The organism is bacterium (assembly GCA_035419245.1).
Taxonomy (GTDB): domain Bacteria; phylum Zhuqueibacterota; class Zhuqueibacteria; order Residuimicrobiales; family Residuimicrobiaceae; genus JAKPUX01.
Window position 1 is genome coordinate 1 of record DAOLSP010000002.1, and the last position, 230,686, is coordinate 230,686.

At 59.0% G+C, this 230,686-nt stretch carries 153 protein-coding genes and 1 tRNA gene (1 of these 154 cut by a window edge); 85 read left to right on the top strand and 69 right to left on the bottom strand.

The annotated features are described in order from the left end of the window. Together PLH32_04030 and PLH32_04035 are read left to right on the top strand one after the other, a co-directional pair. A partial coding sequence (locus PLH32_04030; GenBank protein HQJ63760.1) for a PKD domain-containing protein occupies positions 1-2,006 on the top strand: 2,006 nt, incomplete at its 5' end. 282 nt (positions 2,007-2,288) lie between these two features. Next, entirely contained in the window at positions 2,289-4,070 is a 1,782-nt protein-coding gene (locus tag PLH32_04035) for a FlgD immunoglobulin-like domain containing protein (protein ID HQJ63761.1), read from the top strand. 112 nt (positions 4,071-4,182) lie between these two features. Here PLH32_04035 and PLH32_04040 read toward each other — a convergent pair whose 3' ends face one another. Continuing rightward, positions 4,183-4,371, bottom strand: coding sequence for a hypothetical protein (locus PLH32_04040; protein HQJ63762.1), 189 nt, complete (start codon positions 4,369-4,371; stop codon positions 4,183-4,185). Positions 4,372-4,916: 545 nt separating this feature from the next. Here PLH32_04040 and PLH32_04045 point away from each other — a divergent pair. Next, a complete protein-coding gene (locus tag PLH32_04045; GenBank protein HQJ63763.1) occupies positions 4,917-5,318 on the top strand; it encodes a hypothetical protein in 402 nt (133 codons plus the stop codon). Between the two features lie 67 nt (positions 5,319-5,385). Here the strand turns inward: PLH32_04045 and PLH32_04050 are convergent, their stop codons facing one another. From PLH32_04050 to PLH32_04060, 3 genes are read right to left on the bottom strand one after another with little or no spacing between them, the layout of a single operon-like run. Beyond that, positions 5,386-6,147, bottom strand: a complete 762-nt coding sequence (locus PLH32_04050) for a sugar isomerase domain-containing protein (GenBank protein ID HQJ63764.1) — start codon at positions 6,145-6,147, stop codon at positions 5,386-5,388. Positions 6,148-6,150: 3 nt separating this feature from the next. Then, complete coding sequence (locus PLH32_04055; protein HQJ63765.1) at positions 6,151-7,314, bottom strand: MFS transporter; 1,164 nt, start codon at positions 7,312-7,314, stop codon at positions 6,151-6,153. A 27-nt stretch (positions 7,315-7,341) separates the two neighbouring features. Continuing rightward, positions 7,342-8,283, bottom strand: coding sequence for an ROK family protein (locus tag PLH32_04060; protein ID HQJ63766.1), 942 nt, complete (start codon positions 8,281-8,283; stop codon positions 7,342-7,344). 232 nt (positions 8,284-8,515) lie between these two features. Here PLH32_04060 and PLH32_04065 point away from each other — a divergent pair, with 232 nt between their 5' ends. The 7 genes from PLH32_04065 to PLH32_04095 all read left to right on the top strand — a co-directional run bounded on the left by PLH32_04065 (position 8,516) and on the right by PLH32_04095 (position 34,876). Continuing rightward, the gene (locus PLH32_04065) at positions 8,516-14,539 is read left to right on the top strand and encodes an Ig-like domain-containing protein (GenBank protein HQJ63767.1); all 6,024 of its coding nucleotides are present in this window, start codon (positions 8,516-8,518) and stop codon (positions 14,537-14,539) included. Between the two features lie 29 nt (positions 14,540-14,568). Then, complete coding sequence (locus tag PLH32_04070; protein HQJ63768.1) at positions 14,569-21,348, top strand: Ig-like domain-containing protein; 6,780 nt, start codon at positions 14,569-14,571, stop codon at positions 21,346-21,348. A 199-nt stretch (positions 21,349-21,547) separates the two neighbouring features. Next, positions 21,548-24,511 carry an FG-GAP-like repeat-containing protein gene (locus PLH32_04075; protein HQJ63769.1) on the top strand — a complete coding sequence of 988 codons (2,964 nt, stop codon included), beginning with the start codon at positions 21,548-21,550 and terminating at the stop codon, positions 24,509-24,511. Between the two features lie 34 nt (positions 24,512-24,545). Continuing rightward, positions 24,546-29,549 carry an Ig-like domain-containing protein gene (locus tag PLH32_04080; protein ID HQJ63770.1) on the top strand — a complete coding sequence of 1,668 codons (5,004 nt, stop codon included), beginning with the start codon at positions 24,546-24,548 and terminating at the stop codon, positions 29,547-29,549. 111 nt (positions 29,550-29,660) lie between these two features. Then, positions 29,661-30,530, top strand: a complete 870-nt coding sequence (locus PLH32_04085) for a decaprenyl-phosphate phosphoribosyltransferase (GenBank protein ID HQJ63771.1) — start codon at positions 29,661-29,663, stop codon at positions 30,528-30,530. Positions 30,531-30,592: 62 nt separating this feature from the next. Further along, complete coding sequence (locus PLH32_04090; protein HQJ63772.1) at positions 30,593-32,836, top strand: tetratricopeptide repeat protein; 2,244 nt, start codon at positions 30,593-30,595, stop codon at positions 32,834-32,836. A gap of 21 nt (positions 32,837-32,857) precedes the next feature. Further along, positions 32,858-34,876: a hypothetical protein gene (locus PLH32_04095; protein ID HQJ63773.1), complete on the top strand. Its 2,019-nt coding sequence runs from the start codon at positions 32,858-32,860 to the stop codon at positions 34,874-34,876. 3 nt (positions 34,877-34,879) lie between these two features. Here PLH32_04095 and tal read toward each other — a convergent pair whose 3' ends face one another. Continuing rightward, complete coding sequence (gene tal / locus PLH32_04100) at positions 34,880-35,968, bottom strand: transaldolase (protein HQJ63774.1); 1,089 nt, start codon at positions 35,966-35,968, stop codon at positions 34,880-34,882. Positions 35,969-36,009: 41 nt separating this feature from the next. Continuing rightward, the gene (gene fni, locus PLH32_04105) at positions 36,010-37,044 is read right to left on the bottom strand and encodes a type 2 isopentenyl-diphosphate Delta-isomerase (protein ID HQJ63775.1); all 1,035 of its coding nucleotides are present in this window, start codon (positions 37,042-37,044) and stop codon (positions 36,010-36,012) included. 209 nt (positions 37,045-37,253) lie between these two features. Here fni and PLH32_04110 point away from each other — a divergent pair, with 209 nt between their 5' ends. Next, a complete protein-coding gene (locus PLH32_04110; protein HQJ63776.1) occupies positions 37,254-37,868 on the top strand; it encodes a hypothetical protein in 615 nt (204 codons plus the stop codon). A gap of 15 nt (positions 37,869-37,883) precedes the next feature. Here PLH32_04110 and PLH32_04115 read toward each other — a convergent pair whose 3' ends face one another. Genes PLH32_04115 through PLH32_04125 form a run of 3 tightly spaced genes read right to left on the bottom strand, consistent with a single transcriptional unit; the run spans position 37,884 to position 43,154 of the window. Beyond that, positions 37,884-39,059 (bottom strand): PQQ-binding-like beta-propeller repeat protein, encoded by a 1,176-nt coding sequence (locus PLH32_04115; protein HQJ63777.1) that lies wholly within the window; start codon positions 39,057-39,059, stop codon positions 37,884-37,886. Then, entirely contained in the window at positions 39,059-41,983 is a 2,925-nt protein-coding gene (locus PLH32_04120) for a BamA/TamA family outer membrane protein (protein ID HQJ63778.1), read from the bottom strand. Before PLH32_04120 ends, PLH32_04115 begins: the two co-directional genes overlap by 1 nt. Before the next feature lie 49 nt (positions 41,984-42,032). Next, positions 42,033-43,154, bottom strand: coding sequence for an N-acetyltransferase (locus tag PLH32_04125; protein ID HQJ63779.1), 1,122 nt, complete (start codon positions 43,152-43,154; stop codon positions 42,033-42,035). A gap of 110 nt (positions 43,155-43,264) precedes the next feature. On the opposite strand from PLH32_04125, the gene rpsT reads away from it, so the two are divergent. Beyond that, entirely contained in the window at positions 43,265-43,519 is a 255-nt protein-coding gene (rpsT, locus tag PLH32_04130) for a 30S ribosomal protein S20 (GenBank protein HQJ63780.1), read from the top strand. 109 nt (positions 43,520-43,628) lie between these two features. Here rpsT and guaB read toward each other — a convergent pair whose 3' ends face one another. From guaB to PLH32_04165, 7 genes are all read right to left on the bottom strand, one after another. Further along, complete coding sequence (guaB, locus tag PLH32_04135; GenBank protein ID HQJ63781.1) at positions 43,629-45,098, bottom strand: IMP dehydrogenase; 1,470 nt, start codon at positions 45,096-45,098, stop codon at positions 43,629-43,631. 82 nt (positions 45,099-45,180) lie between these two features. Continuing rightward, positions 45,181-46,704: a histidine ammonia-lyase gene (gene hutH / locus PLH32_04140; GenBank protein ID HQJ63782.1), complete on the bottom strand. Its 1,524-nt coding sequence runs from the start codon at positions 46,702-46,704 to the stop codon at positions 45,181-45,183. A 178-nt stretch (positions 46,705-46,882) separates the two neighbouring features. Beyond that, entirely contained in the window at positions 46,883-49,027 is a 2,145-nt protein-coding gene (locus PLH32_04145; GenBank protein ID HQJ63783.1) for a FlgD immunoglobulin-like domain containing protein, read from the bottom strand. A gap of 13 nt (positions 49,028-49,040) precedes the next feature. Next, positions 49,041-50,225: a T9SS type A sorting domain-containing protein gene (locus tag PLH32_04150; GenBank protein ID HQJ63784.1), complete on the bottom strand. Its 1,185-nt coding sequence runs from the start codon at positions 50,223-50,225 to the stop codon at positions 49,041-49,043. 241 nt (positions 50,226-50,466) lie between these two features. Next, positions 50,467-50,748, bottom strand: coding sequence for a hypothetical protein (locus PLH32_04155; protein ID HQJ63785.1), 282 nt, complete (start codon positions 50,746-50,748; stop codon positions 50,467-50,469). Continuing rightward, positions 50,748-51,182: a hypothetical protein gene (locus PLH32_04160; protein HQJ63786.1), complete on the bottom strand. Its 435-nt coding sequence runs from the start codon at positions 51,180-51,182 to the stop codon at positions 50,748-50,750. Before PLH32_04160 ends, PLH32_04155 begins: the two co-directional genes overlap by 1 nt. 199 nt (positions 51,183-51,381) lie before the next feature. Continuing rightward, entirely contained in the window at positions 51,382-52,203 is an 822-nt protein-coding gene (locus tag PLH32_04165) for a transglycosylase SLT domain-containing protein (GenBank protein HQJ63787.1), read from the bottom strand. Positions 52,204-52,826: 623 nt separating this feature from the next. Between PLH32_04165 and PLH32_04170 the strand changes: the two genes are divergently transcribed. The 5 genes from PLH32_04170 to PLH32_04190 all read left to right on the top strand — a co-directional run bounded on the left by PLH32_04170 (position 52,827) and on the right by PLH32_04190 (position 58,350). Beyond that, on the top strand, positions 52,827-54,641 hold the full coding sequence (locus PLH32_04170; protein ID HQJ63788.1) for a phosphoenolpyruvate carboxykinase (GTP): 1,815 nt from the start codon (positions 52,827-52,829) through the stop codon (positions 54,639-54,641). A gap of 163 nt (positions 54,642-54,804) precedes the next feature. Continuing rightward, on the top strand, positions 54,805-55,647 hold the full coding sequence (locus PLH32_04175) for a fumarate hydratase (protein HQJ63789.1): 843 nt from the start codon (positions 54,805-54,807) through the stop codon (positions 55,645-55,647). 21 nt (positions 55,648-55,668) lie between these two features. After that, the gene (locus PLH32_04180) at positions 55,669-56,226 is read left to right on the top strand and encodes a Fe-S-containing hydro-lyase (protein ID HQJ63790.1); all 558 of its coding nucleotides are present in this window, start codon (positions 55,669-55,671) and stop codon (positions 56,224-56,226) included. A 19-nt stretch (positions 56,227-56,245) separates the two neighbouring features. Next, positions 56,246-56,938, top strand: coding sequence for an ABC transporter ATP-binding protein (locus PLH32_04185; GenBank protein ID HQJ63791.1), 693 nt, complete (start codon positions 56,246-56,248; stop codon positions 56,936-56,938). After that, on the top strand, positions 56,935-58,350 hold the full coding sequence (locus PLH32_04190) for an ABC transporter permease (GenBank protein ID HQJ63792.1): 1,416 nt from the start codon (positions 56,935-56,937) through the stop codon (positions 58,348-58,350). Before PLH32_04185 ends, PLH32_04190 begins: the two co-directional genes overlap by 4 nt. 56 nt (positions 58,351-58,406) lie before the next feature. On the opposite strand, the gene dapF is transcribed toward PLH32_04190, so the two are convergent. From dapF to PLH32_04245, 11 genes are all read right to left on the bottom strand, one after another. Next, on the bottom strand, positions 58,407-59,258 hold the full coding sequence (gene dapF / locus PLH32_04195; protein HQJ63793.1) for a diaminopimelate epimerase: 852 nt from the start codon (positions 59,256-59,258) through the stop codon (positions 58,407-58,409). Then, on the bottom strand, positions 59,255-59,974 hold the full coding sequence (locus tag PLH32_04200; protein ID HQJ63794.1) for a DUF4412 domain-containing protein: 720 nt from the start codon (positions 59,972-59,974) through the stop codon (positions 59,255-59,257). Before PLH32_04200 ends, dapF begins: the two co-directional genes overlap by 4 nt. Before the next feature lie 58 nt (positions 59,975-60,032). Continuing rightward, positions 60,033-60,830, bottom strand: a complete 798-nt coding sequence (locus tag PLH32_04205; GenBank protein HQJ63795.1) for a hypothetical protein — start codon at positions 60,828-60,830, stop codon at positions 60,033-60,035. A gap of 82 nt (positions 60,831-60,912) precedes the next feature. Further along, positions 60,913-61,533 (bottom strand): hypothetical protein, encoded by a 621-nt coding sequence (locus PLH32_04210; protein ID HQJ63796.1) that lies wholly within the window; start codon positions 61,531-61,533, stop codon positions 60,913-60,915. An 86-nt stretch (positions 61,534-61,619) separates the two neighbouring features. After that, positions 61,620-62,879 carry a GWxTD domain-containing protein gene (locus PLH32_04215; GenBank protein HQJ63797.1) on the bottom strand — a complete coding sequence of 420 codons (1,260 nt, stop codon included), beginning with the start codon at positions 62,877-62,879 and terminating at the stop codon, positions 61,620-61,622. 12 nt (positions 62,880-62,891) lie between these two features. Further along, entirely contained in the window at positions 62,892-64,733 is a 1,842-nt protein-coding gene (locus PLH32_04220; protein HQJ63798.1) for a bifunctional homocysteine S-methyltransferase/methylenetetrahydrofolate reductase, read from the bottom strand. Between the two features lie 13 nt (positions 64,734-64,746). Beyond that, positions 64,747-67,869: a BamA/TamA family outer membrane protein gene (locus PLH32_04225; protein ID HQJ63799.1), complete on the bottom strand. Its 3,123-nt coding sequence runs from the start codon at positions 67,867-67,869 to the stop codon at positions 64,747-64,749. A gap of 168 nt (positions 67,870-68,037) precedes the next feature. Then, the gene (locus PLH32_04230) at positions 68,038-69,129 is read right to left on the bottom strand and encodes an aldose 1-epimerase family protein (GenBank protein HQJ63800.1); all 1,092 of its coding nucleotides are present in this window, start codon (positions 69,127-69,129) and stop codon (positions 68,038-68,040) included. 173 nt (positions 69,130-69,302) lie between these two features. Continuing rightward, positions 69,303-69,794 (bottom strand): GNAT family N-acetyltransferase, encoded by a 492-nt coding sequence (locus PLH32_04235; protein HQJ63801.1) that lies wholly within the window; start codon positions 69,792-69,794, stop codon positions 69,303-69,305. A gap of 284 nt (positions 69,795-70,078) precedes the next feature. Continuing rightward, the gene (locus tag PLH32_04240; protein HQJ63802.1) at positions 70,079-71,437 is read right to left on the bottom strand and encodes a sigma-54 dependent transcriptional regulator; all 1,359 of its coding nucleotides are present in this window, start codon (positions 71,435-71,437) and stop codon (positions 70,079-70,081) included. Continuing rightward, a complete protein-coding gene (locus tag PLH32_04245; GenBank protein ID HQJ63803.1) occupies positions 71,434-72,993 on the bottom strand; it encodes an ATP-binding protein in 1,560 nt (519 codons plus the stop codon). The genes PLH32_04240 and PLH32_04245 overlap by 4 nt, the downstream gene beginning before the upstream one ends. A gap of 425 nt (positions 72,994-73,418) precedes the next feature. On the opposite strand from PLH32_04245, the gene PLH32_04250 reads away from it, so the two are divergent. The 4 genes from PLH32_04250 (at position 73,419) to PLH32_04265 (ending at position 77,086) form a co-directional block, all read left to right on the top strand. Continuing rightward, positions 73,419-74,015, top strand: coding sequence for a DUF4398 domain-containing protein (locus tag PLH32_04250; protein ID HQJ63804.1), 597 nt, complete (start codon positions 73,419-73,421; stop codon positions 74,013-74,015). A 158-nt stretch (positions 74,016-74,173) separates the two neighbouring features. Further along, positions 74,174-75,370, top strand: a complete 1,197-nt coding sequence (locus PLH32_04255; protein HQJ63805.1) for a L,D-transpeptidase family protein — start codon at positions 74,174-74,176, stop codon at positions 75,368-75,370. A 68-nt stretch (positions 75,371-75,438) separates the two neighbouring features. Next, positions 75,439-76,209: a L,D-transpeptidase gene (locus PLH32_04260; protein ID HQJ63806.1), complete on the top strand. Its 771-nt coding sequence runs from the start codon at positions 75,439-75,441 to the stop codon at positions 76,207-76,209. Between the two features lie 49 nt (positions 76,210-76,258). Continuing rightward, positions 76,259-77,086, top strand: coding sequence for a hypothetical protein (locus PLH32_04265; GenBank protein ID HQJ63807.1), 828 nt, complete (start codon positions 76,259-76,261; stop codon positions 77,084-77,086). A 57-nt stretch (positions 77,087-77,143) separates the two neighbouring features. Here PLH32_04265 and PLH32_04270 read toward each other — a convergent pair whose 3' ends face one another. From PLH32_04270 to PLH32_04320, 11 genes are all read right to left on the bottom strand, one after another. After that, positions 77,144-80,932, bottom strand: a complete 3,789-nt coding sequence (locus PLH32_04270) for a translocation/assembly module TamB domain-containing protein (protein ID HQJ63808.1) — start codon at positions 80,930-80,932, stop codon at positions 77,144-77,146. A gap of 9 nt (positions 80,933-80,941) precedes the next feature. Next, complete coding sequence (locus PLH32_04275; protein ID HQJ63809.1) at positions 80,942-82,798, bottom strand: BamA/TamA family outer membrane protein; 1,857 nt, start codon at positions 82,796-82,798, stop codon at positions 80,942-80,944. A gap of 26 nt (positions 82,799-82,824) precedes the next feature. Further along, positions 82,825-84,147: a Coenzyme F420 hydrogenase/dehydrogenase, beta subunit C-terminal domain gene (locus PLH32_04280; GenBank protein HQJ63810.1), complete on the bottom strand. Its 1,323-nt coding sequence runs from the start codon at positions 84,145-84,147 to the stop codon at positions 82,825-82,827. Then, positions 84,144-85,379 carry a dipeptidase gene (locus tag PLH32_04285; protein HQJ63811.1) on the bottom strand — a complete coding sequence of 412 codons (1,236 nt, stop codon included), beginning with the start codon at positions 85,377-85,379 and terminating at the stop codon, positions 84,144-84,146. The genes PLH32_04280 and PLH32_04285 overlap by 4 nt, the downstream gene beginning before the upstream one ends. A gap of 83 nt (positions 85,380-85,462) precedes the next feature. Further along, entirely contained in the window at positions 85,463-86,764 is a 1,302-nt protein-coding gene (miaB, locus tag PLH32_04290; GenBank protein HQJ63812.1) for a tRNA (N6-isopentenyl adenosine(37)-C2)-methylthiotransferase MiaB, read from the bottom strand. Positions 86,765-86,796: 32 nt separating this feature from the next. Then, positions 86,797-88,086, bottom strand: coding sequence for a tRNA (N(6)-L-threonylcarbamoyladenosine(37)-C(2))-methylthiotransferase MtaB (gene mtaB, locus PLH32_04295; GenBank protein ID HQJ63813.1), 1,290 nt, complete (start codon positions 88,084-88,086; stop codon positions 86,797-86,799). A gap of 12 nt (positions 88,087-88,098) precedes the next feature. Next, on the bottom strand, positions 88,099-88,584 hold the full coding sequence (locus PLH32_04300; protein HQJ63814.1) for a peptidylprolyl isomerase: 486 nt from the start codon (positions 88,582-88,584) through the stop codon (positions 88,099-88,101). Between the two features lie 109 nt (positions 88,585-88,693). After that, on the bottom strand, positions 88,694-89,500 hold the full coding sequence (locus tag PLH32_04305; protein ID HQJ63815.1) for an RNA methyltransferase: 807 nt from the start codon (positions 89,498-89,500) through the stop codon (positions 88,694-88,696). Between the two features lie 31 nt (positions 89,501-89,531). Further along, positions 89,532-90,299 carry a hypothetical protein gene (locus PLH32_04310; GenBank protein ID HQJ63816.1) on the bottom strand — a complete coding sequence of 256 codons (768 nt, stop codon included), beginning with the start codon at positions 90,297-90,299 and terminating at the stop codon, positions 89,532-89,534. 13 nt (positions 90,300-90,312) lie between these two features. After that, positions 90,313-91,890 (bottom strand): FGGY family carbohydrate kinase, encoded by a 1,578-nt coding sequence (locus tag PLH32_04315; protein ID HQJ63817.1) that lies wholly within the window; start codon positions 91,888-91,890, stop codon positions 90,313-90,315. 14 nt (positions 91,891-91,904) lie between these two features. Then, complete coding sequence (locus PLH32_04320) at positions 91,905-92,075, bottom strand: HTH domain-containing protein (GenBank protein HQJ63818.1); 171 nt, start codon at positions 92,073-92,075, stop codon at positions 91,905-91,907. Between the two features lie 266 nt (positions 92,076-92,341). On the opposite strand from PLH32_04320, the gene PLH32_04325 reads away from it, so the two are divergent. Further along, positions 92,342-92,413, top strand: a tRNA-Gly gene (locus PLH32_04325). Between the two features lie 58 nt (positions 92,414-92,471). Here the strand turns inward: PLH32_04325 and PLH32_04330 are convergent. Then, complete coding sequence (locus PLH32_04330) at positions 92,472-93,656, bottom strand: acetate kinase (protein HQJ63819.1); 1,185 nt, start codon at positions 93,654-93,656, stop codon at positions 92,472-92,474. Positions 93,657-93,901: 245 nt separating this feature from the next. Here PLH32_04330 and PLH32_04335 point away from each other — a divergent pair, with 245 nt between their 5' ends. Then, complete coding sequence (locus PLH32_04335) at positions 93,902-95,929, top strand: amino acid permease (protein HQJ63820.1); 2,028 nt, start codon at positions 93,902-93,904, stop codon at positions 95,927-95,929. A gap of 11 nt (positions 95,930-95,940) precedes the next feature. Here PLH32_04335 and PLH32_04340 read toward each other — a convergent pair whose 3' ends face one another. Then, positions 95,941-97,800: a U32 family peptidase gene (locus PLH32_04340; protein HQJ63821.1), complete on the bottom strand. Its 1,860-nt coding sequence runs from the start codon at positions 97,798-97,800 to the stop codon at positions 95,941-95,943. Positions 97,801-97,910: 110 nt separating this feature from the next. Continuing rightward, positions 97,911-98,492 carry a DUF937 domain-containing protein gene (locus tag PLH32_04345; protein HQJ63822.1) on the bottom strand — a complete coding sequence of 194 codons (582 nt, stop codon included), beginning with the start codon at positions 98,490-98,492 and terminating at the stop codon, positions 97,911-97,913. A 1,103-nt stretch (positions 98,493-99,595) separates the two neighbouring features. On the opposite strand from PLH32_04345, the gene PLH32_04350 reads away from it, so the two are divergent. From PLH32_04350 to PLH32_04470, 25 genes are all read left to right on the top strand, one after another. Next, on the top strand, positions 99,596-100,237 hold the full coding sequence (locus PLH32_04350) for a PEGA domain-containing protein (protein HQJ63823.1): 642 nt from the start codon (positions 99,596-99,598) through the stop codon (positions 100,235-100,237). 11 nt (positions 100,238-100,248) lie between these two features. Beyond that, positions 100,249-102,090, top strand: a complete 1,842-nt coding sequence (locus tag PLH32_04355) for a fibronectin type III domain-containing protein (protein ID HQJ63824.1) — start codon at positions 100,249-100,251, stop codon at positions 102,088-102,090. 25 nt (positions 102,091-102,115) lie between these two features. Next, a complete protein-coding gene (locus PLH32_04360) occupies positions 102,116-103,075 on the top strand; it encodes a polysaccharide biosynthesis/export family protein (protein ID HQJ63825.1) in 960 nt (319 codons plus the stop codon). Between the two features lie 23 nt (positions 103,076-103,098). Beyond that, positions 103,099-104,667 carry a GNVR domain-containing protein gene (locus PLH32_04365; protein HQJ63826.1) on the top strand — a complete coding sequence of 523 codons (1,569 nt, stop codon included), beginning with the start codon at positions 103,099-103,101 and terminating at the stop codon, positions 104,665-104,667. 9 nt (positions 104,668-104,676) lie between these two features. Beyond that, positions 104,677-105,405, top strand: coding sequence for a CpsD/CapB family tyrosine-protein kinase (locus tag PLH32_04370; protein HQJ63827.1), 729 nt, complete (start codon positions 104,677-104,679; stop codon positions 105,403-105,405). A gap of 99 nt (positions 105,406-105,504) precedes the next feature. Next, a complete protein-coding gene (locus PLH32_04375) occupies positions 105,505-107,970 on the top strand; it encodes an SDR family NAD(P)-dependent oxidoreductase (protein ID HQJ63828.1) in 2,466 nt (821 codons plus the stop codon). A 7-nt stretch (positions 107,971-107,977) separates the two neighbouring features. Beyond that, positions 107,978-109,996 carry an asparagine synthase (glutamine-hydrolyzing) gene (gene asnB / locus PLH32_04380; protein ID HQJ63829.1) on the top strand — a complete coding sequence of 673 codons (2,019 nt, stop codon included), beginning with the start codon at positions 107,978-107,980 and terminating at the stop codon, positions 109,994-109,996. Continuing rightward, on the top strand, positions 109,983-111,563 hold the full coding sequence (locus tag PLH32_04385) for an AMP-binding protein (GenBank protein ID HQJ63830.1): 1,581 nt from the start codon (positions 109,983-109,985) through the stop codon (positions 111,561-111,563). The genes asnB and PLH32_04385 overlap by 14 nt, the downstream gene beginning before the upstream one ends. Before the next feature lie 64 nt (positions 111,564-111,627). After that, on the top strand, positions 111,628-112,593 hold the full coding sequence (gene nadE, locus PLH32_04390) for an NAD(+) synthase (GenBank protein ID HQJ63831.1): 966 nt from the start codon (positions 111,628-111,630) through the stop codon (positions 112,591-112,593). Between the two features lie 83 nt (positions 112,594-112,676). Further along, complete coding sequence (locus PLH32_04395) at positions 112,677-112,958, top strand: acyl carrier protein (protein ID HQJ63832.1); 282 nt, start codon at positions 112,677-112,679, stop codon at positions 112,956-112,958. 50 nt (positions 112,959-113,008) lie between these two features. After that, positions 113,009-114,190 carry a GNAT family N-acetyltransferase gene (locus PLH32_04400; protein HQJ63833.1) on the top strand — a complete coding sequence of 394 codons (1,182 nt, stop codon included), beginning with the start codon at positions 113,009-113,011 and terminating at the stop codon, positions 114,188-114,190. Beyond that, entirely contained in the window at positions 114,181-115,269 is a 1,089-nt protein-coding gene (locus PLH32_04405) for a polysaccharide deacetylase family protein (GenBank protein ID HQJ63834.1), read from the top strand. Before PLH32_04400 ends, PLH32_04405 begins: the two co-directional genes overlap by 10 nt. Next, the gene (locus PLH32_04410; protein ID HQJ63835.1) at positions 115,270-116,436 is read left to right on the top strand and encodes a glycosyltransferase; all 1,167 of its coding nucleotides are present in this window, start codon (positions 115,270-115,272) and stop codon (positions 116,434-116,436) included. It begins immediately after the preceding gene. A 90-nt stretch (positions 116,437-116,526) separates the two neighbouring features. Then, a complete protein-coding gene (locus tag PLH32_04415; GenBank protein ID HQJ63836.1) occupies positions 116,527-117,243 on the top strand; it encodes a GDSL-type esterase/lipase family protein in 717 nt (238 codons plus the stop codon). Continuing rightward, positions 117,244-117,921: an acyltransferase gene (locus PLH32_04420; GenBank protein HQJ63837.1), complete on the top strand. Its 678-nt coding sequence runs from the start codon at positions 117,244-117,246 to the stop codon at positions 117,919-117,921. Positions 117,922-117,960: 39 nt separating this feature from the next. Continuing rightward, the gene (locus PLH32_04425) at positions 117,961-119,466 is read left to right on the top strand and encodes an oligosaccharide flippase family protein (protein HQJ63838.1); all 1,506 of its coding nucleotides are present in this window, start codon (positions 117,961-117,963) and stop codon (positions 119,464-119,466) included. A gap of 37 nt (positions 119,467-119,503) precedes the next feature. Beyond that, positions 119,504-120,898 (top strand): O-antigen ligase family protein, encoded by a 1,395-nt coding sequence (locus PLH32_04430; GenBank protein ID HQJ63839.1) that lies wholly within the window; start codon positions 119,504-119,506, stop codon positions 120,896-120,898. Between the two features lie 15 nt (positions 120,899-120,913). Beyond that, on the top strand, positions 120,914-121,948 hold the full coding sequence (locus PLH32_04435) for a glycosyltransferase family 2 protein (GenBank protein ID HQJ63840.1): 1,035 nt from the start codon (positions 120,914-120,916) through the stop codon (positions 121,946-121,948). 55 nt (positions 121,949-122,003) lie between these two features. After that, positions 122,004-123,140, top strand: a complete 1,137-nt coding sequence (locus tag PLH32_04440; protein HQJ63841.1) for a glycosyltransferase family 4 protein — start codon at positions 122,004-122,006, stop codon at positions 123,138-123,140. Continuing rightward, positions 123,140-123,964, top strand: coding sequence for a polysaccharide deacetylase family protein (locus PLH32_04445; GenBank protein ID HQJ63842.1), 825 nt, complete (start codon positions 123,140-123,142; stop codon positions 123,962-123,964). Before PLH32_04440 ends, PLH32_04445 begins: the two co-directional genes overlap by 1 nt. 243 nt (positions 123,965-124,207) lie before the next feature. Further along, on the top strand, positions 124,208-126,574 hold the full coding sequence (locus PLH32_04450) for a hypothetical protein (protein HQJ63843.1): 2,367 nt from the start codon (positions 124,208-124,210) through the stop codon (positions 126,572-126,574). A gap of 37 nt (positions 126,575-126,611) precedes the next feature. After that, positions 126,612-128,138 carry a right-handed parallel beta-helix repeat-containing protein gene (locus PLH32_04455; GenBank protein HQJ63844.1) on the top strand — a complete coding sequence of 509 codons (1,527 nt, stop codon included), beginning with the start codon at positions 126,612-126,614 and terminating at the stop codon, positions 128,136-128,138. Between the two features lie 77 nt (positions 128,139-128,215). Next, a complete protein-coding gene (locus tag PLH32_04460) occupies positions 128,216-129,613 on the top strand; it encodes a FlgD immunoglobulin-like domain containing protein (protein HQJ63845.1) in 1,398 nt (465 codons plus the stop codon). A 36-nt stretch (positions 129,614-129,649) separates the two neighbouring features. Beyond that, a complete protein-coding gene (locus PLH32_04465; GenBank protein ID HQJ63846.1) occupies positions 129,650-130,864 on the top strand; it encodes a glycosyltransferase family 4 protein in 1,215 nt (404 codons plus the stop codon). A 36-nt stretch (positions 130,865-130,900) separates the two neighbouring features. Beyond that, positions 130,901-133,036 (top strand): aminotransferase class I/II-fold pyridoxal phosphate-dependent enzyme, encoded by a 2,136-nt coding sequence (locus PLH32_04470; protein HQJ63847.1) that lies wholly within the window; start codon positions 130,901-130,903, stop codon positions 133,034-133,036. A gap of 103 nt (positions 133,037-133,139) precedes the next feature. Here the strand turns inward: PLH32_04470 and PLH32_04475 are convergent, their stop codons facing one another. Beyond that, positions 133,140-134,894: an N-acetylmuramoyl-L-alanine amidase gene (locus PLH32_04475; protein HQJ63848.1), complete on the bottom strand. Its 1,755-nt coding sequence runs from the start codon at positions 134,892-134,894 to the stop codon at positions 133,140-133,142. Between the two features lie 156 nt (positions 134,895-135,050). On the opposite strand from PLH32_04475, the gene PLH32_04480 reads away from it, so the two are divergent. From PLH32_04480 to PLH32_04525, 10 genes are all read left to right on the top strand, one after another. Further along, positions 135,051-135,887, top strand: coding sequence for an AMP nucleosidase (locus tag PLH32_04480; protein ID HQJ63849.1), 837 nt, complete (start codon positions 135,051-135,053; stop codon positions 135,885-135,887). Positions 135,888-136,085: 198 nt separating this feature from the next. Beyond that, positions 136,086-136,868, top strand: a complete 783-nt coding sequence (locus PLH32_04485) for a hypothetical protein (GenBank protein HQJ63850.1) — start codon at positions 136,086-136,088, stop codon at positions 136,866-136,868. A gap of 128 nt (positions 136,869-136,996) precedes the next feature. Next, positions 136,997-138,502 (top strand): amino acid permease, encoded by a 1,506-nt coding sequence (locus tag PLH32_04490; protein HQJ63851.1) that lies wholly within the window; start codon positions 136,997-136,999, stop codon positions 138,500-138,502. Between the two features lie 327 nt (positions 138,503-138,829). Beyond that, entirely contained in the window at positions 138,830-139,408 is a 579-nt protein-coding gene (locus PLH32_04495) for a 4Fe-4S dicluster domain-containing protein (protein HQJ63852.1), read from the top strand. Continuing rightward, a complete protein-coding gene (locus tag PLH32_04500) occupies positions 139,405-140,301 on the top strand; it encodes a CoB--CoM heterodisulfide reductase iron-sulfur subunit B family protein (GenBank protein HQJ63853.1) in 897 nt (298 codons plus the stop codon). Before PLH32_04495 ends, PLH32_04500 begins: the two co-directional genes overlap by 4 nt. 2 nt (positions 140,302-140,303) lie before the next feature. Next, the gene (locus PLH32_04505) at positions 140,304-142,301 is read left to right on the top strand and encodes a CoB--CoM heterodisulfide reductase iron-sulfur subunit A family protein (GenBank protein ID HQJ63854.1); all 1,998 of its coding nucleotides are present in this window, start codon (positions 140,304-140,306) and stop codon (positions 142,299-142,301) included. A gap of 75 nt (positions 142,302-142,376) precedes the next feature. Beyond that, complete coding sequence (locus PLH32_04510; GenBank protein HQJ63855.1) at positions 142,377-142,820, top strand: hydrogenase iron-sulfur subunit; 444 nt, start codon at positions 142,377-142,379, stop codon at positions 142,818-142,820. Positions 142,821-142,837: 17 nt separating this feature from the next. Next, positions 142,838-143,638 carry a 4Fe-4S dicluster domain-containing protein gene (locus PLH32_04515; protein HQJ63856.1) on the top strand — a complete coding sequence of 267 codons (801 nt, stop codon included), beginning with the start codon at positions 142,838-142,840 and terminating at the stop codon, positions 143,636-143,638. 9 nt (positions 143,639-143,647) lie between these two features. Continuing rightward, entirely contained in the window at positions 143,648-144,661 is a 1,014-nt protein-coding gene (locus PLH32_04520; protein ID HQJ63857.1) for a 4Fe-4S dicluster domain-containing protein, read from the top strand. A 27-nt stretch (positions 144,662-144,688) separates the two neighbouring features. Continuing rightward, the gene (locus PLH32_04525) at positions 144,689-145,528 is read left to right on the top strand and encodes an FAD/NAD(P)-binding protein (GenBank protein HQJ63858.1); all 840 of its coding nucleotides are present in this window, start codon (positions 144,689-144,691) and stop codon (positions 145,526-145,528) included. A 62-nt stretch (positions 145,529-145,590) separates the two neighbouring features. Here the strand turns inward: PLH32_04525 and PLH32_04530 are convergent, their stop codons facing one another. Further along, entirely contained in the window at positions 145,591-147,414 is a 1,824-nt protein-coding gene (locus PLH32_04530; protein HQJ63859.1) for a Na+:solute symporter, read from the bottom strand. Between the two features lie 376 nt (positions 147,415-147,790). Here PLH32_04530 and PLH32_04535 point away from each other — a divergent pair, with 376 nt between their 5' ends. Both PLH32_04535 and PLH32_04540 read left to right on the top strand, forming a co-directional pair. Beyond that, a complete protein-coding gene (locus tag PLH32_04535; GenBank protein HQJ63860.1) occupies positions 147,791-148,135 on the top strand; it encodes an STAS domain-containing protein in 345 nt (114 codons plus the stop codon). A 27-nt stretch (positions 148,136-148,162) separates the two neighbouring features. Further along, a complete protein-coding gene (locus tag PLH32_04540; GenBank protein ID HQJ63861.1) occupies positions 148,163-149,680 on the top strand; it encodes a SpoIIE family protein phosphatase in 1,518 nt (505 codons plus the stop codon). Here PLH32_04540 and PLH32_04545 read toward each other — a convergent pair. After that, on the bottom strand, positions 149,677-150,564 hold the full coding sequence (locus PLH32_04545; protein HQJ63862.1) for a DMT family transporter: 888 nt from the start codon (positions 150,562-150,564) through the stop codon (positions 149,677-149,679). The two genes, PLH32_04540 and PLH32_04545, sit on opposite strands and share 4 nt — an antisense overlap. Positions 150,565-150,783: 219 nt before the next feature. Here PLH32_04545 and PLH32_04550 point away from each other — a divergent pair, with 219 nt between their 5' ends. Beyond that, a complete protein-coding gene (locus PLH32_04550) occupies positions 150,784-151,254 on the top strand; it encodes an NYN domain-containing protein (protein HQJ63863.1) in 471 nt (156 codons plus the stop codon). A 40-nt stretch (positions 151,255-151,294) separates the two neighbouring features. Here PLH32_04550 and PLH32_04555 read toward each other — a convergent pair whose 3' ends face one another. Then, on the bottom strand, positions 151,295-153,577 hold the full coding sequence (locus tag PLH32_04555; GenBank protein HQJ63864.1) for a beta-galactosidase: 2,283 nt from the start codon (positions 153,575-153,577) through the stop codon (positions 151,295-151,297). A 254-nt stretch (positions 153,578-153,831) separates the two neighbouring features. On the opposite strand from PLH32_04555, the gene PLH32_04560 reads away from it, so the two are divergent. After that, a complete protein-coding gene (locus PLH32_04560; GenBank protein ID HQJ63865.1) occupies positions 153,832-154,371 on the top strand; it encodes a lipocalin family protein in 540 nt (179 codons plus the stop codon). Positions 154,372-154,390: 19 nt separating this feature from the next. Here the strand turns inward: PLH32_04560 and PLH32_04565 are convergent, their stop codons facing one another. The 4 genes from PLH32_04565 to PLH32_04580 all read right to left on the bottom strand — a co-directional run bounded on the left by PLH32_04565 (position 154,391) and on the right by PLH32_04580 (position 166,077). After that, entirely contained in the window at positions 154,391-156,370 is a 1,980-nt protein-coding gene (locus PLH32_04565; GenBank protein ID HQJ63866.1) for a sodium:solute symporter, read from the bottom strand. 330 nt (positions 156,371-156,700) lie between these two features. Next, the gene (locus tag PLH32_04570) at positions 156,701-164,800 is read right to left on the bottom strand and encodes an Ig-like domain-containing protein (GenBank protein ID HQJ63867.1); all 8,100 of its coding nucleotides are present in this window, start codon (positions 164,798-164,800) and stop codon (positions 156,701-156,703) included. Between the two features lie 342 nt (positions 164,801-165,142). Beyond that, positions 165,143-165,736, bottom strand: coding sequence for a hypothetical protein (locus PLH32_04575; GenBank protein ID HQJ63868.1), 594 nt, complete (start codon positions 165,734-165,736; stop codon positions 165,143-165,145). Then, entirely contained in the window at positions 165,736-166,077 is a 342-nt protein-coding gene (locus PLH32_04580) for a DUF3467 domain-containing protein (protein HQJ63869.1), read from the bottom strand. Before PLH32_04580 ends, PLH32_04575 begins: the two co-directional genes overlap by 1 nt. Positions 166,078-166,452: 375 nt before the next feature. Between PLH32_04580 and polA the strand changes: the two genes are divergently transcribed. The 4 genes from polA to PLH32_04600 all read left to right on the top strand — a co-directional run bounded on the left by polA (position 166,453) and on the right by PLH32_04600 (position 170,889). Next, the gene (gene polA, locus PLH32_04585; GenBank protein HQJ63870.1) at positions 166,453-169,158 is read left to right on the top strand and encodes a DNA polymerase I; all 2,706 of its coding nucleotides are present in this window, start codon (positions 166,453-166,455) and stop codon (positions 169,156-169,158) included. 110 nt (positions 169,159-169,268) lie between these two features. Next, positions 169,269-169,760, top strand: a complete 492-nt coding sequence (locus tag PLH32_04590) for an ATP-binding protein (protein ID HQJ63871.1) — start codon at positions 169,269-169,271, stop codon at positions 169,758-169,760. After that, positions 169,757-170,101 carry an STAS domain-containing protein gene (locus tag PLH32_04595; protein HQJ63872.1) on the top strand — a complete coding sequence of 115 codons (345 nt, stop codon included), beginning with the start codon at positions 169,757-169,759 and terminating at the stop codon, positions 170,099-170,101. The genes PLH32_04590 and PLH32_04595 overlap by 4 nt, the downstream gene beginning before the upstream one ends. Then, positions 170,098-170,889, top strand: a complete 792-nt coding sequence (locus tag PLH32_04600; GenBank protein HQJ63873.1) for an ABC transporter permease — start codon at positions 170,098-170,100, stop codon at positions 170,887-170,889. Before PLH32_04595 ends, PLH32_04600 begins: the two co-directional genes overlap by 4 nt. On the opposite strand, the gene PLH32_04605 is transcribed toward PLH32_04600, so the two are convergent. Then, positions 170,874-175,052, bottom strand: coding sequence for a glucoamylase family protein (locus PLH32_04605; protein HQJ63874.1), 4,179 nt, complete (start codon positions 175,050-175,052; stop codon positions 170,874-170,876). The two genes, PLH32_04600 and PLH32_04605, sit on opposite strands and share 16 nt — an antisense overlap. Before the next feature lie 211 nt (positions 175,053-175,263). Here PLH32_04605 and PLH32_04610 point away from each other — a divergent pair, with 211 nt between their 5' ends. Next, entirely contained in the window at positions 175,264-177,348 is a 2,085-nt protein-coding gene (locus tag PLH32_04610; protein HQJ63875.1) for an oligopeptide transporter, OPT family, read from the top strand. Between the two features lie 117 nt (positions 177,349-177,465). On the opposite strand, the gene PLH32_04615 is transcribed toward PLH32_04610, so the two are convergent. The 6 genes from PLH32_04615 to PLH32_04640 all read right to left on the bottom strand — a co-directional run bounded on the left by PLH32_04615 (position 177,466) and on the right by PLH32_04640 (position 193,519). Continuing rightward, on the bottom strand, positions 177,466-179,073 hold the full coding sequence (locus PLH32_04615; GenBank protein HQJ63876.1) for a glucoamylase family protein: 1,608 nt from the start codon (positions 179,071-179,073) through the stop codon (positions 177,466-177,468). A gap of 10 nt (positions 179,074-179,083) precedes the next feature. Continuing rightward, the gene (locus tag PLH32_04620; protein HQJ63877.1) at positions 179,084-181,477 is read right to left on the bottom strand and encodes a glycosyl transferase family 36; all 2,394 of its coding nucleotides are present in this window, start codon (positions 181,475-181,477) and stop codon (positions 179,084-179,086) included. A 25-nt stretch (positions 181,478-181,502) separates the two neighbouring features. Next, on the bottom strand, positions 181,503-182,543 hold the full coding sequence (locus PLH32_04625; GenBank protein ID HQJ63878.1) for a PorV/PorQ family protein: 1,041 nt from the start codon (positions 182,541-182,543) through the stop codon (positions 181,503-181,505). Between the two features lie 20 nt (positions 182,544-182,563). Then, positions 182,564-185,854 (bottom strand): hypothetical protein, encoded by a 3,291-nt coding sequence (locus PLH32_04630; protein HQJ63879.1) that lies wholly within the window; start codon positions 185,852-185,854, stop codon positions 182,564-182,566. A 17-nt stretch (positions 185,855-185,871) separates the two neighbouring features. Continuing rightward, positions 185,872-188,541, bottom strand: coding sequence for a TonB-dependent receptor (locus tag PLH32_04635; protein ID HQJ63880.1), 2,670 nt, complete (start codon positions 188,539-188,541; stop codon positions 185,872-185,874). A gap of 109 nt (positions 188,542-188,650) precedes the next feature. After that, positions 188,651-193,519 carry a T9SS type A sorting domain-containing protein gene (locus PLH32_04640; GenBank protein HQJ63881.1) on the bottom strand — a complete coding sequence of 1,623 codons (4,869 nt, stop codon included), beginning with the start codon at positions 193,517-193,519 and terminating at the stop codon, positions 188,651-188,653. 174 nt (positions 193,520-193,693) lie between these two features. Between PLH32_04640 and PLH32_04645 the strand changes: the two genes are divergently transcribed. The 4 genes from PLH32_04645 (at position 193,694) to PLH32_04660 (ending at position 196,404) form a co-directional block, all read left to right on the top strand. Further along, positions 193,694-193,912, top strand: a complete 219-nt coding sequence (locus tag PLH32_04645; GenBank protein HQJ63882.1) for a hypothetical protein — start codon at positions 193,694-193,696, stop codon at positions 193,910-193,912. A gap of 209 nt (positions 193,913-194,121) precedes the next feature. Continuing rightward, positions 194,122-194,916, top strand: a complete 795-nt coding sequence (locus tag PLH32_04650) for an ABC transporter ATP-binding protein (GenBank protein HQJ63883.1) — start codon at positions 194,122-194,124, stop codon at positions 194,914-194,916. Positions 194,917-194,937: 21 nt separating this feature from the next. Next, positions 194,938-195,840: an MlaD family protein gene (locus PLH32_04655; GenBank protein ID HQJ63884.1), complete on the top strand. Its 903-nt coding sequence runs from the start codon at positions 194,938-194,940 to the stop codon at positions 195,838-195,840. A gap of 3 nt (positions 195,841-195,843) precedes the next feature. Then, positions 195,844-196,404 carry an ABC-type transport auxiliary lipoprotein family protein gene (locus tag PLH32_04660; GenBank protein ID HQJ63885.1) on the top strand — a complete coding sequence of 187 codons (561 nt, stop codon included), beginning with the start codon at positions 195,844-195,846 and terminating at the stop codon, positions 196,402-196,404. 103 nt (positions 196,405-196,507) lie between these two features. Here the strand turns inward: PLH32_04660 and PLH32_04665 are convergent, their stop codons facing one another. From PLH32_04665 to PLH32_04715, 11 genes are all read right to left on the bottom strand, one after another. Next, a complete protein-coding gene (locus PLH32_04665; GenBank protein ID HQJ63886.1) occupies positions 196,508-197,509 on the bottom strand; it encodes a hypothetical protein in 1,002 nt (333 codons plus the stop codon). Positions 197,510-197,556: 47 nt separating this feature from the next. After that, positions 197,557-199,215: a tetratricopeptide repeat protein gene (locus PLH32_04670; protein HQJ63887.1), complete on the bottom strand. Its 1,659-nt coding sequence runs from the start codon at positions 199,213-199,215 to the stop codon at positions 197,557-197,559. A gap of 13 nt (positions 199,216-199,228) precedes the next feature. Further along, positions 199,229-200,167 carry a substrate-binding domain-containing protein gene (locus PLH32_04675; protein HQJ63888.1) on the bottom strand — a complete coding sequence of 313 codons (939 nt, stop codon included), beginning with the start codon at positions 200,165-200,167 and terminating at the stop codon, positions 199,229-199,231. Further along, positions 200,151-200,375 (bottom strand): hypothetical protein, encoded by a 225-nt coding sequence (locus PLH32_04680; protein ID HQJ63889.1) that lies wholly within the window; start codon positions 200,373-200,375, stop codon positions 200,151-200,153. The genes PLH32_04675 and PLH32_04680 overlap by 17 nt, the downstream gene beginning before the upstream one ends. A gap of 13 nt (positions 200,376-200,388) precedes the next feature. After that, complete coding sequence (locus PLH32_04685; GenBank protein ID HQJ63890.1) at positions 200,389-201,132, bottom strand: energy transducer TonB; 744 nt, start codon at positions 201,130-201,132, stop codon at positions 200,389-200,391. A 23-nt stretch (positions 201,133-201,155) separates the two neighbouring features. Continuing rightward, positions 201,156-201,650 carry a biopolymer transporter ExbD gene (locus PLH32_04690; GenBank protein ID HQJ63891.1) on the bottom strand — a complete coding sequence of 165 codons (495 nt, stop codon included), beginning with the start codon at positions 201,648-201,650 and terminating at the stop codon, positions 201,156-201,158. Between the two features lie 12 nt (positions 201,651-201,662). Next, positions 201,663-202,127, bottom strand: a complete 465-nt coding sequence (locus PLH32_04695; GenBank protein HQJ63892.1) for a biopolymer transporter ExbD — start codon at positions 202,125-202,127, stop codon at positions 201,663-201,665. A gap of 18 nt (positions 202,128-202,145) precedes the next feature. Further along, positions 202,146-202,874, bottom strand: coding sequence for a MotA/TolQ/ExbB proton channel family protein (locus PLH32_04700; GenBank protein HQJ63893.1), 729 nt, complete (start codon positions 202,872-202,874; stop codon positions 202,146-202,148). A 35-nt stretch (positions 202,875-202,909) separates the two neighbouring features. Then, positions 202,910-203,275 (bottom strand): STAS domain-containing protein, encoded by a 366-nt coding sequence (locus PLH32_04705; GenBank protein ID HQJ63894.1) that lies wholly within the window; start codon positions 203,273-203,275, stop codon positions 202,910-202,912. A gap of 246 nt (positions 203,276-203,521) precedes the next feature. Next, a complete protein-coding gene (locus PLH32_04710; GenBank protein ID HQJ63895.1) occupies positions 203,522-204,853 on the bottom strand; it encodes a sigma-54 dependent transcriptional regulator in 1,332 nt (443 codons plus the stop codon). Continuing rightward, on the bottom strand, positions 204,850-206,688 hold the full coding sequence (locus tag PLH32_04715; GenBank protein HQJ63896.1) for an ATP-binding protein: 1,839 nt from the start codon (positions 206,686-206,688) through the stop codon (positions 204,850-204,852). Before PLH32_04715 ends, PLH32_04710 begins: the two co-directional genes overlap by 4 nt. Positions 206,689-206,876: 188 nt before the next feature. Between PLH32_04715 and PLH32_04720 the strand changes: the two genes are divergently transcribed. From PLH32_04720 to PLH32_04765, 10 genes are all read left to right on the top strand, one after another. Further along, on the top strand, positions 206,877-207,938 hold the full coding sequence (locus PLH32_04720; GenBank protein ID HQJ63897.1) for a LacI family DNA-binding transcriptional regulator: 1,062 nt from the start codon (positions 206,877-206,879) through the stop codon (positions 207,936-207,938). A 35-nt stretch (positions 207,939-207,973) separates the two neighbouring features. Next, positions 207,974-210,886, top strand: a complete 2,913-nt coding sequence (locus tag PLH32_04725) for a TonB-dependent receptor (GenBank protein HQJ63898.1) — start codon at positions 207,974-207,976, stop codon at positions 210,884-210,886. 57 nt (positions 210,887-210,943) lie between these two features. Next, positions 210,944-214,591, top strand: a complete 3,648-nt coding sequence (locus PLH32_04730; GenBank protein ID HQJ63899.1) for a hypothetical protein — start codon at positions 210,944-210,946, stop codon at positions 214,589-214,591. A 48-nt stretch (positions 214,592-214,639) separates the two neighbouring features. After that, positions 214,640-215,659, top strand: coding sequence for a PorV/PorQ family protein (locus PLH32_04735; protein HQJ63900.1), 1,020 nt, complete (start codon positions 214,640-214,642; stop codon positions 215,657-215,659). Positions 215,660-215,801: 142 nt separating this feature from the next. Then, on the top strand, positions 215,802-217,298 hold the full coding sequence (locus PLH32_04740) for a peptidylprolyl isomerase (GenBank protein HQJ63901.1): 1,497 nt from the start codon (positions 215,802-215,804) through the stop codon (positions 217,296-217,298). Between the two features lie 153 nt (positions 217,299-217,451). Then, complete coding sequence (locus PLH32_04745; GenBank protein ID HQJ63902.1) at positions 217,452-217,610, top strand: DUF5989 family protein; 159 nt, start codon at positions 217,452-217,454, stop codon at positions 217,608-217,610. An 11-nt stretch (positions 217,611-217,621) separates the two neighbouring features. Then, positions 217,622-219,646 carry a GDSL-type esterase/lipase family protein gene (locus tag PLH32_04750; GenBank protein HQJ63903.1) on the top strand — a complete coding sequence of 675 codons (2,025 nt, stop codon included), beginning with the start codon at positions 217,622-217,624 and terminating at the stop codon, positions 219,644-219,646. A 61-nt stretch (positions 219,647-219,707) separates the two neighbouring features. After that, positions 219,708-220,970: an extracellular solute-binding protein gene (locus tag PLH32_04755; GenBank protein ID HQJ63904.1), complete on the top strand. Its 1,263-nt coding sequence runs from the start codon at positions 219,708-219,710 to the stop codon at positions 220,968-220,970. Between the two features lies 1 nt (position 220,971). Beyond that, entirely contained in the window at positions 220,972-221,865 is an 894-nt protein-coding gene (locus PLH32_04760; GenBank protein HQJ63905.1) for a sugar ABC transporter permease, read from the top strand. Positions 221,866-221,877: 12 nt separating this feature from the next. After that, on the top strand, positions 221,878-222,720 hold the full coding sequence (locus PLH32_04765; protein HQJ63906.1) for an ABC transporter permease subunit: 843 nt from the start codon (positions 221,878-221,880) through the stop codon (positions 222,718-222,720). 213 nt (positions 222,721-222,933) lie between these two features. Here the strand turns inward: PLH32_04765 and PLH32_04770 are convergent, their stop codons facing one another. Beyond that, a complete protein-coding gene (locus PLH32_04770) occupies positions 222,934-224,076 on the bottom strand; it encodes an integrase (protein HQJ63907.1) in 1,143 nt (380 codons plus the stop codon). A 180-nt stretch (positions 224,077-224,256) separates the two neighbouring features. Here PLH32_04770 and PLH32_04775 point away from each other — a divergent pair, with 180 nt between their 5' ends. From PLH32_04775 to PLH32_04790, 4 genes are all read left to right on the top strand, one after another. Next, entirely contained in the window at positions 224,257-224,730 is a 474-nt protein-coding gene (locus tag PLH32_04775) for a hypothetical protein (protein ID HQJ63908.1), read from the top strand. Between the two features lie 275 nt (positions 224,731-225,005). Then, positions 225,006-226,874: a LysM peptidoglycan-binding domain-containing protein gene (locus PLH32_04780; protein ID HQJ63909.1), complete on the top strand. Its 1,869-nt coding sequence runs from the start codon at positions 225,006-225,008 to the stop codon at positions 226,872-226,874. 127 nt (positions 226,875-227,001) lie between these two features. Continuing rightward, a complete protein-coding gene (locus tag PLH32_04785; GenBank protein HQJ63910.1) occupies positions 227,002-228,843 on the top strand; it encodes a TonB-dependent receptor in 1,842 nt (613 codons plus the stop codon). Positions 228,844-228,903: 60 nt separating this feature from the next. After that, positions 228,904-229,512, top strand: coding sequence for a class I SAM-dependent methyltransferase (locus PLH32_04790; protein HQJ63911.1), 609 nt, complete (start codon positions 228,904-228,906; stop codon positions 229,510-229,512). Between the two features lie 87 nt (positions 229,513-229,599). On the opposite strand, the gene PLH32_04795 is transcribed toward PLH32_04790, so the two are convergent. Next, a protein-coding gene (locus PLH32_04795) for an SdrD B-like domain-containing protein (GenBank protein HQJ63912.1) crosses the window boundary here: on the bottom strand, positions 229,600-230,686 show its 3' portion. The gene runs 1,079 nt beyond the window's last position; 1,087 of the gene's 2,166 nt are visible here — the last part of the coding sequence; the start codon falls outside the window, past its right edge; its stop codon occupies positions 229,600-229,602.

Below are 230,686 nucleotides of genomic sequence, written 5' to 3' on the forward strand. Positions count from 1 at the left end.
ACGGCAACAAGGTGGTGCAGGCCAATTTCAGCCAGATCACGTATACCTTGACGGCCGGCAATGACGGTCACGGGACGGTGACGCTGAATCCTGCGGGCGGGACCTATGCCTCGGGGACGACGGTGACTTTGACGCCCAACCCCAATACGGGCTACCAGTTCAGCTCGTGGTCCGGGGCGAATGCTGCAGACATTACCTATAGCAGCGGCGTATATCGAATTGTAATGAACGGCAACAAGGTGGTGCAGGCCAATTTTACGGTTTCTGCATTCATTCCCACTGTTGAATTCTGGGCGACTCCTACACGAGGGAACCCAGCACTGGCTGTCAAGTTCATGGATGCTTCAAATGGCACCCCGACTGGATGGCTCTGGGATTTTGGCGATGGTCAGACCTCGACGGAGCAGAATCCGACCCATGTCTATTGGATGCCAGGTAAATACTCGGTGACCTTGACAATCACTACTCAGTATGGGCCTTTCTCGCTGGAGAAAGAGGAATTCATCTACGTCAATGGCTTTGAATTCTGTGCTTGTGCCATGCTGGATCTGATCGATAACAGTACCAGTTTCGCGAGCGAAAACTGGAACAACGCCATCGATCATGATATAAGCGGCCCCGATGGCACAGTAACTGCTGGCGGCAGCATTCCTTACGCCATCTTCAAATTCCATGACAACAAGACCAAAATGGTCAACAAGATCAGACTCATGACGAATACTAATGTCGGTTTGCAGGATCGTTGGATGGTCAGCTTTGATGTCTATACGTCAACCACCGGCCTGGCTGATGCGGACTTTGCACTTCTCATGCGAAATACCAAGAAGGGGGGTGGCTGGGAGGAATTTTCTTGCACACCCAAAGCGGCTAAGTATGTCAAGCTGGTGATCACCGGTCCGAATTCCGGCTGGCGCCAACTGGGTGAATTTGAGGTCTGTGTTGTCAAAGAGTATCCGGAAATCTCCAAATCCACCGTCAAGGCAACCTCTCCGCACATTGCCAATGGGGTCGATGCCTCCAAATTTACCATCACTCTGAAAAAATATGATGGCTCCGCCTTGACCGGCCTGTCCGATGAGGATTTCTATCTTTACAGCTATTCGGGTAGAATCACCCACTCTGTCGTCAAAGAAAGCACTCCGGGCGTTTACACCGCTTCTCTCTCAACCATTGAAGCTGGTATGAAAGAGGTGAAGGTTCTCGTCCACTGCAATCTGGTTGGCAGCGCGACGATCAATTTTTCTGCTCCGGTTATGAAAGAGTCTCCCTTGGTTTTTGTGGAGGGCTCTACAGCTTTCAGAAATGAGGGATGGGACAATCTCATCGACGGCGATGAAGAAGGATGGGATGGCACCGCAACCGTGGGTGGGACTGAGCCTTATGCGATCTTTGGTTTTGCTGATGGCGGCATCAAAGCTATTCAACAGATCGCCCTGCTGATGGACACGGGGGTCGGTTTTGATAACCGCTGGGTTGAACGCTTCCGCCTCCAGGCTTCCACTTCTGGCAAGGCCAGCGCCGACTTTGTCACGGTCTATGATGGTATCGCCTCGGGAGGCGATTGGCAGACTTTTATCTTCCCAGCCTTCAGCGCCAAATACCTCAAGCTGATCATCGACTTTCCAACGACGCAGTGGCGACAGTTGGGTGAGATGCGGGTTTACACGACAGCATTGTCGGTCATGAGCCAGCAAGCTAATGAACTCACCCAGCTCACCGATGTCCCTCAGGAATGGTCGGTTAGCAAAAACTATCCCAACCCCTTTAATCCGGACACGCATCTTCAGTTCAGCGTTCCCCAGGCTGGGCATGTAACCGCAGTTGTTTACAACATGCTCGGGCAGAAGGTGCGCACCCTGCTCGATAACGAGGTGTCGGCCGGCACGCACCAGATAGTCTGGGACAGCCGCTCTGATTCGGGTGAGTCCATGCCGTCGGGTGTTTATTACATGCGTTTTGATTTTGGCGGACGGTTCCAAACGCAGAAAGTCGTCCTCACCAAATAGCTGGCGCACAGAGTTGCAGCGACGATGGCGGCGTGATACTGCATCACGCCGCCATCGTCATAGTGGAGGCAGCGTTGTATGAAGCACCAGGTCACCTTATTCGTTATGGTCATCAGCCTTTTGCTGGCAAGCAACCGGGCCGTACCGGGGGCTGGTTCAAGGCCGGCTGATATAACAGCCGAGCTATTGGGCCGAGCACCTTGGCTGGCATATCGGCTGGATCTTCTCCACCACCGGTTGAATCTTGAAAATCCACCCGAGACCATCCGAAGGGATCTTTATATGGCCTGCATCGGATTGCGTACGGGTTTGCAGGGAGAATCGGCTGCAAGCCTCTCCTTTGCCCCTCAAATCCGGTTCGACCATTCCCAAAGCGGAGAGTATGATCCTTTTACCAAGGTTCAGACAAGCGACTCTCTTGGCAGTACGGTGCGGATTGCAATCAACAAAGTGAGTAAACGTATTCTGCTGGTTTGGCAGGAGGGCTTTGAGGATCCGGATATCTATGCACAACTCTATGATCTGACTTTTTCGGCGATTGGCCCCAATATTAAAGTCAATCCTGCCGGAAATCGAGCGGCGCAGATCGCTCCTGATGTTTGCGCGCTTGCCGACGGGAATTTTCTGGTCTGTTGGGAGGACTATACCAGTACCACCCCCAATATAATGGCACAAGGGGTCAACCAGAACGGCAGCTTGCACGGATCAAGTGTCAAGGTTTCACCCATGGCCACGACAGCGCAGTTTTTCCCCAAAGTGGAATCGAATGGTGACAGTACTCATGTGATTTGGCTGCAGAAGGATGGTCAGGATTATAATGTCTATATCCGCACCTTGAGCCTGCAGGTAGTGCCCAGGGCGCCCGCGGTACGGGTCAACGACGATGACAACGGTCTACAATGGGCTCCGGAGATTGCCAGTTTTGGCTATGGCCAGACCGTGGTGGTGTGGGAGGATAAACGCGATGGCCACTCCGAGATCTATGCCCAAATCTACAAGGCGGACGGCGTCAAACGAGGGGATAATTTTGTTGTCAACTCGGACGCCATGAACAGTCTGCAATGGCGACCCGCGGTTGCTGGCAATGAATCGATGGCGCAGGTTGTCTGGGAAGATTACCAGAACCGAGCGGCGGCGATTTATGCACAGCAGCTGGATTCATACGGCCTTCTCAGTGGCGAGAATCAGCGTCTCGACCAGTCGGCCCTTCTAGCCGCCAAAGAAAAACCGGCGCTTTGCGTCGAAGAACAAGGCCAGAGAGTCTTCGCCTGGCAGGAAAAGAGCGAGGTAGCCTGGCGGTTGAAATTTGCTGTATTTCCGGTAGCCTCGGATGTGCCCACCTATTACATGCTCGGGGAGAACGATACCGCGCATGAATTCACCAATATCCAGTTAGGCCAGATAAAAAACGCCATTTACTTTGCTTTCTTAGGAGAGCCGATCGGCGGTAAAAGTACGGTACTGGCGCACAAGGTGACCTTGATGTCGGTGCCGGTGGAATTGATGCACTTCCAGGCGGCCGCCATCGCTTCGGGTGTCCATTTAACCTGGCAAACGGCGAGTGAAACCAGCAATTTGGGATTCGCCGTCGAAAGAATGCGGGAAACTGGGGATTACGCGCAAGCGGCTTTCATTCAAGGGATGGGGACAACCAGTTCCCAGCATTACTATGAGTATGTAGATGACGGACTGAGGCCTGGGAAGTACCGGTATCGCCTCCGGCAAATTGATCTGGATGGGACGAGCACCGTGTCCGATGAAATAGAAATCACCGTCAGCGGCCCGGAACACTTTGAACTGCTTGAGGCCTATCCTAATCCCTTTGAGACCAGAACCCACCTTCTGCTCCGTTTGCCCGTGGCCAGTGAGGTGGAGGCCTGGGTTTACAATCTTCTCGGGCAGAGGGTGTGCCGCCTCGTTGCAGGCAGCCTGCCTTCCGGGCAAAATGAACTGGACTGGGATGGCCGCGATGAGCGCGGCTTACCCGTGCCGGCAGGGGTTTATCTCCTCCAGGCTCGGATAAACGGAAAGATGCAGATCCGCAGCGTAGCGCTCGTCCGGTGAATGGCTATCACACCAAGGTAATAAAAAGGCCCTCCTAGAGGGCTTTTTTGTTTCCGAAGAATCGGGGCGGCTATGGCCAGCGGGTTTCAGGAGGACTGCCGTGTCGATCCCATCAGCAGCGACAAATCATCGTCTCGGCATTTGGATCGGCCACCCTATAGCAGGAGTCAAAGGCATAAACGGTCAGCCACATGATCAGCGCTGCTACCTCCTCGACATTTTCCAGGGGGACACGGTAGGCGATATGAACCAGGGAACCAATGACCGCCCGCTTGTCAGTAGACGGAGGCAGGGGCGGCACCCTCCGCTCTGCTGTGGCGGGCCTGAAAGCCGCGGCGGTCTGCCCAGGAGGAGTGCCGTAGGGAAACAGATGAGGTGGTCTCCCAAACCAGGAAGGATATCGATCACGATGCCGAGGGCTCTCTTGTATAGGCTCCCCCCTCGCAGACCAGCAAGTGGTGGTACCCGCCAGACATCCTAGACGCGGAAGTCCATGGCTTCCGGGGTGGCACGCTGCTGTAAGGAGACAAAAAAAGGGCGGGAGAGCCCGCCCTTAAGACTTACTTGGTCGCTTTTTTGGCTTTCTTTTCGGCCCGTTTTTCCTTCAGACTCTTTCCCGCCTTCTTCTTGGTCTCTTTGGGCTTGACATCCTGATTTTTAGCCATGGTTTTCTCCTTTTTTTCGTTCATTCACCAGGGTCTAAATGTAAAACCAACGAACGGACGCTTTTATTCACGCCTCCAGGGGCCGAATCGCTGGTACCGCCGCAGCGATTTTGCTTGTTTTTCCCCGGATAAATACCTAATTTTAATAGCCAGTCCATCCATTACCTTGCAGGAGAAAGCAATGAAATCCACAAAGCTGATTGGCTGCGGAACCCTGATTCTGGTGGCAGCCCTGGTGGTATTTTTCTGGTGGCGTTACCTTTTTGTTTTTGGCGAAGGGGTCAAGGCTGGTGACCTGAATTATATCGTGAAAAAGGGTTATTTATTCAAAACCTGGGAAGGCCGCCTCATCCAGACCGGCTTTAGAACCCCGGTTCCTGGCGGGATGCAGAGCAATGAATTTGAATTCAGTGTCGTCTCGGACAGCCTCGCCAAGCGCCTCGAGGGCTCCAGCGGCAAGTTTGTAGAGTTGCGCTACAAAGAATATTTACATCCCCTCCCCTGGCGAGGCATGAGCCGATATGTGGTGATTGGTATCATCCGGATCGAAGCCAAAACGGGCGGTGATGCCTTGCCCTTCTGATCCACCTCACCCGGATCGGTCCCGTCAGGCGGGATGGCTCTCCATCCCGCCCTCCTCAATTTCCCTCCTACACCCCGGCAATCCGCATCTTATATTCTGCGAGGGCCTCATCGAGGCGTTGTCGCGCTGTGGTATCTCCTGGCACATTATGCGATGGGTGGATATAGAGCTTGACCCCACGGTCGGCGAGGATCTCGGCCACCGTACAGATGGTCATCCAGACGGCCGTAACAAAAGCCATGGTGGAGACCGGCCCGATTTTGTCAACATGGTTCTTCAGCGGTACCGAGGCATCCTGGGCGGGCACGCAGGTATCGACCACTACATCAGCCAATTCAAAGATCTGTTTGCCTGAGGAATGCCGGGTCTTGACATTCGAAAATTCACCGGCCGAGCCGAAGACCACAATTTTCATCCCTATCCGCCTGGCCTCGAGGGCGATATCGATGTTGACATTGTTGATGCCCGAGTGCGAAAAGAGCCACATCACATCGCGCGGATCAAACTTGTAGGATTTCATGATCTGCTGTCCATAACCCTCCACCCGTTCGAGGAAGACGAACTGGTGCACCCCCATCTCGCCGACGATGTGGGTGAAAAAAGAGAGGGGGATCTCGATCATGGGATGAAATCCGACAAAGCCGCCGATGCGCGGGTACATCTCCTCAATCGGCAGGGTTGCATGACCGCAGCCAAAGGTGTGCACCCAGCGGCCCGCCGCGATGGTCTCGGCCATCAGTGCCGCCGCTTTTTTGATCGCATCGAGCTGTGTCGCTTCAATCTTGTCCATTACCCCCCGGGCATTATCCAGCCATTGTTTAGCCAGCATGGTTTACTCCTTTACAGGTTCAATGAGTCTCTTGCGTACGATCAGGTAGACGAGGGTCATCAGGAGCAGCCCGGCCGGCACGATCGTCAGGGCGATGCGCAGACCATACGCCTTGCCGAGCAATCCCGAGATCCAGGGCATCAGGCTGCCGCCGGTCAGGGCCATGACGAAGACCATGCTGAAGGCTGTCCCGCTCAGTTGCGGATAGCGGTCACCGACGAAGCCGAGGACGATGGGGTAGACAGCTGCGAAGCCAAAGCCCACCATCATCAGACCGGGCAGGGCCTCGGCCGGTCGGTTGGCTGAGAGCAGCAGCAAGGTGCCTAAAAAGGCGATCACGATGAAGCTCATCAGAAGACGGCCGGCCTCACGGTTATTCAGCAACCGCGGCAGCAGCAACCGCGCCGCCATCAGCGCCAGCCAGAAAAAGGAGAGATAGAGGACCGCCCGCGAACTTTCGACCGAGAGGGCCTCGTTGAAAAAAGTCGCGGACCAGCCACCCATGGTCATTTCCATCCCGCTTTCAAAAAAGAGCATCAGGCCGAGGAGAAGAAGGGGCACTTCTGTGATAAGGCGGGCTCCTTCCTTAAGTGGAAAGCCTTGTTTTTGCTTTGGTTCCGGGAAGCGGATGAGGAGGAAAAAGAGGATCGGAATGGCCACGGCGGCGCCGACCAGGGTGGCTAAGCGGGCGTAGCCGAGGCTTTTCATGAGCAGTCCGAGGATGAAGGGGATGCCGAAGGCGCTGACGCCGAAAAAGACCCCCAGTAGGCTCAGCCTGGCGCCGCGCTCCTCCTCGTAGATGTCCGCCACCAGGGCGTTGGATGCCCCGTTGATGACGCCGCCCCCCAGGCCGATGAGCGCCATGGCGATGCGCAGGATCCCGAGCTTGCCGGCCACGCCGATCATCTCCAGGCCAAGGAGGACCAACCCGGAACATACGATAAGCAAGCCCTTGTAGCCATAGCGGTCCACAATGGGCCCAAAGAGCAGGGAACCCACCAGCATGCCGATGGTCATCAGGGGAAAGAGGGATCCTGCCACCGCCTTGTCGAGGCCAAAGTCGGCAATGACCGAGGGCAGCAGGGCGCCGAGTATAGACATTACGATGCCGAAAATGAACATCGCGACACAAGCGGCGGTGAACACCATTCTACGATTATAAGCCATGGATTAACCTCAAGGTTAGAAAACCATTCAGCGCTCCTTTGCGGCCTGAAACGCCAGGCTGCCGGCGCCGATCAGTCCGGCATCGCCGCCGAGAGTCGAAAGCTCCAGCGCAACCTGGTGGAAGGCGATCGGTTGGGCCCACTTTTTCGCCTCGGCGCGGATGCGCTCGAGGAGTTCGCCCGCCGGTCCAAAGACGCCGCCGCCGAGGATGATCTTTTCTGGATTGAAGGTACTGATCAAATTGGCCACGGCCATACCCCAGAAGACCACGGCCTCATCGAGGACGCGCTGCGCCAGGAGATCACCTTGGGCCTGGGCGGCGAAGATTTCCGTCCCCTTCATGCTGGCGGCGTCGGTGTGGCGCAGCGGCCCCTGCCAAACGGGCTCGGCGGCGAGATAGTCGCGCGCAACCCGGGCGAGGCCGTCGCCGGAAGCGTGGTATTCAAAGCAGCCGCAGGGGGCGTACTTGTCTGCATAGGGCTGTACGAGCCCCATCCAGCCTACGGCTCCGGCGATGTCACCCTGCCCGCGCAGCACCCGGTCCTCGATGAGGATCCCGGCGCCGATGCCGGTGCCAACCGCCAGAAAGATGGCATTCCGGCAGCCGTGTGCAGCGCCTTGCCAGCGTTCTCCGAGGATATAGCAGGCCCGGTCGCTGTCGATGGCGACCGGGAGCGAAGGGAAGGCCTGAGAGAGTTCTTCCAGGAGGGGGTATTCGCTCCAGCCCGGGATGTTGGGCGCCCATACTCTCCCCGATTGCGCATAATAGATCCCCGGGATCGAGACGCCGATGGCCGCAATCGGCTCACGCGCGACGAAGGAACGTGCGGTTTCGATGATCAACGCACCCACATCGGAGCCTTCCCGGCCGCCGAGAAGGGCGTTCTCCCGCTGGAGGATGCGTCCCTCCGTTGAAAAGCGGGCGGCGGCGAGTTTGGTGCCGCCCAGATCGAGTCCTAACACCTGCATTTTCAACCCTCCTGGCTGACGGGCCCCCTCCAGCTTGTCCGGCTTAAAATGCCAAAATAGCATGCCAAATGCAAGCAAAAAAAGCGCGAGGTGGAGCTGCGCCGCCGTGGCGGAATTGGGCCTGATTGTTGCTAAAGCATAGGGCGATGCGGGGGCCAATTTCAGCGCAGCTTTGGTGGGGCACATCTATGTCCATACTTTATAGATAATTGCATGTTCTGGAGCCATGGTCATGCGTATCCAGTCTATACGAAAAACTGACTCACTCTATCACACCTGTCTAAAAGAGAGACTCCTGGCCCTGTTGGTCCTGATGCTGCCCGCATTGACCACTGGCCAAGTTATCAAGTTCACTGATGTCACGGCTGTGATGAAGGTTCCCGGCTGGGTGACGAACGGTTTCAGTACCTACGGCCATGGCGCCATCTGGACCGATATTTCCGGAGATTCGCTCCCCGATCTCTATATTGCGAATGCGATGCGGCAAGCCAACTCCAAGCTTCCGGAAACCCTCTACATCAGCCATGCCGGCGCCCCCTATACTGAGGAAGACGGTTCGCGCGGGGTGTCGGACAGCTATGGCAGCACCGGCAGTCATGGAGTCATTTTAGCTGACTATGACAATGACGGCGACCTGGATCTTTTCAACGCCACTACGGATGATCGGATTCGCCTCTATCGCAACAAGGGCAACGGATTCTTTGAGAATTTTACGAGCGGCGCCACCCTGGCCTCAACGCGGGTAACCTACGAAGGCTACGGCACGATTGGTTATGGCACCCGCGGCCTGGTCGTTTTCGATGCCGATAATGACGGTGACATGGATCTCTACGGGACCAATTGGGGGCCGGTCGAAGATATCCACGAGGTTCCCTGGATCACGCCGGCGCAGCCCAATGAGTTCTTCATCAACAACGGCAACGGCACATTTTCGAACGTGACCGACCGCGGTTGCACACCGGTCAATCCAAGCAATGAAGGGACCCAGGGCGTGACTGCGATCGATATCGATGAAGACGGCGATATGGACATCTTTGTCTGCCACCGCAACTATGCCTTTCTAGGGTATAACTCCGATGGCACGGCCAATTTTGGACGCGGGGCGACACCGGCCCCCAACGATCTTTTTATCAACGATGGCAAGGGTAATTTTACCGAAGCGGACGTGCGCGCACGGGGACTCTGGTCTGAAGCCAATGACTGCAACGCCACAACGTTCGCCGATTACGACAATGACGGCGATCTCGATGCTTTTGTAGTTTACGCCAACGACAGTCGTCCTGTTGTACGCGTCCTGAAGAATGACGGCAAGGGCTATTTTACCAATGTGAGCGCATCGCTGAATATCGAGCAATGGGGATTTACACCCTTTCTGTTCGATATGGACAATGACGGGGATCTTGACCTTTATTCGCCTCGCACCCGAGAACGGGGGCGCATCTATCGCAACAATGGCGACGGGACGTTCACCCTGCAGAGCGGGACGGGTGTCGAAATCAGCATGTATGATCCGCGCGGGGGGAGCATCGCCGATCTGGACGGCGACGGTGATCTGGATATTTACATTACGGATGCCAACAAGGATGCCGGCCCTTATTTCAACCGCATGTTCCGCAATGATACACCCAGCAATAACCGCTGGCTCAAGGTTTGGGGCAGCGGCCCCAAGGGTGATCTGGGGGCCTTTGGCACCAAGATCTGGCTCTTCGAGAAGGGGTACATGGATGATATGACCAGGCTGGTCGGCTACAAGCAGATCATCAACGCCTATGGCTATCTCTCCCAGGATGATATTGTCCAGCATTTCGGTGTGGCCCAGCGGGACTCGGTTGATATTAGAATCAAAATGCTCGACGGGACGATCCTCAAGACGCGACTCAAGACCAACACGCGGTTCTATTTTTCCAAACCCGCTTCCATCGCGGTCAACGGCGGCGACAACCAGAGTGCAAGCAGCGGCGGTATGGTTGCTCAGCCGCTGAGCGTTGTCGTGAAAGATGCCAAGGGCAAGGCGGTGGCCGGCGCTGTTGTGACCTTTTCAGCGGATTCCGGCGACGGGGTTTTCACTCCGGCTCCGCTGGTTTACACGGACCTGAGCGGCATGGCCAGTGTCTACTACACGGCGGGCGCCCAGACGGGGGCGTGCAAGATCACGGCAAAGACCGCGTCGGTATCGGTACCGTTCACGCTCACTGTGACCAACAGCGGCCCCGCGATTCTGAGCCTGGTGTCCGGCGGCGGCCAGTCCGCATATACCGGCCAGGTCCTGGCCGATTCGATCCGGGTCAAGGTGAACAACAGCTCCGGCTTGGGTCAGAGCGGCCACCCGGTCCAGTTTACCCTGACTGCCGGTAATGGCCGGCTCAAACCGGGTGATGTCACCTCCCTGCAGCGGACCACTAACAGCAGCGGCATCGCCGCGGTGGCGTGGCAGCTCGGCATGGTGGCCAACTCGACGCAGACCCTGCAAGTCATCTCTTCCTATAACAGCCAGCCTCTTACCGGATCCCCCCTTGAAATCCAGGCTACGGCGCTGCAGCGCATCATTTCCACCGGCAAGCCCAAGAATCTCCTTTATGTCAGCGGTGACGGCCAGACCGGCGTCGCCGGCGATACCCTCGCTTCCGCTCTGGTGGTCCAGCTGGTCGACAGTGTGGGCGTAGGCTGTCCCGATTACGACATCCTTTTCCAGGTCACCTCGGGAGACGGCACCCTTCGGGGGGCGGCGCAGCAGATTGTCCGCACCGACAGCGAGGGCAAGGCAGCGGTCTCGCTGCGGCTCGGCCCGCTTGCCGGCATCTCAAACCACCATGTGAGCGTGCGTTATAATGGCCTCGCGAAGGTGCTCTATTTTACCGCTTCCGCCAGAGCGGCCGCCGCGGCCACACTCATGAAGGTGGACGGTGATCAGCAGATGGGCGCGCCGGGGTATACCCTGCCGCATTACCTCCAGGTCAAGGTCACTGATGAGTTCGGCAATCGGGTGTCAGGCCACCCTGTCACCTTCACCATAGCCAGCCTCGACGGCTATGTCAACGATCAGAAAAGCGTCACCGCCGCGACCGACAGCGCCGGCGTTGCCGGAGTGCTTTTCAAACTCGGCGCCACCCCGGGGGCCTACATCGTCTCGGTTTCTTCCAAGCTGAACGGGCTTCCGCTTTTGGGCTCGCCACAGCTTTTCTCCGCAATTGCTGTTTCGGATCCCGCCGCTTTGCAGCGGATCACTCCGGACAGCACCTCCGGACTGGCGGGGCAGCTTCTCGGGATGCCACTCCAGGTGCGGGTGACCGATCAAAGCGGCTATCCGGTGCCCAATCATCCCGTCACCTTTTGGGTGCGGCGCGGGGGCGGCAGCCTCGAAGGCCAATCGCAGCTTACACGGATCAGTGATGCCAATGGCGTGGCAGCGGTCACACCGACTCTCGGCAGCGCGCTGGGTCTTGCCAACAACGTCATTGAAGCCCAGTCCTTTTTCGGAAGCGGATCGCATCTCTCCGGTTCGCCGGTGCGATTTTATATCAGCGCCAAAAAGAGCATGGCCTGGCAGATCATAATGGCCAGCGGCAGCGGTTTGAGTGCTCAGGCGGGACAGGTGCTGACGCAGCCGCTGGCGGTTCGGGTGGTGGACCAGGCGCAGCAGCCGGTCGCTGGCCAGGAGGTGCTCTTCCAGGTCATCCAGGGATCGGGCGTGCTGGGCGCCGGACAAGCGCGCAGCGCAACCGTCCAGAGCAACAGCAGCGGCCTCGCCCAGATCAGCTTCCGGCTTGGGAGTGAGCTGGGCGATCAGGCGCACCTGGTACGTGCCAGCGCGAATGACGGAGTGGCGGTGTTGCGCAACTCGCCTCTGACCTTTGCGATCAGTGCACCCTATGGGCAGCCGGATACCTCCGCCTCGACGGTGATCCTCAATTCGCCGGTTGCCGCGGACGGTGTTGCCGAGTGCATTGTGCGCATCCACCTGGTCGATGCCCAGGGCCATGCGGTCCCCGGTGAGCGGTTGACCCTACTGGTCAGTGGCGATGGTAACCGGATCACCCAGCCGGAGGCGGTGACCGATGCGGCCGGTGATGCGGCAGGCGTCGTCAGTTCGACAATCGCGGGCCGCAAGACCATCCGCGTCTATCTTGCCAGCAAATCCCGCTACCTTGCGGCTGCGCCGGTGGTGGTTTTCACCGCGGGTATGCCGCAGCGCATTGCTGTGATCAGCGGGGATTACCAGACCGGCATCATTCAGTCGGCGCTGGAACAGCCTCTGGTTATTCAGGCGGAGGACTTTAATGGCAATCCCGTCCCGGCCACCCCGCTCGAGTTCATCCCTGCAACGGGCAGCGGCGAGATCTCTCCTGGTGGCACCATCGTCACCGACGCTTCAGGCCGGGCGCAGGTCACCTGGATACTCGGCCCGAGTGTGGGGCCACAGCAGTTGAGTGTGCGCGCGGCGGGCACGCCCATTACGCGCACCCTCACCGCTACAGCTGTTCTGCCGCAGCAGATCACCCTTGAAAAGGCCGGCGGTGACGGCCAGTTTGCGTCGCCCGGCACGCTCTTTCCGGATTCCCTCACCGTGCGCGTTGTGGATGACCATGGCTCGCCGATCTATGGGGTGGCCATTCTCTTTGCTGTGCTGCAGGGGGATGCGGTGCTCAGCACGGGAAGTGCGGTGATCAGCGACCGTTACGGGCTGGCCCGGGTGCGGCTGGCTGCCGGGACGATGAATGGAGCCGTTCGGATTCAGGCTTTGGCCCCAACGGGCGAGCCGGTCGAATTCACCGGCTCGGTGTCCTTATCGGTTCCCGCCCGGATCACCCCGGTCTATGGTGACAGTTTGCGGGGCGAAGCCGGTACTGTGGTCTATCCCTTGATGGTGCTGATCACCGACCAGGCCGGCAATCCGGTCGCGAACGTTCCGGTTCATTTTGAGTCCCGCACCGAGGGCGCAGCCGTCCTGGATGCCATGCCCCTTTATACCGGCAATGACGGTCAGGTTGCGGCCAAGGTCCGGCTTGCCACTACGGCAGGGCCCTGTCTTTTCCAGGCCAGCAGCAGCCATGTCGCTGGTTCACCGCTTCTTTTCACTCTATACGCCGATGCCAGCGTGGCATCTGATCTGGTGATCGCCGCGGGCAATCAGCAAACGGCACGTGCCCTCAGGCCCCTGGCGAGTCCGGTCAAGGTGCGCGTCCTGGACCGTTATGGCAACGGCGTCGCCGGCGCGACCGTCCAGTTTACACCGCTCTCCGGCAACGGGACGGTCACTCCCGCCACCCTGCTGACCGACACCGGCGGATGGGCTGCGGCGCAGTGGACCCTTGGCGCTGCGGGTACCCAGAGTCTCCAGGCCAAATGCCCGGCCCTTCCCGGCAAGCAGTTGATCTTCTCTGCGTTGCTACAGGAAAACCTCGGCCCTATCCTTTACGCCGTCGACGATACCACCATCCACGAGAATGATACTCTGATCCTTGAAGTTGCCGCGGTCGATCCCGACGGCGGCTCGACGACCCTTGCAGCACAAAACCTGCCGGCGGGAGCGAGCTTTGACGCCGTCAATACCGGCCTTCTCATCTGGCGCCCCGACTATCGCCAGCAGGGCATCTATACCATCGAATTCATCGCGACCGATGAGAATGGCGGGACGGCAACCAAACAGACGATTGTGCGTGTGCAAAACCGCAACCGCCCCCCGGCCATCTACGCCTTCCAGCCGGAGTCCTTTTATTACCAGGCGCCGGCGTTCAAGCCGGTGAGCTTTTCGGTACAGGCCGGCGATCTCGATGGCGATCCCCTGACCTATACCTGGCGACTCAACGGCCGGTTAGCCGGCACGGGCAATACCTTGACGATCCTGACCGGAACCACCCTCCCGGCACAGTTCATCCTCGCCGTCACGGTCCGGGACCAGAGCGATTCGGTCGCTCACGCCTGGTCGGTGCAGCAGGCCACCGGAGTAGCCAATGCGGAAAGTGCAGACCGGCTGCCGGAAAGCAACCGGCTGGTGCAAAACTATCCCAATCCCTTTAATCCCGAGACCACCATCGCCTACGAATTGGCGGCGCCGCAGCGTATCGAGATCGGGATCTACAACATGTCCGGCCAGCGCATCCGGACGCTGTTATCCGGCCGGGTACCGGCGGGCTGCCATTCCATCCGCTGGAACGGCCGCACGGAGAGCGATGAACTCGTTGCCTCCGGCATTTATTACTGTATCCTGCGCGGCGAGAACTTTCGCCAGATGATCAAGCTCGTCCTTTTAAAGTAGCAGCAATCACATTATCAATGGGTGAGGTTATGTTGAAGCAAAAAGCAGCTTTTGTCTTTGCCGTGATGGCGGGGTTGTGGAGTTGGGCCTTCGGCCAACCATCCCATACCCGGGAGCTCTTCCGCTACGATCTGACGGCCGCACCAGCCGGAGGCACGCAGTCATGGAATTCCTCGGGCACCTTCACATCCGGCGGCTGGAAGCCGAATAGTACCACAGGCCAACTCAAGCTCTGGCTGGGAGATTACATGCCCTTCGAAGGCAGCCTCGAGGTGCAAGTCAAAGGCTTGTCGGCAGCGACGGTGACCAAAGATTGGATCCCCTTCTCGGTCTGGTCGCGTGGCCGCGGCAAATTTTATCAGACCGACGGTACCAGCTATCCCTCCGAAGGCTCCTATCTTTTTCTCAAAACCGATGCCTCCAAGGTTTCCGGCTCCAGCCTGGCTTTCAAGCTCTTCGCCAAATCGCAGTATGATCCGACCCAGGCGAACCACATGACCGCCGATGTGCCCGGCTATGCCTTCAACGCGTCAACAACCTATACCCTGAAATTCATCTGGAAACCCGGGACCGCCTGGTTCCAGATCTGGGCGGGTGGCAGCAAGGTTACCGAGGCTTCGACCAGCTGGATTATGCAGGGGGAAGCCTTCCTCTTCGTTTTTCTGGGGCGAAGCAACGAGTATTCCTCGATGACGGGGGTCACCTACAGCAATCTGGTCCTCAAAGTGCCCGAGAAGAGCATCGCCTTTAACGACGTAAGCCGGTCGGCCGCTGCGGTGGCCGACTCCACCCTCAATGCCCAGAGTATGACCTGGGCCGATCTTAATATGGATGGCAAAGAAGATATTTATGTCAATTATTACAATCTGGCCAACCGCTATTACGCCGCGGTGGCTGACAGTGCCAAGTTCATGGAATCAGCCTCGGCCTACAGCCTGAGCGACAACGGCCCCTCCTTCTCCACAGTCACAGCTGATTTTAATGGGGATGGCAAGCTGGACGCCTTCGTCACCAACTATGGCGGCAGCAGCCGGCTGCTGCTCAATCAGGGCAGTACCTTCAGCGACCAGTCAGCCGCATGGAATATCGGCAGCGGTACCGGATCGGTCAATGCATTGGCTTTTGACCTGGAGAATGATGGGGACGTTGATCTCTTTGTAGTCAACAGCGGTACCGCCAGCGAGCTCTATATCAATCAGAACAACACCGGATTCACCCGGACTGAGCTGAGCAGCCTGCCGTTCGGAAGCGGCGCACGCGCCGTCGCCGGGGATGTGAACAAGGACGGCTTTGTCGATGTCTTTTATCCACGCCGAAATGCCAGTGCGGTCCTGCTCATCAACAACAAGGCCGGAGGCTTTACCGATCAGGCGAGCAGCTACAGTCTGGCTATACTCACCGATCCCAACGCCCCGACCTTGGCCGATCTGGACAACGATGGCTATCTCGATCTGGTGCTCTCCGTTGCCAGCAACCAGGGGGACGGTAAACCGCAGGTCCTGTACTATCGCAATACCGGCGGTAGCTCCTTCACCAAGTCGGGGACGATTTATATCGACTGCTACGGCGCCATTGTCGGCGACGTCGACAACGACGGCTTGCAGGATTTGTATCTCATCAAGCGCAACAAGTACAGCTCGGAGATAGCCGATTACGGCTCCCGCCTCTACCGCAACACTTCGAACCCAGGCAGCCTGAGCTTCACCGAATACACCGGATCCGGCCTCGAAGCGATTTTCCAGGACGGCCGCGGCGGGGCGATGGCGGATTACAACAGCGACGGCTTGCTGGATCTGTACGGGGTTGCCAAGGGCACGACCGGTTCCAACAGCCGCCCCTACGGCCGCAACTTTCTCTTCAAGAATGTCTCGACCTCGGGCAACAACTGGCTCCTCGTCCGCGTTCTGGACAAGAAAAAGGTTCCCGGCTATCTCGGCGCCCAGGTGGATCTTTTCGATCAGAATGGCACCAGCGGCACTCGCATCGGTTACCGCGAAATCAGTTCCATCCAGGGTTATCAGAGCCAGCCCAGCCGTATCCTCCACTTCGGTATGGGCAGCAATAGCGGCGGCGTGTTGCGCGTCACCCTTCCGGGCGGTCAGGTCTATACCCGCACAGTCACCGCCAATTCGATCGTCGAGATTGATCCCACCAGCGGGGACGCTCAGTCCTTCATCCTGGTCAAGGGCAACAACCAGACCGGCGTGGTCGGAACCCAGCTGAATGATTCGCTCACGGTGCGTGTTTACGCCGTGGGAGATACCCCTGCCCGTCCTCTAGCGGGCCAGACCGTCACCTTCAGCGTCACCGAGGGCGGCGGCACGGTCAACGGCAGCAGTACCGTTGCCGTCACCACCGACCTGAACGGGCTGGCGCGCGTGGCGTTCAAGCTGGGCCAGACCGCCGGCAGCAGCAACAACAAGGTGCGGATCACCTCGCTCAACAAGGCCGGCGTCCAGATCGTCAATCTTTCGGCCCCGGGTACGCCAGCGGCCCCGATCGAGATCGTCGCTTCCGCCAATGCCGGCGCAGCGGCCAGAATGGACAAGATCGCCGGGGGGGACGGCCAGACCGGTTATATGGGGGAGGTGCTGACTAGCCCGGTGGCCGTCAAGGTGATGGATGCTTTCGGCAATATCATCAGTGGCTATACGGTGACCTTCAATGTGGCCACGGGCGGTGGTGGATTCGGCGCCACCGGGAGTTCCCCCGCGACGGCGGTGACCGGGCCGGATGGGACCGCCCAGATGAACTGGCGGCTGGGAGCGACGCTTGGCGTCCAGACCCTGCAGGTCTATGGGGCGTTCAATGCTGCAAACCCTGCCCTTTTCTCGGCTACCGCAGCCGAGCCCCTGCGCCGCCTCACCTATGATTCCGGCGATCGGCAGAGCGCCCGTGTCGGCGCAACTCCGGACAACGCGTTGACGGTCCGCCTGCACGACTATCAGGGCAACGCCATCTCGGGTGCGACCGTCCGCTTTGCGGTGGTCGAGGGCGGTGGTAAAATTAGCGGCGGTACGGCCCTGGATGTTTTGACTTCGCCCGACGGCCTCGCCTCCATCAAGCCGACTCTCGGCACGGTGGCGGGGGATACCAACAATGTTTTCAGGGCGACCGCGACCGGCGCTGCGGGCAGCATTACGTTCAAGCTTTCCGCGGTTGCAGGCCCCGCCGCCCGGCTGCTCGAAACCTCGGGCAACAACAAGACGGGCAAGGCCGGCCGCCTGCTCAGCAGCCCCTTTGTAGTGCGCGTGACCGATACCTATGCCAATCCCGTCGGCGGCTATGCGGTGGATTTTGCCGTGACCAGCGGCGGTGGCTCCCTGAACGGCGCAACCTCAGCGCGCGTCGCCACGGACAAGAGCGGTTACGCTTCGATCTATTACAAACTCGGCACGGCGGCCGGCACCAATAGCGTCACCGCAAGCGGTACCGGACTCACCGGCTCGCCGGTAACCTTCACGGCGATCGCCGAGGCGGGCAGTCCCGCACTGCTCTACAAGGTCTCGGGCGATAATCAGAAGGGCACCTTCGGCGCTCCCCTGGCCCAGCCGCTGGTCGTCGCCCTAAGCGATTCCTTCAGCAATCCCATCGCCAACCAGACGGTGCAGTTTCTGGTCAGCCGCGGCGGCGGCTTGGTCAACGGTCTCTCCCTGGCGACGATTCAGACCAATGCCGCAGGCCAGGCGATGGTGGTACTGACTCTGGGAATCAGCGATTTCATCAATCAGGTTACGGTCTCGGCGCAGTATCTTGGCAGGGAAATCCCGACCTATCCCTCGCCGCTGGTCTTTTATGCCACGACCAGTGCCGGTAATCCCGACTCATTGGTTTATATCAGCGGCAACTATCAGACCGGTGCCGTCAATCAGCCCCTGCCGGAGCCTTTCAAGGTGATGGTAACCGACGCCCATGGCGTGCCGGTGGTCAATCAGACGGTGGTTTTTCAGGCGATCACACCGGGGACCCATTTCGGCGGCGCCGCGATGGTGACCCGGAAGACCAATGATGCCGGCCTTGCCAGCGCTGTGGCCACCATCGGCTCCAACTTCGGCGATGCGATCTATAGTTTTGAGGCCCGTTCCGAGTACAATTCCACGCCGTTGCGCAATTCCCCGGTGCAGTTTTTTGCCTCCGGGCGGAGGACGACGGCCACCAAACTGGTTTATGTCCAGGGCAACGGCCTCAGCGGCACCGTCGGCCGATTCCTCGCCGATTCCCTTTGCATTCGCACGGTAAACGGTGCCGATCAGCCTGTCGCGAACCAGCCCGTCAATTTTGAGGTTATCAGCGGCAGTGCGATGCTCAACGGTGAATCGAACAGCCTAGCGGCGCTGAGCGATATCAACGGTATCGCCCGGATGGCTCTGAAACTCGGAGGAACCCCCGGACTGATCAAGGTGCGGGCGACGGCGGATGACGGTCAGGCGGCTCTGGCCAATTCGCCAATCGATTTTGAGATCACGGCTGCCATCGGCAGCCCCGATGGCTACCGCTCGCAGCTCACCGCAACCTCACCGGTTACGGCCAACGGCAGCGCGGCAGCGACCGTCATGATTACCCTCAAGGATGACCAGGGCAATCCCGTTCAGGGCAAGTTCGTCTCGCTCTATACCGCCGGCCTCGATGTGCAGGTCACCCAGCCGATTCTGGCGACCGACGGCAACGGCCAGACCCAGGGGCGCATCACCTCCACCCGCGCCGGCCTCCTCAAGGTCTGGAGCATGACCGACAATCAGATCGTGCCGCGGGATACGGTGCGCATCCTCTTCACACCGGGCGCCCCGGCCAGCGCCGTGCCCTTTGGTTCGGGCCAGACCGCCCTGCGTGGCGTCGCCCTGCCCCAGCCGATCGGCCTCTATCTTTATGATGCCAACAACAATCCCGTACCCGGTGTTCAGGTGACCTTCCGCGTTAAGTCCGGAGGCGGAGCGATTTCGCAGATCCAGCCGGTCACTACCGATGCGGAGGGACAAGCCCAGGTCAACTGGACCCTCGGCAGCGCCATCGGCGAGCAGTATGTCGCGGTGGTGGTGCCGCCGCTCGGCAGTACCGAGATCGATTTCTGGGCCATCGCCAGGCCGCCCGATCCCAACAGTATGTCCATCATCCGCGGCAACCGTCAGATCGGCCTGATTAATCAGGCCCTGGCCGACTCTTTTGTCGTGGCGATGAGCGACGCCAATGCCGCCCCGGCCGAGGGACTCCAGGTCATCTTCTCCAAGACCAAGGGGGAGGGCACCTTTCTCAGCGCCAATCCGGTCACCACGGACAAGCGCGGCTATGCTGCGGTGCTCTTCAAACCCGGCAGTATCACCGGCGAGTGCACGGTCATGGCCTATCATGTTTCCGGACTGAAACAGGAATTTCAGTTCATCGTCCAGGACAAACCGACGGTTTATCTGAGCAAGAGCAAGGAGGCCCAGAGCACAGGCCGGCCCTACGAGGAGATGACGATTCAGGGCGTGGTGAGTGATGCCTACGGCCAGCCCCTGGCCGGAGAGAGCTTGAAGTGGGAGATCGTCAGCGGTGGCGGCACGCTGGTCAGTGCGGCGACCCTGCAAAGCGATGCCCAGGGGAAAGCCAGCTTGACCTGGAAGCTGGGACTCAAGGGCAACCAGAGCGTCAAGCTCTCACCGGTGAGCAAGACGGGCGCGGCCCTGCTCTTCAGCAGTCAGGTGGTCAACGCCGCGCCGGAATTGAGCGTCCCCACTGCGCCGGCCGTTCTGGCGGGTACACCGCTCGCCTTTTCGATTTCGGCCTATGATGCAGACGGCGATCCCATCACCTACGGTGTCCGCAATCTACCCGCCGGCGCCAAATTCGATTCCACCGCCTCGCGTCTCTTCTCATGGACGCCGACCCGGAGCCAGGCCGCGGCGAGTCCCTACACCGTGACCTTCATCGCCCGCGACGGCTTCCAGGCGGCCGATACCGCCCGGATCCAGATCACGGTCACCACCACCAACGCTGCGCCGGTGATCTATGCCTTCGACCCGGGAGACACCACCATCTCCAGCCTCTATGGTACCTTTTTGGAATTCAAGGTCTTTGCTAGCGATGCGGACAACGATGAACTGACTTACACGTGGATGGTCAATGATCAGCTTGCCGGCTTTGTTTCGAACCTCATTCTCTTGCCGGATGCCTCCTTTGGAGAAAACGCTGTCGTTCTTGTCCGGGTTTCGGATGGCAAGGCAACGCAGGAACTGCGTTGGCGGGTGCACCTCTCGAGCGCGGTGGAACTGAGCGCCTTCACCGCTGCGGTGCAGCAGTCGATGGTCCTTTTAAGCTGGCAGACCAGCGCGGAGAACAGCAACCTCGGGTTCAATGTGCTCCGCAGCGAGCGCAGCGACGGCGAGTATGCGACGCTCAACACGACGCTCATTCCCGCCGTGGAGAACGGGCGCTATAGTTACACCGACGCAACCGCGGTTGCAGGAAAGAAGTACTGGTACAAACTCCAGGATGTCGAACGGAGCGGCCGGATAACCCTTCACGGCCCCGTTGCCGTCGAGCTGGCTTTACCGGTACGCGTGGACCTGGCACAGAATTATCCCAATCCCTTCAATCCAGCGACTACGATCGGCTTTGAGTTGCCGGCGGCAGCCGAGGTTGATCTGGTCGTCTATAACCTCCAGGGGCAGCAGGTGCGCCGGCTCGTTCAGGGTCAGCAGAACGCGGGCGTTCACAATGTGGTTTGGGATGCCCGGGACGACAGCGGTATGCCGGTGCCGACCGGACTCTATTACTATCGCCTCCGTGCCGGGGATCAGGTCTTCACCAAAAAGCTCCTCTTTGCCAAGTAAGATCGCATCGGCGCCGGCTCACGAATGGAGCCGGCGCCGATGCCATAATGGGGGCCTCCATCAGCTGAAAGGAAAATTTAACGAAAGTAAGCCGAAATTTACGATATCAAACACCTGCATCACGAATTCTTTTCCGCAATCGGCCCCGTTTTTTATATATTCTCCTATTAGCAAAACTTATTATCTGCAGAGGCTTCCCATGTTCAACATCTCACTGATCAGGCAGCAACGGTTTCTGGCGGTTTTTTTTATGGCCGTCCTGGGCATCGGCCCGGTAATGGGCCAGACGATCCGGTTTAAAAACGCAACAGCATCCTATGGTGTGCAGGGCAATGACGACAGAATTGACGGAAAACTTACTGGCCCCTTCTACAGTTGCTACGGCCACGGCGTGGCCATGGCGGATGTCAATGCGGACGGCCGCCCGGATATTTATATCAGCAATGCGGTCCGCTATGCGAATCTGGTGAAGAACGGGGACGGTCTGGCTGAGACTTTTTATGCGAGCAATCCGGAGGGCGGCTATACCGAGAGCGATGGCGCACGTCATATCTCGGATCAATACGGCTGGACCGGCTCGCACGGTATCATCTTTTTCGACTATGATAACGATGGCGATTACGATCTCTACAATGCCACCACCGACGACCAGAACCGCCTCTACCGTAACCTTGGCAGCAGTTACAGCGGGGGGCCGGGTTATTTTGAAAATGCCACCATGGCAGCCGGTTTGCCTCTTATCCGTGTCTTCATGGCCAATTTCGATTCCGTCAACAGCTATGGCTATGGCACCCGCGGTGTTGCCGCCTTCGACGCCAACAACGACGGCTGGATGGATCTCTACGGCGCCAACTGGGGCCCGGCGGAGAAACGCTGGCCGGCAAGCGGCAGTACGGAAGGCGCGGCAATCATCACTCCGGTGCAGCCCAATGAGTTCTATCTCAACCAGGGCAATGGTACGTTCAAACGGGTGACCAATAGCGGCGCCACGCCGGACAATCCCGCTTACATGGGCACCCAGGGCTGCACGGTCATCGATGCCAATGAAGATGGCAATATGGATATCTTTGTCGCTCACCGTAACTATGTCGCCATCGATCCGGACAGCAAGCAGAAGGTCGGCGGGCCGACCGGCCGCGAGGTCTATAATCAGCTCTTTTTCGGCGACGGCACCGGCCATTTCACTGAGAATGCCGGCGGCGCGGGCCTCAACACCAATCCCGCAAACGACTGCAATGGCGCCACCTTCGCCGATTATGACAACGACGGCGATTATGATGCCTTTGTCGTCCCCAAGGACAGCAAGTCGTCCACCTACGTGCGGGTGTATCAAAACGATGGCAGCGGCCGTTTCACCGATATCACCGCCAGCCTCAAACTGACGCAGTACGGCTTCTCGCTCCTCTTTCTCGATGCTGACAACGACGGCGACCTGGATATCGTGGCTCCGCAAACCCGCGACTATACCCGGTTCTACCTCAATAACGGAAATGGTACCTTTACCTCAGTCGATAATACCGGCCTCAAGGTCAAATCCTTTGATCCGCGCGGTTCGGCCGTCGGTGACATCGATGAGGATGGCGATCTCGACCTCTACTATGCAGATGCCTTTAAGGATGCTTCACTGCCCCCTACCTTTCCCGATACCGTGGGTAATCATCTTTTCATCAACACGACCATCACTTCCAACCGCTGGCTCAAGATCACCGGGCGCGGTCCCAAGGGGGACATGGGTGGCTTCGGCACCAAGATCTGGGTCTATGACCGCGGCTATCTCGGCGATCAAGCTCATCTGGTTGGCTACCGCCAGGTGATCAACGCCTACGGCTATCTCTGCCAGAACGACCCGGTGCAGCATTTCGGTCTGGGACAGCGCGACAGCGTCGATGTCCGTGTGCGCCTGCTCGACAAAACCGAGTTGAAACTATACGGGGTTGCGGCGAAACAGAGGCTCTTTTTCTCCAAACCACAGCAAATCGCCTACATCAGCGGCAGCGGGCAGACCGCCCCGGAGGGGACGCCGCTGTCACAACCCCTGGTCGTCCAGGTGAAGGACACCTGGGGCAATCTCGTCCAGGGTGCGGCGGTCACCTTCTCGGCCCAGTCGCCGGGGGGCACTTTCAGCGAACTCCAGCCGGTGTACAGCGACGCCCGGGGTTATGCAAAAGTTCACTTCCTGCCCGCGGCTTGGCCGCTGCAGCAGAACGTAACCGCAAAGCTGGTGGATAATACAAGCGCGCAGGTTCCCTTCACCTGCACCGTCCAGCCCGTGGTCGTGACTCCGGTGGCGACGACCCTGCAAATCGCCGGCGGCGATGGCCAGCAGGCCTTTGCCGGAACGGTGTTGAGCAGCCTGCTGATGGTGCGGGTTCTGGACCAATTCATGGCGCCGCTGCAAGGAATCACCGTGCATTTTACCAGTGTGACCGGCCAGGGCTCCTTCCCCGATGGCGCTGCGGCAGTGACCGGTGCCGGCGGTTTGGCCGGAGTGCGTTTCCAGCTTGGCACAGAACCCGGTATGTATGAAATCGCAGCAGCTGTGCAGGGGATCAGCGACCAGAAGGTCTTTCGTGCGGAAGCCATGGTTATCCCCAATCGCCTGCCGCAGGTCGTGCAGTGGGCGCCCGCTGATTCGGAGCTGTTTGTCAACGGCTATCATATCCTGGACTTTTTCGTGCGCGCCACCGATGCCGACGGCGACAGCCTGCGCTTCCTATGGCTGCTCGATGGCGTCGTCGCCGGCACCGACTCGACCTTCCGGATCTATCCCGCCAGCAGCAGAACTGGCAAGGTGGAGGTCCGGGTATCCGACGGCGAAGGTACGGTGACGCATCGCTGGGTGATGCATCTGTTGACCGGAGTCGATGCGGCCGATGCGCCGGTCACCGAATATGCACTGGAGCAGAACTACCCCAATCCCTTCAACCCGCAAACGCAGATCCATTTCCAGCTGCCGAACGCAGGTTTGGTGCGGATTGCGGTCTTCAACACGGTCGGACAGCGTGTGCGCAGCCTGGCGGATGGCTTTTTTGCCCAGGGTCGCCACGTCGTAACCTGGGACGCCCGGGACGATCAGGGACAGCCGCTGCCCACCGGGCTGTATCACTACACCATGGAGAGCGGGGATTTCCGGGTGGTCAAAAAACTGTTGTATGTAAAATAATAGTCGTGCCAATCAGGAGATGCTCGTGGAGCGGATGAAAAGGGTCATTGAGGGGTGGAGTGTAGAGAGCGCTTTGGCGGTGATAGGATTCTTCCTGCTGTCGCAGGGCTCGGTTTTTGCCCAGCAGCCGGTGAGCTTTAGCGATGCGACTGAATCGATGAAAGCCTGGGGGTGGCGCATCACGGTTGACGGTGTCCGGGTGAGTGCTTATGGTCATGGCGCCGCTTTTGCCGATGTCACCGGCGATTCCATCCCCGATCTCTACATCTCCAGCGCCAAACGCAAGGCCAACGGCCAGATCCCCGAGACCCTGTACATCGGCCAGCCCGGCGGCGCCGCCTATTCGGAGGAGGACGGCAAACGCGGCTGCTCCGACAGCTACGGCATGACCGGAACGCACGGTATCTCCTTCTTCGATTATGACAACGACGGCGATTTCGACATCTATAACGCCACCACCGACGACCGCAACCGCCTTTACCGCAATACCGGCGGATTTTTCACCGATGTCTCGGATTCGGTCGGACTCAAGGCTATTCGGGTCCCCATCGATACCTACGGTCCTATCGGCTACGGCACCCGCGGCGTTGTCGCTTTCGATGCCGACAATAATGGCTATATCGACCTTCTCGGCGTCAACTGGGGACCGGTGGAGAACGCCAAGGAGGTCCCTTGGGTCACACCGGCGCAGCCCAATGAATTCTACTACAACAACGGCAACGGCACCTTCACCAAAGACGACACCCGCGGCCTGACCCTTCCACCTAATCCCAGCAATGAGGGTACTCAGGGGGTCACCGCCGTGGATGTCAACAACGACGGCTGGATGGATGTCTTCATCTGTCACCGCAACTATGCCTATCTCGGCAAAGATCAAAGCGGCAACGATCAGTTCGGCCCGGGTTCCATCCCCTGTCCCAATCAGCTGCTGATCAATGACGGCACCGGCCATTTCGTCGATGAGACCAAAAAACGCGGCCTCTATGATGCTGCCAACGATATCAACGGCGCTACCTTCGCCGATTTCGACAACGACGGCGATTTCGATCTTTTCATTCCGCCCAAGGATATCGGCGTCCGCAAGCTCAAAGTCTATGAGAATGACGGGAACGGCTATTTCACCGACATCAGCAGCAGGGTCAAGATCGATCAGTGGGGATTTTCCTCGATCCTGGGCGATTTCAACAACGATGGCTTTCTCGATTTGTTCGCTTCGCGCTCCTATGGTACCTCGGCGATTTATCTCAACAATGGCGCCAGTAATTTCGTGCTGCAGGGCACGGCCGGCGTCGAGACCTCGGCCTACGATCCGCGCGGCGGCGCCCTCGCTGATGTCGACGGCGACGGCGATCTCGATATCTATTACGTCGACGCCAACAAAGACGGTGTGGCCAAGTACTCCAACCGCCTCTATCGCAACAACACCAAGAACGGTAACCACTGGCTCAAGGTCACGGGTCGGGGACCCAAAGGGGATGCCGGCGGCTTCGGCACCAAGATTTGGGTCTTTGAGGCCGGTTCGATGGATGATATGAAAAAACTGGTCGGTTACCGTCAGGTGCAGAATACCTACGGCTATCTCTGCCAGGACGATCCGGTCCAGCATTTTGGCCTCGGAGTGCGCACGACTGTTGATGTCAAGGTGCGCTTCCTCGATGGCACTGAACTCAAGATGGCCGGCGTCGCAGCCGACCGCAAGATCATTTTCACGCGCCCGCAGCAGATCAGCGTCAACAGCGGCGACCAGCAGAGCGGCAATGGCGGCCAGCCGCTCGCCAAACCCCTGCAGGTCAAGGTGACCGATGCCTGGGGCAAACCGGTGCGGGGTGCGACGGTCAACTGGAGCGTCCTCGCCGGCGGCGGCACCCTGACTGCAGCCGTCAGTTACACTGGCGCGGATGGCATCGCCGCGACTTCCTGTACCCTTGGGACCGCCGTCACCCGGCAGGAGGTGCAAGCGGCCTCGCCGGACATGGCCGGCACGGCGCTTTTCACGCTCACCAATGCCGCTCCGCTTCAAGCGCAGATCATGCGTATCTCGGGGGCGGGGCAGTCGGCGGAAGCCGCCGCCGAACTGCCGCAACCCCTGGTCGCCAGGGTCTCCCAGCTCTCCGGCGCACCCGCCGCCCAGTACTGGGTCGTCTTCAAGGTAATGAGCGGCGGCGGCAAGGTCAACGCCGCAGACTCGGCTGTCGTCACCAGCGATGCCGGCGGCCTGGTTCAGGTCACCTGGCGTCTTGGATCTCAACCCGGCCTCGCCCAGCAGGTCAAAGCCTATCTTCCGGGCCTGCCGGAGCAGGTCATCTATTTTGATGCCACCTCGTATGGCTTGGCGGCGGCGCTGCAGTGGCTCAGCGGCCTTTCGTACACCGGCGTCGCGGGCAAACCCCTCGCCGATTCCCTTGCCGCGCGGGTCGTCGATACCATGCAGCAGCCCGTCCGCAATTATCCGGTTGATTTTTCGGTGACCGCGGGCGACGGCCAGGTCAACGGCGCGGCTACGGTGCGGGTTCTGACCAACCGTCAGGGGATCGCCAAATGCCAGTGGCGTCTGGGCCGTCAGGCAGGTCAGGCCAACCAGAGCCTTCGTGCAGCGGCCGGCACGCTGCAGAATTCGCCGGTCAGCGTAACCGCCTCGGCCCTGGCGGGGGCTCCCTGGCAGTTGACCAAGCTTGCCGGCGACGCCCAAAACGCCATGGCCAACGAAGCCTTCAAAGCTGCGCTGCAGGTAGGTGTGAGTGATACCTTCGGCAATCCTGTTCCCGGCCAGGCGGTCTTGTTCCAGGTCACCCAGGGCAGTGCTCTGGTCAACGGCGCGGCCAGTGTCACGCTGGCCAGCGGCGCCGATGGCCGCGCCCAGGCAACCCTCAAGGCGGGGAGTGCCGCCGGCGCGGTGACCGTGCAGGTCAGCGCCGGCACCGGCAGCACGGCACTGGCTAACTCGCCGCTGACGTTCACCGCGACCGTGACGGCGCTCCCCTTCGACCCCTTGCGAAGCAGCCTCGCTGCGACGCTGCCCGTCGTCGCCAACAACCTCAACCAGAGCACGATCACCGTACAGCTGCGCGATGCGAGCGGTGCACCGGTTGCGGGCATTCCAGTGACTCTGTACGCGAGCGGCACGAACAACACCCTGCGCCAGCCCGCGGCGACCAATGCCCTCGGGCAGGCCACCGGCTACCTGCGTTCGACCCGTGCTGAGGTCAAGAAAATCTGGGCGATAGCCGAGGGCCGCATGGTCAGTGCCGATTCGGTCCGGGTCAGCTTCATCGCCGGGCCGGGGGCCGTGCTGACCAAGGTCTCCGGTGACAATCAGACCGCCTATACCGGCCGCGCACTGGTCGCGCCTCTGGTCGTCGCCCTGGCCGACTCCTTCGAGAACCCGGTCCCGGGAGCTGCCGTGACCGCGGTGTTGCAGAAACCCGACGGAACCCGGGCCGAGCTCGCTTCGCAGACCACCGACAGCCAGGGGTACGCCCGCTTCCAGCCGGTGATGAGTGACCAGGCCGGGGCGCATACGATCATCCTGCGCAGCGGCACCCTGCCGGCCCTCTCCTTCACGGCCCAGGTTGCTGCGATCCTTCCGGCCGCACTGGTCAAGGTCAGCGGCGATGGCCAGGTGGGTCTGCCCTCCACCAATCTGCCGCTGCCGCTGGTCGTCCAAGTCAAAGATCAGGCGGATCTGCCCCTGTCCAATGTCACCGTCGTTTTTTCCTTCGTGACCGGCTCAGGGAGCTTCCCCAACGGAGCCTACGCCCTGACCGGAAGCGACGGCAAGGCAGCGGTGATCGTGCAGCCGGGGGCGGCGATAGGCGATTATTACATCACTGCGCAGGTCGCGGGCTTCGACCGCAGCCTCACCTTCCTGGTCACGACCCGCGTGCCCCGGGTCGCTTCCGTCGAGATCGTCTCGGGTGACAACCAGACCGCCCGCGCCGGGACCACCCTGCCGCTGCCGCTGACGCTGCGGGTGCTGGACGAACTTGCAAAGCCCGCCGCCGGAATCGCGGTACAGTTTGACATCGCAGCGGGCGGGGGGAGCCTCCAGCCCGCGACGGTTCAGTACACCGGCGTCGATGGCATGGCCTCGGTGCTCTGGACCCTGGGTACCACCGCTGCCCAGACGCTCCGGGCCTGGCTGGCGGATACCCCGACGCTGCAGACGCAATTCACCGCCTCGCTGGCCGCCAATCAGCCCCCCCGGCTGACCTGCACGGCCGATACCACTATTGCGGAGGGTGGCTCGCTCTCGTTCTGGGTCCAGGCGAAGGATCCCGAGGGCGATCCGGTCCGTCTCTCGGCGACTGGCATGCCTGCCCGGGCGACCTTCGATTCGCTATCCGGCATTTTTTCCTGGATCCCCGGCTACAGCGAGGCCGGCCTCTACAAGGTGACCTTCACCGGCCGGGATGCCTTCGGCGCCAGCGCCACCGCTTCCTGCCGCATCCGGGTCACCGATGTCCGCCGTCCACTGCAGGTCCTCGCCTATTCTCCGGCCGATACCCTGGTCGAGATGGATCTGTACAAGGCCTATACCTTTGACGTCACCGCCTTCGATCCCGACGGAGATTCCCTGCGCTACCAGTGGGATTTTAACGGTCTGCCGGTCGGCAACAAACCGGTCCTCAAGGTCACCGCCAACCCCACCTTCCCGGCCCACTGCCGCATGTCCGTCCGCATTTTCACGCTCACGGCCAGCACGACCCTCTTCTGGACGCTCGATATCCGCACCGGCGTGGCGGTTCGCGGAGCGGGACCGGATGATTTCGCGCTGGAGCAGAATTATCCCAATCCCTTCAATCCCACTACCACGATCCCCTTCCAGACCGGCCGCCCCGCCCGGGTTGTGATCCGCCTTTACAACGCCTCGGGACAGCTCGTCCGGCAGCTCTTCGATGGTCTTGCCGGCAGCGGCCGGCATGAGGTCGTCTGGGACGGCCGCGACGCCTACGGTCAGCCGGCACCTTCGGGCGTCTATTATATCCGTATGGAAAGCGAGACCTTCCGCGAGATAAAAAAGCTTTTATTGTTGAAATAAAAATGGTATTTTACAGGAGGCTTCCATCCCCGCTGTTGGAAAGGCAGCGGGGATGAGGTGTGCCGTCTGGAGAGCGGAGCGGACCGGGCAGAGGGAAGGGATCGAGGCGCCATGCTGCACAGTATCTGGATTTCACTGCGTCCCAGGCAGTGGCTCAAGAACGTTATCGTCTTTGCAGGCCTCTTTTTCGCTGAGGATTTCCTCGTTCTCAGCAAAATCCTGGATACCCTCGCCGCCTTTCTCCTTTTCTGTCTGGTCTCCAGCAGCGGCTACTTGGTCAATGATGTCATTGACCGCAGGAAGGACGCCCTGCACCCGCACAAGCGGCTGCGTCCCATCGCTGCGGGCCGGCTCGCGCCGGGAACGGCGATCGCTCTGGCCCTGCTGCTCAGCCTCGGCAGCCTGGCTGCCGCCTGGGCCCTGAACCGCGTCTTTTTCCTGATTCTGGCCGCCTATCTGATCTTCACCTACTCCTATTCGCTGCTGCTGAAAAGGGTGATCATACTCGATGTGCTGCTCATTGCTTCGGGGTTCGTCCTGCGCGCCATCGGCGGCACGATTGCAGCCAGGGAGACAGTCTCCTCGTGGCTGATTATTTGCACGATCTTTTTGTCGCTTTTTCTTGCGCTCACCAAGCGACGCAGTGAGGTCAAGACTCTGGGGGCCCAGGCGGCTCAAGTACGCTCCACTCTGGGGCTCTACACCCTCGAGCTGCTGGACCAGATGATCGATATCGTCACCGCCGCCTGTCTGATGGCTTATGCCCTCTATACTCTGGATGCTGGTACTGTCGAGAAGTTCGGCACCCGCAATCTGGCCTTTACATTGCCTTTTGTCATTTACGGATTGTTTCGCTATCTTTATCTGGTGCTGCACCTCAACATCGGGGAGACTCCTGAGGCGGTGCTGCTGCACGACCGGCCGATTATGATCTGCATCCTCGCCTATATCGGAACGGTGGCTTCCATCCTTTATATCTGATGCTATTCTCTTTGCTCGTTTGACACCCACTGCATCATTCATTCCGCGCAGGAGGCCTTTCTATGCGTCCCATCCGCATGACGATCGCGTTGACAGCGGGCCTTTTCCTTCTTGTGTGTTGCGCCTGTTCCGGCGGCCGCAAGAAAGAGCAGGAAGTGGAGGCCTTCCTCCATAATTCCGCCTCCTATTACATCAAAAAAGGCACGGACGCGATCACGGCCGGCCACTATCAGGAGGCGGTGCCCCTCTTCCGGCAGGCCATCGCGTTGACCCCCTACGATCCCGTGGCGCAGAATGATCTCGGGGTGGCCTTTTATCATCTTCACCAGCTCGATTCGGCTCTGGCCTATTATCAGACCGCTATCCGCCTGCGACCCGACTATACCCGCGCCATCAGTAACCTCTCCAAGACCTACAGCGAGCTGGGGCAGAAGAACTATGCCCTGGCCGCGGCGGAGCGCCTCATCGAGTTGGAGCCGCAATCCGCCGCCGGCTACCTCCTCCAGGCCGAGATCTATGACAAGAACGACCAGTACGATTTGGCCATCGAAGCCAGCCGAAAAGCCCTTGCGGCCGACTCCAGTCTCAAGGAGGTCTGGAACAACCTGGGCGTCCTCTATTTTCGCAGCGGCCGGCTCGACCAGGCTCTGGAATGCTATCAGCGGGTGCTGGCTAAGGATTCTACCTACTCTTCCGCCTGGTTCAATCTCGGCAATGTGCTGGCGCGCAAATGCCTGCTTGAGGAGGCGCAGTTCAACTATCGTAAAGCGCTGGAGTACAATCCGCAGATGTCTTCGGCTGCCAACAATCACGGTCTGGTCTATCTCTATCAGGACCGACTCGTGGAGGCCGACCGTGATTTTCACCGCGCTCTGGCCGCTGATTCGAGCGCCCCGGCCATTTATTACAACCTCTCCATCGTTCAGGAGCGGCTCGACTCGCTGCAGCTCGCCCTGGCCTCGATCGACAGGGCTATCCAACTGCGGCCGGCGATCGCCAATTTTTATCTGCAGCGCGGAACCGTCCTCGAACGCCTCGGCCAGAAGGAGGCCGCCGTGGCCGCAATCGAAAGGGCGGTGACCTTGGACTCGACGCTCTCGGCCGGCTACAACACCCTGGGCAATCTGATGGCGGCCGACAACCCCGCCGGTGCGCGGGCGGCGTATGAAAAAGCCGTCGCCAATTATGATGAATATCTCCAGCGGCGTTACGGCCGCGCTACCCAGGTCATTGACAAGGGCTATTTTGACCTGCTCGCCGCCTGCAAGGACCGCCGCCAGCTGCTCACCGACCACGCCATGGTCTTCAATAATCTCGGCAAGTCCTGGTTGCAGGCGGGGAATTATCCCGAGGCCGGCAAGGCCTTCGCCAAGGCGGTCGAGCTGCAGCCCGAACTCTGGGAGCCGGCGGAAAACCTGGCGGTGGTTCTGATCGCGCAGAAAAAGAATGAGGAGGCGCGCAAGCTGCTGGCGCAGGGCCGGCTCAACCGCGCCCGCGCGGCGCTGCGGGCCGATTCGCTCGACGCGGCGGCGAGCCTCCTGCACCAGGCCCTGCGCCTGCAGCCGCGGCTGCGGGGCAGCTACGGACTGCTCGCTCAGGTCCAGGAACGCAAAGGACAGATCAAAGAGGCCGAAGCCACCCTCCGCACGGGCCTCAAGCTCTATCCCGCTGAGGCCGCCCTCCACCTTGCCTGCGGGCGCTTTCTCTACCATCAGGGCCGGCTGGCCGAGGCACGGACGGCATTAACCACGGCTGTCACCCTGGATCCAAAACAGGACGAAAGCCGATATCTCCTCGCCGGCATCTACCGCACTCTCGGCGAGACCGAAAAAGCGGACCGGGAGATCGCCCGGAGCCATGCCATTCTCGGACAGGGCTACGAGGAGGCCGGATTCCTCGATCGCGCGATGGAGGAGTACCACCTCGCCGCTGCAGCCGATCCCAGGGAGATGGAGTATCCCGCCCGTCAGGGCGTGATCTTTTTAAAAAAGCGGCTCTATGAGGACGCAGCCCGGTGCTTCGATCTGGCGCTGGCTAGTGATAAGGCCAATGTGACGGCTATGTACGGCAAGGGCACGCTGCTGGGCGAGCTTAAATCCCATGAGGAGGCGGTGCGGTGGTTGCAGGCTGCCATCGCCGCTGCACCGGATCACGGCCTGGCCCATCAGGCCCTCGCCGTCAATTACTATTTCCTCGGACGGCTCGATGCCGCCCGCCAGGAGGCGCAGGCGGCACAGAAGCTCGGGATCGCCTTGAATGAGGCCTTTCTCAAGGCGCTCGGCCTGCCCGCACTGACGCCGCGGTGACACGGGAGAGGATAGTGCTTTATGTCAAAAACAGCTGCGGCATTTCTGGCAGGCTGTGCGCTGATTCTTTTTCAGTGCAGGGAATCCTTCGTACCTTTCACGCTCGCGGATCGCGGCACTCCCTGCACCATCATCCTCCCGGCCCGAGCCGGCTCCGGGGTGGAGGCCGATGCCGCTGAGCAGCTGCGCAGCCGCGCAGCGGCGGAACTGCGTCGTTATCTCGCGAGGTTGCTCGGCCGACCTGAAAGTTCAATCGCTTTGCAGAGCGATGCCCAGGCGGCGACCGGCCGAATCCTGTTGCTGGGCAAGCCCGCGGCGAAATCGCGTTTCGCCGCGGCGGCCCGGCGGCTTGAAAAGGCGGAACGTGCGGCCGGCCCCGGCGACAAGCCGCCCTTTCGCTTAGATGCCTGGAGCGATGGCGAAGATCACTACCTGGCCATCACCACCCGCCGCGACCACGATCTCCTGCGGGCGGTATATGCTTTTCTCGATGAACAGGGGGCGCGCTTTCTTTTCCCCGGCACGGGAGGCGAATTCATCCCGCCGCGCCAGGAAATCCGCATTCTTCACGCATTGAACCTTCCTCCCGCCGGCCTCGAACTAAGCGGTTTTCTCCCCGCCTGTCCGGCTGGTGACGCTCCCGGCGACTCCAGTACCCTGCTCTGGTGGGCGCGGCAGCGCTTCACCCACCTGCCGTCCGAGTGGGGTGTCCCGGGGTCCTTGAACCGCCTCGGGATCCAGGGTGTGCGGCGCAGTCAAGCGCTCAAGGTCTGGAAGCCGGGGTTTTGCTGCAGTGATGAGAAGGCCCGACGGGAGCTGATCGCGGAACTCTTTAGCGGCGCGGAGGCTGAACTCTGTGTTCTCGATGCGGCACAAGCGACGCCACTGTGCAGCTGCAGCGCCTGCCAGCGCCTCGGCTCCGAAACCGACCGCTGGCTGCACCTGGTCGGCCAGATCGGTGCCGCGGTGGGCCGCCTCAAAAAGGAGGGCGCCCTGCCCGAGGCCGCTACCCTGCTCGCACTTCACGATCTCTCGCTACCTGAGCGCTCTGCGCCGCAGGATTGGCCGCGGGCGGAGATCCTCCTGGCGGCGCGCCTCCAGCCGCGCTGCTATGCCCACGCCCTCGCCGATTTGCACTGCACAGAAGTCAATGCCGGCACCCTCACCGCTCTGGTCAAATGGCTCGCCGCAACCCCCAATGCCCGCCACGCCGTCATCGAGGGCTATTATGCCCCCGAATTCGCCGGCCTGCCGCTGGTTCTGGACCAGATCATCGCGCGCGACCTCGAAACCTGCCGCGCCCTCGGCGTGCAAGGCTTTTTCTGCGACGCGCCCGGACGCATCCGGCCCACCGGCATCCGCTTCTATCAGGATTATCTGCTGGGTCAGGCGCTGCACCAGACCCATCTTCAGACCGATTCCCTGCGAAAGGCCTTTGTTGCCTTCGCCTATCCCGGCGCCGCCACCATGACCCTCGAGTATTTCGCCATGCTCAGTGAGGCTTTTTCCAATTGCTCCGCCTGGCGCGGTGAGTTGCCCGGCCGCGTGCGCCAGCTGGCGGAGAACAATTTTTCCGGAACCCTGCTGCCGCTCGAACGCTTCAACCGCCATTTCAGCCTCTATCAGGAATTCTCCGAGACGGATGAGGGCGTTGCGTGGGAGAGAACTTTTCAGCTGATTCATGATGCGCGCCATCTCATGGATGACCTGCTCGAGATCAAGCTACCCGATCAGTCCCTCGATCGGCTGCTCGAGGCGGAGAAACAGCTGCGATTCGCGGAATTGACGGTCACCTTGTATGACAACATCATTCGCTCGCTCACCCTGGGCGAGGACGAACCGGCGATGCGCGAGGAGGCGGCGATCCGGCTGCGGCAGGTGGTTAAGCGTATGGAGGAACTCACGGTTGCGGAAGGGGGATGCGGCACGGGGGAAGCGACAGCGCTGAGTGCCTCGGGACTAGAAGCGAGTGCCCGGGCCCTGCTGTTGAAATTGCAGCAGCGCTATAGTCTTCCCTACGACCGCGTCTATGTGGAATGATGCTTACTGGCTGACTTTTTGCTTGTCGGCGACACTTTGCAGCATTGCAGCGAAGGATTTGGCGAAGGCCGCCACCCCCTCTTTCTGCAGCGCCTCCGTCTCCATGTCGAGATTGATCCCATGCTCCGCCAGTGCCCGCAGCGCCGTTCTGGTGCAGAACGCTGCCGCCGGGAGGGTGGCTGCGGTGCGGCCATGGTCGAGCCAGGCTTTAAACGTCGCCGGGGGAACGGTATTGACCGTCGCCGGGCCAATCAATTCATCGACGTAGAGGGTATCTGAATAGTGCGGGTCCTTGGTTCCGGTGCTGGCCCAGAGGAGACGCTGCGGCCTGGCGCCTGATGCGGCGAGCCGGCGCCAGCGCGGTGCAGTGAGCAGTTCCTGATAGAGATCATAGACGGCGGCCGCATTGGCCACAGCCAGTTTACCTTTCAGTCCGGGGCAGCCCAGGCGGTCGAGCTGAGGGTCGAGACGGGTATCGAGGCGGCTCACGAAGAAGGAGGCGACCGAGGCAATCCCCTGCAGGGGCTGACCCTGGTTCAGACGATTCTCGAGCCCGGCAAGCCAGGCCCCGGCGACCGCAAGATAATGCCGGCTATTGAACAGGAGGGTAGCGTTGACGCTGATTCCCGCGGCGATGACTTGCGATATGGCGTCGATGCCAGCCGTCGTGGCGGGAATTTTGATCATCAGGTTGGGTCGGTTCACGGCGGCGAAGAGGCGTTCGGCCTCCTCGATCGTCTTTTGCGTATCGTGCGCCAGATCGGGATTCACCTCGAGGCTGACATAACCGTCCGCGCCATCACTCGCGAGATGGAGCGGCCGGAAGGCATCGGCTGCAGCGCGGATATCAGCGATGGCAAGGGCTTCATAAATCTTTTCCGCTGCCAGGCCGCGGGCGGCCAGAGCGGCGATATCGGCGTCATAGGCAGCGCCTTCGCTGATTGCTTTCTGAAAGATCGCGGGATTCGAGGTAAGGCCGCGCACCCCTTCCCGGATCAAACCGGCCAGATGACCTGACGTAATGAAGTCCCGTTCGATATAATCGATCCAGATCGATTGCCCGCGTTCCAGCAGCTGTTGCAAGCGTGTCATGCCATATTCTCCTTAAACGATCTTTGTCCGATGCGGGCGCCTCAGGCCAGCAAGCTCCGGTTACCGATCAGGTCTCCGGCGCGGGTGATTCCGAGGAGGAAAAGGGTGATGATAAACTCCCTGCGGAGGCGTTCTATGAGCTGGATGACCTCGCCGGCCGAATGCAAGGCGGGCTCGAGGAAGGGTTTGGCGATCCCACAGAGGCTGGCCCCGAGGATCATCGCTTTGGCCATGTCGAGTCCCGAGCGAAGGCCGCCGGAGGCGATCAGGGTCACGCGGTCGCGGAGGGGCGCCAGCTGTTCCAGCAGCGCCGGGGTTGGCACGCCCCAGTCCTGGAAGAGCAAACCGGCCTGACTGGTCTCCGCGGCGCGGTTCGCCTGCTGGCGGAAATGTTCGATCCGGCTCCAGGAAGTACCGCCGCTGCCGGCGGCGTCGATGTAGCGGATGCCGCGCGCGATCAGCAGCTCAGCGTCGCGGCGGGCGATGCCCGAGCCGACCTCTTTGACCAGCACCGGCCGCGGCAGCTCGGCCGCTACCTGGCCGATCTTGTCGGCGAGGCCGCTGAAATTGGTCTCTCCTTCAGGCTGGATAGCCTCCTGCAGGGGATTGAGATGGAGATAGAGACCGTCGGCCTCGAGCACCTCGATGGCCTGAAGACATTCCCGCTTCCCGAATCCGTGGTTGAGCTGCACAGCGCCGAGGTTGCCAAGAAGGACGGTATGGGGGGCGAGGGGGCGCAGCGCAAAACTCTCACGCGCGGCGGGATGGGAGATCATCACCCGCTGCGAACCGACGGCCATCGCCACCCGCGTCGCCTCGGCAGCCCGGGCGAGGTTTTTGTTGATGGTGCGCACCAGATCGTGATCGCCGCCGGTCATCGGGGCGATCATCAGGGGGAAGGAGAGCGATTTGCCCAGAAAATCGACCGCGGGATCAATGGCTTTCAGATCGATCTCGGGGAGAGCACGGTGCTGCAGGGCAATAGCATCGAAATAGCTCTTGCCTCGGTCGCTGCCGCCGTCGGTGCGGACGATGCGAATATGGTCGTATTTTCTGTGGTTGACCTCGTTGCTCATAACACTTCCGGTTCTCCATCCTCTTCAGGATTTGCGGTGTTGCGGTTGTAGTGCTCTAATATAGGATAAATAACATAAATATCCAGATAAATCCTCCCGTCCCGGCTCCTTTTTTGCCAGCATGAGCGCGCCATTGCTGCTGGTCTCGATCATGAGGCGGAATTGGATTCATCGGGGATGCCAACAGCCGGGGAGGAGAGGGGAGGGCAATGGACATTCATGACCGGCTTTATAGGAAGGTGGGGGAGAAAACGCCGTTTCTCGCCGAACTCTGGGAGCCCCGGGAGACCGCGGTGGTGATCGGGCATGGCCAGCGCGCTGACCAGGAGGTCCATCTCGAGGCCTGCCGTCGCGATGGCGTGGCGGTGATCCGGCGCCGCGGCGGCGGGGGGGCGGTCGTCCTCATGCCCGGGGTCCTCTGTCTCAGCTGTGCCTTCATCAGCGGCCGGAGCGACTCGCCGTACTTTTTCTTTCAGGTGATCAACGCTTGGCTTATCGCTTTTCTGCAGCGCGAATTTGATATCACAGGGGCAGAGGCCGCCGGCATCAGCGATATCGCCGTCAACGGCCAAAAGATCCTTGGGTGTTCGATGTTCAAATCGCGCAACCTCTTTTTCTACCAGGGCTCGCTCCTGGTCCATCCCGACCTCTCCCGCATCGCCCTCTATCTCGCCCATCCCACCCGCGAACCCGGGTACCGCAGGCTGCGCGGACATGCGGATTTCGTCACCTCACTTCAGCAGCTCGGACGTCCGATCTCAGCTGCCGCTGTCAAGGACCTTCTGGAAGCGCAACTGGAGGCGCTGCGAGCGCTCCTCCTCTGAAGCGGCGGGGTTGGTTCAACGCCAGGTAAAGGCGTAGAGGAGTCCGTTTGCGGTGCCAAAAAGGAAGAGCCTGCCGATGACGATGGGGTGGGTGGAGATGGCGGTTTTGGTGGCGAAAGACCAGAGTTCACGGCCGTTGTCGAGCGCAAAGGCGCGCATTTTGGTGTCGCCGGCGGCAAGGAAAAGGGTGCGGCCGCAAATCAGGGGGGCGGTTGCCGGGACGGCACCAAGCCCGGTCCGCCAGAGCAGCCGTCCGTCCCTGATGTCCAGCCCGCAGAGTTGCGTATCGGAGGCCGCCACGATCACCAAAGAATCAGCCGCCGCTGCGGCGTGGAGGATCTTGCCGGGGCTGAGATAGTGCCAGCGCTCAATGCCGCTGCGGATGTCGATGGCTGAGAAGCGGCCGCTGGTGGAGCCGATGAAAAAGGAGCCGCCCAGGGCGACGGCCGGCGCGCGCAGTGCGCCGCCGGTCTCCAAATGCCAGAGCGGGCGCAACTGTGGGTCGAAGGCATGGAGCACGCCGCGGTCATCGCCGATAGCCAGGACACTGTCCGCCATTGCCGGGGCGGCGAGGCAGTCGTGCGGCAGCCGGGCCTCGGCGATCAGCGCTCCATCCTTCAGCGCCAGACAGAGCAGCCGGCCGCGCAGCGTAGCCAGATAGAGGCGCTCTCCGACGATGAGGGGTTCTCCGAGGATCGGCTCGGTGCTTTTTTTCCAGCGCACCCGCCCCCGGGCGAGATCGTAGAAGAGGATGTTATCGCGGCGGAGGCGCCGGATGATCGCCAGTCCGCTGTCGCCCGCGGCGCAGGTCACGGGTGTGGTGCTGCGTCCGATAGTTTTGCCGATGCGTTTGCCGGTCCGCAGCTCGAACCCTCCGATCCGGCCCTCTCCGGTGGTAAAAAGTATCCAATTCCCCAGGCCGATCAGCGACGGCTGGATGGCGCCCGAGGCCTGCTTCTGCAAGACGGTCTCAAGCGGCAGCAGCGGCTCCGCGGCGACGATGGCATTACGGCTCGCCCCGCCGCCGAGCTGCGGCCAAAGGGGAAGGAGGGGATCCGCCGCTGTTTTGTAGGTGAACCGGCTGCAGCCGGCCAGGGCCTGGACGGCACAGAGGAACCACAGCGTTCCCTTCCAGCCGCGGCGCCACACCGTCAGGCCTATCCCCCCGAAGGTTACACCTCGCCTTTGCATCAGAAATCCCAGCCGAAAAAGAACTGCGTGAACCAAGCGCGATCGAAATGCCAGGTGTGCCGCTGATAAAAACGCCCCGGATCCGCGAGGATGAATTTGCGGCCGGTATCAAAGCGCAGGACCAGCATGCCCCCCAGCTGAAAGCGGATACCACCCCCGGCGCTGCCCAGCAGCTCCGGCAGACGCTGGTCCCAGGCGTTTCCCAGATCGCAAAAGAGCGCGCCGCGGATGCTGCTGATGGCCACCCCGCCGATCGGAAACTTGAGCACGAATCGGTCGATGAAGGGAAAGCGCAGCTCATTGCTGACCATGGCGATCTTGGTGCCCCAGAGGCTCCAGAGGCGGTAACCGCGCAGATCCCAGCTTCCACCCATGTAAAAGGGCGTGGATTCCTTGCCGTTGTTGATCTGGGCCCAGAGGCGCAGAGCATGCGCGCTCTGGTTGGAGAGGCGAAAATAGCGGCGGTAATCCATGATGGCGGTGAGGAAGCGGACATTGGCATGGGCGACATCAACGGTCGTCCCGAGGGTGAAATTCATGCGGCTGCCGTCCAGCGGACCGGTTGGGCCCCAGAGCGAATTGTCCTGGATATACGAGATGAAATTGGAAACCAGCAGGGCTTTACGGCGGTAATCGTTGAGAAACCACTGCTTATCCGAGTAGCGCACGTTCAGGCTGGCCTCGATCCGATCGAATTTCGAGAGGGGATAGCTGAGGGCGGTATATCCGCCGTACCGTCGTTCCCAGAACCAGTAATCGTAGCGGTTATAATACTGTCCGGCGAAATGAAAGAGGCCCGCGGCGAAATTGGTACGGTGGGAGAGGTCGACGCGAGAGACGGCGAGATTGAAACTGGAGAGCAGCTCGCTCTGCACCCTGGCGGTATTGTAGAGGAGGAAGAAGTACTGATAATTGCCGAGCATGTCCGAGACGGCCAGCTGCATGCCGCCGGAGGTGCCGAAAATGGGATCCTGGGTGATCTGCGACTGGGCAATGTCGAGGCTGTATTTGGGTTTATAGCGGATGTCGCGGCTTTCCCCGGCGCCGCTCAGACGCGGATAGGTCCAGGTGCCGGTGGCGAGCGAGTCGGCTGCATCCGCGGATGCCATACCGGCCGGTGAGGGCTCCTCCAGGCTCGCAGCCATCCCCTTGATGAGGCCAATGTTGAAGGAGAACTTTTCGAAAAGAGTGAAAAGCAGATTACCCTGGGGGGTCCATTCCGGATCGTAAGCCCCGGTGATGAAATGGGTCACCTGGCGCGGTGCGGCCGGGATGGCCTGGAGGGACTCTGCAACCGGCTGCAGGCCGAGGCGGTGGGTCAGGGAGCCGGTGCCGAGGGGTGTCGGCAATGACCAGATATTCTGTGTGCCGCTGCGGTCAGAAACGAAGGCAATGTAGCTGCTGTCGGGCGACCAGGTGGGCATCTGGTCATGGCAGCGGCCGCGCGTGAGCGGCGTGATCACGCCGGTGTCAAGGTCGTAAAGGAAAAGGTTATAGGCGCCCAGCGCGCCGGCAGCGCCGCGGTCCGAAGAGAAGACGATCGAGCGGCCATCGGGCGAGAAGACCGGATCCTTGTCGTCGCAGGCATCATCGGTGAGCGGCGTGATCTGCTGCGTCGCGCGGTCGAAAAGATAGAGGTCCCGGCGGCCGCTGAAGGCAAGACCTGCGAAGACGATGCGTTCCCCATCTGGCGACCAGCAGGGGGAAAAGAGGGAGACTAGATGGTCGAATTCATGCCGGCCGGTGAGGTTTTTCCCGGGCAAGGCCATGATGTAGAGCCGGTCTTTTTCGCCGGCCTTGGAGATGAAGGCGAGCTCGCCGCGGCGGTTGACATCGATGGCGCTGTTGAGCAGGTGAAAGGACTCAAAGGCCTCACTGCGTTCCCCTGGGACCAGGACTTCCATTTTGGGCTCGTGTGAACCACCGGCCAGAGGCGCCTGGTAGATGTTCGCGTAGCCGCTGCGGTTGGAGATGAAAACCACACGGGCTGTATCTGCCTGCCAGTAGGCGGGTTTGATATTGATCCCCTGGCGGGTGATTTGCATGCTCACCCGCGAAGCCGCATCATTATCCTGCAGCAGGGGATAGTGCTCCTTTTTGAGAGCATAGATCCAGCGCTCGTCGAATTCTTTCAGGTCGATGCCCAAGGTCAGGGCCATCACTTCGGAAAAATAGGGGGCCATCCAGACATGGTCGATCAGCTGCAGGATCTTGTCCTCTCCCCACTGGGCATCGATGAAGCGGAGGATGCTCTGCGCCTCCTTGTACATCAAAAAGGTCCCGTTGATCTGATAGATGGCGGAGACGGGATAGAGGTAATTGTTGATGACCGCATCGCGGAGAAACATCTCGGCCTCGCTGTCCCAGCCGCTCGACCAGTATTCGGCCAGGCCCTCGATGAACCACAGCGGCAGCCCCGGATTATTGAATTGTTTATGCTCTTTGAGCACCCGGTTCATTTTAGCATGGGTGAAGACGTGGACGAGCTCATGGCGGATCACCTTTTTAAATTCAGGGATGGAGCCATTGGCTGGAACCACGACCCGTCCCTTGATGTACTCAAAAAAGCCGCCTATGCCCTCTGGAATGAGATAGGGAAGGGTATTGGTCTCCTGAAAGTGGGCGTGCGTGGCATAAAAGATCAGGGGAATACGCTCATTCAGGCTGAGACTGAACTTGGTTTCGAGGAAACGGTAACTCTCCTCGGCCCAGGCGGCGCCGATCTCGGTGAGTTCGCGCATTTCCGGGTAGTAATAGATCTCAAAGTGATCGGTCTGGAGGATGCGCCACTCGAAGTGGTGATAGATGACCTTGTTGCGGCCGAAGTAGTACTGTGCATCCGCCCGGCTTGCTGCAAGTCCGGCGACCACCGCCAGCAGGAGGGCGGCGCGCCGGAGCGTATAGGAGATTATCCTCGCGGTCATGGGAGGCTGCTGTTTTGTGAATGGTGCCCCGCTGCAGCGGGGGCGCTTATCAGATCTCTTTTTCGTAAAAACGGAAGGTCTTGTAGCGTCGCGCCGAAAGATCCTCGAGCGCGCCGATCATTCGTTTGTTGATCTCCAGGATGATCGAGCATTCGCTGTCGTAGAATCCCAGCCGGCGTCCCTCCTCGATCGTCTTGAGATAAAAGGCGATATCGATGCCGCGGTGGCGGTGTTCCTTGAGCACACCCATGGCCATAGTGCGCAGCCGGGTGGTCTTGCGGAGATGCCAGAGCACTTTGAACAATCCGAAGGGGAAGAGGCGGCCGTTGGCTTTTTGCAGGGCCGGATTGGCATCCTTGACGCTGAGGGAAAAGCCGATGCACTCGCCGTGATAGAGGGCGAAGAGGGTGACCTCCGGGACAATGACCATTTTGAGTTCGTGGACCAAATCCTGCACCTGGCCGTCGGTGAAGGGCACGTGGCCCCAGTTCTCCATCCAGGCATCGGAAAAGATGCGTGCCACTTCGCGCACCCGTTGGTCAAAGATCTTCATATCGAGTGGGACGATCTCCAGACCCTCCTGGCGTGTCACGCGGCTGGCGATGCGCTGCAGGCCGGGCCGCAAGGCGGAGTCCTGGCTCACCAGGAAGGCGTACCAGTCCATCGCTTTTTTCATGCCGGCGGTATCCAGCAGTTTTTCATAATAGGGCGGATTGTAGGCGGTGAGGATGCAGGGCATGGTGTCGTTGCCGTCGATGAGGATGCCGCTGATGTCATACATCGAGAAGCTCATCGGCCCCATGGCCCGGCTCTTGCCCTTGTTGCGCAGCCAGGCGGCTGCAGTGCCGAAGAGGGCATCCGCCACAGCCTGGTCATCGATGCATTCGAAAAAGCCGAAAAAACCGGTGTGGTTGTCGTGGTAGCGCTCGTACTGATGGTTGACCTGCGCGGAAATGCGCCCCACCGGTTCTCGACCGCGGAAGGCCATGAAGAGGGCCGCCTCGCCGAACTGGTAAAAGGTTCCCCTCTCCGGATCGAGTATTTTCATCTCGTCGCGGATGAGCTGGGGAACCCAGAGAGGATCGTTGTGATAGACACGCCAGGGAAACTTGATAAAGCGCTTGCGCCCCGCTGCAGTGGTGACCGGTTCAATCCGGATTGCATTCTCCATAGACGGCCTTTCAAAAAGTTCCAGTGGTCTGGCGATTGATTTGTGCAAAAATCTGTTGCATTTTAAGATAAAAATTCCTATAATTATAAGCTATAAAAAAGAGAGGAATCATGGCGAACCACAAATCGGCTGTCAAGAGAATCCAGACCAATGCGCGCAACACCGAGCGCAACAAGGCCTACAAGAATACCCTGCGCACCTATGTGAAAAAGGTCCGCGCCATCAGCAGCAAGGAGGAGGGTGAAAAACTCTTCCGCCATACCGCTTCGCTGCTCGACAAGCTGGCCAAAAAGGGGATTATTCATAAGAACAAAGCCGCCAATCAGAAATCCAAGCTGGCCGCGATCGTGAACAAGCTCGGTTAAGGATTCTCCACATCGCTGCTTGCGGCAAAGCTCCATGCAGCGCATGCTTGCAGGAATTGCAGCCTCGACGCCAGGGTGTCGAGGCTTTTTTTTAACTTTGCCGCCGGATTCACCGTCCCTGAATCATATAGTTTGGCGCTTCCTTGGTGATGATGATGTCATGCGGGTGACTTTCGAGCAGGCCGGCCTGGGTGATGCGAATAAAACGGCCTTTTTGCTGGAGTTCCGCAATTGTGGCAGCGCCGCTGTAGCCCATCGCCGAACGCAGGCCGCCCACCATCTGGTAGATCACATCGGCCACCTTGCCGCGATAGGGAACCCGTCCTTCAATGCCCTCCGGGACCAGTTTCTTGGTATCCTGAACCCCCTCCTGAAAATAGCGGTCGCCGCGGCCGCCACGCATCGCTCCGAGCGAGCCCATGGCGCGGTAGACCTTGTAACTGCGGCCCTCGTAGAGGATGGTCTCGCCGGGACTTTCGTCCGTCCCGGCCAGCATGTTGCCAAGCATCACGGCATCGGCGCCGGCGACAATCGCCTTGGCAATATCTCCGGTTTGCTTGATGCCGCCGTCGGCGATCAGTGGAATGGCGTGTTTTCGGCAGATTTCGGCACAGCTCATGATGGCGGTGAGTTGCGGCACGCCGGTGCCGGCGACAATTCGCGTGGTGCAAATTGAGCCCGGCCCGATCCCGACCTTGATGGCATCGGCCCCCGCGGCGATGAGGTCGGCGGCTCCTTCCGGCGTTGCGATATTGCCGGCTATCACCTCGATCTCGGGGAACTGCTTTTTAACCAGCTCTACGGTGTGCATCACGCCCCGCGAATGACCGTGGGCGGTGTCGACCACGAGCACATCAACCCCGGCCGCGATCAGGGCCTCGGCCCGCTCTGCGGTGTCATGCGCAACGCCGATCGCCGCCCCCACCAGCAGCCGGCCATGCTTGTCCTTGGAAGCGAGAGGAAACCGCTTGCGGCTCTGGATATCCTTGACCGTGATCAGCCCCTTGAGCTTGCCTTCCTTGTCGACCACCAGCAATTTTTCGATGCGGTGCACCTGCAGGAGCTTTTCGGCTTCATCCAGGGAGGTGCCTGCAGGAGCGGTGATCAGCCGCTCCTTGCCGGTCATCAGCGAGGAAACACGTTTGTTGAGATCGGTCTCGAAGCGCAGATCGCGGTTAGTGAGAATGCCGGCCAGTTTTTGGCCGTCGACGATCGGAATGCCGGAGATGCGGTAACGCTGCATCAATTCCAGCGCTTCGCTGAGCTTGCGGTCCGGCGCCAGGGTGATGGGATTCATGATCATCCCGGCCTCTGAACGCTTGACCTTGTCCACCTCAGCCGCCTGTTCCTGGACGCTGCAGTTCTTATGCAGGATCCCGATGCCGCCTTCACGGGCGATGGCGATTGCAAGATCCGCCTCGGTTACGGTATCCATGGCCGCGCTGACCAGGGGCAGGTTGAGGGCCAGCTTGCGCGTCAGCCGCGTGCGGACATCGGTCTCCTTAGGCAGGACATCCGATTTATTCGGCACCAGCAGGACGTCATCAAAGGTGTAGCCTTCACCCATGATTTTATTCATTTTTGTAGCTCTCCATCCTTTAGGAAAATTCAAAAGGGGCTTGCTGGCCCCGGCTTATTGCTTCGATCCCCATACGCCCGCCTTACAGCGCTCCAATGACCTCTTCCACCATCCTCACGATGCTGTTTTCCTGCACCATAGCGGTGATCGTGCCTATATCGTCATGCAGCAGCCGGTCCCGGGGCATCGAGGGAATGCGGCTGCGGATATAGCGCCAGGCGATCCCGGTTCCCTGACCGGGTTCGAGTCCCTGACGGAAATCCATGGCCTGGCAGCCGGCCAGCAGCTCGATGCCGAGGACCGTCTCGCTGTTCTCCACGACCTCCAGCGCCTTGCGGCTGCTCCAGGCCCCCATACTGACAAAGTCCTCTTGATTGGCTGAGGTCGGTATCGAATCGACCGATGCGGGGTGGGTCAGCACCTTGTTCTCCGAAACCAAGGCAGCGGCTGTCACCTGGGCGATCATAAAGCCGGAATTGGTGCCGCTCTCCGCCGCCAGGAAGGGCGGCAGACCGCTCTGGACCGGATCCATCAGGTTCTCGAGGCGGCGCTCGGAGATATTAGCCAGCTGGGCGACTGCAATCGCCAGTGTATCACACGCCAGGGAGACCGGCTGGCCGTGGAAATTTCCGCCTGAGAGGACCTCCTGTTCTGCGGCAAAGATCAGGGGATTGTCGGTGGAGGCATTGAGTTCCGTGCTGATGACCCCTTCTGCATAGGCCAGGGCCTGGCGTACGGCACCATGCACCTGCGGGGTGCAGCGCGAGGAATAGGCGTCCTGGACCTTGCTGCAGTCGGAATGCGATTCCACGATTTCGCTCATGGCCAAAAGGCGGATGAGATTCTCCGCTACCCGGATCTGGGCCTGATGGCCCCGGGCCTTCTGGATGCGCGGATCGAAGGCGACACGGCTGTTGAGCAGACTCTCGATGCTGATCGCGGCAGCGATGTCGGCCAGACGCGCCAGCTGCAGGGCGCGCTGTAAAGCAAAAGCGGCATAGGCGGTGAGCACCTGGGTACCATTGAGCACGGCCAATCCCTCCTTGGCCTTGAGCGTGACCGGTTCCAAGCCGGCCCGCTGCAGTGCCACGGCGCCCGGTAGGCGCTCGCCTTGAAAGAGGGCTTCGCCCAGGCCGATCATCACCAGCGTCATGTGCGCCAGCGGCGCCAGGTCGCCCGAAGCACCGACCGAGCCCTTGCTCGGGATGATAGGGAGGAGGCCGCGGTTGAGCATCTCCTGGAGAAAAACCGCTACCTCAGGCCGCGTCCCCGAATATCCTTTACAGAGGGTGTTAATCTTGAGAGCGATGAGGGCGCGGACCAGGGGTGCGGGAATCGGGACTCCAACTCCGCACGCATGACTGAGCACCAGGTTGCGCTGCAGGGTGTCGAGGGCATCATCGGCGATGTGGATGGAGGCCAGCTTGCCAAAGCCGGTATTGACACCGTATACCACGCGGCCGTCGCGGATGATCGCTTCGATGCAAGCGCGCGAAGCGGCCATCTGCGTCATGGCCGCCGGCGCGATCGCGACGGGCCGGCCTGCCGCGACCGCGAAAAGATCGGAAAGGGTCAGGGAGTTTCCGTCTAGAAGGATAGGCTGCATGGGTACTCCGTGAAAATGAAGCAAAGTTTATTAAAAAAACGCGAGATTTACAACTGGTTTTTCTGGGATTCAACCGGCGGGCATGAAATCCTTCTTTGTCAGGGCTGCCGCCCGGGCTCCGGCGCCGCCAACAAAGCAGCGGTGCTATACCCCCGGAGTCCGGACGGCGTGAGGCAGGCTATTTGAGCAGGATCAGCGGTAGGGTCTTGCGCTGCTGCCCCGCTTGCAGGACCGCAAAATACTTTCCACTTGCGAGAGAGACACCGGCATCGGAGCACCCGTCCCAGCTGATCTGATATCGGCCGGGCTGGAGCGCCGCGAGGCGCAGTTGCCGGACCCGCTGGCCGCGCAAGTTATAGAGATTCACGGCCAGTTCGCGTTCTGCGAGAACCGCTGGCAGGGAGATGGTGAAGGTCGTCTGCGGATTAAAGGGATTGGGCGCGGCTGAAAAACCCAGCAGAGTGTCCTGCATGGCGAAACGCAAATCAGCTCCTGAACTGCCCTTCCGGGTGTCATCGATAAAGTCCGGGACATAACAGCTGGTGGGATCATCCGGGATAATGAAAGCGGTATAGGGTGAGAGGATGCCAGCCGCAGTGCTGAGGGCGATCATGTTTTCGATCAGGGCGTTATTCTGATACCACCGCGCCATTTTTCCGATCTGATGGCCATAATGAGCAGTCGCAAGGTGTTCTGTGCCGGCATCGGCAGCCGATTCGGGAATGAGGATCTCTTTCTTCACGACCGTTTCAAGTGTGCTGCCGATGACCGTCACGGTCATTGGGAAAACGCCCTGAAATCGCCCGGTCTGAATCACCGGAAAATCGAGCGGATAATACCCTTCAAACCGCGCATGGTTTTGCCGGTCGTAGGTATAACCGTTCTGCATGCGTGTTTGCACCTCTACCTCTTTGTAGTGCATCACCTTGTCGAAAAAGAGCGCCGCCAGGGCTGTTTTGAGAGGATGGTAGCGGTAGAAAAAGAGGTTGCCACCGGTGATTCGGGTCAGTTCGGAAAGGAAGGTATAGCTGCTGTTCCCGTAGCCGAAATCCGGATAGTAAACCAGCCTGTAAGTATTCTCCAGGTCCAGCACGTGGATCGGGGTGCCGGCGGGAAAGTGCCCGGCTATCTCCCGGGCGTATTGGGCGGCCAATTCGGTGGCCGCGGGAAAATCGGCACGATTGGTGATCCAGAGGATTTCCCCCTGCCCATTGGCCTGAATGAAGGATGCTGCCGCAGCCAGCAACTCCTGCGACAGATTGACATTGTAAAATCGTCTGCCCCAGATATCCTTGAAAAGGCGGTCGATGTTCTGCTGTGAGCATCCCTGCCAGGCCCGATTTCCGAAGACGGGTTCGGTAAAGGTCAGAATTACCGAGGCGGAGTCGGCACGGGTCAGGGCGCGCTCCATGGTCTCTTTCAGCGAGGTCAGAAGCAAATCGGAACTCAGTCCGCTGCTGTTACCAGGATTAAAGTCAACGAGGATCAGGATCTTGCGCGGCTGATGAACAGAGGCCAGCGGCGGAGGATATACCGCCAGATTGTAAAAGGCTTCATCTCCCTTGCGGTAAACCGATAGGTAATACTCCCCCTGGATGGGGGAAGGCAGGATCAGCTCTGCATAATCCAGGGAGGCGATGGGCAACTCCGCTTCCCAGGTTTTGTCCCTGGCGTAGTACGTGAAGGTGATCCCGGGCAGGCCGACCACTGCGACGGAATCGGGATTATCCGCGTGCAGGTAGAGGAGCCGCAGGGTTTTTGCTCCGCCCGTCTCGGTGGTCAGCTGCGGCAGGGGCAGCCAGGTGCGCAGCCGGCCGCTGGAAGGACGGGCTGGCACGAGGTACTGGATCATGATCCGGCATTTGGTGAATCGTGTGATGGGAAACAGGCGCAGGGTATATTGAACCTGGCCGTTCTGGTCCGCGCTACCCCGCGTGAGCAAGGCCGGTTCGCGAGTGGGGCTGCTTTTTTCGTCGAACATTTTCTGTGCCGTCCATTTGTCCAGGAGCATGGCGCGGCAGACTGAATCCTCTTTCCAGTAAAAAAGATTGAACAGGGTTACCTCTTCCGGCATCTGGAAGGTCCATTCCAGTTCGAGCTCATTATAATTGGTGAAAAACCAGGAATTGAAGTCGTAGGCGAAAGAGAGGTGGAGCTGGTGTTCGATATAGATCCCGCGGGTCCGGACGACATCCGTCACCTCTTCCACGCGGACATTGTCGTCGCGATTTTGTGGATACCCCGCTTCATAGATGCTGATACGGGTGGCGGAACCCGTTGCAGCCAGCAGCAAACTGATGAGGAGGACGAAGTGTCGTTTCATGATTTTGCCCTCCTTACTTCAGACAGGTCAGTTTGAGGACCCGGGTTTCAGCACCGCGCTGGATCTGGGCCCAATAGAGTCCGCTGCTGACCGGTTCCTGCTGGTCATTTACACCGTCCCAGACGAGTTCCATACTGCTCGAGCCGGCGCTCACGGACTGCTGCCATTGCCGGACCTGCGCGCCAAGCAGCGAGTAGATACGGACGGTCACGGATTCGCTGCGCCCGGCTGGTTGAAACCAGACGATGATTCGGGTCCGTGCGTTGAAAGGATTGGGGTACGCCCTGGCCTCAAAATGTTCGGGACGCTGCGGGGCTGCAGAGGCGGAAACCGGAGTCCCGGTCTCTTCGAGACGCTGGAAAGCCGCATAGCCATTGGCCCCCGGGATGACCAGGGCGCAATAGGCATTGACAAGACTGTTCTCTTTGCTGACGCGGCCGATCTCTTCGATCAGGTTCCACGCCTGGGGCTGCCGCAGCAATTCCTCGATATGGCGGGCATGCCATAATTGTTTGATACGGGGCAGCTGCTTGATGTCGGGCATGGCCGCGAGCTCCATTCTCTTGTGGAACCACTCCTCCCCGATGCTGCCGAAAAAATCGGTGGCAAAAGGCGGATCCCCCTCCGCCCGTCCCAGCTCGATATAGGGATAGAGGAGGGGATAGCGGGTGCGGTCGGAGAAGAAGTAGTACTTGCCCCGGTTGTAACCGTTCATCGGGGCCGGATCGGCCTCCATCAGGTCAAGCGCCGGTGAGAGCAGATCGGCCAGGGCCAATGGCAGATGGTAATTCTCCACATAGGCCGGGCGCAGGTAGCCGCCGCGGGTCAGCCGCGTCAGGTTCTCAAAGAGGTAATCGTTGCCCGAATAATACTGGCCGTTGATCGTGAGGTAATCGCTCGGCTGACCGCAGGCGATGATCTTGATGACGACCTTTTGGCGGAGCTGGCGGACGGTCAGCTCGATGATATCATTGGCCTTTTGCACTGGGGCGGCGTCCTTCTCCGCCGTCGTGATCAGCCAGATCTCCCCATCGGCCGCCGCTTCATTGAAAAAGGCCACCGCCCGGCGCAGGAGTTGCGTGGTGGCGCTGAGTTGGGGGATGGGGTAGCTGCGCATCTCCTTAAAGAGCGGGGTTTGGTGATCATAGTCGGCCGACACGAAGCGGTTGCGCAAAAGCCTGGTCTCAAGCTGATCCATGAGGAGGATGTTCAGGGAGTCGTTCAGCTCAAACTCCGGTCGACGATATCATGGAATTGGTCGAGCAGAACGTCCCGGTCGAAAGTCATGGTCTGACTGCCCAGATCCTCAAGAATCAGGACTTTTTTGGGTTTGCGCTCTTGCGGTTCCACCGGCGGAAAGGCCGAAAGGAGGTAGTAGCCGTCGCCGTTTTCCCGGTAATAATAGAGGTCGGGTGTTGTGTTCTTCGGCGCCGGTCAGCTCAGATACGGATTATACCAGTAGGAGTAGGTGAGATTGGCGCGCCACCACCCCTCCGCGTTCCTGGCGAAAGAGATGGCCCCGCCGGCATTCTCCAGGCCGGCGCATTCTCCGGTGCGTGGACGTCGAGAAAGGAGTAGCTGATCGGCACCCACTCCCGGTACCTCAGAAAGTCGGTGGCAAAAATGGAGGCACGCTCGCGATCCAGCTCGAGGGTGTTGGGGGCGAGAAAGGTGATCGAGATGCTGAAGGGAGAGCCGAACCGGATGGGGGAGACCTGCATCAGATAGCGTTTGCTGCGCGCGCCGTAGTAATCGCGCTCGACATATTGCCGCAGCAGACAGCGGGGCTGGCCGGTGTGACCTGAAACAGGTTTTCGGCGGTCCAGACATCCTGAGCTTGCGCCGCATACCAGGTGTTGTCCATGAGCACCTTGGCGCCGATGATGACGGCATCCGCGGCGAGGGTGAACTCGCAATAAAAGATGAAGGGCTCGTTGTTGGGCTGGTTGCCATACCAGTCCCGGCTCATCTGAATTTCCATGGCCGGTGTGAATTCGGAATGGTGGAGATAGGCCCCGTGATAGATATCGATGGCGTTGATATTGAATGAGCTCCAGTTCTGCTGGTCATTGAGACCGACGGCATACCAGTTCACCGCCCGGGCGAAGGTGGCGCAGAGCAGGAGCAACATCATGGAGCGCAGGAATTTTCCCAAGGGATCCTCCTTTGTTACAGGATGGAATGAACCCAGGAGAGGCTGGTTGCATATTCAGACGGGGAAGTGGCGCCTCTGGAGTGGTACTGAATAATAAGGATATTGCCGGGTATTATCAAGGCAAAAACGGCGGTATAAAAAAGGCGGCGTCTGATGACGCCGCCTGCGGTTTGAAGCCTATGTCGAGCCTTGAGGCTTGTTACATCACGCCTTCCTTGCGGAACTGGTCGTAGAGCCGGTTGACAGCGGGCACGTAAATGCGGGTCTCTTTAAAGAGGGTGCTGTCGTTGCGGTTGGAGGCCAGCCACAGGGCTGCGCGCTTGGGGCCGCCGTTGTAGGCCGCGAGGGCGCCGTCTTGTTTGTAGGTCCCTACCAGTTCGCTCATGTAGCGGCAGCCGAGCCGGATGTTGTTGATCGGGTCATAGAGCACCTGATCCGCTGTGGTCCAGTCGATCCCCTCCTGTGCAGCCAGGAAGGCGCCGGTGGCGGGCATGATCTGCATCAGGCCCATGGCGCCCATAGGTGATTTGACCTGGGGATTCCAGGTCTTGCCGGTTTCGTGGGTGATGGTGGCACAGATAAAGTCTTCATTGAGATTGGGATACTTTTTAGTCATCTCGTAAATCTCGTTGGCGATCCGCAGTTTATCTGTGCTGGACATGGTTCGATTGTAGCGCGAGATAATGCCCGTGATTTTGTTCACACTGGTCCGGCGCTGCACGTCAATGGCAGTCATGGTCTGCTGTTCCTGCAGGAGCGTGGTGAGTCGATCGCCCTTGCCGGTCTGCGCTGAGCCTAAAAAATCACTGGATAGCAGGCTTATGCCCTCGATGAAGATGAAGCTGGTCAGAAATACCAATCCGGCGATTGTTTTCAGCTCTTTTTTACCGAGATGCATCTTGCCCTCCAATAATCGTTGGTTACGATCTTTAGAGGCCTTCACGGTTTCGTTGAGCTTCGCCACTTTCTGCTTAAGCTGCTGCTTCTCTTTGGCGACAATCTTTTTAAGCGGTTCTTTCATTTTTCCCACATGCTTTGTTCACGTTTGGTCCTACTGATGGGCGGGTTGTCATACTCTGGTGTCCATTTTAATCACCGCGGTGTAAAATGGTGACGACAACCGGCGCATCGAGGACATGTAACAGAAGGGGTCAGGGTTCTATTCCCTGGCCGCCGCCCCCCACAGCTATTAGTATAGCAAACACCGTGCCATAGGCGGTCCTTTTCTGCTGCAGAGGATGCAAATTAGCTTATAATATAAGGATAATATAGTAATTAGTCAATCTTATTATCCATCTATTACTTTTTTGTAACCAAGCCCATTATGGTACAGTCTTTGGCATGCCAGGGCAAAGTGGATTAAAATGAGGCAATCCCCGCAGCCGCGGCTTGTGGGGTGAGTCATTTCAGGCCAATTTGCCCGCACGAATCGTGCGCCGTGTCACAATCGGAGCACGGCATTTCATATCAACGCAACATCCTGTAATACATGGAATAGAGGCAAGGAGAACTGCGACAATCCGCCGAAGCACACCAGCCGCGCAGCCGGACGAGGCGCGGCTTGTATCCTTTTGAAACAGGGCGCCATGCCCATTTTGCCCCTTTTGGCTTGACTCTGAGGGAAAAACTGACTAAGTTAACGGGCTGAATAGCCAACTCAATAAAAACGGAGCGGATATGACCACGAATATGCGCTTGAAGCACTGGGTCCAGGAGATGATCGAGCTGTGCGAGCCGGATCAGGTGCACTGGTGCGATGGATCCCAGGCGGAATATGAGCAGATCTGTTCAATTTTGATACACAATGGGACTTTCCGCCGTCTCAATCCTCAACTGCGGCCCAATTCCTTCCTTTGCGAATCCGATCCACGCGACGTCGCCCGGGTCGAAAAGGCCACCTTCATCTGTTCGCGCTATCCGGAGGATGCGGGTGTCACCAATAACTGGCGCGATCCGGACGAGATGAAGGCGCTTCTTATCCCTCTCTTCCGCGGCTGCATGCATGGGCGTACCCTCTACGTTATCCCCTTCAGCATGGGGCCGCTGGGATCGCGCATCGCCCAGATTGGTGTCGAACTGACCGATTCTCCGTACGTCGTCGCCAACATGCGCATCATGACGCGCATCGGCAAAGAGGTTTTGCAGGTATTGGGAGATAACCCATTTATACCCTGCCTGCATTCCGTGGGCAAACCCTTACAGCCGGGAGAAGCCGACGTCCCCTGGCCCTGCAATCCCGATAATCGCTATATCGTTCACTTTCCCGAAGAGAAGATGATCTGGTCCTATGGCAGCGGCTATGGCGGCAATGCCCTGCTTGGAAAAAAGTGTTTCGCTCTGCGCATTGCCTCAGTGCTGGCGCGGGAAGGCGGCTGGCTGGCCGAACACATGCTCATCCTCGGCCTGACCAATCCGGCAGGCGTAAAAAAGTATATCACCGGGGCTTTCCCGAGCGCTTGCGGCAAGACCAATCTTGCGATGCTCATCCCGACCCTGCCAGGATGGAAGGTGGAAACGGTCGGTGACGACATCGCCTGGATGAAATTCGGCCAGGACGGCCGTCTCTATGCGATCAACCCTGAATTCGGATTTTTCGGCGTCGCGCCCGGCACCTCCATGGCCTCCAATCGCAATGCCATGCTCAGCTTGCGCGAGAATAGCATCTTCACCAATGTCGCCTTGACGCCGGAGGGGGATGTCTGGTGGGAGGGGATGACTCCTGATAAACCGGAGCGGTTGACCAGCTGGCTCAACGAGCCCTGGACACCGGAGTGCGGCAAGCTGGCGGCTCATCCCAACGCCCGTTTCACGGCGCCGGCTTCGCAGTGTCCAGCGATCGATCCCGCCTGGGAGGATCCGGGCGGCGTGCCGATCTCGGCCATCCTTTTCGGCGGGCGCCGTCCCTCGCTGGTGCCGCTGGTCCATGAAGCCTTCAATTGGCAGCATGGGGTTTTCCTTGGTGCCGTGGTCTCTTCCGAGCGCACGGCGGCCGCCGACGGCACGGTGGGGATGGTCCGCCGCGATCCCTTCGCGATGCTCCCCTTCTGCGGGTACAACATGGCCGATTATTTCGCCCATTGGCTCTGCATCGGCAACCGCCAGGAGGCCGCCAAACTGCCGCGAATCTTTTATGTCAACTGGTTCCGCAAGAATGCAGCGGGCAAGTATCTTTGGCCCGGTTACGGCGAGAACAGCCGGGTTTTAAAATGGATCTTTGAACGCTGTGACGGCGCCGACAACGCCGTGGCCACTCCTCTCGGGTATGTGCCCGTACCGGGCGCGCTCGATACGGCAGGGCTGCGCATGACGGCCGATGAACTGGAGGAACTCTTCCGGATCGACCGCGCAGGCTGGCGCCAGGAGGCGGCCTCCATTCGGGCGTTTTTCACCACCTTCGGCCCGCGTTTTCCGCGCCAGCTACTGAGCGAACTGGATGCCCTGGAGGATCGGCTGCGGTAAAAGGCCTGAAAAATCTGGCAGAATCTCTTGACATTGACGAGCGGCTTTGTTAGATTGAATCGCAATCCAGTTCTGGTCCGCAGCAATGGACCTGTACTTGAGCGAACAAAATCATGGGGCGGCCCACAGCAGGCTGAACGGGCCCATCCCAAGGGAGCAGGTTATGCGAGAAATAGCAGCCCCAATTATCAGCGAAGCGGTCGCCCAGTTGTGCATTGATGCCAATTACCATCTCGGCGAAGACGTTCTCACCGCCCTCAAGGAGGGACTGGCCAAAGAGGAGTCCCCGACCGGCCGCGCGATTCTCGAACAGATCATCGAGAATGCCGGCATCGCCCGGCAGGGTGAATTCCCAATGTGCCAGGATACCGGGTTCGCCATCTTTTTTGTCGAATTGGGCCAGGAGGTGATCATCACCGGGAAAACGCTCGAGGAAGCCATTACCGAGGGGGTGCGCAAGGGCTATGGCGAGGGATTCCTGCGCAAATCGATCGTCTCCGATCCCTTGCAACGCGTCAACACCAAGGACAACACTCCTCCGGTCATCTGGATCGAAACCAAGCCGGGCAAGGATTTAAAGATTACCGTTGCTCCCAAGGGCGGTGGCTCGGAGAATATGAGTGAGGTGGCGATGCTCACCCCCTCCGACGGCGCCGAAGGCGTGAAAAATTTTGTCGTCGACAAGGTGCGCCGCGCCGGCAGCAATCCCTGTCCGCCGATCGTCGTCGGCGTCGGCATCGGCGGGACTTTTGAAAAAGTGGCCTGGCTGGCGAAGAAATCCCTGCTGCGCCCGGTCGGCGACCGCCATCCGGATCCCTTTTATGCGGCCATGGAGCTGGAATTGCTCGACCGCATCAACAAGCTCGGCATCGGCCCGCAGGGGCTCGGCGGCCGTGTCACCGCCCTCGATGTCCACGTCGAGGTTTTCCCCTGCCACATCGCTTCGCTGCCAGCTTCCGTCAACATCCAGTGCCACGCTGCGCGGCACAAATCGATCGTGATCTGATCCCAACCAAGGAGTGTGGTTATGGCGGATATGATAAGAATCTCGACACCCCTCACCGATGCGGTGGTTAAAACGCTTCACACCGGCGACAGTGTGCTCATCACCGGTGTCATCTATACCGCGCGGGACTCCGCGCACAAGCGGTTGGTTGATCTTCTGGATGCGGGCCAGCCCCTCCCCATCGATCTCGCCGGCCAACTGGTCTACTATGTCGGTCCATCGCCGGCACGGCCGGGCAAACCGATCGGATCGGCGGGGCCCACCACCAGTAGCCGTATGAATACCTACGCCCCGCGGCTCCTGGCCATCGGCTCCAAGGGCATGATCGGAAAGGGCGAGATGAACGCCAAGGTCGCCGAAGCCTTGCAGGCCCATTGCGGCGTCTATATGGTGGCGGTCGGCGGTGCGGCGGCCCTGATCGCAAAATCCATCAAAGCCAACGAGATCGTCGCCTGGCCTGAACTCGGGGCCGAGGCGATCGCCAAACTGACGGTTGTCGATTTTCCGGCCATCGTCGCCCAGGATTGCCATGGCGGCAATATCTACCAGGAAGGCATTGCCAAATACGGGATCAAATAGCAGCCCGAAGGCTGCCACCGTGGTCCAAGCCATCGATTTGCACAAATCCTATCAGAAGGGCAAAGCCGAAGTGGCGGCTTTGCGCGGGGTCTCCTTTTCCATCGCCGCGGGTGAGTTCGTCTCCTTGGTCGGCCGCTCCGGCTCGGGCAAATCGACGCTGCTCAACCTCATCGGCGGTCTCGACAGCGCCAGCGCGGGGCAGCTCCTGGTGCAAGGTCGCGACCTGGCCGCCCTGAACCGCGAGCAGCTGGCGCTGCACCGGCGCATGACCGTGGGGATGATCTTTCAGTCCTTCAATCTCATCCCCGCGCGCACGGCGCTTGAAAATGTGGTCTTGCCGATGATCTTCGCCGGCCGCGGGCGGGAGGAGCGTAACCGCCGGGCCGCGGCGCTGCTCGATATGGTGGGGCTGACGCCGCGGCGGACCCACAAACCGGCCGAACTCTCTGGCGGCGAGGCACAGCGCGTCGCCATCGCGCGTGCCCTCGCCAATGAGCCTGCGATTCTGCTCGCCGATGAGCCGACCGGCAATCTTGACAGCCGCACCGCTGCCGAGATCCTCGGCCTGCTGCACCAGCTCAACCGTGAACGCGGCCTCACCCTCCTCATGGTCACCCACGACGAACAGGCGGCGGCGCGGCTCGCTCACCGCCAGCTCCACATGCTCGATGGCGAGATCGTCGCGCCCGAAGCGGTGCGGGGGCCGCTATGAGAGGCAGCGACCTCATCCGCTTCAGCCTGGATAACCTCTGGCGCACCAAGCTGCGCACGGGGCTGACCACCCTCGGTGTGATCATCGGCATCGGCGCGCTCGTCGCTATGGTCTCCTTCGGCGCCGGGATGCAGCGCAACGTCACCGAGGCCTTCACCGCCAATGATCTCTTCACTTCGATCCGCATTCTTCCCATGAAAATGGATATCGGGCAGGCGATGTCCGGCAATATCGACGCCGCGGTAAGCGGCTTGCAGCAGCGAACGCGGGCGCTCAACGACACCGCCGTCGCCCTGATCGCCGCTATGCCCGAGGTGGCGGTGGTTTTTCCGGAGATCTCCTTTCCCGTCAAGATCCGCTGCTTTGGCCGCGAAACCAGCACCACCTTGCGCTCGCTTCCCGCGGTCATGGGGCATTACCGGCCCTACGACCGTATGGGATGGGGTGCCTTTTTTAGCAACGACTCCGCGCGGGAGGCGGTGCTGGCCTATTCCACCCTCGCCGGACTCAAGATCGTTCTGGAAGGAACAGGGGAGAGAGCGATCTCCGACTCGTCGCGCACCTGGCGGCAGCTTCCCGCGGATTCGCTCATCGGCGCGGAGGTGGAGGTGGTGACCTCCGTGCTTGATCTCGGCCAGGTGATAAGCGGCGGCATGGTAGCGGGCATGCAGCCGCCCTTCCGTGAGCAGACCACCCGGCTGCGAATTCAGGGCATCCAGCCTAAACCGCACGCCTTCAGCAATGAGCAGATCCAGGGCGGTATCGTCGTGCCGCTCGAAACCGGCAAACGCCTGCCGCGCTTTGCTTTTACCAGCATGTGGAACATGCTCAGCCGCAGCAGCCGGAACCGCGGCGGCTATGATGCCTTGTACGTGCGTTTGCGGGATCTCAAGAACCTGGAATCGGTTCGTAAACGTCTCAAAGCCTTGAATTTTACAGTCTTTGCGCTGGCGGACCAGCTCGAAGAGATCAAGCGGGGTTTCATCATGGTCGATACCGCCCTCGGCGCCATCGGAACCATCGCCCTGATTGTCGCTGCCCTCGGCATCATCAACACCATGGTGATGTCGATCCTCGAGCGTACTCGTGAGATCGGGGTGATGAAAGCGGTCGGAGCCAGCGAGCGCCAGATCCGCACCATTTTCTTTGTCGAGGCGGGTAGCATCGGCCTGGGTGGTGGTATCCTGGGCGTGACGCTCGGCTGGCTGGTTTCGCGCTTGGCCAACTGGATCGCCAACCTTTGGGTGGCGCGTCAGGGCGGCCCCGGTGGCGATCTCGAGTTCTTTTATCTGCCGGTCTGGCTCATTGCTGCGGCTATTCTTTTTTCGATTCTGGTGAGTCTGCTGGCGGGTCTCTATCCGGCGGCGCGCGCGGCGCGGGTCAATCCGGTCGAGGCGCTGCGGCACGATTGAACACCAGGGCAGGAGGTAAGCAAAAAGCCCGGTCCTCGCAAGAACCGGGCTTTTTTTTATGCGCCGGGATGTGGATTCATCGTGCGGGGTGCGGTAGTGGGGCTTCCGTGATGGTCCGCGAAGAGCTCACCCTCATAGACCGGATCGATCATTCCGGAGAGTGTGATTTTGGAAAGCTCTGTATTAAAATCGATGGTCAGCCGGCCGCCGGGAAAATCGAGATGGACCGGCGCCACCGCCAGGCCGCGCCGGTGGCAGAGGAGGGCGGCCGCCATCGCTCCGGTGCCACAGGCCAGGGTTTCGCCTTCGACCCCGCGCTCCCAGGTGCGCACCCGGAGGTGATGGGGGGCGACGATCTCGACAAAGTCGGCGTTGGCGCCCGCGGGGAAGAGGGGATGGTAGCGGAAGAAAGGCCCTTCCCGGGCGATATCCACTTGCCGGACGTCCGGAACCAGGATCACATAATGGGGCACCCCGGTATCGATGAATCCCCCCGATCGCCATCCCCGTTGGGAGGCGGCATCGCGATCGAGGTCGATTTCGCCCGGAGGGAGCATCCGGGTGGTCACCTGCAATCCCTCGACCCGGGCCTGATAGAGGCGGCCGGATATTTCGAAAGAGAGGTTCTTGCTGCCGAGGCCGAGGCGCCGGGCAAACCAGGCGATGGCGCGGCTGCCGTTGCCGCACATTCCGGCGATGCTGCCGTCGGCGTTGATGTGAACGTAGCGGAAATCAGCCCGCGTGCTGGATTCGAGCAGGATGACACCGTCGGCGCCGATGCTCTCATGGTGCCGGCAAAGACGGCTGAAGAAGGCCGCATCGCGTTCCGCCGACCAGGTCCCGCTGCGATTATCGATCAGGATGAAATCGTTTCCGGTCGCCGAGACTTTGATGAAATGCAGGCTCAATTCATGTCGCCCATCATCGACTGCTTTTTATAGTCTGCCGGCAGTTCAAAAATCCCGTCCGGAGCCTTGCCTTCCTTGAATTCAATCAGGGTGGTGGAGGTTTTAATGGTCTGTCCCATCATCTGGATGCTGGTCTGATTGAGGACATGGACGCCCTTGATTTTCTGCATCTCCTCAATCATGGTGTGCAGGCTGGAGGCGAGCATGGGGTTGGCGGCCATAAGGGCACTGGTGAATTTGGCGTACAGCGCGGGATCGATCTTGATGTCCTCCGTGGCCCAGATCTCGCTTGTAATCGCAAAGCCCATGCCGCCCATATCCAGCTTGAGGATAGATTTACTGCAGTTCCATTTGCCGATCTTTTTTTTCTCTCCAGCAGGGGTGACGGTTGCCTGGATTCCGAGATCCACCGCCGGCTGTTCGGTTGCGGTGGCGAAATTGAGGGGAATTTCCATATAACTCTTTTGCGGATGCCGCAGGATATAGAGGAGGCCCTTGTCCATGCGCAGAATGATCGAGGTCTCCGGATCATCGCGGCGCACCTTGTCGCGGGTCATCCAGGTCGTCTTGATGAGCTCTTTGGCCGGATGGGTTTGCCCCATAATGACGATGGCATCCGAATGTTCAGATTCCTTGATATAGATATCCGCCTGCGCCAGCCGGGCGCACGCCAGAACAAGCAAGGTGAGGAACACGATGCGGAGCCGGTGTTTCATGAAAGCCTCCAGTCGTGGAAAGGATGCAAAACCTGCAAATAGGGGGGAGAAACGGAGTCTATCCCAGTTTCTGTTTGAGCTGCTCCAGAAAGACGCCTTCCGCCTCGGCCGATTCGTGGGCGAGGATTTGCTCCACTTCGGCCGCGATGGCCTCCCGGCTGGCGGCAAATTCGGGATCGCTGGTGGTGAGATCTTCGTAATCGTCGGCGATCTCGGCGATGAAGTTTTCGCGGAACGGCTTGCTGGTTTGCAAGCGGTCGATCAGCGCCAGCGAGCGGTTGAGGATTTCGAAATAGATCAGACGGGCGTGGTTGTTCTTGCCCTCGTTGTGCAGGGATTTGGCGCGCACAAAGAGAATCTGGCATGCCTCGACAATCTGCTGGGGATCAATCTTTTGCGCTTGCGGAAAATCAAATATATTCGCCACCTCTTCCTGGATGGCCGCTGCTTCGTTGCGGCCGGCGGGACTGATGAAAAAGGAACTGAGGTCGGGAAAGACTTCAATGAGATTGACCAGGATGTCGACGAGGGCGTTTTTCTCCTTCGTCCGGATCGCCTTGCGCAGTTCCTGATAGCTGGTGAAGGTCTGGGGTTCGTTCAGCCAGGTGAGCAGGAGCGCCACCTGGTGTTCGCAACGGCTGCTGCCGACGGGGCAGGTGCAGCGTCCGAAGAACTGCTCGCCGTCAATGATCATTTCGACGCGGTAATGCCCCTTGCTGCGTACCGTCGCCGAGAGGCCATAATTGGTCTGGAACCGGTGCCGCACCCATCCATTTTCATAGATCTGTTCGCCCATACGGTAAACCTCGGGCGTTGCGTAGGCCGAGACATCGAGCGGGGTTATGCGAGAGGGCATGGCTGATTCCCTTCGGTTTGCCGGAACATGCTGCCGGCCTCATCGCCGCGCCCGCTATTATGGCGTGGCGAGAGGAGGGCCATCAAGCCCTGGCTGCTGCTGTTTTTTTGATCTCGCGGATCTTTTGCAGAATCAGTTTGAGGGCCTCTTTATCCAGCGGGGTGCTTTTCTTTCCCGGCCCCCCGAGCGGGATGCGCTTTTCCATGCCGCCGTCGGCGGTCGGCGTCCACAGGGCAATGACCGGCGTCACACCGATGCTGATCTGGGCGCCATTCCTGAGGGTGAGGGCCAGTGCCCCGTCCATCTCGTCGACCGATTTGATTTCGTCCCAGGGGATGAATTCGATACGGTCACCGCGGTGCAGCAGTTCGCCGCTGCGCAAGGCCTCGATGCCGCAGAGCGGCCGGACATAGAGCAGCGCCTGGGGGGTGATGCGGTAGTGCAGCCCGTAGACGAGGTTGCGAAACCAGGCGCTGATGCACCCTAAAATGAAGACGGTGAAAAAGATGACGCGTCCGGCGAACTGCGACGCCTGGGCCTCCATGCCCAGGGCGTTGAGGAGCACGGCACCCAGCAGTCCAAGGACGAACCCGCTGAGGAGCCAACTGAAGATCTTGCCGCCAAAGCGTCCGGCCGCGCGGTGCCGCCAGATGAGCAGGGTTTTGCCGAATTCCATCTTTTTACTGCGCTGCCACACTTTCATCGCGTCAGGACTCCTTTAGGGTTGCAGAATGGACACGTCCCAATATACAAAAAAGCGGTCGAATTTATCAAGAAAATTATAGCGGCTCACTCTATTTTTAAAAGCCGGAATTCGCCGTTGTTCAAGCGGTCCACAAAGAGATAGCGGCGGTTGAGGCGGTTGTAGCTCCAGATCTCCGCAGCGGCCATGCCCATCTCGCCGCCCTGCTTCTCGATCTGGTCTGGGGTTCCGTTCTGGATGAAAACACGGCCCCGGTCGGTACGCCACCCCGGACGGCCGCTGACCGGCTCGCCGAATTGCTGATTGGCAAAATCAATGCGGAGGTAGAATTCGTCCTTCAGTTCGTTTTCCGGAGTACCCGGCGTCGGGTCCCGCTTGGTCCAGAAGGCATCAATCAGCTGTTCGCGTTCCTCCCCTTGCGCCCGCATGATCTCCCGGATGGTGCTCCCCTTGGCAACCAGGGCGAGCTGTTCGACGGCCAGATCGTTGCTGGCACTCGGGCCGCTGGCATGGCCATAAAGCAGAAAGAGGCGTTGTTCGGTTTGTAGGGTGCGCGATCCCGACGTGGCACGGAGTTGCAGGAGATACTCCCCCGGCTTGGTGATCTCCTTGCCCAGGTCGACGCAGCAATGGAGGACCGGCTCAGCCTTGAGGCTTTCGCGCCGTTCCACGATCTTGCGACCGGAAAGGTCGCTCAGCATAAGTTGCGTCCGCACCGAGTCGGCGCCAGCCGGGGGATAGAGTTCATAGATGACGCCGATGGCACCGCTGTTCCGGTAAAAGGCGCTGCGCAGATTGAGGGCATAGAGCCCCGAATCGCAATCCAGGCTGTCGGCCAGTAATACATCACTGATCTGCAGCTTGTCCAGACTAAAATCGGGGACTTTCAGCCGGTCTTCACGTTCGATCAGCGGCAGTCCCTCGGCATTGAGCAGCTTGAGCCGCCAGGTGTAATCGCCGGGCTTCAGGGTGAAATGCGCGGCATGGGTGCGAGGATTGCTGCGCAAATTGGTGAACTCAAAACGGTGGACGGTGACGGTATCGCGGAGGAGTTTATAGGCGGCCAGATCGTGGCTGCCGCTGTAGAGCATCAACTCCAGATCATAGCGGGCTTGCCAGGTGCTTGAATCCTGTTTGAGAAAAGAGAGGGCGTCGTTGGCGATGCGGATATAGGCATCGACGCTACCGGCCGGGCGTTCTTCGGGGCGGGTCGAGCAGAAAAACCGGATCTGGAAAATATCGGGCCCCAGGGCATCCCGGCCGCGCGGCCCCGGCCGGTTCTGGGCAAAGACCGGGGTCAAAGCGGCGAGAAGCAGGGCCAGCAGATAGAGGGATTGGCGTTTCATAAGCGTATCCTGTTAAAGGACCTGTAAAACTTCGATGGCAATATCATACTTGTCTTTGGTGAAGGGCGGCATCAGATAGAGCCCCTTCACCTGGGGGAACTGGTGCAGTTCGCGGATGCTGGATTGAGCGATTTCGATGCCGGCCTTTTTGGCCGAAGCGCTGTCGCTTGCCGCCGCGAAGCGGCGGGCGATCGCTTCGGGCACGACCACGCCCGGGACTTCGTTGTTGAGGTACTCCACCGTGCGGTAGCTCATGAGCGGCATGACCCCGGCCAGGATGGGGAGCTGCAGGGACTCGCTCCGCCGAAAAAAGGCCTCGAGTTGGCGCGGATCGAAGACCGGCTGGGTGAGGATATATTCGGCGCCGGCAGCCGCCTTCTGTTCCAGCCGGGCCAGTTCCAGATCCAGGTCCAGAGCCCCGGGGTTGGCTCCCACGCCGATGTGCCATGCGGTCGGCGCGCCGATCGGATTGCCGGCAAGATCGAAGCCCTGATTCAGGCCGTGAACCATCCGAGTCAGTCCGATCGAATCGACGTCAAAAACTGCTGTGGCGTTGGGATAATCGCCGAGCTTGGGTGGATCCCCGGTGATGATGAGAATGTTGCGCAGTCCCAAGGCATGATGGCCTAGCAGGTCGGATTGCATGCCCAGCAGATTACGGTCGCGGCAGCAGTAATGCAGGATGGTTTCGATGGGGAGCGAGCGCTCGATCAGCTGCGCCAGGGCGCTTGGGGCCATCCGCGAAGAGGCGCGCGGGCCATCCGGGATGTTGACCGCATCGATACCAAAACCGGCCAGCTTGCGCACACCGGCCAGCACCGTGCTGACATCGGTGCCGCGTGGGCTGAGGACCTCGACGGAGACGACGAATTTATGGTCGAGGCGCGCAGCCAGGGCTGATTTCTCGGGGCGCGGAACCGGCTGTATGGTGATCTCCCGGCCCGGCTTGAGTGCAACCGCAGCCGCCTCACGGCGCGGCTGCAGTGCGCGTACCGCACTGGCGATGGCCTGGATATGCTCGGGCGTCGTGCCGCAACAGCCGCCGACGATATTGGCGCCGGCGGTAATGAAACGGCGAGCGAATTCGGCATGATATTCGGGGGTGGACATGTAAAGAAGCCGCCCCTCGACGAGCCGCGGCAGACCTGCATTGGGCTGCGCGGAGATGAAAGGCGCTCCCGCTCGGGCCAGGCGCTGGATGACCTCGAGCATGGCTTGCGGCCCTACGGAGCAGTTGGCGCCAATCACGTCAGCGCCCTCGGCAAGCAGCCGCTCCACCACGGTCTCGGGTTCGACGCCGCGGGTGGTCTTACCCTCCTCATCATAGGTCATCTGCGCGATGACCGGAAGCGAACTGACCGCGCGTACCGCACGTATTGCGAGAACGATCTCGTCGAGATCCTGAAAGGTTTCGAGGATGAAGAGATCGGCGCCGGCTGCGGCCAGGGCATCCGCCTGCTCGCCAAAGAGCGCCATCAGTTCCGTTTCGCTACGAGTGCCGAGCTGGGCCGCCTTGACACCGGTTGGCCCGATCGAACCTGCCACGTAGAGCGCATCACCCGCGGCCTGGCGCGCCAGCTCGACACCGCGGCGGTTGATGGCCGTGGTTTGCTCTTCGAGACCATAGGTCTTCAATTTGAGCCGGTTGGCACCAAAGGTGTTGGTTTCGAGGAGATCCGCCCGCGCTGCTGCATAGGTGCGATGGAGATCGAGCACCAGATCCGGCGCAGAGAGATTTAGCTCCTCGAAACAGCGGTTGATCGAGATGCCCCGCCGGTAAAGCATGGTCCCCGTGGCGCCATCGCAAACCAGGATGGCCTTGCGGAGCCGGTCGCGAAAGGGTTCCAGTGGCACACGCGGCTCCGTCCTAAAAGTCGGCGCCGAGTGACCAGAGGGCCCGCGGCGATTTCGCGGTATTGTAGAAATTGGTCGGCCAGGCCAGATCGTAGCGCAGCAAGGCAAAGCCGATATTCATGCGTACCCCGAATCCGATGCTGGCAAACATGTCCCGGGTTTTGAAGAGGCCATTGGGCGCCTTGACGAGTGGCTTGATCGACTCCCCTTTGTCCCAGGCCATCCCCATGTCGGTGAAGAGGGCACCGCCAATATTTCCCAGGGCGATGGGCAGGGGGAAGCCGATGATCGCTTGATGGATCAACGGGAAGCGGAATTCGAAATTAACCAGGGCGAAACGGTTGCCTTCCAGGGTGTAATAATCCGCCCCGCGCATGGGCATTTCAAAGGAGGCAAAATAGATATCCTCGATGTGCTGGACGCGGATGCCATTGAAAAATCCATAGTTGAGCCAGTTAGGCAAGCCGCCGAGGAAGAATTTCTGCTTGTTGCGTCCTTCACTGAAGCCGGTGGCCAGGCGGGTGGCGAAGGTGTAATTGCGCATCAGGCGCATATAGCGGCGATAGTCCAGCCGCACCGTAGCGAAATCGATGCCATTCTTGCCGAGACCGGGGCTATAGGTGACACCGAGCGCCATGCCGGTGCCGTTGACCGGGCCGGTGTTGCCCCAGACGCTGGTATCGCGCGTATAGGTGAGATTATTCATGAGGAAGAAGCGGTCGCGCGGCGAGAGGTAGCCCAGGTTGATCAGCTGGTCGGTGATATCGTCGGGAATTTCCATATAGGTCCGGTTGATGCCCATGGCGGTCACACCGTAACTGAGCCGCTCGAAACGGTTAAAGGGGTTGCTCAGCAGCAGGCTCAGGCCATAATTGCGGTCGCGGACGTAGCCGGTATAGTCGGAGTAGTAATAATAGGCGTTGTGGTAGAGACCGGCGCCGATGTCGAGCTTGTGCGGCAAGTAGTAGTAGGTGAGGGCGTAATCGGCATTGCGAAAATCCCCATAGAGGCCGAGGCCGATATCCAGGCGATGGTTGCCCAGGACATCCGAGAGCATGATGGTGGTCATCCCCTGGGTGCCATAGAACTGGCTGTACCCGACGCCGCCATAAATGAGGTCGGGGGTCAGTTCCACCTTGTACTTGTTGACCTTGTACTGGCCGGTGGGCATGATGTAGTCGGTTGAATCGAGGAAGACCTTGCGCTTGTTGACCTGGGAGACCAGATCACCCTCGGCGAATTTATTGTCAAAGACAAAGTCGCGGTATTGCCGGGTCTCCTCCGTCTGCACAAGGGCCGGGCCGGGGGTCAGGGCCGGGGGCTCCTCCTCGAAGGTATCCCGGATGCCCTTGCGTTTCTGCTCGACAAACTTGGTCTCCGGCACCACGATGCTGCCGGGTTTGATCTCGAGGGGATTCTTGAGCAGGTAGAGGTCATAGCCGGCAAAGTAGAAGGAGGTGAAGACCAGGCGGTCGGAGCTGCCGCCCCAGGAGGGTTGGAATGCGCCGGTGAGGACATTGGTGATCGGCCACTCTTCGCTGCTCTCAAGATTTTTCAGCCAGATGTTGTTCACTCCCTGGCGGTCGCTGGAAAAGGCGATACTCTTGCCGTCAGGGGCGAAGACCGGCACCCGTTCGCTGAACGGGCTCTCGACGACGCGCCGGACCGCTCCGTCCGCGACGGTGATCTCGTAGATGTCATAGTTCTTCATGTCGAGATCGCGGGGATTGAAATCCGCCGGCAGGGTGGCGGCAGCGCGGTCGCCGCGGTCACTGGAGAAGAGCAGCGTCCGGCCGTCCGGCGCCCAGCTCGGTTCGACATCGCTGAAGATATCCCGGGTGAGATTGCGCAACTCCCGGGTTTGGAGGTTGTAGAGATAGATGTCGCTCTGCCCATTCTTCAGGCCGGTGAAGGCGATCTCGTCGCCCTTTGGACTCCAACTGGGGTTGAAGACCCCGTCGAGATCGAGTTTGATGCTCTTTTCAATCTTGCCTTTTTTGACATTGACGATATAGATAGCATCCCGGCCGCCGGCGCTGGCGGTGAAGACGATCTTTTTGTCGCCCGGACTCCAGCTCATGCCGGGACCCTTGAGCCACTGCAGCTCTTCGAGGTTGCCGGCGCGCTGGCCTTTGACCAGGCGCTTCAACACTCGGCCATCGATGGCGCTCATCAGATAGATATCGAAATAGTCGCTCTTATCCGATTTGTAGACGAGTTTGTCGCCGCGGTTGCTCAAGGCTGGGCTGGTGTTGACAAAGCTGCCATCCTTACGGTGATCGGTGAGGCGGGTGGCGATTTCTTCGGGTTCGCTGCGGTTCTCGACATCGGGCCAGTATTTGCGTTTGAGATAGCGATGCCAGCGCTTGGTGAGGTCTTCCATCTTGAGACCGATGGCCTGCTGCATGCCACGTTCGAAGTTCTTGTTCACCTTAACTTTGCCGAGGATCTCGCCGACCTTCTCCTGGCCGTAGCGTTCGATCAGGTAATTCCAAACCGACTGTCCACCCTTATAGGCAAGAAAGGCGTTGAGATAGGGGATTTCGGGGACATAGCCGTTGACGGTTGCATCACGCATGAACATGTCGCTCTCGATGTCCCAGCCGCGGCTTTCGTATTCGGCCAGCCCCTCAATGAACCAGAGCGGCACCTGCATCTGGGTGATCCCGGTGATGATCGACTGGGCGCCCGAACCGTAGAGCATCTGCAGCATGACCGCATGCGTCAACTCGTGATGGATAACATGGCGGAAAGCTTCCCATTCGCCGTCGTAGGGGATGACCACCCGGTTCTTGAAGAACTCGGTGAAACCGCCCACGGATTCTTCGGGTTCGGAGAGATCGATATTGGTTTGTTCAAAATCGTTGTGGCTGTTGTGGAGGATGATTTTGATGCGATCCGTCAGCTGGTAACGGAAGGAGTGCTGGAGATGGCGGTAGCTGTCCTCGGCGGTCTCCAGGACGAAGGTGGCGATCTTGTCGCCCCCTTCAGTGAAATACACATTAAAATGCTCGGATTGTACGTACTGCCACTTGAAGTTGGTGTACTGCACCTTGTTTTTGCCGAAATATTGTGCGCTGGCGACGCTGCTCAGGACGGTCAGCCCCAGGCAGAGAGCAAGGAGGATACGTTTCATAAGGACTCCTGGATCAAAGTTGAAACAACGAAGCGGCTGGACACGATGCTTCTCAAGATTTAACACCAAAAATCCGGAAATGTTGCATAATTCGCACGGCCGTAAGGCTAATCTCCCCTTTCCGCTGCATTTTTCGGCAAGATACGGAGAAAAGGAGGGCTGCCGGGCCTATTCTGCAGCCTGAAGCCGCGCTTCGAACTCGGCACGATCCTGCGGTGTAGCGAGCACACCGATTTCGAGATGGAAGGCAGCACTTTTACCTGGATCGAGCAGCTGGAGTCGGCCATTTTGCCGGGCACTGCTGCGTCCCTCCGGCAGACAGTTGCCAGGGTGTAAGCCGATGACATAGGTGCCTTCGCCGGTCATTTTCCAGTGGGTATAATGGGGAAGTTCAGCCTTGGGATAATTTAAATAGAGCCCGATCCCCTGACCTTCGTTGAATTTCGGATTGATCAGGGCGACATTAACCGCTCCTCGGGCGTCCGCATCATGGTCGATGTAAAAATACTGTTCTTCCGTCTGGGCGGTGGGTGCTTCGCACTGGTCAAACCCCTCCACACCCGCTGCGGAGAGTTCGTCGCGGGGTTCGATGTTATCGATGACCGCGCGCAGCTCGCTACCCGGGGCCACCACCGGGAAACCAGCGTTGCATTGGTAGAGGAACATCAGCGGCGCGGGCGCAAAGCCTTCGTTAACCACCACATCCTTGATCCAGATCCGGGATTGGCCGATACGGGTGTGAATGCTGCGGCGGAGAAGCAAATTAGGGCCATAGAGGCTGGATTCGCGGACCTCGCCGGTAGCCCAAAGCAGATATTCATCGCCGTCCCATTCCGCGCCAAAGCCGACATTCCTCGCCGGCAGGTTGCCGATGCGGCCATGCATACCGAGTTCCTCCTCGATTTCCTCGTCGACTTCCGCGGGACCGACATGGGTGAGGCCGCAGGTGGTGAGCAGGCCGCCGCCCATGGAATAGAGCCAGCCGATGTCGTGGGGGTCGAAAAAGGCGGGAGCGACCGGGCCAGCGGGGGCTTGCCAGTACAAAGGGATACCATTGAAAGCGGCGTCATAGATGTCCATGGCGCGGTCCTGAAGCAGCGTGAAACAAAGCCCGGAACCGGTCCTGAATTCCAGGGCGCGGATACCGCGCTCGGCACCATTGACCAGCTCTACGGGACGAACCGAGGCGATCTGGGCGATATCGCCGACATGACGCAGCAGTTCCTGGCGCGAATAAGTACGACCGAATAAAGTTGCCACTGGTTCCTCGCTTGAAGGGGATGAGACCCTGCGGAACGCCCCGGCGGGAAGACGCCGATGCTTTTAAAACAATGAATTAACTTAACTAAAATGCAGGCAAAAGTCAAGCAGCAAAAAAGCGGGATTTGTTAGGCCAGGGTGCCGGCGTGGATGAACCGGAGGGGACGCTGCAGTCAGTCAACGGGGGGATTGAAATGCTTGATATAAAAGAGCATATCTTCGCCGCTGCAGAAATAGTTACGGATGCGGCCGGCTTGCTTGTACGCCCGTTCGGTGAAAAAACGGGTGAACGCCGCGTATTTGGCCTCTGAAGTGATCTCGATGATTACAAGCCGCGCCCCCTCTCCCCGCATCCGGGCTTCGAGCCAGGTCAGCATCTCGGTGCCGGTCCCATGGTGCTGATGCGCCGGGGTGACGACCAGAAAATGGAGCCGCCAGGTCCCTTCGGTGCCGGCTACCGGCCCGTAGCAAGCAAAAACCACCGCTTCGCCCTGCTCCGCCTCTCCGACGACAACCCGGTACTCCTCCTGGCCGGCATTGAAGAGGTAGGCATCGACGAGTTCCATGGCGAGATTGATCGCCTGCACGCTGAAGACACCGGTCTTCTGCAGTACCTCGTACAGCACTTCGCGATCTTGAGACACCATGGGGCGGACGGTGATCATAGTTTCGGCTCTTGAACTAGAGATCAAGGGTTAGGAGCCCTCACTGTGAGGCCTTCACCAGAGTCTATCTGGCAGAAAAGCACTAAACAAGAACAATGCCAGAAAAATGGCCGAAAAATAACATTGATAATATGGAAGTTAAAATAATAAATCGGCTGTAGTGGCCTTCATTCGCCCCACTTTTTACCGGAATGAAAAAAGCTGCGCCCTTTTATGGTAAAAGATTCTCATTATGAGAATCTGTGCCGGGGCGCGGCTGGGGCTCTTCTTAAAATGATAATCTCCTAGCCCTCTTCGATCTGGTACTCCTTGATCTTGCGGTAGAGCGTGGCCAGACCGATCTGCAGGAGCATGGCGCTTTTCTGCTTGTCGTAGTTACAGTATCGCAGGGTCTGCTCGATGGCCCGTTTTTCAATCTCCGCCAGCGAACTGCCCGCCAGCGGTCCCAGTGAGACCTCCAAGCCCTCCATGCCGGCGATCAGGGAGGGGAAATGGCTCATCTTGAGTTCGTTGCCCTTGGCGAGGACCACCGCCCGTTCCATCATGTTCTCCAACTCGCGTACGTTGCCGCGCCATGGATAGGTCATCATCTGCGCCAGAACCTGCTCATCGATCTTTTCGATCGTTTTGCTGTTGATCTCGTTGTATTTCTGCATAAAATAATAGGCCAGGGGTTTGATATCCGAGGCCCGGTCCCGCAGCGGTGGCAGCGTGATGGTGATGACATTGAGGCGGTAATAGAGATCCTCGCGGAAGAGCGCCTTGGCGACCTGCTCCTCGAGGTTGCGGTTGGTGGCGGCGATGATCCGGACATCCGCCTTGAGGGCCGCGGTGCCGCCGAGCCGTTCGTATTCGCCGCTTTGTAGGAAACGCAGCAGCTTGACCTGCATAGCCGGGGCCAGATCGCCGATTTCATCGAGAAAAAGCGATCCCTGGTTGGCCAGCTCCACCTTGCCGGGTTTCTGTTTCATCGCGCCCGTAAAGGCTCCGCGCTCATAGCCAAAGAGTTCGGCTTCCAGCAGATTTTCAGGGATAGCGCCGCAGTTGATTTTGACCAGCGGTTTATCGGCGCGCGGGCTCTGACGATGGATCGCTGTGGCGATCACCTCCTTGCCTGTGCCGGTTTCTCCAGTCAGCAAAACCGTGCTGCGCGAGGGCGCCACCTGGCTGACCACTTCGAGGACCGCTTTCAGGGCTGGGCTGTTGCCGATGATAACCGGCGCATCACTGCTGCGGCCGAGCAGCAGCTTCAGTCGTTCATTCTCCTTACGCAGGGTGATGACCTCCACCAGCTTGGCCAGGATCCGCTTGAGATCGGCCAGGCTGAAGGGCTTGGCCAGATAATCATAGGCGCCGCTGCGCAAGGCAACTTTGGTCGATTCGATCGACCCGTAGGCGGTCATGATGATGACCGGAACCTGCGGCTGCTGCTCCTGGAGATACTCCAGCAGATCCAGCCCCGAGCCATCCTTCAGCTTGAGGTCGGTGATGACGATGTCGAATTCCTCCGACTTGATGCGCTGCAAACCTTCATTGCGGGAGGAGGCGGTGAGGATGGAATAGGCTTCATCCTCCAGCCCCAGCTGGAGCGCCTGCAGCGTATCGGTTTCGTCATCGACGAGCAGGATTTTAACAGGGATCATGCGGGCTCCTTCTCCGTATGGATGTGGAGCGGCAGGCTGACCGTAAAGCGGGTCCCCTTGCCGCCCTGCGTGGTGACGCTGATGCGCCCATGATGGGCCAAAACGATTTCACGGCAGATGAACAAGCCCAACCCGGCGCCGCTCTTCTTGGTCGTGAAGAAAGGGGTGAAGAGGCTGCGCTCGATCTCGGGTTCGATACCCGGACCGTTGTCCGCGATGCTGATCGAGAGGCGCCGGCCGCGGCGGATCAGCCGCACCCGGATTTTCCCCCCGGCTCCCGTCGCCTCCATCGCGTTGGTGATCAGATTGACGAAGACCCTCCGTAGCTGAATCCAGTCCCCCATAACCGGACAGGCTGCCTCCGTGCAGCGGTAGTGCAACGCCACTGACTGGAAAGCGGCCTCCAGTCGGGTCTCCTGAACCAGGAGCGCCAGCTCCTGGCCGAGATCGAAGGGCTCCACCTTGAGGTGGGAGAGATGGGTGTAGGTCAGATAATGATCGAGATTGCTACGCAGCTGGAGCAATTGCCGCTTGGTCGCCTGGACCAGGTCGGCAATGCGCGCCTCGTATCCCTCGCGCCGGGATTCGAGGACTTGTTCAATGAGTTCGGTATTGAGGCCGATAGAATTGAGAGGATTGCGGATGTCGTGCATGATGGCACTGCTGAGGCGCGAAAGGGCGCTCAGCTGGTTGAGCCGCTGCACGCTCGATTGAAAGGCCGCCCGTTCGCTGATGTCCTGAAAGTTGATGACATAGCGGAACCGCGGCTGCTGCCCTTCGGCGATCCGGCCGAGCGAGAGCAAGGCGGGAAAGATCGAGCCCTGCTTGCGCTGGATGTAAACCTCGAGATTGGCGTGGTAGCCGCGGGGGGAGGCGAACTTTTTAGCGAGCATCTGCCGGCTGGTGGTGGTGAATAGCGTCATCACGTTGCGATCGAGAATGTCCGGCGGTTCGTAGCCGGTGAGTTTGGCGGCCATGGGATTCCAATGCTGGACCAACAGATCGCTGTTGATGGCGATAACCCCGAGCGGGGATTGCTGCAGCAGTTGGTAGGTCAGGTTGAGCTGGCGCTGCAATCCATCCTTGACGATCTTGAGTTCCCGGATCAGAGTCTGGTCGCGTTGGTGCAGCTGCTGATACTCCTCGCCCCAGAAATGGCTGAGGTTGATCAGGGTGTGATCATAGAGGCGTTGCAGGCTCTCGAAGCGCGCGGGAAAATGCGGGTCCTGCTGCGCCTCGTCGTTGAGGATGAGAAAGTGGTTGACGACCAGTCGCGTGATCCCCAGGATGAGCAGCTGGCTGTGGAGATCCTGACGGAGGTGGGGGTTCTTTTGATAGAGTTGTAGGGCATAATCGGTGAGATGAAGTCCGGGCTGCCGGGCTTTGCTCTGGCGAATGTCGAGGATGAGGTGGTTGAGGAGGCTGGAGAAGAGCTGGCGGGTGGCTTCAATTTCGAGGGTATGGCTGCTGCTCCAGGGGGAGATCAGCAGGGCTTCCATGGCGCGCTCGACCAGTTCCGGCTGGTGTTTGCGGATCAGGGCGGCAAATTGGTTCATGGATAGGATCTCCTCGGGGTTTATCATTTTAAGAGATAAAATTTACGACATTTTTCTCCAATTATCAAATTGAGAAAAAAAATTCCCTCTAATTTTGGTTTTTTTTCATTCTGAAAAAGCGCGGCAGTATGGCTGGCAACTGTATCTATTCAACTCTATTAAAAACAATAATACGAACGGACAAAAAAGTTTGGCATCAGATTTGTATAGGCATGGCGTGACGCGTGCATACCTTTCCTGGGTGTTTGCAAAGCGCCTGGCCTGATCTCCAGCGAGAGAGGGATCAGGCGGGCAAGAAAAAGCATCTGCAAGATATTTTCTCTTGTTTTTTTGCAAATTATATCATAAATTGTAAGAAGTTCAGAAGAGGGAAGGTTTCTGTGCACCATTTTACACACCCATTTAAGGAGGTTGTTAGAATGAAGGTGAAAGCGTTAGTAACTGTGCTCGTCGTCGTGTTCGCGATGGCCCTGATGCTGGGTTGCGCCAAGGTTCCGCAGCAGGAACTCGATGCTGCCAAAGCCGCTCTGGATGCTGCCAAGGCTGCCGAAGCCGATCGCTACGTCCCCGAGCTTTTCAATGCGGCCAAGGACTCCCTGACCGCTGCCACGGCTGAGATCGAGAAGCAGAACTCCAAGTTCGCGCTCTTCCGCTCGTTCAAGCGCGCCAAGGATCTCATTGCCAAAGTGACCACCGGCGCCAACGACGCTGTGGCTCAGGCCGCCGTGAAGAAGGAAGAAGTGAAGAAGGAAGCCGAAGGCATTCTGGCCCAGATCACCCCGGCCATCGAGAATGTCAAGAAGCTGATGAAGAAGGCCCCGCGCGGTAAAGAAGGCCGTGCTGCCCTCGAAGCCATCAACAGCGATCTGGCTGCTGTCGAAGCCTCCGTTGCCGAAGTCAACACCGCCATGACCAACGGCGATTTCCTGACTGCGCGCGACAAAGCCCAGGCCAATCTGCAGAAACTGAACAGCCTGGCCGAAGAGCTGCAAGCCGCCATCAACAAGAAGCTCGGCAAGTAATTCTTCACTCTTCACTGAGTGTTGGTTTCAAACCTCAGTCCGTGCAAGCAGCGCTTCGCGGGCTGAGGTTTTCTTTTTAGCAGCGGTTGCTGCTCGCCGGGTGCCGCCGCCGATTTCGCCAAGCAGAAGTAATCCGTTGGTTTTGAATTGAGTGAAGCATGCCGTTTGATTACAGCCGATACGCCAGACCAGCCGAGTCCGTTCCCGCCGCAAGAAACTGGTTCCTGATCGTCAATCTCGTTCTGGCGCTCTTCCTGGGCGCCGTCAGCTTGATCATCGAAGTTTCGAACAAACCGCCGGTGGCCTGTTTCGACGATGCCAGTCGGGCGGTCAGCCAGGCCCGCCAATTGCAGGCCGCCGTCTATGCTCCGGACCAGCTGCGCATGGCCGAGAGCTATCTTGAACAAGCCCGTCTTCTCTGGGCGGCGGAGAACCAGCGCTGGATGTTTCGTCGCGATTTCAGTCGTGCCACGGCCATGACCCAAAAGGCCAACGATATGGCTGAATACGCGACGATGCGTGCAACGACCCTGCGGGACTCGCTGCGGTGGGTGGCGGCGACCGGCATCAATCTGACCCGCAAGCGGATCGCCGACATTCGCGCCCAGTTTCTCAATATGCCGATGGACTCCCATGTGCGCCAAACCATCACCTTCAGCGAATTGGCGATCATGGAGAGCGAGGCGGCCTTCAAGCGGGGGGATTTCCGCCGCGCCGTCGTGCGGTATCAGGTGGCCGCTAAAAATATCGGCAGCGCCGGGGATGAGGTCACCCAAATACTCAATGGCTATTTCGTCAATGTCCCCAAATGGCGCAAATGGGTGCAGCAGACCTTGCGCTGGTCGGTCGATAACAACAGCGTGGTCATCCTGGTCGACAAGCTCGCCCATCGCTGCCAGGTTTACCGAAAAGGGACCAAGACCGCAGAATTTCCCGTCGAACTCGGCCCCAACTGGCTGGGCCACAAGCGCCAGCGCGGCGACGGTGCAACGCCGGAGGGACTCTACCGGATCAAGCGCAAAAAGTCGGGACATCGCACCGCTTATTACAAGGCGCTGGAAATCGATTATCCCAACGCCGAGGATATTGCCCAATTCAACGCCGCCAAGGCGCGTGGCGAGATCGCCCGCAGCGCCGGGATCGGCGGTCTGATCGAGGTCCACGGCGACGGCGGCAAGGGGGCCAACTGGACCGCCGGATGCGTGGCCTTGCGTAACCGTGATATGGACACCCTGTACAATATGGTGGAGGAGGGCACGCCGATCACCATCGTCGGTTCCCTGCGCAGCATCAGCACCTCCGCTCTGGATACGGCCCAGGCCGCCGAAGGCAAAGGGCAAAGCACCGCCAAGTAATTCCGGAGCCGGCTCCCCCGGCCCTTGCAGCCCATGCTGCCGAATTCGTTCACGTAATTCAGGATCCCATGAAACGCTCCGTTCGTCGGGACTTTCGTCCCCAACCCAAAACAGAGGATAAAACCCAACCGCGGATTGAATTTGACGACTTCGATCCCGAAAAGACCGAAAAAAAGCTCGGCCTCGCCCTCTTTTTCGGACTCTTTTTCGGACTGCTCGCCGCCTTTTTCGTCTTTCTCTACGCCCCGAATCTCCGCGATCTCCTCTTTCGCCTGGCCCCCAGGGAGAATTCGGTGCGCGTTGACAGCAGCGCCGACCCCAAGCTCTATGAGAGAGAGCTCCTGGCATTGGCCAAGTCGGTTCAGGCCAAACAGAAGAGGATCGATGCCCTCATCCCCAAAGAGCCCTGGCTGATCATCGATACCTCGGGCAACCAGATCTTTCTGATGCAAGACAAGACGTTGCTGCATAAAGGGGTATGCTCGACGGGAAGTTATGTCCTTTTGCGCGCCGGCCGGAACAAACAGTGGATCTTCCGCACCCCGCGTGGGCAGTTCCGGGTGCTCAACAAGATGAGACGGCCGGTATGGTATATGCCCGATTGGGCTTTTGTCGAAGAGGGGCGGCCGATTCCGCCACGCGATTCTCCTTTGCGCTACGAGTCGGGGGTTCTCGGCGAATATGGGCTCGCGCTGGGCCAGGGATATCTGATCCACGGAACGCTCTACAAGCGCTTCCTGGGCATGCCGGTCACCCATGGCTGTGTGCGGCTGGGGGATGAGGATCTGGAGGTCGTTGCAAAAAATATGGATACCGGCTCCAAGGTCTTTATTTACTAGAGCCGGCTTGCTGATCCGCTTATTAATCTACTATTTCGAGAGTGCTCACTTGAATCTGCTGCCTTTTTTTAAAAACCGTCTGCCGGCCCAGCTGGTCTTTCTCTTCTTTTTACTGGTACCGGTGTTCATGGTCGCCGTGCCGCTGGTGATTCTGCCGGTGATCAAGGTGACCGATGCCACCTCGTTCCGCGGCGGCAGCCGAACGGCCGGTGCAGGTTTTGCCGGCGGCGCCGCCCCCACGCGCGCCATGGCTGAAGCCATGGATTCCTTGCGCCTGGAGGATACCTATGCCAATCTGCTCCTGGAACTATCCAAGAAGGATTCGATCATGCTCGCCATCAACCTGCGCGACAGCCTGGTCGATCTGCTGATCAAAGGAGTGCCGGTGCGGCGCTGCCGGATCGGCTCGTATGCAATGAGCCAGGCCATTCCCCACATCGCCCGCCGGGATTCGCTGTATACCTGGCTGTTCCCGCCGTTCCAGCTGTTGAGTCAGACGGCCACCATCCCCAAATCGCCCATCCGCATCATGGATGCCCCCAAGGACACCGTGGAAGCTGAGGCGATGGCGGGCCAGGAGATCCCGATCGAAAACAATGACGTCCATTTCACGCTGCAATTCAACCGCAACCTGACGGTACGCATCGAACAGGAGCAGCCTCCCAGCAACACCGGGGAGTTCAAGAAAAAATTTGCCTTCGATATGGAACGGATTTTTGCGGAGGCGCGGGCGACCCTGAAAAACCTCAGGGCCAAAAAAATACCCGAACACAAACTGTGGATTGAACTGTCGGTCTCCCGCGAGGACGCCAAGGCGATCTATCGCGCCATCCCGGTCAAACTGCAGATGGCCCTGTTCCTTCCCCATGCCCGGTAACTCTTGCCGGTCCCTTTTGACCCGCCGCCGCTGGCCTTGCACCCGCGGTGCGGACCGCTATTTTTCCCACTTATAGATCAGATCAAATCCGGTATTCTTTTCATCGCCGCGGGTGGCCTGGAGAAAGAGCGAGCGCATGATCTCGTATTCCAGTGTCACCTGCTCCGGCGCCACTTCGTTGGTCCGGCCCAGATTGATCTGGCGCTCATAGCTCAGATAGAGGTCATTGGTGAGATATTTCCCCACCACCACCGTCGATTGCCGCCAGTTCTGGTCACCCCGAAACTCGATCACATCGAGATCCAGCTTTTGCTGCAGCGAGCGGGTCACCTCCCCTGCAATCTGCCCGGCCAGCAGCTGTTTGAAGGCGTCACCGCTCATCTGCAGCTGACTCTGTACCAGATCATTTTTTTCGCCGTGGGTCAGATCGCCAAAACTGCGGCCGAAGGCCAGGTAAGAGACGGCATCGGACTCGGTTATGGTGGCCTCGTCCAGGGTGAAGGTGAAGACCGGCTTGCGCAACTCACCGGTCGCGGTGAAGCCGAGGGTATGTTTGAGCTTGTCCTGGCTGCGGAAAACATGGGCTGCCTTCAACGACATCTCCGGCAGGTTGTCGCCGCCCGTGAAGGTGAGTGTGCCCTCCTCGATGTCAAAACGGCGGCTGAAAAGGTCATAGTTGCCGCGGATAATCTGGATGGCGCCGAAGAGGCCAAAATTCTCTCCCTCCTTGGCGAGGTCGAGGTCGCCCGAGATCTCTATATTCATCTCGGGGGTGCGCAGCCAGGTGTTGCGGGGGATCTCGAGCTTGATCGATCCGCGGCTGCGCTCGACCACCGGCAGCCAGGCGGGCAGGAGGGCCTTGCGGTCATAGCTCTGGCGGCTGGTGTCGCCGCGCGCCACCAATAGCAGCGGGAGATCGGCCTGGAATAGGGTGGAGGGGGTCTCCGTGAAGGCAGCGAGATCGATGCGGGCGCGTTCAACGCGCAGAGTGCCGTTGAGCCTGGGGCGGGTCAGCTGGTCGGCCAAAGTCAGCGTGCCGTCGAGAACGAGGGTGAGTTCGGGGCTCTCCGCCGCGGTGAAATGATCCGCCTTGAGGCGCAGCTGCATCTCCTGAAAAGAAAGGTGGCCGTGGTCCAGAGTGAAGCGCCAGGACCCGTCGCCGTTGAGATGGCCTTCACCGCCGGCGGCTCGCAGGCTCTGGAGCAGCAACAAGGGCGGTGCCAGTTCGAGACGAGCGGTGACAGGTTTGTAAGGTCGGCCGAGGAAGGGGGCGACGAAAGCGCCGTTGCGCAACTCGAGATAGCCGCCGGGTTGGGGATCACCCCAGCTCTTGCCGATGGCCAGATCGCCGCTGAGGGTGCCCTTGATATCGAGGCCGGGGATAAAAGCGGCAAGAATGCCGGCCTGGAGATCACGAGTGCGCACTGAAAGCTCCACCGGATCATCGTCCTCGATCAGACGCAGGGGTAGAGGCCAGTGGAGGCGCAGCGGCAGCTTGCCGCTAAAGTGCGCGCTATTCTCCGGACCCTGGTTCAGGGTTCCATCCCAGGCCAGTTGCGCCTCCTCCAGGCGGCCACTGATCTGCAAGCTGGTCGCGGGCAGACCGGCTAGCTTGATCTCCTCCACTCCGAGCGAGGTAATAATGCGGGGACTGGTGGCAACGCCGGTCAGATAGGCGCGCCAGGTCAAGGCGCCGTTCATGCCGGGGATGTGCGGGAAATAGGGAGCCAGGGCCGCGAGATCGAGATTCTCCAGGTCCAAACGAAAGGCGAGACTGTCGGCCATCTCCAGGGTGCCGCTCATTTCAAGCCGTTGGCGCCCCTCCACCAGAGCCAGGTCGGCGAGCTTGAATCCGGATGTCCTAAGCGCGATGTGGGGAAGCGGTTTCTCTAGATGCCAGAGCTGATGGCGATGCTGCACATCCAGCTGTGTGACGTCGATCTGCCAGAGCGAATCCTGATCTTCGGCTCGAAACGCCAGCTCGGCGCGCAGACTGTCGTTAAAGATCACGCGATTTTGTGCGGTAAACTGCCGCCCGTCAATAGCAGCGTGGAGTTCGAGCGAATCCGCGTGTAGCGAGGCGCCTGCAGCGATGACCCCGGAATTCAGCCCGATCGAAGCCTTGAAGCGGGCACCTTGTTCTGCTGTAAGAGCGGCACGGACCTCCTTGAAATGAAGCGTATTATAGCTGCTGTTCCGTAGCCGGGTGGTGGCCTCGAGGGTGAGGGAATCGGGCGACCCCGAAAGCCGGCCCTGCAGGAGGCCATTGAGACAGAGGGAGTCAGCGCCCACCAGTGGGGCCAGGGCATGATGGTTTTTAAGCTGGAACACCCACGCAAGATCGAAGGGACCGTTCCGGCTCCATCGGCTATTTCCTCTACCCTGCAATCCGGGGGCACCGAGCATAAGGGTATCGAACCTCGCATCGCTGAGCCGGGCTTCACCCACCGCGTAGAGGGTATCCAGTGCGAAGCCGGCCAGGGTGGAGGGCCGGACAGCGAACCACAGTCGCGCCTGTGAGGCGGCGGGATCGAAGCCTTGACCGGCAAGGTGGAGGTTGAGATGGAGACGGCTGGCCAGGGCGGGAACGCCGGTGAGGGGAGCCAAGTCCAGCCCCTCAGCTGCGAGGGCGAGATCGTAGAGGGGCCGGGCGCCCAGATCGATCGTACCGGCAGCCTTCAAGCTGCCGATGGCGCCTGCGGTCTCCAGGCGGACAGTCACCAGGCTCTCCGCCAGTGTTGCGGTCAAGGGCACGGCGCTGAGGCCGTTTCGGCTGAGCAGGGTATGAGACAAGGTGCCGCTGGTTTGCCAGAGGCCGCGGGCGATTGAAAAGCCGGCGCCTGAAAAGGAGAGATCGGCATCAAGGGCGCCCGGCAGATTGAGGAGCGCACTGGTCTCCAGGCCGGCGACCTCGAGACGGCCGGCTGCTGCTCCGGTGGGCTTGATCCAGCCCTGCAGGCGGAGGCGGCCTTGCGGCGCGCCAACGCGCAGATCGATGGTGATCGAATCGGGCCGCCCGGCAGCGGCGAGCGCGATCCGGGCTCTGGAAAAGGGAGGAGTCCAGCCGGAGAGGCGGGTGAGATCGGCTGCAGCAAGGGAATCAAGACTCAAATCCGCAGTAAAAATCGGAGAATGTCCCAGGCGCGCCTTGAGCCTGCCGTGCAGCCGTGAATCCGGTGTGGCCAGGCGGAGACTCTCGAGTTCGAAGAGGCGCTCGCTGCCCTGCAGCCTGGCCTGCAAGGCGGGAATCGCGAGTCCGAGGGGAGCGAGATTGAGACGGGCTTCGGCCAGCTCGAACTGCCAACTCCGGCTGCTTATGTGGCCCCTGGCGGCAAGGAGGGGAATGACGATCTGCTGCGGAGCGAAAGCATCGTTGGCGGAGCGCAAAGAAACGGCGGCATCCTGCAGGTGGAGCGCCCTGAACCGCAAGGTCCAAGGTGAGCGGCTGCTGTCCGACGCCGATTTAAAATAGTGTTCCAAGTTCCAACTCCGGTCGGCGAGTTGGCGCAACGAGAGGCGCAGACCGCTCGCCTCAATCCGGTCGAAGGTGATTTGACCCCAGAGCAAGCTGAGGGGCTGCCAGTGACAGCGCAGGGTATCGATTTGCGCCAGGGTGTCGGCTTGCTGGAAAAGACGGATCGATTCGATCTCCAGGGTATGCAGGAGGGAGCCGTTGCAGCGGCCGATCTCGATCCGGGCATCGAGATTATCGGCCAGAAGCCGCGTCAGCACCGTCTGTACTTGGCGGTGGAGGTCACCGCGCAGGTAGAGCGTCGTCAGGGTGACGATGGCAACCAGGAGGAGCAGAAGGAGGAGAACGGCAAGGATTTTAAGGAAAAGGCGCACGCGATCCTCCTAAAAGGCCTGTCCGACGCTCAGATGCATCTGGACCCGATTCCGGCCAAGGCCGACGGGCCAGCCGAAATCAAGGCGGATGGGTCCGATGGGTGTGCGATAGCGCAAGCCAAAGCCGGCAGCGGTGCGGAGCTGATCGAACCGGTGGCCGTGCAACCGCGACCAGACATTGCCGCTGTCGACAAAGAGGACGCTCGAAAAGAGGCTGCTGAGGTCGCGGCGAAGCTCCGCTCCGAGTTCGAGCAGGCTGTTGCCGCCAATGGGATGCCCCGCGCTGTTCTTGGGGCCGAGTTGGCTGTAGCCCCAGCCGCGCACCGAATTGGAGCCGCCGGCATAAAAGCGTTCCTCAATGGGCGTGAAACGGTCCGCACCGAGAGCACGCAACGAACCGGCCTTAAGCCGCGTGGCCAGGACGGCCGTCCGCCCGACCCGCGTATAATGACGTACCTCGCCGAGAATCTTGAGGAAATGGAGATCGCTGCGAAAACCGACCCCTGCCCAAGTGACGGTCGCGGCCGTGTAAAGCCCCCGCTGCGGATAAAAGAGCGGGAGGGAGTTGTCCCGGGCCATCGAAAGGGTGATATACGATTTGTGATATAGCGCGATCCGGCTGCTGTCCAGGGCCTGGTCGCGGGTTAGACCGCTCACCTTAAGGTAATCCTGCTCCAGCGTGTAGCGCAGCGAACCGTCGGTATAGGTTGCAAAACGCTGCTGGTGGGCGACATTTACGCCGGCGCGGTCGACTGTAAAGCCAGGTTCAGCCTGGCGCAGTAAGAAGGGATTGAGCACCAGGCTGGTCTGGGGCGCCGGAAATCCCGTTTGGGTGAGGATGAGATCGAAGGCATAGGGCTCGAGGTGGCTGTGTTTGAGATTCAGGTTGAGCCGCCGGGCGCCATGGAGGAAATTGAGCTTGCGGATGTCCAGCACCACGCGCACCTGGTCCTCAAATCCATAACCGATGCCGGTCTTGATCGTCCAGGGTTTGGCGGCCTTGACCTGGATGGTGACGGGCAGGATCGGATTTTGCTGGGAATCAAGCGCCGCCTTGACGGTCACATATTGAAAGATGCCGAGTTGGTAGATTTGCCGCTGGCTTTTTTCCAGATTTTTCTGACTGTAGGCCTTACCGGGGCGGAGGGCAAGCTGGCGCGTGATGGTGCGCGGTGAGACGATGGTATCGCCCTGAATCACGACCGGTCCGAAACGACAGGGCGGGCCGGGATCGAGGGTATAGAATAGCCGCACCGCGCGCTCCTGATCCTCGAGCCGGGGCAACACCCGCGTTTCGGCGTAGGCGTATCCCTGGTTGGCGTAGAGGGCGGTGAGGCTCTGGAGATCCGCCTGCACTGCCTCATCGCGGTATCCCGATTTGCTGCGCGGGATCAGCCGGATTTTGGCTTTTTTCCAGATCTCAAGGATGGCTGTGCTGGAATCACTCAGCTGTACTTGCACCTCGGTGACGGCTACCCGCGTTCCCTCCTCGATGCGGTAGGTGAGCCGTACCCCTTTTTCGTCGATCAACTCCACCTCGGGCAGGATACGCACCTGGATGAAACCTTCCCGCTGATAGAAACGCAGCAGGCCGCGCAGGTCGCGCTGCATCATCGATTCATGATACATCGGGAGCTTGCGCCAAAAGGATAGCCGTGACAGCCCGGTGCGCGCGTTGAGGAAGAGCTGTTCGCGCAGCTCACCCTCCGAAAAATGCTGGTTGCCCATAAAACGGAGGCTGGTGAGCGGCAGACCCTCCCCTGCGGCGCTCTGACCCGAGAGCGGCGTGGTGCGAAGAACCAGCAGCATGCAGGTCGCGAGGAGCAGGAAGTGGTACAGGCATGGGATGCTCGCAGCGTGCTTCATATCGGTGTAGCCCTGGTTGCGGGAGGTTATTTGCGCCGGTATTTGCGGCTTTTTCTCCACTGTCTGATCTTGACAAAGATGATGCCATAGCGCGAGGTCAGTAATTTGAAAAGGGGCAGGCGGATGGTGCGCATCCGCCCCAAAGCCATAATCCCGGATTCGAGGCGCTCGCTGAGCAGCTCGGCGCGCGAGGCTGTCGGGACCGGCCGGTCATAGACCGGGGCGACGCGGCCTCGACGCCGTAGCCTGGCGGTGCGCAGGGGCGAGTTCATCCCTTTTTTTTGGGTGTGCAACTTGTGGGTCTGATAAGAGTTATTGGTCGTGACGTCACTAGCGACCAACGCGCCGGAGGCGATGGCAGCTTTCAACACCTCTTCGCCGTGCGGTGTACGCGCAAGCAGCCTGGAATGGGACTCGAAGAGATAGTTGCCGGACGCGTCGCGTGTCCAGGCATCGCTGACAGCGATATCGGCGAACTCGGAGGCGCCGTCGATGCAGGTTTGACAGCGGAAGGGGCTGTAGAGCTGGGTGAGGTAATTGATGGCCCCGTCCTTGAAATTGGAATAATGCAGGTTTTTAATGCGGCCATCTCTGAGCGTGGCGCGGATCTTGCCCGGCCAGGCGCCGCCTCGGAACTCAAAGTTTTTGATCAGATGCGGATCAATGCCGCGGCATTCCAGCATTTCGCGGGCAACGAAGGGCTCGAGCGAGGAGGCGCAAAAGAGGCCGATCATGACCTCTATCTTTTCGCGCATCGCGGGTTCTTCGGCACCAAGCAGCCGCAGACCATGAATTTGGCAGGGGAGACCGGCGAAGGCATAGCGTCCCGGCAAATCCCGCACTTGCTGCAGGATGGCATTGGTAGGGATGATGATGTACTTGGACTGCTGGCTGCTGCGCAGCTCGGCATAGCTGTGCGCAATGAACACTTCGCCGCGCCAGGGGCGATCGGGCTGGATGCGGGTGGCGATGCAGCCCTCCACCACCCCGCGTTTCAGGAGGTCCCACATCAGCGCGGTGATCACGCCGCCACCGGCGCCATGCCGGCGCAGCACCGGATCGGCGGCATAGCCGACATAGGTGGAGAGCACATGGCCGTCAAAGCGCGTCGCCTCCCGGCGATGGCCGAAAGTGATCTCGGTCAGATCGAGAAAATTAACGCGGCCGCCGGGACAAACCCGCGCGCAGAGGCCACATTCGGTGCAAAGATCGGGATTGAGCTGCGGATAGGCCGCGTCATCGAGGGTTATCGCCGCGGTCGGGCAGGATCCGACACAGGTGCCGCAGCGGGTGCAAAGCTCCTTTTCCGTGAAGGCGATGGCCAGATTGCTGTAATCGATCTTTTTCATCGAACCGGTTCCGCCGCATCGAGAGCCTGCTGAAAGATGCGCAGAAAGTTGCCCCCCCATAATTTTCCCAGATCCTTGCGGTCGTATCCACGGCGCATGAGTTCGGCGGTGATGGCGCTCAGCTGCGAGACCTCGTTGCAGTCCCGGACGCCGCCGCCGCCATCGAAGTCGGTTCCGATGCCGATATGGTCGATTCCCACCAGCTGGACCACATGATCGATATGATCGCAGACCTCCGCAACGGTGGCGAGCTGGCGGGGGAAGCGTTCGTCGATCTGGTTCCAGGCCTCGCGTTTGGCTTGACGGCGTTCGGGTGTGGTGATGGCATCCCAGGCGCCGTAAACCCGGTCGATGGAGTCCTGTGCTGCCTCACGCCGGGCGTTGGCGGGAAACGTCTTGATGTATTCACTGAGGATGCACATTTGCACCACGCCGCCCCTGGCTGCCAGAGCTTTGAGCATGGCATCGCTAAGATTGCGGGGGTGGTCGCAGAGCGCGCGGACGCAGGAGTGGCTGGTGAAAATCGGGGTTCTGGAAGCGGCAAGGGCCTGATAAAATGCCTCGTCCGAGGCGTGCGAGAGGTCCACGAGGATGCCAAGGCGGTTCATCTCGGCGATGACCTCACGGCCGAAGGGGCTGAGGCCATGCCAGCGGTCCGGCGTGGGATCGGTCGACGAGTCGCAGATATCGTTGTCCTTGGTGTGGCAGAGGGTGACATAGCGCACGCCGTGTGCCCGATACGTCTGGAGGCTGGAGAGATCATGACCGAGGGCGAAGCCGTTTTCGATGCCGATGCAGGCGCTGAGCAGGCCGGCCGCCGTGTTGCGCCGGATCTCGGCGGGGGTGGTGGCGAGTCGGATGCGGTCCGGATATTTGCGCACCATCAGCTCGATCAAGCTGATGAGGTTTTCCGCTGCAGTGCGGGCTTTTTGATAATTTTCGGGAATCAGGGTGCGCTGCGAGACGAAGGCGGCAAAAAAGAGGGCGTCAAGATTGCCGTTCTCCATGCGGCCGAGGTCGACCTTGCCGCGGTCGGGCGAGCCCGCAGGATGAACGGCGCCGATATCCCAGGTGGTATCGAGCATGTGCAGCGGTGTGTCGCAGTGGGTGTCGATGGTGAGCAGGTCACGGTGCAGCTGCAAGGCCGTCGTACCGGGCGAGGCGCAGCGGCCGGGAAGGGCAAAACCGGCTAGCCCCAGGCCGAGGAGAAGAAACACCTTTCTGGTATCCAAGATCGTTCCCTTTTTCAATGTTGTGCGCCGATCCATCCCCAATTAAATGTACCTCCGCTCCTTTCCTTTGCGGAAGGAGTTCATCAGAGCCGCCGCCCCTTCAGGACATGGGCTGTGGCATCATGAATACGTACGGGTACCAACTCGCCCACCCGGAAGGTGCCTTCCTGGAGGATCACCAGCCGGTTGCCGTCGCTGTGGCCCTGGCTTTCCGCAGCCGACTTTTTGGTGCTGCTTTGCTCCACCAGAACGTGCTCGATCTGGCCGATCCGGGCGCGGTTTTTACGCAGCGAGATCGCGTTCTGCACGGTGTTGAGCAGGGCCGAGCGGCGGCTCTTCTCCTCTTCAGAGACGGAGTCGGGGTATTTTCGCGCCGCAAGGGTTCCGGGCCGTTCCGAATACTGGAAAATAAACGCCGCGTCGAATTCGACCTGCCGCATCAGTGCGAGGGTTTCATCGAATTCTTCTTCGCTTTCGCCCGGAAATCCAACGATGATATCAGTGCTCAGGGCGATCCCGGGGATCCGGGCGCGGATCTGCTCCACCAGCGCGAGAAAATGGCGGCTGGTGTAGGTACGGCGCATCAGTTTGAGGATGCGATCGCTGCCCGCTTGCAGGGGCAGATGAATGTGTTTGCAGATCTTGTGCTCCGCCGCCATAACCTCCACCAGGCGCATCGGGAAATCCTTGGGATGGGGCGAGGTGAAACGCACCCGTTCGATCCCGTCCACCCGGCTCACGGCCTGCAGGAGCGCGGCGAAATCGCTGTCGCCGTGCCGGTACGAGTTGACGTTTTGACCGAGCAGGGTCACCTGGCGGAAACCCTCCGCAGCGAGGCGGTGCACCTCCGCGACGATGCTTTGCGGGGCGCGGCTGCGCTCACGGCCGCGACGGAAAGGGACCACGCAGAAGGAGCAGAAATTGTTGCAGCCGCGCATCACGGCCAGCCAGGCGTTGACACCCCCCATGCGGCGGGGATAGATATCCGCATAGGTCTCGTAATCGGAAAGCTCGAGGGCAAAGCGGCTCTTTTTCTGCGCCGGCGCCGCGATCAGTTCGGGGAGGAGGCGGTAGCTGTCCGGGCCGGCGATAAAGTCGATGGGCAGCCGGGGGTTCGCTTGCAGACGATCCTTCAACCCCTGTGCCATGCAGCCGACCACGCCCAGCCGCTGCGACGCCTTGCTGCGCAGCCGCCGGAGTTCGTGGATGCGGTTGATCACCCGCAGCTCGGCATGTTCACGCACGGCGCAGGTGTTGATCAACACCACATCGGCCGAGGCGGGATCGTCGGTCGCCTCGTACTCGGCGGAATCCAGCAGGGCGCGGATGATCTCGCTGTCATATTCGTTCATCTGACAGCCGTAGGTTTCGATGTAGACTTTCAAGGAGGCTCGACTCTTATTGAATAAGACGCGTGCTAATCGACCAGAGTTCCCAGGACCGAGAGTTCCTCGGCCTTTTCCAGTCGGACCCGGCGGAGCTGCCGGCGCAGCGGCGCGGTGCTGCGGGTGCGCACCCGGATGAAGGTATCGGTCACGCCGCTCCATACCCCGTTTTTCTCTTCCTCGAAGAGGACCAGTTGTTCGCTGCCGAGGAAACGGCGGAAATAGTCCTGGCGTTTGCGCAGGCTCAGCTGGCGTAAGATTTTACTGCGGCGTGTCTTGGTCGTGCTGTCGACCTGACCGGGCAGGAACCGGCTGCGCGCATGGCTGCGCTCGGAGTAGCTGAAGACGTGGAAGTAGGCCAACGGCAGTGATTCAAGGAGCGCGTAGGTCTCCTCGAAGAGGCGGTCGGTTTCGCCGGGAAATCCCACCAGCACGTCGGTACCCAGGCCAATCTCCGGAATTTCGACCGCGGCGCGCCGGATCAGCGCTGCGAACTGCGCTGCGGTATGGCGGCGGTGCATGGCCTTGAGGATGGCATCGCTGCCGCTCTGGGCCGGAACATGGAGAAACCGGCACAGTCGGCCGCGGCGCATCATCGGGAAGAGTTCCTCGGGAACGGTAGTCATCTCGATGGAGGAGATGCGGATTCGTTCGAGGCCGGCCAGCGTTTCGAGAGCGCGGAGGACATCGATCAGCCGCATTGCCCCCTCTTGCCAGGTGCCGATGTTGACCCCGGTCAGGATAATCTCGCGATGTCCGGCGGCGACGAGCAGTTCCGCCTCGTGCAGCAAGTCGCTGAATTCGCGGCTGCGGCTGCGGCCGCGCGCATAAGGGATCTCGCAAAAGGTGCAAAAAAAGTTGCAGCCATCCTGGATTTTGAGATGGGCACGGGTGCGGCAGGCCTCGATGGCCGGGGCGGGCATGGTGAAGGCGCCGCGGCCGATCTCCGGCGCGATCAGGATGGGACGGTCACCGTGGTGGTTGCGGATGATCTCCGGCAGCTCCATCTTAACCGCATTCCCGGCCACCCAGGATACACCCGGCAGGCGGCAAAGCGTTTCACCCTGCAGCTGCGATTGGCAGCCGATGAGGGCGATCCGCGCCTGGCGTTGATCACGGTGCACTTTGTGCACCAACCGCCGGGTATCGCTGTCGCCGTGCCTGGTGACCGTACAGGTGTGGATGACCACGACATCAGCGGACTGCGAAAAATCGACGACTTCATACCCCGCTGCCGCAAAGCGGTTCTGCAGGGCTGCAGTCTCCGCCTGATTCAGACGGCAGCCGAGCGTATAGAAGGAGACTTTCCCGACCTTTTCCACGCCGCCACAGACCTACTTTTCTTCAATGGTCACTTTTTGGATGACATCGCCCTGGCGTATCTCATCGACGGTTTCCTGGCCGGTGATCACCTTGCCGAAAACCGTATGATGACCGTTAAGATGCGGCTGCGGCGAGTGGGTGATGAAGAACTGGCTGCCGTTGGTGCCCGGGCCGGCATTGGCCATCGAGATCACACCGGTTTCGTGAATCAGGGGATTTCCCTTGAACTCATCGGCGAAGCGGTAGCCGGGACCCCCGCGGCCGGTGCCCGTGGGGTCGCCACCCTGGATCATGAAATCGGCGATGACGCGGTGAAAGATGACCCCATCATAGAAGCCTTCACGGCTGAGGAAGACAAAATTGTTGACCGTCATCGGGGCATACTCGGGATAGAGCTCCAGTTCGATGAGGCCACGGCTGGTCTCGAGTCTGGCCAGATAGTGTTTTTTGACATCGATCATGAGGGCCGGTGGCGCGGTGTACTGGCGAGAATTCATGGAATCTCCTGTTTTAACAAAATGAAAGATAGAGATTTTTCAGGACAAAACCAAGGATTTTACTGGCGCGGCGGGGGCGGCGCGGCATCCCGCAGCCGCGCATGGGGCGTTAGACCCGGAAATGGTACAGAACAATCGCTGCGGCGGCGGCAACATTGAGGGAATCGACGCCATTGCGCATCGGGATGACGACTCGCGCCGAAGCAAGCCGGACCAGAGCCTCCGGCAATCCCGCGCTCTCGTTGCCGATCAGAAGGGCATTCAGGGCGGCCGGCTGCACCCTTTCCAGAGGCGTGCTGCCTGTGCCAAGATGCGTGGCAAAAAGTGAAAATCCGTGGGTTTTCAGCAAGACAAGGTCGGTTTCGAGGTCGGCACTCTCCGCCAGGGGCAAGCTGAAGAGAGTGCCCATCGAAACCCGGATGACACGCCGGTAAAAGGGATCGATGGTGCCGCCTCCGAAGAGGACACCCGCTGCACCAAGGGCACTGGCGCTGCGGAGGATTTGCCCGAGATTCTCGGCGTCGCCAATCCCGCAGCAGACCAGGAGCGTGGCTGGGGGCCGCAGAGAATCCAGGAGGGCCGGCAAGGAGGGCAGGGCGCGGCGAACGCCGCAGGCGAGAACACCGCGGTTGAAGACAAACCCCGGCACCTGCTCGAGGAGCGAAGCGGAGGCGACGTAAAGGGGAACCGACGCAGGGACCCATGACGCAATACGCTCCAGGCGCTGCTCGCTGACGAGCACCGACCGGGTTTCAAAGGCGCTCGCCAGCAGCCGCAGTACCGGGTTTTCTCCTTCGACGATAAAGATCCCCTCTTCCCGGATCAGCGCGCGGTCGCGGATGGTCCGGAAAATCGCGATGCGGGGATCATCGGCGTCGGTGATGGTAATGGCATGGGCTGGAGGCCGGTCAGGCATGGATATCAGCCCCGGCATTCGCTGCTGCCGCTTACCGCCGCAGCAGCAGGTACCCTTCGTGCAATTCGAAGCGGCTGAAAGCAAAATGGCTCATCGATATGGCGGGATCGATGTGAAATCGGCTCTGGAGATCGGCGAGACTGAAGGTGAAGCGGCCGATATGGATCTGCGAGGCGCCGCCGAGGATGATATGCTCCCCGGACGCCACCGGCTGAAGGTCGCCCTTGATGTAGACCTGCTGCAGGGTTTTTTCCGGCAGCATCCCGCGCAGCTGGTCGAGCACCCGGGCGCCCTCCGGCGTCAACTGGTCGCGGGGAATTTTTTCCAGATTGACCATCATTTCCACGACCATCCGCCCCGGTTGGATGGTCGTCTTGGCGCCGCGCACGACCGTATAGGGATCGAATGCGTCCTGGCCCGCCATCTCGTTCAGTAAGGTTGGGACGAACATCTCCGCAGTGATGCGCGCCTCACCCTGCTGTTGAATCGCCTGCTGCAGCGGGGTCAGCCGGATTGCGGTGTGCGCAGGCTTTTCGGCGTGTGTCTCCTCGCCGCCCGCCCGCCGTACACGCCCGGGGGCGGCTGGTTCTTCCGCGGCTTTCTTCGCCGGCGGTTCCTCCGCGGCAGGTTCCTCCGCGACCGGTATTGCGGCCGGCTTCTTCCAGGCCTCGCCAGCGGTCTGCTGTTCGTGGTACCACTCGGGCTGATAGGTAATGCGGCTGAGAAGCCAGGCGCGTAGTCCCATAACCAGGGCGAAGACCAGGATGACGGCTGCCAGCCAGTATATCAGTTTTCTCACATCGGCCCCGCTATTATGGTCGATCCTGAATGAGCTGCTGATGCCAGGCAAAGGGATCCTCGGCGCCGGCGATTCCACGAACCCGCGCGCTGAGAGCGGCAAAAGCCCGCTTCATCGGCTGGTATCGGGCGACGTGATCCGGCAGCGGCTTTTTCCGCATGCTCTCGCGCAGCTGAACAAAGGGTGCAACCAGATCCGTCAGCGCAACATCGCGGCCGTTTTCCTTCTCATAGACCCAGGCAGCATGCAGGGCCGCGCCCAGGGCCGCGCCCTCGCCCTCCACAGGCACGACCTCGCTCTCGAAAATATCTGCGATGGCCTGGCACCAGGCTGGCGATTGGGAGAGCCCGCCGGTCAGCCGGATCTCCCGCGCCTGGATCGGCATCTTGCGATACCCATCGTAAAGGTTCAGGATATGACCCTCGAGGACAGCGCGGCCGAGTTTCTCCACGGTGAAATCGTTGAGGCTGAAGCCGAAATAGACCGGCGCGGCCAGGGGCACATCCGGCGTTCGCTCGCCCATATACCACGGCAGCAGCATCCGGCCTTCGTTGCCGGCCGGCGTTTTCTTCATCAGGTCGTTGAAGGCGGCATGGGTCAGGCCATGCTCGGCGATCAAAGCATTATACCCGTTGGCCAGATTGGAGACGCAGAGCAGCGGGAAATGGCGGCCGGTGCTGTCGCGGAAAGCAGCAATTTCTCCGCTGGCATCGATGAAGGGCGCATCAAGCACGGTATAGGCCGTGCCGCTGGTGCCGAGACTGATGGTCACCAGGCCCGGGGTTACATTACCGGTGCCGATGGCGCTGTACATGTTGTCCCCACAACCGGCGTCGACGCGGCAGCCGGGATCGAAGCCGAAACGCTCGACCAACTGGCGGCCGACTGTTCCGATGCTCTCATCCGAAGGCCGGACCGGTGGCAGCTTGTCCGCCAGATCCGGTGCGATGGCGTTGAGCACCTTTTTGGACCAGCGGCCGGTACCGGGGTGCCACAGGGCCATCCCGGAGAGATCCCCGGGCTCCATGATGCGGATGCCGCCCTCAGCCCCACCGGTCAGCCACCAGTTGACGTAATTGTGCACCAGGAAGCAGGTGGCGGTTTTGCGCCAAAGGTCGGGCTCATGGCGTACCATGTGATAGATCTTTGCGGCGGTATAGCCTGTGCGTTGGCTGTTGCCCACCTCGTCGATCATCGCCGCGGCGCCGCCAACCGCTGCAGTGAGCAGGCGGCACTCCTCCTCGGTACTGAAATCGTTCCACAGCTTGGCGCGCGGCCGCGACAGATGTCCTGCCGCATCGAGTGTGACGAGGCCGTGCTGCTGCCCTGAAACCGAGATGGCGCGGATCTGCGCAACCTGGACGCCGGCCTTGACCATGCGGCCGAATAGGCGCTCGATGGCCTCGATCCACATGGCGGGATCGGACTCCGAAGCGCCCGGCTCGAGTCCCTGGATGACCCCGTTGCGCGTACCATAGTCCAAATCGCTGTCGTAATTGATCGCATCGAGGTGCACGACCTCCCGTTTCTGGAGATCGAGGACGATCAGTTTGCAGCCCTGGGTCGAGCTGTCGAGACCGGCGAAAAGCATGGAGCCTCCTGCTTTTACTTGAGTGCTTTTTTGATTTTGGCCGCTGTGGCTTTGCCGTAGAGGGCGCAAGCCCCCTTTTTGGCGTCGGGCTCGACGCCAAGTTCCTTGATCGCCTTTTTCACCGCGGTTTCGCTTACGCCCCATTCCTTGGCCAGCTTTCCAGCCGATACCATTTCTTCAGCCATAGCATCCTCCTGGTTAAACGATGGTTGCCGGGCAGTGCGGCCCGGTTACGCATGGGCTGGAGATAACATAGCAGTTTTTTGGGCCATTTTCAAGAGATTCCTTTGCGTTGGTCTTGGGTGCCCGTCTTGGGCGGGTACGAGAGCCGGGTGCAGCCGAGGCGGAGCAGGAGGCGGGGCTGCCCGCTAAAGCCGCGCCCAGCCGGCCGGCACAGGCTGCAGAAAGGTCTTGCATTTCGTCAGAATAATTATTATGATATAGCTATATCGCGGGAGTAGTTCAGCGGTAGAACGCAAGCTTCCCAAGCTTGATGTCGCGGGTTCGATCCCCGTCTCCCGCTCAAAAGAAAAGCCTTTTGCCGGTACCGGCAAAAGGCTTTTCTGTTTATCGCCCTCCGTTCAGCGGGCCAGAATGCGCTGGGTTTCGCGAGCGATGGCGAGCTCTTCGTTGGTCGGAACGACCAGAACCTTGACAGAGCCGGAGCCGATATCAAATTCATTTTTGGCATTGCGGACGGTGTCAATCTGGATGCCGAAGGCTGATAGATTGGCACAGGTCCATTCGCGCACCAGGGGTGAATGCTCTCCGATGCCGGCGGTGAAGACCAGCGCATCGAGGCCGCCGAGAACAGCCATATAGGCGCCGACGTACTTGCGCAACCGGTGGCAAAAGATCTCCAGAGCCTGGACGCAGGCCGCATCGCCCCGCCCCGCCGCCTCCTCGATTTCTCGGAAATCATTGGTCTTTTCGGTCAGCCCGAGCATGCCGCTCTTTTTATTGAGCAAGGAATCAACCTGGGCCATCGAGAGATCTTCGATCTTGGCGATATAGGGGATCAAGGCCGGATCCACATCCCCGGAACGCGTCCCCATGACCAGCCCTTCGAGCGGCGTGAAACCCATGCTGGTCTCGACCGAATGGCCGCCGTCGACGGCGGTGACGCTGGCGCCATTGCCGAGGTGACAGGTGATGATCTTCAGGGTCTCTATGGGCTTGCCGATATACTCGGCCGCCTTGCGGGCGACATAGGCATGCGAGGTGCCGTGAAAGCCATAGCGGCGGATGCGATGCTTGCGGTAGAGGGACATCGGCAGGGCATACATAAAGGCCTTGGCCGGTAGGGTGTGATGGAAGGCGGTATCGAACACGCCAACCTGAGGCACCCCGGGCATCAGCTGCTCGCAGACCTCCACCCCCTTGAGATTATGGGGATTATGCAGCGGCGCAAACTGGATGCAACGGTGCACCCCCTCTTTCACTTTTTCATCGATCAGTACCGAACTGACAAACTCCTCACCGCCATGTACCAGGCGGTGACCAACCCCCTTGATCTCGCTCATACTCGCGATCACACCATGCTGCGGGCTCGAGAGCAGTTCAAGCACCAGACTCAGGGCGATTTCATGATTGGGGATTTCACGCGTCTGCGAGACCGCCTCTTTGCCTACCGGCTTGTAGGTCAAGATGGCATCGCTGGCGCCAATCCGCTCTACCACGCCCTTAGCCAGAAGCTTTTCCGTATCGGCCTCGATGAGCTGAAACTTGAGCGAAGAGCTGCCACAATTGAGAACAAAAATTTTCATGGAACTCCTTTTCCCTTTGCCTGATTTCCATGCAACTGAATTGGCTAACAGCTTTATAATTTAAATAATTGAATTCTAAAACCAAATGGTTTTCTTTACGGAGGGCCGTTTCAGAGCGGGGCAGGAGCGGAAGCGACTGGTTGGATGGGAGGTCCGTGGCTGAGAATTCGGTTGCAACTTCCCCCCAAATAGCCGTATATTCAAGACAAAACTGGACCGCCTGGCAGCAGGAAGGAGCGCGGAAGATGAAAGGAGACTCACCGACACGCAGCCGCGGCATGGCCGCGCTTTTCCGCATCAAATCGCTGGATCGTATCCTGAGCGACTCGGAGCGCAGTGAGTTCAGCCTCAAGCGGGTTCTGGGACCGGTGCAGCTGACTCTCTTTGGCATCGGCGCCATCATTGGTGCCGGAATCTTTGCCACCATCGGCACGGCCGCCGCCGGGGATGCCTTCAGACCGGGCGCGGGGCCGGCGCTGATGCTCTCCTTTGTCATCACCGCGGTGGTCTGCGGCTTCACCGCCCTCTGTTATGCCGAATTCGCCTCCCTGGTCCCGATCGCCGGCTCGGCCTACACCTACTCCTATGCAACCCTGGGTGAACTGATTGCCTGGGTTATCGGCTGGGATCTCATCATTGAATATGCCGTCGGCAATATCGCCGTGGCCATCTCCTGGGCGAACTACTTCAAGACCTTTCTGCGGGGATTTCATATCATTATCCCCGACTGGATCTCGATGGACTACCGTACGGCCGCGCGAATCGTTGATAGTGCCGGCGTACAGACAGTGTTCCGCGAGGCCCCGCACCTTTTTGGCCTGCCGATCGTCTGCAATCTTTTGGCGGTTGCGATCGTCGCGCTGATCTCCCTGGTGCTCATCTGGGGTATCCGGGAAAGCGCCCGTTTCAATGCCGTCATGGTCGGCATCAAGATCGTCGTGCTGACCTTTTTCATCATCGTCGGCGGTTTCTGGATCAAGCCGGAGAACTGGACGCCGTTTGCCCCGAATGGCTGGTCCGGGATCAGCGCCGGTGCGGCGATCGTCTTTTTCGCCTATATCGGTTTTGACGCGGTTTCGACCGCCGCGGAGGAGACGCGCAATCCCAAACGCGATCTGCCGATCGGCATCATCGCCTCGCTCATCATCTGTACCCTGTTCTACGTGGTCGTTTCGGCCATCTTCACCGGCCTGATTTCCTATCCGGAGCTCAAGGCCACCCTCGCCACCGAACAGGCCGAACCCTTAACTCTAGCACTCGCCCACGCCAGTCCCTCGTTGGGATGGGCGGTCGGGATCGTCGCCTTTGGTTCGGTCATCGCCCACACGGCGGTGCTTTTCATCTTCCAGCTCGGCCAGCCGCGCATCTTTTTTTCGATGTCGCGCGACGGTTTGCTGCCACCCCTGTTCCGCCGGGTTCATCCACGCTTTCGAACCCCGCACATCGCCACCCTGATCACCGGCCTTTTTGTTGCCTCCTTCGCCGCAGTCGCCAGCATCGATGAGATGGTCGACCTGACCAACATCGGTACGCTCTTCGCTTTCATCCTGGTCAGCGCCGGGATTATCGTCCTGAGGCGACGCGACCCCGGCCGGCCGCGCCCCTTCCGCGTCCCCGGCGGCGGGTCCTGGGCCCTGGGCCTCTATCTCATCCTGGCGGTCATCTTCTTGTTGACGCCCATGGCCGCACCGGTAAAAGCCGGCCTGCTCTTTGCGGCGGCCCTGTTTTTTTACCTTTTCCGGAACCATATCTTTCCGGCCCTCGGTATCCTCTCCTGCCTCTATCTGATCTATTATTTGCCGCCGACCTCCTGGCTGCGCTTCGCCAGCTGGCTCAACATCGGATTCATCGTCTATGCGGGGTACGGGGTGCTCCACAGCCGTCTTGATGACGGCGAGAGCCGGCCGGAGGCGTCGTTGTGGGCATACGCGGCCAGGGTGGGGGCCTGGCTGATGCTTTGCGGTAACGCCCTGCTTTTTCTGATGCGGGGATTTGACATGATGATCCAGGCGGGCAAGAGCAGCAGCGCCGCCACGACAGTGCAGCGGCTGAGCGCTGGGTTGAATGCCCTGACCGATCCCGGACGCTGGCTCGAACCTTCCTGGTTTTTGCTGGTACCCTTGCTCCTCAATACTCTACTGCTGGGCCCCATGGTGGTGCAGCGGGCCTTGCGGGCCGGAAAGGGGGGTGAGCCGGCACGGACCGCCTTGCTCCTCGCCGTGACCCTGTCGCTGGCGGGTTTGTTCTACCTGATCAGGGTGGCGATCCCCTAGAGAAGCGACATTCAATCGGGAAGATAGAGATCCATTTCGCAGGCGTCGCAGCGGAAGTGGAGGCGGAGTTGCTGCCCCTGGTCGTCCAGGAGGAAGAGCGGTTCGGCGTAGCCTGCGGCTTGCAGCGCTTTTCCGCACAGGCCGAACTCGCGGCGGATGCAGTAGCGGGTCGTCATGACCCGCCGGCCGTTCAGGTCGATACCCGACTCCGCGGCGGGAGCGATTTGTTTCACCCCGTGGCGCACATAAAAGTCACGGGCGCGGCGGTTGAGGACATTACCTTCGAAATCGAGGCGTTCTTCCGGAAAGGGGGTGGTATTCGGCTGCAGCCTGACACGGAGCAGCGGGTGGGCGCGCAGGCGCGCCTCGATGAGGGCGTCGAGCAACTCCCGCCGCAGGCGGTTGAGCGTGGAGAGGGCGAGAAAGCTGGGCGCCGCCCAATCGAGCTGCACGCCGGTGCAGTGAAAGGGCGTGCCGCCGCACCGGGCCAGCTGGCTCCGGACGCTTCGCTCGGCCTGCGCCGGGTCGTGGGCCGGCTGATGCTCCGCTGCCAGATTAACCTCGGCGGTTATGCCATCCTCATCCTTGCCCCTCAGGCAAAATCCTTCCGGCGTCATCATGAAATGCAGGGCGACTGCCATGGTGCGACCGCCCGTTTCTTTCTTTAACGCAGCCAGAAAGTTATGATCATAATTACGCGCGACAGGAGTGCCCGCGGGCAGCGTGATCGGCCTGTCGAGAAGGGCGCGTCCTGCCTCCACCCGGTTGACGCGCACGCCAAGCAGTCCACCCGCCGGATCCAGCCAGGTGAGGCCGTCACCGTTGTGCAGTGCCGGAGCTCCGGGCTCGAGTTCGAGCTGGCCTTTATGGCAGCGAGAGACGGTACCGATTGGCTCGCCGGCGAACTTGGGGGTTGCCAGGGCGGTCATAGCCCGGTCCGGCCCGAGGAGGAAATAGGTGGTGAAGCCGCGGTTGTAGCTTTTTACAGGATCCGGGGTGAAGGCGGCGCTGATTTGGCCGGACGCGGCGGGTCTCAGGCCGCGCGCCGGCAGCAGGCTGTCGAGCTGCTGCCGGAACCAGCGGACGACATTTTTAACATAGGCGGCCTCCTTGAGCCGGCCTTCGATCTTGAATGAGGTGATACCAGCGTCGAGGAGATCGCCAAGCGCGCTCGAGAGATTGAGATCGCGCAGGCTGAGCAGATGCTGCCGCTCGCCCAGCGACCGGCCGGTGCCATCGATGAGTCGATAAGGGAGGCGGCAAGGCTGGGCGCACTGGCCGCGATTGCCGCTGCGGCCGCCGCGGGCGAGGCTGAGATAGCATTGGCCACTGTACGAAACGCACAACGCCCCGTAGATGAAGCACTCGAGTTCGATTCCGCTGTTCTGGCGGATGGCGCGAATCTGCTCCAGTCCGAGCTCGCGCGCAAGAATGGCGCGCTGAAAGCCGACCGTCTCGAGAAAGGTGACGCGTGCGGGGGTGTGATTGTGCATTTGGGTGCTGGCGATCAGCGGCAGGGGCGGTAGATCCGATTCAAGCAAGCCGACGTCCTGGATGATCAGGCCATCCACCCCCAGGTTGTGGAGCTGATGCGTCAGGGCGACCGCCTCGTCCAATTCATGGTCGTACAGCAAGGTATTGAGTGTGATATAGACCCGGCACCAGTAGCGGTGGGCGAAATCGATGAGCTTGGTGAGGTCTTCCAGGGAATTGCCGGCCTGTTCACGGGCACCGAAACGGGGCGCCCCGATATAGAGGGCATCGGCGCCGTTATCGATAGCGGCACGGCCGGCTTCAAGGTCGCGGGCCGGAGCGAGCAGCTCGATGGTGCCAGGACTCAGCAAACGTCGCGGTGGGTGGGCATCGGTCATGCGCATAGTCCTGATCTCATTAAAAAAGCCTGCATGGGATCATGCAGGCTTGTTCCAAACGTGTTGTTAGCCGGATCCTGTGCAAAAGCGCGCAGGCTGCCGGGCGGCTATCAGCTGAAGAGTTTGCCAAGAATGCCGCCGATTTCGTCCATCGAGCTGCCATCGCCATCAGAATCGAGCATCCGGTTGAGGGAGCCGAAGAGATCCGGCTGTTCGGCTTCGGCCTCTTGCTGCTGACCGGTCAGAAGGGCGGAGAGGCCCGAGCTGTCCAGACCCTCATCCCGGGTGGTTTTGCCCAAGGCCCCCATGACCAGGGGCGCCACCATCTCCATGATTTGCCCCATGGTGCCAGTGTCGAGCCCGGCGCTCTGGCCGATGCGCGAGGTGACGGTCGGCTGATCGGCGCCGAGGATGTGTTTCAGGATGCCGGCGCCCGAGCTGCCGGCGACGTTGCTGATCAGGTCGCCGAGATTCTCGAAAATCGAGCCATCGTGATCCTTGACCAGGGCGTTGTGAAGAGAAGCAGCGCCCTCTTCCGTCGAGGAATTACGGGTCAGCGCGGAGATGAGGACCGGAATAGCCATACCAACGGCGCGCGAGGCGGTCGAGGTGTCGATGCCCAGCTGTTTGGCGATTTTATTTACGGCATCGCCGCTCAACTGTTGGATCAACATTTGCATCAATGCATTCATTGCAGCTCCTGTTGATTAAAGAGTGATTTGTACTTTTCAACACTGCACCCGCCTTATTTGTTCCGCTATCTTTCCTGAGAACCCGGAAGATAAACCGCGCCGCGGCCGCTGCTGGCGGGGTTTACAGGGGCCATTTTGCAAAGCGGAAGGTCCGGCAAGGAGCGCTCCATGCCTGCGGCTGCCCCTTCCTGAACGCAAATTGACTAAATTTTGCATAATAATGGCGTATTGGCGTTAAAAAAATTACTTTTTTACATTTTTCTATTGACATTGAAGTCCACACTCTGTATATTTCTTGTACAGCAACGCCAATGGATGACTATCCGGACCACGACGGGTAGTGAACCGCTTCTAGCCTGAATCTTGGAAGACAGCAAATCTGCTCCAGCAAGCGACCATGTTCTCTTAACGTGAGATGGTGGTGGGGTGGTGGGGGATTTTGCGGCATCAAGGTGTTCAAGGTGAAGCTTTGGCAATCCGGTCCTGGCACATCTGCCTACGAAACTCAGCTTCTTTTTAACTTCACACCTTCATCGTACCAAAATCCCGCTTTGTGAACTTTTTCCAGCCAACGGATGCATCTGGGGGGCACAATCTGCGCAACAGCCCGGTGAAGATCAGCAGCTGGCGAACCTAAGCAACGCGTTTCCATTATCCATAATTCCAGGTTCAAACAAGTTTCTATTCAACTCTGGCGGCGGGGGACCGCTTTAGAGGCTTGACGACGTGCTCTGAAAAGAGCGGATGGAGTATATACCTGCTCCGGTGTCGTTTTCCCCGTCATAAAAAAAAAGCTGCCAGCAGACCGGCCAAGTCATTAATGCTGGCAGCGTCGCCACATCTGCGGCTTATGTTTGCGCATAAGCTGCGGTGGGCTTTTTTTATTCTTCCAAAATACAAAACAGCGATCGGTTTGTCAAGTTCTTTTTTTGCTAAAATTAGCGATTATTTATGAGGCATGCATGCAGCTCGTAAGAACACTCACATATTTATTTCCAAGCCGGGGCCGGCGGCTCCAACCATGGACCGGGGTTCTCTTGCTCGTCTGTGCCCTGGGCGGCGGCATCCGGGCGCAGGGGAACCAGGATGCCCCTAAGGGTTTCATGATCGAATCGCGCCCCGCTGGCGCCACCGTCTCGATAGAAGGCGAGATCATCGGCAAAACTCCCTGTTCTTTCCCCTATCAGTTGAGCGGCCGGTACCGCCTCTATGCCGAGAAACGCGGTTACGAAACGGTAACGCGAGACATCGATTTCGGTGCTCGCAAAATCGAGACGATCACCTTTATCCTGACGCCCAAAACCCGCAAATGGGCGGCAGGCCGCTCTCTGGTCTTCACGGGCTGGGGCCAGAACTATAGCGATCAGAAAATTAAAAGCCGGCTTTTCATGGCGCTTGAAGGGGCTGCTCTCGTCTCCCTGGGAATCGCTCACGAACGCTGCAACCATTTTGATGCCCAGTATCGATCCGCGCTGGAAAACTACCATCTTTCCAGTGCCACATTGGAACAGGAGGCTGCAGGGTGGAAGCGGGTTAAGAGCTCCTATGAGGATTGGAAAACCATGAACCGGTGGCGCCAGGCGATGATCTACACCGCGCTTGGCGTACATGCACTCAATTTTCTCGACGCCATCCTGGTTTTTCCGAAAAATTTGCGGCAGATCGAGTTTCTCGCTCAGCCCAAAGCAAGTCAATCGGCACCGGAGGGTAGTGGACTCACCATTTCTTATACGGTTCCCTTCTAGGAGACCCGGAGATGAAGGTAAAAATCGTATTCGCTCAAGGACTCCTTATCCTCGGCCTATGGGGATGCGAGCAAATCAATGAACCTCAACGGAAATCACGGCAGGAGTATCCCGATGCTCCAAGCCACCTCATCGCCCAGGTCGGCGATCGCGAGGTCGCACTCTCATGGAATGCTCCAGCCGGCACGATCAGCACCTATTACATCTTCCGTGCGGATAGTGCGTATCGGAGCTTTGACCTCATTGATTCCTGTCTCACCACGGTTTATCTGGATAAGGACCTGATCAACGGGCACAGCTATTCCTATCGCATTGTCGCTCGCAACCTCAACGGTCTCCAGAGTGAACCCTCAGCGCCGGTTTCGGCGCGCCCGGGTCTCTTTTCAGTCCTTATCAACGCTGGGGCGCTCTACGCCAATTCTTCGACCGTCCAACTGCGTTTCGTTGCACCCGCCACGACGCGCTATGTCAAAGTGGCCGCGGATTCACTTTTTACCGGCGCGGTCTGGCAGCGTTACGTCCAGGAGTTGAACTGGTCCTTTGCATCCGGGGATGGGCGCAAATTTGTCTACGCCACTTTCCTGGATGGCGAAGGCAACCAGACGGGATCGCCGGTTGCGGATGATATCATCGTGGATACCCGTGCCAGCATTATCAGCCTGAATCTGCGAGCCAAAGACGCGGTCTATCGCACGGGCGATATTGTGGGTATCGTTTTGCGAACGGACGAGGTAAATGGAAATGCTTTTGTGGATCTGGGGCCGGTTGTCGGGACGTTGCGACTTTACGATGATGGAACGCATGGGGATGCTACGGCCCAAGACGGGAGGTACTCCCTGGATTATAAATTACCGCCTTGCGCGGATGTCTTCGAGGTGCCGGTCGTTGGCACGTTCACGGATATTGCGGGCAACAAAGCCGATCCCTTCACCTCCGAGCAGACTTTGACGATCGAGAATCCGCCGCGGGCCGTCATCCTTTCCAACCCGTCCCATGTCAGTAACCGCGATGATGCGTTGCATCTGACCTGGACGACCAATTCCGATGCAGATTTTTCACTGTACAAGCTTTTCCGGTCGAATGACGCCCGGGTTGATTCATCTGCCCTGTTGGTGGCCGTATTCGGTCTGGCCTCGGTCAACCATTACGTCGACTCTCTTCTGGTCAGCAATCATGAGTATTTTTACCGGCTCTATGTATGCGATCAAAGGGGACTGATGTCGGGGAGCAATATCGTCAGCAGCTGGACCGTCGCTGATGCACCACCGCAAGCTGCGATCCTGCAACCTCCGGTGAATGTAACGACCTCCTCGCTGCTCCTGAGCTGGAATATGAACGGCGAGAAGGACTTTGCTGATTACCGACTGTTCCGTGGCACCGATAGTGGCGTGGACAGCCGGGCCACTCAAGTCTCCTTGATCTCCTCCAGAACCACGACGCAGTATTTGGACACCGGGCTTCAGGCCAATACCACCTACTGGTACCGGCTGTATACCCGCGATCAGGCGGGCAATTCGAGTGCCAGCAACCCGCTTTCGGTCACCACGCTTGCTGATCAACAACCTGAAGCGGTCTTGTTAGCGGTGCCGGCGGCCAGTGGAGCTAACACCTTGCGGCTCACCTGGAGCCTGAGCCGCGCCGTAAATTTTGCCAGCTATCGAATATTCCGGTCGACGACCCAGATCATCGATGGCACTGGAACGCCCATCGTGATCATCAACTCCATCTCTAATACGACACACGAAGATGTGGGTCTGGCGGCCAATACCAGCTATTACTATCGGGTCTTCGTTTATGATTTGGAGGGGAGATCGACGGGAAGCAATCTGGTCTACGGCATCACCATGCCATGATTTTCGGTTAATTTGGAGATGAACCATGAATAGCCGCCTTTCCACTCCTACCATTGTGGCCCTACTGCTCCTGATTCTGGCTTGCGGCGCATGGACGCAGGAATATACCATTGGCAAAGATGATGTGCTCGAGATTACCTTCTGGCAGGACACCGAATTGAATGTCACCACCAAGGTCGATGCCACTGGCAATATCATTCTACCGATTGGCGGTGCGATCAAGGCCGATGGGCTGACCCTTCAGCAGCTATCGGATGAGATCGTCGAGCGCATCTCTCTTTACAACCGCCGCATCACCAGTGCATCGATCAAGGTCTCCGAGTACGGCAGCCGCAAGGTTTACGTCATGGGCCATGTCCGGACGCCGAACAAGTACACCTTCGAAGTGATTCCCAATCTCTGGGACATTATTTCGGAAGCCGGTGGACCGCTGGAGACCGCCAATCTCAGCAATGTCCTGATCATCCGCAAGGGAGAGGAAGGCGTGCCGCGCACGATTACGGTCGATTTGGCGGATATCCTGAGAAACCGTAATTTCCAGCTCTTGCCGCCGATCGAGGCCGGAGATAACATCTATATCCCCGCTGTGCTGGGCGGTTCTGCAAGCTCGGGCATCCAGTCGGTGCAGCCACAGCCCAACGTTCTTTTCATTTACGGGGAAGTGGGAAGTTCCGGGGTGATCACCTTCAACAAGGAACTGAATCTACTGGAGGCTCTGATCACCGCCGGCGGGCCTACAGCGCAAGCCAAATTGAGCGAGGTCCGGGTGATCCGCAAGGATGGCGTCTACTCCAGCGTCACACGGGTCAATGTCGAAAAATACAGCGATGAGAGTTCTCCTTCTTTTTTTATGGTCAAGGCCGGTGACACCATTTTTGTACCCCGCAAAAAAGTGTTCAGAGAGAGTGTGGCCTGGAATTTTTTCATGATTTTCACCGGTGCGATCCTTACCGGCCTGGCGTATAGCGTGATCGCAACGCACTAAGCCGACCATTCATGAGGCAGCGTATGGGACTTGATTCCAATACAAGAGACTGGCAAATCTGGCGGCAGCTGCTATGGCGCCGCCGTTACTACCTGATTATCAGCACGGCGGTAGCCCTGATTATCGGGCTGATTTACGCCCTGGTAACGACCCCGGTTTATGAATCCACAGCCACCGTGATGATCGTCGATGCCGAAATTCTCTCGAGCGCCCAATTGCGGTTTGTCCCCGGGGCGCCGCGCTATGATGAGGTCGAATATTTCCGCCGCAGGATCACCAGTGAGGGATTTCTGCTGGCTCTGCTCGACAGCCTTAATATTCAGCAAGATCCCAAGATCAGGGCCAAGATCAATCAGCTCAGTTCTGAAAATCCTCTTATCGACCGGAAGGTGGTCGCAAACCAGGTCGGCATCGAGTACCTGCTGCAGCATATCAGCACCCGCATGCGCGCCTACAATCTGATCGAAATCTCGGCCAAAGGCCCGACCTCGGAGGGTGCCCATCGTCTGGCCTCCCTGGTGACCCATCTGGCTATTGCGGAATCCCAGCGCAACCAGATCCAGACGACCTCCGTTGCGAGCACGTTCAGCGAACAGCAGTTGGAGATCTACCGCAAACGGCTGGAAGACAGCGAAAGCCGGCTTGCGGCCTTCAATCAGGGCATCACCGAGACCGCATTGAGCGATAATCAGGTCAATGCCAGCAATCTTGCCGAGATTCAGTCGGTCAAGCTTTCGACCGAGATCGATCTGCAAGCCAAGCGGGATCAAGTCAACAAATTGATCAAGGGCCCGCTTCACGATCTGCCGCTCACTTATGAAACCCAGTTAGACCGTGATACCCAGGACTTGCGCCAGCGCATGCTCAAACGGACAGAGGATGTGTGCGAGCTTTTGAAAAAATTCAGCTGGCGGGATGTCGAGATCATCCTCCTCAATGAAGAGATCGGCCAGCTCAAGCAGGAAATTTACAATCACTTTCAGACCGATATCGCTAATCTTCTCCGCGGCCAGTCCCAAGAGGTCATAACGGCAGCGATTCGGCTGGAGGAGATCCGTCTCGATACCATAGTACTCCAACGCACCAGCGAGATTCTCCAGAATATCATCCAAGTGCACAACAATATAATTCGCCGTCAGCCCTCTCAGGAGGGCATGCGCGCGAAGCTGGAGCGCGATGTCACGACAAACCGTGAAATTTACGACTTGCTCCTGCAGACCGCGCGTGGAACCCAGATGCGTGAATCGGCCCAGGTCAAAGAATCCCAGATGAAATTCAAACTGTTGTCGGAACCACAAAGGCCTCTGGAGCGCATCAAGCCCAAGCGCAAGCAGACGATGATCTTTGCTTTGTTGGCGGGATTGGGACTGGGATTGGGTCTGGTCTTCCTGCGCGAGATGCTGGATGTCTCGGTGCGCACCACCGAAGACGTCGAGCGCCTCCTCAAGATGCCTGTGCTCGCGGCCATTCCCAAGATCGAAACCACCTATGAAATCACGCGCCGCAAACATCGCCGGGTTGCGGTTGCTGTTGCGCTGCCGCTGATAGCATTCATCTCGGTTATGCTCATTTATCGTATTCTGCTCAGGTAGGGAGGAGTAATGTTCCGGAACGGTACGCTGAAGGGCCTCCAGGAGTACAACGAGCGATCGCCCTATTTTGCCGAGTTTTTCCGCCTTTATTCCCGCATCCACGCGGCGCGCGACGGCCACCGTCCCCGGATAGTTATGGTGACCAGTGCGGTTGCAGGCGAAGGCAAGACCACGGTTTCGACCTATCTGGGCATCACGGCGGCTCTGGCGACCAGGAATAATCATCTGATCCTCGATGCCGATTTGAGCCGTCCGACGCTGCATCTCAAGCTGGGACTGGAACAGTCCAATGGCTTGACCGAGATTCTAGGTGAGGGGCTCGACTTGAGCCAAGCCATCCAGACCACACCCTTTCCCGGCTTGCATGTCATTTCAGCGGGACATACCGTGCCCAATCCCTTTCAACTGCTCAGCTCGAAACAGGTCAGGGAGCTATTCAACCATCTGAGTTCGCATTATGAAAGCATCATCGTCGATTCTCCTCCTATTTTGAGTGTCAGCGACACCCTCAAACTGGCCGATTATGTCGACGGCATCCTCCTGGTTATCCTCTCTGGTCATACCAATCGTGAGGTGATCAAGCGGGCGACGGAAATGCTGCTGGAGATCGACAAACCAGTCCTTGGCGTTGTGCTAAACGATATGGGGGAGGTGCTGCCGTATTACTATCAGCACAAGTATTACGCCTACCATTACGCCGGTGCTGAAAATAAAAAGTCGGGAGGGGCAGGTGTTTAGAATGCTTCCCGGGTGGCGACAAATCCGCTGGTGGTTGGGGGACAAGCCATCGGATCAGTGCACTATCAACCGCTTTGATCTCACTTAGGGGAGGATGAGGTGATAAAGCGACTGTTTGATATCATTTTCTCATTAATCGGACTGCTGGCTGCGCTGCCTTTCCTGATCCTAGCAGCCGTGGTTATCCGTTTGACCTCGAAAGGCCCCGCTCTTTTTCGTCAGGTCCGGATCGGACGATACGGGCGTCCTTTCACCCTGTTCAAGCTGCGTACCATGGTGGTGGATGCCGCTACGAAAGGCCCGGGAGTTTCGCCGCGGAATGATCCCCGCGAAACGCGTTTTGGTCACCTTTTACGGCTGACCAAGCTGGACGAACTGCCACAACTGTATAATGTCCTGATCGGAGAGATGAGCGTTGTGGGCCCGCGTCCGGAAATTCCCAGCATGGTCGCTCTTTACACCGACGAGCAGCGCCGGGTTCTCGAGGTCCGCCCGGGGCTGGTGGGACCGGCTCAGATCATCGGCCGCAATGAAGCCGAGATGCTGCCGGATCACCTTGAAAATGTCGAGGCCTATTACATTCATCATCTCCTTCCGGAGAAACTTAAACTCGATCTAGCCTACAGTTTAAAACCGCGGCTGCGCACGGACCTGGCTCTCATCGGGCGCAGTCTGGTAGCCATCCTGGGTGGTCTGTTCCGGCCCATTTATCAGCAGAAAAAGGCCAGCTGGCCGATGCTTTTTATCATCGACATGGCCCTGGTGTTGATCTGTTATTTCTTTGCCTATTGTTTGCGTTTTGACTGGATCATCCCTCGGCAAGAGTACCGCAACTTTTTCCAGAGCTTGCCCCTGGTCCTGGCCGTGAGCGGCACCTTTTTCATCACCTTGCGACTTTACCAAAGTCTTTACAAATACATCGGATTAACCGACCTCTTTCGCATGGCCAAGGCCAGCACGTACAGCTCGATTGCCATCGTCATTGCCATCTTTTTCCTCGGCTGGAGGGAGCATTCACGCTCGGTTTTTTTGATCAATTGGATCCTGTTGACCACTTCGATGGCTTTCGTCCGGACTTTGCTCCGGCTGGAAAGCGAAAAGAAGCCGCCCAAGGACTATTCGCTTGCGAAACGGGTTTTGGTTGTCGGTGCCGGCGACATCGGCGATATGCTGATCCGCGAACAAAACAAAAACGGTCATCCCTTTCAGATCGTCGGGTTTATTGATGATGATCCTCTGAAGGTCGGGACCCAACTGCAGGGTATCCGGGTCTATGGCAACCGCAAGCTGATCCCCGACATAGCCAAGGCGCTCCGGGTCGAGGAGATCTTTATTGCCATCAGCGATCTCTCTTCCGAAGAGCTGCATGATATTCTGGGTTACTGCGAAAAAGCCAATCTCAAGCATTGCATCGTTCCGGCCATTTCGGATGTGGTAAGCGGCCGGATTTATCTTTCGAAGGTGCGGGAAGTCGACGTCACCGATCTGATCGGGCGACGCATGTTGAGCCTGGATCTGGGGGCCATCAGGGAGTCGCTCACACAGAAACGCATCCTCATCACCGGCGCGGGCGGATCAATAGGCTCCGAACTCGCACGGCAGATTATTGAATACCATCCCCAGCAGCTGGTCTTGCTCGACCGCAGCGAGAATTATCTCTTCGAGCTGCAGTGCGATTTGGACGGCCGCAATGGTAAGAATGCGCGCTATGTGCTAGGGGATATCACCGATATCGAGAAAATGGAGCATCTCTTTGCCGATTTCCGGCCGGAAATCGTCTTCCACACCGCCGCGCAAAAGCATGTTCCTTTGAGTGAAAGCAATCCGGATGAAGCCATCCGCAATAACATTCTCGGTTCGCGGGTCCTCTCCCGGTGTGCGGACCGGTTTGGTGTGAACCATTTTGTCTTCGTCTCCACAGACAAGGCGGTCAATCCCTCCAGTGTGATGGGCGCCACAAAGCGGGCCGTCGAACTGCTCTTTCAGGCTTTTGCGCCCTATAGCAACACCCGCTTCATCACGGTTCGATTTGGCAATGTCCTGAACAGTCATGGCAGCGTCGTCCCGGTCTTTATGAAACAAATCCGGGATGGCGGACCGGTGACCATCACCGACAAGGAGATTGAGCGATTTTTCATGAGCATCCCGGAGGCTGTCAATCTGATCCTCCAGGCGGTGACTTTTGGCGAAAGCGGTGAGATCTACATTCTCAACATGGGACAACGCGTCAAGATTGCCAAGCTCGCGGCTGATATGATTCGGCTTGCCGGTTACCGGCCCTATGCTGACATCGATATCAGGGAGATCGGATTACGGCCCGGCGAAAAACTCTTTGAGGAGTTGGTGGGTGCGGATGAAACCTGTCTTTCCACGAGCCACAATCTGATCAACCGGGTCATCCCCAAGCGCATCCATGCCTTGCCGGAGTTTGCCCCCCGGCTTGATCGCCTTATCGAGCTTTCGGCAACCGGCGATGCCGAGACCTTGCGTCGCGCGCTGGCGGACCTCCTGCCAGATTACCATCCCATGACTGCCAATCAGCAGACCGTCGTTACTTACCCGTGAGGCTTTTATGTGCGGAATCGCTGGCATTTTTTCTTGGCAGTATTTGACAAGGAACCCGCAACCCCTGTTGCAGGCCATGGTGAACCAACTGCGCCATCGCGGTCCTGATCAGTCCGGCCTCTACCTGGATGACGATATTGGAATCGGTCAATCGCGGCTGAGCATCATCGATCTCTATGGCGGTAGTCAACCCATCTCCAACGAGGATGGCACGGTCTGGCTGGTCTGCAATGGTGAAATCTTTAACTATGTTGAACTTCGCAGACGGTTGCGTCAACTCGGGCATCACTTCGTCACCCGCTGTGATGTCGAGGTTTTGCTGCATCTTTATGAAGAGTTCGGCGCAGAGATGCTGAAAATGCTCAACGGCCAGTTCGCTCTGGCCATCTGGGACCAGAAGCATCACCAGCTGTTTCTCGCTCGCGATCATGTCGGCATCTGCCCGCTCTATTATATCGCGGACAACTTTTTTGCTTTTGCCTCGGAGATGAAGGCCTTTGGCGAATTACCGGGGGTGCGTCACAAACTCGATGTCACGGTGCTGGCGCAAACCTGCGTGTTCTGGTCGCCCCTCCCGGGAAAAACCCCCTTCACCGGCATCAAGGAGGTAAGACCCGGATGTTACATGCGCGTTCAGGAAGGCTATGTGCAGGAGGTGCGCTATTGGGCCCCGGAATACCGGTGTGCTCCCAATGATCAAATCACCGATCCCGACCTGGCCGCTGAAACTGTGCATGACATGATCGAAGATGCCGTCCGCGTCAGGCTGCGCGCCGATGTTCCTGTGGGAGCTTACCTCAGCGGCGGACTCGATTCGAGCATAACAACCGGATTGATAAGACGGTTGCATTCGGGCCATCTGCGCACATTCTCCATCAGCTTCGACAACCCACAGTATGACGAGACCCCCTTTCAGGAGATGGTCTCGCAGTATTTTAAAACGGACCACACCGCCCTGCAAATCCACAACAACGACCTGGGTGAGAACCTCCGCGAAGTCATTTGGCATACAGAAAAACCGCTGCTTCGCAGTGCGCCCATACCGCTTTTTCTGCTTTCCCGGCAGGTTCAGAGATCCGGTTATAAAGTCGTTTTGACGGGCGAAGGATCAGATGAGTTTTTCTCCGGATATAACATCTACAAGGAGACCAAACTACGGTGCTTCGCTGCTCGCCAGCCCCAGTCCACCTGGCGTCCCATCCTGATGCTCAAGCTCTATCCCTATCTCGATGCCCGGGACAAACGGAACAACTCTTTCTGGCAGCAGTTTTTCATGCGCAGTTTTACGCAAACCGAGGATCCTTTTTACTCACATCGCCTGCGCTGGCAAAACGGCGCTTTCATTCTGCAGTTTTTTGCCCCGGAGGTCCTCGATGAGCTCGCCGGCTATGATCCGGTGGATGAACTCCAGCACCAGCTGGCGGGTATGATGGATGGACTCGATCCCCTGGCCCGCTGCCATTTCCTCGAGTATTACATTTTTCTTGGCAGCTATCTGCTTTGCTCGCAGGGAGACCGCATGTTGATGAGCCACAGCATCGAGGGCCGCTATCCCTTCCTTGACAAACGGGTGATTCAACTGGCGAATCATCTCGCTCCCAATCTTAAACTGCGCGCTCTTAACGAAAAATGGATCCTCAAAAGAGCTTTCAGGCGCGAGCTGCCGCAGAGCGTGGTGAAGCGCCCCAAGATGCCCTACCGGGCTCCTATCCGCGATTTGTACTTGGCTTCACTGGACCAGCTCTCCACCTACTTCCAGCCAGACAAAGTCCATGAGAACGGCCTGTTCGACCCGCGCAAGCTACAGCTGCTCCATAACCATTTTGTGAATCCGCAACGTACGGTCTCAGCCCGGGAAGAGATGGCGTTGATGCTGATCACCAGCGTGCAAATGCTGCAGGATCTCTTTGGCAAGCCGGGCCTCTCGTTGAGTCCCAGACAGCACAATGAATGGCTCATTTATGACAAGCGCAGTGATCCGGGAAGCTATGCCGAGAAAGGCGCCTTGCACCATGTTACTACATGATCGTTTCCTTGAAAATGCGGCGCGGCAGCCGGAAAAAACGGCGTTGAAGGCGGGAAAAGCTATCTACAGTTATGCGGGCTTTGCTGAGGCCGCCGATCGCCTGGCGCGGGCATTGATTTGCCATGGCGTGCAGCGCGGCGACCGTGTTTTGCTATACATGGACAATTCAGCAGAGACCTGCATCGCCATTTTCGCTGTACTTCTGGCCGGCGGGGTCTTTGTTTGCCTCAATCCCTCGACGAAATACGAAAAATTGATCTATGTACTCAACGATTGCGGGGCCAGGGTCCTTATTACCCAGGCGGCGCGCCGTCTGGATCTGGCTCAGGTGCGGAGCGACGCCAAGGCCCTGCAGGCCGTTTTCCTCGACCAGCCCGATGCAGGTGAAGGCAGCACGGCCCATTTGGCGGAACTCCTGGTTCGGCCAGCAATGAAGGCCACCCTACCGCGGATTATTGACATCGATCTGGCCGCTCTGATCTACACCTCTGGGAGCACGGGAAATCCCAAGGGGGTGATGATGACCCATTTGAACATGCATTCGGCGGTCACCTCCATCACCACCTATCTGCAAAACACCGCGGAAGACATTGTGCTCTGTGCCCTGCCACTTTCGTTTGATTACGGACTCTACCAGCTGCTGATGGTTCTGAGCTTCGGCGGCACCCTCATTCTGGAGAAAGACTTTGTTTACCCCAATCTGATCATTCAGCGCCTGCTCGAGGAAAAGGTGACGGGATTTCCCGGTGTGCCGACGCTTTTCGCCCTGCTGTTGAACGCGAAGGTTTTGGAAAAATATAGGTTTCCTCATCTTCGCTATATCAGCAATACCGCCGCGGCGCTTCCCACCACCCTCATCAGCCGGCTGCGGGAGGCGCTGCCCGCCGTGACGCTTTTTTCGATGTACGGCCTCACGGAATGCAAGCGGGTGGCCTACCTCCCGCCGGAAGAGCTGGACCGGCGGCCGAACTCGGTGGGCAAGGCGATGCCCAATTGTGAAACCTATATCGTGGATGAAAACGGCCGGCCGGTAAAGCCGGGTCAACCGGGTGAATTGGTGGTGCGCGGCGCCAATGTGATGCAGGGCTACTGGAACTTGCCGGAGGAGACCAGTCGCGCGCTGCGCCCCGGCCTTCATCCCTATGAACGGATGCTGTACAGCGGCGATATCTTCAGGCAGGATGAAGAGGGATTTCTCTATTTTATCGGCCGCAAGGACGACATCATTAAATGCCGTGGTGAGAAAGTCAGTCCGCGCGAAGTGGAGAATGTCCTCTACCAGTTCGAGGGGGTTGCAGAGGCGGCTGTTCTCGGCAGGCCGGATCCTGTCCTGGGCGAAGCGATCGTGGCCGTCGTCAAACTTTCAGATCGGCGACCCGTCGAGGCATCCGAGATCGCGCGCCATTGCGCCGGCCGCCTGGAGAGTTTCTGCGTACCGCAGGAGATCCTGTTCATCGAGGAGATGCCAAAATCGGGGAACGGCAAGATCGACAAAAAACGAATTGCCGAACTGCTTGCGGCAGGCACCTTGAGCGCCAATCAGCATGCCCGGCCCCCGTCCGATTGACGGCCCCTCAACGTGCCTTCAAGGCCGTATGAACTTGATGCCGAACCCCAAGATTGGGAGAACTATGAAACAGGTATGGAGTGAAGAGGCCGGTCCGGACGCATGGATCACTCCTTTATGCGATTGGATCCGCAGCAGCGTCTACTCTACGCTGAAAAAGCGTGGCGGCGTACTGGGTTTGAGCGGTGGGATTGATTCTGCCGTTGTGGCTGCCCTGAGCGTTCGCGCTCTGGGATCCGAGCGGGTTGTCGCGTTGGCCTTACCCGAGAAGGACTCCACTCCGGTCAGTCTGGAACTGGCCCGAGCCCTGGCGGAAAAACTGGGCATCGAGTTCCTGGTCGAGGAGATTACGGCGGGTTTGGAGGGGATGGGGGCCTACCTGCGCCGGGATGAAGCCGTACAACGGATTTTTCCCGAATACCGGCCGGGCATGCCTTTTAAAATCACCCTGCAGTCCACGCCGCTTTCCAACGACCGACTTCATGTCTTTGCCATCACCCTGGTGGATGATCACGGCCGGGAGCAGCAAAAAAGACTGGGTCCAACCGAGTACGCCCAGATCGTAGCGGCTTCGAATATGAAGCAGCGATTGCGCATGACCATGCTGTACTATCACGCCGAATTACGCAACTATGCCGTTCTGGGCACCGGCAATAAAAACGAGCACATGCTTGGATTTTTTGTGAAGAATGGCGACGGCAGCGCAGATCTCATGCCCATCCTACATCTCTTGAAAACCCAAATCTATCAGCTGGCGGAGTACCTGGAGATCCCGCAGGCCATCATCCAGCGCAAACCCACCACGGACACCTACCCCGCCGAGGTCACGCAGGAGGAGTTCTTTTTCCGTATCCCCTTCGGGATTATGGACAAGATCTGGCTGGAGAGTGAACGAGGCGCCGGGTCCGCGGAACTGGCGAGCGCGCTGAATCTGGAAGAGAGCCAGGTCCAACGGGTAATTGAGGATATCGCGCAGAAACAACGCGCTACCACCGTTTTGCGTATGCCACCCCTGGAGTATGGCCGCTGAGCTGCAGCCGGCCATTTGACACTCGTGTCTTGCATCAACCGGCTAGTCCGGGGTACTGATGCCACACCTAAAAAGGAGTATCTATGGACATCCGAGATCAAGTGTATCAGTATGTGGTCGAAACCTTCCTGTTTGGTGACGGCAGTAGGATCAAAGACGACGATTCCCTCACCGGAAGCGGACTCATCGACTCGACCGGGGTCATTGAACTGGTTTCCTACCTCGAAAGAACTTTTAATCTGCGCATCGAGGACGACGAGATCATTCCGGATAACTTCGACTCGGTGGCGCGAATCAGCAATTTTATCAGCGCCAAGCAGGCAGGCGAAGCGGTAGCGCGGATGAAAGTGGCCTTTGCAGAATGACCGCCGGGGGGAAACCGCTAAAAGAATAAATGCCCATTTCCGGGAGTGCCATGGTCTCCTTGATCCCAGAGAAACAATTTGCTCAGATGACCGAGATTTGGAATGAATTACTGCAATCCAGCTCGGCTGACTCCTTCTTCCTTCGCCATGAGTGGATGTATAGCTGGTGGCAAAGCTTCGGGGATGACGGCGAATTGTTTCTCTTTTCTGTGACGGATGCCGAAGGGAATCTGGTCGCTATTGCGCCGCTTTGTATCATTCTACGGCGGACTCCATTGCAAAAGAGACGGATTTTGAGCTTCATTGGCAGCGGCCCGACTTGCCCCGATTATCTGGGTTTTATCATCCGCAAGGGGCATACCCTGCCGGCGCTCGCAGAGATCATTTCCTATATCATGCGCAACCGGGATCGGTGGGATGAAATCGCCTGGGAAAGTCTCTCCATTGAGAATCCGGACAACGAGATACTGTTCGCCGAGTGCAGACACTCCGGCTTGCTGATCCATAGCGTCGAGGCTCAGGCCTATGCTATCCGGCTGCCGGAAAGCTTTGACGACTATTTTGCGAGCCTTAGCAAGAGCCGCCGCTCCAAGCTGCGACGGGAGCGCAAGGCCCTGGAAGGCAGCTATCAGGCGGAATTTCAAGAGGTGTTCTCGACCGAGCAGGCGTTGCAGGCATTGGACAGACTTTATGAACTCCACAAATATCGCGCCGGAGCAATGAACCGGCAGGATGGCTTTGCCGATCCCCGGATCCGCGAATTCCACCGTTCCTTCGTGGCCGCCCATTTTGCGCAGGGGCTGGTGCGCATATACACGCTCTCGCTTTCCGGCACGGCGCAGGCCATCCTGTATGTATTTGTGCACAACCGGCATGTTTACGGCTATCAATCCGGCATTAATTCGGATTTTTATCACATTTCGCTGGGCAGTGCCGTGATTTTATTCGCTATAGAAAAGGCCATCCTTTCCGATTGGCTTTATTTTGATTTTCTCCGCGGTGAGGAGCAATACAAGCTCAGATTTTCCAACATCAGGCGCCCTATTCTTCATCTGCATCTTTACCGAGACACCTTTTCAGGTCGCATGCGGTATGGGTATGTCGCCATGCGACATCGGCTGGGCCAAATTCTGGAAAAGCGGAAGAAAAAACTGAACTCTGGTCGCCAGCTTGGTGAAGAGCATAAGAATCGAGCTCACGACGTAGAAATGCGTGCAGCAGAATGCGCCTGAAAAAAACAGTCAAACTCTTGCTTGCCCAGGTATTCTATTACTCTGGCATAGCCGGTTTTATCCGCAGGCATAGGCCATGCAAGGGTGTAAAGATCCTGGCTTACCACCGTGTCAATCGTCCACGGATGGATCCCCTGGGCATGGCCATCTCACCACGGGACTTTGCGATCCATATGAGCTATCTGGCGGCTAGCTATAAAGTGATTTCGATGTCCCAGGCTGTAGAATCGCTCGGACAGGATCTTGCTAATACCGTGGTGGTGTCTTTTGATGATGGGTATGCGGATAACTATTTTAACGCCTTCCCGGTGCTGAAACGAAACGCCTTGCCGGCGATTGTCTTTCTGACCGCAGGGCCGATCGACGAACGCGGGCACTTGTGGTATGACCAGGTCGTCCAGGCCTTGATCACGTGCCAAAGCAGCAGCCTGGACCTTTCTGCTTTTGGCCTGGGAAGGTGGACCGTTGCGACCCAACAGCAGAAACTCCGTGCTGCCCGGTTCCTTGTGCACTATGCCAAGAAAAATCTGGATCAATCGCAGCTCCGGATGCTGCTGCAGCTATTGGAGGAGCAAGGCAATGGAGGCAAAGGCATCGCCAGCGAAATGATGACCTGGGACCAAATCAACGAAATGAAGAATAGCGGAATAGAGTTCGGCGCGCATACCCTGACGCATGTTATTCTTTCAGGCGTGGAGCAGGAGGTTCAGGTTGAAGAGATCCAAAAGTCCAGGGAGATCATTGAACGTCACACGGGCAAGCCGGTTGTGTTTTTCGCCTATCCCAACGGAGAAGCGGACGATTTTACCTCAGAAACCATCGACCTACTCAAGTCGGCTGGTTTCCAGGCGGCATGTACCCTGATTCCTGGCTGGAATACGGGGGGCGATCCTTTCGTACTGAAACGGATCGGTGTGGATGAGGACTTTACGGGCTATGGCTCGTTCGGCACGAAAGCGATTTTTGCCTGCGAGCTGGCCGGCCTTTTTGATTTTTTCCTGCTGAGACGCCGATCTCCCGAACGAGAGCACGGAAATGAGCATATTCCAGCGGGTAGAAACAGCGAAAAGGCCGGTTAGATGAAGCGAATAACCGTGTTATTTATCATCGATGTCCTTTTTGGGGAAGGAGGGACGGAGGTTCATTTATTCAATCTGGTGACCGGACTGGATCCAAAACGTTTCCGCCCCATCATAGTCCCTTTGTTTCCTGAAGAGAGTCCTATGATCGACAGGATGCGTGCAGAGGGCCTACTCGTCTTTCCCCTGCCAGTGCATCGTCTGCACTCTTTTGCCACTTTGGGGAAACTCCGGCAACTTGTAGCGCTGATCAAGACACACAAGGTGGATATTGTCCAGACCTATCATTTCATGTCCGATGTGCTGGGCAGTCTGGCGGCCAAGCTGGCTGGCGTGCCCTGGGCCCTTTCGAGCCGGCGTGACAAGGGATTCAATGAGCGCGGGGTCCACCGGCTTGTGCGGCGTTTGATTACGCCACTGGTCGACCTGGATATCTGTGTCTCGGAGGATCTACGCAGGCAGCTGCTGGCCGTAGAGAAGAGAGGGGAGGCCCGGGTCATCACCCTCTATAACGGCACCACAGCTGCACCCCGACTTTCAGCCGCGGCGCGCCAGGCCAAGCTCGCCGAGCTGGGCCTAGATGGCACCCGACCAGTTGTTGGCAGCGTGATGAACTTCAGACCGATCAAGGGGGCGCAATATCTGGTGGAGGCGGCCGTCCAGGTTTTACGCCAATTTCCGGAGGTGCAGTTTGTGATCGTGGGAGGACTTGCCGTTCGGTTGGAGGCGGTTTCGGCTTATCAAAATAAAATTATTGAGATTATAAAGCGTCATCATATGAATGGTTCACTCAAGTTTGTCGGCAACCGTGAAGATGCGCGCGAAATCATGGAGCTTTTTGACGTCTTTGTCCTCCCCTCCCTTAGTGAGGGGTTCTCCAACGCATTAATCGAGGCGATGCGGGCAGGCAAGGGAATCATTGCCACGGCCGTCGGCGGCAATCCCGAGGCCATCGATCATGGAGTGAATGGCGTGCTGGTGCCACCGGGTGATGAAAACGCGATCGCCCGATCCCTTCTGGAGTTATTGGCACATCCTGGAACCGCGAAGCACCTCGGCGAGTGTGCCCGGGCGAAGGCTGAACGCTGTTTTACAGTGGAGCGGATGGTGCGGGATTTTGCCAGCCTGTATGAGCGCCTTTACCAAGGGGATCTGAGTACCCAATGAATCAGGGCGCAGCCGGATACCTTGGCGGCTGCTATTAAGGAGGCAGGAGCGGAGTGAGCCTGCCGGCACATCTTTCATGGAGGATCAGTGATGTCGAAAAGTGTACTCTTGCTTCTGATTATCTCGCTGTTGGGGAACCTCTTCGGGTTGCTGGTGCTCTTTAAAGCCTATGACTATCGTAAAAAGATGATTTTGGCCTGGGCGCAGTCTGATGAATGGGCTTCCAATCTCCAGGCTCGGCTCACGTCATCGAATGACAAGGCTGAAGCCGTGGATCTTGTCCTTCTGGGCGCTTCGATCACAGCCCATTGGGATGCAGCTCGTCAGATCCCCGGCCGCAAGATCGTCAATAAAGGGATCGACGGTCATTATGCCAGCCAGTTGTTGCTGCGGTTTCAGCATGATGTCGTGGATCTGCATCCGAGAGCCGTGGCCATCAAACTGTGCGAGATGAATTTTGCCCATGAGGTGCCGATTTCCATCAGCCAGGATAATATCAAGATGCTGGCATCGCTGGCGCAGGCCAATTCGATCCGGCCGCTTATTGCCACAACCATCCCGGTTACTGCGGCTTATGATGCCAAGCATAACCGGAAAATCAATCGGCAGATCCGGGAATTTAACCAATGGCTTAAAGACTATGTGAGCAAGAATAAATATGACCTGCTTGATCTCGCCGGCGCTCTGGATGACGGGGCAGGCAACCTGCGCGCTGAATGTTCCGATGATGGTGTGCACCCCAACAGCGCCGGCTATGCTATTATGACCCAAGTGCTCAGCCAAAAACTGGCTGCGGAGGAGATTTAAATGTATAAAAACTACTGGAATCTGCTCAAGGAGAAATACCGGCATCTTTTATACCTCAAGGAAATAGGCAAATATGACCGCTTTACAAAAGCCGAATTCTTCCGTAAACAGGGTGCGCAGATCGGGGAAGGGTGTGCCATCATCGTGGATACCCTTGGCCAGGAACCCTATCTCATAAAAATCGGCAATCGGGTCACCATTGCCAACTTTGTGCAATTTGTCAACCATCATGGCGAGACCTGGGTTTGCCGCGAAGAAGATCCCAATGTGCAGATGTTCGGCCCCATCATCATTGATGATAATTGTGTCATTGGCCAGAGCGTCATTCTGCTGCCCAATATTCACATCGGCGCCAATTGTATTATCGGCGCTGGCTCGGTCGTCGTCAACGACATCCCGCCCAACAGTATCGCTATGGGGGTGCCGGCGCGCGTTTTAGGCAGTACAGATAAGTTAAAAGCAAAAGCGATTGAAACCTGGAAATGGCAGCAGCCACCGGATATGGAGATTGAACCTGGAGCAAACTGGTACACCTCACGCCATTTTCACGAAAACCGTGAACGCCTGCGCCGCCATCTGGTGCATCTTTACTGGGAAGGCGGCCTCGAGCAGATGGCAAACCAGCCGCAGGCTGCAAAGCCTACAACTCAACCGACCCCCGAAACCGACCAGCGATAGTATTTATTGTCGTTTCAACCTTGACGGAAGCAGGTCCTCGTGGATGTCCACATCAAAAAGTTTTTGCGTCATTCCTCCAATTATGCCATCGGCGAACTGATTGCATTCACCGCGAGTTTTGTCTCTTTCCCCGTGCTGACACGCGCCCTGACGCAGAGCGATTACGGTGTCATGAGTGTATTTTCCGTCACACTCTGGATTTTTCTGGCCTTCTCCCGGGCAGGATTGGCTGAATCCACTGTGCGGTTCTACAGCGATTATAACCAGGACGCTGTCCCATCACGCCAATCGATCTACTATTCGACCTTCTTCTTCGGGACGGTAGCGTTTGCCTTCTTCACAGCCGCCCTTGTCGTCATCTTCGGCAAGCCGATTTTTAACTTGATTTTCGGTCATGAACTTCCCGGCTTCCCGTGGATCTTGGCGGGTTTGATCCTGACCGGGACTTTCAACGCACGGATGCTCAATTTTTACCGGGCTTCGCAGCGGACGGTGCAATACAATGCTGCGATGGTCTCCAGCCGGTTCCTCAGTCTTGCCCTCAGCCTCGCGGCTTTGTTCCTGATTTCCCAGCAACTGAGGGTCTACTATCTGGGCATTCTGACGGCGGAAGCCCTGGTGGCTCTCGTACTGTGTGGGCTGGTTGTGAAACAAACCCCTCTCTCCCTGCGGCATTTCTCCTGGCCTTTTTTTAAAGCCTGCCTGAGTTTCGGCTTTCCTCTGATCGGTTTCGAACTGGGCTATCTGCTGCTTAAATCGGCGGATCGCTATATCCTCCAGTTCATGCTGGGATCCGAAGCCGTCGCTGTTTTTTCTGTCGCGTCCAATATGGGGCATTATGCCAAGGATCTTATCCTCTTTCCGCTGATGTACGCGTTAACTCCCATCTATATCGAGATCTGGCACAGCCACGGGAGAGAGACGACGAGCAAATTCGTATCTTCGGTGGCCGATCTGAGCATGCTGGTCCTGGTTCCTATCTTTATCATTACCGCCTGCCTCGGAGGGGAAGTGACCGTCGTCCTCGCCTCTGAAAAGTATGCATCCGCCGGCCGTATGCTGGGATGGATGGTTGCCGGCACCCTGCTTTGGGCTCTGCTCCCTATTTATGCAGCCGGTTTGTATGTTGAAAAAAGGACCAAACTGATCAGTTTCACGGTGATGGCATGCGTAGTGGCGGATGTTGTTCTGAATCTGATCCTGATCCATTTTTTCGGGATCATGGGCTCCTGCTATGCGGCGTTCATCAGCTGCGCCCTGCTCGCGGGCTATCTGGCCTATAGATCCTCCTCATATCTCAAGGTGCGCGTTAACGTCAAAATCATCGCCGTGTCAGTGACCGCGGGGTTGATCATGTATGGCATGTCGCTGCTTTTGCCCCAATCGACCAGCTTTTTAGGCGTCCTCCTGAAAATGACGGTGCTATGCATCGTTTATGGCAGCATGGTGCTGTTGTTGCACCGGGATGTCCGGAATTTAACGATCTCAGCCTGGGCTCATATCAAGACCTTTCTGGGCAAGCCTTCGGTGCTGACGCGTGAGTAAGTGCGCGGCCGGCCGCGTTGGAATCAAGGGAGTCTCTATGTTCGAGTTCGGTTTGGGTTTGACAAGCCTTTTTACACCTCTTCTCTACGTGGCGGGATTGGCGGCGATCGTGCTCACCGTCACCTATCGCATCGAAATAGGCGTGTACTTCCTGGCCTTTTTTTTCCCTCTGCAGAATATCCTGGATTACGTCAATATCTACCCGATGGGCGAAAATATCAACGACTTTTTGCTCGTCGCGATGCTGATCAAATGGATCATCAGCAAGCGGGAACCCGGCCAACCCTTTCTGATCAGTACTTCGATCTATCTGCCCATCGTCCTGTTGGTGATCTGGACGTTTATGGAATTGTTCCGGGGCTCAGCCTACCTCGGGTTCGGCTCGCCGGCGAGCATGGGCAATCCCCTGCTGATGGCCTGGAAGAACTACTGGATGCCGGCCTTTTTCTTTCTCATTATTGTCAACAATCTCCGTAGCCTGCAGCAAATCAAGATACTTTTTCTCGTGACCATGCTCGCCATGCTGATGCTGGACCGCAATTTTTACACGGTGCTCAGCCAGAACGAAATCGAGCATTACAGCGATGATCTCAAAGATAAGCTCGTCGGCGGTGGTATGGCCCTGGGCGGAAATACTCTGGCGGTCTTTCTGGCACAGAATTCCATCATATTTGTAGCGCTATTTTTCTATGAGACCAACAAGTTACGCAAGTCGCTCTTCCTGTTTACCGCCGGCCTCAGCTATTACTGCATCCTGTTCCTCTTCTCGCGTGGTGGGTATCTGGCGGCTGTCGTCAGTATCTTTTTCCTGGGAATGATCAAGGAGCGGAAGCTGCTGTTACTGCTCGGCTTGCTGATCATTTTTTATCATACCCTGCTGCCCCAGCCAGTGATTGAACGTATTGCTATGACCAAAACTGAGACCGGCTTTGATGCATCAGCCCAGGAACGCCTCGGCATGTGGGAACAAGCCCAACAGATGATCAGCGAAAGCCCGATCGTGGGCTGGGGTTTTTCGATATCGCCTTTCATCGAGGTCAAGGCCGGCTGGCAATTCGGTAACCGGCATTGGGGAAGCTTCCACAATAACTTTATTCAGACGACGGTTGAGTTGGGCTTCATCGGATTGGCTCTGCTGCTCTGGATCTATTTCGGTGCGATGAGGCTGGGCTGGAAGCTCTACAAGATGGCTGATGATCCTCTTTACAAAGGATTTGGCCTCGGCTACTGTGCCAGCGTTATGGGTATGCTTGCGGGAAATATTAACGGCAGTTACTGGCACTTTTATACCGTGGCCTCTTATTTCTGGATCTATCTGGCGATTATCATCCGCCTGTCGATCGCCGTCAAAGAGGCCCGGGTGGAGGCGCCTCGCCTGATCCGCAATGAGGAAAAGCCGGCGATACCCGAGCGTCTGCCTGAACTGGTTTAAACGCGGAAGAACACCGTGCACCCCTTTATCTCGATCATCATGCCCATCCGCAATGAGGAGGCCTACATTGCCAACGCCCTGGCTTCCATCCAGGCACAGGACTATCCGGCTGACCGATATGAGGTTCTGGTCATCGATGGCATGTCCGATGACCGCACCCGGATGATTGTCAAGTCCCAGATGGAGTCCATGCCCAATCTGCGCCTGTTCGATAATCCGGACCAGATCGTTCCGCATGCGCTCAACATCGGCATTGCGCAAAGCCGCGGGGAGATCATTATCCGCGTCGATGGTCATGTGGCGCTGGAAAAGAACTACCTCTCTCTTTGTATCGCCTACCTGGAACGGGTGCGCGAGGCGGACTGCGTCGGGGGTATCATCATTTCGATGAACAGCAGCTTTATCGGCGAGGCCATCGCCCTGGCCATGTCTTCCACTTTTGGGGTGGGCAACGCTTATTTCCGGACCCGGCAGGAGGGTGATCAGGAGGATTTTGTGGACAGTGTCGCCTTTGGAGCCTATCGCCGGCAGCTTTTCACCCGGATCGGCTTGTTTGATGAAGAGCTGGTGCGCTGCCAAGATGACGAGTTCAACTATCGGCTGCGCAAGAGTGGTGGCCGCATTTTTCTGACACCCTTGATCCGCTCCTACTATTTTTCGCGCACAAGTCTGCGGGCGCTCTGGCGGCAATATTTTCAATACGGCCTGTGGAAGGTGCGGGTACTGCAGAAACATCCGACCATGATGATGCCGCGGCAGTTTGTCCCACTGGCGTTCGTCACAGGATTGTTCGGCTCCTTCGTGCTGGCGCCCTTCTGGAGACCTGCGGTATTTCTCGCCATGGCGATCCTGGTTGCTTATCTGGCGATGTCGCTCTATTTTTCAATCCGGATCTGCGTAAAAAAGGGATTTCGGTATCTCCGGGTGCTGCCCATCATCTTTTTTATTCTGCATGCAAGTTATGGCCTTGGTTTTCTTCTGGGCTTGATCCGGTTTTTGGGTCGGCCGGCCGGTCGTCAATTCCCGGCGTTGCAGCAGCGAGGCACCTGACTTTTCAGGGAGGGCTTTCGCCGGTATCCGGGGAAAAAGCATGGAGCATTCTCGCTTGAAAATATTGCAGCTGCGCAGCCACGCCGGCTTTTATGGCGTGGAAAAGGTGGTGATCGAACTGGCTGCAGGCTTGAGCGCGCGCGGCCATGACATCACCATCGGGATTATCCAGGGGATGCAGCTTGATGATCAGGATTTCCAGACGATGGCGGCGAAAAAGGGATTGGCCTACGTGGTATTTCCGAGCGCCAGACCGTTCGATAGGCAAACGATCATCAGGATACGGAATTTTATCGAGGCCGAGCGGCCGCAGGTGATTCATTCGCACGGCTACAAGGCGGATGTTTTTGCCTGGGTCGCTAATCGCGCTTTTGGTCTCCCCCTGATCAGCACCTGCCATCCCTGGCTGGATACGGAGAGAGACTATCGCGCTGCGTTTTATGCCCTCGTCGATAAAGTGACGCTGCTGCGTTTTGACCGGATTGTCGCTGTATCGGAAGAGGTCCGGCAGCGATGCCGAGTTGGGCTGTTCCGGAAATCCTCCATTCCGGTCATCGCCAATGGCGTGGCGGTGGAACCTCCAGCGCCGGCCGGATGGCGGGCGGAGCTGCGGTTGCAGCTGGGCATCCCCTCGACCTCCCTGATCGTCGGGTGTGTGGCACGGCTGACTCCCGAAAAGGGCCACTGCCATCTGCTGCGCGCCTTTGCTTCTCTTAAAGGTAAAAGCAGCAGGCCGATGGCCTTGCTGCTCCTGGGTGATGGCGAGGAGAGCAAGGACTTGAAGGATCTCTGCCGGCAGCTTGAGATCGCGGATCAGGTTTTCTTTCTCGGTCATCGCGAGGATGTCCCGGCCCTGCTGGCGGAAATGGACCTCTTTGTGCTGCCGTCGCTCAGCGAAGGCCTCCCCATGGCGCTGCTTGAAGCGATGGCTGCAGGAGTGCCCGTGGTGGCAACGGCTGTTGGCGGCGTGCCCGAGGCCCTGGACCAGGGCCGGGCGGGTCTGCTGGTCCCGGCCGCTGATCCCGGCGCTTTGGCGACCGCCATGGCCCGGCTTGCCGAGAACGCTGACGAACGGCATGCCCTCGCCCGGAGCGGCCGGCATCGCATCGCTGCGGCCTATTCGCGTGAGATTATGACCGAAAAGTATGAGAAAGAATATCGCGATCTCGTACTCAGAAAAGGGGGATCGTGATGCACCTCAGAATTCCCGTTTTGATGTACCATGAGATCGTGCCCGATGATCAGCCGCGTGATGGACGCGGACGCACCCATCCCGATTATCTCCTTCCAGCGCAGGCTTTTCTGGAGCAAATGCAGTACTTGGCGGAGCAGGGTTTTAGCGCGCTCTCAGCAGTGGATTTGGTCCGCGCCGTGACGCAGAGGCGGATGGACGGTTTACCAGAACGGTCGGTCGTGATCACTTTTGATGATGGCTTCGTCGGAAATCATCATCAGGCTCTGCCTCTGCTCAGAAAATTCGGGATGCAGGCTACCTTTTTTGTGACCGTAGCACAGATCGGGGCACCCGCGATGATGAGCTGGGATCAGCTCGAGGCGCTGAGAGCGGCCGGCATGGGAGTCTGTTCGCATCTGTGGCACCATGTCATCATGGCCGAGCTCAGTCGGGAGGAGGCTTTTGCCGAATTATTCCAGTCCAGAAACCTGTTGCGGGACCGCCTGGGTCAGCCGGTCACCCTGCTCTCGCTTCCCAACGGCAGTTATCGCCGGGACTATCCTGAATTGGCGCGGGAAGCGGGCTATCTTGGCGGTTTTTGCTCGCGTCTGGGCTATGTCTCCGCCGCTTCTAACCCCTTTTTGCTCGAACGGGTGCCCGTTCTGCGATCCACCAGCCGGGCGAGATTTGCCAGAATGGCGGCCGGAGACCGGAGCGTATTAACCGGAGCTCAGATCAGGCGTCAAGCTCACACTCTGGTGAGCGCACTGGTGGGCGAATCGGCGGTTAACCGCTGGTACCATCGGTTGAACCGGATCGGCGCACCTGATGAGAAGAACTGATCACAGTGGCACACTCATTGCAAGTCCTTTCGTACGTCCGGTGATTCAGGCTCTTCGCCTGGACCGGGATTGCATTTTTGAATCGGGCGAATCCTTTTTTGAAAGGCCATAATGAGCTGCGGTCATTCAACTAACCAGACGGCTAGCGGCCGAACCAGGCCTCTGTTCCGATGCGTTGTTCTGATCACTGCCGTCGTCTGGTCTCTGCCGGCCGGCGGCTGGGCGGCCCTTGCAGATTCTCTGGTGCTCTCCATTCGACCGGATCATCCGCGTATCTGGATGCGGGGCGAGGACGAGTGGTATCGCAACGAAGTGGGTACTTTTGCCTGGCGGGTCCTGCATGGCGCGGAGCAGCCCTGGCCCTGGTCCAGCAGCCCGGCGAACGACCAGGCCAAGGAGGAGTTCAGCTATTCAGCCGGCGCGGACCAGGATGACGATTATGGCGCGGATAACATGTTCAACCGCTATGATCACGATTTTGCGATGCGCGTCCTCGAGCCGATCATCGCCGGAAAAGCCAAGAAGTGGAACTGGCAAAACGTCTATCAGGGCAACTGGACCCTGAACCATACTGCGGACGAGTACTTCGCGGATGCCCGGGCCAAATTGCTCTTCATTCTTGACTGGTCGCCAGAGTATGAATATCCCTATGTGATGGCTCTGTTCGCCACCACGGCCTATGACTGGCTCTTTAATGAGACCTTCTCCAATGGTCAGCCGGTCCTGAGCGAACAAGACAAACAGTGGATCCGGGACCGTTTGACCGTGCATGCCGATTTTTTAAAGCAGCTCGCCGATGGGTCAGGAAGCCCTTTTAATGCAGCCGATGTGGACAACTATTATTATGCCATGATGGGCCTTGTGCTCTATGAACCCGCCAGGGTCTCCGATCCAGGCTATCAAGCCATCAACGCCAGGGCCCTGGAGTATCTGACCTCCTTTTCAGAGGATTTTATCGGCAAGGTCCTGCCCTTTTGGGAAAGCCAGGGGGCGGATGGCGGCTGGCCCGGCGGCTTCAACCAGATGCAGATGTCGTTCTGGACGGGCGGATCCTACGAGAGCACTGATAACACCGTCTTTCTGACGATGGCCCCGGTTCTTTTTGCAGCCTGGACCGCAACCAGTACGCCATTGGAGAAGAGCCTTTTCAGCATCGGTCCCCTGAATTATATGCCCGAATTCCAACTGCATATGATTTTGCCTTCGGTCTTGGATGGAGAGGCCGAGAGTGCCTACTATGATATCAATGGCGGGCTGGATCCATATAGCCGCGCCCCATGGGTCATGCCGATGCGCGCCTACAGCCGGCGCCGCTTCTCCAGCGACAAGGAACAGCTCCGTCTGGCTGAGTTGGGCGCCTGGGTCCGGGCCCATTTTTCCCTCTCCAAAACGACGGCTGGTTCCTGGGACATGACCGATCAGCTCCTCTTCGAGGATAAATGGGTCAATCCAAGAGATCCGGTGGAGATCGGCTTCCCGCTCAACCGGCTTTTTAAAAGTCTTGGATGGGTTTTCATGCGCACGGGATTTTCCAGTCCGGAGGATTTGGCCGCGTTATTCATTGCTCAACGATACCACTGGAGCGCGCTTGATCCCTACGCCCAGAACGCCCTGATGATCTGGTACAAGGGCGCCCTGCTCAAGGGATATACTTCGCCGCTTCTCATCGACAATGCAAAGCAGAGAACGATTTCCCGTTTTCCTTCCATCGCCGCCGGTGCTGCAAGTTACGCGCCCGGCTCCACCTGGGATGTCGGACCGGGGATTACGCGCTACGAGGACAAACCGGACTATCTCTATATCGTCGCAGATGCGAGCCGTGCCTATCCCCGTGACAAGCTGACCTCCTGGACCCGGCGGATTGTCTTCCTCAAACCGGACCGGTTCATCGTCATCGACAAGGTCAAGACAGCAGCAGCCGGAATCCGCAGAACCTGGACGCTGGTGCCGGCCGCCGCGTTTGAGCATATCGCCGCCGGGCTGCTCAGACTGCAGAACAGTGGTGGCGGCGCGCTGTGGATGAAACGGCTCAGCCCGACGGACTATTTTACCGAGGGCATTACGACGCAGAGCTATTCTCTGACAGACACGGCAGCCGGAGCAGAGAGCCTCTTCATACACCTTTTTCAAATCACCCCCTCCGCCGTAACAGCAAACGCTCCACAACTGTTGGTCGATGAGGCCAAACTGAAAACGTCAGGAGACACCATCGCCGTGTCCATGCCCGATTGCGGAGCCACTCTCTTCCCGGACGACCATCTGGAACTTCAGCGGCGCGATACGTCGGTGAACTCCGGGGATCGGGATGCGGACGCCTCCTCCGGGCCACTGCAGTTCGAACTGCTGCAAAATTACCCCAATCCTTTCAATCCCTCTACGACCATTGGCCTCAGGTTGAGCGCGTCCGCCAACCTGCTCATCGAGATCTATAATCTTGCAGGCACCTTGCAGTTCACTCTCTTTTCCGGCAGCCTGAACCCTGGACTTCATCTCTATTGCTGGGAGGGAAAAGATGAAACGGGTCATGATTCTCCTTCAGGTATCTATTTTTGCCGGGCGTTTTCAAATGAACAGCAAGTATGCAACCGCAAGATGCTCTTGCTGCATTAGCCGGGCCGGAGGTGGTGTCTTGACCAAAGGAATGTCTATGAAGCGAATAGTTGGGGGCCTAACCATTCTTTTGGCGGTCCTGTTGCCTCCGGCGCAGGCCGCACACAAGGTGGTTGCGGCGAACGGCAATGATGCCCAATCGGGGAGTGCGGGCGCGCCATGGGCAACCCTTCTGGGTGCAGTCTCCCGGGTGAATCCTGGGGATACAATTTTCGTCCGTGGGGGGATCTATCCCGAAGGGGAGATCTGGATTCGTGCGGACTATGGCATGGGCGGGCACGCTGGCAAGTATGTGACAATCTGCGCCTGGCCGGGTGAAACACCGGTTTTTAACAACAGTGAGCGCGGCCTCATCATCGATGCGTCTTATGTCCGTGTGCAGGGGTTACGTTTTGAAAACGGCAAACCGATGTACAACACCAATTGGTCCGGGCGGTCGAATCACGTGGAGATCATCGGTAATACCTTCACGGGAACGGCCGGGTACGCCGCAATCCAGCTCACTGGCGATGACAACCTCATCGCCAAAAACCTTATTCGCTTGAACGGAAACAATCTGGGTACTCAGGGACATGGGATCTATGTTCAGGAGGGATCCGGCAACATCATTCGCGAAAACACGATCTCCGGGATGGATGGATATGGTATTCACGTCTATGAGGAGCACCGTTCGGAAGATCCGGCTGGCTATCGCCGCCTCATCAAGAATATCATCGTTGAAAAAAATGTAATTTTTGCTTCGCGCGCGCGTTCGGGAATCATCGTCGCTGCCGGCGCCGACGGCGGTCCGGCCGACATCCACGACATCCTCATCCGCTGGAATACTGTCTTCAATAATGCGGGCAGCGGCATTGTCGTTCAGGGCTGGAGCCCGATAGCCGGCATCCAGATCTGCAATAATACCCTGTTTGGCAACAAGACCGGAGATATCTGGATAATCGGGAATGTCGACAGTGTCCAGATCATCAACAATGTGCTTTGCCATTCCGGGCGTCTGACCCATATCGGTGCACGTGAGAATGTCCGCCACCTGACGGTGCGGAGGAATCTGTATTATCCGGTGCCGAAGGTGATCGAGAATACTTCGGACACCGAAGCTGTGGAGGGCGATCCCGGCTTCGTCAATCCCGGTCAGAACGATTTTTCGCTGCGCCCCGGCAGCCCGGCCATCGATGCAGGTCTGGACCTCGGCTGGCCTTATGCCGGGAGCGCACCCGATCTGGGTGCCCTTGAGGGGAATATCGCGGCTTCGGTGCACCACCACTCCACCCCTTCACCGCAGCGGGGGGGAGTGATGCTGGAAAACGGCATGCCCAATCCATTCAAACAGGAGACCCGTCTGCGTTACCGCCTGAACAGCAATGCAAATGTGCAGATGGAAATCTATGATCTATCCGGCCGGATCGTTGCCACCCTGGTGAGTGAAGAGCAACCGAAGGGCTTTTATACCCAAAGCTGGGATGGACGTGATTCGGCCGGCAAACTCTTGCCCTCGGGCATCTATTTCTGCCGTCTGCGGACGCCTGCAGAACAGATCGTACAAAAGCTTATCATTACCCATTGAATCGGGGCCGAAAGGGGAATCTCCGGTCAAGGCCACTGTTGCTGTTGTTTATTCGCTTGTTGCAGAAAGGAGGCGTTATGCGCCACTTTTATTCCGGTAATAACGGGTGGCCGATTGCCCTGACCATGATGGTTGCACTCCTGGGCATTGCGCTGCCGCTCTATCCGACGCCCTATGACATCACCGTCGACCACACCAGCATCAGCCGCTTCTGGTCGATCCCTGCGAGCAAGATCCAGGCAATAACAAACAATATCCGTATCTATTTTGGCCATACCTCGCATGGCGCGCAGATCACGATTGGATTGCAGCGGCTCAACCAAAGTCTCGGCGCACCGTACAAGGTCGCGATCGACTGGTCCTTGCCCACAACGACCAACACCCTGTGCATCCGAGAAAACACTACCTGGAATCCCCAGGATTTTTTCCCGACGGTTCCTGAAGCGCTGGCAGCCAATCCCGAGATCAATGTGGTCATGTACATGTGGTGCGGGCAGCCGGAGACGGCAGACTGGCAAGGTCTGTTGCAGTATTATACCGATCAAATGGAAGCCCTGGAAAAGCAGTACCGCAATGTCGTCTTCATTTATGCGACCGGCAATGCCCAGCAGAATGACTGTTCGGGTGACTGCCGCAACCAGTTCAATATCGCCCTGCGGAATTACTGCAGCGCCAAGGGCAAACCACTTTTCGACTTCGGCGATATGGATGCCTGGTACAATGGGGAGATGGCGACCTATGTTGTCCCCAACTGGTGCCCAAGCGCTGGTCAAAGCATTCCGATCCAGCATTCACAGTACTATAATCCCGACGGCCCCGGCCATACCACCTATGAAAACTGCGAAAACAAGGGGATGGCCTTCTGGTACCTGCTGGCCCAACTGATCGACATCTATACGCCCGTCAAACTCTCGGCCTTTCATGCGGCTGTTCAGGGTAAAATTGTACAGTTGAGCTGGAAAACGGAGATGGAATGGGATAACCTGGGTTTTTCAGTGGAGAGAAGCGAGGATGGCCTAACCTGGTCTGAAATCGAGTTCATCCATACCGTCGGCTCCTCCACCAGCGGATATGAGTACCATTATAGCGACAGGAATGTTCAAAGTGGAAGATCGTATCAGTATCGCCTCAAGCAGGTCAGCCGCGATGGCCAGGTTGAATATTTTGGCCCGGTCAAGGTCACCGTTCGCCAGCCCGGTACCTTCGGCCTGATGGATACCTATCCCAATCCTTTCAACCAGTCGACCTACATCGGCTATGAACTGCCAATGGACACCAGGGTCAAGCTGGAGGTCGTTAATGCGCGCGGGGCGCTCGTCCGACACCTGGAAGACCAGTGGCAAGGAAAAGGCGTCTATGAAGTCATCTGGGATGGCCGGGATGATGCTGGTACCGCCTTGAGCAGTGGCGTCTTCTTTGCCTTGCTGACCACCGATCAATCCCGCGGGATGCGCAAGATGGTGCTCATCCGCTAATCTGCAATAAAAGGCTGCATCGGACCGGGAGCTGGAATGAACATTCTTTTCCTGTCGCCGGAGATCCCCTATCCGGCGCAAAGCGGACACCACCTGCGCACCCTGAATGTGCTGAAAATGCTCGCCAGGTCGCATCGCATTCATTTTGTCGGGTTCGCCCAGCACCGGGAGGATTATCGCTATATCCCGCAGCTCGGGAGCTTCTGCGAAAGTGTCACCCTCTTCCCGATCGCCCCAAAGGGCTATAATCCCGCTTTTTTTACGATGGCGCTGAAAAACTGCGGCAGCCCTTACCCTCTGGTAGCGCAGCGCTATTGTACAGCGGAAGCGCGGCGGTGGATACAAAAACTCCTCGACCGCCATCCCTTTGATCTGGTGCACATCGACATGCTCGCTCTGGGCCTGTATCACGCGATGTTCCCGAAGATTCCAGTCTTTTTGACCAATCATAATGTGGAATCGCTGCGGCTCTACCGCTGGTCCCGGATCGAGAAAAATGCCCTTTTACGCCTCTACCTTAAAAGTCAGTATCACAAGCTACGGCGGTTCGAGCAGGAGATCTGTCCGGTCATGGACCGCTGTATTGTAGTTTCAGAAACGGACCGCGACCATTTGCAGAGCCTGTGCAGGTCCGATAATTTCACGGTCGTGCCGAATGGCGTGGATACCACCTATTTCCGCCCGATGCCCACTCCGCTGCGCGCGAACCATCTGGTCTGGGTGGGAGGGATGGGCTCTCCCTACAATGCCGATGCCGTGGATTATTTTCTCACCGCGGTTTGGCCCATCATCACGCAGACTAACGGCGCCGTGACCGTCGAATTTATTGGCGAAAGCCCTACCGCCACCTTGCGGCGCCTCGCGATGGAAGATCCCCGGATTCGTATCACCGGCTTGATCGAGGATATTCGTCCCGCCGTTTCTGCTGCGTCGGTTTTCATCGCCCCCATCCGTAGTGGCAGCGGCACCAAGATCAAGGTGCTGAACGCCATGGCGCAGGCCAAAGCGGTCGTGGCGACTCCGGTCGCGGCGGAGGGCATCGCGGGCGCACACGGGGAACATCTCCTGATCGGTGATACCGCCGAGAGCTTCGCCGAGGCGGTGGTCCGGCTCCTCGCTCAACCCGATCTTGCCCGGCGGCTGGGCGCCGCTGCGAGAGACCTCATTGAAGAGAGATACAGCTGGCAGGTGATCGGCCGGACAATGGATCAGCTCTACTCCACCATCGGCACATCTACAAAGGGATTGTAAGGAAGAATTGGAACCGGATAATCAAGAGGCAAGGGCATGATCAGCAAAATTCTTGTGACCGGCGGTGCCGGTTATATCGGCGTCCCTCTCGTTGAGGAGCTGCTGGAACAGGGGTATATCGTCCACGTTCTGGACAAGTTCCTGTACGGCGACGCGGCGCTCAATCACCTGGCGGATAATCCCCGGCTGCGTATTATCGAGGGCGACATCTGCAATGAACAGGATGTGGCGCACGCCGCTGCCGGCGTCGATGCCCTGGTTGCACTTGCCGGCATTGACGGTGAGGCGGCCTGCCAAGTTAATCCGGACGCAGCGCTGCAGATCAATTACTATGCTCAGGAGATGCTCCTCAAAGCATGCCGGAAGCAGGGGGCCCGCCGCGTTCTCTTTTGTTCCTCCTGTGTCTTGCTCGGCCATGGGGAGCTGTACGCTCTCATCAACGAGGAGCCGCTCTTTAATAAGAATTCGCTCTATGCGCACTTGCTGGCGAGTTGTGAACGCCTCTATCTGCGACAGAACGATTTGTGTCCGGTCATTTTGCGCCTCCCCGAACTCTACGGCCTCTCTCCGCGGATGCGGTTCGATCTCGAACTCAACCGGCTTGCAGCCCTGGCCGGCCGCAGCAGGAATCCGGTGCAAACGCCGCTTCTGGACGGCACGCCGATGGTGCATGTGCGCGATGCAGCCCATGCCATTGTCCTGGCCGTGGCGGCGCCTGAAGCGAAGGTGAAGGACCAGATCTTCAATACCGGCAGCGATGGCCTCCTGTTCTCCCGCGCCCGTATGGAGGAGGCGCTCAATCCGGCTGCAGATCCAGCGCCAGACCGGGTGATGCCGGATCAGGCCGGGATCCTGCCCTCCTTTGCGAAAATAAAACGGGTGCTCGATTTCGCAGCCACACGCACCCTGCCGCAGGGGATCCGGGAAATCGCCGATTATTGTCAGGCCCATTCGATCGATATCACGGTGGAACCGTATCATAATGAAAAAGCATGGCAGATCATCAACCGTAAACGCTTTTTGCCCTTTGCCGTGCCCGATGTCGATGAAAATGAAAAGCGGGAGATCCTGCACACGATTGACAGCGGTTGGCTCTCGACGGGCCCAAAGACCAAGGCCTTCGAGAAGGCCCTGGAGGAGTATTTTCAGGTCGATGGGTTGCATTGCATCCCCGTCAGCTCCTGCACCGCCGGATTGCACGTACAATTGCTGGCCTACGATATTGGCCCTGGTGACGAAGTTATCACCACACCGCTGACCTTTTGTGCCACGGTGCATACCATCTTGCAGACCGGCGCCAAACCCGTCCTGGTGGACATCGATCCGGTCAATTATAATCTGGATATCGATGCGATCGAGGAGAAAATAACAGCCCGCACCAAAGCAATTGTCCCGGTCTACTATGCCGGCAATGCCCTGGATTACGACAAGCTCAGCGCATTGGCTGAAAAGCATCATCTGCTGGTGCTCGCCGACGCCGCTCATGCCATGGGAGCAGAATACAAAGGCAAAAAGCTGGGGACGATCGAGGATGCGGCCTCTTTCAGTTTTTATGCCACCAAAAACATGACCACCGGCGAAGGGGGGCTGCTCACGACCCGCAATGAAGCGGCGGCCCGGCGCATGCGTAAAATCCATTACTTTGGCATGGACAAGGATGCCTGGAAACGCTACTCGGATTCCGGCAGCTGGTTTTATGAGATTTCAGAGTTTGGCTTCAAATACAACTTTACTGATATTCAGGCAGCCTTCGGCCTGCACCAGTTGAAAAAAGTGGACCAGTTCAACCGGCTGCGCAACGAGCTTTGCGCACTCTACGATGCGGCGTTTGCAGGGTATGATGAATTGATCATTCCGGCGACGTTTCCGGAAGGATTTTCCACCCGGCATCTCTATCCCCTGCTGATCCGCAGCGAAAAGCTGGCAATCGACCGCAATACCTTCATCAAACGGCTGAGCGAGGCGCGCATCGGCACTTCCGTCCACTTTGTGCCAATCCCCTATCACTCCTATTTTCAAAAGGTACTGGGATGCAAGCCCGGCGATTTTCCCCATACCGATTGGTTCTATGCGCGGGAGATCTCGTTGCCCATGTACACAAAATTAACGACGGAGGATATACGGAGGGTCATCACCGCGGTCGAAGAGATTGTGCAATCCGCTCGGAACTAGGGTAGCGGCTCTGTAACGCCCGGTTGGCTGCCCCACTCCTGCGATTCTTGCGCTGAGGGCTCGACGAGGGTGGTCCCCGCCTCCGGCTTTATCCACCCGGCTATCATCTCCCGTTAATCGCTGCAAAATCTCCGATTCCCGCCAGAATCTTTTCCGCAAGCTGCTGCCGGAATTCCGCTGCAAAAAGCTTCTCCTCATCCTCGGCATGCGACATAAAGGCCAGCTCCACCAGGATCGCCGGGCGTGATGTCATGCGGATGATCCGGTAATTGAACGAGCCCACGCAGCCGAACTCCTGCAAGGGCAGCTCGAGCAAGCGCCGGTAGACCATGCGGGCGAAGCCGCCCCAAAATGGGTTGTTATAGTAGGTGCTTGTGCCGTTGGCACCGAGATAGCCGTTGGCGGTTCCACCCGAATTGGCATGGATGCAGACCAGCAGATCGGCGTCCGAAGCCTCGATCTTGCTCTTTTTCTCCGCCAGGCTCATGTCAAGGTCCGCTTCGCGCACCTGCACGACCTGCATCCCGGCAGCCCGGCACAGCTGCTCCAGCCGTCGGGCCACATCCAGATTGACCTCTTTTTCTTCCAGGCCCGAGAGGCCGACTGCTCCGAGGTTGCTGCCGCCATGGCCGGCCTCGATGGCGACTTTCAGGGTTGCGGCCGGAGGATATTTGAGCCGCAGTTCCAGGGCTGCACCGGTCGGCCGCAGAGTATAGCCCCAGAGTTGCGGTCTTTGCAGGTGCACGGTGATCTCGTAGGTTTCCGGGGCGCGCTGCTCCCAGGTGAGGTGATCGGCCATCCTGAGATTCTCGCGATGGGTGATCCAGGTGCTGGCACTGCGGACCCCATAGAGGCGGATGTGCAAGGCGTTCGCGGCGGGATCGGGAAAGAGGGCGAAGGGAACCGGTTGCAGCCAGGGGATGGTGATCACGTCGGCACCAGACCCGGGCGCGGCGCTCAGGGTGGTGAGATAATAGAAGGGGGCGAGGGCCGGTTCAGGCAGGGATTCCACATCCTCAGAAGCGATATAGCCCTCGTCGTGGTCATCGAGCCGGATCCGCCAGGATTCGCCGATGCGGCCGCTGCTGGTGAGCACAACACCCTGCGGCAGTTCGGCGATGACTGGAGGACCGAGACGGACGCTGCCCAGACTCTGGTTGAGCAGGGCGCCTTCCCTGCGCACAATGAGCAGCGGGAAGGTGTCAGCCGCCTGCACCTTGAGCGTCGCTGAAGCGGTCAGGCGCAGCGTGCTCTTTTTCTGCCCGTGCGTCGTGTTCCTGAGTGTAAAGTGCAGGGATTGCTCCTGGCCTTCCGGCAAGCGGGCGAGCGGCAGATCGGTTTCGTAACGGGAATAGTCAGAAAAATCGGTGCTGCGCAGGTAGAGGCGCAGTTTGGCCGGCTTGAGCTCAACCCAGGCCTTGTGGCCTTTTGCGCCGATAAAGCCCAGGCGCACCCGGTCGCCTTTCTGCAGCAGCCGTGATTCTGCGGGCAGTACCGATGTTGAGTCAATCCACAGCGGCAGCGCCGGGCGCTCCACCGGCCTGGTGCGCAGCAGGGTACGCACAAACCGCTGGGTCTCGCCGCCTGCGGGCTGCACGGTCGCTTCCACCCGGTTAATCCCCGGCTGCAGCGTCACTTTCTTAAAAAAGATGCCGGTGCGGTAGAGGTGACAGGAATCGCCATTGATGGTAACCCGGGCCGGCCAGACCGATTTGGCGAGAAGATGAACCGCAGCCAGCTGGGTGGTGTCGCCGATATCATCACGCCAGGCGAAAGGCACGGCGCCCTCCTGGGCGCGGGCGGCAGCCGCCAGCCCCGCAAGAAAAAGTCCGATACAAAGCAGTGTCTGCCGCATCATGAAGTTCCTGCCGGTAAGTCGTTCACTGTGATCGAGGAGGATGTCGTAATATAACAAGCCGACGGTTCAATGCCAAGAAAAAACCGGATGCGGATCGAGAAGTATGGCTTGCTTTTTATTGGCAACAATTTGTATCTTTATGCAAAAGGAGCACCCATGCCGAAAGAACCTTTATCCACGCATTTCAGCTACCCCTTTCAGAACAATCTGATCTATAACAATCCGGAAAAACGCAAGATCGCGCTGGACATGCTCGAGCGCTATACGGGCTCGGAAGCGGCAGCTTTTCAGCCTTATATCATCCTCACCAATTTCCACAAATACCTCAAAGTATTTCAGGAGCGCGCGCAAACAGCGTCGACCTCGGGATCGGCCTTTTCGGCGGTGCACGATCCTCGTGGCCATATCAGCATGATCGATTTCAAGATCGGAGCGCCTACTGCAGCGATGATCATCGAGATGTTGAGCACGATCGAGCCCCAGGCGGTCCTCTTCCTGGGGATGTGCGGCGGATTGCATCGCTCGCTCCAACTCGGGGATTTCATCCTCCCCATGGCTGCGATTCGTGACGAGGGCGTCAGCGGCCATTTCATCCCTCCCCAGGTGCCCTCGCTGCCCACCTTCAAGATTCAAAAATTTGTCAGCCAGATCATCGTCGAGAATGGCCTGGATTACCGTACCGGCGTGGTCCATACCACCGACTACCGCTTCTGGGAATTCGATGATACCTTCAAGGCGATCCTTTATGAGGAACGGGCTATCGGCATCGACATGGAATGCGCCGCCCTTTTCAGCGTCGGATTCGTTAGCAAGGTGCCTATCGGTGCGCTGCTTCTGGTCTCCGATTTGCCGCTGCAAAAGGGAGGGATCAAGACCAAGGAATCATCCCGCAAGGTCTTTTCGAGCTTCACGGAAAAACACATCGAAATCGGGATCTCTGCAATGACGGAGATTCAAAAACGCGGCGAGCATATCCGGCATTATCGCTGGTGAACGCAGGTAGCCGTGCGGCATCGTCACCATGCCGCGGCCGCTGCGCGGGGCCACCGCGGTGCCGCCAGTGCCCCTCCCCGCCTCAGCGGGTAGAGGAGTTCCTCCCTTTTTCACTCTGCAATCCGGTATTGACAATGAAGTGAAATTATTGTAAATTTAAAGCTAAAGCTCAATTAGTCCTTGAAAGGAAAAGACGCTTTGGCCGCCTATCTCTACCTCTCCATTTTTCCAGAATCCCTGGTCGCCTCGATGCTGCCGCCGCAGGAGTTTGGCGTCTACTTCGCCACCGGCACGGCCAAACACACCCGCGGCCAGGCGATCTTCATCGAGGTGGATAAGGATTTCGCCAGTGACTATTTTCCCCTGGAGGACATCGAACAACGCTGCCAGCCGCATTTCGACGGCCAGCCCAAGCGCTCGGTCTATCTTTCCATCTACCGCGTCCTCGAGCACCTGCCGCTGAGCGCCCTGAAGAGCCTCTACCTGGTCACCGATGCCGGTGCAGTCCTCGAACTGCCGCGCAGCGCCACCCTGCCGGAAGAGCAGCGCCGGCTCCACCTTTATCAGGAACTCTGCCCGGTGATGCCGCGCATTGCCACCCTTTTTAATCCACGCGAATTCTGCCGCTTTGTCACCAACCGGGAATTTCCGGTCTCGGTCCCCAAGCTCTTTTTTATGGAGATGGAACTGGGCGCGCTGGCGGTCGATCCCGCTCTTGCCCCGGCGGAGGATCTGCCGTATGCGCATATCGAGCACCTGCGGGAATGCCTCATCGGGCTGCTGCAGCAGCCCGAAAAGCCGACCAAGACCATCAACCGCTATCTCAAGGGTGACATTTCCTTTGCCCTCATCCGCAACGGCTTTTATATCGGCGACCAGGAGGAGTTTTGCCACTATCCCTTTCCCGCGCTGGAGGTCCTGCAGCGCGATCACTTTGACTGGTGGCGTTCCGCACTGGAGGTCGAGGATCTGGATCTTTGAGTCCTGGGCCGCTCCGCCGTCCGGGGATTCGCCCATCGCCTGGTTTTCTCTTCGTGGTTGAGTAGTTTGATTGTTCCAGAAGTCCAGTTAATTTCCCGCAGGATTTCGAACTAACAGCGAGGTTGGAGATGGCCTTTCAGTACTTCAAGCGCAAACCTCTGGAGATGCTATTAGAGGAGATGAAAGGGGAGAACAGGCTGCGCCGGATCCTGGGGCCGGTTCAGTTGAGCAGCCTGGGCGTGGGAGCGATCATCGGCACGGGTATTTTCGTGCTCACCGGCATCGCGGCCCATGACAAGGCCGGGCCGGCCCTGATGGTCTCGTTTATGATCGCCGGCTTGGCGTGTATCTTTGCCGCTTTCTGCTACGCCGAGTTCGCCTCCATGGTGCCGGTGGCGGGCTCAGCCTACACCTATGCCTACGCCACTCTGGGCGAGCTTTTCGCTTGGATCATTGGCTGGGATCTGGTACTTGAATATACGGTGGCCTCGGCCGCGGTGGCGCACGGCTGGTCGCATTATTTCCAGGCCTTGCTCGCCTTTTTCAATTTGAAACTACCCCTGTCCATCGCCCGAGCGCCCTTCGATTATGATCCGGCGCTCGGACAGTTCATCTCGACCGGCGCCGTCATCGATCTGCCGGCGCTGATCATCACGACCGTCATTACGATTATCCTGATCAAGGGTATTCGCGAGAGCGCCTCGTTTAATGTGGCCATGGTGATCACCAAGCTGGTGGTCGTCGTTTTTGTGATAGGTGTGGGCGCCTTTTATATCGATCCCAAGAACTGGCATCCCTTCGCTCCGTATGGCTACTCCGGCCTCTCTTTCTTCGGCAAAACGATTCTTGGTCAGCAAGGGCCGGGCGGTGAACCGCTCGGAATGCTGGCAGGAGCGGCGGTGATTTTTTTCGCCTATATTGGCTTCGACTCGGTCTCGACTCATGCTGAAGAGGCGCGTAATCCCCGCAAGGATGTCCCGATCGGTATTGTCTCCTCTCTGATGATCTGCACGGTGCTTTACATCCTGGTTTCCATGGTTCTCACCGGCATGGTGCCCTATAATCAGATCAATATCGACGCCCCGGTCGCCGATGCCTTCCGCCAGGTGGGGCTGCCCTGGGCGCAGCTGCTCATTGCGATCGGCGCCCTGGCGGGGATCACCTCGGTGCTGCTTGTCATGGAGTTGAGTCAGCCGCGCATCTTGCTGGCGATGGCGCGCGATGGACTGGTGCCGTCCGGATTCTTCGGGGCGATCCATGAAAAATTCCGCACGCCTTGGAAATCCACCATCCTGACCGGCACAGTCATCGGCCTCCTGGCTGCCTTTTTGCCCTTGCGTATTCTTGCCGAGCTGGTCAATATCGGCACCTTGCTCGCCTTCGTTATCGTCTGTGCGGCGGTGCTGGTGATGCGCTACACCCATCCGGAGGCTGAACGTCCTTTCCGGGTGCCATTCAGTCCGGTCTTTCCGATCCTCGGCATCCTGTTTTGCCTGGTGCTGATGTTTTCGCTGCCGGTCGAGAACTGGCTGCGGCTCTTCGTCTGGCTCCTGATCGGCATCATCATCTACTTTTCCTACGGACGCTATCATAGCGTGATGTTTTGTCAGGTCAACGGGAAAAAAGCGGAGTGATACTGCCGCCTCGTTGCGGCGCCGGTATGATCGGGCAGCTGCAAGGCTGCCCTTCTGGGGCTCGCCTGGAGAACCGCTTTCCGGGGTGTCAGGGGGAGCTGGATTATGGGGGTACCCCGGCTAATTATTTGCTTGACTTATTTGTCGGGGATGCGTAATTTCTCGGCAATAAATCAGCTATCTGAAACCACTCTAATCAACGTGCAGCACCGCTCTACATGATCTCGACTGGCCGCCCTATATGCTATAGATGCCCTCTTATCGCCTTCATTTATCATTCCTTATCCATTTTTAAAAACTTCCTCTTGCCATGCAAAGGAGTATTTCATGAGTGCGCATGCCGCCCTCGTTGATCAGAGTACTGCTCTGGCCGACAGGCTCTATCGCAGCACGGGAGTCGATGTCAACCGCTGTTATCAATGCGGAAAATGTTCTGCCGGGTGCCCTCTGGCAGCCGAGATGGAGTATCCCTCGAGCGTACTGATGCGCCTGCTGCAGATTCGCCAGCCCGAAATGGATGAAAAGGCGCTGCGCTCGCACAGCATCTGGCTCTGCCTCTCCTGCGAGACCTGTTTCTGCCGCTGCCCCATGGAGATCGACATCCCCAAGGTGGCCGACTTTCTCCGCGCTGAAGCGGCGCGGCAGAACAAGGTCCATCGCCAGGCCCGGAATATTCTGCGTTTCCACAAGTCCTTTTTGGATGTCATCCACTATACCGGCCGGCTCTACGAAGTAGGACTGATTGCCGATTACAAATCCCGCAGCTGGAATCTGCTGCAGGATGTGGCGATGGCCCCGGTGCTTTATCTCAAGGGCAAACTGGAGCTGCTGCCGCATCGGGTGAAGAACCGCCGCGCCTTGCGCCGGCTTTACCAGCAGAGCATCGACAAGGAGGACCGGTCATGAAGATGGGTTATTATCCCGGCTGCTCCATCGGGGGTTCCTCGCGTGAATATGGTGAATCCCTGTTAGCCGTCGCCGCCGAGTTGGATCTGCAGCTGGAGGCGGTGACCGACTGGAACTGCTGCGGCGCGAGCGCGGCCCACAATCTCAATAAAAAGCTCTCGCTGGCCCTGCCGGCGCGCAATCTCGGTCTGGCTGAAAAACAGCAGTTCGCGGAACTCCTCGTCCCATGCGCTGCCTGTTTCAGCCGCCTGGCCGCCACGCGGATCGAGCTGGAGGAGGACGATGCCCTGCGGAGCGAGATCGAAGGGGTGATCGAAATGCCCCTCGGCCGCATGCCGCAGGCCCTGAATATTCTGGATTTGCTGCAAAGGATCTTTCCGCCGGAGCTGAATGGGCGCCTACGCAAGCCTTTCGCCTACAAGGTCGCCTGTTATTACGGCTGTCTGTTGGTGCGTCCGCCCAGGATCGCCCGTTTCGACCGTGTTGAGGATCCCCAGGTGATGGACGAAATCATGCGGCGCATCGGGGCGGATCCGATCGAATGGGCCTTTAAAACCGAGTGCTGCGGCGCCGGACTTTCGATTCCCCGGACGGATCTCGTCGGCAAACTCGGAGGCAAGATCCTCGAAGATGCGGTCAGCCGCGGGGCCGAGGCGATCATCGTCGCCTGTCCGATGTGCCACAGCAATCTCGATATGCGACGCAGCGCCATCAACAAGGCCCTCGGGAAAAAATATGACATTCCGATCCTCTATATCACCCAGGCCATCGGCCTGGCTCTCGGCCTTGAACCCAAAAAACTCGGACTGCACCGTCACATTGTGCCCGTACGTCTGCCGGAACGCGCCGCCAAGCCCGTTCTGAAGCCCGTTTCCGCCCAAGAGGAGTCCTGAACATGTCACGAATCGGCGTATTCGTCTGTCACTGCGGGGAGAATATCAGCGCCACGGTCGACTGCGGCCGGGTAGCTGAGGTCTGCGGCAGGATCCCCGGTGTCGCCCACAGCATCGATTACAAATACATGTGCTCGGATCCGGGCCAAAACATGATCCGCGAGGCCATCCGCGAGAAAAAGCTGGATGGTGTAGTCGTCGCCTCCTGTTCGCCGCGCATGCACGAACCCACTTTCCGCCGCGCCTGTGAGGAGGCCGGTCTCAATCCCTATCTGTGTGAGATGGCCAATCTCCGCGAGCATTGCTCCTGGGTACACGAAAAGGGGGAGGCGACCACAGAGAAAGCGATCGATCTGGTGCGCATCCTGGTCGAAAAGGTCAAGCGCAACCAGCCCCTCTTCCCGATCAAGGTGCCGGTGATCAAGACCGCCCTGGTGCTCGGCGGAGGCATCGCCGGCATTCAGTCGGCCCTTGACATCGCCAACGCCGGCCACAAGGTGATCATGGTCGAACGCGAGCCCTCCATCGGCGGCCATATGTCGCAGCTCTCCGAGACCTTTCCAACCCTGGATTGTTCGCAGTGCATTCTCACACCACGCATGGTGGAGGTGGCCCAGCATCCCAACATCACCCTCTATACTTATGCCGAGCTTGAGAGCCTCGACGGTTTCATCGGCAACTTCAAGGCGCGCATCCGCAAGAAATCGCGCAGCCTCGACGAAAAACTCTGTACCGGCTGCGGCCTTTGCACCACCAAGTGCCCCAACAAGCGCATTCCGAGCGAATTCAACGCCCGGCTCGGCCAGCGGACCGCCATTTATGTGCCCTTCCCTCAGGCGGTGCCCAACAAGCCGGTCATCGACCGGACTCACTGCACCTATTACACCAAGGGAAAATGTCGGGTCTGCGAGAAGGTCTGCCCGACGCAGGCGATCCGTTTCGATCAGCCCGACGAGATCATAGAGCATGAGGTTGGCGCCGTGGTGGTCGCCACCGGCTTCAACGTCAAGGAGAGCGATTTCTTCCCCGAATACGGCTACGGCCGTTACAAGGATGTCATCAGCGGCCTGCAGTTCGAGCGTCTGCTCTCGGCCTCCGGGCCGACCCTGGGCGAGATGAAGCGGCCTTCGGATGGCAAGACTCCGGAAAAGGTGGTCTTTGTCGCCTGCGCCGGCTCGCGCGACAAGGCCAAGGGCATTGAGTACTGCTCCAAGATCTGCTGCATGTATACGGCCAAACATGCCATGCTCTACAAGCACAAGGTTCACCATGGCGAGGCCTATGTCTTTTACATGGACATCCGCGCCGCCGGCAAGATGTACGACGAGTTCACCCGACGTGCCATTGAGGAGGACCATGTCCATTATATCCGCGGCCGGGTCTCCCGCATTTATGAACGCGATGGCAAATTGATCGTCCAGGGGGCGGATACCTTGCTCAATGCCATGCCGGTCGAGATCGAGGCCGATCTGGTCGTCCTCGCGACCGCCGGGGTGGCCAACGAAGGAGCGGAAGCCCTGGCGCAAAAGCTGCATGTGAGCTACGACGCGCATAACTTTTTCGTTGAAGCCCACCCCAAGTTGCGTCCAGTCGAGACCAATACGGCTGGGGTTTTTCTTGCCGGCGCCTGCCAGGCCCCCAAGGACATCCCCGAGTCGGTGGGTCAGGCCTCCGGCACCGCCGCCAAGGTGGCCGCGCTTTTTTCAAAGGATGAACTGACGCGCGAGCCGCTGATCGCCATGGTCAACCGCTGCGACCCGCCACTCTACTCGACTTGTGTCGGCTGTTTCCTTTGCCAGTCGGCCTGTCCCTACCAGGCAATCGAGCGGGAGGAGATCCGCGACCGCAGCGGCAAGCTGATCAAGACGGTGGCCAGGGTTAATCCCGGCCTCTGTCAAGGCTGCGGCACCTGCGTGGCCTTCTGCCGCTCCAAATCGATCGATATCCAGGGCTATACCCACGAGCAGGTCTATGCCGAGGTAATGGAGCTCTTCGCTTGAACCACCACGGCGCCCGATTCGCGGCAGCGCTGCAATCCGGAATGGAGCCCGGGCTGAACTCCGGGCGGACTAACCATGGAAGAGATCATGGACTTTGAACCGAAAATCGTTGCCTTTGTCTGCAATTGGTGCACCTATGCCGGAGCGGACCTCACCGGCACCAGCCGGATCAAGTATGCCACCAATGTGCGCATCATCCGCTTCCCCTGCACCGGCCGCATTGATTTTATGCTGCTGCTCAAGGCCTTCGCTCAGGGAGCCGACGGCGTGATCGTCTCGGGATGCCATCCCAACGACTGCCACTACACCTCAGGCAATTTTCATGCGCGCCGCCGCTGGATCGCCTTCATGGAGCTGGCTGAATTCATGGGGATCGACACGGCGCGCATCCAGTTTTCCTGGGTATCCGCCGCGGAAGGGGCCAAATGGGCTGAAGTCGTCAATACCACCGTCGACAAGGTGCGCAAACTGGGACCTTATACCGCCTACCACGAGATGGCAGCGGCCGGGATCATGTAAAGGGAGAGAGAAGAGAAATGGATGTCTTGAGAACCAGGGCGCGCGAGCTGCTCGAAAGCGGGACGGTGCAGATAGTCATTGGCTTCGGCCAGGGCTCCAACGGGCGCAGCCGGGCCCTCTTCGTGCAGACGTCGCAAGCGGCCGAAAACCTGATATGGGATGATACCTGCCAGCAGAACCTGGCAACCTATCTCTTCAAACCGGAAGTCCGCCAGAAGGGCAAGGTGGCCATCGTCGCCCCGCTGCCGGTGCTCCGCTCCGTGCTGCAATTGGCCTCGGAAAACCAGGTGCAGGATGGGGATCTCGTCGTACTGGGTGTCAACAACGGTGAACTCACCGAAATGACTACGCTTCAGGAGATGGAGGCCGCAGTCAGCACCCGCGACCTGACGCTCAAGGGGGCCGATCTCACCCGGCTGCAGGAGCTCGACGCGATGAGCCTCAAGGAACGCTGGCAATTTTGGCAGGAAGAACTAGCGCGCTGTTTTAAATGCTACGCCTGCCGCGCTGCCTGCCCGATGTGCTACTGCAGCCGCTGTACCGTCGAGTGCAACCAGCCGCAGTGGATTCCGGTGCCCGCCCACCAGCTTGGCAACTGGGAATGGCATATGATGCGCGCCATGCACCTGGCAGGACGCTGTGTCTCCTGCGGGGCATGCGGCCGCGCCTGTCCCCTCGACATTCCCATCCATCTGCTGACGATCAAGATGGAGGAGTCGATTTTTCAGGAGTTCGGGATCCGCGCCGGCGTCAGGGCCAAGGCCGAAAATGCCCTCTCCTCCTTCCGCGCCGAAGACAAAGAGCAGTTCATCATCTAAGGTATCGCCATGGAAAACAGAACTATCCAACACACCCAGCTGCTTGCCCTGCTGCGCAGGATTCAGGAGCTTGAGCGCAGGCTCATCGCCCCGCAGCGCAAGGGGAACCAGGTCCACTTCCAGCCCGCCACTGCGGTCGAGGAGATTTCCTTTGACTATATCCAGACCGCACTCTCGGCCAAGTCGGTGCTTTTCCCGCCGGTCGAGGAACTGATACGCTATCATCAGGACGAAAACGGGATACAGATCGACGAGCGCAACGTGGATCTCATCCCGGAAACGGTGGCCTTCGGCCTGCGTCCCTGCGACGCTGCTGCCGTCACCTATCTGACGCGGCAATTTACCGGGGACAGGCCCGATCTGTTGTTCAGCAAACGGCTGGAAAAGACCACCTTTGTGACGGTGAGCTGCACCCGTGCCGATGCGGATTGTTTCTGCACCTCTGTCGGCGTGACGCCCGGCGATACCCGCGGCAGTGATTTGCTGTTGACCCCGCTGGGGGGGGAGACCTATCTGGCCGAGGTGCTGACCGCCAAAGGCGAGGCCCTGGTGGCTTTGGTACCGGAGCTATTCGCCCCCGCCGCCGCGGTGAACAAGGAGGACTATCTGGCCCAGGTTCCGCGTGAATTCGATCTGGAAGTCCTGCGCGGCAAGCTCGGCAAGGCCTTCGATAGCCCCTTCTGGGAGGAGACCTCGCTGCGCTGCATCGGCTGCGGCGCCTGCACCTATGTTTGCCCGGTCTGCTCCTGTTTTGACATCCAGGACGAAGGCTCGCACAAGAAGGGGACGCGGCTGCGCTGCTGGGACTCGTGTGGTTCGGCCCTCTTCACTCTGCACGCCTCGGGGCACAACCCGCGGCATTTGCAGAGCGAGCGCTGGCGCCAGCGCATGATGCACAAATTTAGCTACATGCCCGAGCAACTGCAGGTGCCGGGTTGCGTCGGCTGTGGCCGCTGTTTGCGTGCCTGCCCCGCGGATATGAATCTGATCGAACAGGCCCAGGCCTGCATCGCTGCCGTATAAGCCGGGATACTATTGGGAGCATTTCTCATGGCTGAACAGAACGATTACAAACCTTTCCTGATGAAGATCGACAAGATCATCGACGAGGCCCCCAAGGTACGGACTTTCCGCCTGCTCTTCCAGAATGAGGAGGAGGGGAAGGCCTTCCGGTTCAAGGCGGGTCAATTTGGTGAATACTCCATTTTCGGCGAGGGCGAATCCACCTTTTGTATCGCCTCCTCGCCGACCCGCAGCGGCTATATCGAATGCACCTTTCGCAAGGCTGGGCGGGTGACCACCGCACTCTCCAGACTCGAGGAGGGTGACATCATCGGCTTCCGCGGCCCCTACGGCAATATTTTCCCCATCGAAGAGTGGAGCGGCAAGAGCCTGCTCTTCATCGCCGGCGGCATCGCCCTGCCGCCGATGCGCTGCGTCATCTGGAACGCCCTGGATTGGCGCGAGCGCTTCAAGGATATCACCATCCTTTACGGCGCGCGCTCGGTTGCGGATCTGGTGTATAAACACGAACTGGAGGAGTGGGCCGCCCGCCCGGATGTCAAGCTGGTGACGACCGTCGATCCCGGCGGCGAAACCCCGGAGTGGAAGGGGGAGATCGGCTTTGTGCCCACGGTACTGGAAAAGATCGCCCCGGCGGCGGCGAACACCATCGCCATCGTCTGCGGCCCGCCCATCATGATCAAGTACACCTTTCCGGTCCTGCTCAAGCTCGGCTTCCAGCCGGACGATATCTATACCACCCTGGAAAACCGCATGAAATGCGGCATCGGCAAGTGCGGCCGCTGCAACGTCGGCAAGCTCTATGTCTGCAAGGATGGCCCGGTCTTCACCTACAGCCAGTTGCAGAATATGCCGGCGGAATACTAAAGATCTCCTCCGCCCAGATAAAAAAAGCCCCTCCATTGGAGGGGCTTTTTTGTTGTGTTTTATTAATCCGTGATGTTTTTCCACCAGGTGCGGTGCAGGATCAAAGAGCTGACGATCAGCACGCCCAGGGTTTCGAGCATGCTCGCCTTCTCGCGGATGACGATGAAGATCGGCAGGATCACCAGGCTGGTCTGCCAGACGATGCCGATAAGGACATTGAACATATCGCGCTTGAAATTGGCATCGGATACAAACGAGGGATCCATGGCGACGACTCTGGCATGGATCGGTTTCCAGAAGCCCCAGGGGCGGACCTGCTTGTAGAATTTGATTAGAATCTCTTCTTCCTCCGGCTTGCTGAGCAGGGCGCCGAGAATACTGCCGACGCTGGAAAGTACCAGAATGACCGGGAAGGAGTAGAGCGCGTGCAGATTGTCGACGATGGGCGGATAGAGCCAGAGGAACAAGCTCGGGAATTTGGAGAGGATCAGCGCGCTGGTGATGCCGGTGATCATGCCCCAGAAGTAACCGTAGCCGTTGAAACGCCACCAATACCATTTAAGGATGTTGGCGGCCGTATAGCCGCCCCAGAGGGCGGAGACGATCCACTGGGTCACCTCGTTGATATTGGCGGCATGAAAGCCGAAAAAGATGCCAGTGGCGACAAAGGCGAACGAGACGATGTAGCTGAGCGTAATAAGTTTGCGATGGCTGGCATTGGGATTGATGTAGCGCTTGTAGATGTCGTTGACGACATAGGCCGGGGCGGCGTTGACCGTGGCTGCGAAATTGGACATGAAGGCGGCGAAGAGACCCGCCAGCACCAGCCCGAGGATCCCCGTCGGAAGGAAGTTGCTGAGCACATAGGGCAGGATGCGTTCAAAGTCGATATTGGCGCCCATACCGACGATCTGTGGGCTGAAAAAGACCAGGCCGAGTGCGACAATGCCGCTGATCAGGAGATAGCGCGGGAAATAGAGGCAGCAGCAGACGAAAAAGTTCATCTTGGAGGCATCTTTGGGACTGCGGGTAGCGAGGATGCGCTGCATGTCATAATTGGGCGCCGGGCCGGCCAGACTGACGAGAATGCCCTTGAAGAGCATCATCATGAAGAAAATAGTGAAAAGGGAGTACCCGTCCGCCGCAATCTTGGTATTGACCGACTGGATCAAACCGGACCAGTCCAGGTTGAGATTCCAGCCGAAGAAGGGATTTTTCCAGCCGGCCGGGATGGCGGCGGTGATGGCGGCGTTGGTGGTCTTGGACATGGCCACAATTGCGACCGTGATCGAAGAGATGGTCAGCACCGAGAATTGGAGCAGCTCGGTGATGACCACGCTATACATGCCGCCGGCAACGACGTAGAGGGCCGTGACGAGCATGAGGATGGTGGCATAATAGTTGGGCGGCAAACCCCAGGGCAGAAACTGGGCCAGGAATTTACCGATGCCGGCGAAGCCATAGGCGAGAAAGCCGATGACGCTGACCAGAGCGAAGACCACCACGCTGATGTGCGCCAATACCCCGCCGCGCCCGCCGCCGAAGCGCGTGCCGATCCACTCCGCGCCCGTCATGACATTCGACCGGCGCATCCACTTGGACATGAAGACCATCAAAAAGACCTGATTGAAGACCGGCCAAAGCCAGGGGAGGAAAACCGATTTCAGGCCATAGACGAAGACGACATAGACCAGCCACATCGTCCCGGTGATGTCAAACATGCCTGAAGCGTCCGAGACGCCCAGAATCCAGTACGGCAATCCCTTGTCCGCAAGAAAATAGGAATTGAGACCCTTGGAAGCTCTTTTTGAGACGATGAAGCCGATAAGCACGGTCAAAATGAGGTAGCCGATAACAATGCCAATGTCGAGAGGAGAGAGCGTCATGGATTCTGCTCCGATTATAAGGAAACCTGCGCCGGCGTAATTAAGGCGTAATATAAGTATCGCATTTAAAAAAAGCAAGCCAGGAATCGAAAGAACAACCGGCGGTTCCGGGCTGGTCCATGGGAGCAAAATGCGAGAAAAGAAATATTTCGTTTATAAGAAGAAATTTATCGACCCCTCGCCGGGTTCTATTACATAGGACCTTTTTGTGAAGGATCCCTCCTGTCCGGGATTCCCTCTGCTACAGGCTTCAGAGATAAAGCGCGCTTGCGCCACACCCGGGCCGCCCGAAACCGGACGAGGACGATGGATTCAGAAGATGATCCATACACCCGGGCACCATACTCCCGACCTAAGGACGGTGATTGACCCCCTCATGTCCTCTTTCTCCGTGAAAACGCAGCTTTGCAGCCAAACACTCATCCTCTTTGCAGGGGGATACCTCAATCGTGCCGGCGGAGAAGCCCTCCTTAAGGCCGCCTGTGATCCCGCCTATGACGCGATCCGCAGGATCGTTCTGGATGTCGGGGAGGTGCAGGCGGCCAACAGCCTCGGCATCACCTCGCTCCTGGAACTCATGGAAACGCTCAAGAGCCGGGAGGGGGGGCTGGTGCTGGTGCGCGCACGGCCTGCCTTGCTGAAAACCTTCAGCATCATGGGGCTCTATCGTCATGCCTTTAAGGCGGACAGTGTCCGCGAAGCGTTGGATCTCCTGGCCTGAACGAATCGCAGCCAATGGGCGGTAATCATGGACCACCATTTACGAAAATTCTTCGAACTTTCTCTTGACCTGTTTTGCATCGCCGATGCCAGGAGGGCGGTGTTTATTGAGGTCAATCCGGCTTTCAGCCGCACCCTGGGTTGGTCGCGCGAGGAGTTGCTCTCGCGTCCTTTTCTGGAGTTTGTCCATCCGGAAGACCAGACCAGAACCGTTGAGGAGATCGGCAAATTGCTACGGGGCGTTCCTGCTCTCTCCTTCGAAAACCGCTATCGCAGCATCCATGGGAATTACCGGCACCTGATCTGGAATGTATTCCCTGAATCCGGCAGCGATCTCCTCTATGCGGCGGCCCGCGATGTCACCGAGCAGCGGCTCAGCGATATCAAACTGCAGGAGACAGCGGCCAGTCTGCAGCACAAGATCCTGCAGCTCCATGAGCTCATCGATACCGGTATTGATATCATCCGCATCGATCAGCCGGAATCCCTGATCGATCTGGCCCTGCGCCGCGCCACTGCGCTGACTGACGCCTCCCGCGGCTTGGTTCACATCCGCAAGCGGGACGGCACGCTCGAGCAGGTTGCCTTCCCGGAGGGCAGCTTGGAGGAGATTGAAATCAACAGTGATGTCATCCAGTCCGGCTTTGAGTGCCTCGGCGATCAATACACCTTTATGGTCATCGGCAAGGAAAATCATCATCCTCAGGCACGATTCGAGACGGTGGACAGAATGCTGCTCCATCTTATTAGCCAGCAGGTCCGCGCGGCGATCGAGAACAAATACTATATTCGTGAGATGCTGGACAAGCAGCGCATGACCCGCGAGCTGGAGCTGGCTTCCGCGATTCAAAGAACGATTCTCCCTTCCATTCTGCCGGTTATCCCCGGTTATCAGAACAGCGGGCTCAACATCCCGTCCAGGGAAGTCGGCGGCGATTATTTTGAAATCATCCCCCTGACCAGCGGCCGCTTTGCCCTGGTTATCGCCGATGTCGCAGGCAAGGGCATCTATTCGGCCCTGCTGGTCAACAGCCTGCACGCCGCTCTCCATGCCTATCTGGAGAGCGCCATCCCGCTGGAGGCCATGGCGGTACGGCTGAACCAGCTGATGTATGATGTTACTACCGCAATGCTCTTTACCACCTGCTTTGTCGCTTTGCTGGATCCGATGGAGGGGAGGGTGGAGTATATGAATGCCGGGCATTTGCCGCCTAAAGTGATCCGGAGGGCGGGGGAAATCGAGATGCCGCAGGAGGGAGGGCCGCCGCTGGGCTGCCTGCGGGAAGGGGTCCGATATACAAGCGGCATCTTTACGTTGCAGCCGGGCGATGGGCTCTTGCTCTATACCGACGGAATCACGGAGGCAGCCGATCCCGAGGGTGTGTTCTATCAGAATTCGGGGCGGTTCGAGTCCCTGCTGCGACGCTTTGGCAGGGAAGAGGCGGGGAGCGGTCTGCAAACGATCGTCGATGACGTTCGGGCGTTCACCAGCGCCGTCCATTTCGAGGATGACATTACCCTGCTGTACCTCCGCAGGTGCGATTAGCGCAGGAAGATCAGGGCCACCCCCATCATGGCAATGAAGGTGCCGGCGACGGCACGCAGGGTGGGGCGCTGTCCGTGAACGATCCAGACAAGGGGGATGAGCAGTACCGGAACAGTCGCCAGCAATGTCGCGGCGATACCGGCCTCGGCGTACTTAACGGCGACGTTTGCCAGCCAGACTCCGAGATAGGGGCCAAGCAGGGAGGCGATGAGGATATAGAGCGGGGCCCTCTTGTCGGTGATCAAGATCCTGGCCGCCTCTTTGTTGTAGAGGATGATGGCCGCGATCCCCATTACCCCAGCAGCGGGGACCATGCGTAACATGGTGGCCGCCAGCGCGCCGATCTCTGTGCGGAAGCCGTACTTGGCCAAAATCACTCCGGCGGCCTGGCCGATGGCCGCCAGGATCCCGAGAACCACCCCCTTGAATTTCACTCGTGGATGATGTTCCTCATTCTCCTCATTGACCACCCAAAAGATGCCCATGAAGGTGATGGCGATGCCGGCCAGGCCGAGGGGGCTGAGATGCTCGCCGAGGAAAAACCAGGCGAAGACTGTAGTGAAAACCGGCGATAGCGAGAGGAGCAGTGTTGCCAGCCGCGAACCGAGGATCACCAGACAAGTGAAGAATGCGGCATCGCCGAGCGCCAATCCAACCACCCCGCTCAGTCCAAGCCAGAACTTTTGATTCCGGCTTGCAGCCACCGGAAAGAAATAGCCCTCCTGAAGGTACAGGGTGACGCCGAGAAAGAGACAGGCCAATGTCAGGCGCATCAGGTTGGTGTAAAAGGGACCGATGCGCTTGCCGATACTTTCGAAGAGGATGGCGGTGCTGCTCCACAGCACCACCGCGGTCAGCGCGGCGATTTCGCCCTGGTATGGCAATAGCTCCTCCAGAAATGGATACTAATCATGTAATGTAGTGAAATTCAGGCATTCGCGAAAGCATAATTCGCGTTTTTTTGTTGATTTCTCTAGGGCCTGGTGTGTATATTGGCTGGCTGGTGCGCAAGACGCCGGTGCCCACATCGCTGGAAGGCGCGGGCTAACCTTCCAGTCCCAGACGGGGCGGGGTGCACGGAAACCAGGAAGAGAGGACAGGGCATGCAGATCATTGTGGACGGCTACAATTTCTTGCTGCGCGGCCGGAAGAAAGGATTGCTGGGTGCGAGCGAACTGGAGCGCGCGCGCGAGGAGGTGATCCGCAAACATGCGGTGTATGCCGCTGCGCGCACGGTGCGCGTCATGCTGGTCTTTGATGGCCAGAACGACGCGGGGCCACCGGCGCGAATTCAGAGCGGAAAGATCAGGGTTATCTACTCCCGGCCGCCCGAGAATGCGGATGCGCTGATCAAACGCCTGGTCCAGGCGGAAAAGCAGCCGCGGAATACGCTGGTCGTCACCTCCGACCAGCCGCTGGCACGGTTCGTCCAGTCCTGCGGCGCCCAGCTGCTCTCCAGCGAGCAATGGCGGCATAAACTCGAACAAGGTCGTGATGCCGATCTGCAGGAAAAGCATGGCGGCAGCAATGATCTGGATCTCGACGAATGGTTGCAGCTATTCGGCGAAAACTAGGCGGTTGGCCGGCCTCCCGTTTGCCTGGACCGACCTTGTACTATTCGATCTGCCAGACCTGTACATCGCGTGCGGCGATCTCCTGCAGCAGGCTCAACTGTTTGCCATGCGCTGTCGCGTTCCGGTGTTGTTCGTGCACCAAATCCCGTAATGTATAGACCCCCGATTTCGCCACCGTCAAATCGACGCCAACCTGCTGTACGGACTCGCTGTGGTTGATGAGAAACAGCAGGAATCCTGCCGATGTGCGGCGCAGCCGGACCTCCACCGGTGCCTCCGCCTTGCCGTCATGCGAACTGGTGAAGGGGCGCTCGATTCCGCTCCATTGCAGCAGGTTTTTCATCAGACGTTCGTTGCCGCGGGCCGGCTGGAGATGATTGGCCATCCCCAGGAAGGTGCCGATGTAGAGGGCGCCGCCTTTGCCATAGTCCGCCGCGGTTACAGCGGGTGTGCCATCGGCCAATCGGGCCAGCACCTTGCTCACGGTTTGCGGCAGTAGGGTTAGCGATTCGGCGAAATTGGCGCCGAAGAGGGTATCCGCCGCCGTGAATCCCTGCAGCAACGGATGGGTTAGGGCCACCGGCGAGAGTGCGGGCCGCTCATCCATTCTCACCGAACTTTCCCGCACGCCGAAGATCTGGTCCAATCCCATCCCCGGGATGGCAGGCATCGCATAGCCCCGTTCATCGTTCCACGCCAGCCGTGCCTCGCTGACGGCATAGCCCCCCTCCGCGATGAATTTTTTCAGTCCGGCCGCCGCGGCTTCTGTGAACATCAAGGGATAGGGGACGATGATCAAGCGGTACCCGGATACTTCGCCCTTTTCAAGGTCGCGGCGATGAATGAAATCAACCGGGATGTTGCGCTCGGTGAAGAAACGGTACCAGCCAAGCAGCGACTGCTGGTGTAAGTCGGCGGTGACGGTGCGCTGTTCGCCGCCGACCATTTGCGCCAGTGGATTATAGACGATGGCAACCTGCGCCGGAATCGGCTTGGAATCGAGGAACAGCTTCATATTCCTAGTGACGATTCCGGCCGTCTTGCCGGCCGCCGCCGCCCGTTCGGTGACGCTGCCGTCCAGGTTGATCAGCCCGTAGCCGCCCGACTCGTATCCTGAAGACATGGGATAATAGGCATAGATATTAATCGCCTTGGCCCCCTTGGCCAGCGCCGACCACATCCAGATACGGTGATCCTCAGGGGTGATTGGATTGCCGATATTAAGACCATAGGTGCCTTTGCCCGCCTGAAGCTCACCGACATAAAATCCGCCATTCTTCTTATTGGCGCTGCGCGAGAAGTCAACCGCCACCTGATACTTCCACAGCTCCCAATGGCTGCTAGGATGATTGTGTTTGGGATAGAGCGAGGTACCGTAGAAATCGATCTGTTCCGCCATCAGAAAGTCGTCGGTCGCCCCGGCACCGACATAGGGCGAGTAAAAGATCGAGGGAACCGCGGCATGGGAGGTGATCACATGAACCGGGTCGGCTTTGCGGATGGCTTCATAGCGCAGGCGCAAGTCGTGCGCCAATTTTTCATATATAAAATTTTTCCAGTCGATAAAATCGGTATAGCTGAGGATGGTGCCGAAGCGCGGGGCGCTCACCTCGCTCCAGTCGCTGAAATTGCGATACCAAGCTTGATTAAGCGCATCGAGGCTGCCATATTTTTTCAGCAGCCATTGCTGGAAAACGCTCATCGTGAAGGGGCAATAGCAAAAGCTGGCATTGGGGACGTAATTGATATAGGCCCAGTTGATGATGTGGGGCTCGCTCCAGAGATCCCAGCCGAAAAAGTTGGGATGCTGCATGGCGGTTTTGGCGGTCGCGGTATAAAAATTGAGGACCGCCTCCTGGACGCCGGGATGGTCGGTGCAGCATCCTGGCGCCGCTTGGGGCGTAACCTTGTCGCCGCTCTGCGCCTCAAAACGGCCCTCAGGGAATCGTTTTACGACCCAATCGGGCGCGGAGTCGACATACAACTGGCAGATGACGCGCAAGCCTTGCTCGCGCGCGAGCTCGCAGAGCAGATTGAGATTTTCAAAATGGTACTCCCCAGGCCGGGGCTCGCAATGCGCCCATTCGACCCAGGTACGGACGGCGTTGAAACCAAGAGATTTGATCTGTGTCAGATCGCGGCGCCATTGATCACGCGATTCCGGGGTGATGGCTGAGAGCATCGGCGCGCGGGCGATGCCGCCGCTGTACCAGACCGAGACCGGGAGAAAATCGGGTGTGCGCTGAAAGCCCTGCTGGGCAAACGCCAGCGCCGCAAGCATACAAATCATGAGAAGCGCCAGGGAGGCGGGGATTGTCCGCATAAAACATCTCCTTTGCTGGATGGATGAACTGATGCAATGTAACACTTTTTGATTACTTGTGCAAGGATTTAGCCGGACAGGAGCCCCCCGAAATCCGACTTGCACCTGAAGCCTCGCACTGCGTACTCCAATCACCCCATCAACCTGGTGAGCCCGGAAAAATGGCCCTTGAAATGAGGATTTATTTTACCATATTATTATCACCTTTGCCACCGTACCTCCTATTTTAATATCTATTACAAGGAGTTCAAACCATGAAACCATTATTCTGTATGGTCCTGCTGGCGGGACTTGCTGGCTGTGCCGGCAATTTGCCTCCGGGCGCTGTTCCGGTCAGGGATTTTGACCTTGACCGCTATCTTGGCAACTGGTACGAAATCGCGCGTCTGGATCACTCCTTCGAGAGGGGGCTCAGCCGCATCACGGCGAACTATACCCTCAATGACAACGGCACCGTGCGGGTGGTCAACCGGGGCTACCAGGATGAGAAGAAAAAGTGGAAGGAGGTGGTGGGCAAGGCCAAATTCGTCGGCGACCGCAGCGTCGGACGGCTGAAGGTCTCCTTTTTCGGGCCCTTTTACGGCGGTTACAACATTATCGAACTTGATGAAGGCTATTCGCGGGTGCTGGTTTGCAGCAACAGCACAAAATACCTTTGGATTCTGGCCCGTGAGCCCCGGCTTCCCCGGGAGGTGCTGACTCAGCTGGTGGAAAAGGCGCGGGCGTTGAACTTTCCGGTCGATAAGCTCATCTACGTCGACCAGAGCCCGGTTCCGGAACCGCCCGCGCGATAGTCCTGGGGTGCTCGGGTTCTCACCGGGCGTCGGCGTCGTGACGAACCGTGCCGTCGTCGTTGTGGTCGCGGACACGGGTGTGCAGTTCGGTGAACATGCGGCGCATGTCGCGGAGGCCGCCGGCGGTGAACCAGACCACGACCACACTCGAGATCACGACGCCGACGATCAGGTAGAGATACCAGAAACGCATCCAGCCGCGATCGCTGATCGGGCTGGTCAGGGCCATAATCGTGCCGATGACAAAGGCGGCGAACCAGATAAAGGTCCAGACATAGGTGGCGATGTAGATGATTTTGTCGCCGCGGGTGAACAGCTTGCCCATGCCCAGCATCTTCCATCCCCGGACCGGTTCGGCGGCGGCTGCTATGGCGTCTTCCTTGACCAGATATGGGCCGCGGTGGAGAAGCCGGTCCATGTCATATTCCCGCTTAGGCCCAAAGAGCGAGACGAGGATATAGATGAGGATAGCGCTGGCCATGGCGAGGAACCAGAAAACCTGGCCGTTGATCGCCCCCAGGGTGGCGAGCAGGGGAATCCGCTCTCCAGTAGACGGAAAGGCCTTGAGGATCGAGGGGATGACCGTGCCGCTTACGGCGACCGCCGAGCCGGTGATCATCGCCGCCCAGGCGGCCGCCGTGGTCCCGCGTTTCCAGTAAAGGCCGCCGATGATGACCGTGCCCGAACCGCCGGCGTAAATGGCGCCGGTCACTGCGAAGAAGAGCAGGATGTACTGGGTTTGGCGGAAGATATTGCTGAATGCGAAGACAAAGAGCGCGACGCAGGCGATGGAGAGCCGCAGGATGTTGATATGCTGCCTGGGGGTCAAGGGCGTGCGACGCAGCGGCATCACTACATCCTGGACGAAGATGCTGCCCCAGGAGTGCATATAGGACTCGAGGGTGCTGATCGAGGCCATCAGCATCACCGCGACGAACGCTCCCATCAATCCCTTGGGCAGTAACTGCGTCAAAACCAGGGGCACGGTGAGCTGGCTTTCGATGACAGAATCCTTGACCGTGCCGAGCACGTTATGGACGTGCGCGGCCTGGGCGAAGAAATCGGGATGATGCATAACAGTGTAGGCGGCCACCGGGATGAAGAGCAGAAAGATCACCTGGGGAATACCGCGCCAGTTGGAGAGAACACCAGCCATCTTGGCCTCGTGGGCGTTCCGGGCCGAGCTGTTGAAGCCCTGGGTGCCTTGCCAGGAGAGAACGCTGTAAATGGCGCCGAAGACACCGATGAGAAAATACCAGAAATTAAAATCCTTGGCCTGACTGGTCTTGTAGGGGTTGAGCAGCGAGGCATCCGCCGGGGCGTTTTGCAGGCCGGCAAAAATCTGGTCGAAGGAAAAAAGGGAGAAAAAATAGAGGATGATCAGCACGAAAGTGATGTTGACGAAGGCGCCCTGGATAAAATCGGAGATGATGATCGCCACCTGCCCGCCGGCGAAGACAAAATAGAGAGAAATCGCCAGCAGCAGAAAGACCGTACAAGCGAAAGTGGAAAGGTGCAGGCCGAAGAGAGAGAAGGTATCGGGCAATCCGCAGAAATAGATGAAAAAACGCGCCTCCACCGCCGGGAAAATGCCAAAGTTGATGATACCGGCGGCAACGCCGAGGGCGCCCGAGAAGATGCGGAAATTCTTCGAGTACCGCATCTCGAAGAACTGGGCCATGGTCATGGCGCGGGTTTCGCGGAAGCGGTAGACCACCCAGCCCGATACGGTGATGAAAAGGATCACGACACCCATAGTGAAACCCCACCAGGTCATGGGGAAGCCGGCCTGATAGTTCATCTCAAAATTGGCGATGACGGTGATCGCGCCGAGGGCAGCGATGCTCTGGGAGACACTGATGAGGTACCGTCCGGCGGTGCGCCCCGCGGAGAGATAGTCGGCGACGCTGCGCATGAAGGTCCGGCTAGTATAAACGCTGGCGAAGATGAAGGCAACAACGACGGCGACTATACCCCAGTCCAGCCCGGTGAGGTTCATAGGTTATCCTTTCGCGGCGAGGTAAGGCGGCCTGTCTGCATGGCGGCAGACGGCGGTTTGCGGAAGTTGGCCACGCTTAAAATAGGCAACTGTTGGTTTTTTGTCAAGAAAAAATATCATGGGGAGAGGGAAAAGTACCGCGGAGACCGGATGCCGCCCGCCGGCCTTTGACCACGTCGCACAAGAGGGTACGACCGCCGGATGGGCGCGAGAGTACAGCGGGTGGGCGCGGGAGTAACCGGGGCGGCGACAGAGTATGGGCCTGCGGGCAGGCAGGTGGGTACGAGAAAGTTCGGCCGCCGGGACCATCGGCCCCGGCGCCTGTGCAGCCTATTTGATCAGGAGCATCTTTTTGACAGCCTGAAAGCCCGCGGTAACCAGCCGGCAATAGTAAATCCCGGAGGCCACCCGCTCACCCCTATCATCGCGGCCATCCCAGATGACCGCATGGTATCCCGCCTCGATCCGGCCCGCCACCAACGTCCGGATCTGCTGCCCCAGGGTGTTGACAATCACCAGCTGCACCCGGTCCGCCCGTGGCAGCTGGAACCGCACCGCGGTCGCTGGATTGAAGGGATTAGGGAAGTTCTGCTCCAGACTGTAGCGATCGGGCAACTGCAGCGTCACGGCCACCGGGCCGTGCTGCATACGCGTTCCGCCGCGGCTGAGGTCCTCAAGCATGTAAAAATACCGCGTACCAGCCACGGCGCTGCTGTCCCGGAAAGTGTAAGCGCCATCCTCCCGGCTCGGGAGCAGTCTGGATGTGATTTTGATATACCCCCCGCGTTCCACCGTGCTTCGCAATACATCAAATCCGAGGTTATCGGTCTCCCGGGTCGTACGCCAGCTTATAATCACTCCCTGGTAGGATTCAGCAGCTGCTGAAAAAGCATTCAGCTCGACCGAGGTCCTGATGTCCCACGTTCGCGAGCGGGTCTCCTTGAATCCGTCGGAGGCGATGACATAGACCTGGTGGGGGCCCTTGCCGTATCGGCTGGCGCTCAGTTCGAAGCGCGGACCGCTGGCTTTGGCCGTGCCGTCGACATACCAGGTGAAGGTTATGGGGTCGCCATCGTAATCGCTCGCTGCACAGGTGAAAATCTGGGTCGCGCCCTCGGCGAGCGGTGGCGGGTCGCCGGCGGGATAGAGGGAGGTGAAGACCGGCGCCGAATCCCCGATCACACTGACCAGAAGCGAGTCGACATCGAAGCCGCCGCGGCCGTCATGAACCCGCAGGTTGAGCTGATAGCTGCCCTTTTGGCGCACGGTCGGTTTCCAGGTGAACACCGCGCCCAGAGTGGTATCCAGGCTGGCATTGGCTACCGCGGGAGCGAGCTGGGCTGTGAAATGCAGACGGTCGCCGTCCCCGTCTTCGGCCCACAGGGTGAGCGCGAAGGATTTGTTGTACTCGATACGCACGGGCTGGGCCGGGAGATTGATAAAGTTGGGGAAGCTGTTGAGCACGCCCAGCGCGGTGAACTGCAGGGGGCTATTGTGCAGCCCAAGCCTGAAGGCCCGCAGGGTGTCGGTTTTAGGCTTGGCCGCCAGGATCCAGCGGCAGGCCGCCAGACCCTTCCCGTCGGTGATGACGGCGGGGGTCAGGACCTGACCGCTGCTGGCGCTGGCCACGAACTGCACCGTGGTGCCCGGCACACGGTTGCCGTATTGATCGGTCACCTGGACAACCGCGGGGTAGTTCAGCTCACGGCCGGCGGTCATCGATTGGTAATCGCCTGCATATTTGTCGAGCCGGTAAGCGGCATCCGGACCAACGGTGATGTAAAAGGCGGCGGATTGGGCTGGCAGTTGCGGCGCGGTGGCGATGTAAACGTACTCGCCGGTCAAGGTCGGCAAGACCGGCTGCAGGCGGACGATGCCGTTGAGGTCGGTCCGCATCGAGTCGATCAGGGTCTGGCCGCCGCCGGAGGGATCAGCACGGCGGAAAAGGACCAGAACCCTGGCGACGCCATTGCCGTAGGAATCGGTGACGCGCGCCTGCATCGGTTCCGGAGCCGTTTTGCCGGCGACGCCCTCCTGGTTGTTGCCCGCATAGAGCTCGATCTTTTTCGCCCCCTCGCCGCTGCCATAAGCGATGAAACTGGCCGAGAGTGTCGTGCCGGTAATCTGGGCGCTGATGAGTTGCGGCGGTTCTCCCGCACGATAACCGAGTTTGTAACGCGCGCTCGCTTGACCTAGATAATCGGTCAGCACCGGATTGACGGAAGTGATGGCGGCACCGGAGTCCTGTGCCGAGAAACGAATGGCGACGTTCGCGACCGGATCGTTCTTGCTGTCGAGCACCTGCACCTGCAAGGGGACGGGCAGTTCGCTTCCCACCTGGCCCGATTGGCCATCGCCGCCGATCTTGTGGACCCGAGCCGGGATGCCGTTGACTACAGTGGCGATAAAATTGACCTTGGCGTTCACCAGTTGGGGATGGCTGCTGCTGGCCTGCACCACCGTGGCCTCCCCGACTTTTTGGCCGGCGATAAGATGCGCGCGGGCGATACCCGACGTGTTCGTGCTCGTGACCAGGGTAGCGAGGCGGGATTCGAGAAGGTAGCCGCTGCCGGAGGTCAGCGTGAAGGTGACCGGAACGTGGGCGACCGGGTTTTGCAGGGCGTCGGTCACCAGGACGGCGAGGGAATCATGCGCCAGGGTGCCGGCATTGACCGTGATCGCGCTGCTCGAGAAGGCCGCCAACTGCTTCGGAGGACCCGCCAGAAATGTGAGCTGTGCAGACGCGACCGTCACCCCGCTGTCGCTCAATTTGACGAGGATCGTCTTCGCGCCGGAGCGGCTGGAGCGGACAGTGCCGGTTACCTGGCCAAGGGCATTGGTCAGCTGGCCCGGCTGCTCGAAGGTCAATCCCAGATCAGCGGAGGTGAACAGGAGCTGTTTGCCAGGGACCGGGTTGGTGAAGCTGTCTTTCAGGGTGACGGTGAGCCGGCTGGTGGAGAGGTTGTCGGCGGTGACCGAATCCGTGGCGGTCAGTTTGCAGGCCGGGGCCCAGGGCGCGCCCGGCGTCACAGTCGCCAGAACGACGAGCGGCGAATTGGCCAGCCCGCCGGCGTCGATCTTGAGACTGTTGATCTGGGTACCGGTCTTGCCGCCGAGAATCCAGCTCGCTTCAGCCTCGCCGCTGATGGGGTCGGTGTTCAGGGTGAGCCATTTGATCCCTGCTGCGCCGATGGCGCTGTAGCTGTCACTGACAGAGAACTGGACCGGATGGCCTCCGACCGGCTTGCCTTCGGTGTTGAGCGTCCGTACCTTGATCACGACGCTGCCGCCGGCCGGACCGGTGATGGAGGTGCCGTTGAGCAGCACGAGGCTCTTGGCCGGACTAGCCAGCCCTTCGATGAGGATATCGACCGGCGAACCAACGAGGGCTGCGCCGTTGAATCGGGCCTCCGCGCGCACGTGGTTCGAGCCGCGCAGCGGGCTGAGGAGATAATGGACTGCAGCGTAACCGTTTGCGTCGGTATTGACCGTCTGGCTCAATGCGGTGTCGGCTAGGCTGGAGGTGAAAAGTTTACCCTGCTGCCCGACGGTAGTAGGATATTTGACGCTGAAAAGGACGGGCTGGCCCGGGACGGGATTGCCGAGCCGGTCGACGATCCGGACCTTGATGGGACGCGCCAGAGGCTGGTGAACCACCCCGGTGTCGGTCGCTGCGGAGACGCGCTGCAAGGTCACCGGATCCTGGGCCGCTGCGGTGGCGGTGAAGGTCAGCGGTGATCCCCGCAGGGGGCTGCGCTGAAAGGCTGCGGTGGCAACCAGGGTATTGGAATCGGGCTTGCTGCCCACCGTCCAGAAAGCGGCGGCGACGCCGCGGTTGTTGGTATAAACGGTCATGGTATCGCGCGCCGTTGTCGCTGCGGCACTGCTGACCGTGCCTCCGCCGCGGGTGACCCGGAAGAGCACCGGATGAGCTTCGATCAGGTTGCCCGCCACATCCTTGACCACCGCATAAGCGGTGTAGTTGGCCTGAACCCGGCCGCTCCAGCTTCGATCGCCGCCGTAAAGAAGCTGATCGGCGTCGCCGGCCAATGTAGTGGCCGTGAAATCGAGCGGTAGGATCTCGACATGTCCGCTGACGGTGACGCGGACTACGACATTATTCACGCCGGCCGTGGGGCCGACGCGGAGCCAGGCGGAAGCCCGGCCATTGGCATCGCTGTTTTGATCCAGCTCGCTGGCATCGGCGAATTTGCCCTCGCCCGAGATGACCTTGAAATTGACGATGACGCTCTGGGGTGAGGGATTGCCGTGGAGGTCGCGGACCTCTACGGTCAGGGGCTGCGGCAGGGTGCTGTTGATTTTTGCCGCCATGCCGGCGGCCGGCGTGATCGCGGCGAGATACCGCGGCGCCCCGGATATCACCTTGCCGGTGAATAGGATCGGCGAACCGGTGAGCTGCACAGAACTGTTCACTTTGGCCGACGTGACGGCGATGAGATTGGTGACCGCGGAATTGGTTCCCATCTTGTATTGCACTGTGGCCTGACCGCCGCCGTTGGTGGTCACCTCGACATAGCGGCTCCCGGAAGTGAAGGCGCCGTTGCCGGCATCGGTCACCGTGAAGGCGACGAGGTGACCGGAACGCGCGTTGCCGTACGCATCCTTTACGACCACGGTGAGCGGGACGATCATCTCCGCCTTTTCGCTGAAGGCGATGTCCGATACCGGTTCGATCGTTTCCGCTGGACCGGGAAGCGCCGTGGCTGCGAATTCCAGCGCGGCAATCGCATAGCCCGGCAGCGAGACACGGACCTTCTGACGTTCGATGCCTGCCAGCGTACCGAGCGTGAGCAAGGCTTCCGCTTCGCCGGCAGGGCCGCTCTTTACCTCGACCGAATCACGGGCGTTAAAGGCACCGCCGCCGCTCAGGACCTTAAACCGGACTGGGACGTTAGGCACCGCGGCGCCGAAGGGATTGGTAACCTTGACTTTGAAAGGATTCGCCAGGGCGGTGAGAATCAGCCCCTCCTGGCCCATCCCTGAGACCGCGCTGAGGGCGGTCGCGCGGGGCGGCAGTATGGTGAGATTGGCGAAGACTTTGGCGCCAATACCCAGCCGCGCGTCGGCCTCCGCCTTGATCTGATGCAGGCCGGTCTTGCCGGAGGCGAGGAAACGCACCTCAGCCTGGCCCTGAGCATCGGTGGTAACCGTCGCCGTGGCGGCGCCAGCGAAGGTGCCGCTGCCGGTCACCACGGCAAAGGTCACCGGTTGACCCTCCCGGCCATTGCCGAGACGGTCGCTGACCCGAACCACCAAGGGCTGCGGCAGTTCCTCGCCGGCGTAGCCGCTCTGGTTATCGCCCGAGAGGATGGTCATGATCGTCGGCGCCTCTGGCAGGGCTGAGGCGGTGAAATAGATCGGGGCCCCGGTGAGCGGGACGTTGACGCGAACGACGTTGTTGTTCGTCCCGGCGGAATCGCCCAGCGTCCAGGTGACGCTGGCCTTGCCGTCGCTGTCGGTCGAATCGATCACCGTGGCGGCGGTGTTGTTGAGACGGCCGTTGTTGCGGATGATTTCGTAGCGGACCGGATAGTGGAGAACAGGCCGGCTCTTTTCGTCGAGCACCTGCACCACCAGAGGCTTGGCCAAGGTCTGCTGCACCGTATCCACCTGGGCGTCACCGGATAGGGCACTGATGGAAACCGGGATGCCTTCGCCGGCAACCGCCTGGAAGGTCAACGGCGCGACGCCGGGCTGTTCGGGCAGGGAGGCGGTGATGATGTTGGTGGCGCCCGTATATCCAAGGGTGAAGACGGCGCTGGCAATGCCGGCGCTGTTCGATGAGACGCGGATGCTGTCCTGACGCGAAAAACTGCCGTCGCCTGCTGTCACAGTGAACTGGACCGGCACACCGACACAATAGTTATTGTACTGGTCCTGGAGGAGAACCGCAAAGGCCTTGCTGAGCGTCTGCCCGGCGGCGCCGGTCAGCACGGTCTCCGAAGCATACTGCAGCGCCAGGGGATCGAGGGCGTCGGCATAGAGCGTGAAATTGAGCTCTGAATTGTTGGGCACGGCGGGGGCGGAGGCCTTGATCACCACCGGCCCGGCGGTGGAGCTGAAAGAGACGAAGGTGTAGGCCGATCCCGAAGCATCGGTGATGTTGGAGAAACGCTGGGTGGTCTGGCCGGTTCCGGCGGGGACATAACTGGCGTTGCTGGTCAGCAGCAGCTTATCCAGTTGCAGGCCGGCCTCGCGGTTCTTGAGGGTCAGCTGGACGAATCCCTTCGGGAGAGCCGCCGATTTGGTGGCCAGGACCCACTCCCAACTCTTGTAATTGGTATAGTTGACCTGGATGGTGTCGCCGCCGAAGGTATAGTAGCACGAGTTCTGATTGGCATCGGGGCCATAGCCGCGCAGGTAGAGCCGGTAGGTGCCGGCCTTGGGGATATAGATCTGGTACACGGCCAGGCCGACGTTGCTGTTACCGGCAGCATAGGGGACATAGATATATTCGTTGCCTGAAGCATCAGGACTTCTGCCGCTGACATAGGGGGCGCGCAGGTCGCCGGTTTCCGCCTCAATCCAGATGTTGCCGTTGAAATTGACATCCAGCGAGTCGGTGCTCAGGGTGGCCTGGCCGGAGACGACGCTGAACTGGACCTGGACATCGCTGACCGGAACCTTGTTGGCGTCGACTACGCGCACGGCGAGGGGTTCGGCGAGGCGTCGGGTAACGGTGCCATGTTTGTTGTCGCCGGCGGCGATATACATGGCATCGGCTGCCAGGGGCGGTACTTGGAGGCAGAAATTGTCGATGCTGTTGTTCTGGCCGCCGTAGAGGACGATGCCGGAATAGAGCTGGGAGGCATTGCCCTGGCGCTTCGATTTATCGAAAACCTCGTTCAGATAGACGTTGTTGAGGTAGATGTCAAAGGCATGGCCCGTCGCGGTGCTCGGATTGTATTTGATTTCGAGCACATCCCCAGGCTTGGGATCGGCCGCCGTTGTGGGGAAGGCCGCTGAGGAGAGGTTGGTGGTGGCGACGGTGCCGTTGACGATCTCGGTCAGATAGGCGGTGCGATTGCGGACGCGGACCAGGTAGCCGCTCGCCTGCGCGGTTGGAGCGTTGAGCATCATCGCGATGCCGCTGGCGTTGATGCCGTTGCCGTCGGCGATGTCGGACCACTGCATGGCGGCGCGGACGCCGCGCACGCCGCTGGTATACCGCGCAGCTTTGTAGGTGGCGAGATAATTCCAGCCGGTCGTGGTGCTGCTATTGACGAGTTCACCACGCGTCACATCGATGCGATACGCGGAATGGAGACTCCAATTTGCGGCGAGCGGGTCGGTGAAATCGTCGCAATACTCGGTGTTGGCGGTATCGGCCATATCCACCGGCGGTGAGAAGGAGAGGGGACCCCGGTTGTTCATTTCGTCATAGGTGCGGATGCCAAAGAAGTAGCTGATCCCGGGCACCAGACCCGAGACACTGGCCGACTCGATGTTGCCGGAGGTTTTCGGTTTCGGCAGGGAGACGAGGATGCCCTGGTTGAAATTGGCGGTGGTGAGCTGAAAGGTGGCGTAGCGCATTTCGTAGAGGTTGGCCTGGCCATTGTTGCCGTCGTCGCCGACCGACTGCCAGGTCAGTCCGGCGGTATTGCCATCGAGGGGATTGGCCCCAAGCCAGGAATTGGCCGCAGGCGCCGAGGCGTCGCCGGCGATGACGCCGCGCAGGACCCGGTTGAATTCAGTGGCCATTTTGTTATAGCCGGCGTCGTTGGGATGCACGCCGTCGCCAAGATCGGAGATCAGGACGGTGCTGTTCATGTCGACGATGGTGATCTTGCTGACGAGAAGGCCAGGCGCATTCTCGAAAAACATGCGCTCGATCTCGGCGTTAAATTCGGGCACCTTGGCATCAAGCGAGCCGTTGACGAGGCGCGGGATGATCTTGCAGACGATGATGCGTTTGAGAAAGTCTCCTCTGGTGCCATTGGCCCACTGTGAGGCATAGGCAAGCAACTCGGCAAGTTTTCCGGAGGAGGTCTGTCGCAGGGTGATGCCCGAGTTCTCCGAATAAGGAGCGGCGGCATCATTGTTCATGTTGTTGGTGCCGAGATGAATGAGAATGATATCGGGCTGGTAGGTATTCATGGAGGAGGCAATGTCGCGGCTGCCGGTGCCGAAGCCGCCGGTGTAGAACTCTTCGATCTTGGCGCCGGCGGTGAAATGGCCATTGTAGGGAGAGGCGCCGTCGGGGCCGACGAAGGTAAAATTCACCCCATTCAGCTTGTCATAGAGATAGGGGCGGAAGCCCGCCTGGCTGGTGCTGCCGGTGCCCTTGGTGATCGAGTCGCCGATGGGCATAATTTTCCATTGCGCGGTTAGTCCGGGCGCCCAGCCCGCCACCATGATGCCCAGCCCCACCAGCCAGCTGCGAAGCCGCCAACTATTGAACGAGAACAAAGCACATCCTCCCATACAGGCTGCCCGTGGATTCGGGCATGTCATCACTTGCACAGACTTTTTCCTGCCCCCGGCACAGAGTGGGGGACACGGGGTTGCCCGCAAATTTTGTACCCATCAGGCGAAAAAGCGCGGAAATTTTGGCGGAAGCTACACTATTTCTTCTGTTTTGGCGAGGCCTAACTCATTGAATAACAGCGTGAAGAACGAAGAGTCTCATTTCGGCAGGATGGAAACGACCGGGTCATTGGAAGGGAGCCTCCCATCAGGGCCGGTTTTGTTTCAGGCGTAGACACTCTTGAATCAGGATTGAACAGAAGCAGCGAAACAGAGGCGGGCCGCCTAGAAGAGATAGAGGAGCTTGAAGGTCAGCATGGGTCCGCTGTAGCGGCTGGTCAGGCCCAGGTTCTTATCGAAATTGGTATAGAGGTACTGATATTCGGCGGCCCAACCCCATCGTCGCAGCAGGCGTAGATCGATGCCGGCGCCGATATTCAGGGTATAGCCGCGGTAAGACCACTCCGGGTCGCTGGGGGTCGGCAGGCGGGTGGTTTCCCGGCCAAAGACCGCGGCGGCGCCGTAGGAGACATAGGGGCCGATGGCCGCCGGCTCGAGGAGCTGGTATTTGAGATCCAGAGCGAGATGCCGCAATTCGACACGGTCGGCCTTGTCCATCAAGGTAATCTCCTGCTGCCAATGCCAGCCGCTGAACCGCAGGGCGAAGCCGCCCACCTCGGGGCTGCAAACCGATCCTCCCCAGCTCCATCCGGAACCGGAGACCGGCTGGAGAGGTTTGCTCGGCTCCAGATCGAGGGCGCTCGGTTTCCAGACGCCTGATTGCAGGGAGAGGGAGCCCCGGAAAGGCGGTGACGCAGCGCAAGCGACTGCCGCCGCGATCATCAGCACCAGGGCCATATGCCGGCAGAGCCGCAGCATCAGCGGGCGACCGTCTGATCCGGAGCGTTTTCTTCGGTTTCAGCATGGAATCCCATCGGGACGTTCTCCCTGGACGGTTCAGAATAGATCTTGATCTCGCCGAACTGGGCCTCATATTTGCCGATGTTGTCCTTGAGAGCGTTGAGCAGGGATTTGGCATGCTGCGGCGTCATGATGATCCGCGCATAGACCCGGGTTTTCGGGAGACCCGGCACCATGCGGGTAAAGTCGATGACGAATTCTGCAGGCGAATGGGAGATGACGGCGAGATTGGAATAGATGCCTTCAGCTTCCTTTTCGCCCAGTTCGATATTCAATTGCTGCTGGGGGATTTGGGGCATGGGATGGCCTGCCTTTCTCATGAATTTTGACTGTAAATTTAGCTTAAAAAAACAAAATTCCCAACAGAAATCTCAGCCGGGTGTGCTCCCCGCACTCTGGCACCCACCTGCCACCTTGTGCCCCCATACTCTGATGAACCCCCCGCTGCCTCGCACCCCCCGCGCTCTGAAGCCCACCCGGCGCTGCGCGTCTCGCGCCGGGCAGGACCCGTATCTTGACAGGTCATGAGGAAACGGGCAGCAATTTTTACATTGCAGGTTAAGTGCAATTTATTTACATTCCGATAGGACTAAAACGGCGCCACGAAGCAAAGGTTTCGCTGCCTGGGCCGCTGCTGCCCATTTTCGCGTTCTCTTTCTAAACCGGGATTAACCATGCCGAATTCCGCCGGCCGTAAACGGCTTTTTCTTATTGACGGCGCCGCACTGGCGTACCGCACCTACTTCGCTTTCGCCCGCACTCCCCTCGTCAACTCCCGCGGTGAGCATGTCAGCGTCATTTTCGGATTCGCTCGGGTTCTGCTGAATTTGCTTGAGCAGGAGAAACCGGACCTCGTCGCGGTGGTCTTTGATTCGCCTGAGCCCACCTTCCGCCACGAGATGTATGCCGAATACAAGGCACAGCGCCAGCACATGCCCGAGGACATGGCCGACCAGCTTCCCCGTCTCGAGGAGCTCCTCGAGGCACTTGATATCCCGCTCATCCGCAAACCAGGATTTGAGGCTGATGACATTATGGGCACCCTGGCGCGGCGAGCCGCGACGCAGGGACTGGAAACGGTGCTGGTGACGGGCGACAAGGATCTCATGCAGCTGGTCGACGACCATACTCTGGTCTATTATCCCCACCGGGCCGGGGAAAAAATCGAGTGGCTCGATTCCGCGGCTGTCACCGAAAAAATGGGCGTTCCGCCGAGCCAGATCATCGATTATCTCGCGCTCTGCGGCGATGCCTCCGACAATATCCCCGGGGTGCCAGGCATCGGTCCGGTCGGCGCCCTGGCCTTGCTCAAGCAATACGGCTCGCTCGGGGCGCTCCTCAACCAGGCCGAGCAGATCGAGGCCAAAAAGCATCGCGTGCTATTGCAGGAACATGCCGATCTGGCACGGCTATCGCAAACGCTCGCCACCATCCACTGCGACGTACCCCTGGATATCACGGTCGAATCTCTGGCGGCGCGGCCGGTTCCCGCGGAGAAAGCAGCGGCCTTCTTCCGCAAGATGGATCTGCCCTCCCTGGCCGACAAGTTCAGCAGCCGTGCCGCTGCTGATCATCATTATCATCTGGTGATGGACCGGGCCGGCATGGAAGCGCTCGCGGAGAGATTGCAGCAGAGCGGCGCCTTTGCCTTCGATACCGAAACGACCTCCATCGATCCGATGCGTGCCGATCTGGTGGGGCTCTCTTTCTCCTGCGCTGAGGGGGAGGCCTGGTATGTTCCGGTCAAGGGGCCGGAGGATCTGGCCGCCGCGCATCGCCCCCTGGCGCTGCAGGAGGTTTTGGCCATTTTGCGCCCTGTCTTGACCAATCCGGATCTTCGCAAAAGCGGGCACAACGCCAAATACGATCTCATCGTCCTCGCCCGCAACGGCATCGAGGTGGCCGGACTGGCCTGCGATACCATGGTGGCCGACTATTTGATCAATCCATCTGGATTTCAGCATAATCTCGATTCGGCCAGTCTCGAGCATCTTGGCCTGAAAAAGATCCCGACCACCCAGCTTTTGGGCACCGGCAAGAACCAGCGCACCATGGACCAGGTGCCGATCGAGCAAGTGGCAGAGTACGCCTGCGAGGATGCCGATTATACCTGGCGGCTGGAACAGGTGATGATGCCCAAGATAGAGGCCCTCGGGCTGAGGCCGCTCTTCGACGATGTGGAGGTGCCGCTGATCCATGTCCTCGTGGTAATGGAGCGCAACGGCGTCGCACTCGACGAGCAGCATCTGGCAGCCATGTCGAAAGAGCTCGAACAGGAGCTGGGGGTGATCGAAAACTCGATCTACGAACTGGCAGGGCACGCCTTCAACATCAACTCGCCGAAGCAGTTGGGTGAGATTCTTTTCAATGAACTCAAACTCCCATCGGCGCGCAAGACCAAAACCGGCTTTTCGACCGATGTCGGGGTGCTCGAGGAACTCGCCGGCAAGCATCCCTTGCCGCAGCGCATCCTCGATTACCGTCAGCTGGCCAAGCTCAAATCGACCTATGTCGATGCCCTGCCGCGGCTGATCAATCCCGCCACGGGGCGGGTCCACACCTCCTACAACCAGACGGTGGCCGCCACGGGCCGTCTCTCATCGACCGAGCCCAATCTTCAGAATATCCCGATCCGCACCGAGGTAGGCCGGCGGATCCGCCGCGCCTTCATCCCCGGAGACCGGGAACATCTCATCCTCGATGCCGATTATTCCCAAATCGAACTGCGTATCATGGCCCATCTTTCGGGCGACAAGACCTTGCGCGACTCTTTCCTGGCTGATGAGGATGTCCATGCTCGCACCGCTTCGCTGGTTTTCAAGGTGGCCCAGGACGAGGTCACGCCGGAGCAACGCCGCCGCGCCAAAGAGGTCAACTTCGGCATCATGTATGGCATGGGGGCCTATGGTCTGGCGCAGCGGCTCGGACTGGCCAACGACGAAGCGGAGCAGTTTATCCTCGCCTATTTCGCAAGCTATCCGGGGGTGCAGGAATACATGCTACGCACGGTGCGAGAGGCGCGGCAGAACGGCTATGTCACCACCCTGCTTGGGCGGCGGCGGATGGTGCCCGATATCGCCAGCGACAACCGTCGCATCCGCGAGTTCGCCGAACGCACCGCGATCAATACCCCCATTCAGGGCAGCGCCGCGGACCTGATCAAGGTGGCGATGATTCGTATTCAGAACCGTCTCGAGCAGGAGAAATGCGCCGCCCGGATGATCATGCAGGTCCATGACGAGCTGGTTTTCGAGGTACCGCGCGACGAAATCGAGGCGGTGCGCGCGCTCGTACGCGCCGAGATGGAGGGCGCCATTAAACTGGAGGTGCCGGTCAAAGTCGAAACCGGGGTCGGCAACAACTGGCTGGAGGCGCATTAAAGCGCTCCGCCCAGGCGACGGGGTACCGGGCGGCGGGCTTGCGGTGATGGGCGGTGAACGGGGTGGGCCACGCGAAGTTAACAGAACTGTTCCGTACCATGGAAGCGCGCATGGGAATCAAACGAAGAGTCGCCCGATTATACTTCACTCTCAAGCAGCTGGGACCGCGCTGGCTGCCGGGGCGGTGTGTCCGGATCACAATCACCAGCGACCCGGTATTCCTACGGATTCTGCGGGCTGCGATCGATGAAATTGCGGTTCTGGCCGGATTCACGCGCAAAGAGGGGGCCAAAATCATCCTGGCGGTCGATGAGGCCTGCTCCAATGTCATCCGCCATGCCTATCATAACATCGGCGGCCAGCCGATCTATGTCACCTGCCGCATCACCCCGATCAAGCTCGAGATCGTCATCATCGATCTCGGCGAACCGGCGGATATCAAGAGCATCAAGCCGCGGCCTCTTGACGAGCTGCGGCCGGGCGGGTTGGGCGTACACATCATCCGCACGGTCATGGATGAGGTGCATTACGAGAATCTGTCCAGAATCGGCAATCGCCTGATTATGGCGAAATTTCTTCCCAGGGAGGAGCGGGCATCATGAGTCTGCATCTGGATACCGAGCAGATGGGGAATGTCGCGGTCATGAACATTTGCGGCGATGTCGACCTCTACTCTTCCCCCCAACTGCGCAAGGAAATCCTCAAACTGGTGTCGGCGCGTGACGTCCGGCTGGTAGTTAATCTGGACCGGGTCAGCTATATGGACAGCTCGGGGCTGGCCACCCTGATCGAAGGGCTGCAGCATCTCAACCGCAATAACGGGAGGATGGCGGTAACCGGGCTGAGGGATGCGGTCAAGGAGGTCTTTGAGCTCACCCGCCTCGACACCGTCTTCACCATCTATCCCGATCCCCCCACTGCAATGAAATGGATCACCTCGTGAAGTCCACCGGGTTCCCGGGCCAGCGGCTGGCCCACTTCTTCGTCCACCTGGCGCGTTTCGGGCGCTTCACCGCGTCTACCTTCGGCTTCTTCTTCACCGCCGCCTTCCGTGGCCGCCGCATCCGTTGGGGTTCCGCAATGACCCAGATGGTGCGTATGGGGGTTGATTCCCTGCCCATCGTCGGCACGATCGCTTTCTTTGTCGGATTGATCATCGCCATGCAATCGGCCCACCAGCTCGAACAGTTCGGCGCTGCCATTTATGTGGCGGATCTGGTCGGGGTCTCGATTACCCGCGAGCTGGGGCCCCTGATCACCGCCATCCTCGTGGCCGGCCGCTGCGGCTCGGCGATCACCGCCGAGATTGGCAGCATGAAAGTCGCCGAGGAACTCGATGCCCTCGCCGTCATGGCCCTGAATCCAGTCGGATTCCTCGTCGTCCCCCGCACCCTCGCCCTGATGATCACACTGCCCTGTCTGACGGTCATCGCCGATCTGCTCGGCATCTTCGGCGGCCTGGTGCTGGCGGTCACCACCCTCGACATCCCTTTCATCGCGTACTATAACGAGACCATCCGTGCCGTAGTGCTCGCCGATTTCCTCACCGGCCTCTTCAAGAGCCTGATCTTCGGCCTGATTATCGTTCTGATCGGGGCCTATCAGGGCTTTAATGTGTCCGGCGGAGCGGAGGGGGTCGGCAAGGCGACCACGGCTTCGGTGGTCAGCTCGATCTTCCTCATCATCCTCGCGGATCTCCTGTTCACGGCCCTCTTTTATTCCACTTTCTGATCGGCTGCTACTATTTCGATAACAGCCGGGACCTTGAAGAAGCGGACCATCCGCTCATCGAAGAAGCGGGCTTGGCGGCCGTCGATCAGGACACGGGCCGGCTTTTGGCCGAGCGGATGCGCGACCTCGATACCCCCTTCAGGAACCCGGATTCCTCCCCCCACCACAATGTGATAGCCTTTGCCCTGTTTCCGGTACTCGTACCGCACCGGTCCATAATAGCTGGGCATATTCTCGACGCGCACGCCGCCTTCCCCCGCTATCCATTCCCGACTCAGACCAGCGCCGATGATCAGGCAGTTGCGGTCCTCGTCCTCATAGAGGAACATGGTCCGCACCGAGTTGATGAAATCAGATCCAACCCAGGTATGGGGCATGTCGCCGATGAATCGCGGGGTTTTAGGGTCGGGGAAGACGATCTCCGCCCAATGGCGCCAGCCGGGCGGCCGCCGGTCCTGCAGAAAAAAGTCGAGGAGTGCCCGGGCGCGGTCGGGCTGGCCGAGCCGGACAAAGGCGCCAATCAGCCGCACCTCATAGGGGGTGTAATCGCGCCATAACAGCAGGCCATCGCGGCGGCTGGTGAAAAAGCTGAAATAGCGATCGAAGGTATTCTGCAACGGCGACTTGGGCAAAAGGCCGCCGAGGTTGCAAGGGTAAAGGGCGATCGCCGTAGAGGTCGCATCGAAATCGCCCAACTCAACGCACCCGGGCAGATAGTCGATCTTTTTGTAACGGATCGCCCGTGCCAGCGATGCCAGGAGATTCTCGCGGAAGCGGTCGCGCGAGCGGCGCAGCCAGGCTGCGTCCTCTTTTTCACCCAGCAGCGCGGCGATCTCAAGGGCATCGGTGTAGCCGCGCAAGGCTAAGAAATTGTCCCAATAAGAGTGCATCGGCTTGGCGGAATAGCCTTCATGGGAGATCGATTCGGGGACGAGGCCGTAAAAGGCATCACTCGAATCGTCGCCCGCCGGTTGGTAGGGTGGGGTCCGGCGCCTCGCGGTGAGGGTGTCGAGCCAGGCGGCCGCGGCGCGGATGCGGGGGTAATGGGTGCGCAGAAAAGCGCTGTCGCCGCTAAAGAGGTAGTATTGGTGCATGGCGAAGAGATACTCGCCGTTGCTGTCATTTTCGGGGACGGGATCGGAGCCGCGGCGGTCCACCACGCAGGGCACCTTGCCATTGGGATAGAGATAGCCGGAATACCAATCCAGGTAATCCCTGACCTCCTGACGGATATTGAAACGGAGCAGGGCTGCGGAGGTGAGTGCGCCGTCGCGGATCCACGATCGCTCGTAGGAGCGCGATCCCGGCTGGATGCCGGGGCCGTCGCGGTTGATGAGGATGTAGGCGAGGTTGGCATAGACGGTTTCCATCAGCTCCCGGGCTGCGGGTGGCAGGGTGATCCCCACGCTGTGGACCTTTCCGCGCCAGAAGGCGGCTGTGGCCGTGCGGACCGCCTGCAGGGACTCGGTCGTCATCGTGTCAGGCAGCGCCTCGAAAGGAAGGGAGGTGGCCGCGAAGGGGACGACCACCTCAACCTGCCGTTCCTCTCCGGGCTGGAGCTCCCAGGCGTAGCGGGCTGCCGCCGAAGCCAGCCCCCGGGTGTCGTCGACTGCAGTGGAATCGGGCAGGCGGCCGTTGCAGATGAATCCGGTGATATCGCCGGCGGCGAAGGCAGCCGCGCCGAAGGCTAGGGGCCGGGTGATGAAAAAGAGGCTTTTTTCACGATTCACCAGGGCGTGCCCGTCGGCAAATTCGATGCGTTTGACCGAGGCGGTCCCGCCGGGCCAGTTGAGGAACTGCCAGGGCGGATTAACCTGGAAAGGCCGCAGGGCGAGATAGAGGGCCACCCTGTGGGGGGATGGCGCACGATTGGCAACGCGGTAGGTCAGGTAGAGGCGGTCCTGGCCGCTGGAGAAGAGGGAGTCGCGCTCTGGGCCATCGGCGAAGGCCCGGACGGAGAGCCGCACCGGGAGGTTCATCCAGGTCACTTCGGGCATGGGTAGATAGCCCTCCTCCAACGTAGCGCGGCTTGCTGCTTCATGCCAGGTATAGAGCGAATCCTCTACCACGAGGAAGGGCTCGAGCGAAAAATGGCTTTTGTCGACCTCCACCATGCCATCTGTGTTGATGAGGGCTTCCTGGTGGGCGTTGTTGACCCCAACGACTGTCCAGAAGGTTTGTTCGCCGAGGAAGTAGCGGGGGTAGAGCCCGGGGCGTGCCTGCCGGGCGGCGGCGCTGTAGAAGGCTTCGGGGGTTTCGAAGAAGCCGATATCGCGATTGCGGGCAGCCGTGGCGATCTCCTCCGGGGTTGGCGGTTTATCCGGGGGCAAGGCTTCGAGATAGAGCGCATCGATCCAGATGCTCCCCTTGCCGCCGCTGGAGGAGGAGATCATGAATTCGATTTTATCCATGACGCGCAGGGTCTGGTCCGCGGCCGGACCCCAGGCGAAGCTGATCTGGCTTTTTTTAATGGTTACCGGAGTCCATTCCTGCGGCCAGGGAACATTCCGTTTGATGTTCCACCAAACATTGTCGCCGCTTTGGTCGACGAGTTTGAACTCGAGGTTATTGGCGGAGCCGGTCCCGCGGATCCGGAAGGTGAACCGGAAATTGTCCGGCAGCGTCGCGGGGATCTTTTTCTGGATTCCGCAGTATCCCGCGCCGGCGACGAACTCGAAATCGAGGCGAAGTGCCTGGCCGGAGGTACCGGCGGCCGGGCTGACCTGCAGCCTGGTGCCATCCGAGGTGATGACCTTCCACTCCTGCGGTTTTGCTAAATCGTCGAGGGGTGCCGAATCGAGCCAGCCGCCGGCGAAGCCGGCGCGGCGCAGGCCGCAGCGGATATGGGGATTGCGGGAGAGAATCTTCCAGATCAATCCGGTGCGGTAATTCTCGATCATCGCCAACATGGGACCCTGGTCGATCCCGAGGTAGTCGGGATTGAACCAGCCGGAGGCATTCCTGGCGCCTTCGCGGTAGGTGGGATTGAAGGCATCGAGAAAACCGTATCGGCTCCACAGTCGGGCGCCGTACCGACGCCGCATCTCCTTGAGGGCGGGGAGGGCGACCTCGGGGGCAAAGGGCATGGAGGCGCCGGCGGCGTAAGGGGCGATCGTGCCGTCGTCGTTGATCCAGTCGAAGGAGACGCCGCGGGCGGCGTAGGTGAAAAATTTGCGCCGGACGCCATCAATCAGCAGCTCCCGGTCGGCCGGGCCGTCGCAGGCGGTGAATCCCCATATGTTGGCGCCGTAATCGCGGAAGTTGCCGGGATTGGCGATGGCATAACTTCGCTGCGAGAGCGTCGCACGCCGCGAGTTCTCGAAATAGTCGATGCCCCGGCTGCGCATATAGGCATCCTGGATGGAGCGAAAATCGATCCAGATATGCGAAAACTGGTGCCCGAAGAGGGGGCCAAAACTGATGAATGCCTGGCCGTAGAAATCGGCCCAGAGGTAGGTGGAACACCAGGCCTCCCAGACACCATCCGGCAGGGGGTGCGTGGGAGAACCGAGGCCGAGGATATAGAGCATCATCGCTTCCATGTAGCCGGTCCAGGTGGTGGAATTGAAACCCGTTTCCGGGTGCCAGCCCATCGGCATGGTCTGGCGGCCGTTCATGAACCAGCTCCAGTCTGCAGCGAAGTAGAGCGAATCGGCCAGGGCGCGGATTTCGTGTTCGCCTGGGGAGTCGCGATCAAAATAGCCCTGACAGAAGAGGGCTCCCATGATCAACAGTGCGGTGTCCATGTTGGAGAGTTCGCACTGCCATTCGCGTTCGCCGCTCGGAATTCGGAGGAAATGGTAATAGAATCCCTTGTAACAGGTGGTGGTTTCGGCGCGGGGATGCCGGGCGAGCTGGCGGAAAAAGCGCAGGGCGTTCAGGGTTCGCTGCGCTGCCTCGCTGCGGGTCAGCATGCCGTGTTCGACGGCGATGGGGAAGGTGGTGAGGGCATATCCGGTGGCCGCGATGCTGCAGGGGCTTTTGGAGGGATAGCGGTCGGGAGCCAGCCCGCTCTCGCGCGGCGTGGTGTCAAGGAAATAGCGGATGATCCGCCGCTGCAATTCGGTGAGGAAGGGATCCTGCGCGCCGGCCCGCGCTGTGGTCTCTTGCGCGGCAGCCGCCGCACCCAGAATTGCGAGAATGAACAGGATGACGTTTCGCATGCCAGACCTCAAAGAAGAAAAGAAGGATTTGATGGACGGCGGCCAGCCGCTCCAGCGCATCAGGGTGCTTTTTTTGATTGACTATTTCCTCCTGATATGCTACTTTAGCTGAATATAATACATATCAGGCCCACTATCACTCATTTTTCACGGGAAATGAAAGCCCTGTTTTATTTCCCCCGCACGCCTTTCACCAGCAGAGGAGACTCTCATGTCCGATCCGAAGAAATTCAAGCCATTCGTCCCGCCTGAAGCCAAGATGTCGGAATTCACCCTCCGCTCGCTGATCATCGGTCTCATCATGTGCGTCGTCCTGGGAGCGGCCAACGCCTATCTCGGTTTGAAGGCGGGCATGACCATCGCCGCGACCTATCCCGCCGCTGTGATCGGGATGGCCGTGCTGCGTCTTTTCCGCCAACGGGGTACGATGCTCGAGCAGAACTTTGCCAGAACGGTCGGCTCGATTGGTGAATCGGTGGCTGCTGGCGCCATCTTCACGCTGCCCGCTTTTTATATTGCCGGTCTTTGGCGTCCCTTCTTCTCCACCGCCAACTATCTGACTGCGACGGTTATCCTCATTATCGGCGGCATCCTGGGCATCATGTTCGTCGCGTTACTGCGCCGGGTAATGGTCGAGGACGAAAGCCTGCCCTATCCGGAATCGGTCGCCGCGGCGGAAATCCACAAGGCCGGCAGTGCTTCGGGAACCGGCTCCAAATTCCTCTTCAGCGCCATGCTGGGTGGAGCGCTGGTCAAGATGCTGGCCGAATTCAAGCTGTTCGCCGAGACCTGGGAGCATTTTGTCGCCTTCGCGCGCAAGACCATCACCGGCACGGCGATCCCCGGCGAAGGGGGACTCTTGCTCAGTTCGCCTGGCATCAGTCCTGCCTACATGGGGGTTGGTTATATCATTGGGCCCAAGCTCGGCGCCCTGAACTTTTCCGGCGGCCTCATCGCGTGGGGTCTGCTGACGCCGATCATCCTCTATTTCCTCACCCCTTCCTTCACGCCTGAATTCATCACGAGCTGGGCGACCTATCTGATGGGCCTCGATTCCACGCTGACGGGCCCGGCCGCGACGGCCAAGGTGAGCGATCCGGTTTTTCAGATGTATGCTGTGTGGCGATATATTGTCAAGCCGATCGCCATCGGCGGCATGCTGATGGCCGCCTGCTTCACCCTTTTTAAAATGCGCAAGAGCCTGGGGGCCGGCATCAGTCGTTCGATCAGCGACGTCAAGAAAGCTGCCTCGGGGAGCGCGGTCGAGTATGTGCGTACCGAGAAGGATCTCAAGTTCTCCTGGATCGTCATCGGGATCCTCGGCGCTGCCGTGGTCACCTTTCTGGTCACCAAGTTCATCTTCGGCACCAGTCTCCTGGTCGCCTTGGTGGCGGCCACGGTCTTGATCGTCCTGGCTTTCTTTTTCGCCGCCATCTCGGGTTACCTGGTTGGCATCATGGGGTCGAGCAACAATCCCATCAGCGGTCTGACCCTGACCGCCCTGGTGGTGACCGCCCTGATTCTGGTGGCGATCGGCGTTGGCAAGAGCAATGCCGGCGTGGCTGCTGTTCTGGGTGTCGCAGCCATTGTCTGCGTCGGGGCTGCGGTTGCCGGAGAAATGCTCCAGGACCTCAAGGCCGGGCATATCCTCGGCGGTACACCCTGGAAGATGCAAATTGGCAATCTCATCGGTGTTGCCGTGGCCGGTCTGGTGATGTTCGGCGTATTGCATTTCCTCAACCAGGCCGATATCGCTCAGGGCATCAAGGAAGGGTATGATGGCGGCTTCGGCAGCCCGAAACTCTCCGCGCCCCAGGCCGGTCTGATGGCCATGCTCGCCAAGGGGATCGTCGGCGGGCAGATGTCCTGGCCGCTGATCGTCTGCGGTATGCTGATGGGCTTGGCCTTCATCCTGATGCAGGTGCGCAGCCCGATGCTGGTCGCGGTTGGCATGTATCTGCCCCTCGAGACCACCTTCGCCATCTTCGTCGGCGGCGTGGTCAAGGGAATCGTCGATATGGTCTCGGAACGGCGTAAGTTCAATGCGGCACAGAAGGCCCGGGTCGAGAATGTCGGTATCCTGCTCGCGGCCGGATTTATCGCCGGCGAGGCGCTCACCGGTCTGGCGTTCGCACCCTTCAAGATCGCCCAGGTCAACCTGTGGCGGATCTTTGACAAGGCGCCGATTTCGATCGGCCTGGTGGTGCTGCTGCTGATTTCGCTGATCCTGATTATGGTGCCGGTCCGCAACGCCGGCAGACCGGACGAGCCCGCGCCTCCGTCCGCAGCCATGTAACCGTGGCCGGCAAGGCGGATCCATCCGCCGGCAGCGGCATAAAAAAGAAAGACGGAAGCACACAGCTTCCGTCTTTTTTTATTCAGGCGCTGAGCGTCTCTCCCGGCCGGCTTCGACCTATTTGATGATCTGCAGCTTGCGCGTTATCGCGCTTCCGTCAAAGACCAGACGGTAAAAATAGATGCCGCTGGCCAGACGGTCGGCGGTGAGGATGATATGGTGCACCCCGGCGGCCTCGGTGCTGTCGACGAGCCGGTGCACCATCCGGCCCTGCACGTCATAGAGCATCAGAGAAACCCGGCCCGTCCGGGGCAACGTATAGGTCATCATCGTTGCATTGTTGAAGGGATTGGGATAATTCTGCTCCAGTTCGAGGTGCTGCGGCAGTGTGGATGGATGGGCGTCCACGCCGGTGCCGGTGGGCCGGAAACCCGCCCGTTCCAGGCCGCGGCGGATATCGGCGTTTTTCATGAAGGTCTTCCAGACCCGGCCGCTGCGATAGTTTTCGATCATCAGGGCGATCGGACCCTGATCGATGCCGATCACGTCGGTGTCCCACCAGTTTCTGGTGAGGTTGAAGGCGTCACGGAATCCGTAGGCACCCCAAAGGTTCTGGCGAAAGGCATCGTAAAAGTAGTGCAGCGTCGGCAAACAGATCTCCGGCGCGAAGGGGAGGGAGCCGCCTGCAGCTGTCGGGGCGATGGTACCATCATCCTCCTGGGGCGGCGGCGCGCCATGCGCCGCATAGCCGTCCGGCCCGTCGCTGGCCGTCAAGCCCCAGACCTGAGCGCTGTACCCTTTCCAGCCCTTGGGATTAGCGATGCAGTAAGCCTGCTGGGCCAGGGTGGCGCGGCGGGAGTTCTCGAAATAGTCAATCCCCTTGTTGCGCATATAGTCATCCTGGATTCCGCGGAAATCGATCCAGCAATGAGAGTATTGGTGGCCGAAAAGAGGCGGGAAAATGATATAGGTCTGGCCATACTGGGTCGACCAGTTGTAGCCCCCGCACCAAGCCTTCCAGACGGAAACCGGCAGGGGATGGGTGGGCGAGCCCAGACCCAGAATATACATGATCATCATTTCGTTATAGCCGCTCCACCAGCCGCTGCCGAAGCCGCTCTCCGGCGACCACTGGGTGGTTAGCCCAGGCTGGTAATTGCGCATCCACTGCCAGTCGGTGCGGTGGTAGATCGAATCGGCCAGGGCGCGGATTTCGATCGCCTCCGGCTCCTCGCCGCTGAAATATTCGCGGCTGTAAATAATACCCGCCAGCAGCAAGGCGGAATCTATATCCGAGAGCTCGGTGGTGCCATCGCGCAGCCCGGTTTGCATGTTGAGGAAATGGTAGTAAAAACCCTTGTAGCCGCAATACCCCCGCGCGTCTCGCCCCTGCGGCTTGCTCCAGAGGGTCTTCAGAGTGGTGAGCACCCGCTGCCGGCCCTTGTCGGCGGGGATCCAGCCGCGGTCGATGCCGATGCAAATGGCAGTGAGACCGAAGCCTACGGAAGCAATGCTGCAGGCGCTCCAGGAGGCGCTGCGATCCTTGATCAAACCGTTGCTGCTGTTGGCTTCGACCCAGAAGAAATTGACGGCCGAACGCTGAAGCAGATCGAGGAAGACGGAATCTTCCACCGCGCCAGAGGTCGTGCGCTCCGGCTGCACCTGGCCGTTGGCCGGGAGGCCCCACAGGAGCGCCAGCAACAAGAGTAAAATTCTTGATTTCATTTTTCCTCGCTCATTTCATGACCACATCCACCTGGTGCACCGTTCCCGGCGGGAAGGGCGGTAGGAGACAGCGGCCATCCGCCTGACGCTCCCTGAAGGGCTGGCCGTCGAGCTCGATCTCCAGCGTGCCCTTCTCCAGTGCATGGGGATTCCGCACGTTGATCTGGTAGTCCGCGCCGCGGAAACGGCGCCGCACGGTGAAGGTTTCCCATGCCGGCGGGATGCAGGGATCGATCATCAGGCCATCGTGCATGGCGCGCAAGCCGAGGATGCCCTCCAGTGCAGCGCGGAAGAGCCAGGCCGCCGAACCGGTATACCAGCTCCAGCCGCCGCGGCCGAAATGCGGAGATGCGGGGCCGTCGACGTTTCCGGGGGTGACATAGGGCTCGGATTGATAGAGATCGGGGTCCATGCCGCGCAGGATGGGATTGATCCGGCAATACATCGCATAGGCCTGCGCGCCCCGTCCCATCAGGGCCTCGGCGAGGACCGCCCAGGCGCCGGCATGGGTGTAAAGCCCGCCGTTTTCGCGGCGGCCCGGCGCATAGCGCGACAGATAGCCGATGTCGGGATCGACACGGGTGTAGGCCGGGGAAAAGAGTATGGGGCCATACTCGCGGTCGAGATGGGCTTCGACCGCCTGCATCGCCTGCGCGGCGCGTTCGCTCGAGGCAGTCCCGCCAATCACCGCCCAGGTCTGGGCGTTGAGAAAGATCTTGCCTTCCGCGCAAGCGGCGCTGCCCACTTTTTCGCCCGAATCCTTGGTCGCCCGCCAGTACCACGCCCCGTCCCATCCGTATGCTTCGACGGCCGCCCGCAGCTGGTCCGCTGCCTGGCTGCAAAAGGCCAGCTCGTCCTGAAGGCCGGCGCGCGGGGCGATCTCCGCCCATTCACACAGAATCCGGTGGAGAAAATGGCCCATCCAGATCGACTCTCCCTTCATCCCGGTGCCGACGGCGTTGAGGCCGTCGTTCCAGTCATGGGCGCCGATCAGGGGCAACCCGCGGTCGCTGCGCCAGGCCAGGCCGCGCTTGAGGGCGCGGCGGCAATGCTCCCACAGCGGCTGCGGCACAGGATCATCAACGAAGGGCTGTTGCTCCTGTAGCAGGGCGAACTCCCCGCTCTCCTTCAAGTATTCCGCGACGACAAAGGGAAGCCAGAGCAGATTGTCCGAGACCGCGCTGTGCAGACCCTGCTCGGTATAGGGATGCCACCAATGCCAGACCGAGCCATCCTGAAATTGATGGCGGGCGTGCAAGCGGATCTGATCGGCCGTGCGGCCGGGATCGAGCGGCAGCCAGAGCAGGCTGTCTTGGAGTTGATCGCGAAAGCCATAAGCCCCGCTCTGCTGATAGTAGGCCGCGCGGCCCCAGAGCCGGCAGGAGATCGCCTGATATTTGAGCCATATGTTGTTGAGCAGGTCGAAGGCGGGGTCGGGGGTCTTGACCTGAAAGGGGGCGAGGCGTTCGCGCCACCCCTTTTGGACCCGTTCCAGTTCCTGCTGCGCCCGAATGGGGTCGCGATAGCGGGTGATGAGTTCGCGAGCTTGCGGCATGGAATCGGCGGCGCCGAGGACGAAGGTCAGGGATTTGCTCTCGTGGCGGGCGAGATCCAGCCGCAGCTGCAGGCTGGCGATTGCGTCGCCCCATTTCCCCTGCGTGTTTTGGCAGCTTCCGTTCTGCACGGCTTCGGGGGCGCGCAGGTCGCCGAGGCGCCCTAAAAAGGCCTCCTTGTCGCCCTCGAAACCCGCGACCGGTTCCGAGGAAGCGAAAAAGGCGGTGTAGGGCCAGTTGACATTCCAGTGGCGGCCCTTCTCATCCGTCATCTCCCACAGGCGTTTGCCGGCGAATAGGATCTCTGCGCTGGGATCGAATTCGGTCTCTATGAAGGTCTTATGGAATTCGCGGTGATTGTCCGGGGCGAATCCTAGATTCCATTCGAAATAGCTGATGAGATCGATCTCGCGTGCCCCGCCGCTTTCGTTGGTCAGACGGAGGATCCAGATTTCGGCCGGATCGTCTGCGGCGGCAAAGAGGGTCCAGTCGCAGGTGATCCCATCGAAGCGGGATGAGAAGACGGAATAGCCAAGGCCATGCCGGATCGTATAGGAACAGGCCTTGTTTTTGACCGGCTGAAAGGCTGCTGACCAGAGCGCACCGGAGGTGCGGTCGCGCAGATAGAGAAATTTACCCCACTCATCGCGGACCAGGTCCTGGTTCCAGCGGGTCAGGCGGTTAAAGTTGGCGTGGGTGCGCCAGCTGAACCCGCCGCCGGCCTGGGAGGCGATCAGGCCATAGTCGCTGTTGGAAATGACATTGATCCAGGGCTTGGGGGTATCGGGCCGGGTAATGATGTATTCCAGACCATCGTCGCTGAAGTGGCCATAGGGCGTCGCGAATTTCATCGCCGCTGCTGCTCCTTCCATCCGCTCATTCAAAGTCGAGGCCCAGGGTGAAACGCTGGGTGTTTTCGAGGCGGCCGTGGTCCGCCCAAGCGTAATCGACGTGGAACAGGGTGCCGCCCAAATCGAAGATCACTCCCGTTCCCAGGGTCAGTCCGACCTCCGAATCCTTGAGCCAGAGATTCTGATAACCGGCGCGCAAGGCGAGGGTTTTCATGAAAAGCCACTCCCCGCCGAGGCTGATGCTCTCGGTATTGTCATTGGGATGAAAGGCGTTGACCGCCAGATGCACCTCGTTGCGGCGGCTGATCTTGATAGGCCAGTCAATGCCCGCGCGGAAGAGAACCGGCGGCGGATAATCTTCGACATACATCAGACCGGGCAGATTGCTGTTATCACCATACTTGGCCGGATCCTTGTCGTAGACGATGCGCAAATCACGGCCCGAGTACTTGCCCGGCAAGCCGAAATTGGAGATGCTGGCGCCTATACGGATGCCGCTGCCCGAAAGCGTATAGACGGTCCCCACGTTAAAGGTGAAGGTGGAGAGACTGCTGTGCCAGATAGTCTCCTGCATAAAATTGACCTGGAAGCCGGCGGTGAAGCGGTCGGTCAACTGGCGGCCGAAGCCGAGGCCAAAAGCGAAGTCGTTGACCGAATAATTCTCGCCGGTACCGAGCGGCTGTTCGACGGTCCGGACCGCAATTTCGCCGGAGTTGAGGGCGGTGGCGCTCAGGTAGAGGTTGCCATAACTCCCCATGGCTACCACCGCGGCCGCGTAATCATAGGTGATATCCGCCAGCCAGAGACTGTGGGTGAATTGGACGCCGTAGCCTTTAAAGCTGCCGATGGCGCCGGGATTATAATAGGCGGCAAGGAGTTCCTCGGTTGCGGCAACCCCGGCGTTGCCCATCCCCGTCGTACGGGCGCTGGGTTCAATCAGGAGGAATTGGCCGATGGTTGTGCCGGTCTTACTCTGGCCGTAAAGCGGCAGGCTGCTCCCTCCGATGCCAACCAGCAGGAAACCGAGGGTGAGCCCAACCAGCGCGCGCCATTGTTCATGATCCATTCTCATACTCCACCTGTTCCTTATTTGATGATGGCGAATTTGCCGATCCTGGTGCCCATCGTGCCGGCATCGACATGAAAGATATAGAGACCAGGCGCAACGTCGAGGTTGTCTTTGGTGCGAAGATCCCAGGCGATATAGCCATTGTCCGAGCCGTCATGATGCAGAGTCTGCACCAGCTCGCCACGGACGGAGAAAATGCGGATCGTGCAGTTTTTCGGCAAGGCGCGGAACTCGATGCGCCGTTCGCCGCGGCCCGAAACCGCGAAACGCTCGGGCTCGAAACTGGCCGATCCAACATAGGGATTAGGCACCACATAGGGTTCCTCCCTGAACTGCGCCTGCGCTTTGGCCGGATCGTTCCTCTGTCCGGTCGTCGAAAAAATGAAGGCGTCGCCGGATTCCAGGGGGTAATTCAGACGCAGCCAGTAGAGATCCCCCGCCCTGGGCGGGAGGATAGCGCCGCGCGCCGCCTGGCCGGTGGTATCAACGTCTATGCGCCAGGTGATCTGCGGTATGGACGGCTTCTCGGCAACAAAGGTAGCGACGTCGATGAACTCGCTGGACTGATTGGGGGTGCCGTCGCGGTCGATATCGCGGAAGCGGAACTTTAAACGCATCGCGGTGCCGGTCTCATCGACTGCATGCACCTGAAACTTGGCCGGCCGGGCCGGCAGACCGATGGCCAGCAGCGAGGTATCCATGAAGGTATCGTAAAAGGTGATGCGGATGTCGGATGGGAAGCCGGGCCGGCGCCGGTTGATCGGCTGCTGGTACTGGTAGGAGGCCTTGAGGTGGAGGTTGGTCCGGCTCTCTGGAGTGAAGCCGCTGGTAAGGGTGTCGACCGTCACGGTTTTTGCAGTATTGACGACCGGCAGCAGGCCCAGGCCCACCTGGCCGATGCCCTTGCCGTCCATGTCATAGCCGTTGCGGAAGAGGATCTTGCGCGTAGTGCTGTCCATCAGATCATAGGTGACCGCGCGGACGCAGTCCGGCGACGGCGTGTGGAAGGTGAGGGTGAAGTAATGGTTGTCCGGTACCAGGTTGGAGTTGACGATATCGATGCGGATATCTCCCTTGCCCCTGCCGGCGATCTGGGTCACGCCTGAGGCGGCCGCCTCGGTAAAGCCGAAGATGCGCGGATTGGGCCGGACGGCGACGACATTCTTGGGCAGGATAGTGCCGCCACGCGGGGTACGCGAGACGGCGATGGCATTTTCTGAGGGATAGTAGCCGAGGGAATCGCTGCCGTGGTCGAATGAAGTCACGGCATAATAGTACTCTTGGCCGTTGGTCACCGTGGTGTCGGTCCAGCTGTGCGTCAGCCCGGTGTCATCGCCAAGGTAATAAGCGACGCCTTCGACGACCTGAGTCGAGAAGCCGCGGCGGCCGTTGATGACGTCCCACTGTTTGATCGGCACGCCGTTGCCCATGGGACCGGTGCCGCGCCCGGTGGTGATGAGTTTGGGATCGCGGAATTCAGGATCGGTGGAGCGGTAGATGCGGTAGCCCTCGAAGTCGTTCTCGAGGCTGACCGGATCGATGCCGCGTTCGGCGGCGTCATCCCAGGAAAGGCGAATCCAACCGTCCCCCGTTTCCGCGGTGAGCTTGGGCATGGGCGGTGGCACGGCGAATTGATAGTTGGCGTTGTAGATCATCTGCACGGTCTTGACCGTCGAGCGCAATTCGTAGAGATCAGCGCCGTAGGCGAGGGCGAGGCTGAAGCGCTCAGTCTGGCCGGCCTTGAGGATGAAGGGGCCTGAGGCGAAGAGAAAGCCGATGTTATAGTTGAGAAAGACCGCGGAGTCAAAACGCGCCTTGAAATCGGGCAGGGTGAAGCGTTCATAGAGGCGGCGTGGCCATTCCTTGCCGTCATCGAAGAAGACGATGTTGTCGACTTCCTTGTTGGGATTGCCCTGACCAGCGACGATGCGGTTCATCTTGAAGCCGGTGAGGCCGATCTGGTCGGATTCCTGGAGGTCCGTGCGGTCGAAGTTGGGTTCGCCGAGGGTGGGGATGCCGTCCCCCTCACCGGTGTCGTTGGTGCCGAAGACACCATCGGCGCCGGTGTCGTTGAGTTCGGCCACCCAGTCCATGTCCTCATCGCCGGTCCACCAGGTTGCGGCGCGGAAAGCCGGGCGGCTGGAGATGGTGCCGATGGCTTTGGTGAACTTGTCCAGGTTATAGTGCGCTTTGAGGTATGCCCAGATCTGGTCGGTGGAGGTCAACAGCTGCCCAGGGCCGCCGTCGCGTTTTTCATCGACGATGCCGTCGTCATCGTCATCGATGCCGTTGAAACGGTTGCCAGGGGTTTCTAGATAAGCATAGCCGAGATAGCCGGTGGTGCCGCAGTTGCTGAGCAGATTGCGGCCGTGGCCGAATTTATCCCAGGTGTAGACCAGGTTGAGGCCGAAGGATTTGTCGAAATAGGCATTGTCGTCATCGGACTCGTAGATGCCGTCGCAGGAGAGGGCGGAACCGCCGACGCCGGAGTCCATGTACATGCCGAAGATGATGTTGTCATTATAGTCGGTGGTGCCTTCGTTGGTGATGTCATAATGCCAGAAAATGACGTTGCCGGCCTGGGGGTTGGCCCATTGAAATCCGCGCACCTCGATGCGCAGGCCGAGGCCGCGGCGCGTGGGATCGCGGCTGTCGGGGTAATAGTCCCAGGCGTCATAAAAGTCGTCATCCATCACGGTATAGGATTCCTGGTCGGCTGCGGGTTTTTTGCCAAAATAACCGTTCCAGGCGGCCTGACCGGGGTCATTGATCTCCGGATCCTCATTTTCGTCGGTCCAGCCGGGGTCATCGGGGTCATCCATCTTGTCGGGCCAAAAGTTCGGCCAGGTGCGGGGATCGCTGCTGATGGCGGGGGAGCGCCCCTTGTTGATGGCGGGATCGGCCTGGAAATAGCCGGGTCGCGGTTCGAAGCGCATCACCTTGTTGCGGGTCGGGCTGGTGGCCTGGCGTTCGCGGTAGCCGGTCTCCATGATATACTGGTCCCTTCCCTTGCGGTCCTTGATCTTGGCGAGGACAAAGGGGGTGGTGCCGTCGGTGTAGTTCATGCCGCTGCCTTTGGGCACCTCCACCGAATGAAAGACGCTGAGATCGACGCCGCCCGGGTCATCGGGGTAGCCGCCGACCATGCCATAGTTGTAGAACATGGTGCGGATGTTGGCGGCGTCGTGATAGCCGATGCGCTCGGCATCGATGCTGCCGCGCTGCTCGGGAGGGACGACCGGCTTGAGTTGCTGGGCCAGGGCGCTCGCGGCGATCATCGCGGCGGTTGTCACTATTTTCCAACGCATAGGGTCGTTCTCCAAGCTCACAGCGAGCCAAAAGTGAAGCCGACTTCAAGCCGGCGCGGCGGATAGTAGCGGCCGGGGTTGGCGAGGGTCGCCCGCTGGCCGATGGGATTGAGGGAGTAATCGGGGCTGCCGGTGTCATCAAAGACGAAGCCGTTGACGAAACGGGTGTCGAGGAGGTTGATGACGCGGGCGAAGAGGCTGGCGCGCAGGCCGGCGAACTGGAGATATTTTTCAGCGCGCAGGTCGACGCGTATGCCCGCCGGCTTGCGGCCCGAATTGGTTTCCAGACCGCCGCCAAATCCGGCGCGCAGGGCCGGCGTATAGGGCTGACCGCTGCCGTAGCGCACGATCGTGCTGATGGCGAATTGGCCGGGCGACTCGACGGTGACCGTCGCATTGAGGGTGTTGCGCTGATCCCAGCTGAGGGGGACCTGGCGGGGCCGGGGATCCTCACCGGCCGAGGCACGGGTCGCGGTCTCGCGGGGATCGCTGGAGTTGCCCTGGGCCCGCTGCCAGGTATAGTCGATCATGGTGCTGATCATGCCGATGCGGCGCTGATCAAGGGCGATGGTATAGCCGAGCACATTGCCGAAATCGATGTTGGTCAGACGCGCATATTCGGCTGCGGTGTAGGTCGAGACGAACTCGACGCCGAGCAGATCGCGGATGTCCTTGTAAAAAATGCTGACATCGATTCCAAGAAGGCTGCCGATGGCCTGTTTGTAGCCAAACTCGTATTGTACAGTGCGTTCCGGCTTGATATCGGGATTGCCGAGCACGCCGTAGCTGATGCCGCCCGCCTGCAGATCCTTGAGGATGGTGTAATCCGAGTTGGAAAAGATCTGCCCGAGGGCCGGCATCTGATAGAAATGACCGTAGGCGAAGAAGAGCGAGGCGCTGGTAGTGATGGGATAGGAGACGCCCAGGCGCGGCGAGATCGAGGTCTTGGCCCGGGTATCTTTGGCCACCGAAGCCGGGGCGCCGGCGATGCTGTTGGCCGGATTGGCGAGATCGCTGGGCAGGGTCGAACGGGCGTCAAAATATTCGAGGCGGGCGCCGGCGCGGACCACCAGGTCGCGCCATTCGATCTGATCCTGGCCATAGGCCACCAGGGCCACCGGATGATAGACCGAGATGTCGGGATAATCGGGCGGTTCGTTGATGTGGCGCACCAGGATCGTGCCACCGGTATTGACCAGGTAGCCGGGGGAACCGAACTTGAGCTCCGATTTCTGCAGCTCGATGCCGAATTTGAGCTGGTGGCTGCGGCTGACCTGGCTGGTCAGCGCACTCTTGAGCAGCAGGGTATTGGTCTGCTGCTTGAAGCGCCCGAGCTCGACGCCCTGGATGCTCGCGCCATCCTCATAGTTACTGTCGCCCATGGAGGGACCGGCCGAATCGTACCGGGCATCATAGAAGTCTTCGTACTTGTAGTCGGAGTAATTAAAATAGTTCTGGCGCAGGCTGATATTGTAAAAGGTGCTGGGCGAAAGCGTGTGATTGACGTCCAGGCCGTGGACAATCGAAAAAGTTTTCTGCTCGGCGCGGCCATCGGGATTGAAGCGCATGGCATAGTTGAACCGTTTGCCGGCGATAGCGTTGGTGATCGCCTGATACTCAAAGGTGATGTTTTTCAGGGAGCGGTTGGTCAGCTTTCCCAAACCCGACCATTCACGCGAAGTCTCGAGGGGGAATTCCTTGCCATCACCCGTGGGCGTGTAGATCTTGTTCTCAAAATTGGCGCGGTCGGTGGGCAGAAAGAGACGTTTGCCGAAAACATAGCCATCGTTGGCATAGCGGCGCCCGCTGAAGATGAAATAGGTTTTCGGAAAAAAGGGCACCGGTCCGCTTAGACTGGCCTGGTAGTTCTGGATTGCGAGGGGGCGGAATTTGTCCGGCGCGTTGCGCCGGTCGCCGCTGGTGTAGATATAGTCGCTGGTATAGGCCTCGCCGCTGACGGCGAAGTGGTCGGAGCCGCTCTTGAGGACGACGTTGACCACCCCACTCATCGCTTGGCCGTACTCCGCATCGAAGGTACCGCTGATGACCTGGACTTCCTGGAGCAGAGAACGATCGATGCGCAGCGTGGAACTGTTGTCATAACTGTTGTTGACGCTGACCCCGTTGATCTGGTATTGCACTTCGCCGCTGCGGCCGCCGCGGAAATGGCCGTCAACGACGCCGGCCTGGAGATCGACAACCTCCTGCAAATCCTGCACCGGCATGATGGCGATGGCGTCGCTGGTCACAGTAGCCACCGAACTGGTCAGATTGGTTTCCACAATCGGCCGCTGGGCGATGACCTGAACGGTCTCGCCCTCGATCACACTCTGCTCCAGCTGGACATCCTGGGTGGTGGTGTGGTCCACCGTAATCTGGATCTGGTTGATGGTGGTGGTCTTGTAACCGATGAAGGCATAGCGGACCTGATAGCGGCCGGGGGGGATGTTGAGGATGGCGTAATACCCATCCAGATCGCTCACTGTGCCCAGTTGCGTGCCGGCCAGTACGATGTTGGCTCCTGGCAGGGGTTCTTTGTTCTTATCCGTGATGCGGCCGGCCAGCTTGCCGGTAGTGCCGGGCATGGCGGCTGTGGCCGCAAGCAGCACCATACTCATCACAAAGAGGGCGCGCCAGACGGCACCGGCCGGTCGAGGGCGGGGCGTCCTGTCAAAGAATCCGCGCATAGCCTTCCTTTCCTGAAAGTAAACGACAGCCTTGGGGGGATTCGGAGAAATTGCTGCGGGGGCCAGGATCGCCTGGCCCCCGCCTGCGGGATGGCATCGGCTGGTGGATTTACTTGATCACCAGCATTTTTTGCACGTTGGTTCTCACGGTCTTCTTCGATTTGACGCCGGCCATTTCGAGACGATAGAAATAGACGCCCGAACTGATTCTGGCAGCATCGAAGGAGACCTCCCGGATGCCGGCGACCTGGCGCCCAAGCGCCATTTCGGTTACCATGCGGCCGAGGAGATCGTAGACCTTGAGGGTCACCACACCATCTTCGGGCAAAGCAAACTGGATGGTTGTGGTCGGATTGAACGGATTGGGATAGTTGCCGATGAGGGCAAATTCGGCCGGCAGCTGGGTTGCCGGGTTGAGCTTGACACCGGTAAGTTTGGTGTTCGGGTCGAGCAGAGCCCAGGCCGGGCCGGCAGGCCAGTCGAATTCACGCATAAACCAGACGCGCTGGCCGTAATTGTCGGAGGCATTGGGGAAGGTGTCGCCATCGAAGAGGGTGGCGCTGATGAAGAGCGCGCCGTCGCCCAGATCGGCGGGATACCCCAGGGCCGTCAGATCAATCCCTATCTCCATGTGGTAGCCGGTGTCGATATCGTTGACATCATTGATGGTCGAGCCGGGCTTGAGTTCGAATCCAACCCAGGCTTTGCCCTCGTTGAAGAGGGTCTCGAGGTAATCCATCACCATAGGCCCGGTCGGGCCGATGCGCATGGTGAGATTGCGGCGGATGAGGACATTATCGCCGTCGCGTGCCGCACGATCGTTGATGATCAGGCGCAGACCGTCCCACATGTCATAGTTCTCCAGGCCGGAGACCGACTGGTCGCGGACATCGGCGGCGACGTAGAGCATGTGACCCTTGAAGAACCACTTAAGGGTGGCGTCAGCAGGATCGAGAACCGGCGCGCGCTTGCCGTCGATCTCGGGCTGCCACTGGCCGGAACGCCAGGGGCCGATGCCGGGATAGGAGGCGCGCAGGGCGTCGTCACCGAAGCGGAGGTCGAGGCCGGGGGCCTTGGCCCAGACCGCTTCATCGAGACTGCCATCCACAACGGGATCCGGAAAATCGGCGCCGTTGGGGATGATCAGATCGGGACCGATAACCGGAAGCGTCCCGCTGTTGACTGTGACTGATGGATTGACATGGAGTTGTGCGATGGCGTAGGCGGAGGCGTTGCTCCAGGGGCCCTGCCACCAGACACGGTTGCTCGAGAATTTCTCCTCGTTGATCGGCCAGAACCAGTCGCAGTCGTAGATTGAGATGTTGAATTCGACGATGTCGCCGCCTGGCTTGGTGACGTCATAGCCGCGCGGGGTCAAGTCGAAGACGAACTCGGTGGTATAGCCCTTGTCCGGCGTGGCATCATCGTTGGTAATACCATCGACGACAGTGACGGCGTCCCAGACCGTGCGGTCTGCCGCGGCCCAGCCGAAGAAACCAGGGAGTGCGCCGACGTTGGCGGTGTTGGGATCGGCCCAACTTTCGGCGACCCAGCCGTAAAAATACTCAAAGGGGCCAGCCGGGCGGCCTGCGCCGTTGTGGTCGCGGATGTTCATCAACAAGGCGTCGAAGCGGGCCCAGGGGCCACCACCGACCGAGGCATCCTTGACCTGGGCGCCCATATAAAGCTTGTTTCCGTAGACGAGGAACTTGAGCGTGGCGAAGGTGGGATCAACCGGTTGGACACCGCCCTCCGAGACAAAGCCGGAGCCGGGCATCAGACTGGCGCTGCCGTAGCGCAGAATCACCTGTTCGGCCTTGGCCCAATCGGGCTCATCCATCTTGCCATCCAACGTGGGTGGCGCCGAAGCGACACGAGCCCAGAGGGCGTCCGGACGCTCCATGGTGTTGAGGGGATCACCGGGCACAAAGACTTTCGGATCCATGAACGCCCAGGCCGGGCCGGCGGGCCAGTCGGATTCACGCATGAACCAGACGCGCTGGCCGTAGTTGTCGGCGGCGTTGGGGAAGGTGTCGCCATCGAAGAGGGTAGCGCTGAGGAAGAGTGCGCCGTCACCTCGGTCAGCTGCGTACCCCAGCGCCGTAAGATCGATGGCCATTTCCATGCGATACCCCTCATCGATGTCATTAGCATTATCGATGGTGGTGTTGGGTTTAAGCGCAAAGCCGATTTGAGCCTTGCCTTCGTTGACCAAGGTCTCGAGATAATCCATCGGTATCGGGCCGGCCGGACCGACGCGCATGGTGAGATTGCGGCGTACGAGGACGTTGTCGCCATCGCGGGCGGCGCGGTCGTTGATGATTAGACGCAGACCATCCCACATGTCATAGGTCTCGAGGCCGTTGACCGACTGATCGCGGAAATCGGCGGCGACATAAAGAATATGGTCTTTGAAGAACCATTTAAGGGTGGCGTCGGCGGGATCGAGGACCGGCGCGCGCTTTCCGTCGATCTCGGGCTGAAACTGGCCGGAACGCCAGGGGCCGATGCCAGGATAGGAGGCGCGCAGTTCGTCGTCGCCAAAGCGGAGGTCGAGGCCGCGAATGTTGGCCCAGACGCTCTCATCGAGACGCCCGTCAATAACGGGTACGGGATGATCGGCGCCGTTGGGCACGATAAAATCGGGACCGATCATCGGCAGGGCTGAATCCTCGGTGACGGCGGGGTTGGCGTAAATGCGGGCGATGGCGTAGGCGGAGGCATTGCCCCAGGGGCCCTGCCACCAGACACGGTTGCTCGAGAATTTCTCCTCGTTCATCGGCCACTGCCAGTCACAGTCATAGATGGAAAAGTTGAATTCGATGAGGTCCCCGCCCGGTTTGGTCACATCGTACCCGAGCCTGGCAAGATTGATGACGATTTCGGTGACGTAACCTTTGTCGGGTGTTGTGTCGTCGTTGGTCGTGCCGTCGACGACGGTAACAGCGTTCCAGAGATCGCGGTCGGCGGGCGAGCGGCCGAAGAAGCCGGGGCCGGCGCCGACATTGGCGGTGTTGGGATCAGCCCAGCTTTCGGCGACCCAGCCGTAGAAGAATTCATAGGAATCGGCCGGACGGTTGGCGTTGCTGTGGTCGCGGATGTTGAAGAGGAAGGCATCGAACTTGGCCCAGAGGCCACCGCCGACGGAGGCATCCTGGACGTCCACGCCGAGGTAAAGCTTGTTGTCCTTGACGAGGAACTTGAGGGTTGCATCGGTCGGATCGCTCGGATCGACGCCGCCTTCCTTGGCAAAACCGGAGCCGGGGACGATGTTGCTGCTGCGGCCGTAGCGCAAACGCACGGATTCGGCTTTCGCCCAGACCGGTTCATCCATCTTGCCGTCGACGGTGATTGGTGCAGCGGTGGTGCGCGCCCAGACCATATCCGGACGCTCATTGGCCCTCACCACGCCGCCGGGCAGGGTGGTGTAGGGATCCATGTAGCCCCAGGCCGGGCCCGCATTCCATCCGCCTTCGCGCATAAACCAGACGCGCTGGCCGTAATTGTCGGCGGCATTGGGAAAGCTATCGCCGTCGAAGAGGGTGGCGCTGATGAAGAGGTTCCCCTCGAGCAGGCCGTGATTGTAGCCAAGAGCCTTGAGGTCCACCGCCACTTCGATCCGATAGCCGGTATCGATGTCGTTATAATCGTTGATGGTGGTGCCGGGTTTAAGGGTAACCGCCGCCGCGCCCATATGCAGGCTGTCGATCACCACCGTCAGATAGTCCTGATACAGGGCTTTGCCGGTCGGATCCAGGCGGACGGTCAGATCGCGGCGCAGCAGGTTGTGATCGTAGGGGTCGCGCTCCCTGATGTCATTGATGATGAAGCGGATACCGTCCCACTGGTCATAGGCCTCGTTCGACCAGACCGCCTGATCGCGGACATCGGCCGAAAGATAGAGGATATCGTTGCGGGTGAACCATTTGATGGTCGCGTCCGCCGGATCGAGGACCGGGGCCCTGACGCCGTTGATTTCGGGTTGCCATTGGCCGGAGAGCAGCGGGCCCACGCCGGGATAGGAGGCGCGCAAGGCGTCGTCGCCGAAACGCAGATCGATGCCGGGGGCGACAGCCCAGGCAGCTTCGTCGAGCACACCGTCGATGACCGGCTGGGGATGGGTATCGGCATTGGGAATGATAAAATCGGGACCGATATACGGCACAGCGCCGGTGAGACCCACACGGGGATTGGCATGGATCTGAATCACCGCATAGGCCGAAGCGTTGCCCCACGGGCCCTGAGCCCAGGCGCGACCGCTGCTGAACTTGGCCTCGTTCATCGGCCACTGCCAGTCGCAGTCATAAATCGAGATGTTGAAGGGAATGATGGTGCCGGCAGCGGCGGTAGCGTCATAGCCGCGCACAGTCAGATCGAATTTGAATTCTGTGGTATACCCGTGATCGGGTGTGGAATCGTCATTGGTCATGCCGTTGACCTTGGTGACGGCATCCCAGACCGTGCGGTCAGAGGATGCCATGCCAAAGAAGCCGGGATTGGCGCCGACATTGGCGGTGTTGGGATCGGCCCAGCTCTCAGCCACCCAGCCGTAGAAATACTCAAAGGGAGCGGCCGGGCGGTTGGCAGCCGCGGCATTGCGGATGTTTATCAGAATAGCATCAAACTTCGCCCAGAGCCCACCGCCGACCGAGGAGTCTTTGGCCACCACAGCAAGATAGAGGCTGTTGCCCTGGATCAGAAACTTGAGCGTGGCATCGACCGGATCGCTGGGATCGACGCCGCCTTCCTTGGCCCAACCGCTGCCCGGAATGGGCGCATCGGGCACGCCATAGCGGACATGAAGCGATTCGGCCGAGGCCCATGCGGTCTCGCTGAGGACGCCGTCAAGGGTGATCGGGGTGTCGCTGGTTCGCGCCCAGATCACATCGGGACGGCTAATGGTTTGGCCGATCGCCGACGCTGTGAAGATCAGCAGCAGCGCCATCAAACACAGCCAGAGTGCCTCTCTTTTGTGCATGTCTCCTCCAAAGTTTAATCACAAATTCACATCCAACGGTGCGTCGTGACAAAACAGGCCATGACGATGCATTTTGCTGTAGGCTGGTGAGAGGTTCACCTCCTTTTGCAGGGTTGTGAGGATGAATGATAAGGGAGTGGAACGATTAAAACCGTCTGCGGTGGCTGAAAGATCATGATGGGAAGGAAAAAGCCGCTTAGAACGACCATGAGCGGAGGAGAAGCGAGTGCCGCAGAGGGGGGTGCATTGGTCGCTCGGCAGCAACAGAACCGGATTTTTACTCGCGTTGCGGTCAAGGGGAGACTCCGCTTAAGTCTTGAAGTGAAAGCGATTTACATGTTTAAGATAAGAAATAACAGTAAAAATTTTGAAGATGAGGCTGACAACATGTAAACGATTACATTGTACGAAAAAAATAGGTTGCTGTCAAGTTAAATGTGCGCCACAATGCAAAAAAGTTGCGCACCGGCAAGATTTTGCCTGCGGATCCCGTGCGGACGCCGGGCCGTCGGCCGGAATGGCGGGGTGCGCGCAAGAGGATCCCCCCGCCGGAGGGCGCAAAAGGCCTTGAATCCTATTTTCCTGCATCGTACATTTCAGGGATGAACGAGCCCGTCATTCAGATACGCGGCCTGCACGCCCTTTATGGTCGCCTGGAGATCCTCAAGGGGATCGACCTCGACATCTATCCCAATGAAACCCTGGTCATCCTCGGCCGTTCGGGCTGCGGTAAAAGCACGCTGTTGCGCCATATTCTCGGCTTGCAGCGGCCCGACCGCGGCCGGATCCTGGTCAAGGGGGTGGACATGGCCGCAGCGGATGAGACGGAACGCAGCACCGTCAGCAAAAAAATCGGCGTGCTCTTCCAGGGAGCGGCGCTCTTCAATTCGATGACCGTCGGCGAAAACGTCGCTCTCCCCCTCGAGGAACATACACGCCTCGAGCCCTCCACCATCCGGATCATGACCCGGCTCAAACTCGAGATGGTCGGCCTTTCCGGTTTCGATCATTTCATGCCTGCCCAGCTCTCGGGCGGGATGAAAAAACGGGCCGGACTGGCGCGGGCCCTGGCCATGGACCCCGACATCCTTTTCTGCGACGAGCCCTCCGCCGGACTTGACCCGATTGTCGCCGTAGGCATCGATCATCTGATCCGCAAATTGCAGCAAGCCTTCCGGATGACCATCGTCGTCGTCACCCATGAACTGGAATCGGTCTGGCTGATCGCCGACCGCATCGCGCTGATGCATGAGGGCCGTTTTCTCTTCATCGGCGACAAGGAGGCGCTCCGGGCCTCGCAAATTCCCGAGGTGCGGCAGTTCCTCGAACGCCAGCCCGACGCCGGCGAACCCGATGGACGTAAATATCTCGCCTCCCTTGTAGGGGAAGTATCATGAACCCGTGCGATAAGGAGCAGGATGGAATATCATAAAAGCGAACTCAAGGCGGGCCTCTTCATCGCCATCAGCCTGCTGCTCTTCTTTGCCTCTCTTTTTGCGATCAAGGGGGTGAGCGGCTGGGAACACAAGGCCTTCTACCGTGCCCGTTTTGCCTATGTCGGCGGCATCGAACCGGGATCGGCGGTTCGGCTGGCCGGCGTCCCGGTCGGCAAGGTCAGCGGCCATCGCGTCCTCGCCGGCGAGCAGCCGCCGGTCGAGCTGACTCTCGAACTGGACCATGGCACCCCGATCCGCGGTGACAGTTATGCCTACATCACCTCGATCGGGCTTCTCGGCGCCTTTTATGTCGAGATTGCACCTGGATCGAAGGACGCGGCGCTGCTCGCACCGGGTGCTCTCATCGCCAGCCGCGAGGTCTCCAGTTTCGCCCAGATGTCCGGTCCGATCGGCGGAGCGACCACGGAGGCCACCGAGCTGCTGCGCCGTCTCAACGACCTGCTCAACGATGGCAACCGCGCCAACCTCGCCGCCCTCATCACCAACCTCAACGCCATGACCGCCCAGAACAGCAGTGAGTTGCGAACCCTGCTGGCCAATCTCAACGACCTGACCCGCTCCCTGAACACGACCCTGCAGAATGTGAACAGCCTGCTCGCAGCCAACGATACGACGCTACAGCGCACCGTGCAAAATGCGGAGGCGCTGCTGCGGGAGGTTCAGCAGCTCACCGTGCAGATGAGCGGCACCATGGGCGATCTCAACCATATCATAGTGCAGAACCGCGAGAGTTACCGCGAGACGCTCGATCATGTCCGCACTTTGAGCCGGAACCTGACCGAATTCACCCAGACGATCAAGGAACAGCCCTGGAATCTGGTGCGCAAGAACTATCCTGAAGAACGCAAACTGCCCAAGGAGTGACGCATGCGCCGAACCCTTATCCTGGCCCTCCTCGGCCTCTGCATGGCCTGTGGCCGGGTCCCCCGGGTCCATTATTATGATCTAGTGCCCGATCCGCCGGCACCCGCCGCGGTACCCTCCGGTGGAGTCCTCTGGGTACAGCCCTGCAGTGCCCTGCCCCCCAGCGATCAGGACCGTATGGTCTATCGCGATGCCTCCTGGGAGATCCAGTTCGATGCCTACCGCCGCTGGATCGCGGCTCCACCGGAGCTGCTGCGGGATCGCCTGGTGGCCTGGCTGCGCGCCTCCGGCCGCTATGCCGCGGTGGCGACAATCATGCCGCGCCAGGAGGCTTTCGCAACCCTCGCGCTGCAACTGGTGCGTTTCGACGAAGCCTTCGAAGCGGGAAAACGACAGGCGGTTGTGCGGTTCTGGTTCGAGCTGACGAACGGGGAGGGGGAGCGGGATCGAACCGGCTATATCGAAGGCCGGGCCATTATCGCCCCGGGTGATGCGGCGACCATTGTTGCGGGGATGCGCGCCGCGGTGGAGAAGGCCTTTACGGAGCTGCTCAGCCGGCTCTGAGCCGCCGTACACCCCCGCTCTGGACGCCACCCGGTGACGCAGTACACATAAAAAAAGCCGCCCGGCTTCAAGCCCGGCGGCTTTTTTTATGCTGCGAGAGAGATTATTTGGTCACCAGCGAGGCCACCATCTTGTCGAAGACCTGCTGGAAGGTGCTCTTCATCGGCTGATAGGTATTGACGATAATGCGGTAGAATTTGTCATTCTTGACCAGGAAATAGATGCGGCTGGAGATATCCTTACCGCCGGTATAATTCAGCCAGGTGGCGGGCACGCCGTCGATGGTGGCGGTGCCGCGGCCGCTCTCCTTGAACCGGGCGGCATTTTGCGCAACCAGCTTGTCCAGGGTCAGTTTTTGCGCCGGGCGGACGTCGATGTAGAGACCGCTGTCCTTGCGGTAGCCGTAGATATTCAGGGCAAACTGAACCGGATCCTTGATGCTGGCCGGTGAGGGCTGGAAATTGACCGGATAGGAAATCTTGAGAAATTCGTTTTCAAAGGTATCCATCTCCTCGGCCGGGATAGCCGGATCGACGCCGGGTGCCTGGGCTTGCACTACAGGCAGATGGAGGCTGGCGAGGACGGTATCGAGAGCGGCCTTGTTGGCGTCATACATCTTGTTGAATCCTTCAAAAATCACCGTATAGAGCATGGAGTCCTTGATGGCGACGACTTCATCACCGCTGATGATGTTCTTGTTGTCGAGGGCGCCGCGGTAGTGGAGCAGCTTGCCGCCGAGGTCGGCGAGCTTCTTTTCAACCGGCGAGGATACATCGAAACCGGAGGAAGTCAGATCGCTGGTAACGCTGCGGACGACCTCATCCACGGTCTTCAAGGTATCCATCTTGTCCATGTTGACGATCACACGGGCGGCATCCTTGCCTTCGACCGAGTAGGGATTGAACTTGTAGAGCCCGTCGGCGGAGGAATAAAAACCGATCTTGGGGCCATCCTGCTGCAGTTGCCAGCCCTGGGGGTGGTTGAACGAAATACGCAGGAAAGGCTCCTGGAACTTTTCGAATGCGGTGATGGTGGTCACTTCCTGTTTCTTGCCGCAGCCAATGAGCATCAAGAGGCCGAGAAGTAACGCCATGCTTTTCTTCATGAGAGTCCCTTTCTGATTGGGTTAAGGGGCTGAACAAGTGATTTTCGTCAGTTATAGAGCTGGAGAATATCCAGCCCTTTTTTGGCGTCCGCATTTTTGGGATCCAGGCGTAACACCTTTTCGTATTGGGTTTTGGCTTCATCGCGGCGATCCAAGGCGTGCAGAATCTGCGCGCGCCAGAGGTTCAACTCGATGTCGTTCGGTTTGAACTCGATCGCTTTGGTAACCGCGTTGATGGCCTGGGCGTTGTTTTTCTCCACGAGGTAGGAGAAAGTGATGAAACTGTAGGCTTCGCCGAGCTCGTTTTTATAATTGTTCTTGACGGTGTCGGCCATACTCGCCATGGTTTCATAGGCTTGGCGTGCCGCCTTGAGCGAATCGGCGCCACGGAGCGCGCGGCCGAGATAGAGATAACCGGCGATGTAATTGGGACGCAGCGAGATGGCAGTGCGTAGCGCTTTGGTCGCCGGCTGGAAATCCTCCAAGGCCATTTTGCAGAGGGCAAAGTTGATATAGCCGTTGGGATAGGTCGAATCGGACTTGATGCGATTCTCGAACATCTTCGCTGCCTTCTCCCATTGCTTGGTCCGCATATAGGAGGCGCCCATGTCGTTGTAGAGGTCATCCTGGTCCGGATTCTTGGCCAGCGATTGCTCCATGTAGAGCAGGGCCAGGCTGTCATTTTTCAGGGCGTAGTAGCTCTTGCCGAAGCGTTTGGCATCCTCAAAGCCCAGGGTGTCAACAGCGGCTAGTTTACTATAGCTCTCCACCGCAGGCTGGTATTGCTTGAGCATGTAGTGGGCTTTGCCTGCCAGGCGCAGGGCCACCGGGTCGTTGGGGTTGCTTTTGAGCAAATGTTCCGCGGCGCTCAAGGCCGATTCATATTGCCGGCTCTTGTCGAGCGCCTCCATATAGGTCGACCAGGACGCCTGGTCCTCCGGGTGACGCATCACGTATTTTTCCAGATAGAGGGTGGCGTTCTTGTACTGTTTGGAGAGCATGTAGATCCGGCTCACTTCCAGTGCAGCCTTGTCGTTTTCGGGCTGATGGGAGAGGACACTACGGTACATCTGCGCTGCTTCATTGTAACGGCGGTCCTTGAGATAGAGGTCGGCCATCTTGGCGCGCAGTTCAACCTGAAGCGAATCGTACTTGAGCGACTCCTCGAATTGCATCAGGGCCACCGGTTCGGCGCCGAGCTTGAGATAGGCCTCGCCGAGTCCGCGATAGACCTCGGGATTCTTGGGCAGCTGCTGCTTGGCCTGGGAGAAGGCTACCTCAGCCTGGTTGGTCGAGTCCGCGGCCAGGTGAAGCCAGCCGAGTTGGATGAGGAGTTCGGCATTGCCCTTGGTCGGTTTCATGGCTTTGCGCAGCGAAGCGTAGGCCTCCGCGTTGTGGTTCTGGGCCATCTGGGCCTGAACGAGGAGCTGCCAGGTAGCTGGATTCTTCTCGTCCACCAGCAAGGCATTCTTTGCGGTTGCCTCCGCGAGAACAGGCTTGCCGCCCAACAGCTGGGCTTTGGCGAGGGCGTTCAAGGCCGCAGCATTGCGTGGATTCAGATCGACGGCTTTCTGAAGGAGTTCGGCGGCCTGGTCGAATTTGCCCTGGTTGAGGAGAGCCAGGCCTTCAGCAACCTTGTCCTGGCCGGCGGCGGGCAACACCAGGAGGATCAGCACCAGGGAGAGCAATGCAGACAATCGTTTCATGAGGTCAATACTCCTATCTAATCTGAACGAGACGGATGGGCATGGTGGTCGGGACCAGACCGGAATTGAGGATCAGCTTTTGGCCCGGGGCGCTGGCGATGAAGGCACAGAATCCGGCAGCAAGCTGTGATTTGTGATTGAAATAGACATGCAAGGGATAATAGAGTGGATACTTTTTCAGATACACATTGGCCTGGTGCAGCTTGTAATGCACCAGAGCTCCGGTCGAGTCGGTCCCGGTGAAGGCCAGGGTGCGGACGGCGCCATCGGGCTCTTCGGAAAGGGCCTTGAGGGAATCCTCTTTGAGGCAGGCCAGCGAGGCGATGCCCAGCGCCTGCGGATGTTTGGCCACATACTTTACCACCTCGGATTGAGCGGCGGTCATCACCGCTGGCACAAAGTCCTCGATACGGTGCAGAAAATGGTTCTTGAGCAGTTCGTAGGCGCCCGAGTTTTTGCCGGTGGTGACCAGTTCGAGCCGGCCGGTCAATCCGCTGCCCGGCAGCTGTTGCCAGGTGGTGAGGCGCTGATCGATGATCCCGGTGAGTTCCGCCATGGAGAGGGCTTGCAGGTCGTTGACGCGGTTGACCAGCAGGGCGAGGGCATCCACGGCCACTTGGAGTGAATCGATTTTGAGTTTTTCCTGCGTGATGATGCGGCGTTCTTCCGCATTCAGTGCCCGGTCGGTCAGGACCATCCGGACACTATCGTTGATCAGATGAACCAGGCATTCACGGGTCGAGGCGCTGTAGAGGGTGATATGCGCATCGTTGTAGAGGCTGCAAAAGAGATCCGCCTCCTTGGCGGCCAGCGCCGCATGCGAATCCGAAACATAGAGGCTCAGCTTGCCGCTGGTGGGACTTTCCTTGGGCTTGGAGTTGATCGCACAGGCCGTCCAGACGAGCAGGGATGCTGCGGCGGCGAACAGCAGCACTTTACTCCTCATCCACATGGGTATATCTCCTGTACTTTGAGGGTTTGGGTTTCCAGAAGGTGACCAGGAAACGGTAAATGCTCATCAGGATCAGCACCACGCCGAAGGTGTAGCGCACCTGCGGCAGGACGTCAAAATGCAGCAGCCCGGTGACGATCGCCACGCCGGCACAAAAGGTTATGCCGGCGATGGCGAACGCGAAGACTTTTCCAGGTTCGAGAAGCATCGTCCCCTGGTGGTTAATTGAGTTTGAAATTGAACGAGAGCGAGATCCAGACCGAAACCGGGCCGGTTTTCATCATCGCGGGGGTGAAAATCCACTGCTTGGCCGCGTCGATGGCCGGCTGGTTAAAGATCTCCGAGGCGCTCTTGAGGATGACCACATCCTTGACCTTGCCCTCTTTGTCGACCCACAGCTTGACCCAGACCGTACCTTCGAGGCCGGCCTTGCGCGCTAGTTCCGGATAGACCGGCTCGACGCGCTTGATCACCTGGGGTTCCTTTTCAAAGGGGACGAAGTCGGGAGGCGGTGCCTCCTCTTCTTCGATGTTTTGTACATTCACGTCCTGTTCGATCACCTGGCTTCCGCCGGAGCCAACGCCTTCACCTACCGGGCCGGTCACTGAGCTCATTTCCGTCTGCGAGGCAAAGGTCTGTTCGGGGCTGACCTCCGCATCAGGAACCGGCACGGGGATACCGACACTGGGTTTGGCCATCGGCGCCGCCGCTGAGACCGAGGGAGCGACCGCGGCGCTGGCGCCCTGGATCGAGGGTGGCGGACCCAGCTCGCTGTACTTGAGGATGCGCACGGTGCGGACCGGCGCCTCCTCTTTGCCCAGCAGGGTCGTGGCCCAATAGATACCGAGCCCGAGGAACTCGATCAGGGTTGCGATGATCAGGCCGTATATCATGTACTTTTGCTTGACTTCCTTGAGCTCGGTGGCTCCATAGGGGAGTCTTGCTTTTTCCGCAAGTTCTGTCATGACACTCTCCGCATGTTAGGAAGTTAAATCGCCTTGGCGACAAGCTGACCGTCAATCTCCTTGAACGGAGCGATCGAGAACCGGGTGATATTGGCCAGGTTCAACTCGTCCATGATATTGACCATCAATTCGTAGGTTCCTTGGCGTTCCACCTTGATGAGGACGACCAGCTTGGGATTGGCCTTGCTGCGGTCGACCATCAAAGGGCGTAATTCCTTGAATTCAATTCTTTGCGGTGTCTCCATTCCCATATTGACATAAATGGAGCCATCGGCGGTCGCGCGAATGGTCAGCAGACTGGTTTCGGCAACCTCCACCTTGACATCGGAATCAGGCGGCAGGTTGATCTCCATCGTCTGCGGTGTATTGAAGACCGTGGTGAGCATGAAGAAGGTGATCAGAAGCATCATGATGTCCACCATCGGGGTCATATCAATACCCACCCCTACGCGTTTTTTATGTTTTTTGCCGCCCTTGCCTTTCGGTTCCTTGGGGGCAACAACATCTGCTCCTGCCATACTTTAACTCCATCAGATTTTTTCGAGTTCCGTTACAAGGTTGAATCGGGTGATTTTGACCTTCTGCAGGATGTTCATCACATCCTCGATCGGACCGTATGGCGTCTCCTTGTCAGCCTTGATCACGGTGCGCAGTTTGGGATTGGCGATGCGGGCCTGAATCAGCAAATCGGCCAGCTGCTGCTTATCCTGAAGCTGAATACCCGAGCGCAGGGCATTCTCTTCGCCAAAAAGCCGGCCGCGGAGCCGCTGGGAATCCAACCCGAGGAAATAGCGGTCATCCTTGGTCACCGTGATGGTCATCACGTCCGACTCAGGCAGCTTGAACTGCGAATGCGACGAGGGGAGGACGACTTCGGCCTCTGCAGGTGGTTTGAAGCGTGTCGTCAACATGAAAAAGGTCAACAACAGCATCATAATGTCCACCATGGGCGTCATGTCGATCCTGATATTGCTACGCCCTTTTTTATGCTGCATGGCTGTTTACCTCATCAGTTATTTGTTGCTTTCTTTTTCGGCCAGCGTGGTGACCATCGAGTAGGTGGATTCATCGATCATGTAGGTAAAGTTGTCGATTCGGGTGCTGAAATAGTTGAACGCTACGATACCCAGGATGGCCGTGATGAGACCGCCAGCGGTGTTGATGAGGGCTTCAGAAATACCCAGCGACAGGGCGATGGCATCGGGGGCACCCGACTTGGCCAGGGCCTTGAAGGACTTGATCATACCGAGGGTGGTACCGAGCAGACCGACGAGCACACCGATCGAGGCCAGGGTCGAGATGCCCACCAGGTTTCTCTCAAGGAGCGGAACTTCCAACATCATTGATTCTTCGACCGCATGCTGCATCTCCTCCATGGTCTCCTTGGCGGAGAGGTGAGCGCCGGAGGCCTTCAGCAGTTTGTATTTCTCGAGTCCGGCACGGAGGACGCTGGCCGGCGTGCCGCGCTGTTTGTCACAAGTGGCGATGGCGGTATCGATATTACCAGCCTTGATCTCCTGCTGGAGTTTACGGTAAAAAGCGGGCAAGGAACCCTTCCCTTTGGCTTTGCCAAGGGCCAGAAGACGTTCGACGATGAAGGTGAGCAGCATCAGGATCATCATGATCAGGATGGGGACGAGGATACCGCCTTGCTTGATGTAATCAGGTAAAAACTGGAAAACGATGAGGCCGACGATGAACGCCACGACCATGACGATGGTGATGAAGAGACCTTGTTTCATGGTGCTTTCTCCTTTGATGTGAGGGGAATAGTGGATTAGTGGTTAATGGACTCCATGGCTTGAAAACTGGCGATGGCCTCATCCCTGCTCTCCTCCACTTCGAAGACGCTGATGAGCTTTGTGATCACAAAGAGGTTTTGGATCCCCCTGCCCATCTCGCAGAGCTTGATCTGGCCGCCGCCGCGGGTGTACATGGTATGCAGCCCTACCAGCGTGCCGATGCCGAGGCTGTTACAATAGGTGACGCCGCTCAAGTTGATGATAAGCTTGCGGTTGCCCTGCTCATAAAGGTCCGCGACGACGGATTTCAATGCGTCGCTCTCCTCTCCGCCTACCAGAGCGCCCCGCGGGCTCACAATGGCAATATCCAGGTTGTTCATGGTCATGACTTTGATGGCCAAAGCGGATACCTCCTCACACGGACAATCACCATTTGCACATCCTTCCGCTGCTATTATATCAACTTTTATGCCAAAATGCAAAGTAAAATTCCGCTTTAAAAAACAAGGCTGTTCCCTTTGCCCTGCTGGCCGCGCCCGCGCACTCCCTTGCAAATTGCAATCCGATCTCCCCTCTGACTGCGAACGAGCGGATGAAACGGATTGTAATCCAAGAGATTAGGCCCGGATTGAATTCTGCAAGACGGCTCAAAGCCGGTATTTTTTACGCTTGCGCCACAGGGTGGCCGGATCGATGCCAAGGATGCGCGCCGCTTCGTCGTAATCCTGGGCGTGTTCGAGCACCTGGATGATATGGCGCTTCTCCACCTCTTCGAGCGAGAGGGCGTAGACCGGTGTTTGCTCACCATGCTGCACCTCCTCGGGGAGGTGGGAGAGCTCGATCGTTCCGCCCCCGGCCAGCAGCACCGCCCGTTCCATTACATTTTCCAGCTCTCGGACATTCCCGAACCAGCGGTAGAGGCGCAGGGCCTTCATCGCCTCGATCGTGATCTCGGCCGGCGGTTCCTTGCCGAATTTGCGGATGAAGTGGTGCACCAGCAGCGGGATATCCTCCGGCCGCTGTCGCAAGGCGGTCGCCTTGAGGCGGACCGCATTGAGACGATAGAAAAGATCATCGCGGAAACTGCCCTCGCGCAAGGCCTCATCGAGGTCCCGGTTGGTGGCGGCGATGATGCGGACGTCAACCTTGCGGGTCACGCTCTCCCCGACCCGCTCGAACTCCTTGCTCTGGATGACGCGCAACAGCTTGGCCTGGATCGCCGGCGAGATCTCAGCCACTTCGTCCAGGAAGATGGTGCCGCCGTCGGCGAGTTCGAAGCGCCCCTGACGGTCGCGCGTCGCGCCGGTGAAGGCGCCCTTGATGTGACCGAAGAGTTCGCTTTCGAGCAGTTCCTCCGGCAGGGCGGCGCAGTTGATCTTGACGAAGGGTTTGTCGGCGCGGGTGCTGCGGTTGTGGATGAAATGGGCGATGAGCTCCTTGCCGGTGCCGCTCTCGCCCTCGATCAGCACGCTCATGGTGCTGTCGGCGAGGCGGCCGGCCAACTCGAGCAAGGCGAGCATCTCGGCGTTGCGGGTGATGAACTCGCCGGTCGCGGGTACCTGTGTTACCTGCTCGCGCAAGGCCCGCACCTCACTGGCCAGATGATGGTGCTCCCAGGCCTTCTGGGCGAAAATCTGCAGTTCCTTGAGGTCGAAGGGTTTTTGCAGGTAATGATAGGCCCCTTTTTTGACCGCCTCAACGGCGCTGTCGATCGTGCCGTGCGCCGTGATGATCACCACGGTCAGATCCGGATCGAGACGGCGGAGACGCTCCAGCATCTCCATGCCGTCGATCGGCTGCATGCGCAGATCGACGAAGGCCAGGTCGAAATGCTCGCTGGAGGCGATCTCCAGGGCGTCTTGCGGCCGAGAGGTGAGGGTGACGGTAAAGCCGATCGACTCGAGGCTGATGCCGATGGTTTTAAGGATATGCAACTCGTCATCGATGACCAGCACCCGCGCGGCGGGGCGGCTGTTCATGGGTTCCTCCTCAGCGGCAGGGTGAAATGAAAGGCGCTGCCATGCCCGGGTTCACTCTCCACCCAGATGCGGCCGCCGTGCGCTTCGACGACCTGCTTGGCGATCGCCAGCCCCAGTCCAACACTGCCGGGCGTCGTCTCACTCTCCTTTTTGATCTGGACGAACTTGTCGAAAATGGTCGACTGGGCTTCGAGGGGGATGCCGGAGCCGGTATCGGTTACCGAGATCAGCAACTCCTCGGCGTTGGCGGCGGCGTGGATCTCGACCCGGCCGCCCTCCGGGGTGTGCCGAAGCGCGTTATTGAGAAGGTTGGTGATCACGTAACTGAGCTGTTGGGGATCTCCGAACAGCAGCGGTAATTCGTCCAGACTGCAGATCAGGGTGATACCCTTCTCCTCGAAGGGCAGGCGCAGCGGCCCGAGGGTCTCGTGGAGCATCTTGGAGAAATCCATCGGCACCATTTGCATCTGATAATGGCCGGTCTCGAGGCGGGAGAGATCAAGAAGCTCGCGCACCAGTTTGGTCAACCGGCTGCAGTCGACCTTGGCATTGGTCAGCAGTTCGCGCTGCCGGAGGGTGACCGGGCCGAGCAGTTCCTGAGACAGGATGTCGATCGTCATGTTGATCGAGGTCAGGGGGGTGCGGAACTCGTGGGAGACGGTGGCGATGAACTCGGTTTTAAGGCGTTCGAGATCCTTGAAGCGGGTGACATCCTCGAAGAGGGTCACAATGCCCTGGCTGTTCCCTGCTTCGTCGGCGATGATGGTCTGGCGTGGTCGGTAGTAGGTGACGCTGTTGCCGCTCTCCATCTTGAGGAGAAAGTCGCTGCGGGCGGTTTCGCGCAGCTGGAGTTCATTGCTTTGGAGAAGACGGCGGAGTTTTTTATTCTTGACCACCTCGGCTACCGGCCGGCCCTCGATTTCGTCGTGGGGGATGCCAAGCATGGCGGCCGCGGCCAGGTTCATGAGCACGAGCTTGTGATTGGCATCGGTGACGATGAGCGGTTCGGCGATGCTGGCGACGATGGTCTCCGACTTTACTTTTTCGGCGATAAGCTGATGGATGTTCATCTCCTCGTAGGTGCGCAGCCGTTCGGTCATCTTGTTGAATTCGCTCGAGAGTTCGGCGAATTCGTCGTTGCTGGTGATATCGATCTTCTGGTTGAGCTGGCCGCGGCTGATCAGGCGGATGGTGCGGGCCAGGGCGGCGGCCGGTTTGATGACGTTACGGGAAACCTGGGCGTTGGACCAGAAAGCGAAGAAGAGGGCCAGGGCGGCGGAGGTGCATACGAGGATGATGCTGTGGTTCATGGCCGCGCGGGTCATCTCGACGGTCTGGGTGGACAGGGACTGGTTGAGTTCAATGACGCGCAGGCACTGGCTCCGCAACCGCTGTTCGATCGGCACGATGCTGTCCATGTGGAAGGGGCGGGCGAGCGGGCTGTTGTCGCGGCAGAGCCGGTAAAAGGCCTCCGAGTTGGTGAGATAGACGCGATAGACGTAAAGGATACTGTCGAGGAGTGCGGTGTCGGGTTCCGGGAGGCTGGCGTCAAGCGCGCGCTGGTACCAGTTGAGAAAGCGGTCGCGGCTGCCCTGGTAACTGGCATAGGCGAGATTGATATCACCGCGCAGCATCAGGGTTTGGTCCTGGATCTGCTCGTCGAGGGCCTTGAGCATATTCTGGCTGGCGACCGCGGTCGGGATATTTTCCTTGAGAAGGGGGGTAATCGAGCGGCTGATGCGGAAAAAGCTGATGACGGCGATCAAGCTCAGCACCAGAATGATGGCGACCAGGGTATAGTAACCGGCGCCTATTTTGAATCGCAGACTGGACATGATGGCCAATATACCTTTTTTTGCTCCTTTAATCAAGCATAATGTCAGGTACAAAAAATGCTTGACAATCAACTTGATATTTAGTAAAATGAAAGCGCAAACTTGGAAGCGCTTCCTGTTCTGTTCCGGACGCGGAGGGCCGGGGAGGGATTTCCACCGCAGCAGCAGGCAACCGATCGGAGAGCGGATTGGCAGCGACCATCTACGATGTGGCGAAAAAAGCGGGTGTGGGCATCGGCACCGTCTCCCGCGCCATTAACGACAGCCCTCATATCAACCCCCGCACCAAAGCACGCATCCTCCACGTCGCCGAAGAACTCCGCTACCAGCCCCACGCCCTCGCCCAAAGCCTAGCCCGCAAAAAAACCAATACCATCGCCAGCGTCGTCCCCTTCTTCACCAATTATTTTTTCGTTGAACTCCTCAAAAGCGTCCAGCACGCCATCTCCCGCTCCCATTTTGATCTGATCCTCTACAGCGTCGACCGCATGAACCGCCGTGACAGCACGCTCGACCGCGTCCTGACGGAACGGCGCTGCGACGGCGTCCTGGTCATCTCCCTAGGGCTGATGGAGGGGTATGCCGAAAAATTCATTGAGGCGCATCTGCCCATAGTCCTGATCGATCACCTGCACGACCGGATCGACTCGGTCGCCATTGCCAACCGCGCGGGCGCTCTCACCGCGACCCGCCATCTTATCGGCCTCGGGCACCGGCGCATCGGGATGATCAACGGCCACCTCTCCAGCTATCCGGCGGTTCTGCGGCAGCAGGGATTCAAGGCCGCGCTGCAGGAGGCGGGCCTGCCCCTGGACGAACGCGCCCTGGTTATCTGCGATGCACGGGCGGGGCAGCACGGCTTCAATGAAGCGGCGGGCTATCTGGCTATGCAGCGGCTGATCGCACAGAACCACCCGCTGCCCACCGCGCTCTTTGTCGCCAGCGACGTCCAGTGCCTCGGCGTGATGCGCGCCGCCAAGGAGGCGGGATTGCGCATACCCGATGATCTGGCCCTGGTGGGCTTTGATGATATCGAATTCGCCAAATTCGTCGGCCTCACCACCATGCGCCAACCCATCGCCGCCATGGGACGGATGGCGGTGACCCGCCTGCTCGACCGCATCCTGGGAACAGAAACGGGCGAGTTTCACCGCGAGCTCGAGGCCGAACTCATCATTCGCGAAAGCTGCGGTTCGCGTCAGGCCTTTCATGTCCGGACCGAACCGTCTTCAATACCGGTAGAATCCTGAAATCCATCATCTTTAACCAGCAGCAAGGGAAACTTATGACGAACAAGGCGCTACAAAACTATCTGTGCGGGCTCGTGCTGTTTTGCCTGTTCCTCCCCCTGGTCGCCTTCGCCGGTACCACCGGCAAGATCGTCGGCACTGTGAAGGATGACAAAACAGGCGAGACCCTCCCCGGCGTCAATGTGGTGCTGGAAGGCACCATGCTGGGCGCCGTAACCGACATGGATGGCTACCTCATGATCATCAATGTTCCACCAGGTACCTACACCATGCAGGTCAAGATGATCGGGTATCAGCAAAAGTCGGTCTCGAACGTCAAGGTCTCCGTCGACATGACCACCACGGTCAATGTCAGCCTGAGCCAGACCGTCGTCGATGTCGGCGAACAGGTGACGGTCGTCGCCGAGCGGCCGATCGTCCAGAAGGACAAGACCTCCTCGATGGCGGCGGTGAGCTCGGATGAGATCAAGGCTATGCCGGTTCAGGAAGTGGCCGATGTCCTCGAACTCCAGGCCGGTCTGGTGCGTGACGGCGTCGGTGGCATTCACGTCCGCGGCGGTCGTTCTGGAGAGGTGGCCTACTGGGTCGACGGCATCGCCGCGACCGATGGCTACTCCGGCAACATGGGGGTTCAGGTTGAGAACTCCTCGGTCCAGGAACTCCAGGTCATCAGCGGAACCTTCAATGCTGAATACGGCCAAGCGATGTCGGCCGTGGTCAACATCGTCACCAAGGAGGGCGGCGACAAGCTACACGGCGAGCTCTCGACCTACGTCGGTGACTATGTCAGCAACGATGACAAGACCTACTGGGTGCTCGAACCCAAATCCAGTGACCTCGCAGCCATCCGTTCGCCACAGCCCGGCAGCTACACCAAGACCAATCCCCTGCGCAAGTTCAACCCCGTCTATAATCTCCAGGGCAGCCTGAGTGGGCCGCTGATCGGGGACAAAATGACCTTTTTTGTCACCGGGCGTTATTTCAGCAATAACGGCTACCTCTACGGCAAGCGCTGGTTCACGCCACAGGGACTCAAGGGCGACGGTAAGCTGGTCTCGATGAATCCCTACCAGAAATTCAGCGGCCAGGCCAAGATCGCCTACCGCATAAACGGCAACATGAAACTGACCTATGGCCTGATGGGCAACCAGAATGAGTTCAAGTGGTACGACAGTTATTACAAGTACAATCCGGATGCCAACTACCACCGTTTTGAGAACGCCCTCAACAATACCCTGACCTTCACCCACACGGTCAATATGCGCACTTTTTATGAGGTCAAATATACCCACTCCTCGACCGACTACAAGCATTATCTCTATGAAAATCCGTTAAACTCGGTCACCTACGCCGCCGAAACAATCCTGAATGCTGATGGCACCCAATCGATTTCCTACCACATCGCCGGGGATACCGAGGGGTATGTCCATGCGGATTCGCTGACGGCGCCCTCCAACTGGAGCTTTTCCGATGCCGGCACCCAGATGCAGCATTTCAAACGTAATACCTCCTACGATGTCGCCAAATTCGATCTCACCAGCCAGGCGACGAAGAACCATCAGCTCAAGATAGGAGCCGAAGCGCGGTTCAACAAGCTGACCTTGGATGAATTCACTATCATCCCGGCCGAAGAGGGAAACGAGCAGATCGTTCCCTTCAAACCGGCGATCCCGGCGCGCAGCACCCCCGACCACAACGGTTATTCCCACAAGCCGGTTGAGTTCTCGCTCTATGCCCAGGACAAGATGGAATTCAAGGAGATGATCGTCAATTTTGGCCTGCGCTTCGATTACTTCAACTCCAAGGGCAAGATCCTGGCCGATCCCAAGGATCCCAACATCTACGATCCCTTCAATCCTAAAAACAAGTACAAGAATTATACGCCCGATACTCCCGAGGCGGAGCTGATCCCCTACACCCTGGCCGAACGCCAGGCCTTCTGGTACAAGGATGCCACGGCCAAGATGGCGCTCAGCCCGCGCTTCGGCATCGCCTATCCGATCACCGACCGCGGCGTCATCCACTTCTCCTACGGCCATTTCTTCCAGATTCCGACTTTCCGCCAGCTCTTTGGCGCCAATGATGGAACCGATAACTCCAATCCCGATCTTGAGGTGGCGACCACTTCCGGCAACAGCACGTTCCTGAGCAACGCCGACCTCAAGCCACAGCGTACCGTGCAGTACGAGATCGGTCTCTCGCAGCAGATCACGACCGACCTCGGCGCCGAGTTGACCATGTTTTACCGCGATGTGCGCGACTGGGTGGAGGCGGGCTATCCCATCTCCACCTATCTCGCCAGCGTCGCTTATACCCAGTTTGAGAACAAGGCCTACTCCAATGTCAAGGGCGTGACCCTCTCCCTGACCAAGCGCTACGCCAACTTTTTCGAAGCGGGCCTGGATTACAGCTATATGGTGGCTGAGGGCAGCGCCTCCGACCCCAAGGACTCTTACAACGACCGTCTCAGCGACAAAGCGCCGCGCATTCAGCTTTCGCCTCTTGGCTGGGATCAGCGCCACACCCTTAATGGCAATCTGAGTGTGGGCACCAGTTCCTGGCGGGCCAGCCTGCTGCTCAAATACTGGACCGGCACCCCCTACACGCCGACCTTCCCGCCGGGGCTCGCCTCGGGCAGCAGCTCTTTCAGCGGCCTGGCGGAGAACAGCGCCCGCAAGCCGGCGATCAATTCCACGGATTTGCGGCTTTTCAAGACTTTCCGCATCGGCAAACAGAACATCTCGGCTTTCGCCTATATTTACAATCTTTTTGATCAACGCGCTGCCACCGCAGTCTGGAGCGACACCGGCAGTCCCAAATACACCCTGCAGACCCGCAATGCGAGCTACGATGCCAACCGGGTGAGTACACTCGAGGATAATTCCAATCACCCCGAGTGGTACGTCGAACCGCGGCAGGTGCAGCTCGGCTTCTCTTTGGGCTTCTGATCCGGCCGGTCACGGGTGTATACGAGCGAAATGAGACAAAAAAAGGAAACAAACCGCATGAAAAAAATAGTGATGTTGACGCTCATCCTGGGACTTGTGCTGCTCTGCACCGCGGCTTTCAGCCAGCCCAAGCCCCATGGCTTGTTCAGCGAGGAACGCAAAGGCTTTCATAACGGCAACCGTATTCAAACCACTTTTTACAACTCAGGCTTGATCGGCCGCGTCTCCGGCATCGAAGAGGATATTGCAGGCGAGTGGCCCAAAGGCTCGGGTCATCTCTACATCGGCGACCAGCTGACCATGGTCGGCGCCGAGATCATCGACCGCGACGGCCAGGTCAAGCACTCGGTCGTCACACCGCGCGGCCCCAAGGTCGACCCGCGCATGGGCGACCGCTCCTCCGACGGTCTCACCTGGTACACCTGGGAGGCCCTGCCCGGTTACGCCGGCAAGGATACCACGGTGGTGGCGATGAGCCATATCAAAAAGTCGTGGCCGGTCTTCTGGCCCGACAAGGAAGATGCCGTGGATGATCCCGGCTGGCGTAACGATGCCTTTGACAGCGATCCCAAGCATGCGGCCTGGAACGGCTATTTTGGCAAGAACCAGTTCAATGCCGACCAGGAAAGCTATTTCGTCATGGATGACTATAACGACGCACGCTACAATTTTTACCCCGATTCCACCGATCTTTCCCGCCGCGGCCTGGGATTAAAGATCTCGGCGCGCGGCTTGCAATGGGCTCAGGTCCTGGCCCAGGACGCCCTCTTTTTCATCTATGACATCACCAATATCGGCACCACCAGCTACGACAAGGTCGTCTTCAGCATCATCTGCGGCTATATGGCCGGCGGCGATGGCGAGGATGACAATTGCACCTTTGAACGATCGATCAACCTGACCTATACCTGGGATTATGACGGCATCGGCTCCGGCGGCTGGTCGCCGGTCGACATTGCCGGCTGCGCCTTCCTCGAAAGCCCCGGCAATGCCCGGGATGGCATCGACAACGACGGCGACGGCACCAGCGGTTCGGGCAAGACCATCAACGAGGAGATGTTCAAGCCGAAGGCCCTCCAAGCCGGCCAGGATGTCGTCAAGATCAACTACAGCGATTACGCCCGTAGCGTCACCAAGATGCCTGCCGATTCCCTCGTGATCATCGGTCCGAAGAATAAACGGATCGTTTTCCGGCCCGGCCAGCAGGTCGAGGAGATCCGCTTCAATGGCATCGACGATAACCTCAACGGCCTGATCGACGAAAACAACTATAACGAGATCGAGATCACTACCGGCGTTACCCAGAAAACTTACGTCTACGTCGGGCTCAAGTACATCGATTACCTCACTGGTGAGGGGTTGGACAACAAACTCATCGACGAACGCCGCGATGATGGCATCGACAACGACGGCGACTGGAATCCGATCACCGACGACGTGGGTATGGACGGCCAGTTCAATACCATGGATGCCGGCGAAGGGGACGGCTTGCCGACTTCGGGCGCCGGCACCAGTCTGCCGGGCGAGCCCCACATCGACAAGACCGACGTCAGCGAATCCGACCAGCTCGGCCTGACCAGTTTTTATTTCTTCTATCCATTCAACAAGTTCGGTCTCAAGGAGGACGAGAAACTCTGGAATTATACGACCCCGGGTTCGTTCGTCAACGGCGTCGGCAACAACGTCGACGGCGACTGGATCTACGCCTCCGGTTATTTCCCCCTCAAACCGGGCGAGACCGAGCGCATTTCCACCGCGATTCTTTATTCCGCCTGGGTGCCGGGCGACCCGCGCAGCGGCATCGTCGCCAAAAAAGGGACGGCTCAGTTCATCTATGACGAGAATTATAACTTTGCCAAGGCCCCTAATCCGCCCAAGGTCTATGCCTCGGTCGGAGACGGCGAAGTGACGATTTACTGGGATGATACTGCCGAATACTCTTACGATGCGGTCAGCGGCTACGACTTTGAAGGGTACCGCATCTATCGTGCCTCGGATCCCGGCTTTGAAGACGCCACTCCCATCACGAACTATCTCGGCAGCCGCCTGATGTCCGTGCCGCTCGCCCAGTACGACCGTGCCGACGGCATCTCGGGATTCTATCCCGAAGCTTATCCCGGAACCGGCGTCGAGTTCTACCTTGGCAACGATTCGGGTCTGGCCCACTCCTTCCGCGATACCACCGTGGTGAATGGCTATAAGTACTATTATGCCGTCACCTCCTATGACCGCGGTGACCTGGTCAACGGCTTCAACCCGGTCGAATGCCCGATCGATGTCAGCATCGATGCGGCTGGCAATGTTTCGCTCGGCTCGAATGTGGTGGCGGTGATCCCCGCCGCAAAAGTCGCCGGCTATGTGAAGCGCGACCATACCATCCCGCTCCAGAAAGTCGCCGGGACGATGGGCACGGGCTCGGTGGTCGCCACCATCGTCGATGAAAAGCGGATCCCCGAGAACCGCGAGATCCTGGTCAAGTTCACCGACACCGCCAGTGACGGTGTGGACAACGACGGCGACTGGAAGAAGGCTACCGATGACCTCGGCGCGGACGGGATCGCCGGAACCGGCGATCCCGGTGAAGGCGATGGCGTGCCGACACCCGGTGAACCCAACCTCGACAACAAAGACCTGCAGGAGTGGGTGCCCATGACCACCGGCTACGGTGTCTATGATATCACCCGAGCCGGCGTCGTCGACACCCTGGTGCAGACCACCTTCATCAAACTGGCCGAAGGTTCAGCCAGCCCGGATACGGTGGTGGACAGCAGCGGCGATATCGACGGCGGCCGTGATTTCTTCTACGGCATGCGCCTCAACATCGAGAATGCCACCAAGATCGAGCGGATCCTCGCGCTTTCTAACTGGAATGTGATCCGCACCACGGCGCCCTTCAACTACTCCTACGTCTTGACCAAATTCCAGTTCGGCGGCTATTATGAGACAGGCGTCGAATATCCCATCAATTATGCAGTGGTAGCAACCGACGATTTCAACGGCCGGTCCGCGCCCCTGACCATTCACAAGAAGAATCCCAATGGCACCATGGGCGCCGCTTATAATATTCCAGCGGTCACGACCAACTTCAAGGTAGTCAACATGGATACCAAGCAGGAGATCCCCTACGCCTTCCTCGATTACGTGCAGCGGCCCACCTTCATCCAGCCGGGCCAGCTCTCCAATTTTGACCGCATCATCTTTTTCGAGCAGGTGGGGTCGGAGACCAAGGTGACCTGGAGCCTTTATTTCACCGGCAACGACACCACGGCCTACCATCCTAAAACAGGCGATACCCTGCGCATCGTGACAACCCGTCCCTTCGGCAGCCATGACAGTTTCCGTTTCACTACCAAAGCGGCCACAGTCGACGCCAAGAAAGCCGCCTCGGAACTGAAAAACATCAAGGTGGTACCCAATCCCTATGTTGCTTCGGCCGGTTGGGAACCACTCAATCCCTACGCCACCGGGCGCGGTTCGCGCGAGATTCATTTCACCCATCTGCCGATGAAATGCACCATCCGCATCTATACCGTCCAGGGTGAACTGATTGCCACCGTCGAACACAACTCTCCCTTTTTCGACGGCACGCAGGCCTGGAACATGCTGACCAGGGATAATCTCGACATTGCCTACGGGGTTTACGTCTACCACGTCGATGCCGGGGATTTGGGCAGCTTCGTCGGCAAATTTGCCGTGATCAAGTAGAACCATGAGATCCTGGCTGTTTGGGAACGAAAACATCTTGAGGTTATTATGAAAAAAATACTTTTTTCAGGTCTCATCCTTCTTCTCTTGGTCATGGACGGTTATGCGCAAAACGTGACCAAGGTGGGAACCACGGCGGCCTCCTTCCTGAATGTCGGGCAGGGGGCACGCGCCATCGCCATGGGTGGCGCCTACGTCTCGATGGCCAGTGACGCCACCGCCCTCTACTGGAATCCGGCGGGCATTGCGACCATGCAGGGCAGCGAGGCGGTTTTCAACCACTCGGAATGGATCGCGGACATCAACTTTGATTTTGCCGGGGTCGCCCTGAACCTTGGTAATATCGGTTCTGTCGGTCTGTTCGGCAACTTTATGACCATCGGCGAGATGGATGTCACTACCGAGCTTTATCCCGAAGGAACCGGGCAGCGCTTCAATTCCGGCTCCTATACAATGGGCCTATCCTATGGACGCGCACTCACCGACCGTTTTGCGGTCGGTGCCAACGTCAAGTATGTCCATGAATATATCATGAACAGTGGCGCGGACGGCCTCGCCCTTGATATCGGCACGGTCTTCACCACTCAGTTCCGCGGCCTGCGCCTCGGGGCCTCGATCAGCAATTTTGGCACAAAAATGCGCATGTCTGGCCGGGATCTGCTCGTGCAGCATGATACCGATCCCCTGCGCGCGGGCAATAACGACAAGATCAACGCCAATATGGCCACCGATTCCTTCGAAATGCCCCTTTATCTGCGCGTCGGCCTCTCCTACAATGTCCTGCAGGAAACCAAGAAACACGCGCTCTGGGTTGCAGTTGATGCTGTGCACCCGAGCGATAACGTCGAATCGGTCAACCTTGGCGCCGAATACGCCTACGACTCGATATTCTTCCTCCGCGGCGGATATGCCTCGCTCTTCTCCAAGGATGCCGAACAGGGATTGACCCTGGGCGGCGGCCTGCAATACGGTTTTGGCGGCAGAATGGCCCTCAAGCTCGATTATGCCTACGAGGCCTTTGGCCGTTTTGATTATGTCCAGAAATTCACCCTGGGCATCGGCTTTTGATCTTCCGGCCGCAGCGTCGCGGCATTGCTGGCGCCGCCAGTCGGGACGTTGCTGATCGTTGGGTGCAGAGGGGAGAGAGTGGAGGCTCTCTCCCCTCTTGCCATTTCTCATGCTGACCCTTTGATTCACTTTCCGGTATGCTATGAAAAAAGTCCTGGTTCTGACCGCTCTGCTGCTCGCTTGCAGCCTCACCCCCCTCGATGACCGCACCGCCGCGTTGGTCAACCGCGAACCGATCTCCATCGAGGAGCTTCGCAACAACATCCACTTCATGACCCTTTATGCGCGCAACAAAAAGGGCCGGGAACTGGTCGATGCCCATCTCAATCTGCTCATCGAGAAAAAACTTTTCGCCCAGGAAGCCAGGCGGCAGGGGCTGGAGATGAATCCCCTGGTGCGCCAGGTCGTCGACTGGGCGGAGCGGGATCAGATGATCAAGGCGCTCTACCGCGATGAGGTACGCAACAAGGTGCAGCTGGGTGAGGCGGATTTGCGTGCCGCCTTTTTACGCGGCCGCGAACAGGTGCATTTGCGGCATCTCTTCGCCCGTTCCGAGGTCGATGCCCTGCTGCTCAAGGAGCAGCTCGATCGGGGCGTCCCCTTCGAGATGCTCGCCGCGCGCACGTTTCATGACAGCACCCTCGCCCGCAGCGGAGGGGATTTGGGTTATGTCGGCTATGATGATATCGACGAAAAACTTGCCGAAACCGCCTTTGCGCTCCCGCTACACCAGATTTCGCCGCCGGTTCAGAGCCGTTATGGCTGGCATATCCTGCGCGTCGACAACCGGCGCCAGCAACTTTTCAATAGCGAAGCCGAGTATCAACAGCAGCGCCAGGCCCTTGCCGAGGATCTGCGGCGCAAGCTCGAGAAAAAGGCGGCCGGCGCCTATGTCGACAAAATGATGAGCGCTCTCGAGGTCAAGATGATCAACGCGACCTTCAACCTCCTTGCCGCGAGCGTCAAGGAAGTCGTCCTCGGTGCGGAGCGGAAGGTGCCAAATTACCAGCCGATGCTTGGCGGCCGGGAGATGATGCAGATGAACGAAGGGGTCGGCGGCCATAACCAGAAGGTCCTGGTGGTATGGAAAGGGGGCCGGTTGACACTCGGGGAGTTTCTCCAGCGGGTGGAGTCTCTGCCGGTCAGCGAGCGGCCGCGCATCGATACGCCGGGTCACCTCCGGTTCGATATCGGCAAGCTCGCCATGCGCGAGCTGCTAGTACAGCAGGCCAAACGGCAGAATCTGGACAAGGATCCCCAGGTTCAGGAAGGGGTACGCAAGTGGCGTGAGGATTATCTTTTTGGCGCCCTGTGGCAGCGCGTGCGGGATACCCTGACTGTAAGCCCGGCGGAGGAAGCGGCCTTTTTCGCCTCCCATACGGGCCGCTACCGGGAGTTCCTAGAGAACCGTCCCCAAGGCTTGCTCTCGCCGGATTCGCTCGCCCTCATCCCGGCCCTGCAGAGCCGGGTGCGCGAGGAGGTCTTGAGCGAAAAGAATGACCAGATCTATGCACACATGGCCGCGGAGCTGCTCCGCAAGGCAAAGATCCGCCGCAACGAGAAGCAACTCGACGCCCTCGCCGCCGAGTTTCCCTCCGGTAGAGAACGCATCGATATGATGGGTTTGCCTAACAAATAGGCCCGGATCAGCGCGCGAAATCAGTTGAAATTCAACCGCGATTTTCCTACTTTAAAGTCTTAAGACGCCGCCTCATCGTCTCTCGCCTCATCTTTTAGCTGCGGGCGCCGAGGGGAAACGCAACGCTTTCATTTCAGCGACAGGGTAGAAGGTATGTCCAAACTCTCCATTGTCAAAGAATTCTGGTATTTTCTGCGCGAGCGTAAAAAATGGTGGTTAGGTCCCATCCTTTTTTTCCTGCTGTTGCTCGGGCTACTGATCGTCTTCGCTGAGGGCTCCGCTCTGGCACCCTTCATCTATACCCTTTTTTAAAGGGCTGGCGCGTGCGCAAAGGCGACCGGCATACCAGGCGCAACCCGCTCTCCCCATCCCGCAAACGGCTTTTCTGGGTCCTGCTGGTCGCGCTTCCTGTCCTCTTCTTGCTGCTGCTTGAAGGCGGCCTGCGCCTCCTCCATTATGGGGGGGAGGATGATCTGGTGCTGTTACGCAAGGAGTACGGTGAGCGCTATTATCAGATCAACCGCCAGGTAGCGCGCCGCTATTTCGGCGGCGGGGAGAACACCATTCCCGATGCCCGCGGCGAGGCGTTTGCCTATATCAAAACACCGGAAACCTATCGCATCTTTTGCCTCGGCGGCTCCACCACCGCCGGCTGGCCCTTCCAGCACAATGCCGGCTTTCCCAGCCAGCTGCAGGTGCGCCTCGCCCGGCTTTTCCCGCAGCGCAACTTTGAGGTCATCAACGTCGGCATATCTGCCATCAACAGTTACTCGGTACTCGATTTTACCCGCGAGCTGCTGCGCTATCAACCCGACCTCTTTCTGATTTATATGGGGCACAACGAGTTTTATGGTGCGCTCGGGGCAGCCAGCACCCGGAGCATCGGCCTCAGCCGACCCCTGATCAAGGTCTATATGCGGCTGGAACGCCTCAGGCTGCTCCAGCTGCTGCGCGACGGTCTCAATCGACTGCGCCGCGCCCCGGCGGCTGCGGGGCCGCATGAAACCCTGATGGAGAGTATGGTCGGCGACAAAAAGATTCTGCTGGATAGTCCCAAATACCGCCGGGCCCGCGCCGATTTCGCCGCCAATCTCGGTGAAATCCTGGCGATGATCCATAAGAAAGGGGTACCGGTCCTGGTGAGTACCCTGGTCAGCAATATCGCGGACCAGCCGCCCTTCGAGTCCCCGTTCTCGCCCGGTTTCCACCGCGAATCGGAGTGGAACACCCTGGTGCAGCAGGGAGATACCGCCTTGAACCGCAAGGATCCCGCTGTGGCTCTGACCTGGTACCGGCAAGCCGCCGCCCTGGATTCACTGCCGGCCCTGATCGTTTACAAGATGGGGCAGTGCCAGCGTCTGCTGGGAGATTCGCTCGTTGCGCGCCGTCAGCTTGAACGGGCGCGTGACCTTGATGCCTTACGTTTCCGGGCCAGCTCGGATTTCAACGAAGTGATCCGCAGCGTCTGCCGGTCACAGCAAACGCCGGTGGTCGAGACCGAGGCGGCCTTCATCCAGGCCGCGCCTCAGGGGCTCGTCGGCCATACCTTGATGCTCGATCATCTCCATCCCGGGGCGCCTGGATACCTGCTAATGGCCGACGCCTTTTGCCGGGCTATGGCCGCCCACGATCTGATCGTCCCGGCGGCGCAATGGCCCTGGGCCCGCGATCCCGCTCCCGAGGAGATGCTCGCACAGGCCTGCGTCACGCCGCTCGAAGAGGAGATCGCCTATCAGCGCATCCGCATCCTGACCAGCCGCTATCCCTTCCGCGAAGAGCATCTGATCAAGGCCGTGGCCGAGCCGGAGTATGAAAGGGTGCTGCAGGGTGCGGTGCAAATGCTCTTCCAGCGCAAATGGAGCTGGAGCGAAGCCCACTACCGCGTCGCCGACTGGCTGACCGGCAAGCAGCGCTATGCCGAAGCCGCGCAGGAGTACCGCGCGGTCATCCGCGTCGTGCCCGGTAACTATTACCCCTATCTTTTCCTCGGCACGCTCCTCACCCAGATGGGCAAAGACAATGAAGCCGAAGCGGCGCTGCTGCAGGCTGCGGCATGCAGCCCGAACCTCCCCTTCGCCTATGCCAAGCTGGGGGTCTATTATATGAACCGCAACGAAGCGGACAAGGCCATGCCGGTGCTCAAGCAGGCAATCGCCCTGGCCGGGAACAGCCGTGATTTCACCCGTCAGGACCTATCCCGGGTTCACTATCTGCTCGGGGTGGCGCTGGCGCAGCGCGGCGATTACGCAGGCGCGCGCTCCGAGGCCCGGATCGCCCTCAATCTAGCGCCGGGGGAGGCGCGGGTGCTCAAACTGCAGCAGCAGCTGGATGCGGCAGGGGCACCCTGACTCTCGCCGGAGGGGTCGACGCTCCACCAAGCCGAACCGATCTTTTTCAAAGAGGTATACCTTGATCTTGCGCACCTTGAGACGATGTAATACTCTTCCCCTGCTCCTGATCACGCTGCTGATGCTCCTGCTCACGGGTTGCAGTAAGCGGGATCAAAAGCGGATCCTGGTCTGGCATTCGATGCGGCCGGTAGAAGCGGAGTTGCTCCGCGCCGAACTTGCCCGATTTGGCACGCGCCATCCCGGCTGGACTTTTGGTGAACTCTACTACCAGAATGAGACCGCACGCACCAACTATATCATTTCGGCTCTGGGGGGATCCGGTCCGGAACTCTTCTGGGGCGCCAACGATAATGTCGGTCCCCTGGTCGAGATGGGCGTCATTCAGCCGCTGGAAACGCTGCTCGAACCGGCCTTTCTCGACAGCTTTCTGTTCGAACCCATCAAGGCCAATACCTGGCTCAACGGCCACCTTTGGCAGATCGCCGACCGCGTCGGCAATCATCTCTGCCTGGTGTACAACAAAAAAATGATCGCCTCCCCGCCGCAGACCATCAGCGAATTGATCCGCGTCGGCAAGGCACTGACCCGGGATTTCAATAGCGATGGCAAACCGGATCAATACGCCCTGGTCTGGAACTACACCGAACCCTTTTTCGCGGTGCCCTTCATTGGGGGATACGGTGGCTGGATCATCGACGATTCGACTCGTCAGCCCACCCTCAATACCGAAGCGGTAACCCGGGCGTGTCAGCTGATCTATGATCTCGGCCATAAATACCGCATCATCCCCGAAGAGTGTGACTATGAGATCGCCAATGCCCTCTTCAAGGATGGCTATGCGGCGATGATCATAAACGGCAGCTGGTCCTGGGGCACCTATCTGGAGAATGGCATCAACCTCGGGATTGCGCGGATTCCGCGGATCGATGAAACCGGGCTTTGGCCGATGCCGGCGGTTTCCCCCCTCGGTTATTCCCTGAATATCAACACCACCGGGGAGAAACGGCGCATCGCCCTGGAGCTGCTGCACCATCTGACCTCGGCCGAGGTGCAGCTAAAGTTCACCGCTCTTTCCATCGCATTGCCGTCGCGCGCCGCCGCCTTCAATAGCCCGGAGGTCCAGAACAATCCCCTCGCGCTGGCTTCTCTGGAGCAGATGAAGGTCGGCCGGCTGATGTCGCCGGTCACCGAGATGCGCTGGATCTGGGATGCGATGCGGCCGAGTTATCAGGCGATTTTTTCGGGCCGGGTTTCCGCCGTTCAGGCGGCACAGCAGATGCAAGCCCTGGCTCTCAAATTGATCAAGGAAAACCGGGAGTAATATGGCTGCGAACGCCGGACAAGTCAAGGTGAACCGGCTGGCGTACCTCTACACCATGCCGGCTTTCATCCTTATGGGGATGATGATCGTCTATCCCTTTCTCTTCAATATCGTTATCTCCTTTTCGAACATGAACCTGACCCACTTTCGTGACTGGCATCTCACCGGACTGATCAATTACGCCCAGGTGATCTCCGATTCCAGTTTCTGGTACTACTTCTTCAAGACCATGCTCTGGACCGTCCTCAACGTCGTCTTCCACGTCGGCATCGGCGTCTCCCTGGCACTCCTCCTCAACAAGGATATCAAGGGCAAATCCGTCTTCCGCACCCTGCTGATCCTACCCTGGGCCGTGCCGCAGTACATTACCGCCCTCACCTGGCGCGGGATGTTCAACTCGGAATACGGCGCGGTCAATCTGCTGCTCAGTCAGGGATTCGGCATTACCATCCCCTGGCTGACGACTGAATGGGGGGCCTTCACGGCTTGCCTGATCACCAATATCTGGCTCGGCTTTCCTTTCATGATGATCATCGCTCTGGGCGGCCTGCAAAGCATTCCAGATGAGCTCTACGAGGCGGCCGATATCGACGGTTCCACCTGGTGGCACAAGCTGCGCCACATCACGATTCCATTGCTCAAGCCGGTTATGGTACCGGCGATCACGCTCGGGGTGATCTGGACCTTTAACAATTTCAACGTGGTCTGGCTGGTATCCAACGGCGGCGAGCCCTCCGACAAGACCCATATCCTGGTCTCCTGGATCTACAAGAGCGCCTTCACCTATTTTCGCATGGGCTATGCCGCCGCTTTCTCGATGGTGCTCTTCGCCATTCTGCTCATTTTCAGCTGGAATTTCATTAAAAAGACCCGCGCCACCGAGGCGGTGTACTAAAGGGGTCCCTCTATGCGCAAACCGCGAGATCTTTCAACGACCGGCAAGATAGCCGCTTATGCCGTGTTGATCCTCTTCACCCTCTTCGCCCTTTGGCCGGTGTTGCAGGTCATCTCCATATCGCTGCGGCCCGGAGACCGGCTGCTGAGTAAATCCCTGGCGATCCTCCCCGAGGGTGCCACACTGGATTCGTATATCCACCTGTTTACCCGCGAACCCTTTTTGCGCTGGCTCGGCAATAGCGTCATCGTCTCCGGTGTAGTCACCCTGGTGGGGTCGCTGCTGGCCGCCTTTGCGGGATATGCCTTTTCCCGCTACAAATTCCGCGGCCGCGATACCGCCATGGTTGGCATCATCACCACCCAGATGTTTCCGGTTACGATGCTGCTGCTCCCGCTCTTCATTCTGCTGATCCGGATCAAGGCCTATGACAATTACCTAGGCCTGATCATTGCCTATGCAGCCACAGCCCTGCCCTTCACCATCTGGCAGATGAAGGGCTTTTACGATACCATCCCTTACAGCCTCGAAGAGGCGGCGAGCATTGACGGCTGCTCTCCCTTTGCGGTATTCTGGCGTATCGTCCTGCCGCTGGCTGCACCCGCCCTGGTCATCAACGCCCTCTTCACCTTCATGACCGCATGGAGCGAATATCTGGTCGCTGCGGTCATCATCCAGGACAAGACGATGTTCACCTTGCCTCTCGGCCTCAAGATGTTCCAGTCCAACATGGAAGTGGCCTGGGGCCTCTATTCCGCCGGTGCGGTGGTGGTGAGCATACCGGTGGTGCTGCTTTTTATGTTCCTCAGCCGCTGGCTGATCTCCGGTCTGACTCTCGGCAGTGTCAAGGGGTAACCCCCGTTGCGTCAAAATAAAATGTAACCCAAAATAATTTTCTTAATTTAATCGGAGAGACACAAAAATAATAGATCTGGTGGAGCAAATGAGTGATAGCACCCAATAGCGCCCCAAGCCGGTCCCACAGGGGAGTCGGTGCTGGTGATCAAAGAGCCAGATCTTGGGTAGCGAGTAGAATTGTCTGTATATCTTAATTGTTGATTAGAAGAGTCACTGTATTGCCATTTTTTGTATTTGGGTTATTTTTGTGTGCATCGTATTTCTCAATTGAATGGGATTGAGGGTGGAGAATAGAGTTTTCAATTTAGCCTTGTGCTCTTCAGGTATAGCAGGGGATTCGAGTACACGTTGAAATGGGGTACGTGGCGGATCGTATTTTTTTTTAATTTTTGAGCCATCACGAATTTTGTCGATAAGCTTAACAGAGGGTATAAAGAAGTTAAAATAAAGTCTCCATTCAGTTTCAAAGAGATCGTTTAGCAGGGCTATCAATTCAATTTTATCGAAACGTTGGTAGCCAAGATACTGTCTGACGTGGGTCCAATTTTTTTCTTCGATATGTGCGTTATCATTTTTAAAGTATGGCCTGGATCTGGTAAAGTGCACAGGAGTTTTCCGATTTTTGTAATGATGGAGGATATGCCAATTTAAGAATTCGGAGCCATTATCGCAATCAAATCCCAATAGTTTGAAAGGGATTCTATTTTCTATATTAGTCAATGCGTTAAGAACGCCGGTTTCGCCTTTACCCCATACTGCAGCTTGTTCAGTCCAGGTCGTGGCAATGTCCACGCAATTAATGGTTAAAGCAAAGCTGCCGCCAGCAGAACTGCCACAATGCGCAACCGAATCCACTTCCAAAAAACCTGGACGGGATTCATCCCATTGATCTTTGGCAATCGGGATATGCTTTTTAAGCAGAGACCCCGGTTTAGTCGTTGATAGGCCTAATTTTCGGAAGCGAAATCGGTCATGTTTCATTAGTCTGTCGATGGTGGAAGCTGAAATAGTGTAAAGATCATGGGCAATATCTCTCGGAATCCTGGATGGGTAGTAAGGCAGCCATATAGGGATAATGGCTTTGAGCCTCTTGGAACAAGGCAGATTAGTCCATCTCCAGAGTTGATACAGAATCACTAAAAGAAGAGGATTGCCATATTTTCTCTTTCGGCCGCGTTTTTTGTTAACAACAGTTTTTCGTCGTTTACGGCCTAAAACACGAATAGCATATTTTCGATTATACCCGGTATCCTGGCAGAATTCATCAAGTATAACAGTTTTTTGCTGCTTTTCAGATTCACTGTATCTTTGCCTTACGCTTTCCGTGTATTCTCTGCGAGAGCTCGGACTCATAATTAATGTCTCCATTTGTTGACATGGTTACATTAATTATGAGGCAACGAATATCATGCCATTGACGCATAGTTACTTTATTTATGAGTCAATGCGAACCGGTGCGCCGCCGCTTTTTCCCTTGAATATATAGCTTGAGTTTCGTATCATGTGAGTCGGGGGAAGAAGAGGAGAGGCATCATGCATAAAAAGGGACATGTTGATCCTGAACTCCAGAACCTCGAGCTCAGTCAGGTCGAGTCGCTGGACCGTGAGGCCACCGGCGGCAAGGGTTTGTCCTATTATGAAAGCGCCCTGATCACCAGACCTTCGGTCTTTCACAACCACATCTCTGCCCGCGTCGGCAACTATCTCGAGAATTTTGACGTTCGTGTTACTTTCCACGAGAACGAGATCGCCGGGTCCTGCCCCTGTCAACGTTCGCGTAAAATCTGCAAGCACGTTGTTGCCCTCCTTTACAGCTGGGTCAATGATCAAGAGGAATTCCTTGATGTGGAGGAGGTCCTGACGCAGGTCCGTGCCATGAAGAAAGAGCAACTGGTGGGGATCGTCGAGACGATTGTCCGCCAGAACGCGGAACTGGCAGAGTTTTTCTTTCAGCGGCAGCAGCCCGACTGGGATGAGATCGATCCCGGCGTCACGGACGGCCGCTGAGAGCGGCAGCCTGCGCCTTCTTGCCCCGGCAGAACTTACGATGGAAGAAACGGTTTCAGAGCATTTAGCAAGGAAGAACGCAATAGATGAGGTATTCAAGATACGGCAAAGGCAGGGGATGGATTCTGGCAGGGTTGTTTCTGCTTTCAGGCAATTTTCTTCATGCGGAGGAGCTTTTTCCAATATCCCCCGAACTGCAGCATCGGGTCGATTTTTGGATCAAGGTGTTTAGCAAATATGGTCGGGATCAAGTGATTATTCACGATACGGATCATATGAATGTGATCTATGATGTGGTTGATCTCACCGAAGGGACAGGAGGCCGGCGGTCCCGATTTGGCAAAGTGGATGCGGTGCGCCGCGAGATTCGCGCCGCGCTGCAGCGGCTCAGCCGGATTACCGGCCCGAGCGATACCCTCAAATTGACCTTACGCGAGCGGCAGATTTACAGCCTCTGGAGTTTCAGTGACGCGTCCGGCAAATTCGCTCAGGCTGCAGAGAATATCCATATGCAATATGGCGTGCGCGAACTTTTTATGAAGGGGCTGCAGCGTTCCGGGGCGCATCTGGATACCATGCAGGCGATTTTCCGGCAGTATGGCCTGCCGGAGGATCTTTGTTACCTCCCGCATGTCGAGTCCGCCTTTAATCCCCGCGCCTATTCCAAGGTCGGCGCGGCCGGCCTTTGGCAATTCACCCGTTCGACCGGGCGGCTTTATCTCAAGATCGATTACGCTATCGATGAACGCTATGACCCCATCCTCGCGACGCATGCCGCCGCTCGCCTGATGAAGCACAATTACGCCGAGCTAGGGAGCTGGCCGTTGGCGATCACCGCCTATAATCATGGCAAGGGAGGCATGCAAAAGGCGGTAGAACAACTTGAGACCGACGATCTCGCCGCGATTATCCAGGAGTATGACGGCCGCCGCTTCGGATTCGCCTCCAAGAATTTTTATGCCGAATTCCTGGCCGCGCGCGAGCTGGGCAAGAATTTCCGCCACTATTTCGGAGAGGTGGAGAAGGAGAAGCCGGGCGGCTACCAGATTTTCATTGTGCCCAGTTATATCACCCTCGATGCCCTCGCCCGCAAATTCAACTTGAGCAAGGATGTCATCGCTGAACTCAACCCGGCCTTGCGGCGTCCCATCCTTAAATCGGCCCGCCGCATCCCTAAGGGCTATCCCCTGCGCCTGCCGCAGCAGCAAAACATCGACCTCACCTCGCTTTATGCCCAGCTTCCGGCCGAGGAGAAGCACGACGAGCAGGTATCCGACCGCTACTATGTGGTCGAAAGCGGCGACAACCTCGGCCGCATCGCCAGCGAGTTCGGCACCACCGTCGAGACCCTCATGGATCTCAACGATATCAGCAATCCGCGTCGGCTGCGTGTTGGTCAGCTTCTCGAGTTGCCCGGGTCCGCCAAGGCCACTGCCGCCGGCACGGCGAATAAACCCTCTACTGCGCCGCCTGTGCTGATTCCCCCCGCCGCGGTCACCACCCCCGCCACCGACCGGGAGGAGGCTCCCAAGCCGGCCGCCGTGGAGGTCACGACCGCCGCCCCAGCGGATACCCTGCCACGCGCCGATCTGCTGACCCTCTCGCGGCAGCACGCGGGCGTCGACGGCACCCTTTACGGGCCGGCCGCCCCCCACGCTGCGAGCTCCCCCCCGCCGGCCCCCAGCAATTGGCGTTTCGAAGTGGACTTTGATCAGCCGACCGACAGCACCATCATCATCCAGCCGGAGGAGACCATCGGCCATATCGCTGAATGGCTCGGACTGGCACCGCGACGCCTGCGCGCGCTCAATGGCCTGGGTGCGGGTGCCAGTTTGTCCGTGGGGGAAAAAATCCGGGTCTCATTTTCACGCACCTCGGCAGAAGAATTCCACCGCCGCCGCCTCGAATTCCACCGCGCCCTCCAGGAGGATTTCTTTTCCAATTTCCGCATCGACAGCACCAAAACCTATACGGTCAAGCCGGGGGATGCGATCTGGCAACTCTGCAATCGGGTTTTCGAGACCCCCTATTGGCTGCTGCTGCGCTATAACCACGGCGAGAATCTCCTGACCTTGCAGCCGGGACAGACGATCGTCTATCCGGTGCTCTCGCCGCTCTCGGAAGCGGCGGTTGCTGCGCCCTGAGATGCGGGGAGTGGGGCAACCTGGCTGCCGCACCGGCCGTCTGCCGCTTCGTGCCACGGGGGAATAGCGGCGAATCCGTCCCTGTTATTCTCAAAAACTATTTTTTTACTTTTCAGGAGAAGCCCGCGTGGACACCAAGCGTTTCATCACCCTCGCCGTCACGGCCCTGATATTGAGCTGGTGGGCTGCAGCAAATGCAGCCGGTGAGATCCCGCCGGATTCGATCCGCTATCACCTCGATCCGGTGGTGGTCACAGCCGCCAAGATCGATGAATCGCAGCGCGAGATCGCTGCGAGCATCACCGTCCTCGAGCAAGCCAGCCTGGCCGCCTCGCCTTCCGGCACCCTGCTCGGCGCCATCCAGCAGCGTGTCCCCGGCCTGTTCATCACCGAGCGCGCGGTCATGGGGTATGGCGTCTCGGGAGGCGCCGGAGCCTTCTCCATTCGCGGTGTCGGCGGCAGCCCGGTGACCGGTGTGCTCGTCCTGCGTGACGGCCGGCCGGATATGATGGGGCTCTTCGGCCATCCCCTGCCCGACTCGTACGACGCCCTGGGGATCGAGCGGGTGGAGGTGCTCCGCGGCTCCGCTTCGTTCCTTTATGGCACCAACGCCATGGGGGGCGTCATCAACCTGATCAGCCGGCGCCGGCATGAACCGGGCTTCGAGACCTCCACCCGGGCGGCGCTCGGAAGCTTCGCAACCCGCTCCTTCGCCTTCACCCACGGCGGCATGACCGGACCCTGGGACTATTACCTGACCGCTTCCACAGACCGGACCGATGGCCACCGTGCTCACTCCGGCTATCAAGGCGTTCATTATACCCTGCATTCCGGCTATCACCTCCGGACGGGCATGCGCCTGGAACTGAACGCCAACCTCGCCAATGTCGATCTCAGCGACCCCGGCCCGCTAACAGCCGCCACGGCCGAGCAGTGGTACGATCTGCGCCGCCGCGGCGGCGATTTGACCTTCATCGATGACAACCGGCTGGGGGAGCTGCAAGTCAAACTGCATGCCAACTTCGGACAGCACCGCGTCTATGATGGCTTCCGCTCGGACGATTATACCCGCGGCCTGATGCTTTTTCAGTCCAGCAGCCCCTGGCGTGGCGTCACCGCCACCGTGGGATTCGACTGGAAACAATACGGCGGCAGCGCCAGGAATACCGCTACCGGGATGGATTTCGGCAGCCATGCGGTCCACGAGACAGCACCCTATCTGCACCTCCAGCAACTGCTCTTTCGGCATCTCATTATTTCGGCTGGCCTCCGCGCCGAAACCCACAGCCTCTATGGCACCAAAACGCTGCCCAAAGTGGGTGTGGTCCTCAATCCTACGGAACAGCTGACGCTCCGCTTCTCCGCTGCAGAGGGATTTCGCAGCCCCAGCTTGCGCGAACTCTTTCTTTTTCCGGCGCCGACCCCCAATCTTCTCCCCGAATCGATGTGGAATTATGAGATGGCGCTCGCCTGGATGGCCGGAGGAATCGTACGGCTGGAGGGCGTCCTTTTCCGCAGCGAGGGTGACAACATGATCCGCGTTCACGGAAGGTGGCCCAAATTGAGCCTCAGCAACAGCGGGTCTTTTACCCATTCCGGCTATGAGATCAGCGCGAGCTGGCTCCCCTTTGCAGACTGCGAGGTCACGGCCGCCTGGAGCAAACTCGATCCCGATGATCAGACCATGTATAGCCCCGGCAAAAAGCTCAGTCTGGGGTTCGATGTGCCCTTCAAACGGCTGCGCCTCACCTTGGCGACCCAGCACATCCGCGGTCTGCATGGGGCTGATTACTACGCCGAGCCATTGGCGGACTATACCGTGGTGGATGCCGCGCTGCAACTGCGGTTTTCCCACTGGGCGGGCGTCAGGCTGATGCTGAAGAATGCCCTTGACGCCAGCTACCAGACGATGACCGGATATCCGATGCCGGGGCGCCATGCCCTGGTCGAGTGGAAAGGCACTTTTTAACGGAGAGAGGGCCGGGCGTGTTCTCCGCCGCGCACGGACCAGAGAGAAAAGAGTAAACGGATGTCGCGCCAGCATCGCCTCTATTTCAATAAAAAGGCAGCGGAGTGGCCCCGGCCGGGTTTCGACGATGATCAGCTGCGGCTGGGATTGGCCCGGCTGATTTTTCGCCCGGGGGAGTGGATTCTGGATTTGGGCGCCGGAAAGGGCCGGCTGTCAGCGGCGTTGCGCAGTCTGATCGGCCCTGGGGGAAGGATCATCGCCCTCGACTGCGCAGAAAGGATGCTCGCCGCCGCAGCAGACCGGCTCGAGACCACCGGGGGATGGCCGCTCTGCTGCGACGCCGCTTACATCTCCTGCCGCGATGCCAGCTTTGACAAGGTGATTTGCTACGGAAGCTGGCCCCATTTTCTCCAGCCCGACCGGGTCATCCGGGAGGTACAGCGGGTGCTCCGGCCCGGGGGCGAGTTGCTCATCTGGCACAGCTGTTGCAGCCGCGAACTCAACCGGTTCCATGCCCGCCTGGATGGCGTCGTGGTTCACGATGTGCTGCCTTGTGCCACCGAACTGGCGGGGATGCTGAGCGCCCGCGGTTTCACCCTCGTCGCTGAGGAGGAAAAGCCGCATTATTTTTGGGTGCAGGCGCTCAAGCCGTTGACGGAACCCCTCTGATCCACGCTACGGCCCGCCATTTTGCCAGCCCTTACAGCTGTAAGCGTCTGCACAGAATCCCCCGGGAGAAAAGGCCCGCTGCCGGGTTCAGCGGACATACTGCAGCTTGCGGGTGGCGCGGAACTGGTCCACCTGCATCGTGCACAGATAAACGCCGGCCGGAAGCGTTGTCCCATTTTCATCCCGGCCATCCCATGTCAGACGATACACTCCCGCTTCATGCATTTCATCCGCAAGCACCCGAACCGCCTGACCCAGCAGATTATGGATCATGATCCGGACCGTTCCTCTCTCTTTCATCGCGAAAGAGATCACGGTCGAGCTGTTGAAGGGGTTGGGATAGTTCTGCTCCAGCTTGAATTCGCCCGGCGCGGCCGTCACGGTTACGGAGATGGCGCCATGCAGGGTCTCCACACCGGCATAGTCGACATCCGATATCCTGTAATAGTAGGTGCCATCTCCTGAGGGGACCGTATCGCTATAGCGGTAGGTGTGCACGGATTGACTGCTGCCCGCGCCGGGGATAAGCGTCCGCGTGATCCGCTCGTACTCCCCGGAGGCGGCTGTGCTGCGGTAGAGATGGAAGCCCATGTTGTCGGTTTCGCTCTCGGTTTTCCAGGTCAGTTCGACCAGGCTGCCGCGCGCCACCGCGGTGAAATTGCTCATCTCCACCGGGGTCTCGAAATTGTTGTAGCCCAGATCGACGTCCTGATGGGACTCGCCAAGGTCGGTGATCGAGAGCCATTCGCCCTGGACGGTGGTCGTCGCGTCCCAACCTTCGGGCAGGAAAGCAGCATCAGGCCGGACCTGATAGGTGCCGATGGGCAGGAAGAGAAATTGGTAACTCCCGTCGGCGCCGCTGGTATCCGAAGCCATCCGGGTCTGGGCCGGCCCGTAGAGGTCGATCTTCATGCCGGGCATCCCGGGTTCGCCCGCGTCGCGATGGCCGTCGTGATTGACGTCCTGCCAGATCCGGCCGGTGATCGTACCCGAGACCAGCAGCTGATCGATGTCGATCGCCGGCGCGCTATAGCAGGGCTGGAAGAGCAGATCCTCTGCCGACCCCATGGCGGTAGCGGCAACCGGGCTGGTGGTCTCACTGCTGAGAAAGAGTGTAAAGGTTACCGTGCGCTCTGCGCCCGGCGGCAGCAACGGGGTGGTGAAAAGCCACTTC

What these genes read in the sequence shown, in the direction of transcription:
- PLH32_04075 (HQJ63769.1), top strand. Translation starts at nt 21,548, where the DNA reads ATGTTCAACATCTCACTGATCAGGCAGCAACGGTTTCTGGCGGTTTTT.
- PLH32_04320 (HQJ63818.1), bottom strand. Translation starts at nt 92,075, where the DNA reads ATGGCTGAAGAAATGGTATCGGCTGGAAAGCTGGCCAAGGAATGGGGC.
- PLH32_04300 (HQJ63814.1), bottom strand. Translation starts at nt 88,584, where the DNA reads ATGAATTCTCGCCAGTACACCGCGCCACCGGCCCTCATGATCGATGTC.
- PLH32_04445 (HQJ63842.1), top strand. Translation starts at nt 123,140, where the DNA reads ATGCACCTCAGAATTCCCGTTTTGATGTACCATGAGATCGTGCCCGAT.
- PLH32_04550 (HQJ63863.1), top strand. Translation starts at nt 150,784, where the DNA reads ATGCAGATCATTGTGGACGGCTACAATTTCTTGCTGCGCGGCCGGAAG.
- PLH32_04645 (HQJ63882.1), top strand. Translation starts at nt 193,694, where the DNA reads ATGATGGGAAGGAAAAAGCCGCTTAGAACGACCATGAGCGGAGGAGAA.
- PLH32_04470 (HQJ63847.1), top strand. Translation starts at nt 130,901, where the DNA reads ATGATCAGCAAAATTCTTGTGACCGGCGGTGCCGGTTATATCGGCGTC.
- PLH32_04790 (HQJ63911.1), top strand. Translation starts at nt 228,904, where the DNA reads ATGTCGCGCCAGCATCGCCTCTATTTCAATAAAAAGGCAGCGGAGTGG.
- PLH32_04635 (HQJ63880.1), bottom strand. Translation starts at nt 188,541, where the DNA reads ATGCGCGGATTCTTTGACAGGACGCCCCGCCCTCGACCGGCCGGTGCC.
- PLH32_04035 (HQJ63761.1), top strand. Translation starts at nt 2,289, where the DNA reads ATGGCCTGCATCGGATTGCGTACGGGTTTGCAGGGAGAATCGGCTGCA.
- PLH32_04085 (HQJ63771.1), top strand. Translation starts at nt 29,661, where the DNA reads ATGCTGCACAGTATCTGGATTTCACTGCGTCCCAGGCAGTGGCTCAAG.
- PLH32_04350 (HQJ63823.1), top strand. Translation starts at nt 99,596, where the DNA reads ATGATCGAATCGCGCCCCGCTGGCGCCACCGTCTCGATAGAAGGCGAG.
- PLH32_04045 (HQJ63763.1), top strand. Translation starts at nt 4,917, where the DNA reads ATGAAATCCACAAAGCTGATTGGCTGCGGAACCCTGATTCTGGTGGCA.
- PLH32_04630 (HQJ63879.1), bottom strand. Translation starts at nt 185,854, where the DNA reads ATGCGTTGGAAAATAGTGACAACCGCCGCGATGATCGCCGCGAGCGCC.
- guaB (HQJ63781.1), bottom strand. Translation starts at nt 45,098, where the DNA reads ATGAATAAAATCATGGGTGAAGGCTACACCTTTGATGACGTCCTGCTG.
- PLH32_04775 (HQJ63908.1), top strand. Translation starts at nt 224,257, where the DNA reads ATGCATAAAAAGGGACATGTTGATCCTGAACTCCAGAACCTCGAGCTC.
- PLH32_04420 (HQJ63837.1), top strand. Translation starts at nt 117,244, where the DNA reads ATGTATAAAAACTACTGGAATCTGCTCAAGGAGAAATACCGGCATCTT.
- PLH32_04370 (HQJ63827.1), top strand. Translation starts at nt 104,677, where the DNA reads ATGTTCCGGAACGGTACGCTGAAGGGCCTCCAGGAGTACAACGAGCGA.
- PLH32_04055 (HQJ63765.1), bottom strand. Translation starts at nt 7,314, where the DNA reads ATGGCTTATAATCGTAGAATGGTGTTCACCGCCGCTTGTGTCGCGATG.
- PLH32_04560 (HQJ63865.1), top strand. Translation starts at nt 153,832, where the DNA reads ATGAAACCATTATTCTGTATGGTCCTGCTGGCGGGACTTGCTGGCTGT.
- PLH32_04480 (HQJ63849.1), top strand. Translation starts at nt 135,051, where the DNA reads ATGCCGAAAGAACCTTTATCCACGCATTTCAGCTACCCCTTTCAGAAC.
- PLH32_04385 (HQJ63830.1), top strand. Translation starts at nt 109,983, where the DNA reads ATGTTACTACATGATCGTTTCCTTGAAAATGCGGCGCGGCAGCCGGAA.
- PLH32_04305 (HQJ63815.1), bottom strand. Translation starts at nt 89,500, where the DNA reads ATGCCTGACCGGCCTCCAGCCCATGCCATTACCATCACCGACGCCGAT.
- PLH32_04120 (HQJ63778.1), bottom strand. Translation starts at nt 41,983, where the DNA reads ATGACCGCGAGGATAATCTCCTATACGCTCCGGCGCGCCGCCCTCCTG.
- PLH32_04490 (HQJ63851.1), top strand. Translation starts at nt 136,997, where the DNA reads ATGGCCTTTCAGTACTTCAAGCGCAAACCTCTGGAGATGCTATTAGAG.
- fni (HQJ63775.1), bottom strand. Translation starts at nt 37,044, where the DNA reads ATGAGCAACGAGGTCAACCACAGAAAATACGACCATATTCGCATCGTC.
- PLH32_04415 (HQJ63836.1), top strand. Translation starts at nt 116,527, where the DNA reads ATGTCGAAAAGTGTACTCTTGCTTCTGATTATCTCGCTGTTGGGGAAC.
- rpsT (HQJ63780.1), top strand. Translation starts at nt 43,265, where the DNA reads ATGGCGAACCACAAATCGGCTGTCAAGAGAATCCAGACCAATGCGCGC.
- PLH32_04345 (HQJ63822.1), bottom strand. Translation starts at nt 98,492, where the DNA reads ATGAATGCATTGATGCAAATGTTGATCCAACAGTTGAGCGGCGATGCC.
- PLH32_04275 (HQJ63809.1), bottom strand. Translation starts at nt 82,798, where the DNA reads ATGAAGCACGCTGCGAGCATCCCATGCCTGTACCACTTCCTGCTCCTC.
- PLH32_04710 (HQJ63895.1), bottom strand. Translation starts at nt 204,853, where the DNA reads ATGAACAGCCGCCCCGCCGCGCGGGTGCTGGTCATCGATGACGAGTTG.
- PLH32_04145 (HQJ63783.1), bottom strand. Translation starts at nt 49,027, where the DNA reads ATGAAACGACACTTCGTCCTCCTCATCAGTTTGCTGCTGGCTGCAACG.
- PLH32_04615 (HQJ63876.1), bottom strand. Translation starts at nt 179,073, where the DNA reads ATGAAATCAAGAATTTTACTCTTGTTGCTGGCGCTCCTGTGGGGCCTC.
- PLH32_04520 (HQJ63857.1), top strand. Translation starts at nt 143,648, where the DNA reads ATGGAAAACAGAACTATCCAACACACCCAGCTGCTTGCCCTGCTGCGC.
- polA (HQJ63870.1), top strand. Translation starts at nt 166,453, where the DNA reads ATGCCGAATTCCGCCGGCCGTAAACGGCTTTTTCTTATTGACGGCGCC.
- PLH32_04060 (HQJ63766.1), bottom strand. Translation starts at nt 8,283, where the DNA reads ATGCAGGTGTTAGGACTCGATCTGGGCGGCACCAAACTCGCCGCCGCC.
- hutH (HQJ63782.1), bottom strand. Translation starts at nt 46,704, where the DNA reads ATGCAGCCTATCCTTCTAGACGGAAACTCCCTGACCCTTTCCGATCTT.
- PLH32_04510 (HQJ63855.1), top strand. Translation starts at nt 142,377, where the DNA reads ATGGAAGAGATCATGGACTTTGAACCGAAAATCGTTGCCTTTGTCTGC.
- PLH32_04335 (HQJ63820.1), top strand. Translation starts at nt 93,902, where the DNA reads ATGAAAGGAGACTCACCGACACGCAGCCGCGGCATGGCCGCGCTTTTC.
- PLH32_04465 (HQJ63846.1), top strand. Translation starts at nt 129,650, where the DNA reads ATGAACATTCTTTTCCTGTCGCCGGAGATCCCCTATCCGGCGCAAAGC.
- PLH32_04080 (HQJ63770.1), top strand. Translation starts at nt 24,546, where the DNA reads ATGAAAAGGGTCATTGAGGGGTGGAGTGTAGAGAGCGCTTTGGCGGTG.
- PLH32_04180 (HQJ63790.1), top strand. Translation starts at nt 55,669, where the DNA reads ATGGCGGATATGATAAGAATCTCGACACCCCTCACCGATGCGGTGGTT.
- PLH32_04280 (HQJ63810.1), bottom strand. Translation starts at nt 84,147, where the DNA reads ATGAAAAAGATCGATTACAGCAATCTGGCCATCGCCTTCACGGAAAAG.
- PLH32_04050 (HQJ63764.1), bottom strand. Translation starts at nt 6,147, where the DNA reads ATGCTGGCTAAACAATGGCTGGATAATGCCCGGGGGGTAATGGACAAG.
- PLH32_04410 (HQJ63835.1), top strand. Translation starts at nt 115,270, where the DNA reads ATGAAGCGAATAACCGTGTTATTTATCATCGATGTCCTTTTTGGGGAA.
- PLH32_04245 (HQJ63803.1), bottom strand. Translation starts at nt 72,993, where the DNA reads ATGAACCAATTTGCCGCCCTGATCCGCAAACACCAGCCGGAACTGGTC.
- PLH32_04115 (HQJ63777.1), bottom strand. Translation starts at nt 39,059, where the DNA reads ATGCAAAGGCGAGGTGTAACCTTCGGGGGGATAGGCCTGACGGTGTGG.
- PLH32_04165 (HQJ63787.1), bottom strand. Translation starts at nt 52,203, where the DNA reads ATGAAAGAACCGCTTAAAAAGATTGTCGCCAAAGAGAAGCAGCAGCTT.
- PLH32_04735 (HQJ63900.1), top strand. Translation starts at nt 214,640, where the DNA reads ATGAAAAAAATACTTTTTTCAGGTCTCATCCTTCTTCTCTTGGTCATG.
- PLH32_04780 (HQJ63909.1), top strand. Translation starts at nt 225,006, where the DNA reads ATGAATGTGATCTATGATGTGGTTGATCTCACCGAAGGGACAGGAGGC.
- PLH32_04535 (HQJ63860.1), top strand. Translation starts at nt 147,791, where the DNA reads ATGTCCTCTTTCTCCGTGAAAACGCAGCTTTGCAGCCAAACACTCATC.
- PLH32_04540 (HQJ63861.1), top strand. Translation starts at nt 148,163, where the DNA reads ATGGACCACCATTTACGAAAATTCTTCGAACTTTCTCTTGACCTGTTT.
- PLH32_04765 (HQJ63906.1), top strand. Translation starts at nt 221,878, where the DNA reads ATGCGCAAACCGCGAGATCTTTCAACGACCGGCAAGATAGCCGCTTAT.
- PLH32_04505 (HQJ63854.1), top strand. Translation starts at nt 140,304, where the DNA reads ATGTCACGAATCGGCGTATTCGTCTGTCACTGCGGGGAGAATATCAGC.
- PLH32_04175 (HQJ63789.1), top strand. Translation starts at nt 54,805, where the DNA reads ATGCGAGAAATAGCAGCCCCAATTATCAGCGAAGCGGTCGCCCAGTTG.
- PLH32_04205 (HQJ63795.1), bottom strand. Translation starts at nt 60,830, where the DNA reads ATGCCCTCTCGCATAACCCCGCTCGATGTCTCGGCCTACGCAACGCCC.
- PLH32_04095 (HQJ63773.1), top strand. Translation starts at nt 32,858, where the DNA reads ATGTCAAAAACAGCTGCGGCATTTCTGGCAGGCTGTGCGCTGATTCTT.
- PLH32_04070 (HQJ63768.1), top strand. Translation starts at nt 14,569, where the DNA reads ATGTTGAAGCAAAAAGCAGCTTTTGTCTTTGCCGTGATGGCGGGGTTG.
- PLH32_04260 (HQJ63806.1), top strand. Translation starts at nt 75,439, where the DNA reads ATGAAACGCTCCGTTCGTCGGGACTTTCGTCCCCAACCCAAAACAGAG.
- PLH32_04690 (HQJ63891.1), bottom strand. Translation starts at nt 201,650, where the DNA reads ATGGCAGGAGCAGATGTTGTTGCCCCCAAGGAACCGAAAGGCAAGGGC.
- PLH32_04355 (HQJ63824.1), top strand. Translation starts at nt 100,249, where the DNA reads ATGAAGGTAAAAATCGTATTCGCTCAAGGACTCCTTATCCTCGGCCTA.
- PLH32_04575 (HQJ63868.1), bottom strand. Translation starts at nt 165,736, where the DNA reads ATGCTGCGGCTCTGCCGGCATATGGCCCTGGTGCTGATGATCGCGGCG.
- PLH32_04660 (HQJ63885.1), top strand. Translation starts at nt 195,844, where the DNA reads ATGCGCCGAACCCTTATCCTGGCCCTCCTCGGCCTCTGCATGGCCTGT.
- PLH32_04770 (HQJ63907.1), bottom strand. Translation starts at nt 224,076, where the DNA reads ATGAGTCCGAGCTCTCGCAGAGAATACACGGAAAGCGTAAGGCAAAGA.
- PLH32_04700 (HQJ63893.1), bottom strand. Translation starts at nt 202,874, where the DNA reads ATGAAACAAGGTCTCTTCATCACCATCGTCATGGTCGTGGCGTTCATC.
- PLH32_04580 (HQJ63869.1), bottom strand. Translation starts at nt 166,077, where the DNA reads ATGCCCCAAATCCCCCAGCAGCAATTGAATATCGAACTGGGCGAAAAG.
- PLH32_04240 (HQJ63802.1), bottom strand. Translation starts at nt 71,437, where the DNA reads ATGATCCCTGTTAAAATCCTGCTCGTCGATGACGAAACCGATACGCTG.
- PLH32_04360 (HQJ63825.1), top strand. Translation starts at nt 102,116, where the DNA reads ATGAATAGCCGCCTTTCCACTCCTACCATTGTGGCCCTACTGCTCCTG.
- PLH32_04655 (HQJ63884.1), top strand. Translation starts at nt 194,938, where the DNA reads ATGGAATATCATAAAAGCGAACTCAAGGCGGGCCTCTTCATCGCCATC.
- PLH32_04640 (HQJ63881.1), bottom strand. Translation starts at nt 193,519, where the DNA reads ATGCACAAAAGAGAGGCACTCTGGCTGTGTTTGATGGCGCTGCTGCTG.
- PLH32_04125 (HQJ63779.1), bottom strand. Translation starts at nt 43,154, where the DNA reads ATGGAGAATGCAATCCGGATTGAACCGGTCACCACTGCAGCGGGGCGC.
- PLH32_04365 (HQJ63826.1), top strand. Translation starts at nt 103,099, where the DNA reads ATGGGACTTGATTCCAATACAAGAGACTGGCAAATCTGGCGGCAGCTG.
- PLH32_04525 (HQJ63858.1), top strand. Translation starts at nt 144,689, where the DNA reads ATGGCTGAACAGAACGATTACAAACCTTTCCTGATGAAGATCGACAAG.
- PLH32_04475 (HQJ63848.1), bottom strand. Translation starts at nt 134,894, where the DNA reads ATGATGCGGCAGACACTGCTTTGTATCGGACTTTTTCTTGCGGGGCTG.
- PLH32_04455 (HQJ63844.1), top strand. Translation starts at nt 126,612, where the DNA reads ATGAAGCGAATAGTTGGGGGCCTAACCATTCTTTTGGCGGTCCTGTTG.
- PLH32_04150 (HQJ63784.1), bottom strand. Translation starts at nt 50,225, where the DNA reads ATGGATCAGCTTGAGACCAGGCTTTTGCGCAACCGCTTCGTGTCGGCC.
- PLH32_04740 (HQJ63901.1), top strand. Translation starts at nt 215,802, where the DNA reads ATGAAAAAAGTCCTGGTTCTGACCGCTCTGCTGCTCGCTTGCAGCCTC.
- PLH32_04495 (HQJ63852.1), top strand. Translation starts at nt 138,830, where the DNA reads ATGAGTGCGCATGCCGCCCTCGTTGATCAGAGTACTGCTCTGGCCGAC.
- tal (HQJ63774.1), bottom strand. Translation starts at nt 35,968, where the DNA reads ATGACACGCTTGCAACAGCTGCTGGAACGCGGGCAATCGATCTGGATC.
- PLH32_04605 (HQJ63874.1), bottom strand. Translation starts at nt 175,052, where the DNA reads ATGCGAAACGTCATCCTGTTCATTCTCGCAATTCTGGGTGCGGCGGCT.
- PLH32_04315 (HQJ63817.1), bottom strand. Translation starts at nt 91,890, where the DNA reads ATGCTTTTCGCCGGTCTCGACAGCTCGACCCAGGGCTGCAAACTGATC.
- PLH32_04400 (HQJ63833.1), top strand. Translation starts at nt 113,009, where the DNA reads ATGGTCTCCTTGATCCCAGAGAAACAATTTGCTCAGATGACCGAGATT.
- PLH32_04110 (HQJ63776.1), top strand. Translation starts at nt 37,254, where the DNA reads ATGGACATTCATGACCGGCTTTATAGGAAGGTGGGGGAGAAAACGCCG.
- PLH32_04670 (HQJ63887.1), bottom strand. Translation starts at nt 199,215, where the DNA reads ATGAAACGATTGTCTGCATTGCTCTCCCTGGTGCTGATCCTCCTGGTG.
- PLH32_04725 (HQJ63898.1), top strand. Translation starts at nt 207,974, where the DNA reads ATGACGAACAAGGCGCTACAAAACTATCTGTGCGGGCTCGTGCTGTTT.
- PLH32_04065 (HQJ63767.1), top strand. Translation starts at nt 8,516, where the DNA reads ATGCGTATCCAGTCTATACGAAAAACTGACTCACTCTATCACACCTGT.
- PLH32_04255 (HQJ63805.1), top strand. Translation starts at nt 74,174, where the DNA reads ATGCCGTTTGATTACAGCCGATACGCCAGACCAGCCGAGTCCGTTCCC.
- PLH32_04565 (HQJ63866.1), bottom strand. Translation starts at nt 156,370, where the DNA reads ATGAACCTCACCGGGCTGGACTGGGGTATAGTCGCCGTCGTTGTTGCC.
- PLH32_04330 (HQJ63819.1), bottom strand. Translation starts at nt 93,656, where the DNA reads ATGAAAATTTTTGTTCTCAATTGTGGCAGCTCTTCGCTCAAGTTTCAG.
- PLH32_04530 (HQJ63859.1), bottom strand. Translation starts at nt 147,414, where the DNA reads ATGACGCTCTCTCCTCTCGACATTGGCATTGTTATCGGCTACCTCATT.
- PLH32_04620 (HQJ63877.1), bottom strand. Translation starts at nt 181,477, where the DNA reads ATGAAATTCGCGACGCCCTATGGCCACTTCAGCGACGATGGTCTGGAA.
- PLH32_04595 (HQJ63872.1), top strand. Translation starts at nt 169,757, where the DNA reads ATGAGTCTGCATCTGGATACCGAGCAGATGGGGAATGTCGCGGTCATG.
- PLH32_04225 (HQJ63799.1), bottom strand. Translation starts at nt 67,869, where the DNA reads ATGAAACGTATCCTCCTTGCTCTCTGCCTGGGGCTGACCGTCCTGAGC.
- PLH32_04215 (HQJ63797.1), bottom strand. Translation starts at nt 62,879, where the DNA reads ATGAAACGCCAATCCCTCTATCTGCTGGCCCTGCTTCTCGCCGCTTTG.
- PLH32_04685 (HQJ63890.1), bottom strand. Translation starts at nt 201,132, where the DNA reads ATGACAGAACTTGCGGAAAAAGCAAGACTCCCCTATGGAGCCACCGAG.
- PLH32_04460 (HQJ63845.1), top strand. Translation starts at nt 128,216, where the DNA reads ATGCGCCACTTTTATTCCGGTAATAACGGGTGGCCGATTGCCCTGACC.
- PLH32_04395 (HQJ63832.1), top strand. Translation starts at nt 112,677, where the DNA reads ATGGACATCCGAGATCAAGTGTATCAGTATGTGGTCGAAACCTTCCTG.
- PLH32_04155 (HQJ63785.1), bottom strand. Translation starts at nt 50,748, where the DNA reads ATGCAGGTCTCCCCCATCCGGTTCGGCTCTCCCTTCAGCATCTCGATC.
- PLH32_04680 (HQJ63889.1), bottom strand. Translation starts at nt 200,375, where the DNA reads ATGCTTCTCGAACCTGGAAAAGTCTTCGCGTTCGCCATCGCCGGCATA.
- PLH32_04590 (HQJ63871.1), top strand. Translation starts at nt 169,269, where the DNA reads ATGGGAATCAAACGAAGAGTCGCCCGATTATACTTCACTCTCAAGCAG.
- PLH32_04665 (HQJ63886.1), bottom strand. Translation starts at nt 197,509, where the DNA reads ATGAAGAAAAGCATGGCGTTACTTCTCGGCCTCTTGATGCTCATTGGC.
- PLH32_04715 (HQJ63896.1), bottom strand. Translation starts at nt 206,688, where the DNA reads ATGTCCAGTCTGCGATTCAAAATAGGCGCCGGTTACTATACCCTGGTC.
- PLH32_04760 (HQJ63905.1), top strand. Translation starts at nt 220,972, where the DNA reads ATGGCTGCGAACGCCGGACAAGTCAAGGTGAACCGGCTGGCGTACCTC.
- PLH32_04210 (HQJ63796.1), bottom strand. Translation starts at nt 61,533, where the DNA reads ATGAAAGTGTGGCAGCGCAGTAAAAAGATGGAATTCGGCAAAACCCTG.
- PLH32_04745 (HQJ63902.1), top strand. Translation starts at nt 217,452, where the DNA reads ATGTCCAAACTCTCCATTGTCAAAGAATTCTGGTATTTTCTGCGCGAG.
- PLH32_04405 (HQJ63834.1), top strand. Translation starts at nt 114,181, where the DNA reads ATGCGCCTGAAAAAAACAGTCAAACTCTTGCTTGCCCAGGTATTCTAT.
- PLH32_04430 (HQJ63839.1), top strand. Translation starts at nt 119,504, where the DNA reads ATGTTCGAGTTCGGTTTGGGTTTGACAAGCCTTTTTACACCTCTTCTC.
- PLH32_04555 (HQJ63864.1), bottom strand. Translation starts at nt 153,577, where the DNA reads ATGCGGACAATCCCCGCCTCCCTGGCGCTTCTCATGATTTGTATGCTT.
- PLH32_04340 (HQJ63821.1), bottom strand. Translation starts at nt 97,800, where the DNA reads ATGACCGATGCCCACCCACCGCGACGTTTGCTGAGTCCTGGCACCATC.
- PLH32_04695 (HQJ63892.1), bottom strand. Translation starts at nt 202,127, where the DNA reads ATGCAGCATAAAAAAGGGCGTAGCAATATCAGGATCGACATGACGCCC.
- PLH32_04090 (HQJ63772.1), top strand. Translation starts at nt 30,593, where the DNA reads ATGCGTCCCATCCGCATGACGATCGCGTTGACAGCGGGCCTTTTCCTT.
- PLH32_04730 (HQJ63899.1), top strand. Translation starts at nt 210,944, where the DNA reads ATGAAAAAAATAGTGATGTTGACGCTCATCCTGGGACTTGTGCTGCTC.
- PLH32_04190 (HQJ63792.1), top strand. Translation starts at nt 56,935, where the DNA reads ATGAGAGGCAGCGACCTCATCCGCTTCAGCCTGGATAACCTCTGGCGC.
- nadE (HQJ63831.1), top strand. Translation starts at nt 111,628, where the DNA reads ATGAAACAGGTATGGAGTGAAGAGGCCGGTCCGGACGCATGGATCACT.
- PLH32_04610 (HQJ63875.1), top strand. Translation starts at nt 175,264, where the DNA reads ATGTCCGATCCGAAGAAATTCAAGCCATTCGTCCCGCCTGAAGCCAAG.
- asnB (HQJ63829.1), top strand. Translation starts at nt 107,978, where the DNA reads ATGTGCGGAATCGCTGGCATTTTTTCTTGGCAGTATTTGACAAGGAAC.
- PLH32_04235 (HQJ63801.1), bottom strand. Translation starts at nt 69,794, where the DNA reads ATGATCACCGTCCGCCCCATGGTGTCTCAAGATCGCGAAGTGCTGTAC.
- PLH32_04625 (HQJ63878.1), bottom strand. Translation starts at nt 182,543, where the DNA reads ATGGATCATGAACAATGGCGCGCGCTGGTTGGGCTCACCCTCGGTTTC.
- PLH32_04650 (HQJ63883.1), top strand. Translation starts at nt 194,122, where the DNA reads ATGAACGAGCCCGTCATTCAGATACGCGGCCTGCACGCCCTTTATGGT.
- PLH32_04500 (HQJ63853.1), top strand. Translation starts at nt 139,405, where the DNA reads ATGAAGATGGGTTATTATCCCGGCTGCTCCATCGGGGGTTCCTCGCGT.
- PLH32_04515 (HQJ63856.1), top strand. Translation starts at nt 142,838, where the DNA reads ATGGATGTCTTGAGAACCAGGGCGCGCGAGCTGCTCGAAAGCGGGACG.
- PLH32_04675 (HQJ63888.1), bottom strand. Translation starts at nt 200,167, where the DNA reads ATGTGGATGAGGAGTAAAGTGCTGCTGTTCGCCGCCGCAGCATCCCTG.
- PLH32_04200 (HQJ63794.1), bottom strand. Translation starts at nt 59,974, where the DNA reads ATGAAACACCGGCTCCGCATCGTGTTCCTCACCTTGCTTGTTCTGGCG.